Source organism: Paenarthrobacter sp. NPDC090517 (assembly GCF_044769165.1).
Classification (GTDB): domain Bacteria; phylum Actinomycetota; class Actinomycetes; order Actinomycetales; family Micrococcaceae; genus Arthrobacter.
In genome coordinates this window covers 1-221,637 of sequence record NZ_JBIVXN010000005.1, presented here as the reverse complement: position 1 = coordinate 221,637, position 221,637 = coordinate 1, and the positions used below count along the sequence as shown (strand labels likewise).

Annotated in this window: 217 protein-coding genes, 4 tRNA genes and 3 pseudogenes (1 of these 224 only partly in view); 114 read left to right on the top strand and 110 right to left on the bottom strand. The window is 61.8% G+C overall.

What is annotated here, in order from left to right; all coding sequences use genetic code 11:
• Positions 1 to 1,067: the 5' portion of an MFS transporter gene (locus tag ACIQTW_RS16610; RefSeq protein WP_402938988.1), read on the bottom strand. The gene continues 271 nt to the left of window position 1, outside the view; only the first 1,067 of its 1,338 coding nucleotides appear in the window; the start codon lies at positions 1,065 to 1,067; its stop codon lies off the left edge, out of view.
• A 204-nt stretch (positions 1,068 to 1,271) separates the two neighbouring features.
• Here ACIQTW_RS16610 and ACIQTW_RS16605 point away from each other — a divergent pair, with 204 nt between their 5' ends.
• The 4 genes from ACIQTW_RS16605 to ACIQTW_RS16590 are packed head-to-tail and all read left to right on the top strand — an operon-like array spanning position 1,272 to position 5,167.
• Positions 1,272 to 2,114 carry a sugar phosphate isomerase/epimerase family protein gene (locus tag ACIQTW_RS16605; RefSeq protein ID WP_402939298.1) on the top strand — a complete coding sequence of 281 codons (843 nt, stop codon included), beginning with the start codon at positions 1,272 to 1,274 and terminating at the stop codon, positions 2,112 to 2,114.
• A gap of 29 nt (positions 2,115 to 2,143) precedes the next feature.
• Positions 2,144 to 2,917 carry an SDR family NAD(P)-dependent oxidoreductase gene (locus ACIQTW_RS16600; protein ID WP_179017986.1) on the top strand — a complete coding sequence of 258 codons (774 nt, stop codon included), beginning with the start codon at positions 2,144 to 2,146 and terminating at the stop codon, positions 2,915 to 2,917.
• Positions 2,918 to 2,955: 38 nt separating this feature from the next.
• On the top strand, positions 2,956 to 4,698 hold the full coding sequence (locus tag ACIQTW_RS16595; RefSeq protein ID WP_402938984.1) for a dihydroxyacetone kinase family protein: 1,743 nt from the start codon (positions 2,956 to 2,958) through the stop codon (positions 4,696 to 4,698).
• Between the two features lie 10 nt (positions 4,699 to 4,708).
• The gene (locus ACIQTW_RS16590; protein WP_402938983.1) at positions 4,709 to 5,167 is read left to right on the top strand and encodes a ribose-5-phosphate isomerase; all 459 of its coding nucleotides are present in this window, start codon (positions 4,709 to 4,711) and stop codon (positions 5,165 to 5,167) included.
• 529 nt (positions 5,168 to 5,696) lie between these two features.
• On the opposite strand, the gene dnaB is transcribed toward ACIQTW_RS16590, so the two are convergent.
• Positions 5,697 to 7,085 (bottom strand): replicative DNA helicase, encoded by a 1,389-nt coding sequence (gene dnaB, locus ACIQTW_RS16585; protein ID WP_017197290.1) that lies wholly within the window; start codon positions 7,083 to 7,085, stop codon positions 5,697 to 5,699.
• Between the two features lie 589 nt (positions 7,086 to 7,674).
• Here dnaB and ACIQTW_RS16580 point away from each other — a divergent pair.
• Together ACIQTW_RS16580 and ACIQTW_RS16575 are read left to right on the top strand one after the other, a co-directional pair.
• Positions 7,675 to 8,142, top strand: a complete 468-nt coding sequence (locus tag ACIQTW_RS16580) for a hypothetical protein (RefSeq protein WP_402939296.1) — start codon at positions 7,675 to 7,677, stop codon at positions 8,140 to 8,142.
• A 7-nt stretch (positions 8,143 to 8,149) separates the two neighbouring features.
• Positions 8,150 to 8,725 (top strand): hypothetical protein, encoded by a 576-nt coding sequence (locus tag ACIQTW_RS16575; RefSeq protein ID WP_402938980.1) that lies wholly within the window; start codon positions 8,150 to 8,152, stop codon positions 8,723 to 8,725.
• A 6-nt stretch (positions 8,726 to 8,731) separates the two neighbouring features.
• Here ACIQTW_RS16575 and ACIQTW_RS16570 read toward each other — a convergent pair whose 3' ends face one another.
• From ACIQTW_RS16570 to ACIQTW_RS16545, 6 genes are all read right to left on the bottom strand, one after another.
• A complete protein-coding gene (locus ACIQTW_RS16570; RefSeq protein WP_402938977.1) occupies positions 8,732 to 9,082 on the bottom strand; it encodes a zf-TFIIB domain-containing protein in 351 nt (116 codons plus the stop codon).
• 109 nt (positions 9,083 to 9,191) lie between these two features.
• Positions 9,192 to 9,614 carry a hypothetical protein gene (locus ACIQTW_RS16565; RefSeq protein WP_402938975.1) on the bottom strand — a complete coding sequence of 141 codons (423 nt, stop codon included), beginning with the start codon at positions 9,612 to 9,614 and terminating at the stop codon, positions 9,192 to 9,194.
• Between the two features lie 18 nt (positions 9,615 to 9,632).
• Complete coding sequence (locus ACIQTW_RS16560) at positions 9,633 to 10,259, bottom strand: FMN reductase (protein ID WP_402939294.1); 627 nt, start codon at positions 10,257 to 10,259, stop codon at positions 9,633 to 9,635.
• 91 nt (positions 10,260 to 10,350) lie between these two features.
• Complete coding sequence (locus ACIQTW_RS16555) at positions 10,351 to 11,307, bottom strand: alpha/beta hydrolase (RefSeq protein WP_402938972.1); 957 nt, start codon at positions 11,305 to 11,307, stop codon at positions 10,351 to 10,353.
• Between the two features lie 58 nt (positions 11,308 to 11,365).
• Positions 11,366 to 12,331: an alpha/beta hydrolase gene (locus ACIQTW_RS16550; protein WP_402938970.1), complete on the bottom strand. Its 966-nt coding sequence runs from the start codon at positions 12,329 to 12,331 to the stop codon at positions 11,366 to 11,368.
• Positions 12,332 to 12,498: 167 nt separating this feature from the next.
• On the bottom strand, positions 12,499 to 13,011 hold the full coding sequence (locus ACIQTW_RS16545) for a GNAT family N-acetyltransferase (RefSeq protein WP_402938968.1): 513 nt from the start codon (positions 13,009 to 13,011) through the stop codon (positions 12,499 to 12,501).
• Positions 13,012 to 13,078: 67 nt separating this feature from the next.
• On the opposite strand from ACIQTW_RS16545, the gene ACIQTW_RS16540 reads away from it, so the two are divergent.
• The 3 genes from ACIQTW_RS16540 to ACIQTW_RS16530 are packed head-to-tail and all read left to right on the top strand — an operon-like array spanning position 13,079 to position 15,544.
• Positions 13,079 to 13,258, top strand: coding sequence for a hypothetical protein (locus tag ACIQTW_RS16540; protein WP_402938966.1), 180 nt, complete (start codon positions 13,079 to 13,081; stop codon positions 13,256 to 13,258).
• Positions 13,259 to 13,301: 43 nt separating this feature from the next.
• Positions 13,302 to 14,552, top strand: coding sequence for a CaiB/BaiF CoA transferase family protein (locus tag ACIQTW_RS16535; RefSeq protein ID WP_402938963.1), 1,251 nt, complete (start codon positions 13,302 to 13,304; stop codon positions 14,550 to 14,552).
• Positions 14,549 to 15,544 (top strand): hydroxymethylglutaryl-CoA lyase, encoded by a 996-nt coding sequence (locus ACIQTW_RS16530; RefSeq protein ID WP_402938960.1) that lies wholly within the window; start codon positions 14,549 to 14,551, stop codon positions 15,542 to 15,544. The genes ACIQTW_RS16535 and ACIQTW_RS16530 overlap by 4 nt, the downstream gene beginning before the upstream one ends.
• Positions 15,545 to 15,705: 161 nt before the next feature.
• On the opposite strand, the gene ACIQTW_RS16525 is transcribed toward ACIQTW_RS16530, so the two are convergent.
• Positions 15,706 to 16,155: an SRPBCC family protein gene (locus tag ACIQTW_RS16525; protein ID WP_402938958.1), complete on the bottom strand. Its 450-nt coding sequence runs from the start codon at positions 16,153 to 16,155 to the stop codon at positions 15,706 to 15,708.
• A 79-nt stretch (positions 16,156 to 16,234) separates the two neighbouring features.
• Complete coding sequence (locus tag ACIQTW_RS16520) at positions 16,235 to 16,528, bottom strand: DUF4287 domain-containing protein (protein WP_402938956.1); 294 nt, start codon at positions 16,526 to 16,528, stop codon at positions 16,235 to 16,237.
• Between the two features lie 441 nt (positions 16,529 to 16,969).
• Between ACIQTW_RS16520 and ACIQTW_RS16515 the strand changes: the two genes are divergently transcribed.
• Positions 16,970 to 17,848 carry a hypothetical protein gene (locus ACIQTW_RS16515; protein WP_402938953.1) on the top strand — a complete coding sequence of 293 codons (879 nt, stop codon included), beginning with the start codon at positions 16,970 to 16,972 and terminating at the stop codon, positions 17,846 to 17,848.
• A 4-nt stretch (positions 17,849 to 17,852) separates the two neighbouring features.
• Here ACIQTW_RS16515 and ACIQTW_RS16510 read toward each other — a convergent pair whose 3' ends face one another.
• From ACIQTW_RS16510 to ACIQTW_RS16495, 4 genes and pseudogenes are all read right to left on the bottom strand, one after another.
• On the bottom strand, positions 17,853 to 18,752 hold the full coding sequence (locus tag ACIQTW_RS16510; protein ID WP_402938950.1) for a diacylglycerol/lipid kinase family protein: 900 nt from the start codon (positions 18,750 to 18,752) through the stop codon (positions 17,853 to 17,855).
• Between the two features lie 32 nt (positions 18,753 to 18,784).
• Positions 18,785 to 19,389 (bottom strand): annotated as a pseudogene (locus ACIQTW_RS16505) (class I SAM-dependent methyltransferase).
• The gene (locus ACIQTW_RS16500; RefSeq protein WP_402938947.1) at positions 19,389 to 19,748 is read right to left on the bottom strand and encodes an iron chaperone; all 360 of its coding nucleotides are present in this window, start codon (positions 19,746 to 19,748) and stop codon (positions 19,389 to 19,391) included. Before ACIQTW_RS16500 ends, ACIQTW_RS16505 begins: the two are co-directional and overlap by 1 nt.
• Before the next feature lie 25 nt (positions 19,749 to 19,773).
• Complete coding sequence (locus ACIQTW_RS16495) at positions 19,774 to 20,565, bottom strand: IclR family transcriptional regulator (RefSeq protein WP_402939291.1); 792 nt, start codon at positions 20,563 to 20,565, stop codon at positions 19,774 to 19,776.
• Between the two features lie 58 nt (positions 20,566 to 20,623).
• Between ACIQTW_RS16495 and ACIQTW_RS16490 the strand changes: the two genes are divergently transcribed.
• Positions 20,624 to 21,301 (top strand): ATP-binding cassette domain-containing protein, encoded by a 678-nt coding sequence (locus tag ACIQTW_RS16490; protein WP_402938944.1) that lies wholly within the window; start codon positions 20,624 to 20,626, stop codon positions 21,299 to 21,301.
• A 1-nt stretch (position 21,302) separates the two neighbouring features.
• Positions 21,303 to 22,835: a DUF6297 family protein gene (locus ACIQTW_RS16485; protein ID WP_402938941.1), complete on the top strand. Its 1,533-nt coding sequence runs from the start codon at positions 21,303 to 21,305 to the stop codon at positions 22,833 to 22,835.
• Positions 22,836 to 22,842: 7 nt separating this feature from the next.
• Here ACIQTW_RS16485 and ACIQTW_RS16480 read toward each other — a convergent pair whose 3' ends face one another.
• On the bottom strand, positions 22,843 to 23,694 hold the full coding sequence (locus tag ACIQTW_RS16480) for a PhzF family phenazine biosynthesis protein (protein WP_402938938.1): 852 nt from the start codon (positions 23,692 to 23,694) through the stop codon (positions 22,843 to 22,845).
• 71 nt (positions 23,695 to 23,765) lie between these two features.
• Between ACIQTW_RS16480 and ACIQTW_RS16475 the strand changes: the two genes are divergently transcribed.
• On the top strand, positions 23,766 to 24,188 hold the full coding sequence (locus ACIQTW_RS16475) for a DUF1801 domain-containing protein (RefSeq protein WP_402938935.1): 423 nt from the start codon (positions 23,766 to 23,768) through the stop codon (positions 24,186 to 24,188).
• 141 nt (positions 24,189 to 24,329) lie between these two features.
• On the opposite strand, the gene rplI is transcribed toward ACIQTW_RS16475, so the two are convergent.
• The 4 genes from rplI to rpsF all read right to left on the bottom strand — a co-directional run bounded on the left by rplI (position 24,330) and on the right by rpsF (position 26,106).
• The gene (rplI, locus tag ACIQTW_RS16470) at positions 24,330 to 24,782 is read right to left on the bottom strand and encodes a 50S ribosomal protein L9 (RefSeq protein WP_024818808.1); all 453 of its coding nucleotides are present in this window, start codon (positions 24,780 to 24,782) and stop codon (positions 24,330 to 24,332) included.
• 18 nt (positions 24,783 to 24,800) lie between these two features.
• Positions 24,801 to 25,040 (bottom strand): 30S ribosomal protein S18, encoded by a 240-nt coding sequence (gene rpsR, locus ACIQTW_RS16465; RefSeq protein WP_003800144.1) that lies wholly within the window; start codon positions 25,038 to 25,040, stop codon positions 24,801 to 24,803.
• A 128-nt stretch (positions 25,041 to 25,168) separates the two neighbouring features.
• Positions 25,169 to 25,750 (bottom strand): single-stranded DNA-binding protein, encoded by a 582-nt coding sequence (locus tag ACIQTW_RS16460; protein WP_011776754.1) that lies wholly within the window; start codon positions 25,748 to 25,750, stop codon positions 25,169 to 25,171.
• Positions 25,751 to 25,800: 50 nt separating this feature from the next.
• Positions 25,801 to 26,106 carry a 30S ribosomal protein S6 gene (rpsF, locus tag ACIQTW_RS16455; protein ID WP_011776755.1) on the bottom strand — a complete coding sequence of 102 codons (306 nt, stop codon included), beginning with the start codon at positions 26,104 to 26,106 and terminating at the stop codon, positions 25,801 to 25,803.
• Positions 26,107 to 26,338: 232 nt separating this feature from the next.
• On the opposite strand from rpsF, the gene ACIQTW_RS16450 reads away from it, so the two are divergent.
• Positions 26,339 to 26,677: a YnfA family protein gene (locus ACIQTW_RS16450; RefSeq protein ID WP_402938930.1), complete on the top strand. Its 339-nt coding sequence runs from the start codon at positions 26,339 to 26,341 to the stop codon at positions 26,675 to 26,677.
• 91 nt (positions 26,678 to 26,768) lie between these two features.
• Here ACIQTW_RS16450 and ACIQTW_RS16445 read toward each other — a convergent pair.
• Positions 26,769 to 26,851: transfer RNA gene (locus ACIQTW_RS16445), tRNA-Leu, on the bottom strand.
• A gap of 117 nt (positions 26,852 to 26,968) precedes the next feature.
• Here ACIQTW_RS16445 and ACIQTW_RS16440 point away from each other — a divergent pair.
• Positions 26,969 to 27,115 (top strand): hypothetical protein, encoded by a 147-nt coding sequence (locus tag ACIQTW_RS16440; protein ID WP_402938927.1) that lies wholly within the window; start codon positions 26,969 to 26,971, stop codon positions 27,113 to 27,115.
• Between the two features lie 66 nt (positions 27,116 to 27,181).
• On the opposite strand, the gene ACIQTW_RS16435 is transcribed toward ACIQTW_RS16440, so the two are convergent.
• The 3 genes from ACIQTW_RS16435 to ACIQTW_RS16425 form a co-directional block, all read right to left on the bottom strand.
• On the bottom strand, positions 27,182 to 28,588 hold the full coding sequence (locus tag ACIQTW_RS16435) for an amino acid permease (protein ID WP_402938924.1): 1,407 nt from the start codon (positions 28,586 to 28,588) through the stop codon (positions 27,182 to 27,184).
• Between the two features lie 222 nt (positions 28,589 to 28,810).
• Positions 28,811 to 30,118, bottom strand: a complete 1,308-nt coding sequence (locus ACIQTW_RS16430; protein WP_402938921.1) for a M18 family aminopeptidase — start codon at positions 30,116 to 30,118, stop codon at positions 28,811 to 28,813.
• Positions 30,119 to 30,155: 37 nt separating this feature from the next.
• Positions 30,156 to 31,037: an intradiol ring-cleavage dioxygenase gene (locus ACIQTW_RS16425; RefSeq protein ID WP_402938918.1), complete on the bottom strand. Its 882-nt coding sequence runs from the start codon at positions 31,035 to 31,037 to the stop codon at positions 30,156 to 30,158.
• Positions 31,038 to 31,199: 162 nt separating this feature from the next.
• On the opposite strand from ACIQTW_RS16425, the gene ACIQTW_RS16420 reads away from it, so the two are divergent.
• The 3 genes from ACIQTW_RS16420 to ACIQTW_RS16410 are packed head-to-tail and all read left to right on the top strand — an operon-like array spanning position 31,200 to position 33,211.
• Positions 31,200 to 31,643 (top strand): hypothetical protein, encoded by a 444-nt coding sequence (locus ACIQTW_RS16420; protein WP_402938915.1) that lies wholly within the window; start codon positions 31,200 to 31,202, stop codon positions 31,641 to 31,643.
• Complete coding sequence (locus ACIQTW_RS16415) at positions 31,640 to 32,380, top strand: cyclase family protein (protein ID WP_402938912.1); 741 nt, start codon at positions 31,640 to 31,642, stop codon at positions 32,378 to 32,380. The genes ACIQTW_RS16420 and ACIQTW_RS16415 overlap by 4 nt, the downstream gene beginning before the upstream one ends.
• A 51-nt stretch (positions 32,381 to 32,431) precedes the next feature.
• Positions 32,432 to 33,211, top strand: coding sequence for an IclR family transcriptional regulator (locus tag ACIQTW_RS16410; RefSeq protein WP_402938910.1), 780 nt, complete (start codon positions 32,432 to 32,434; stop codon positions 33,209 to 33,211).
• Here ACIQTW_RS16410 and ACIQTW_RS16405 read toward each other — a convergent pair.
• The 7 genes from ACIQTW_RS16405 to ACIQTW_RS16375 all read right to left on the bottom strand — a co-directional run bounded on the left by ACIQTW_RS16405 (position 33,202) and on the right by ACIQTW_RS16375 (position 41,176).
• Positions 33,202 to 33,978, bottom strand: coding sequence for an IclR family transcriptional regulator (locus tag ACIQTW_RS16405; RefSeq protein WP_402938907.1), 777 nt, complete (start codon positions 33,976 to 33,978; stop codon positions 33,202 to 33,204). The genes ACIQTW_RS16410 and ACIQTW_RS16405 overlap by 10 nt on opposite strands.
• 136 nt (positions 33,979 to 34,114) lie before the next feature.
• A complete protein-coding gene (locus ACIQTW_RS16400) occupies positions 34,115 to 35,557 on the bottom strand; it encodes an amino acid permease (protein WP_402938904.1) in 1,443 nt (480 codons plus the stop codon).
• 161 nt (positions 35,558 to 35,718) lie between these two features.
• Positions 35,719 to 36,411, bottom strand: coding sequence for a response regulator (locus ACIQTW_RS16395; protein ID WP_402938901.1), 693 nt, complete (start codon positions 36,409 to 36,411; stop codon positions 35,719 to 35,721).
• The gene (locus ACIQTW_RS16390) at positions 36,408 to 37,697 is read right to left on the bottom strand and encodes a sensor histidine kinase (RefSeq protein WP_402938899.1); all 1,290 of its coding nucleotides are present in this window, start codon (positions 37,695 to 37,697) and stop codon (positions 36,408 to 36,410) included. The genes ACIQTW_RS16395 and ACIQTW_RS16390 overlap by 4 nt, the downstream gene beginning before the upstream one ends.
• 26 nt (positions 37,698 to 37,723) lie before the next feature.
• Positions 37,724 to 38,575 carry an ABC transporter permease gene (locus ACIQTW_RS16385; protein ID WP_402938897.1) on the bottom strand — a complete coding sequence of 284 codons (852 nt, stop codon included), beginning with the start codon at positions 38,573 to 38,575 and terminating at the stop codon, positions 37,724 to 37,726.
• Between the two features lie 2 nt (positions 38,576 to 38,577).
• The gene (locus ACIQTW_RS16380) at positions 38,578 to 39,522 is read right to left on the bottom strand and encodes an ABC transporter ATP-binding protein (protein ID WP_091464204.1); all 945 of its coding nucleotides are present in this window, start codon (positions 39,520 to 39,522) and stop codon (positions 38,578 to 38,580) included.
• A 151-nt stretch (positions 39,523 to 39,673) separates the two neighbouring features.
• Positions 39,674 to 41,176, bottom strand: coding sequence for a bifunctional phosphatase PAP2/diacylglycerol kinase family protein (locus ACIQTW_RS16375; protein ID WP_402938895.1), 1,503 nt, complete (start codon positions 41,174 to 41,176; stop codon positions 39,674 to 39,676).
• A 55-nt stretch (positions 41,177 to 41,231) separates the two neighbouring features.
• Between ACIQTW_RS16375 and ACIQTW_RS16370 the strand changes: the two genes are divergently transcribed.
• A complete protein-coding gene (locus ACIQTW_RS16370) occupies positions 41,232 to 41,936 on the top strand; it encodes a phosphatase PAP2 family protein (protein ID WP_402938874.1) in 705 nt (234 codons plus the stop codon).
• Here ACIQTW_RS16370 and ACIQTW_RS16365 read toward each other — a convergent pair.
• The 3 genes from ACIQTW_RS16365 to ACIQTW_RS16355 all read right to left on the bottom strand — a co-directional run bounded on the left by ACIQTW_RS16365 (position 41,881) and on the right by ACIQTW_RS16355 (position 45,670).
• Positions 41,881 to 43,068 carry an MFS transporter gene (locus ACIQTW_RS16365; RefSeq protein WP_402938866.1) on the bottom strand — a complete coding sequence of 396 codons (1,188 nt, stop codon included), beginning with the start codon at positions 43,066 to 43,068 and terminating at the stop codon, positions 41,881 to 41,883. The genes ACIQTW_RS16370 and ACIQTW_RS16365 overlap by 56 nt on opposite strands.
• Entirely contained in the window at positions 43,065 to 43,832 is a 768-nt protein-coding gene (locus ACIQTW_RS16360) for a DeoR/GlpR family DNA-binding transcription regulator (protein WP_402938863.1), read from the bottom strand. The genes ACIQTW_RS16365 and ACIQTW_RS16360 overlap by 4 nt, the downstream gene beginning before the upstream one ends.
• A gap of 155 nt (positions 43,833 to 43,987) precedes the next feature.
• The gene (locus ACIQTW_RS16355; protein WP_091464216.1) at positions 43,988 to 45,670 is read right to left on the bottom strand and encodes an ABC-F family ATP-binding cassette domain-containing protein; all 1,683 of its coding nucleotides are present in this window, start codon (positions 45,668 to 45,670) and stop codon (positions 43,988 to 43,990) included.
• 162 nt (positions 45,671 to 45,832) lie between these two features.
• Between ACIQTW_RS16355 and ACIQTW_RS16350 the strand changes: the two genes are divergently transcribed.
• On the top strand, positions 45,833 to 47,422 hold the full coding sequence (locus tag ACIQTW_RS16350) for a serine hydrolase domain-containing protein (protein ID WP_402938861.1): 1,590 nt from the start codon (positions 45,833 to 45,835) through the stop codon (positions 47,420 to 47,422).
• Here ACIQTW_RS16350 and ACIQTW_RS16345 read toward each other — a convergent pair.
• From ACIQTW_RS16345 to ACIQTW_RS16335, 3 genes are all read right to left on the bottom strand, one after another.
• Complete coding sequence (locus tag ACIQTW_RS16345; RefSeq protein WP_402938858.1) at positions 47,406 to 49,385, bottom strand: penicillin-binding transpeptidase domain-containing protein; 1,980 nt, start codon at positions 49,383 to 49,385, stop codon at positions 47,406 to 47,408. The genes ACIQTW_RS16350 and ACIQTW_RS16345 overlap by 17 nt on opposite strands.
• A gap of 124 nt (positions 49,386 to 49,509) precedes the next feature.
• Positions 49,510 to 50,166: a response regulator gene (locus ACIQTW_RS16340; protein ID WP_402938855.1), complete on the bottom strand. Its 657-nt coding sequence runs from the start codon at positions 50,164 to 50,166 to the stop codon at positions 49,510 to 49,512.
• Positions 50,163 to 51,443, bottom strand: coding sequence for a sensor histidine kinase (locus ACIQTW_RS16335; RefSeq protein ID WP_402938852.1), 1,281 nt, complete (start codon positions 51,441 to 51,443; stop codon positions 50,163 to 50,165). Before ACIQTW_RS16335 ends, ACIQTW_RS16340 begins: the two co-directional genes overlap by 4 nt.
• A gap of 195 nt (positions 51,444 to 51,638) precedes the next feature.
• On the opposite strand from ACIQTW_RS16335, the gene ACIQTW_RS16330 reads away from it, so the two are divergent.
• Positions 51,639 to 52,718: an ABC transporter permease gene (locus ACIQTW_RS16330; RefSeq protein ID WP_402938850.1), complete on the top strand. Its 1,080-nt coding sequence runs from the start codon at positions 51,639 to 51,641 to the stop codon at positions 52,716 to 52,718.
• A 23-nt stretch (positions 52,719 to 52,741) separates the two neighbouring features.
• Positions 52,742 to 53,443, top strand: a complete 702-nt coding sequence (locus ACIQTW_RS16325; protein ID WP_402938847.1) for an ABC transporter ATP-binding protein — start codon at positions 52,742 to 52,744, stop codon at positions 53,441 to 53,443.
• Between the two features lie 48 nt (positions 53,444 to 53,491).
• On the opposite strand, the gene ACIQTW_RS16320 is transcribed toward ACIQTW_RS16325, so the two are convergent.
• Positions 53,492 to 53,890 carry a winged helix-turn-helix transcriptional regulator gene (locus ACIQTW_RS16320; protein WP_402938844.1) on the bottom strand — a complete coding sequence of 133 codons (399 nt, stop codon included), beginning with the start codon at positions 53,888 to 53,890 and terminating at the stop codon, positions 53,492 to 53,494.
• A 101-nt stretch (positions 53,891 to 53,991) separates the two neighbouring features.
• Between ACIQTW_RS16320 and ACIQTW_RS16315 the strand changes: the two genes are divergently transcribed.
• Positions 53,992 to 54,597, top strand: a complete 606-nt coding sequence (locus ACIQTW_RS16315; protein ID WP_402938841.1) for an NAD(P)-dependent oxidoreductase — start codon at positions 53,992 to 53,994, stop codon at positions 54,595 to 54,597.
• 7 nt (positions 54,598 to 54,604) lie between these two features.
• Here the strand turns inward: ACIQTW_RS16315 and ACIQTW_RS16310 are convergent, their stop codons facing one another.
• From ACIQTW_RS16310 to ACIQTW_RS16290, 5 genes are all read right to left on the bottom strand, one after another.
• Complete coding sequence (locus tag ACIQTW_RS16310) at positions 54,605 to 56,050, bottom strand: phytoene desaturase family protein (RefSeq protein ID WP_402938838.1); 1,446 nt, start codon at positions 56,048 to 56,050, stop codon at positions 54,605 to 54,607.
• A complete protein-coding gene (locus ACIQTW_RS16305) occupies positions 56,043 to 57,560 on the bottom strand; it encodes a glycosyltransferase family 87 protein (RefSeq protein WP_402938836.1) in 1,518 nt (505 codons plus the stop codon). The genes ACIQTW_RS16310 and ACIQTW_RS16305 overlap by 8 nt, the downstream gene beginning before the upstream one ends.
• A gap of 155 nt (positions 57,561 to 57,715) precedes the next feature.
• Entirely contained in the window at positions 57,716 to 57,856 is a 141-nt protein-coding gene (locus ACIQTW_RS16300; protein WP_017197242.1) for a hypothetical protein, read from the bottom strand.
• Between the two features lie 607 nt (positions 57,857 to 58,463).
• Positions 58,464 to 59,045, bottom strand: a complete 582-nt coding sequence (locus tag ACIQTW_RS16295; RefSeq protein WP_017197241.1) for a histidine phosphatase family protein — start codon at positions 59,043 to 59,045, stop codon at positions 58,464 to 58,466.
• Positions 59,046 to 60,512: a CCA tRNA nucleotidyltransferase gene (locus ACIQTW_RS16290; protein WP_402938831.1), complete on the bottom strand. Its 1,467-nt coding sequence runs from the start codon at positions 60,510 to 60,512 to the stop codon at positions 59,046 to 59,048.
• Between the two features lie 196 nt (positions 60,513 to 60,708).
• Between ACIQTW_RS16290 and ACIQTW_RS16285 the strand changes: the two genes are divergently transcribed.
• The 5 genes from ACIQTW_RS16285 to trxA all read left to right on the top strand — a co-directional run bounded on the left by ACIQTW_RS16285 (position 60,709) and on the right by trxA (position 66,629).
• Entirely contained in the window at positions 60,709 to 61,212 is a 504-nt protein-coding gene (locus tag ACIQTW_RS16285; RefSeq protein WP_026005276.1) for an NUDIX hydrolase, read from the top strand.
• Positions 61,213 to 61,238: 26 nt separating this feature from the next.
• Positions 61,239 to 63,257 carry a murein biosynthesis integral membrane protein MurJ gene (gene murJ, locus ACIQTW_RS16280; protein ID WP_402938828.1) on the top strand — a complete coding sequence of 673 codons (2,019 nt, stop codon included), beginning with the start codon at positions 61,239 to 61,241 and terminating at the stop codon, positions 63,255 to 63,257.
• Positions 63,258 to 63,396: 139 nt separating this feature from the next.
• Entirely contained in the window at positions 63,397 to 65,082 is a 1,686-nt protein-coding gene (locus ACIQTW_RS16275) for an ABC transporter substrate-binding protein (protein ID WP_402938825.1), read from the top strand.
• A 229-nt stretch (positions 65,083 to 65,311) separates the two neighbouring features.
• A complete protein-coding gene (gene trxB / locus ACIQTW_RS16270) occupies positions 65,312 to 66,268 on the top strand; it encodes a thioredoxin-disulfide reductase (protein WP_402938822.1) in 957 nt (318 codons plus the stop codon).
• Positions 66,269 to 66,302: 34 nt separating this feature from the next.
• Positions 66,303 to 66,629 carry a thioredoxin gene (gene trxA / locus ACIQTW_RS16265; protein ID WP_014923339.1) on the top strand — a complete coding sequence of 109 codons (327 nt, stop codon included), beginning with the start codon at positions 66,303 to 66,305 and terminating at the stop codon, positions 66,627 to 66,629.
• Positions 66,630 to 72,006: 5,377 nt separating this feature from the next.
• On the opposite strand, the gene ACIQTW_RS16260 is transcribed toward trxA, so the two are convergent.
• The 8 genes from ACIQTW_RS16260 to rpmH all read right to left on the bottom strand — a co-directional run bounded on the left by ACIQTW_RS16260 (position 72,007) and on the right by rpmH (position 77,644).
• On the bottom strand, positions 72,007 to 73,221 hold the full coding sequence (locus ACIQTW_RS16260; protein ID WP_402938819.1) for a ParB/RepB/Spo0J family partition protein: 1,215 nt from the start codon (positions 73,219 to 73,221) through the stop codon (positions 72,007 to 72,009).
• A gap of 67 nt (positions 73,222 to 73,288) precedes the next feature.
• Positions 73,289 to 74,344 (bottom strand): ParA family protein, encoded by a 1,056-nt coding sequence (locus tag ACIQTW_RS16255; protein ID WP_402938817.1) that lies wholly within the window; start codon positions 74,342 to 74,344, stop codon positions 73,289 to 73,291.
• Positions 74,345 to 74,431: 87 nt separating this feature from the next.
• Positions 74,432 to 75,082 carry a 16S rRNA (guanine(527)-N(7))-methyltransferase RsmG gene (gene rsmG / locus ACIQTW_RS16250; RefSeq protein WP_402938815.1) on the bottom strand — a complete coding sequence of 217 codons (651 nt, stop codon included), beginning with the start codon at positions 75,080 to 75,082 and terminating at the stop codon, positions 74,432 to 74,434.
• Positions 75,083 to 75,088: 6 nt separating this feature from the next.
• Positions 75,089 to 75,640 (bottom strand): R3H domain-containing nucleic acid-binding protein, encoded by a 552-nt coding sequence (locus ACIQTW_RS16245; RefSeq protein WP_017199746.1) that lies wholly within the window; start codon positions 75,638 to 75,640, stop codon positions 75,089 to 75,091.
• Positions 75,640 to 76,623, bottom strand: a complete 984-nt coding sequence (gene yidC / locus ACIQTW_RS16240) for a membrane protein insertase YidC (RefSeq protein WP_402938812.1) — start codon at positions 76,621 to 76,623, stop codon at positions 75,640 to 75,642. The genes ACIQTW_RS16245 and yidC overlap by 1 nt, the downstream gene beginning before the upstream one ends.
• 16 nt (positions 76,624 to 76,639) lie before the next feature.
• Positions 76,640 to 77,125: a membrane protein insertion efficiency factor YidD gene (gene yidD, locus ACIQTW_RS16235; RefSeq protein WP_402938809.1), complete on the bottom strand. Its 486-nt coding sequence runs from the start codon at positions 77,123 to 77,125 to the stop codon at positions 76,640 to 76,642.
• Positions 77,055 to 77,465 carry a ribonuclease P protein component gene (gene rnpA, locus ACIQTW_RS16230; RefSeq protein ID WP_091464267.1) on the bottom strand — a complete coding sequence of 137 codons (411 nt, stop codon included), beginning with the start codon at positions 77,463 to 77,465 and terminating at the stop codon, positions 77,055 to 77,057. Before rnpA ends, yidD begins: the two co-directional genes overlap by 71 nt.
• 41 nt (positions 77,466 to 77,506) lie before the next feature.
• Positions 77,507 to 77,644 carry a 50S ribosomal protein L34 gene (gene rpmH / locus ACIQTW_RS16225; protein ID WP_011776797.1) on the bottom strand — a complete coding sequence of 46 codons (138 nt, stop codon included), beginning with the start codon at positions 77,642 to 77,644 and terminating at the stop codon, positions 77,507 to 77,509.
• A gap of 465 nt (positions 77,645 to 78,109) precedes the next feature.
• On the opposite strand from rpmH, the gene dnaA reads away from it, so the two are divergent.
• From dnaA to ACIQTW_RS16165, 12 genes are all read left to right on the top strand, one after another.
• Positions 78,110 to 79,528 (top strand): chromosomal replication initiator protein DnaA, encoded by a 1,419-nt coding sequence (dnaA, locus tag ACIQTW_RS16220; RefSeq protein WP_402938805.1) that lies wholly within the window; start codon positions 78,110 to 78,112, stop codon positions 79,526 to 79,528.
• 574 nt (positions 79,529 to 80,102) lie between these two features.
• Positions 80,103 to 81,227 carry a DNA polymerase III subunit beta gene (gene dnaN / locus ACIQTW_RS16215; protein WP_402938803.1) on the top strand — a complete coding sequence of 375 codons (1,125 nt, stop codon included), beginning with the start codon at positions 80,103 to 80,105 and terminating at the stop codon, positions 81,225 to 81,227.
• 65 nt (positions 81,228 to 81,292) lie between these two features.
• A complete protein-coding gene (gene gnd, locus ACIQTW_RS16210; protein WP_402938801.1) occupies positions 81,293 to 82,177 on the top strand; it encodes a phosphogluconate dehydrogenase (NAD(+)-dependent, decarboxylating) in 885 nt (294 codons plus the stop codon).
• 23 nt (positions 82,178 to 82,200) lie between these two features.
• A complete protein-coding gene (recF, locus tag ACIQTW_RS16205) occupies positions 82,201 to 83,394 on the top strand; it encodes a DNA replication/repair protein RecF (protein ID WP_402938799.1) in 1,194 nt (397 codons plus the stop codon).
• The gene (locus ACIQTW_RS16200) at positions 83,381 to 83,935 is read left to right on the top strand and encodes a DUF721 domain-containing protein (RefSeq protein ID WP_402938797.1); all 555 of its coding nucleotides are present in this window, start codon (positions 83,381 to 83,383) and stop codon (positions 83,933 to 83,935) included. The genes recF and ACIQTW_RS16200 overlap by 14 nt, the downstream gene beginning before the upstream one ends.
• A 336-nt stretch (positions 83,936 to 84,271) precedes the next feature.
• Positions 84,272 to 86,350, top strand: a complete 2,079-nt coding sequence (gyrB, locus tag ACIQTW_RS16195; protein WP_402938794.1) for a DNA topoisomerase (ATP-hydrolyzing) subunit B — start codon at positions 84,272 to 84,274, stop codon at positions 86,348 to 86,350.
• Positions 86,351 to 86,413: 63 nt separating this feature from the next.
• Positions 86,414 to 89,083: a DNA gyrase subunit A gene (gene gyrA, locus ACIQTW_RS16190; protein WP_402938791.1), complete on the top strand. Its 2,670-nt coding sequence runs from the start codon at positions 86,414 to 86,416 to the stop codon at positions 89,081 to 89,083.
• Positions 89,080 to 89,784, top strand: a complete 705-nt coding sequence (locus tag ACIQTW_RS16185) for a DUF3566 domain-containing protein (protein WP_402938789.1) — start codon at positions 89,080 to 89,082, stop codon at positions 89,782 to 89,784. The genes gyrA and ACIQTW_RS16185 overlap by 4 nt, the downstream gene beginning before the upstream one ends.
• Positions 89,785 to 89,897: 113 nt before the next feature.
• Positions 89,898 to 89,971, top strand: a tRNA-Ile gene (locus tag ACIQTW_RS16180).
• A 47-nt stretch (positions 89,972 to 90,018) separates the two neighbouring features.
• A complete protein-coding gene (locus ACIQTW_RS16175; protein WP_217639245.1) occupies positions 90,019 to 90,138 on the top strand; it encodes a DLW-39 family protein in 120 nt (39 codons plus the stop codon).
• A gap of 70 nt (positions 90,139 to 90,208) precedes the next feature.
• Positions 90,209 to 90,284, top strand: a tRNA-Ala gene (locus ACIQTW_RS16170).
• A gap of 134 nt (positions 90,285 to 90,418) precedes the next feature.
• Positions 90,419 to 91,327: a DMT family transporter gene (locus tag ACIQTW_RS16165; RefSeq protein ID WP_402938786.1), complete on the top strand. Its 909-nt coding sequence runs from the start codon at positions 90,419 to 90,421 to the stop codon at positions 91,325 to 91,327.
• Between the two features lie 18 nt (positions 91,328 to 91,345).
• Here the strand turns inward: ACIQTW_RS16165 and ACIQTW_RS16160 are convergent, their stop codons facing one another.
• Positions 91,346 to 92,221, bottom strand: a complete 876-nt coding sequence (locus ACIQTW_RS16160) for a glycosyltransferase (protein WP_402938783.1) — start codon at positions 92,219 to 92,221, stop codon at positions 91,346 to 91,348.
• Positions 92,222 to 92,361: 140 nt separating this feature from the next.
• The gene (locus ACIQTW_RS16155) at positions 92,362 to 93,336 is read right to left on the bottom strand and encodes a hypothetical protein (protein WP_402938780.1); all 975 of its coding nucleotides are present in this window, start codon (positions 93,334 to 93,336) and stop codon (positions 92,362 to 92,364) included.
• Positions 93,337 to 93,491: 155 nt separating this feature from the next.
• Here ACIQTW_RS16155 and ACIQTW_RS16150 point away from each other — a divergent pair, with 155 nt between their 5' ends.
• Complete coding sequence (locus ACIQTW_RS16150) at positions 93,492 to 94,034, top strand: peptidylprolyl isomerase (RefSeq protein WP_017199760.1); 543 nt, start codon at positions 93,492 to 93,494, stop codon at positions 94,032 to 94,034.
• A gap of 21 nt (positions 94,035 to 94,055) precedes the next feature.
• Positions 94,056 to 94,910 carry a rhomboid family intramembrane serine protease gene (locus ACIQTW_RS16145; RefSeq protein ID WP_402938778.1) on the top strand — a complete coding sequence of 285 codons (855 nt, stop codon included), beginning with the start codon at positions 94,056 to 94,058 and terminating at the stop codon, positions 94,908 to 94,910.
• A gap of 15 nt (positions 94,911 to 94,925) precedes the next feature.
• On the opposite strand, the gene ACIQTW_RS16140 is transcribed toward ACIQTW_RS16145, so the two are convergent.
• From ACIQTW_RS16140 to ACIQTW_RS16110, 7 genes are all read right to left on the bottom strand, one after another.
• On the bottom strand, positions 94,926 to 95,537 hold the full coding sequence (locus ACIQTW_RS16140) for a GyrI-like domain-containing protein (RefSeq protein WP_402938775.1): 612 nt from the start codon (positions 95,535 to 95,537) through the stop codon (positions 94,926 to 94,928).
• A 733-nt stretch (positions 95,538 to 96,270) separates the two neighbouring features.
• Positions 96,271 to 96,870: a DNA-3-methyladenine glycosylase I gene (locus ACIQTW_RS16135; protein WP_402938772.1), complete on the bottom strand. Its 600-nt coding sequence runs from the start codon at positions 96,868 to 96,870 to the stop codon at positions 96,271 to 96,273.
• A gap of 104 nt (positions 96,871 to 96,974) precedes the next feature.
• A complete protein-coding gene (locus tag ACIQTW_RS16130; protein WP_402938770.1) occupies positions 96,975 to 97,691 on the bottom strand; it encodes an alpha-ketoglutarate-dependent dioxygenase AlkB family protein in 717 nt (238 codons plus the stop codon).
• The gene (locus ACIQTW_RS16125) at positions 97,688 to 98,317 is read right to left on the bottom strand and encodes a methylated-DNA--[protein]-cysteine S-methyltransferase (RefSeq protein WP_402938767.1); all 630 of its coding nucleotides are present in this window, start codon (positions 98,315 to 98,317) and stop codon (positions 97,688 to 97,690) included. Before ACIQTW_RS16125 ends, ACIQTW_RS16130 begins: the two co-directional genes overlap by 4 nt.
• The gene (locus ACIQTW_RS16120) at positions 98,317 to 98,844 is read right to left on the bottom strand and encodes an RNA polymerase sigma factor (protein WP_402938764.1); all 528 of its coding nucleotides are present in this window, start codon (positions 98,842 to 98,844) and stop codon (positions 98,317 to 98,319) included. The genes ACIQTW_RS16125 and ACIQTW_RS16120 overlap by 1 nt, the downstream gene beginning before the upstream one ends.
• Positions 98,844 to 99,353, bottom strand: a complete 510-nt coding sequence (locus tag ACIQTW_RS16115) for a methylated-DNA--[protein]-cysteine S-methyltransferase (protein ID WP_402938761.1) — start codon at positions 99,351 to 99,353, stop codon at positions 98,844 to 98,846. The genes ACIQTW_RS16120 and ACIQTW_RS16115 overlap by 1 nt, the downstream gene beginning before the upstream one ends.
• A 45-nt stretch (positions 99,354 to 99,398) precedes the next feature.
• Positions 99,399 to 99,653, bottom strand: coding sequence for a cell division protein CrgA (locus ACIQTW_RS16110; protein WP_017199768.1), 255 nt, complete (start codon positions 99,651 to 99,653; stop codon positions 99,399 to 99,401).
• Between the two features lie 155 nt (positions 99,654 to 99,808).
• On the opposite strand from ACIQTW_RS16110, the gene ACIQTW_RS16105 reads away from it, so the two are divergent.
• Positions 99,809 to 100,627 carry a class E sortase gene (locus ACIQTW_RS16105; protein ID WP_402938758.1) on the top strand — a complete coding sequence of 273 codons (819 nt, stop codon included), beginning with the start codon at positions 99,809 to 99,811 and terminating at the stop codon, positions 100,625 to 100,627.
• Between the two features lie 170 nt (positions 100,628 to 100,797).
• Entirely contained in the window at positions 100,798 to 101,439 is a 642-nt protein-coding gene (locus tag ACIQTW_RS16100) for an aminodeoxychorismate/anthranilate synthase component II (RefSeq protein ID WP_402938756.1), read from the top strand.
• Positions 101,440 to 101,460: 21 nt separating this feature from the next.
• Here ACIQTW_RS16100 and pknB read toward each other — a convergent pair whose 3' ends face one another.
• From pknB to ACIQTW_RS16065, 7 genes are read right to left on the bottom strand one after another with little or no spacing between them, the layout of a single operon-like run.
• Entirely contained in the window at positions 101,461 to 103,368 is a 1,908-nt protein-coding gene (gene pknB, locus ACIQTW_RS16095; RefSeq protein ID WP_402938753.1) for a Stk1 family PASTA domain-containing Ser/Thr kinase, read from the bottom strand.
• Positions 103,369 to 103,378: 10 nt separating this feature from the next.
• A complete protein-coding gene (locus ACIQTW_RS16090) occupies positions 103,379 to 105,226 on the bottom strand; it encodes a protein kinase (RefSeq protein WP_402938750.1) in 1,848 nt (615 codons plus the stop codon).
• Positions 105,223 to 106,680, bottom strand: coding sequence for a penicillin-binding transpeptidase domain-containing protein (locus tag ACIQTW_RS16085; protein ID WP_402938747.1), 1,458 nt, complete (start codon positions 106,678 to 106,680; stop codon positions 105,223 to 105,225). Before ACIQTW_RS16085 ends, ACIQTW_RS16090 begins: the two co-directional genes overlap by 4 nt.
• Positions 106,677 to 108,107: an FtsW/RodA/SpoVE family cell cycle protein gene (locus tag ACIQTW_RS16080; protein ID WP_178994682.1), complete on the bottom strand. Its 1,431-nt coding sequence runs from the start codon at positions 108,105 to 108,107 to the stop codon at positions 106,677 to 106,679. Before ACIQTW_RS16080 ends, ACIQTW_RS16085 begins: the two co-directional genes overlap by 4 nt.
• The gene (locus ACIQTW_RS16075; RefSeq protein WP_402938743.1) at positions 108,104 to 109,795 is read right to left on the bottom strand and encodes a PP2C family protein-serine/threonine phosphatase; all 1,692 of its coding nucleotides are present in this window, start codon (positions 109,793 to 109,795) and stop codon (positions 108,104 to 108,106) included. The genes ACIQTW_RS16080 and ACIQTW_RS16075 overlap by 4 nt, the downstream gene beginning before the upstream one ends.
• Before the next feature lie 3 nt (positions 109,796 to 109,798).
• Positions 109,799 to 110,278 (bottom strand): FHA domain-containing protein, encoded by a 480-nt coding sequence (locus ACIQTW_RS16070; RefSeq protein WP_024818875.1) that lies wholly within the window; start codon positions 110,276 to 110,278, stop codon positions 109,799 to 109,801.
• 5 nt (positions 110,279 to 110,283) lie between these two features.
• Complete coding sequence (locus ACIQTW_RS16065; RefSeq protein ID WP_091464318.1) at positions 110,284 to 111,033, bottom strand: DUF3662 and FHA domain-containing protein; 750 nt, start codon at positions 111,031 to 111,033, stop codon at positions 110,284 to 110,286.
• A gap of 375 nt (positions 111,034 to 111,408) precedes the next feature.
• On the opposite strand from ACIQTW_RS16065, the gene ACIQTW_RS16060 reads away from it, so the two are divergent.
• Positions 111,409 to 111,491: transfer RNA gene (locus ACIQTW_RS16060), tRNA-Leu, on the top strand.
• A 131-nt stretch (positions 111,492 to 111,622) separates the two neighbouring features.
• Here ACIQTW_RS16060 and ACIQTW_RS16055 read toward each other — a convergent pair.
• A complete protein-coding gene (locus ACIQTW_RS16055; protein WP_402938740.1) occupies positions 111,623 to 112,321 on the bottom strand; it encodes a FadR/GntR family transcriptional regulator in 699 nt (232 codons plus the stop codon).
• 10 nt (positions 112,322 to 112,331) lie between these two features.
• Positions 112,332 to 113,459, bottom strand: a complete 1,128-nt coding sequence (locus tag ACIQTW_RS16050; RefSeq protein ID WP_402938737.1) for a mandelate racemase/muconate lactonizing enzyme family protein — start codon at positions 113,457 to 113,459, stop codon at positions 112,332 to 112,334.
• 144 nt (positions 113,460 to 113,603) lie between these two features.
• On the opposite strand from ACIQTW_RS16050, the gene ACIQTW_RS16045 reads away from it, so the two are divergent.
• On the top strand, positions 113,604 to 114,314 hold the full coding sequence (locus ACIQTW_RS16045) for a hypothetical protein (protein ID WP_402938735.1): 711 nt from the start codon (positions 113,604 to 113,606) through the stop codon (positions 114,312 to 114,314).
• Between the two features lie 10 nt (positions 114,315 to 114,324).
• Here the strand turns inward: ACIQTW_RS16045 and ACIQTW_RS16040 are convergent, their stop codons facing one another.
• A complete protein-coding gene (locus ACIQTW_RS16040) occupies positions 114,325 to 115,053 on the bottom strand; it encodes a TetR/AcrR family transcriptional regulator (RefSeq protein ID WP_402938732.1) in 729 nt (242 codons plus the stop codon).
• A 55-nt stretch (positions 115,054 to 115,108) separates the two neighbouring features.
• On the opposite strand from ACIQTW_RS16040, the gene ACIQTW_RS16035 reads away from it, so the two are divergent.
• From ACIQTW_RS16035 to ACIQTW_RS16025, 3 genes are all read left to right on the top strand, one after another.
• Entirely contained in the window at positions 115,109 to 116,536 is a 1,428-nt protein-coding gene (locus ACIQTW_RS16035) for a flavin monoamine oxidase family protein (protein ID WP_402938729.1), read from the top strand.
• An 84-nt stretch (positions 116,537 to 116,620) separates the two neighbouring features.
• Entirely contained in the window at positions 116,621 to 117,481 is an 861-nt protein-coding gene (locus tag ACIQTW_RS16030) for a universal stress protein (protein ID WP_402938727.1), read from the top strand.
• 23 nt (positions 117,482 to 117,504) lie between these two features.
• On the top strand, positions 117,505 to 119,010 hold the full coding sequence (locus ACIQTW_RS16025) for an APC family permease (RefSeq protein ID WP_402938725.1): 1,506 nt from the start codon (positions 117,505 to 117,507) through the stop codon (positions 119,008 to 119,010).
• A gap of 65 nt (positions 119,011 to 119,075) precedes the next feature.
• On the opposite strand, the gene ACIQTW_RS16020 is transcribed toward ACIQTW_RS16025, so the two are convergent.
• Positions 119,076 to 119,639 (bottom strand): hypothetical protein, encoded by a 564-nt coding sequence (locus tag ACIQTW_RS16020; RefSeq protein ID WP_402938722.1) that lies wholly within the window; start codon positions 119,637 to 119,639, stop codon positions 119,076 to 119,078.
• A 512-nt stretch (positions 119,640 to 120,151) separates the two neighbouring features.
• On the opposite strand from ACIQTW_RS16020, the gene ACIQTW_RS16015 reads away from it, so the two are divergent.
• Positions 120,152 to 120,535 (top strand): VOC family protein, encoded by a 384-nt coding sequence (locus ACIQTW_RS16015; protein ID WP_402938719.1) that lies wholly within the window; start codon positions 120,152 to 120,154, stop codon positions 120,533 to 120,535.
• A 54-nt stretch (positions 120,536 to 120,589) separates the two neighbouring features.
• Here ACIQTW_RS16015 and ACIQTW_RS16010 read toward each other — a convergent pair whose 3' ends face one another.
• Positions 120,590 to 121,039 (bottom strand): DUF5997 family protein, encoded by a 450-nt coding sequence (locus ACIQTW_RS16010; RefSeq protein ID WP_309074704.1) that lies wholly within the window; start codon positions 121,037 to 121,039, stop codon positions 120,590 to 120,592.
• 33 nt (positions 121,040 to 121,072) lie between these two features.
• Here ACIQTW_RS16010 and ACIQTW_RS16005 point away from each other — a divergent pair, with 33 nt between their 5' ends.
• Positions 121,073 to 121,798: a LysR family transcriptional regulator substrate-binding protein gene (locus ACIQTW_RS16005; RefSeq protein WP_402938716.1), complete on the top strand. Its 726-nt coding sequence runs from the start codon at positions 121,073 to 121,075 to the stop codon at positions 121,796 to 121,798.
• On the opposite strand, the gene ACIQTW_RS16000 is transcribed toward ACIQTW_RS16005, so the two are convergent.
• Entirely contained in the window at positions 121,799 to 122,497 is a 699-nt protein-coding gene (locus ACIQTW_RS16000; RefSeq protein WP_402938713.1) for a GntR family transcriptional regulator, read from the bottom strand.
• 109 nt (positions 122,498 to 122,606) lie between these two features.
• Here ACIQTW_RS16000 and ACIQTW_RS15995 point away from each other — a divergent pair, with 109 nt between their 5' ends.
• The 6 genes and pseudogenes from ACIQTW_RS15995 (at position 122,607) to ACIQTW_RS15970 (ending at position 128,221) form a co-directional block, all read left to right on the top strand.
• The gene (locus ACIQTW_RS15995) at positions 122,607 to 123,365 is read left to right on the top strand and encodes a LamB/YcsF family protein (RefSeq protein WP_402938710.1); all 759 of its coding nucleotides are present in this window, start codon (positions 122,607 to 122,609) and stop codon (positions 123,363 to 123,365) included.
• A gap of 46 nt (positions 123,366 to 123,411) precedes the next feature.
• The gene (locus ACIQTW_RS15990) at positions 123,412 to 124,761 is read left to right on the top strand and encodes an MFS transporter (RefSeq protein ID WP_402938708.1); all 1,350 of its coding nucleotides are present in this window, start codon (positions 123,412 to 123,414) and stop codon (positions 124,759 to 124,761) included.
• A 6-nt stretch (positions 124,762 to 124,767) separates the two neighbouring features.
• Positions 124,768 to 126,450 (top strand): 5-oxoprolinase/urea amidolyase family protein, encoded by a 1,683-nt coding sequence (locus tag ACIQTW_RS15985; RefSeq protein WP_402938706.1) that lies wholly within the window; start codon positions 124,768 to 124,770, stop codon positions 126,448 to 126,450.
• 7 nt (positions 126,451 to 126,457) lie between these two features.
• Positions 126,458 to 127,726 (top strand): annotated as a pseudogene (locus ACIQTW_RS15980) (acetyl/propionyl/methylcrotonyl-CoA carboxylase subunit alpha); the annotation flags it as partial.
• A 194-nt stretch (positions 127,727 to 127,920) separates the two neighbouring features.
• Positions 127,921 to 128,073 (top strand): DUF3918 family protein, encoded by a 153-nt coding sequence (locus ACIQTW_RS15975; protein WP_402939288.1) that lies wholly within the window; start codon positions 127,921 to 127,923, stop codon positions 128,071 to 128,073.
• Positions 128,030 to 128,221 carry an acetyl-CoA carboxylase biotin carboxyl carrier protein subunit gene (locus ACIQTW_RS15970; protein WP_402939285.1) on the top strand — a complete coding sequence of 64 codons (192 nt, stop codon included), beginning with the start codon at positions 128,030 to 128,032 and terminating at the stop codon, positions 128,219 to 128,221. Before ACIQTW_RS15975 ends, ACIQTW_RS15970 begins: the two co-directional genes overlap by 44 nt.
• 22 nt (positions 128,222 to 128,243) lie before the next feature.
• On the opposite strand, the gene ACIQTW_RS15965 is transcribed toward ACIQTW_RS15970, so the two are convergent.
• The gene (locus ACIQTW_RS15965; RefSeq protein ID WP_402938704.1) at positions 128,244 to 129,497 is read right to left on the bottom strand and encodes a D-arabinono-1,4-lactone oxidase; all 1,254 of its coding nucleotides are present in this window, start codon (positions 129,495 to 129,497) and stop codon (positions 128,244 to 128,246) included.
• A gap of 128 nt (positions 129,498 to 129,625) precedes the next feature.
• Between ACIQTW_RS15965 and ACIQTW_RS15960 the strand changes: the two genes are divergently transcribed.
• Positions 129,626 to 130,630 carry a LacI family DNA-binding transcriptional regulator gene (locus ACIQTW_RS15960; RefSeq protein WP_402938701.1) on the top strand — a complete coding sequence of 335 codons (1,005 nt, stop codon included), beginning with the start codon at positions 129,626 to 129,628 and terminating at the stop codon, positions 130,628 to 130,630.
• On the opposite strand, the gene ACIQTW_RS15955 is transcribed toward ACIQTW_RS15960, so the two are convergent.
• The 3 genes from ACIQTW_RS15955 to ACIQTW_RS15945 form a co-directional block, all read right to left on the bottom strand.
• Entirely contained in the window at positions 130,631 to 131,626 is a 996-nt protein-coding gene (locus tag ACIQTW_RS15955; protein ID WP_091464361.1) for a bile acid:sodium symporter family protein, read from the bottom strand.
• Between the two features lie 150 nt (positions 131,627 to 131,776).
• Entirely contained in the window at positions 131,777 to 133,273 is a 1,497-nt protein-coding gene (locus tag ACIQTW_RS15950) for a SulP family inorganic anion transporter (RefSeq protein ID WP_402938697.1), read from the bottom strand.
• Between the two features lie 22 nt (positions 133,274 to 133,295).
• Positions 133,296 to 134,402 (bottom strand): GTP pyrophosphokinase family protein, encoded by a 1,107-nt coding sequence (locus tag ACIQTW_RS15945; RefSeq protein WP_011772837.1) that lies wholly within the window; start codon positions 134,400 to 134,402, stop codon positions 133,296 to 133,298.
• 110 nt (positions 134,403 to 134,512) lie between these two features.
• Between ACIQTW_RS15945 and ACIQTW_RS15940 the strand changes: the two genes are divergently transcribed.
• Positions 134,513 to 135,334, top strand: a complete 822-nt coding sequence (locus tag ACIQTW_RS15940; RefSeq protein WP_402938694.1) for an alpha/beta hydrolase — start codon at positions 134,513 to 134,515, stop codon at positions 135,332 to 135,334.
• 40 nt (positions 135,335 to 135,374) lie between these two features.
• Positions 135,375 to 136,313: a carbohydrate kinase gene (locus ACIQTW_RS15935; protein WP_402938692.1), complete on the top strand. Its 939-nt coding sequence runs from the start codon at positions 135,375 to 135,377 to the stop codon at positions 136,311 to 136,313.
• Between the two features lie 6 nt (positions 136,314 to 136,319).
• Here ACIQTW_RS15935 and ACIQTW_RS15930 read toward each other — a convergent pair whose 3' ends face one another.
• On the bottom strand, positions 136,320 to 137,381 hold the full coding sequence (locus tag ACIQTW_RS15930; RefSeq protein WP_402938689.1) for a glutathione S-transferase family protein: 1,062 nt from the start codon (positions 137,379 to 137,381) through the stop codon (positions 136,320 to 136,322).
• Positions 137,382 to 137,450: 69 nt separating this feature from the next.
• Here ACIQTW_RS15930 and ACIQTW_RS15925 point away from each other — a divergent pair, with 69 nt between their 5' ends.
• Positions 137,451 to 138,260, top strand: a complete 810-nt coding sequence (locus ACIQTW_RS15925) for an HAD family hydrolase (RefSeq protein ID WP_402938686.1) — start codon at positions 137,451 to 137,453, stop codon at positions 138,258 to 138,260.
• A gap of 68 nt (positions 138,261 to 138,328) precedes the next feature.
• Positions 138,329 to 139,153, top strand: coding sequence for an isocitrate lyase/phosphoenolpyruvate mutase family protein (locus ACIQTW_RS15920; protein ID WP_402938683.1), 825 nt, complete (start codon positions 138,329 to 138,331; stop codon positions 139,151 to 139,153).
• 31 nt (positions 139,154 to 139,184) lie between these two features.
• Here ACIQTW_RS15920 and ACIQTW_RS15915 read toward each other — a convergent pair whose 3' ends face one another.
• Positions 139,185 to 140,051: an SDR family oxidoreductase gene (locus ACIQTW_RS15915; RefSeq protein ID WP_402938681.1), complete on the bottom strand. Its 867-nt coding sequence runs from the start codon at positions 140,049 to 140,051 to the stop codon at positions 139,185 to 139,187.
• A gap of 136 nt (positions 140,052 to 140,187) precedes the next feature.
• On the opposite strand from ACIQTW_RS15915, the gene ACIQTW_RS15910 reads away from it, so the two are divergent.
• From ACIQTW_RS15910 to ACIQTW_RS15890, 5 genes are all read left to right on the top strand, one after another.
• Entirely contained in the window at positions 140,188 to 140,457 is a 270-nt protein-coding gene (locus ACIQTW_RS15910) for a hypothetical protein (RefSeq protein WP_402938679.1), read from the top strand.
• Between the two features lie 13 nt (positions 140,458 to 140,470).
• Entirely contained in the window at positions 140,471 to 141,268 is a 798-nt protein-coding gene (locus tag ACIQTW_RS15905) for a glycerophosphodiester phosphodiesterase (RefSeq protein WP_402938676.1), read from the top strand.
• 189 nt (positions 141,269 to 141,457) lie between these two features.
• Positions 141,458 to 141,736, top strand: a complete 279-nt coding sequence (locus ACIQTW_RS15900) for a hypothetical protein (RefSeq protein ID WP_402938673.1) — start codon at positions 141,458 to 141,460, stop codon at positions 141,734 to 141,736.
• Between the two features lie 48 nt (positions 141,737 to 141,784).
• A complete protein-coding gene (locus ACIQTW_RS15895) occupies positions 141,785 to 142,003 on the top strand; it encodes a hypothetical protein (RefSeq protein ID WP_402938671.1) in 219 nt (72 codons plus the stop codon).
• Positions 141,996 to 143,135, top strand: a complete 1,140-nt coding sequence (locus tag ACIQTW_RS15890; protein WP_402938668.1) for a Vms1/Ankzf1 family peptidyl-tRNA hydrolase — start codon at positions 141,996 to 141,998, stop codon at positions 143,133 to 143,135. The genes ACIQTW_RS15895 and ACIQTW_RS15890 overlap by 8 nt, the downstream gene beginning before the upstream one ends.
• An 86-nt stretch (positions 143,136 to 143,221) precedes the next feature.
• Here ACIQTW_RS15890 and ACIQTW_RS15885 read toward each other — a convergent pair whose 3' ends face one another.
• Positions 143,222 to 145,042, bottom strand: coding sequence for a glycoside hydrolase family 2 protein (locus ACIQTW_RS15885; RefSeq protein WP_402939282.1), 1,821 nt, complete (start codon positions 145,040 to 145,042; stop codon positions 143,222 to 143,224).
• A gap of 65 nt (positions 145,043 to 145,107) precedes the next feature.
• On the opposite strand from ACIQTW_RS15885, the gene ACIQTW_RS15880 reads away from it, so the two are divergent.
• Together ACIQTW_RS15880 and ACIQTW_RS15875 are read left to right on the top strand one after the other, a co-directional pair.
• Positions 145,108 to 146,079 (top strand): D-2-hydroxyacid dehydrogenase family protein, encoded by a 972-nt coding sequence (locus tag ACIQTW_RS15880; RefSeq protein WP_402939279.1) that lies wholly within the window; start codon positions 145,108 to 145,110, stop codon positions 146,077 to 146,079.
• A gap of 197 nt (positions 146,080 to 146,276) precedes the next feature.
• Positions 146,277 to 147,419, top strand: a complete 1,143-nt coding sequence (locus ACIQTW_RS15875) for a glycerate kinase (protein ID WP_402938665.1) — start codon at positions 146,277 to 146,279, stop codon at positions 147,417 to 147,419.
• 12 nt (positions 147,420 to 147,431) lie between these two features.
• Here the strand turns inward: ACIQTW_RS15875 and ACIQTW_RS15870 are convergent, their stop codons facing one another.
• Positions 147,432 to 147,692 carry a DUF2630 family protein gene (locus tag ACIQTW_RS15870; protein WP_402938662.1) on the bottom strand — a complete coding sequence of 87 codons (261 nt, stop codon included), beginning with the start codon at positions 147,690 to 147,692 and terminating at the stop codon, positions 147,432 to 147,434.
• A gap of 98 nt (positions 147,693 to 147,790) precedes the next feature.
• On the opposite strand from ACIQTW_RS15870, the gene ACIQTW_RS15865 reads away from it, so the two are divergent.
• Positions 147,791 to 148,234, top strand: a complete 444-nt coding sequence (locus ACIQTW_RS15865; RefSeq protein ID WP_402938659.1) for a YdeI/OmpD-associated family protein — start codon at positions 147,791 to 147,793, stop codon at positions 148,232 to 148,234.
• 4 nt (positions 148,235 to 148,238) lie between these two features.
• Here the strand turns inward: ACIQTW_RS15865 and ACIQTW_RS15860 are convergent, their stop codons facing one another.
• Entirely contained in the window at positions 148,239 to 148,982 is a 744-nt protein-coding gene (locus ACIQTW_RS15860; RefSeq protein ID WP_402938656.1) for an MBL fold metallo-hydrolase, read from the bottom strand.
• A gap of 430 nt (positions 148,983 to 149,412) precedes the next feature.
• Here ACIQTW_RS15860 and ACIQTW_RS15855 point away from each other — a divergent pair, with 430 nt between their 5' ends.
• Positions 149,413 to 149,862, top strand: coding sequence for a hypothetical protein (locus ACIQTW_RS15855; RefSeq protein WP_402938653.1), 450 nt, complete (start codon positions 149,413 to 149,415; stop codon positions 149,860 to 149,862).
• A gap of 275 nt (positions 149,863 to 150,137) precedes the next feature.
• On the opposite strand, the gene ACIQTW_RS15850 is transcribed toward ACIQTW_RS15855, so the two are convergent.
• Positions 150,138 to 151,424 (bottom strand): MFS transporter, encoded by a 1,287-nt coding sequence (locus tag ACIQTW_RS15850; RefSeq protein WP_402938650.1) that lies wholly within the window; start codon positions 151,422 to 151,424, stop codon positions 150,138 to 150,140.
• A 50-nt stretch (positions 151,425 to 151,474) separates the two neighbouring features.
• Between ACIQTW_RS15850 and ACIQTW_RS15845 the strand changes: the two genes are divergently transcribed.
• The gene (locus ACIQTW_RS15845; RefSeq protein ID WP_402938648.1) at positions 151,475 to 152,428 is read left to right on the top strand and encodes a DUF5937 family protein; all 954 of its coding nucleotides are present in this window, start codon (positions 151,475 to 151,477) and stop codon (positions 152,426 to 152,428) included.
• 46 nt (positions 152,429 to 152,474) lie between these two features.
• Here ACIQTW_RS15845 and ACIQTW_RS15840 read toward each other — a convergent pair whose 3' ends face one another.
• Both ACIQTW_RS15840 and ACIQTW_RS15835 read right to left on the bottom strand, forming a co-directional pair.
• Positions 152,475 to 153,026 carry a dihydrofolate reductase family protein gene (locus tag ACIQTW_RS15840; RefSeq protein WP_402938645.1) on the bottom strand — a complete coding sequence of 184 codons (552 nt, stop codon included), beginning with the start codon at positions 153,024 to 153,026 and terminating at the stop codon, positions 152,475 to 152,477.
• 12 nt (positions 153,027 to 153,038) lie between these two features.
• Positions 153,039 to 153,350: a hypothetical protein gene (locus tag ACIQTW_RS15835; RefSeq protein WP_402938642.1), complete on the bottom strand. Its 312-nt coding sequence runs from the start codon at positions 153,348 to 153,350 to the stop codon at positions 153,039 to 153,041.
• Positions 153,351 to 153,580: 230 nt separating this feature from the next.
• Between ACIQTW_RS15835 and ACIQTW_RS15830 the strand changes: the two genes are divergently transcribed.
• A complete protein-coding gene (locus tag ACIQTW_RS15830; protein WP_402938639.1) occupies positions 153,581 to 154,855 on the top strand; it encodes an FG-GAP repeat domain-containing protein in 1,275 nt (424 codons plus the stop codon).
• Between the two features lie 121 nt (positions 154,856 to 154,976).
• Here ACIQTW_RS15830 and ACIQTW_RS15825 read toward each other — a convergent pair whose 3' ends face one another.
• Positions 154,977 to 155,543 carry a type 1 glutamine amidotransferase domain-containing protein gene (locus tag ACIQTW_RS15825; protein WP_402938633.1) on the bottom strand — a complete coding sequence of 189 codons (567 nt, stop codon included), beginning with the start codon at positions 155,541 to 155,543 and terminating at the stop codon, positions 154,977 to 154,979.
• A gap of 194 nt (positions 155,544 to 155,737) precedes the next feature.
• Between ACIQTW_RS15825 and ACIQTW_RS15820 the strand changes: the two genes are divergently transcribed.
• Positions 155,738 to 156,229: a DUF2975 domain-containing protein gene (locus ACIQTW_RS15820; RefSeq protein WP_402938630.1), complete on the top strand. Its 492-nt coding sequence runs from the start codon at positions 155,738 to 155,740 to the stop codon at positions 156,227 to 156,229.
• The gene (locus ACIQTW_RS15815; RefSeq protein WP_402938627.1) at positions 156,229 to 156,516 is read left to right on the top strand and encodes a helix-turn-helix domain-containing protein; all 288 of its coding nucleotides are present in this window, start codon (positions 156,229 to 156,231) and stop codon (positions 156,514 to 156,516) included. Before ACIQTW_RS15820 ends, ACIQTW_RS15815 begins: the two co-directional genes overlap by 1 nt.
• Before the next feature lie 166 nt (positions 156,517 to 156,682).
• Here the strand turns inward: ACIQTW_RS15815 and ACIQTW_RS15810 are convergent.
• The 7 genes and pseudogenes from ACIQTW_RS15810 to ACIQTW_RS15780 form a co-directional block, all read right to left on the bottom strand.
• Positions 156,683 to 157,474, bottom strand: a pseudogene (locus ACIQTW_RS15810) (Gfo/Idh/MocA family protein); the annotation flags it as partial.
• Between the two features lie 23 nt (positions 157,475 to 157,497).
• On the bottom strand, positions 157,498 to 158,517 hold the full coding sequence (locus tag ACIQTW_RS15805; protein WP_402939276.1) for a LacI family DNA-binding transcriptional regulator: 1,020 nt from the start codon (positions 158,515 to 158,517) through the stop codon (positions 157,498 to 157,500).
• A gap of 44 nt (positions 158,518 to 158,561) precedes the next feature.
• Positions 158,562 to 160,019, bottom strand: a complete 1,458-nt coding sequence (locus tag ACIQTW_RS15800) for a GH1 family beta-glucosidase (protein ID WP_402938624.1) — start codon at positions 160,017 to 160,019, stop codon at positions 158,562 to 158,564.
• Entirely contained in the window at positions 160,019 to 160,921 is a 903-nt protein-coding gene (locus ACIQTW_RS15795) for a carbohydrate ABC transporter permease (protein ID WP_402938621.1), read from the bottom strand. The genes ACIQTW_RS15800 and ACIQTW_RS15795 overlap by 1 nt, the downstream gene beginning before the upstream one ends.
• Entirely contained in the window at positions 160,918 to 162,018 is a 1,101-nt protein-coding gene (locus ACIQTW_RS15790) for a carbohydrate ABC transporter permease (protein ID WP_402938618.1), read from the bottom strand. The genes ACIQTW_RS15795 and ACIQTW_RS15790 overlap by 4 nt, the downstream gene beginning before the upstream one ends.
• A 64-nt stretch (positions 162,019 to 162,082) precedes the next feature.
• Positions 162,083 to 163,399 (bottom strand): ABC transporter substrate-binding protein, encoded by a 1,317-nt coding sequence (locus ACIQTW_RS15785; protein WP_402938615.1) that lies wholly within the window; start codon positions 163,397 to 163,399, stop codon positions 162,083 to 162,085.
• A gap of 317 nt (positions 163,400 to 163,716) precedes the next feature.
• Positions 163,717 to 165,072 (bottom strand): uracil-xanthine permease family protein, encoded by a 1,356-nt coding sequence (locus ACIQTW_RS15780; protein WP_402938612.1) that lies wholly within the window; start codon positions 165,070 to 165,072, stop codon positions 163,717 to 163,719.
• 255 nt (positions 165,073 to 165,327) lie between these two features.
• Here ACIQTW_RS15780 and ACIQTW_RS15775 point away from each other — a divergent pair, with 255 nt between their 5' ends.
• Positions 165,328 to 165,933: a malonic semialdehyde reductase gene (locus ACIQTW_RS15775; RefSeq protein WP_178994753.1), complete on the top strand. Its 606-nt coding sequence runs from the start codon at positions 165,328 to 165,330 to the stop codon at positions 165,931 to 165,933.
• 305 nt (positions 165,934 to 166,238) lie between these two features.
• Positions 166,239 to 166,739 carry a 2'-5' RNA ligase family protein gene (locus ACIQTW_RS15770; RefSeq protein ID WP_402938608.1) on the top strand — a complete coding sequence of 167 codons (501 nt, stop codon included), beginning with the start codon at positions 166,239 to 166,241 and terminating at the stop codon, positions 166,737 to 166,739.
• A 5-nt stretch (positions 166,740 to 166,744) separates the two neighbouring features.
• Here the strand turns inward: ACIQTW_RS15770 and pgm are convergent, their stop codons facing one another.
• Both pgm and ACIQTW_RS15760 read right to left on the bottom strand, forming a co-directional pair.
• A complete protein-coding gene (pgm, locus tag ACIQTW_RS15765; RefSeq protein ID WP_402938605.1) occupies positions 166,745 to 168,418 on the bottom strand; it encodes a phosphoglucomutase (alpha-D-glucose-1,6-bisphosphate-dependent) in 1,674 nt (557 codons plus the stop codon).
• 218 nt (positions 168,419 to 168,636) lie between these two features.
• The gene (locus ACIQTW_RS15760; protein ID WP_402938602.1) at positions 168,637 to 169,392 is read right to left on the bottom strand and encodes an SDR family NAD(P)-dependent oxidoreductase; all 756 of its coding nucleotides are present in this window, start codon (positions 169,390 to 169,392) and stop codon (positions 168,637 to 168,639) included.
• Positions 169,393 to 169,612: 220 nt separating this feature from the next.
• Between ACIQTW_RS15760 and ACIQTW_RS15755 the strand changes: the two genes are divergently transcribed.
• On the top strand, positions 169,613 to 170,299 hold the full coding sequence (locus tag ACIQTW_RS15755; protein WP_402938599.1) for a DUF4190 domain-containing protein: 687 nt from the start codon (positions 169,613 to 169,615) through the stop codon (positions 170,297 to 170,299).
• Positions 170,300 to 170,381: 82 nt separating this feature from the next.
• On the opposite strand, the gene ACIQTW_RS15750 is transcribed toward ACIQTW_RS15755, so the two are convergent.
• The 3 genes from ACIQTW_RS15750 to ACIQTW_RS15740 form a co-directional block, all read right to left on the bottom strand.
• A complete protein-coding gene (locus ACIQTW_RS15750; protein WP_402938596.1) occupies positions 170,382 to 171,881 on the bottom strand; it encodes a peptide MFS transporter in 1,500 nt (499 codons plus the stop codon).
• Between the two features lie 75 nt (positions 171,882 to 171,956).
• Positions 171,957 to 173,378, bottom strand: a complete 1,422-nt coding sequence (locus ACIQTW_RS15745; protein ID WP_402938593.1) for an amidase — start codon at positions 173,376 to 173,378, stop codon at positions 171,957 to 171,959.
• Positions 173,379 to 173,385: 7 nt separating this feature from the next.
• A complete protein-coding gene (locus tag ACIQTW_RS15740; protein ID WP_402938590.1) occupies positions 173,386 to 174,129 on the bottom strand; it encodes a Type 1 glutamine amidotransferase-like domain-containing protein in 744 nt (247 codons plus the stop codon).
• 155 nt (positions 174,130 to 174,284) lie between these two features.
• On the opposite strand from ACIQTW_RS15740, the gene ACIQTW_RS15735 reads away from it, so the two are divergent.
• The 3 genes from ACIQTW_RS15735 to ACIQTW_RS15725 all read left to right on the top strand — a co-directional run bounded on the left by ACIQTW_RS15735 (position 174,285) and on the right by ACIQTW_RS15725 (position 175,912).
• Complete coding sequence (locus ACIQTW_RS15735; RefSeq protein ID WP_017198239.1) at positions 174,285 to 174,611, top strand: rhodanese-like domain-containing protein; 327 nt, start codon at positions 174,285 to 174,287, stop codon at positions 174,609 to 174,611.
• Between the two features lie 31 nt (positions 174,612 to 174,642).
• Positions 174,643 to 175,575 carry a prephenate dehydratase gene (gene pheA, locus ACIQTW_RS15730; protein WP_402938587.1) on the top strand — a complete coding sequence of 311 codons (933 nt, stop codon included), beginning with the start codon at positions 174,643 to 174,645 and terminating at the stop codon, positions 175,573 to 175,575.
• 106 nt (positions 175,576 to 175,681) lie between these two features.
• Positions 175,682 to 175,912: a hypothetical protein gene (locus ACIQTW_RS15725; protein WP_402938585.1), complete on the top strand. Its 231-nt coding sequence runs from the start codon at positions 175,682 to 175,684 to the stop codon at positions 175,910 to 175,912.
• On the opposite strand, the gene ACIQTW_RS15720 is transcribed toward ACIQTW_RS15725, so the two are convergent.
• A complete protein-coding gene (locus ACIQTW_RS15720; protein WP_402938582.1) occupies positions 175,909 to 176,970 on the bottom strand; it encodes a diacylglycerol/lipid kinase family protein in 1,062 nt (353 codons plus the stop codon). The genes ACIQTW_RS15725 and ACIQTW_RS15720 overlap by 4 nt on opposite strands.
• Positions 176,971 to 177,082: 112 nt before the next feature.
• Here ACIQTW_RS15720 and serS point away from each other — a divergent pair, with 112 nt between their 5' ends.
• Entirely contained in the window at positions 177,083 to 178,363 is a 1,281-nt protein-coding gene (gene serS, locus ACIQTW_RS15715) for a serine--tRNA ligase (RefSeq protein WP_017198243.1), read from the top strand.
• Between the two features lie 29 nt (positions 178,364 to 178,392).
• On the opposite strand, the gene ACIQTW_RS15710 is transcribed toward serS, so the two are convergent.
• Complete coding sequence (locus tag ACIQTW_RS15710) at positions 178,393 to 179,421, bottom strand: hypothetical protein (protein ID WP_402938579.1); 1,029 nt, start codon at positions 179,419 to 179,421, stop codon at positions 178,393 to 178,395.
• A 227-nt stretch (positions 179,422 to 179,648) separates the two neighbouring features.
• Between ACIQTW_RS15710 and ACIQTW_RS15705 the strand changes: the two genes are divergently transcribed.
• From ACIQTW_RS15705 to ACIQTW_RS15695, 3 genes are all read left to right on the top strand, one after another.
• A complete protein-coding gene (locus tag ACIQTW_RS15705; RefSeq protein ID WP_402938576.1) occupies positions 179,649 to 180,494 on the top strand; it encodes an HAD family hydrolase in 846 nt (281 codons plus the stop codon).
• A gap of 135 nt (positions 180,495 to 180,629) precedes the next feature.
• Entirely contained in the window at positions 180,630 to 181,496 is an 867-nt protein-coding gene (locus ACIQTW_RS15700) for a DUF6597 domain-containing transcriptional factor (protein ID WP_402938573.1), read from the top strand.
• 80 nt (positions 181,497 to 181,576) lie between these two features.
• On the top strand, positions 181,577 to 181,972 hold the full coding sequence (locus ACIQTW_RS15695; RefSeq protein ID WP_402938570.1) for a DUF1761 domain-containing protein: 396 nt from the start codon (positions 181,577 to 181,579) through the stop codon (positions 181,970 to 181,972).
• A 3-nt stretch (positions 181,973 to 181,975) separates the two neighbouring features.
• Here the strand turns inward: ACIQTW_RS15695 and ACIQTW_RS15690 are convergent, their stop codons facing one another.
• Positions 181,976 to 182,716 carry a GAF and ANTAR domain-containing protein gene (locus ACIQTW_RS15690; protein ID WP_402938567.1) on the bottom strand — a complete coding sequence of 247 codons (741 nt, stop codon included), beginning with the start codon at positions 182,714 to 182,716 and terminating at the stop codon, positions 181,976 to 181,978.
• A 142-nt stretch (positions 182,717 to 182,858) separates the two neighbouring features.
• Here ACIQTW_RS15690 and ACIQTW_RS15685 point away from each other — a divergent pair, with 142 nt between their 5' ends.
• Positions 182,859 to 183,635: a sigma-70 family RNA polymerase sigma factor gene (locus ACIQTW_RS15685; RefSeq protein ID WP_402938565.1), complete on the top strand. Its 777-nt coding sequence runs from the start codon at positions 182,859 to 182,861 to the stop codon at positions 183,633 to 183,635.
• A 7-nt stretch (positions 183,636 to 183,642) separates the two neighbouring features.
• On the opposite strand, the gene ACIQTW_RS15680 is transcribed toward ACIQTW_RS15685, so the two are convergent.
• Entirely contained in the window at positions 183,643 to 184,605 is a 963-nt protein-coding gene (locus tag ACIQTW_RS15680) for a glycosyltransferase family 9 protein (protein ID WP_402938562.1), read from the bottom strand.
• A gap of 86 nt (positions 184,606 to 184,691) precedes the next feature.
• Between ACIQTW_RS15680 and ACIQTW_RS15675 the strand changes: the two genes are divergently transcribed.
• The 7 genes from ACIQTW_RS15675 to ACIQTW_RS15645 are packed head-to-tail and all read left to right on the top strand — an operon-like array spanning position 184,692 to position 191,526.
• Positions 184,692 to 185,258 carry a D-glycero-alpha-D-manno-heptose-1,7-bisphosphate 7-phosphatase gene (locus ACIQTW_RS15675; protein WP_402938560.1) on the top strand — a complete coding sequence of 189 codons (567 nt, stop codon included), beginning with the start codon at positions 184,692 to 184,694 and terminating at the stop codon, positions 185,256 to 185,258.
• Complete coding sequence (locus ACIQTW_RS15670; RefSeq protein ID WP_402938557.1) at positions 185,255 to 186,343, top strand: glycosyltransferase family 9 protein; 1,089 nt, start codon at positions 185,255 to 185,257, stop codon at positions 186,341 to 186,343. Before ACIQTW_RS15675 ends, ACIQTW_RS15670 begins: the two co-directional genes overlap by 4 nt.
• Positions 186,340 to 187,383: a glycosyltransferase gene (locus ACIQTW_RS15665; protein WP_402938554.1), complete on the top strand. Its 1,044-nt coding sequence runs from the start codon at positions 186,340 to 186,342 to the stop codon at positions 187,381 to 187,383. The genes ACIQTW_RS15670 and ACIQTW_RS15665 overlap by 4 nt, the downstream gene beginning before the upstream one ends.
• Positions 187,380 to 188,645 carry a glycosyltransferase gene (locus tag ACIQTW_RS15660; RefSeq protein WP_402938551.1) on the top strand — a complete coding sequence of 422 codons (1,266 nt, stop codon included), beginning with the start codon at positions 187,380 to 187,382 and terminating at the stop codon, positions 188,643 to 188,645. Before ACIQTW_RS15665 ends, ACIQTW_RS15660 begins: the two co-directional genes overlap by 4 nt.
• A 14-nt stretch (positions 188,646 to 188,659) precedes the next feature.
• The gene (locus ACIQTW_RS15655; RefSeq protein WP_402939273.1) at positions 188,660 to 189,358 is read left to right on the top strand and encodes an SIS domain-containing protein; all 699 of its coding nucleotides are present in this window, start codon (positions 188,660 to 188,662) and stop codon (positions 189,356 to 189,358) included.
• Positions 189,355 to 190,800, top strand: coding sequence for a PfkB family carbohydrate kinase (locus ACIQTW_RS15650; protein ID WP_402938548.1), 1,446 nt, complete (start codon positions 189,355 to 189,357; stop codon positions 190,798 to 190,800). Before ACIQTW_RS15655 ends, ACIQTW_RS15650 begins: the two co-directional genes overlap by 4 nt.
• A 30-nt stretch (positions 190,801 to 190,830) precedes the next feature.
• Complete coding sequence (locus tag ACIQTW_RS15645) at positions 190,831 to 191,526, top strand: SDR family oxidoreductase (protein WP_091464488.1); 696 nt, start codon at positions 190,831 to 190,833, stop codon at positions 191,524 to 191,526.
• Here ACIQTW_RS15645 and ACIQTW_RS15640 read toward each other — a convergent pair.
• Positions 191,492 to 192,667, bottom strand: coding sequence for a glycosyltransferase family 9 protein (locus ACIQTW_RS15640; RefSeq protein ID WP_402938546.1), 1,176 nt, complete (start codon positions 192,665 to 192,667; stop codon positions 191,492 to 191,494). The genes ACIQTW_RS15645 and ACIQTW_RS15640 overlap by 35 nt on opposite strands.
• Before the next feature lie 148 nt (positions 192,668 to 192,815).
• Here ACIQTW_RS15640 and rfaE2 point away from each other — a divergent pair, with 148 nt between their 5' ends.
• Positions 192,816 to 194,366 (top strand): D-glycero-beta-D-manno-heptose 1-phosphate adenylyltransferase, encoded by a 1,551-nt coding sequence (gene rfaE2 / locus ACIQTW_RS15635; protein ID WP_402938545.1) that lies wholly within the window; start codon positions 192,816 to 192,818, stop codon positions 194,364 to 194,366.
• A gap of 10 nt (positions 194,367 to 194,376) precedes the next feature.
• Positions 194,377 to 195,411 carry an NAD-dependent epimerase/dehydratase family protein gene (locus ACIQTW_RS15630; RefSeq protein ID WP_402938542.1) on the top strand — a complete coding sequence of 345 codons (1,035 nt, stop codon included), beginning with the start codon at positions 194,377 to 194,379 and terminating at the stop codon, positions 195,409 to 195,411.
• A gap of 3 nt (positions 195,412 to 195,414) precedes the next feature.
• On the opposite strand, the gene ACIQTW_RS15625 is transcribed toward ACIQTW_RS15630, so the two are convergent.
• Positions 195,415 to 196,497: an aromatic acid exporter family protein gene (locus tag ACIQTW_RS15625; protein WP_402938539.1), complete on the bottom strand. Its 1,083-nt coding sequence runs from the start codon at positions 196,495 to 196,497 to the stop codon at positions 195,415 to 195,417.
• Positions 196,498 to 196,680: 183 nt separating this feature from the next.
• Between ACIQTW_RS15625 and ACIQTW_RS15620 the strand changes: the two genes are divergently transcribed.
• The 3 genes from ACIQTW_RS15620 to ACIQTW_RS15610 are packed head-to-tail and all read left to right on the top strand — an operon-like array spanning position 196,681 to position 198,667.
• The gene (locus ACIQTW_RS15620; protein ID WP_402938536.1) at positions 196,681 to 197,667 is read left to right on the top strand and encodes a hypothetical protein; all 987 of its coding nucleotides are present in this window, start codon (positions 196,681 to 196,683) and stop codon (positions 197,665 to 197,667) included.
• Positions 197,664 to 198,095: a phage holin family protein gene (locus ACIQTW_RS15615; RefSeq protein ID WP_402938534.1), complete on the top strand. Its 432-nt coding sequence runs from the start codon at positions 197,664 to 197,666 to the stop codon at positions 198,093 to 198,095. The genes ACIQTW_RS15620 and ACIQTW_RS15615 overlap by 4 nt, the downstream gene beginning before the upstream one ends.
• Positions 198,092 to 198,667 (top strand): DUF3618 domain-containing protein, encoded by a 576-nt coding sequence (locus ACIQTW_RS15610; protein ID WP_402938531.1) that lies wholly within the window; start codon positions 198,092 to 198,094, stop codon positions 198,665 to 198,667. The genes ACIQTW_RS15615 and ACIQTW_RS15610 overlap by 4 nt, the downstream gene beginning before the upstream one ends.
• 150 nt (positions 198,668 to 198,817) lie before the next feature.
• On the opposite strand, the gene ACIQTW_RS15605 is transcribed toward ACIQTW_RS15610, so the two are convergent.
• The 6 genes from ACIQTW_RS15605 to ACIQTW_RS15580 form a co-directional block, all read right to left on the bottom strand.
• Positions 198,818 to 199,417 carry a hypothetical protein gene (locus tag ACIQTW_RS15605; protein WP_402938528.1) on the bottom strand — a complete coding sequence of 200 codons (600 nt, stop codon included), beginning with the start codon at positions 199,415 to 199,417 and terminating at the stop codon, positions 198,818 to 198,820.
• A gap of 58 nt (positions 199,418 to 199,475) precedes the next feature.
• Positions 199,476 to 200,111 carry a hypothetical protein gene (locus ACIQTW_RS15600; protein ID WP_402938525.1) on the bottom strand — a complete coding sequence of 212 codons (636 nt, stop codon included), beginning with the start codon at positions 200,109 to 200,111 and terminating at the stop codon, positions 199,476 to 199,478.
• Positions 200,098 to 200,733: a hypothetical protein gene (locus tag ACIQTW_RS15595; protein WP_402938523.1), complete on the bottom strand. Its 636-nt coding sequence runs from the start codon at positions 200,731 to 200,733 to the stop codon at positions 200,098 to 200,100. Before ACIQTW_RS15595 ends, ACIQTW_RS15600 begins: the two co-directional genes overlap by 14 nt.
• Before the next feature lie 46 nt (positions 200,734 to 200,779).
• Complete coding sequence (locus ACIQTW_RS15590; RefSeq protein ID WP_402938520.1) at positions 200,780 to 201,583, bottom strand: hypothetical protein; 804 nt, start codon at positions 201,581 to 201,583, stop codon at positions 200,780 to 200,782.
• Positions 201,580 to 202,560, bottom strand: a complete 981-nt coding sequence (locus ACIQTW_RS15585; RefSeq protein ID WP_402938518.1) for a hypothetical protein — start codon at positions 202,558 to 202,560, stop codon at positions 201,580 to 201,582. Before ACIQTW_RS15585 ends, ACIQTW_RS15590 begins: the two co-directional genes overlap by 4 nt.
• 179 nt (positions 202,561 to 202,739) lie before the next feature.
• On the bottom strand, positions 202,740 to 203,228 hold the full coding sequence (locus ACIQTW_RS15580; protein WP_014920365.1) for an inorganic diphosphatase: 489 nt from the start codon (positions 203,226 to 203,228) through the stop codon (positions 202,740 to 202,742).
• 147 nt (positions 203,229 to 203,375) lie between these two features.
• Between ACIQTW_RS15580 and dacB the strand changes: the two genes are divergently transcribed.
• From dacB to ACIQTW_RS15555, 5 genes are all read left to right on the top strand, one after another.
• Complete coding sequence (dacB, locus tag ACIQTW_RS15575) at positions 203,376 to 204,821, top strand: D-alanyl-D-alanine carboxypeptidase/D-alanyl-D-alanine-endopeptidase (RefSeq protein ID WP_402939270.1); 1,446 nt, start codon at positions 203,376 to 203,378, stop codon at positions 204,819 to 204,821.
• A 59-nt stretch (positions 204,822 to 204,880) separates the two neighbouring features.
• Positions 204,881 to 206,002, top strand: coding sequence for a zinc-dependent metalloprotease (locus tag ACIQTW_RS15570; protein ID WP_402939267.1), 1,122 nt, complete (start codon positions 204,881 to 204,883; stop codon positions 206,000 to 206,002).
• A 92-nt stretch (positions 206,003 to 206,094) separates the two neighbouring features.
• Complete coding sequence (tilS, locus tag ACIQTW_RS15565) at positions 206,095 to 207,165, top strand: tRNA lysidine(34) synthetase TilS (protein WP_402939265.1); 1,071 nt, start codon at positions 206,095 to 206,097, stop codon at positions 207,163 to 207,165.
• A gap of 31 nt (positions 207,166 to 207,196) precedes the next feature.
• Positions 207,197 to 207,748, top strand: coding sequence for a hypoxanthine phosphoribosyltransferase (gene hpt, locus ACIQTW_RS15560; protein WP_011772910.1), 552 nt, complete (start codon positions 207,197 to 207,199; stop codon positions 207,746 to 207,748).
• Between the two features lie 219 nt (positions 207,749 to 207,967).
• Positions 207,968 to 208,801 (top strand): hypothetical protein, encoded by an 834-nt coding sequence (locus ACIQTW_RS15555; protein WP_402938515.1) that lies wholly within the window; start codon positions 207,968 to 207,970, stop codon positions 208,799 to 208,801.
• Between the two features lie 14 nt (positions 208,802 to 208,815).
• Here the strand turns inward: ACIQTW_RS15555 and ACIQTW_RS15550 are convergent, their stop codons facing one another.
• Positions 208,816 to 209,793 carry a hypothetical protein gene (locus tag ACIQTW_RS15550; protein ID WP_402938513.1) on the bottom strand — a complete coding sequence of 326 codons (978 nt, stop codon included), beginning with the start codon at positions 209,791 to 209,793 and terminating at the stop codon, positions 208,816 to 208,818.
• Positions 209,794 to 210,252: 459 nt separating this feature from the next.
• On the opposite strand from ACIQTW_RS15550, the gene ftsH reads away from it, so the two are divergent.
• The 11 genes from ftsH to ACIQTW_RS15495 all read left to right on the top strand — a co-directional run bounded on the left by ftsH (position 210,253) and on the right by ACIQTW_RS15495 (position 220,846).
• Positions 210,253 to 212,322, top strand: a complete 2,070-nt coding sequence (gene ftsH, locus ACIQTW_RS15545) for an ATP-dependent zinc metalloprotease FtsH (protein WP_017198273.1) — start codon at positions 210,253 to 210,255, stop codon at positions 212,320 to 212,322.
• 10 nt (positions 212,323 to 212,332) lie between these two features.
• Positions 212,333 to 212,968: a GTP cyclohydrolase I FolE gene (gene folE, locus ACIQTW_RS15540; protein ID WP_402938510.1), complete on the top strand. Its 636-nt coding sequence runs from the start codon at positions 212,333 to 212,335 to the stop codon at positions 212,966 to 212,968.
• Positions 212,969 to 212,973: 5 nt separating this feature from the next.
• Positions 212,974 to 213,879 carry a dihydropteroate synthase gene (gene folP / locus ACIQTW_RS15535; RefSeq protein ID WP_402938508.1) on the top strand — a complete coding sequence of 302 codons (906 nt, stop codon included), beginning with the start codon at positions 212,974 to 212,976 and terminating at the stop codon, positions 213,877 to 213,879.
• Between the two features lie 12 nt (positions 213,880 to 213,891).
• Complete coding sequence (folB, locus tag ACIQTW_RS15530; RefSeq protein WP_402938505.1) at positions 213,892 to 214,251, top strand: dihydroneopterin aldolase; 360 nt, start codon at positions 213,892 to 213,894, stop codon at positions 214,249 to 214,251.
• Positions 214,248 to 214,793 (top strand): 2-amino-4-hydroxy-6-hydroxymethyldihydropteridine diphosphokinase, encoded by a 546-nt coding sequence (gene folK, locus ACIQTW_RS15525; protein WP_402938502.1) that lies wholly within the window; start codon positions 214,248 to 214,250, stop codon positions 214,791 to 214,793. The genes folB and folK overlap by 4 nt, the downstream gene beginning before the upstream one ends.
• The gene (locus ACIQTW_RS15520; protein WP_402938499.1) at positions 214,790 to 215,311 is read left to right on the top strand and encodes a DUF3180 domain-containing protein; all 522 of its coding nucleotides are present in this window, start codon (positions 214,790 to 214,792) and stop codon (positions 215,309 to 215,311) included. Before folK ends, ACIQTW_RS15520 begins: the two co-directional genes overlap by 4 nt.
• Positions 215,292 to 215,804, top strand: coding sequence for a PH domain-containing protein (locus ACIQTW_RS15515; protein WP_017198279.1), 513 nt, complete (start codon positions 215,292 to 215,294; stop codon positions 215,802 to 215,804). The genes ACIQTW_RS15520 and ACIQTW_RS15515 overlap by 20 nt, the downstream gene beginning before the upstream one ends.
• Complete coding sequence (locus ACIQTW_RS15510; protein ID WP_402938495.1) at positions 215,801 to 217,414, top strand: PH domain-containing protein; 1,614 nt, start codon at positions 215,801 to 215,803, stop codon at positions 217,412 to 217,414. Before ACIQTW_RS15515 ends, ACIQTW_RS15510 begins: the two co-directional genes overlap by 4 nt.
• Entirely contained in the window at positions 217,407 to 218,315 is a 909-nt protein-coding gene (locus tag ACIQTW_RS15505) for a Rossmann-like and DUF2520 domain-containing protein (protein ID WP_402938493.1), read from the top strand. Before ACIQTW_RS15510 ends, ACIQTW_RS15505 begins: the two co-directional genes overlap by 8 nt.
• A gap of 5 nt (positions 218,316 to 218,320) precedes the next feature.
• Positions 218,321 to 219,223 (top strand): pantoate--beta-alanine ligase, encoded by a 903-nt coding sequence (gene panC / locus ACIQTW_RS15500; protein WP_402938492.1) that lies wholly within the window; start codon positions 218,321 to 218,323, stop codon positions 219,221 to 219,223.
• A 105-nt stretch (positions 219,224 to 219,328) separates the two neighbouring features.
• A complete protein-coding gene (locus ACIQTW_RS15495) occupies positions 219,329 to 220,846 on the top strand; it encodes a DHA2 family efflux MFS transporter permease subunit (RefSeq protein WP_402938490.1) in 1,518 nt (505 codons plus the stop codon).
• Positions 220,847 to 221,637 lie beyond the last annotated feature (791 nt).

The window sequence follows — 221,637 nt, the reverse complement described above, 5'->3', positions numbered from 1 at the left end:
CCCTGGGCGCCGGCAAGGGAGTTCTGGCAGACAGCGTAGGCGATGACGATGGTTGCGATGATCAGGAGGAACAGGCCGGTGTTGACCAGCATGAACATCGGGATGCCGAACACAACTGCGAACGCTGTGGACCAGATGTAAACAGGACGGCGACCAACGCGGTCCGTCAGTTTGCCCCAGAAGTACGTTGCGAAGATACCGATGCCGGCCGCGATGCAGAGCGCCACCAAGGTTTCGGTCTTGTTCGCCAGGTTGTTGGTGTGCAGGTAGGAGATCATGTACGTCACGGACACGGCGTAGCCGGCAGTTTCAGCGATGCGGAGGCCTATGCCGCGGACGATGTTGCGCCAGTCGGTCTTGATGACCTCGACGATGGGGGACTTCACGATGTCACCCTTGGCCTTCACGTCCTCGAATACCGGGGACTCGGGAACCTTGGAGCGGATGATCAAGCCGACAGCCACAAGGACGATGCTCGCGAGGAACGGCACCCGCCAGGCCCACTCACTGCCGAGGCCCACGCTGCTCAGGAAGACAAGGTTGGCGAGCAGGAGGCCAACCGGGAAGCCGGCCTGGACGATGCCCGTGAACTGGCCCTTCTTCCTCCACGGTGCGTGCTCGTAGCTCATCAGGATGGCACCGCCCCATTCAGCACCGAAGGCCAGGCCTTGAATGATGCGGACGAGGACCAGCAGTGCGGGAGCCAGGAGGCCCACTTGCTGGTAAGTGGGCAACAGGCCGATGGCGAAGGTGGCAAGGCCCATCAAAATGAGTGATGCAACCAGGACCGGCTTGCGGCCAAGCTTGTCGCCGAGGTGGCCACCGATGATGCCACCCAGCGGACGGGCAGCGAAGCCGACGCCGAGGGTCGCGAAGGAGGCCAGGGTGCCAGTCACCGGGTCGGCGCCCGGGAAGAACGCCGTACCGAAGTACAGTGCTGCGGCGGTGCCGAAACCGATGAAGTCGTAGGTTTCGATGACTGCGCCAACGCCGGAACCGACGGCGACGCGCTTTGCTTCCTTGGTTCCATGAACCGGACCACGCATGGTCAGAGCTTCATTGCTCATGTGTGTCTTTCCCTTTCAAGAGTGTGGTGCTTCTTCGGCAACCCCACTGTCGACAGTCAACATAATACGTCAACTGTGACCGACGACACCAGCGATGTCAACAGTCAACCTCGGAGGTTGACTGTTGACAGTCAACCTAGCTAACGTGGTGTCCATCACTAAGGTCCCTCTCTGGCGAGGGCCCCAATTTGAGGATCAATGACGATGTTTCATCAACGACTGGGCTGTTCGTCCATCAGCTTCCGCCACCAGGATCTGGCCACTGCCCTGCACACCATGCGTGGACTCGGTTTCGAGGAAATCGATCTCGGCGCGCTCCCCGGCGTCTGCGACCATGTGCCCTACGTACTGGACGCCGCGGCAGTGGAGGCGGTTGCCGCCGTCGTTATTAGCTCGGGACTGCGCGTTCGCTCGGTGAACGGCGACATCGGAGACCTGAACGCAACGCTCGACGCCGGCACGAGGGAAGCGCGCGACCGGCACCTCGAGATGCTGCTCACCCTTGCGGCCAAAACCGGCGCGAAGGCACTTGTCCTGCCGTGCGGGGCCATCGACCACGATCCCTTGCGGAGCTTGGAAGAGGACATCGACCTCGTGGCGGCGCAACTGATCCATGCCGCCGGGCGCGCCGCGGAGTTCGGTGTGGAGTTGTGGACCGAATCCCTGCACTATTACCGGCTGTGCTGGAACAGTGAGCGTGCACAGCTCCTCGCCGACCGCCTTGCCGGTTCCGACGTCGGATTCGTCATGGACTTCAGCCACATCGTCGCTTCCGGGGGCGACCCCGTGGACTTCGTAGACCGTTTCGCCTGCCGCATCAAACACGTCCATGTGCGGGATGCCGTGGCGGCCAGCGACGACGAGCCAGGGCGTATCAACCTCAGCGTCGGCAACGGCGAGGCCGACTTCGCCGCCGGACTCGCAGCACTACGGAGCGTTGCCTATACAGGCCACTTCTCCCTGGAACTCGAAACCCGGGACGTTACCCACGACGAACGCCCCGCCGCCGCAGCCAAAGCAGCCAGCTTCATTTCAGACCTCATCTAAACCGCGTCACCTCATATTCAAGGAGCACCATGACCACCATCCAGCGCACCGCCGTCCTCACCGGAGCTACGTCCGATCGCGGCATCGGCCTGACCACCGCCCGCCGCTACGCCAACCAGGGCTGGGGCATCGTCATCCTGGACCTCGACGGTGAGAAGTCCGCCAAGGTTGCCGCCGAAATCGCCAACGAATTCAATGTTCCGGCCTTCGGCTACGAGATTGACGTAGCCAACGAAGCCTCCGTCACCGCAGCCCAGGCCGCAGTCGCTGCAGAAGTTGCCGCCGGAAACCTCCCGCCCGTGGGCGCCCTGGCCAACATCGCCGGCATCACCTCCCCCGTTCCTTTCCTGGAAACCACGCTAGAGCTGTGGCACAAGGTCATGGACGTCAACGCGACTGGCACCTATCTCGTCACCAAGGCGTTCCTTCCTGACATGATCGCCAACGGCTGGGGCCGTATCGTCAACATGTCCTCGGTCTCCGCGCAACGCGGCGGCGGCGTGTTCGGCAAGGTTCCATACTCCGCAGCCAAGGCCGCCATCCTCGGCTTCACCAAGGCACTCGCCCGCGAAATCGGCGAAACCGGCGTGACCGTCAACGCCATCACGCCCGGCGCCGTGGACACCAACATCCGCGTCGGCAGCACCGAAGAGCAGGAAGCCGCCATCAACGCCGGAATCCCCTTGGGCCGCAACGCCACCACGGAGGAAGTAGCCGCCGTCATCACGTTCCTCTCCTCCGAGGACTCCGCGTACCTCACCGGCACCACCATCGACATCAACGGTGGCAGCCACATCCACTAAGTCCCTCCCCAGTCCGAAATCCAGAATCAGGACCCACCATGACCAGAATCTTCAACGATCCCGCCGACTTCGCTGACGAAGCCCTCGCCGGTTTCTGCGACGCCCACTCCGACCTCGTCCGCCAGGTTGAAGGTGGCGCTGTCCGCCGAAGCCGCCCGGCAAGGCCGAAAGTCGCCGTCATCACCGGCGGCGGCTCGGGTCACTACCCTGCCTTCGCCGGCATCATCGGGCCGGGCTTCGCGGACGGTGCCGTGGTGGGCAATATCTTCACCTCACCTTCCTCGCAGCAGGCCTATTCCGTGGCCAAGGCTGCCAATTCCGGAGCCGGCGTTGTGTTCACCTACGGCAACTACGCCGGGGACTTCATGAACTTCGGCATGGCCAGTGAGCGACTGAATGCCGAGGGAATCGCCACGGAGAACGTGCTTGTCACGGACGATATCGCCAGCGCCTCCATCAATGAGATCGAGAAGCGCCGCGGTATCGCCGGAGACTTCGTAGTCTTCAAGGTCATGGGAGCCGCTGCCGAGGCCGGACTGGACCTGGACTCCGTGGTTCGCTTGGGGCGGAAGGCGAACGAGTTCACGCGGACCATTGGCACAGCCTTCCGCGGATGCACCTTCCCCGGCGCCGATCAGCCGTTGTTCCGCCTTCCCGAGGGACAGATGGGCCTGGGCCTTGGTATCCACGGCGAGCCTGGACTGTTCGATACCGAGCTGCCGTCCGCCGTCGAGCTGGGGCAGGAACTCGTGCGTCGGGTGTTAGCCGAAACGCCCGTGGGGGCTTCCTCCCGTCTCGCGGTGATCCTCAACGGTCTGGGTTCCACGAAGCACGAAGAACTGTTCGTCCTCTGGAGCACCGTGGCTCCTCTGCTCCGCGAAGCCGGCTATACCTTGGTGATGCCGGAGGTGGGTGAGTTGGTGACCAGCCTGGACATGGCCGGCGCATCGCTGACACTGACGTGGCTGGATGACGAGCTGGAACAGTACTGGACCGCTCCGGCGCTGACACCGGCCTACCGTCGCGGTGCTGTCGGGTTCGACATCGCTGCGTCTCACGCCTCTGAAACTGAGCCGGACGCCGTTACCGTTGCCAACTACTCCTCCACAGACGAGTCCCGCGCTTATGCCTCACAGTGCCTTCAAGCCTTGGACACGACGGCGGCGCTCCTTCGCGATTCCGAAGCAATGCTGGGCGACATGGATGCGATTGCGGGCGACGGGGACCATGGCCGCGGCATGGTGCGTGGATCCATGGCAGCCCTCGACGCCGCTGCCGCTTCGTTCGAACGCGGCGCAGGTGCTGGTTCGCTGCTTGCAGCTGCCGGGGACGCTTGGGCAGACAAGGCAGGCGGAACCTCCGGGGTTCTGTGGGGCGCGGGATTGCGCGCCTTTGGCGAGCGGTTGGGAGATGCAGAGACCCCGACGCCGGATGTCCTCGCCCAGTCTGTTCGAGCCTTCGCAGACCGGATCTCGAACCTTGGAAAAGCCGGGATCGGCGACAAAACCATGATGGATGCGCTGCTGCCCTTTGCATCCTCATTTGAAGACCGTGTCCTATCAGGCGCTGCTGCCGAGGACGCGTGGGCAGCCGCTGCATCAGACGCTACCGAGGCGGCTGCGTCTACCGCAGGGCTTCGTCCCCTCAAGGGACGCGCCAGACCATTGGCCGAGAAGAGCATAGGCACGCCGGATCCCGGTGCGACGTCGCTCGCCATGGTGTTTGCCGCCGTCGGGCCTCACTTCACCGCAATTCCCGTTCCAGCCGCAGCAAGCAACTAGGAGAATTTCCATGCGCATCATTGTGGGTGCCGATGAAGCCGGCGTCGACTACAAGAACCGAGTCCTGGCCGACCTTGAGGCTGACTCCAGGGTCACGGAGGTCATTGATATCGGCGTGAACCGTGCTGATGAAGACTTCACCAGGCCGTACCCCTACGTGGGTATCGCGGCCGGTGAAATGATCCGCGACGGCCAAGCGGACCGTGCCATCCTGTTCTGCGGCACAGGGATAGGCGTGGCCATCGCGGCCAACAAGGTCCCCGGCATCAGGGCGACAGCGGCCCACGATTCGTTCTCCGTGGAACGCTCAATCTTGTCCAACGACTGCCAGATCCTGACCATGGGACAGCGCGTTGTGGGCGAGGAGTTGGCCCGTCGCCTGGCCAGGGAGTGGATCGGCTACGCGTTCGATCCTTCATCAGGTTCGGCCGCGAAGGTCAAGGTGCTTAGCGACTTTGAGGGCTGCTGAGACAGCGGTGCAGCCGGGATCCGCAGAAGTACGCTACGGCCCTCACACGCAGTAGTCCGAATCTTCTCTTTGCGATAGGCTCAATGTTGCAAAGGGCATTAGCCCTGAGAAGTGGGCCTGGCAGTCTTCCGGATGGTATGACGAGCCGGGCCTGCGTTGTTTAACGTTCGCAAAAAATGATCTCCTGGACTAACGGTGATGCTTTCCGAATCCAGTCGCCACCTTTTTGGTGACACCAAGCCACGGCATCGCTGACCCAGAGCAGGGGCTCCTCATGGGCTTTGCAGTGCGTGTACTGAAATCCATCCCCGCATCCGATGGCCTTCAGGTGCTGCGCGATGAGTCGGCGGTCTGACTGCTGTAGCGAATCGTCGCTCTCGAGGACCAGCTTCCTCGCTCCGCCGGCCACCAAGTCATCCAGCAAGCGCTGCAGGCACATCATTCACCTCATGCAGTGGCTGAGCTACCGCTACTCCCCTTCAGTTCGAACCCCGGCGCAGCTGGAAGGTACCGCAGGCCACGTAGTCGGCTAGAAGCCGCCGCCCCCGGCACCTGTTTCGCCCGCCATGTTGGCAAAGCGTGAGTAGTGGCCTTGGAAGGCGACCACAATGTCCTTGGTGGGACCGTTACGGTGCTTGGCGATGAGAATGTCCGCCTCACCGGCGCGAGGCGATTCCTTGTCGTAGACATCTTCACGGTGGAGCAGGATGACCATGTCGGCGTCCTGCTCGATGGAGCCTGATTCACGGAGGTCGGACACCATTGGGCGTTTGTCCTGGCGCTGCTCGGAACCACGGTTCAGCTGTGACAGTGCGATGACGGGAACCTGCAGCTCCTTGGCAAGCAGCTTGAGGGCACGGGAGAACTCGGAGACTTCCTGCTGGCGGGATTCAACTTTCTTACCGGAGCTCATGAGCTGGAGGTAGTCGAGGATCACGAGTTTGAGGTCGTGCTGCTGCTTCAAGCGGCGGCACTTCGCACGGATTTCCATGAGGGACATGTTGGGGCTGTCGTCAATAAACAGGGGAGCATCATTCATGCGGCCCATAGTGGTGGCGATCTTGGACCATTGCTCGTCCTTGATGGTGCCCTTGCGCAGATCCTGCAGGCCAATGGTGGCTTCTGCGGAGAGAAGACGCATGGCGATCTCGTTCCGGCCCATTTCCAGGGAGAACATGACCGTAGCCAGGTTGTTCTTGATGGCCGCGGATCGGGCGAAGTCCAGTGCGAACGTGGACTTACCCACGGCAGGACGGGCCGCGATAACAATCATCTGGCCGGGGTGAAGTCCGTGCGTCAACTCGTCCAGCTCGTAGAAGCCGGTAGGAACGCCCGTCATGCCTTCGCCGCGGTGACCAGACGCTTCAATTTCATCCACGGTGGATTCCATGACGTCCTTCAACGCCACGTAGTCCTCCGCAGTACGCTTCTCAGCTACCGCGTACACCTCGGCCTGGGCTTGGTTGACGAGGTCTTCCACTTCGCCGTCCTGGCCGTAGCCCATCTGGACAATCTTGGTGCCGGCGTTAACCAGGCGGCGCAGCACGGCGCGTTCAGCAACGATCTCGGCATAGTAGCCGGCGTTGGCCGCTGTGGGGACCGTTTGGATGAGCTCGTGAAGGTAGGCGGGACCGCCGATCCGGTTGATCTCACCACGCTTGGTCAGCTCATCTGAGACGGTGACGGCGTCTGCAGGTTCGCCGCGGCCGTAGAGATCAATGATGGACTCGTAGATGGTCTCGTGTGCTGGACGATAGAAGTCGTGCCCACGGACGATTTCGACTACATCGGCAATGGCGTCCTTGGACAGCATCATGCCGCCGAGTACCGACTGTTCAGCAGGGATGTCCTGGGGAGGTTTCCGGCTCGAGTCCGAAGCGCGTGAGCCCTCGATTGAGTCCAAGTGCGTAACTGACAAAGCCGTCCTCCATTTGTGTACCGCTGCAGGGTGTACTGTCCTGGCGGCCCGTAAAGCGCGATGTGGCTACAGGGTCCGCCTGACGCATCTCACGATGGCAGGGAGGTCCGACAAAATAGCCATATCCACAAGTTATCCACAGTGGGTTCCGTAGACCCGTCACAAGTAGCGACATTGTGGGACCCCAAGAAACCCAGCGCGGGATATTCATGCCCAAAATGGACACTTCAGACACGTTACAGCAGGCGCCTGATACCCCCTGTGGAAAACCTGTGGAATACAAGCTCCACGTTGTGCACAGACTGTGCGTTACCCTGTGGATAGAGAATTTCTTTTAGGAGCAATTAGCCTCTGACCTGCGGAAACACTCTTCACAAGCTGTGGACCCAAGAAAGATTTGGGCGGAACTAATCCACAGAGGCCGCACGCTGTCGGGTCCTTCAGGCACAGTAAAACGTGCTAAACATGCCGAAATTGTGATGCATCTAACAAAGAAGCTCTTAATTTGACACGGTTCTCTCAGAAGCCTATGCCGGAAGTGGAATGTGCTGTGGATAACCAACTTCTGGCATAAGCTCTAAGCATGGGGATGAACTTTGGTGACGTACTAACGATTGTCCTTCCGCTTCTTGTCCTCGTGGGCCTGCTGTGGGCGCTCACTGCGGCCTTCAAACCGCGCGACACGGGCCTTTCGGATGCAGAGAGGTATCAGCGTGAATTAGCGGCGCGTTCCGCTGCGCACCAAGCGTCCCAAGTGCAGGAAGCACTGGCCCTCCGCGCTCGAATCGAAGCCACCACCAAGCCGAGCCAGAACGTGGCCAGCCAAAGGGAACAAGCCGAGAACGCCAGGACCCCCATCCAAGCCCAGACCGGGCGCTCTGATGGCCAAACGGGACATCAGCCCGCCGTACTTCCAAACGGTCAGTTGAACCCGCAACTCGCCTTCGAGTTACAAAACCTGGTCCGGAGCGGGAAAAAGATCGAGGCCATCAAAGTCCTGCGCCAGGCCACCCACTCAGATTTACTTACCGCCAAGAACTACGTAGATCGGCTCTGACAACGCCATGGATTCCATCCTCATCCCGCTCCTGATCCTCATTGCGGTCATTGCGGGCGTGCTTTTGCTTATTCGCTCATTCACCAAGCGCTCGGCTGAAAGCAAGGCCACCATCGCAGCGGCGAACGCCCCCAAGGACCCGGTGGAGCTGGCAAAGGAGTCTGCGGCCAAACTCAACCAGGAACAACACCGGCAGCTTTACTCCCTCATCGCCCAGGGACAGGGCATGGCAGCCATCAAGCTATACCTGCAGGCGACTGGTGAGGGCCTGCGGGCCTCGCGTAACGCCGTCGGTGCCCTGGCAGCGCACCCTCAGCCGTTCACGCCGGAGGCCCCGCCCAAAGACTTGCTGGCCGACGACGACGACGAACCTGAACGCTTCCCCTACAGATACAGGGCAATCGTCAGCAAGGGCGACGTCACCCGGGAAGTGAGCAGCAACATGCTCAACGACGAGATCTACGGACGAATCCGCACGCTGGCAAAGAGCGGTGATGTGGAGGGCGCGGCACTTGCTTTGACGCGCCACTCAGACATCAACATCAAGCAGGCCCGTGAGTTCATCGAACTCTTGGACGACTAAGGGCGCCTAGAAGTCGAACAAGTCGCCCAGGAAGCCTTCCTTCTTCTTCCGCTTGCGGCCGTACTGGTCGTAGCCGTCGCGACGATCATTGTCCCTCCGGTCGTAGTCGCGCCGGTCCCGGTCGTCGTAACGCGGCTGCTGGGGCCGCGACTCAAAGGGATTGTAGATGGGTGGCGGCGCGATAGGAGGCTGGGACGGCGCGGCGGCGGGCCGGGCCGGAGCTGGAATGGTTTCCGCCGCGACACGATCAATGATCTTGTCCAGCTCCCCACGGTCCAGCCACACGCCCCTGCACTGCGGGCAGTAGTCGATCTCCACGCCGCTTCGTTCGCTCATCACCAGGTCAATGGAATCCACAGGACACTTCATGTTTGCCCCAACGATCGAGCGATCAAAATAGTTCGTTCCAAGTAAGGGACGGCTGATGAACCAGTTGGGGAAGGAGTGCGCCCTCCCCGTTCCCACATCAAAAGTCGCGCCGGACAGCTTTCCTGTCTTGATTGAGGTGATACCGCGCCCGGAGGAGAAAGCTGCGCAGCGCCTCTGTTTCCGACTCGGTGCGAATGGTGGTGAAGTCCATGATCCCGGCGCGCTCATCGGTGTCCCACACTCGCCAGCCCGTGCCGTCGCGATCGATCCACGTCGACCTTTCTGCGCGGCCGGTCGGACCGAACCAATTCGCGGTCGCCACGCGACGCGCGGCGAGGTAGGTCGATATCCTCGCCACGGTCAGGGGTTCGCCGTCCGCCAGCAACTCGTCCAGATCGTCCAGGTCGTGCAGCTCTCGATTGTGCATGATCCCATTATTCTTCGGCATGCTGTCGGATCCGTTCATTCCCCAGCGTACGATCAATGACCCCAGGCTTTGGCAGAGCGGATAGATTTCCATTACTGCCCTAAATAGGGGCTACCGGCCTGCTGAAATCCCAGCCAGCAACTGTTCGAACGGCAGCGACTCGAGCGAGTCGTTCTTGCGGCGCGGCTGCGACCCGCTCAACAGCTGCACGAGTTCACCCGCGGCCCGGTCGACGCGCACCGAGAGGGGCGAGGCGCCGTCGTCGGTGTTTCCCCAGTCCTGTGGCCCCGCGAAGACGCCCGTGGCCGCGATCCTGGTGCGCAAGTAGCTGAATAGGGGACGCATCGCGTAGTCGAGGACCATCTGGTGGCGGTCGGTGCCGCCCGTGGCGCCCAGCAGCACGGCTTTGCCCTCCAACGCCTTCGGGTCCAGGACGTCGATGAACGACTTGAACAGACCGCTGTAGGAGGCGCTGAAGACGGGACTGACCGCGATGATGGCGTCGGAATCCTCGACGCCGGCAATGACGTCCGCGAGGCGCGGTGCCGCATATCCGGTGACGAAGTTGTTGGCGATGTCCACCGCCAGGTCGCGCAGTTCAACAACGTCGATCTTCACGTCGTACCCGGCCGCGCGCAGTTGCCGCTCAGCGGAGGCGGCCAGCTGATCAGCCAGCAAGCGGCTCGACGACGGGACGCCGAGTCCGGCGGAAAGTACGGTAATGCGGCGCGTTTCCATGGCATTCTCCTGTTGCTCGTTCATCCAGCTTACATGCGTTTGCATCTAAATCAATGAACAGGGCAACGCTCCGAAGTATTCCCGGAAGGCCCTAGCCACCCTTGAGCTGCATCAGAAACGACACAGTAGCCTCGGCAATCTGCCCTTGTGCCACCGCGCGGTCAACCGTGGGATTACCGTCGCCAGGCTGAGCACCATAGCTTCCGAAGAACGCATGATTCCCACCCTGAATCTCGACGAAGCTCGCATCGAGGGGCAGCAGCTCGCGGGAAGCGTCGATCTTGGCTGGCGTACCGAGTCCGTCTTCAGAGCCTGAGACGGACAGGACCTGCAGCCCCGACCGGTCATGCATGGAGTCCAAAGGGTAGGAGGCGTATAGGAGCAACCCGTCCACGTCTTGGTTAGCAAGGGCAAAGGAGCTCGCACTGACTCCGCCCAGCGAATGCCCGCCCACTGTCCACGTGGAGATTTCCGGATGGTCGTCCATGACTCCGCGGGCCTGGCTTCCATCCAGCAAGCTGAGATTCAGGGGCGTCTTGAGAATCACCACGAGAATCCCCGCATCCGCCGCTGGCCTAAGGATGTCCGCGTAAGCTCGCGTTTCAACGCGGGCGCCGGGATAGAAGATCAGTCCCTTGGTAGCGGGCTCCCCAGCCGGAGTCATAGTGATGGCCGTTAGCGACTCTGCAACGTCCCCCGCGACCCAGGCTTCAGGCGCGTCGCCGACTTGATAGGCGAAGGGGTTCAGCCACACCAGCATGGCCACGAGTGCCAACACTAGGACCCGCCCACCCCACGCACCAATGGCCCTCAGCGCCGAACGCTTACGGAGCGCACCGCGGCGGCGCCAGAGCAGGACACCCCAAAGAGCTCCGACGAAGGCGGCAGTCACCAGGAGGCCGGGCAGCAACGGGTGTCCGCGCAGGACAGCTGGATTGCCGATCAGCATCCACACCGGGACCAGGATCAAGGCCCCGACACACGCCGCGGATGCCCAGGAGAGAACGGGCTGGCGCGCAACGGGAAGGGCCTCAGGGGAGAAAGTCATACCCCAATAATAGTTCCATCATGGAGATACTTTGAATTACCTCCCCTGTCACCAGGGACTACTGCCTCGCCGCGTGCGTGGAGAGGAAGTCGAAAGTCTTGTCCCGCGCTTCGCGTGCCTCGTCGAAGTTCAGGTGGAACTGGTATTCATGCGGCAGTTCAGGCTCGTGCGTAGCGGGCCAGAAGAGCTCGGTCACAGGGACTCCGGCATCCTTCAGCCGGTTACTGTAGGGAACAGACTGCAACCACGTGAGCCCGTCGCCATTGCCGCCGCTAATGAAGGTCGGCGGGAAGTCTTCGGTTACGAAATCGATAGTGGACATGGTGGCGCCAGCGTAGGTGGCGGACCAATCCTTCGTGCCCGTGTAGGCCCACAGCGACGTCTTGAATCCCCAGGCCACAATTCCGCTGAGGTCGGCCATGGCCCGAAGGTCATAGACGCCGCAATGCAGGATGGTGGCCGCCAACTCCGACTTCTGTAGCGCAGGTTGAATTCCCATGAGATTGGCATACTCGGGGTTCACCGTGAGTGTGGTCATCTGGCTCGCGAGTTGCGCGCCGGCAGAGTCCCCGGCCAGGACGATGCGGTTGGTGTCCACGTTAAGCTCGGCGGCATGGGCCTTGATGTAGGCAAGGGCTTCGTTGATGTCACCTACAGCCGTGGGGTAGGTGGCCTCGGGGGCAATCGGATAGCTCATGCCAATGGTGGTGTAACCCTCGGCCGCAATGATCTGGAGATAGGGATTGACATCCCGTTGGGCCCCGGAAATCCAAGCCCCGCCGTGTATCCACACCACAGTGGGAAGTGGCGCAGTGGTGCCTGCAGGGCTGAATACGTCGAAGGTGGAACCGGGCTTGTACACGACGCCGGGCCGGGTTTGCAGCGGTGCATCCGGTACGTACGGCGTCATTTCGTCAATCGTTGCCTGCGCCCCGCGTTCAAAAACACTTCGGATCAGCATTGCCGAAGGCCATGGCGTGGCCGAAAGTGCCAGGGCGACGATGAGCACCAGCAAAATGGCCAACTCCAGCTTTCGCGTAGACCGCGTCCGCCTGGCCTTCGAGGGCAATCCCTTTCGGACTGGCTCGTCCTGCCTCGTGCTCGCTTGAATTGATTCCAACGGCCCCATCACACTCTCCCCCGGTCGGCGCATCTGAGGACCATGCTAAGGCTGAAGGGCGTCCCCGAGGGTCAGGACAGCGGCCGCGCCGCCTGCAGCAGGACCCCTTCGCCGCCGTCGAAGGTTACCGTATGAAATCCGGGTCCCCGAGCCACCTCACGAAATCCCCACTTCCGGTGCAGAGCCAGCGACGCCTCGTTCAGCGCATTGACCGCATACCAAGCGTGGTCAGCCCGCTCCCAAATCCACGCCATACGGGCGCCCGTTAGTTCGGCAGCTACTCCAAGGCGCCGAAGCCCCGGCCGCACAGTGACACCGCCCAAGTAGTGACCGGATAACGCAGGGCCATGGTCATAGTCCCAGTGGTGGGTTTTCGCCCACCCCACGACGCCGGTCCCTCCGCCGATATTCGCGCCATCTTGCGATTCCGCGACGACAACGAGACGCGCGTGGTCCGCGACGGCAGCGCTAAGACTCGCGGCGAATCTGTCAGCGAGGGCCTGCGAAGTCCGCCCCGCCGCTATGTCCACGGCGATGATGCCAGGTACGTCTGCTTGGCTGGCCGGGCGAATCACGAAGGTCATGGTGTTTAGTTTAGTTTCGGAAAAGGCTTGCATTATGAGTTCGAACTCATAATATGGGATTAGCGATGTGGCCTCCCTCACGGTGCGCATCAAATTCCAGCCTTCAGCGTGGAAGGCCCAACGATCGGATTTCCAGTCACTTTTGGGTCAGAGTGTGAGGGGTGCACTCAAATCGGTCACGGTGGGAGTGTCCGTAGCCTCCGTGGTGGCGATCCTCCTGATCCTGCCCATGAGCCTGCTGTTCTGACCGGCCCCGCTTACCGCCTACCCACCACGCACGAAAGAAGACCATGACACACCAAACAATCGCCCCTCTGGACGGCGTCCGGGTCTTGGAACTCGGTAACTACATCGCCGCGCCCACGGCCGGCAGGCTGCTGGCCGACTTCGGAGCTGAGGTCATCAAAGTGGAGCGGCCCGGTACCGGCGACGAACTGCGCAACTGGCGCCTGCACAAAGGCAACACGTCCATGCTCTACCGCACGCTGAACCGCAACAAAAAGTCCGTGGTCCTGGATCTGCGCACGGAGGCAGGCAAGCAGGCTGTGCTGGAACTGGTGGCCAAGTGCGACATCCTGCTGGAGAACTTCCGCCCCGGCACTTTGGAAAAGTGGGGCTTGGGCCCGGAGGTCCTCAATAAAGCCAATCCGGACCTGATCGTCACCCGCATTTCTGCCTTCGGGCAGACCGGGCCACTGTCCGAGCGGCCAGGTTTCGCCGCCGTCGCCGAAGCTTATGGCGGGTTCCGCAACCTGGTGGGCGACCCGGACCGCGCACCGGTGCGTGTTGGCGTCTCCATCGGGGACTCGATCGCGGGCCTGTACGCCGCCTTCGGCTCCATGATGAGCCTGTACCAGCGTGAAGCACGACGACGGGACTCGGCCGGCGCGGTTCCGCTCACCGAGCGCATCATCGACGTCGCGCTGAACGAGGCAATGTTCTCCATGATGGAATCACTGATCCCGGACTATCAGGCCTACGGTGTGGACCGGCAGCGCGTTGGTGGCCGCATGGAGGGAATTGCTCCATCCAACGCGTACGTGTGCAAGGACGGTGCGAGCATCGTGGTGGCCGGCAACGGTGATTCGATCTACCAGCGCTACATGCAGACAATCGGCCGCCCGGACCTCGCAGAGGACCCTTCCCTGCAAACAAACGCCGGCCGCTGGGCGAAGCGCGAAGAACTGGATCAAGCAATCGGCGAGTGGGCAGCGACGCTTTCAGGAACTGAAGCCCTGACAGCGCTCGAAGCCGCCGGTGTCCCCGCCGGCCCCATTTACACCGCGGCCGATATCAGCACGGACAGCCAGTACGCCGCCCGCAACATGATCCAAAAGTTCGACGTATCCACGGGCGAGGAAGTCCTCCCCGGTGTCGGCTTCCCGGGCATTGTCCCGGTGATCGGGGACCAGTCCCCGCCCATTCGGAACCTGGGCCCGGACCTGGGCGAAAACACGCAAGAAATCCTTGGTGGGCTCCTGAACATGGACGCCGCACAGATCGATGCGGCTTCCGGCCGCGAGGAGGCCCTCCGACCATGAACCCCTTTGAAAGCCCCCTTGCTTCAACGCTGGGCAACGTCCTCTTGCGGGACGTCACTCTGCGCGATGGGCTCCAGCTCACCGGTAAGCTCCTACCTGCAGAGCAGAAGATCGAGACCGTGAGGGAACTGCTGCGGTTGGGTATTCCCGCGATCGAGCTGGGTTCCATGGCCCGCGCAGACCTGGTTCCCACCATGGCCAACACGCTGGAAGTAGTCCGGGCCCTCACCCCCGAGGAGCTGGAAAAATGCTGGATTTGGGTGGCGACACCGGGCCACGTTGCCAAGGCATCCGCCGCCGGAGCGCGGAACTTCCAGTACTGCTTGTCGGCGTCGGATTCGCACAACAAGGCGAACATCGGGCGGACTACGGACGAGAGCTTGGCTGCCTTGCCCGAGGCCGTCGAGTACACGCGAGCTGTTGATGGCCAAATCCAGCTGTGCATTGCCACGTCCTTCACGTGCCCTTTTGAGGGTTACGTTCCCGAGGAGCGCATCCTCTCCATCGCCAACGATCCCCGCGCTGAAGGCACCACGGACATCGTCATATGCGACACCCTGGGGCAAGCCGTGCCCGCGCAGGTAGCGCGGCTCATCACCCGAGTGCGGGACGAGTCCCCTGCGCGCAGGATCGTGTACCACGGCCACGACACCTGGGGTTTGGGCGTGGCAAATACGCTCGCCGCCATCCAAGCAGGTGCCACCATGGTGGACGGTGCCCTCGGTGGTCTGGGCGGCTGCCCGTTCGCGCCCGGAGCCAGCGGCAACACCTCCAGCGAAGACATCCTCTTTGCAACCCGTCCTGGGTGGCTCACCCCTGACGCGTTCGCCGAGCTGGTGGTGCTTTCGGAAAGGTTGCTCGCCGAACTGGGCGAACCGAACCGCTCCAAGGCAGTCCAGGGAGCTCGTTCCAAGGCTGAGGCTTTTGAGTGGGTCATGCCTGCCGCTAACCAGCCCTCCAGTGATCAGCCAGCTTCCGCTGGGGGCAACTGACCGTTGGCCACCATTTCCTGGTCACCACTGCCATTCCGGAACCTGGAGCCACGACACGCCCCCGGCCTCGCCGAGTTGCCCTGCACCGTCCTACCGCTTGTGCGAGCCTGAGCATTGTGGGGCCCCGGACAGTTCCAAGGGCAGGGCTATCGCGCCTGCCTTTAGGTCTTCCGGCCAGCCCCGCCCGCAGCCATGAGTTCCAGACGCCTGAGGGTCTCCCGGTTTCTTACGGAAATCATTGGGTCCCGCAGGGCTTTGGGCACCACTTTTCCTGGCCCACGCACGGCATCCTCAGTGATTGAGACGCGGCATTGAGCGCCTCCGAGGTCCTCGAGGGTGATCAGCACCTTTGCCTCGCCCAAGGGCCACCCCCTTGCGAGCAGCTCCAACTTGTAGCCAGGTTCCATGCTTGTCACCCGGGTACTGTCATCTATGAGGAAAGGCCAGGTGCCCACGGAATGGTGCAACTTTGCGCCAACATGCGGCCATTGCTCGTCCACGGCGCGGATTCTTGAGGCACCCACAACCCAGCCCGAATAGAGCCAGCCGTCCTCAATGACCTTCCAAATGTCAGCGGCAGGGGATTTGAACAGCTGCGTCACGGTAGACATGGTGTTCCTCTCTGCGTGCACATCAAGAAATGGCTGGACACTAAGCTAAGCATGCTTAGTGTTGGCTCGCCAACATGTTTCAGGGAGCCGGCTTGCTGGCCTTGCCATCCAGCCAGAGCGTGTCCGAATCGTCGCTGTGGGTCCCGTTCGATCCCACGTGCTTGCTATCGATCCTTGGCCCCTTTTTGATCACGTGCACCAGTGCCATTCCGTGACCCCGGCCAAGATCATAATCGGCTTTGAGCCATTCAAGGATGGTTCCGGCCTTAACCGATGGGTCATTGAATCCCTTGGTTTCCGCAATTTCGACCAGTTGCCGCGGGGTAAGTCCGGTTTTGTCTTCAATAGCGTCGAGGTAAGCCTGGAATGACATCAGTGTCGCCTTTCGTCTCTAACTTAATGATCGGATCTGCAGATGCGCGTGAGCCACATCGTACTGGCACCAAGCCTCCGATGTGGGGGCTTTGATGCACGGCTCGCTAAGGTAGGAACCACGAAGGCATCAGCGTCACAGAGAAGGATGACCGATGGATCAGGGCATTGCGTTACTGGCGTGCTTAGGGTGTTTGCTCCTGGTCATGGTGACCGTTTTCATCTTGAACATGGTTGGGCAGCGCAGGCATCGGCGGACGCGGCCGCCGCGTCATCAGGGAGTGGCCAAGTCCCAGCGCGGCCGGATCTATAAGAACCCGCCACCCACGAATCACAGTCAGGACCAGTTCAGTGGCTGGCCCTGATCCGAGCAATTCACCCGTTACCCTGCGGTGCCTTGCTCAGGTACCGCGCCGCTTTGCCCCGGGCCTACACTGATGGCATGATGAGCCGGCGGTGGCATTCTTTCGCGGCGGGTATGACCGCTGTGACATTGCCCCTCCTGGCCGGATGCGACTCGGGCGTTTCAGCCTCGGAGCCCACCAGCGGGAGTTCCGGACCCATCACCGTCGAGGTCAATCAATCGCGGGATCAATACGGCAAGCAAGCCATTCTGCTGCAACTCACCAACACCACAGACACAATCCTGACCGTCACCGAAGCCCGCTTGCGATCAACGCTGTTCGAAGCTGAGATTTCCTGGGAACCATCCGGGGGCAGCCTCGAGTTGCCACCCCGTCAGCCCAAGAGCGTTCCTGCTGCATTGCCCGCGGCCGCCTGCGACACATCAGGGGGCACGCCCGCTGAACTCAATGCCACGATCAACTACTCAATGCCTGGCAAGGACCCTGTGGGGGCGAGCACGAGCCCAACGGATCCCTTCGGCGTCCTCTCCCGGAACGCCGGCGAGCAGTGTATCGCCACGGAAGCAGCCGCCGTTGCGACAATCGCCTTGGACCCTGGACTTGAGGTGGCCGCTGACGGTCGCACCGCCGTCGTACGCCTCATCATCACGCCAGCCACGCCGGGAACTGACGCGCAAAGCCTCACTATTGAAGCGATCGACGAAACCACGTTACTGGCCCAATCCACCGCTGGCCCTTGGCCCGGGAATGTCGCCGTCGGCGCGGCCAGGCAAGAACTGCCACTGACTATCCGGCCCGCCCGCTGTGATCCGCATGCTGTCGCCGAGGACAAGGTGGGCACCCTCTTGCCGCTAAGGGTCGCCCTGGGTGACAGGAAGGGCGTGCTGAAGATTGCAGCGCCGAATGAGTTGCGCGGCCGGATCTACGACTTCGTCACGGCCGCCTGCGCAGGCTAAGGGCCTAGCCGAGGGTGGCCAGGGCGCGGGGAGCGCACTCCACTTTGACCTTGACGTTTGCCTCCACGGACTTCACTTCGCCGTCCATCTGGTATGGCAGCGGCTTGAGCGTGGTGAATTCGTAGCTACTCACACTCGGCTGATCACCCAGTCCTTGAGTAGTGGCCTTCAGTGCAGTCAGGAGAGTTCGCCATTTAGGCATGTGCGGGAAGACGATCACCTCGAATTTCCCATCCGAGGGGTGGTCCTCTGCTTCGCTCAACGTGGCGTACTTGGCCATTTCATTGATATTGGCGAAGACGAGACTGTCGAACTTTCGGCGTTTTCCGTCAGCCAAGCGGATGCCAAAGGGCTCGAACTTGGAAAAGGTCTGGATAACAGTGACCATTTCCTTGAGCGCACCTTTGCTGCCCTTTTCGAGTTCGGTGGCAACCACCGGGGTGAGGCCGAATCCGATGTAGGAATGCGCGTATTCAAGGGGCTCATTCTCTTTTTGGCCTGTGTGGATTCGGAGAAGGTCGATGTTATGGACATGTCCTTCCGCGATGGCCTCTTCCAAAGGTTTTGTCGCGATGATCCGGCTATGGTCGTTCGCATTGCCGGCAGCCCTGACCGCGCAGACAGCCCTCGGGTTCCCGGCTTGCATCACACCGTTGACCACCTCGTTGTAGCCACCATCACCACTCACCGAGACCACCAGGACGTCACCGCCCTTCGAGGCTGCTTCCCGTGCCAGGTCCACGGCATGCCCGGCGTGCTCAGTGGGCTGGAGTGTTATTTCGGGCTGATACGTGAGCAGTTCCTTCAGCCTGTCGTGCAATTGCTGCGCCAGCTCAGGCGCGTCCCCCGTGCTGTTGGGATTGAAGATGATGACAATCGACTCAAAGGTCCGTGCAGAATCCATACTTGCTCCTCCTAGGTGCGCCCGCTTAACTTCTACCCAATGCGCTGGGCGTCAATCAGGTGCCGGGTGGAGTGAGCGATGAAGGGGCGGCCAGCTCTCATTTGTTTGTCCAGCTCCTTGAGTTTGTCACGATAGCCCTCAACGGAGAAGTCGGGGACCCACCACACGCTTTTACGCAGGATCCAGACCACCGCGCCGACGCCGGGCCAACATGCTGCGCGAAGTAGTGGCCGCCGGGGACCAAGACTCGGTGAATCTCGTTCCAGTCAGGCCGAACAGGGTGCCGGGCTGTGACCAAGTCGAAGGACTGGTCTGGGAACGGTAGCGGCGCATCGGTGGTTGCTTCAACGACCTCCACCCCGCGGGGACCGAGCCTTTCAACAGCTCGCTGTACGTTGGGCGGCCATCCCTCCGTAGCAACCATCCGTTCGGGAAATCTTCCGGCCTCTGAAAGGACCTCTCCCCCTCCTGTATCAAGATCGAGTGCGCTCCGCACGGTAGCGAGACGGCCGGCCAGCATCTTCGCGAACCCCCATGGTGGCCTTTCTTCCGTAGCCCTCCCCTCCAGCCAATGGAATCCCCACCCTGTCACGTCCGCTTCGGCAGCCTCGTCTACCAAGGTTTCAAAGTCCCTCATTAGTGGCCCATCTTTTTCTCTGCTGCCAGTTGGGCCGCAATTTTCGCTATCAAATCCAAGGGAATCCCTTTGGCCAGCGGGAATTTCAACGTTCCTTTGCCGGACAGGTACGGGACCAACTCCGCAGCCAGGCCTTCATCGCCACGAGGCACCGGATAAACCGAGATGTGGTGCGCCCAGGCAGCGAAGTACACCACGTAGTGCCCGCCAATGGTGATGGTAGGAATTCCGTAACTGATCATCTCTCCGGCCCCCGGCACGGCGGCGTGCATGGTCCGACGGATTTCCTGAAGGATCTGCTGAGTGGCCTCAGGTTGGGCGGAGATGTACGCGTCCACTGTTGGGGGTGTCTCAGTCATCGTCATTCTCCCTATGGTTGAGGATTCAGCTCTCGCCGGGGAACCGGCCGCCAATAAGCCTGGTCATGTGCTCGGCTGTAGCGAGAAGGGGCTCCACCCACGCCTCGCACGTTTCCAACGGCATCCGAAGAGTCGGTCCGCTGATGGTCACAGCTCCCACCAAACCCGCAGCAGAATCGAAAACAGGCGCAGAAAGGCCGGATGCCCCGTCTTCCCTCTCGCCGACTGTGATCGCGAACCCGTCCGCACGGGTTTTCCTTACAGCGGCTTCCAATTCCTCAGAGCTGGTGATGGTGTAGTCGGTGATGGACTCCAGCGGATCCCGCAGGACAGCTTCCATCAGTTCAGGAGACCACGCGAGCAGAACCCTGCCTGCAGAACCTGCATGGAGCGGAACAATCTTGCCCAAATGCATTTCGCGGCGCAACGCATGATGGGTATCGGCCATGGCGACACAAACCCGATAGTGCTGCTCGGCCTTGAAGAAGCATGCCGTCTCGCCGGTGGTGTCCCGCAAGGTCTTGAGCAGCGGACTCAGGATGTCCACAACCTCCATCCCCCGGGTTGCAGGCGCTGCCCAGTAGGCCATCCGCATTCCGATGCGGTAAGCATCGCCCTCGCGGTCAAGGAAGCCCTGGGATGTCAGATTCGTGACCAGTCGCTGCACGGTGGACGTGGGCATGCCGGTGAATTCGCGGATATCAGCCAACTGAAGCACCGGCTTTGACAAGGAAAAGGCATCCAGGATGGACGTGATCTTGCCCAGGACAAGCAAAGGGTTGCCGTTGGCCTTCGCGGAAGCATCGGATGCTGACATAAGACTCACGCTAAACGCTGCAGCAAGGTCGCGCCAATCCCGCCGGTAGGGTTGCATCATGGGGACAGTTTTGGAGGCCGAAGGCCTGTTGGTTGGCTATGCCGGGGCTCCGGTTTGCGGCGAAGTTTCGGCGTCGGTGGAGGCGGGTGAAGTCTTGGGGATCGTTGGCGTCAATGGCGCAGGAAAGTCCACGGTAGCCCGGACCATCGCGGGGCGGCAGGCCTCCCTGGCTGGAGACGTGAAGGTCCACGGCCTCCTCATCGATCCGGACGCCGTGCCGTTCCGTCGGCAAGTGTCCGCCATTTTCGACGATGACCTCTTCTTCCCCTCCCTCACCGTCCGGGAGCACTTGCTCCTCATCGCCCGGGGGCACTCCTTGGATGACCCCGAAGTGCGGGTTGAGAACGAACTCGAGTTCTTCGGGCTTCAAGGCAGGGCCCATGCCATCCCGGACGCCTTGTCTTCCGGCCAGCGTCGCAGGTTGCTGCTTGCCTCTGGACTTATCCGCCCGTCGTCGCTGCTGATCCTGGACGAGCCGGAACAGCGGCTCGATCCCCGCATGCGGGTGGCCATGGGGGAACGGATTGCAGACCACGCCAAGAATGGTGGCGCAGTAGTTCTGGTCACCCATGACCCACAGTTGCTGCTCACCACGGCCTCCACCTGTTTGGTCATTGACGAAGAAGTTCGGGAGTTCAGTCCAGAGCAGGGGGCCTCGATCATTGCCGGGTCCTGACGTGCTCGCCCCTGAACGTTCTTCGCAGAATCGGGAGCTGGCCTCTGACATTGTCCGGTTCACCCGCCAATCCGCCAGACGCTACAAACGCAGCCGGACATCGTGGGGCGACCTCTTTGTTGACGCTTACAGCTGGGGACTCGGAATTGGTGTTTCGCTGACTATTGCTGCCTCCTTCGTCTTTGCGTTGCGCAACGAAATCGCAGACCGGTCAACAACTACCAACAGCATCATCCGGGCGCAGTGGCTCATCCTGCCGGAATCACCGCTGTGGACATCCGTCACTTTCGCTGCCCTCCTCGTGATCAGCAACCTTGCGCGGAAACTTGGACCGATGACGGTGAACGGAGCTGAGAGCATCTGGTGGTTGACGCTTCCCGTTGACCGCCGCCCCATGGTCCTGCCGCCCTTCGTTCGCAAAGTCGCGCTTACGGCAGCTGGCTCGGCCGTCATCTACTTACCCTTCAGCATGGTGGCTGGCATTGACCGCGCTCCCCTTGACCACGTTCTTGCTTCGCTCACTTTCGGCGCAGCTGGCGCCATGGCGGTTGTGTTGGCGGCCCTGCAGCAGCTTGCTTTACTCGGCTCGCGGCTTGGCAGGGCGACGACGGCGACGGTACTTCTTGCGTGCTCTGTCCTTCCAGCGTGGTCATCCTCGCCATTACCGACAGCGCTGGTGGCCGTGGCCGCCGTCGGACTCTTAGCCTTTGTTGTGCCACGCGCCGGTCAGGTTCGGGGTGACGATCTGGTTCGCGGCGGCGCCGTTGCTGGGCACGCTAGCGCTTCGCTGTTCATGATGGAGTCTAATGAGGTGCTGCGTGCGCTCGGCGGCACCCGCAAGACGGTCGACGGCGGCCGGGCAGCCCAGTTCTACGCCCGCCCTGTGCGGGGGCCTTTTCGTGCACTGATCCGCGCTGATGTGGTCGCTTTCCTGCGGCTCAATCCCCCGCTGATGCCGCCGATTCTTTGGCTCGCCGCCTGCATTGCCGTACTGCTGGTGGAGGGCGGGCTGCCCGAGTTCGCGCAATTGGCTGTCATCATGATCTCCGGCTGTGCCACGGCTTCCGGAATGGGGGTTGTGGCCCGCAAGACCGCGCTGGTTCCTGAGCTCGATGCGCTGCTGCCGCTGCATCCCGCACTGGTGAGGACCAGTCGTGCCCTCATGCCGTGCCTGGCGATGGCTCTGTGGATGGCCGTGCTGAGTGGGCTATTGGTTGCCCTGGGGGCGGCGAATCCCTGGTTGATAGGAGTAGGTGCCCTCACCGGCGTGGGCATGGGTGCGGGGACTCTCCGCGCGGCAACCAGGACCCCGCCGGACTGGACCGCGCCGCCGGTGGAAACCCCGTTCGGCCCGGTCCCGCGTGCTCAGCTGGGCTCACTGATGCGCGGGCTGGACGTGACCATCCTGGCCATGGTTCCACTGCTGTTGGCGTTGTACCTGGGCAGCGTGCCAATGTCCATTGTGATTATTCAAGCGGTCTTCAGCGCCTGCATTTTCCTGGTGGTGGTGCTGTCGCGAGCAAAGCGCATCTGATGGGGCGCTAAAGGAGCACCGTACCTTCGATGCAGGTGGCCGACGCTCCACCAACCCAAATCTCTCCGTCATCAGCTTTGATGTGGACCCTGCCAGCCCTGCCTAGGGCACTACCTTGAGCGGCTACGTACTCATCAGGGGCACGGCCGCTGCCAATAAGCCACTGAGCCGCACCGGCATTGAAACTGCCCGTCACCGGGTCCTCCACCATGGCGTCGCCCGGAATGAAGGTGCGGACTTCAAAGTCGACGGCGGCACCCGGCTCGTGTGGGCCGATCACCCCGACCTTGAGGTCAGCCATGGCGACGAGATCGGGTTCAATGGCCAGGACTTGTTCCGCTGAACCGAGAAGAACGCCGATCCATGTGGGCCCGTTGACCAACCACGATGCATCCAGCAGGGCATCCTCGGGCAACTGCAGGCCGGCAGCGAGCTGCGCCCGGACTTCGTCATCCACGGGGCCAAATCGCGTCAGCGGCGGTGCAGCGAAAGCCAGGCGACCGGCGTCGTGCTTTACCCGCACCAAACCCGCCCCGCATTCCTGGACCAGGACGCCGGCACTCTTCGGCACTCCCCCGGCTTGCAACCACGTATGAGCTGAACCAAGCGTGGGGTGACCGGCGAACGGGAACTCCTCGCTGCCGGTGAAGATCCGCACCTTGTAGTCCGCTTGGGGGTCAGTGGGTGGGAGGAGGAACGTGGTCTCGGAGAGGTTGGTCCAGTTAGCGAAGTGCTGCATTGTCTCAGTGCTGAGGCCTTCGGCATCTACGACGACGGCGAGCGGGTTGCCTCGGTATGGCGCGTCGGAGAAGACGTCCACCTGGTGGAACGGGCGGATGCGCAGGGCTTCTGAAGTCACCGCTGAAGGCTATCATCGGGTGCGGTCCGGTTTTGCTGACGCAGCCGTCCCGCGTCTGCGAAACTAGCCCTATGGCAGAGAACAAGACCCAGCCCACGGAGGTATCCGTGGAAGAATTCCTAGCCGCAGTGGAGCACCCAAAGCGGCGCGAGGACGGCTTCCAGTTGCTGGAAATGATGCGCGACATCACCGGCCAGGAACCCGTCATGTGGGGCCCGTCGATCATTGGATTCGGCAGCTATCACTACAAATACGAGACCGGGCGCGAAGGTGACTCCGCCGCCGTCGGCTTTTCACCGCGCAAAGGCAATTTGGCACTGTACGGGCTCACCTACGGCCCCGATGCCGACCGTCTGCTTCCCGATCTTGGCAAGCACAAGACCGGCGCCGCCTGCCTGTACGTGAACAAGCTGGACGACGTGGACCGGAGCATTCTGGCCGAGATGATCCGCACGGGCTACAAGCACGTCATGGAAGAGCTACACACCCCGTAAATCCGCGCGCCGAGTTGGCACTTAACCCCCATGTTGCTCGCAAACATGGGGGTTAAGTGCCAACTCGTCAAGGGTTCCGGGCAACAAAAAGACCCCCGCCACCGGAATCCGGTAGCGGGGGTCTTTTGGTGCAGTCAGAGACTACTTGCTTGCTACGACCTCGAGGTCGATGACAGCAGAAACATCCTCGTGCAGGCGAACGTTAGCCGTGTACGAACCAACAGACTTGATGTGGTTCGGCAGTTCAACGTTGCGCTTGTCGATGGCGCCGAGGCCAGCGGCCTCAACAGCAGCAGCGACATCAGCAGGCTTGACGGTGCCGAAGAGACGACCGGACTCGCCGGCCTTCACCTCGAGCTTGACCTTCTTGGAGGACAGAGCCTGAGCCTGTGCCTGTGCCGCTTCAACAGAAGCGTGCGCACGAGCGGCACGAGCAGCCTTGATGGACTCAACCTGCTTCTCGCCACCCTTGCTCCAGGTCAGAGCGAAGCCGCGGGGCAGCAGGAAGTTACGTGCGTAACCGTCCTTCACCTCGACGACATCGCCAGCAGCACCGAGACCGGTTACTTCGTGGGTCAGAATGAGCTTTGCCATGTTAGTTAATCCCTTCCCTTAGCCGCGGCCAGCGCCGGAGTAAGGCAGCAGAGCAACTTCGCGGGCGTTCTTGATTGCCTGGGCGATCTTGCGCTGTTCCTGAACGGTAACGCCAGTGACGCGACGAGCGCGGATCTTTCCGCGATCGGAGATGAACTTGCGCAGCAATGCTACGTCCTTGTAGTCGATGACAGTGATGTCAGCGGCCTTCAAGGGGTTGGACTTTGGTTTGGGCTTACGGAGTTCAGCCTTAGCCATCGTGGAGCTCCTTTTCTATGGAGCCCGTGGATATTGATCCACGGGATGGTGGTGTTCGACGGCGGTCGTCGTCATGGTGCCTTTCGGCACTTCCGGCGAGCGTCCGGCGTCGGACGTTTATTTGGTGTTTAGAAGGGAGGTTCGGAATCCGGGCCGTTGCCCCAGCCGCCAGCATTGCTGACACCGGGCGTAGCCCAAGGGTCATCCTGCTGTTGTGCGGGTTGGTTGCCGCCCCAGGTTCCACCGGAGTTGCCGCCGCCCTGGTTTCCACCAGGAGCGCCACCCCCGAAGCCACCGGAATTACCGGCGTTACCGCCACCGAAGCCGCCCTGCCCACCGCCGGAGCGCTGGGTACGGTTGACCTTGGCGTTGGCGTAACGCAGGCTCGGGCCGATTTCATCGACCTCAAGCTCGATTACGGTGCGCTTCTCGCCTTCTTTTGTTTCGTAAGAACGGCTCTTCAAACGGCCGGAAACGATGACGCGCATGCCCTTGGTGAGGGACTCGGCAACGTTCTCGGCTGCTTCGCGCCATACCGATGCGCGGAGGAACAGGGTTTCCCCGTCCTTCCACTCATTGGACTGGCGGTCAAAGGTCCGGGGAGTAGAAGCGATGGTGAAGTTCGCTACTGCTGAGCCAGACGGGGTAAACCGCAGCTCGGGGTCATTGGTGAGATTACCGATGACCGTAATAGTGGTTTCGCCTGCCATCTACTGCCTCCTTGTTCGTTCCTTCGGGGTAAAGATCTGGAAGGGGCTGATTACTCAGCAACGACCTTCTGGTCTTCAGGGCGGATGATCTTGGTGCGCATGATCGTCTCGTTGAGAGACAGCTGGCGATCAAGTTCCTTGGCGGTAGCCGGTGCTGCGGTGAAGTTCACCACGGCGTAGATACCTTCGGACTTCTTCTTGATGTCGTACGCCAGACGGCGACGGCCCCAGATGTCTACCTTTTCGATGGTTCCACCATCGGTGGTGATGACATTGAGGAACTTCTGAAGCGACGACTCTACGGTACGCTCTTCGACCTCGGGGTCGATGATTACCATCAATTCGTAAGGACGCATATGTGAACCCACCTCCTTTGGGCTAAGCGGTTACGGTATTTCCGTAACAGGAGGTTCATTTGCGATGCTGCGTTGGCGCTCCCCGACCGAAAACACGGCAAGAGGGCGTAACACAGACTTCAATATCTTAGTGCATCTCCTGCACTCAAAGCTATTCGGCGGGATCCGTGGCGTGAACCGTCCAGGTTGCGTATGTGGATAAGCTGGCCCCGCATCACGGAATACTGGGGTAATGACCGTCGTGAAGTCCATCGTTCTGTTCGTTTTGGCCGCCGTCGCAGAGATCGGCGGTGCTTGGTTGATCTGGCAATCCGTGCGCGAAGGCAAAGCTTGGTGGTGGGCAGGACTAGGCATTCTGGCGCTAGGCATCTACGGCTTCTTCGCGGCCTTCCAACCGGACGCGCACTTCGGCCGGGTCCTGGCGGCTTACGGCGGGGTGTTCATTGCCGGCTCGCTTGCATGGGGCATGCTCATGGATGGCTTCAGGCCGGACCGCTGGGACGTCGTCGGAGCCGCCATCTGCCTGGTTGGGGTGGGCGTCATCATGTTCGCGCCGAGACCAGGCGCCTGAAGTGGAACGGCTTATTCAGGGCTCCTGTGCCCGGAATAAGGCCATAGGAACGTCAAAACCCCCGGAAGATGAACTTCCGGGGGTTTCTTTGTGCGCGGAGGGGGACTTGAACCCCCACCCCCTTTCGAGGACTAGCACCTCAAGCTAGCGCGTCTGCCATTCCGCCACCCGCGCAAGGTGATCAGGAGAACGTGTTTCGTTATTCTCCTTGACAGCGTCAAAAACCCTAACACGAAGTACGGCAATCCGTGGATTCCTGTTGCCCGGGGAGCCTCCCCTAGGGTTGGGGCCATGGATGCCACGCCCCTGAACGCCCTGGTCCTGACCGTTGTTTTCTCGGCGGTCGCCCTCTATTTCCTGTATTTCGTGATCCGCGCCGGCGTACGGGACGGCATTCTGCAGGCCGACAAAAAACGCACTGAGCAAGCGGAACAATAAAGCGAAACGCGACAGCCGCCGTCGAGCATTGACGGCGGCTGTCCGCTGCAGAAAAGGCGACGGCGGTCAGGAACCGATCTTGGCGCGTTCGGCTTCCCCGCCAAGCACCGGAGTGGCGGGGGTGTTGCCTTTATTGCGGTAGCGAAACACGCCGATGCCCACCACAATCGCGGCCAAGGCCAGCGATAGGAACAGCGATTCGCGGGTGGATTCGATGATGACCATACCGATGATGAGTGCCACGATGGCGCCGATCGCAATCCACGTGAGGTACGGGAAGAACCACATCTTGAGGTCCAGGTCCTTGGCGGCCGCGCCCATCCGCTTGCGGAGGATGAGCTGCGAAGTTGCGATGACCAACCAGACGAACAAAGCGATGGCACCCGAGGTATTCACGAGGAACAGGAACACCGAGTTCGGGGCAATGTAGTTCGCGCCGACGGTGAGGAATCCCACCACGGTGGAAGCGAGCACTGCCGCGGCAGGCACGCCACGCTTGGAGATCTTCATCCAAGATTTGGGAGCGTCGCCGCGCTGGGAGAGCGAGAACAGCATGCGACTGGCGGTGTACAGGCCCGAGTTCAGGCAGGAGAGCACCGAGGTGAGGACAACAATGTCCATGATGGTGCCGGCGCCCGGGATTCCGTAGAGCTCGATGACTGCAACGTACGGGCTCTTGGCGACGGAGGCGTCGTTCCAAGGCAGCAAGGTCACCACGATGGCAATGGAGCCGATGTAGAAGATCAGGATGCGCCATACTGTGGACTTCACGGCCTTCTTGACGGCGTCCACCGGGTTCTCGGATTCGCCGGCAGCGATAGTTGCGATCTCCGCGCCGAAGAAGGAGAAGACCACCACGAGGATTCCCGCGAGGACCGCGCCCGGCCCGTTCGGCATGAAGCCGCCCTGGTCCAGCAGGTTGGCGACGCCGGGTGCCGAGACGCCCGGCATGAAGCCGAGGATGGCCACGATTCCTGCCAGCAGGAAGATGACGATTGCAGCTACCTTGATGGACGCGAACCAGAATTCAAACTCACCATAGGACTTCACGGAGCCGAGGTTCGTCAGTGTGAGGAGCACCATGAGAACGAGTGCCCAGACCCATTGGTCAACACCAGGCACCCACCGGTGCATGATGGCCGCACCGGCAGTGGCTTCAATGCCGAGCACGATGATCCAGAACCAGGCGTAGAGCCATCCGATGCTGAATCCGGCCCAACGGCCTAACGCTTTATCAGCGTAGGTGGAGAACGAACCGGTCTCAGGGTTGGCTGCAGCCATCTCACCAAGCATGCGCATGACGAGGATGACCACGAGTCCGGCCGCAAGGTAGGCCACCAGGATGCCCGGTCCCGCCTGCTGAATGGCGGCCCCGGACCCAACGAACAGGCCTGCCCCGATGACGCCGGCGATGGCGATCATGGACAAGTGTCTGGGTTTCAGGGACTTTGAAAGCTGTTGGTCAGCGTGCATGGATCGGCGCCGTCCTTTAAGTTTTGAGGTTGGCCGCAGTGGTGTGCCACGGGCCACATGACTAAATCACGCTAACCTGCTACACCGACACTCATCCTGTGCAGCTGAACAAATTGCAATGCGCAAAAAGAGCGAGACGCACAAAATGTAATCTTCAAGGAATCAAAAGTTTCCTATGGAAAACTTTTGTAATACCCCTGAAATGACTGCTTGACGCTTCCGCTAAGCCGCCGTTCGGAAGAACACCTCAGCTACAGTCGCCAGACTCTTCGCATCCTCCACTCCACACAGCTCGCGCGCAGAGTGCATGGACAAGAGCGGGATACCCACGTCCACCGTTCGGATGCCGAGCCGGGTAGCAGTCAGGGGCCCGATGGTGGAACCACACGGGAGATCGTTGTTGGAAACGTACTCTTGGTACGGAACGCCGGACTCATCGCAGAGCCGGGCCCACAAAGCCGCGCCCGTAGCATCTGTTGCGTAGCGCTGGTTGGCGTTGATCTTGAGCAGCGGACCCCCGTTCAGCACCGGCCTGTTGGCGGGATCGTGCTTCTCCGCGTAGTTCGGGTGGACAGCGTGGCCGGCGTCCGCAGAAACACAGAACGACGCCGCTATGGCCTGCCGCCTTTGGCTCGCCGACGCGCCGAGACCGTCGGAGATCCGCACCAGGACGTCCTCGAGGATGGGTCCACAGGCGCCGGATCGCGAGTTGGAGCCGATCTCCTCATGATCGAACGCCGCGAGGACGGCGATCGGACCCGTTGTCGGCGCAGAGGAAGCGTGCGCTAGCAGCGCGACCAGGCCCGCGTGTGTAGATGAAAGATTGTCCAAACGGCCGGATGCAAAGAACTCAGCCTTGGCCCCGAAAACTGCCGGCGCTTGCGTGTCCGCCACAACGACGTCGTAACCACCGATGTCCGCAGCATCAACCGTGATGCCTTCTACATGGGAGGCGAGCAGCCCCAAAAGGTCCTCTCCGGTGGGGTCGCCCTGGCCGAAGATGGGGTTCATATGCTGTTGCTTGGAGAGGTGAAGCCCGTTGTCGTTGACGCCGCGGTCCAAGTGGATGGCAAGCTGCGGGAAGCGAAGGAGTGGACCCGTTGCGGTCAGGTGCTGAGTGCCGTCCCGCAGCACCAATCGGCCGGCCAGCTGCAATTCACGGTCCAGCCAGGAATTGAGCAAGGGTCCGCCGTATACCTCGACCCCCGCTTGCAGCCAGCCGAATTTACCGCTGGTTGGCTTCGGCTTCAGCTTGAACGACGGCGAGTCCGTATGCGCACCAAGGATATTGAAACCAGTGGTTGGGCCTGCGTTCCCGGGGGTCACCCACGCAATGAGCGCACCGTCACGGATGATGTAGAACTTGCCTGCTCCGCCGTCCCAGGGCTGCAGTTCATCCAAGGCAGTGAAGCCTGCGGCGTCCAGCCGCCGAGCAGCCTCATGCACCGCATGGAAGCTCGACGGAGACGCGGATACGTACTCGCCCAGGTCCTTGATGTGGTCAACTGCTGCGGTTGCATTCGAAGGCATGACCCCGAGTCTAGCCCCGCTTTCGTAGCCGAACGGCCTAAACGGTCACGTTCAGCGCCGCCGTGTAACCGCCCGCGACAGAACCGGACATAGTCGCCAGCTGGTATATGCCTCCATCGTCACCAAAGACGTTGTCCGAGGTCAGGGTGGTGTTCGGGAAATTTCGGGCGCTGGACTCGTAGCCCGAACTTGCGTAAACCTCCTTGCATGCCGTCTCAGTGAGGGCTATCTGCGAGACCGCGAGCACCTGGCCAGCAGCAGTTGTGTTGCTCATGGACTCAAATACCTCAAAGTGAATATGGGGCCAGCGGCCGTTGTAGGCGCCGGGGTAGATGGTGCTGAAGGTGAGTTGCCCGTTGGCGTCGGCTTCCTGGACGCCGCGAAGGTAGTTCTCATTCTCAAGGCCCGAATCGTAAAGCGAGTACTTGCCATCTTTGTCGCAGTGCCAGGCATAAACGGCGGCACCGGCCAGAGGAGCGCAGCCGTTCGCGTTGTCCAGGAGCGTCAGCGTTACTGTTAGCGGCACGCCCTCAGCCTTGGTGACGGAAGTTCCAAAGCTGGACCTGATATCGCGACGGACCACTCCGGACGCCTCCAGCACGTTGGGGCCGTTGGAACCGTCGCCCGGGTAGGGCCCCAGAGTCTCCTCCGGGATCTCCACTCCGCATTCCGCGAAGGCGCGGGTCACCGTACTCGTAGCGGAAGGCGACGCGGCCGCCGTCGTGCCTTCTGCTGCCGCAGCGGTAGTTGGGGTCGTGCTCGACGGCGATGCACTGCCGCCTCCCGTACCCGGGGTACAGGCCGCGAGGGCTGCTGCCGTTCCGGCGCCCAAGAGGACCCCTAAACTGCGACGTCGACTCAGGAGCGTGGAGAGATCGAATTCAAGTCCACGATCGTGGTTGGGGTGAGGAGTATTCATGCATCCATCAAACGCGCCGCGCCTATGGGTTGTACATGGGGAAACTGTGCGGTGACTGTGAAGACTGACCATGGATGTGCAATATAAACATTTCAATATGCTTGTAATGCCCGTCACCTCATGGCACGATATCTCGAAGACACACTGACGGAAGGCTCCCCCATGAACATCGAACTCAAAGCGGTGCGCAAGCTTCGCATCCACTGGCCCATTGCAGCGGACACGATGACGCAACTGGCAGGAGGCGACCTCCAGGCATTGAACACGGATATGGGCATCACCTCCCTGCTGGATGCACTACAGGACACACCGGAACTGGGCGGCTTCGGTAACTATCACCACGTCTTCGAGTCTTCCGCAGGCTTCGAAGGCTTTACCGTTGCCGAAGGCGCCAACCCCACCCTGGGCACCGTAGGCCAGCGAACAATTTCACCCACGTTCGTGTTCACCACCTACTTTGACGACTCCCTGGATCAGTCCGCTGTCCAAGCCCTCGTTCAACGAATAGTCGACATCCACCCGTGGGAAGTTCCCGTCATCGAAGTCTCGGGACCACTCAGTGTTTCCAGCAGCGCCGCTCAGGTCGAAACGCGGCTGGCATCATGACCTCCCCCCTATGGCAGGACTTGGCGCCAGTTCTCCTCAACAGAACTTTCACGGACCTGACCCATGCCTTTCATCCCGGCCAGCCACACTTTCCGGCATTCCCGGACGAGGCGAGGGAAACACTCTTCGATCTGGAGAAGGGGGATGGTTTCACTGCCCACAGGTATTCGATTGTGGGTCAGTGGGGCACCCACGTGGATCCGCCGTCGCATTTTGTCCGTGGCGGACGGACCCTCGATCAGCTTCCTGTCGAGGACATGGTGTTGCCCTTGGTTGTCCTGGATATTCGCAGCCGGGTCCACACCGATCCGGATGCCACGCCGACCATGGAGGATGTCCGCCAGTGGGAAGCCCGTAACGGCGCCATCGCGCCTGGTTCATTCGTAGCCCTGCGCACGGGATGGAGCAGCCGCTGGCCGGACACCGCAGCCATGGCGAACGTCGACGACGCAGGAATAAGCCATACTCCCGGATGGTCCCGGGACGTTCTGGAGTACCTGATCGAAAAGTGCCAAATCACCGCAGTCGGCCATGAACAAACTGACACGGACCCTGGTATGGCCACCTCCCGCCAGGATTTCAGCTTGGAAACTTACCTCCTCGCCCAGGACAAATGGCAGATCGAACTTATGGCCAATTTGGATCACGTTCCTGAGGCGGGGGCCGCCCTCATTGCATCGTGGGCAAAGCCGCTTGAGGGAAGTGGCTTCCCGGCCAGGGTCTTCTCCATCCACTAAACCTGTCCGTCACTTACACCCATGCCTTAGCCGGGTGGCTAGAATCGATCCATGTCAAAGACCTCCAGCATGGGCCGCGGAATGATGGCCCTCCTTGCAGTGGGGGAACGTCATGCCGAGGGGTTCGACGGCGGCACGGTGGCTGACATCGCAGCCCGCCTGGGCAGGGACCGTAGTCAAGTGTCGCGGAGCCTTAAGGGCGCACAGCAGGAAGGCTTCCTGAGGCGTACTGGCCAGCGAGAATACAGCTTGGACTGGTCCATCCTGACGGACGCTCAATTGGTAACTGAGCAACGGCTGAAGACTGACGGCCTCACTGCGTTGGAAGGCCTTGCATCCGAAACAAACGAGGCCTGCTTTCTGGGCGTGCTCAGCGGAAACAGTACGGTTACTATCGGCGAGCAAGTTCCGGACGGCGCCAATCTGGTGGGCTCATGGCTTGGCCGCCCCTACCCCGCCTATTGCAGTGACGCCGGCCAAGCACTCCTTTGGGATGCCGACGACGCTGAGATACGGAAGGTCTTTGATGACGTGGAGTTCGTCAAGCACGGGCCCAACACGCCGGTATCCGTCGACGACTTCCTGAAACGGCTCAACAAAGCGCGCACCCGGGGCTACTCGATTGTTGATGAGGAAGCCGAGCCGGGACTCTATTCACTGGCCGCCCCGATCAGGGACTTCAAGGGGGACGTTGCAGCAGCGCTCCAGATCGTTGGGCCCAAATCACGCATCGAACCCCAACTGGAGGCATTCGCCATAGCACTCGGTTCATGGCGTGATTGGCTTGAGGTCCAGGTGAGCGGACGTGTGTCGCCCCTCAATCAACCTTGAAGAGCGAGCTCAGCCCCGCCACCCAGCCGCACTGAAGCGGACTGAAGAACCGCGGCAATCTCCGGGGCGGCGGCCTCAAGGCTTGACCGGCTTCCCAGGACGCTGAGGGCCGCCGCAATCCGCCCTCCGGTTTCACGGACAGGGACCGCCAACTCCCATACTCCGTGTTCAAACTCTTCGGCGGCCAGTACAAACCCCTGGGGTCGATCGCGTTCCATGAGTCCTGCCACCTCCGCTGCCGAATGCGCTGCAGCCGGCCCTCCGACGCCAATGAAATTGACCTCGGTGAGCAGGGACTCCAACTCAGTGACGGAGTGATCCCACAGCAACGCCCGCCCCGAACCCGTGCACCATACCGGGGTGACCATGCCGGGCTTGGCGAACCCACCCAGCACCGAGTTATTAGTGGACGAACGCAACAAGAGAACCCTTACGCCGTCGCGCACCGAGAGTCGGGCCCGCAAATCGAAAGCAGACACCAACTCCTCCAGCTCAGCACGTGACTGAAGAACCCACCCGGTATTGAGGGCGGCAGCGAGACTGAAGAACCGCGGTCCTGTCCGAAAGGGACCGCGGTCTACGCGTTCGAGCAGTCCCAGATCACACAGCTCCTGGGCCAATCGGGACACCCGGCTCTGCTCCATGTCCAGCTCCGCCGCCAGCTGCGACACTCCCAGGAGTTGGCGGCCCTGCTTCTCGCGGTCCGTTACCAAGCGAACAAGTCGAAGGCCCTGCGCCAATGACGACGCTTCTGGTGACACATCCACGAAACTGCTCCTTCCACCAAGCGTTCACGCAATTCTCACACGCGGGCGTTAGCGCCCGGGAATTGCGGCTTGCCAGCAAAACACGCTTCGCGGCCGGACAACCCGCCCGGCCGCGAAGTTTGGTGAAGGGGTCAGATCAAGCAGGCCGCTTTGCCCCGGACTTCCGGCCATACCGGAAGTGGAAGAACAGGTAGCAGGCAGCCACAAAGGGAACACCGAAGTACAGGGCGGCAATCTGGGAAGGATCAAAAGCGATACCCACCAGGGACACCAGGCAGAGGGTAAAGGCCAAGATAGGCACCAAGGGGAAAAGAGGTGCCTTGTAAGCCAGATCCGCGACGCGCCCACCATTGCGGACAAAAGCCCTGCGGTGGAAGAAATGGGATGCGGTTATGGACATCCATACAACCACCACCGCGAAGCCTGCGATGGAAACAAGGGCCAGGTAGACGGTCTCCGGTGCAGCCACACTGCTGACCAGCGACGCCAGCCCACCCACCATGCTGACGGAAAGGGCAATGAGGGGTATTCCACGCCGAGTCAGCCTCTTGAGGGCTTTGGGGGCATGCCCTTCATCTGCCAGCGAATAGAGCATGCGTGCGCACGAGAATAGGCCGCTGTTCCCGGCGGACAAAAGCGCAGTAATGATGACAAAGTTCATGATGTCCGCTGCGAAGGGGATACCGACGGAGGAAAAGACCGTCACGAAGGGGCTCTCGTCCAGTCCCACTTGGTCGAAGGGCACCGTGGCCGCGATGACTGCAATGGCGCCCACAAAGAAGATCAGGAGGCGGATGACTGTGCTGCGCATGGCCTTGGGGATGTTCTTGGCCGGATCCTTGGTTTCCCCGGCCGCTACGCCGATGAGTTCCGAGCCGGAAAAGGCATAGAAGACAGCCAGCGCAGTAACCAGGACGCCAGTAAAGCCGTTGGGGAACAGACCACCCGAGGTGTTGAAGTTTTCCAAGAGGAACGGGTGGTTGTTGGACTCCGACAATGGGTGGAAGCCGAACAGGGCAGCCCCGCCGAAGACGATCAGGGCAATGATGGCCCCCACCTTGACGATTGAGAACCAGAATTCGGATTCTCCAAAGAACTTGGAGGAAAAGGCGTTGAACCCGAACAGCATCGCGGCGAAGACGAGGCACCACACCCAGACCTCAACGTCTGGAAACCAACGCTGCATGAGCAGTCCGGAGGCTGTGAACTCAGATCCGATTGCCACGGCCCAGCAGAGCCAGTAAAGCCAAGCTGTGGTGAAGCCGGTTGCGGGACCGATGGAACGGGAAGCGTAAATGTGGAAGGCGCCGGAGACCGGGTAAGCAATGGCCAGCTCTCCGAGGCAGGCCATGACCAGGTAGACCACAAAAGCTCCCACCAGGTAGGCGATGACCGCGCCCAGGGGGCCTGCTTGGGAGATCGTGTAACCGGAGCTCAGGAACAGTCCTGAGCCGATGACGCCTCCCATCGCGATCATGATCAGGTGCCGTGGTCCCATTGACCGGCGCAGGCCGGTTTCCGCGGGATCCGGAAGGGCGTCGGACGGATAGTCCAGTTTCAGGGGTGTAGAAGATTCCATGTCTTGTCTCCGTTACGTGACAGGTGCGAACGGTGCGCCGAAATTTTCGATGGGGGAGCCGAAGCAGCGCTTGTAGTGACGAAGGTAACACAGAATTGAGCAGGATGAGCGTTAAATGCATTTATGAATGTATATAACGCACATCCCTCCGAGGCTCAGTCTCAGTAGTCCGGGTTGCTCGGCACCACGAGCCCGGTTTCGTAGGCGTAGACCACAACCTGCACCCGGTCCCGGAGGTGCAGCTTGCTCAGTATCCGGCGGACGTGAGTCTTGACTGTGGCCTCGGATAGGAAGAATTTGTGGGCGATCTCAGCGTTTGAGAGGCCCTCGGCGATAGTGGTGAGGATTTCCGTCTCCCGTGGCGTGAGCTCGTCCAAGAGTGGATCGCGGTGCGGACCCGGTGAATGACCGGGCACGACGGCGCCGCGAACGTATGTTTCCAGCAGCCGTTGGGTAACACGCGGCGCCACCACAGCATCGCCGCTGGCGACCAGCCGCACTGCGTGGACCAGCTCAGAGGGAGCTACATCCTTGAGCAGGAAAGCGGAGGCCCCGGCCTGAAGTCCGGTGAAGGCGTACTCATCAAGGTCGAAAGTGGTCAGGATGATGACCCGTGCATCGGAGCCTGAATCCGAGATCCGGCGCGTGGCTTCAATGCCGTCCATGCCGGGCATGCGTACGTCCATCAGCACGACGTCCGGTTGCAGGACCTCCACCTGGCGCACGGCCTCAATCCCATCGGAAGCCTCGCCCACAACGTGGAAGTCCTCCTGGCCTTCAAGAATGAGCCGAAAGCCCATTCGCAGCAGTGGCTGATCGTCCACCAGCAGCACTTTGATGTTGTCTTCGGTCATGATTCCCCCTTTTCGCCGTTCCAGCGGAGCTCGGCATGGACTGCCCAGCCTCCCCTCTTCCCTGGGCCGGCAGTAACGATTCCAGCATAGATTCCGGCACGTTCATTCATTCCCGCAATGCCTTGTCCGGTCCCAAGGCTGCCCACGGATTCGCTGCTGCCTTCGCGGGTTCCGCGGCCGTCGTCGAGCACGTCAATGGTGACCAAATCGCCGTCGCGGGCCACGTGCACGTCAACGCGGCTCAGCGACCGACCGTACCGCAGGACGTTGGTTAGCGACTCCTGCACGATCCTGTAGACGGTCAGTTCAAAAGCCGGGTCGGCCGGGAGGCCCGGACCCGAATGGGCATAGTGCAGCGGCAATCCGGCGGTGCGGAAACCGTCCAGGAGTTTCGCCAGGTTCTGGCCGGACTCAAGGGGCGTCAGCGGTGCCGGTCGCCCGGAATCATCCCGAAGAACCCCGAGGACCCTGCGCATATCGGCCAGTGCGGCCCTTCCGGTGCGGGACAGTTCGCCGAGGACCTCACCGGCTCGATCCGGATTCTTCTTGACCACCACGGCGGCACCGTCTGAGAGGCTGATCATGACTGTCAGCGAGTGGGCCACGACGTCGTGCATTTCGCGGGCGATCCTGTTGCGTTCGGTGACCTTGCCGAGCTGCGTGGTCCGCGCGGCCCACGCCGCGATTTCCGCTTCATGCTCCCTGCGCTGACGTACCGAGATGCCGATGCCAGTCGCCAGGAGGTTGGACAGCATGATGGATGCCGCAGTGGCGATGTTGTTGATGAGGTGGAAGTTCTCCGGGACGTCCTGCAAGTTGTCCATCTGGCTGGGGCTCGTCCACATGAACAAGTAGAGAAGGCTCAGCGGCAGGCTGGCTGCGGCGAAAACCACCAGCGTCAGCGCACGCTTCCTCAGGGACGCCACGGCATAGAGCGCAAACCAAAGACCCGCAGAAACGTTCGAGCCCCACGGGTTCAGGATGGTGGCCGCGATTTCCAGAAGCGCGACGGCGAGCACCACCTGAAGCGGAAATTGCCGCCTGAAGATCAACGCGATGGCGATCAACAGCAGGATTGCGACCACGAGCCACTTGCCATCGATGATCGAGGTAATGATGGTGGGCAGCGCCAACAGAAGGTAGCAAAGGATCACCACGGCATCCATGGCCCGAGGGCGCTTGTAGAAGTAGCGTCGGATCCTGCCCCTGCGGCGCTGGGTGATTTCAGCGAAGGACGCGTCGGCCGTAGTGGCCGACGCGTCCTTCAGCTGCGAAACTTCAGTCATGGATTGAGCCTAGACGGCAACCCGTCCTAGACGTCCCGCTTCTTGAGCAGGATCATGGCCAGGGCCACCGGCACAACCACCCAGGCGCCCAAGACCAGCGCAGCCTGCCACGCTTCCAGCGTGTCCGGGACGTGCTCGACGGCGGTCATCGGAGTGATGGTGCTGGTGGGAAGGTACTTGTTGGCTTCCTTGAAGAAGTCGCCCGGAATGAGCTGGAAAGCAATAGGTGCAACGAACAGGAGTCCCACCAGGCTCATGATGCCGCCGGCCGAGTTGCGGACGATTGTTCCCAGGGCCATGCCAATGGCTGCCACAGCTGCAACGTAGAGGCTGTTGACCAGGAGGAGCTTGATGGACTGTGAGCTTCCCAGATCCAGCTTGAGGTCGTAGGTATCAACGATAGGTAGCGACACCAGGCCGGCGATGTAGATGGACACTGCTGTCAGCAGGAAGGCGCTGACCATGACCACAATGAGTTTGGCCAGGAACGGCGACAGCCTCTTGGGAACGGCGGCAAACGTTGAGCGCGCCATGCCGGTGGTGAACTCGGAGCTCATGAGCAGGACGCCCAAGGAACCGAGGATCAGCTGGGCGAACGAGATACCCGACGTAGGGATGCTGACTGCCAGGTCCCCGCCTTGGGCAGCCATGGCGGCTGCCACTTCGGGATCGGCAGCGGCTTGCTCCGCAAACTGTCCTGTTCCCCAGGCCGAGAGAGCTGCGAAGCCAACCATGACCAGTGCCGTGGAGGCCAGAAGGATCAGAGTGGACATCAAGGTGCGGAACTTGATGAATTCCGAGTTGAGTACACGGTGGAACGCCGGTCCGGGACCGACGGAGTTACGGATGGACTTGCGGTCCAAGGTAGTGGTGCTCATGTTTATTTCCCTCCGACCTGAGCGGGAACCGAGGCCCCGGTGGTGATGTGCGAGTGGTATTCGACCTCGTCCTTGGTGAGTTCCATGTAAGCCTCTTCAAGGCTTGCCTGGAGCGGGGTCAGCTCGTAGACCATGACCTGGTTCTCCAAGGCGGTGCGTGCGATGCCTCGGGGATCCAGCCCTGAAACCTCCAGCAGTTCGCGTTCGTGGACCTCCACGGAGACACCGGTTCCGGCGAGGAGCTGCATGAGGCGTTCCGGCTGATCAGTGCGGACTCGGGTGCGTGCTTGGCCCTTGCCGGTGATGATTTCGGCGATGGGCGCGTCGGCGATGATCCTGCCTCGACCGATCACAATCAGGTGGTCTGCCGTCAGCGCCATCTCACTCATGAGGTGGCTGGACAGGAAAACAGTGCGTCCTTCCGAGGCAAGGTACTTGACGAGGTTGCGAACCCAGACCACGCCTTCAGGATCGAGGCCGTTGACCGGCTCGTCCAGGATGATGGTCTGCGGATCACCCAGCAGCGCGGCGGCAATGCCGAGGCGCTGACCCATTCCGAGCGAGAATCCCTTGACCTTCTTCTTGGCAACGTCGCCCAGGCCGGTCATCTCGATGACTTCACGAACCCGGCTCTTGGGGATGCTGTGCGTCGCCGCCATGGCAAGAAGGTGGTTGTAAGCAGTGCGGCTAGTGTGGACAGCCTTGGCGTCCAGAAGGGCACCAATCTCGCGCAGCGGCGCCTTGTGCTGGGCGAAGGGCTCACCGTTCACGGTTACAGAGCCCGACGTAGGAGCGTCCAGTCCCATGATCATGCGCATCGTGGTTGACTTGCCGGCACCGTTCGGGCCCAGGAAGCCCGTCACCCGTCCGGCTTGGACAGTGAAATTGACGCCGCCAACGGCGGTCTTCTCGCCGTAGACCTTGGTCAGGCCTTTTGCTTCGATCATGGAAGCGTTCCCCTCCTCGGAGCACATGAGTGTGCAAGTGAGTTTTGAATGTACCTACAACGCTACTCACGGAGGGGCGCTAAATCGCCTGTCTCAGGGATGATTCAGGGTTCAGTCAGGGTAGTCCTCGCGGATGACCCTCGCGACCAACTCAGTCCGCCGGCAGAGGCGAGTACACGGTGAGCTCGCGGGGTTTCACAGTGAACATGGCACCGCGGACCCCCGGCTTCGGCTCCCCGTCAACGGCCAGGACCAATGGTTGCCCCATAGCCTCTACCGTGATGGTGGTGGCCTCGGTCAAGTGGGTGACTTTGGAGGCGGCAACGGTGCCGGTCACTACCGCCCAGAGCAGTCGCGCCCGGGCGAACGGCTCGTCCGCAGTGATCATGCGCAGATCGAAGACACCGTCGTCCAGCACCGGCCTGCGAAGGGGTGCGTGGTCGCTGGGATAAAACCTGCCCCTGCCAAGGTAGAGGATCCAAAGCTTGTGCTTAACCCCGTCCACCAGGAGTGTGGTGGGGGAGTTAACGCCGAACGTACGCAGTGATGCCACCAAGCCGGCCAGAGGTTTACCCATGGCAGGCTGGAGCCGCTCCCGCCGCCTCACCAAGTTGGGATACACGCCTACGCTGGCGGTGTTCAGCATGGCCAACTCCGTGGTTTCCGGTGTCTCAGGAAGGCCCCGCTGCACCACCACGTGTCCCAGGTCGACGGACGCAGCATGTCCTTTGGTCACAGCGTCGATCGCGTCGTCGATCGAGCTGGTGCCAAGGTCGCGTGCAAAGTGGTTGAGGGTTCCGCCGGGCAGCACCAGGAGGGGCAGTGAATGCTCGACGGCGGCCGCCGCGGCTGTGCCAACCGTTCCGTCACCGCCCCAGACACCGAGCGCAACGGTGCCTGGCCGGGTTGCGACTGCTTCGATCTCGGCAGCTACATCTTCGCCTTCTGCTATTTCATGTATATAAGCCTTGGGGAATATAACTTTCAGCAACTCGGCGGTCTCCGGTGAGTAAGAACCACCCAGGACGTTGACCGCGATACCCAGCCCTTCGCCGTCGGAAATTGCCGGCGCCTCCGCAGGGGTCCGCCGGGGAGTCGGTTCGGGCGGCCTAGCTGGCCACCACTTGCGGGTCAGGAGTGCTGCTCCCGCGCCGAGAGCGGAACCGAACACCACATCTGAAGGCCAATGGGCACCCGTGTGCACACGCGAGTAAGCAACACCCGCAGCGATGGGAGCCAACAAGGCGCCCAGAGTCGGAGAGACAATGCCGGCGCCTACCGCAAAAGCCACGGCAGACGCGGAATGACCTGACGGCATGGACGAACTGATCGGCTGGGGGTGCACGAAACGAAAGATGGGCAAATGCTCGGGCAGCGGACGGGTGCGGGGCAGTGCCGTTTTGAAAACCAGATTGGTAACCCCTGAAGCAACACCCAGGGCGAGAAGGCCGTGCAGGGCTGCCCTGCGGGGCTTTCCGGGGAACGTGGCCATGATCCCTGCGATACCGAACCAGAGTTTGCCTTTGGTGGCGGCAGCAGAGAGTTCACGGAAGAACACATCGTGATCACCTTGGGGCTGACGCGACACAGCCCGGACCAGGAAATGGTCGAACCTTGCAACCCGTTTGGGGCCTTTGCCCAAGAAGCCTCGCATCCCACCACACTAACGCGGGCCGGTGCCGCCAAGCTGCCGTAGCTACCATGAATGAATGATTCGTGTTCTCCATCCGCGTCAACCTCCCAGCTGGCAGTTGGTCACGCCCGGAGTCCTCCTGCTGAGTGCGTTCGCAGTTCCCGGGGTGCTGATTATGGCCGGACAAGGCGAGCCTGCTTTCAACAGCGTGGACACCACCTGGCAGGCCTACGCATTCAGCCTGCATTCACCCTTCTGGGATGCCGTGAACCTGGTCCTCAACTGGGCCGGCTATGCGGGGATGCTGGCCTTCCATGTGGTGCTCGCGATTTCGCTCGTCATTTGGCAGCGGCCCAGGGCTGCGGTCTTCGCTGCCGTGAGCGGCATCACCGTGCTGGCGCTGACACAGCTTGCCAAAGCTGTGGTGGGTCGGGACAGGCCGGAAGGTGCCAGGGTCTTATCTGACACAGGTTCATACCCCTCGGGGCATGTCTCTGCGACAACTGCCTTCCTGCTGGTGCTTTCCATACTGATGGGACGTTGGTGGATGGCACTGATAGCGGGCGTCGGTGTCATCGCCATGATGATCAGCCGTACCTATCTTTCGGCTCATTGGTTAAGCGATGTACTGGGCGGTGCCTGTCTCGCCGCCGGCATTGTCCTGCTGATGTGGTGGCGTTTTCGCGATACATGCATCAAAGAGAATGCTCAAGCGGACGGACAGACTATTTGGGCGGCAAGGGCTTCGCAACGCCGGCAAGCAGCAGGGCAAGCAAAATAGGCGCTCCGATGGCCAGCAAGGCCAGGTGGATTCCGGTGTGGTCGCCCAAGTAGCCCAGGAGTGGCGGACCAGCCAGGAACGCCACGTAGCCGATAGTGGAAACCACTGACACGCGGGCAGCTGCATGCTTGGGATCGTCCGCAGCAGCCGACATTCCCATGGGGAAGGCCAACGCCGCACCGATGCCCCAGAGCGCTGCACCAACGCCGGCCAGGATCACATTGCCGGCGAACACAAACAAGGCCAAGCCCAATGCGGCTGCCGCCATGCTGGCCCGGAGTACGTTCACTCTTCCAAACTTGTCGATCGCCTTGCCGCCCAGGAAGCGCATCACGGTCATGGCCAGGACGAAGAGAGCGAATAGCAACGCGCCGGTAGATTCCGACGCGCCTAGCCCGTCCACAGCGGCCTTCGCGATCCAGTCGTTGCCTGCGCCTTCGGTGAGCGTGGCACCCAGGACCACGACGCCGATAAGCAACGTCCTGCCATCCCGCCAAGCCGCGGGGCCCTTCTCACCCGGCACGCCGCCGTCGTAAATTTCTTCCACTTCATGCGGCAGGAAGTACTTGGGGACCGTCAGCGCCAAGACGACGGCGATGGCCGCGATGACCAACAAGTGCTCCGGCAACCCGACACCCAGTTGGGAGAGACCCGCGCCGATGAGCGCGCCCAGGAACGCTCCCCCACTGAAGGCAGCATGGAACTGCGGCATGATGGTGCGCTTAAGCCTGTGCTCGACGTCCGCGCCCTCGATGTTTTGGGCCACATCCCATAGGCCGATACCGATGCCGAAGAAGAATAGGGCAACCGCCGTACCAGGCACGGAGGCTGCCATCAGGGAGAAGGCTATGGCCGCTCCCGCAGCGCCCGCCACGATCCCGGCCACCCGGACCGTATTGGCTGTACCGATCGTGCCCACCACCCATCCGGCTGATGGAAGCGCCAACAAAGACCCGACCGCGGTGCACAGCAACAGAGTGCCCATCTGGCCGGACGTCAGGCTGAGTGCCTCGGTCACGGCAGGGATGCGGGCAGCCCAGCTGGCGAAGACCAAACCGTTCATGCCGAAGATCAGGAACGTCGCCACCGCAGCGGCGTTGACGTTGGTGGTGCTTCTGGTGTTGGTGGTCATGCAATCACAACTTCCACGGAGAGTTTGTTGAGCCGGGCAAGATCTTCGGGGGATGGTTCCTGGTCTGTCACGATGACGGCCACGGTGTCCATGGCTGCAACGAGCGCCAGCGCGTTGGCATTCCATTTGCTTTTTGAGGCGGCCACCACCACCCTCGTTGCAGATTCCAGGCCTGCGCGCTTGACGGCGGCGTCCTCTAGGTCGTGGGCCAGCAGGCCGTCCTTGAGGTTCAGTGCGCACGGAGTTACGACGGCGGTGTCGAACCTCAGCGAGCGAACGTTGGCTTCAGTCATGGGCCCCCTGAACGACTGTTCCCCTGGGGTGAGTCGGCCACCAGGCAGAATGAGTTCCGGAGCGTGGCCACCCTTATTGCCTGTCAGGGCCTCGACACCATGCAGGGACATGGGCATGACCGTGAGTCCCCGGGTGCTCAGGCGCCGTGCGATCTCCGTCGCCGTTGATCCACTGTCCAGCCACACGTGCTCGCGGTCCTTGATCAGCTGGTCTACCGCCGACGCGATCCGGACCTTGGCTTCCCGGTCTTCCAATTCGCGCTGCCCGTAGCCGGGGTTGTCTCCGCGGGCAAGCAAGCTGCGGGCACCGCCGTGGATGCGCTTCAGCACGCCGTTGGCTGCAAGGATTTCGAGGTCCCGTCGGACGGTAGCCCCGGAGGCTCCCGTGGCTTGGACGAGTTCATCCACCGTGGCTTCTTCGCGTGTGCGCAACAGCTCGCCAATGAGCCGGTGGCGGTCAGCTGTTCCCATGTTTCAACCGTAGCAAGGTTTGCTCAGTTAATCATCCGGCATGATCATTTGCTCAAAAACGCTCTCTCACATCGAACGGCCTAAAGCGAAACGCTCTCGCAGCAGGTGCAAGAGCGTTCGCGGAATACCACTGGAATGTGAGAGAGCGTCCGGGGTCAGCGGGCCCGCTCTACCCTCTTCTCGTCCCAAACAGGTTCCTCGGACTCGTAGACCTTGCCATCCGAGCCGAAGATCATGAAGCGGTCGAAGGACTTGGCGAACCAGCGGTCGTGGGTTACTGCCAGGACGGTGCCTTCGAAAGCGTCGATTGCCCGCTCCAGAGCCTCGCCCGAGTGCAGGTCCAGGTTGTCCGTGGGCTCGTCAAGCAGCAGCAGGGTGGCGCCGGAGAGTTGCAGGAGCAGGATCTGGAACCTTGCCTGCTGGCCGCCGGACAAGGACTCGTACTTCTGCTCCGACTGGCCAGCCAGCCCATAGGAGTCCAAGGCTCCGGCCGCGGCCTCGCGGGGGAGGCCCGAGCGGTGTTCGTCGCCACGGTGCAGGATCTCCAGCAATGTGCGGCCCAACAGATCCGGGCGAACATGTGTCTGCGCAAAGAAGCCGGGCCGGATACGGGCCCCAAGCTTCACGGTGCCCTCGTGCGGCACTTCGGCGATCACGACGTCGGACACCGGCAGGTGCTCGCGCTCCGGGTCGGTGCCACCGGTGGCAAGGAGCCGCAGGAAGTGGCTCTTGCCTGAACCGTTGGATCCGAGCACACCAACGCGATCGCCAAACCAGATCTCGGTGGAGAACGGCTTCATGAGCCCCGTCAGTTCGAGCTTCTCGGCCACCACAGCACGCTTGGCCGTCCGCCCACCCTTAAGGCGCATCTTGACGTTTTGCTCAATTGGCAAGGCTTCGGGCGGCCCGGCTTCGAGGAACTTGGCCAAGCGGGTTTGCGCTGCTTGGTACCGGTTGGCCATGTCAGAGCGGAAGGCAGCCTTGTTCTTGTACATGTTCACGAGTTCCTTGAGCTTGATGTGCTCCTCGTCCCAGCGCTTGCGAAGCTCCTCGAAGCGGGCGTTACGGTCCGCGCGAGCCTCGACGTAGGATCCGAAGCCACCGCCATGAATCCACGCCCCGGCACCGTTGATGCCCGGTTCAAGCGTGACGATGCGCCCAGCAGCGTTGTTAAGCAGCTCACGGTCGTGGCTGATGAACAGCACGGTTTTCTTGGACTCGTTGAGCTTCCCCTCCAGCCAACGTTTGCCGGGGACGTCCAGGTAGTTGTCCGGCTCGTCGAGCAGCAGGAGCTCATCCGGACCCGCAAACAGGGCTTCGAGCACCAAGCGCTTCTGCTCACCACCGGACAACGTGGAGGCTCGGCGGAACTGTGCCTTGTCAAAGGAAATTCCAAGCGCTGCCATGCAGACTTCGTCCCAGACGGTCTCTACGTCGTACCCGCCGGCGTCTCCCCAGTCCACGATCGCCTGCGCGTACTTCATCTGCGTGGGCTCGTCATCGTGCTCCATCATGGCGAGCTCGGCGTCCTCCACGGCCTTCGCAGCAGCGGCGAGGCCGGCTTGTGCCGTGGAAACCAGGAGGTCCCGGACGGTCGATTCGTCACGGACCTGACCAACGAACTGCCGCATGATGCCCATGTTTCCGGAACGGCCCACCACACCTTCGTCGGGAGTGAGATCGCCGGAAATGATCTTGAACAGGGTGGTCTTGCCCGTTCCATTGGGTCCGATGAGCGCCGTCTTGGTGCCATCGGGGACCTTGAAAGTCACCCCGTTGAGCAGCTGGGTGCCGTCGGAGAGGAAGTAGTCGATGCCGGAAACGTCAATATGGGCCACGTTTCAATACTCCCACGGCGCCGTAATAGTGCCCGACGGCGATACCCGACTTTTGGTACGCGAGGGGAGTTACGTCCTGCTGGCGGTGCATGGTTTTCTTCTGTCCCCCTCCGCCGCGTAGCGCTACCGTGAAGAGACAATCAGCCCAGGGCAGGTGATGGCATGCAAATAGGTTCCCGGTCATCGCGAAGCTTTCTCGCTTGCTTGCTGGCCGCCACTCTTCTGGGAGGCCTTGGCCCGCCGGCAGCCGGCAAAGCCACAATCCCGGCAGCGGATGCAGACATCACCGGATCGGCCTATGGGGCCTTGGACACCTTCCTCCAGGATCAGCTTGAGACGCTGGGGGTTCCTGGTGCCGCCATCGTGGTTGTCCAGCACGGTGTCCAAGTGCATTCGGCTGCGTTTGGCCGCGCCGACGACTCGGGAAGGCCCATGACCGCTCAGACGCCGGTGCTCCTGGCGTCCACCACCAAGTCACTCACAGCAATTGCCGTGATGCAGCAGGTTGAGGCGGGCAGGCTGGAGTTGGATGAGCCTATTCAGACGTACTTGCCGTGGTTTGGGTTGAAGGACAGCCGCGCGTCCGCGATCACAGTCCGCCACCTGCTACACCAAACCAGCGGAATGGCTTCAGCGGGTACGGCGTTTGAAGGCAGCGACACCCAAGGTCCCGAAGCCTTGGAAGAAGGTGTCCGTGCACTATCCGACGCCCCTCTGGCCAGGTCGCCTGGCGAAGCATTCGGGTATGCCAACGCAAACTACAACATTCTGGGCCTCCTGGTCCAAACGGTCTCAGGCCAGCCTTTCGGCGATTACGTGAGGCAGCACGTCTTCGAACCCTTGGACATGATCCACAGCCACCCGACACAGAGTGCTGCCCGCGCTGACAATGTGGCCGCCGGGTATTCGCTGTGGTTTGGCTCGTTGTGGCGTCCGACAGATGCGCCTGCGCCAGCCACAGGCATGCCGTCCACCACCATGTACGCCTCCGCCGAGGACTTGGGTCACGAGCTCAGGGCACTGCTGGGCCAAGGGCGGTACGGCGACGCCCGCATCCTCCAGCCGAACAGCGTGAACGCGATGTTTGAGTCCCGCGTGCAGGTGGACGGCTCCAAGGGGTACGGCATGGCGTGGTTCACCCGTCCACTTGTGGAGTCAACAGATCCTTCCAGGCAGCCACCTGACCGGGAATTGCCGCTGCTGCTGGAACATCAGGGCGAGTGGGGCAACTCGCACACGTACCTTGCAATGATTCCTGCTTCCGGAATTGGTGTCGCGTTGGTTATGAACGCCAATGACACCTCTGCACCCTCACGACTGAAGGCCGTGGATACCAATATCCTGCGGATCCTTCACGGACATCCCCCAGCGCCCACGGTTGTGCAAGAGGACTGGCTGCAGCGCTACAGCTGGGCCGTCGCACTGGCATTGCTGCTCGCGGAGTTGCTCAGTTTGTGGCTGGCACTTTCCATCCTGCTCCGGGGCCGCACATCACCCCGGATGTGGAAGCCACTCACCTTGGTGTTCAGCGCGCTTGTCTTGGATGCGTTCGCACTATGGTTGTGCTTCGTTTATGCACCCGGCAGGTTTGAAACGAACCTGACCGTCATCGTCCGCCAATTTCCCGACGTCGGATTTTTCCTGGTGCCGGTCCTGGCTTTGGCCCTTCTCTGGCCTATCCCACGAACGGCCCTGTTGCTCTGGAAGGTGCGGACGACCCCACACACAAGTGGGGTCAGCCCGCCGCAGTAAGGAAGGACTTCAGCAGGGGACCGCTGGTGGTGGCACCCAGACCGCCTTCTTCCACGAATACGGCAACTGCCAGATCTCCATGCGTTGCGACGATCCACGCATGCGTCTTGGGCGGGTTGTCGTTGCCAAACTCTGCGGTACCGGTCTTGGCGCCTACTGGCGTCCCGGGGACTTCTGCAAGGAATCCAGCGTGTCCGGAGGTCACCACGGCCCTCATCATGTCTGAGAGCGCAGCGGCTTCTTCCTTGGTGATCGGCTTGGTGGACGCCGGTGATACGGGAACGGCGCTTGCTGAAGCGGACGACGGCGATGCGGTGCCACTTTCGGTGGGCGTGGCACTGGCGCTGGGGTTCTGGGCGGCGTCGGGGTTCAACACCAGCTGAGGAGAAACGGGCACGCCGTTGGCGACGGAAGCAGCCATGACCGCGGCCGACAGCGGGGAAAAGAGCACCTTGCCTTGGCCAATCATGGAAGCAGCATGCTCAGTACCTTCGGCAGCGCCAGGAACCGAACCCAGAAACGCGTCAGCGCCAAGCTTGGGAGCTTCAACCGCTATGCCAAGGGCCTGGGCCGCGGATTCGAGCTGGTCCTGGCTGACGGCATCACGGGCGTTGATGAAGGCAGTGTTGCAGGAGTGTGCGAATGCGTCCCTCAGGGTCACCGAACCAAGGGAGCTTTCCGGATAGCCTTCGGCATTTTTGAACGTGCGGCCGTCCACAGTCAGCGTTGAGGGGCACTCAACCTTCGAGTCCGGTGTGGCGCCATTCCGGAACATGGCCAGGGAATCGACGATCTTGAACGTGGAACCTGGCGCATACTGACCAAGCAAAGCCGTGTTGTACCCGTTACTGCCGGGTCCCGACGCAGCAGCTAGCACAGCTCCGGTGGACGGCTTCAGGGCAACAATCGCGGATGCCGGCCCAACACCGGCCAGTGTCTCTTCGGCCAGCTGCTGGAGTTTCAGGTCAAGGGTGGTTTTGAGCGTAGTGCCGGGGGACGGGAGAGACGAGAAGAACACCTTGGTTTCGGGCGTCTCGCCTTCAGACTTCTCCTCGGACGTGGCAAGAACTTCCACGCCGTCTTTGCCTCGCAGTAATGAGTCGTACTTCTGCTGCAGGCCGCCGGTACCCGTGGTGTCGCCGGCACGCAGTGCACCGTTGGAGTTTTCAATCTGTTCGGCACTGGCTTGGCCAACGCTGCCCAACAAGGCACGGGCAAAGGTCCGGGTGGGAGCCAGAGCCATGGAGTCCAGAATGCTCGAACCACCCGGAATGGCCTCGATTTTGGCTTCGGTGATTTCCGCCGTGTAGGCGCGCAGTACGATGCCCTCGACGAAAGCCTGCGGGCCTGAAGCGGCAACCTGCTTGGCGTACTCTTCAGCGTCCAGCCCCAGCAGCGCCGCCATGGCACGGGCAGAGGCGTCGGCTTGCTCTGCCGGAACCTTGGTTTTGTCGATGCCCACGCGGAAGACGGGACGGTCCTCAACGATCGGAGCATCGCCGGCACCGAGGATCTGACCGCGTTGGGCGGGGACGGTTTTGACCGACAGGGTTTCACCCTCGGAGAGTTCCGGAGCCAGGAGTGCGGGGGTCCATTGGACAGCCCACTTGTCGCCGGACTTCTTCAGCGTGGCCTCGGAACTGTACTCCCACTTTGCCGAGCCGATGTTCCAGCTGTAGTTAAGGGGAAAAGTGGCGATGTCGCCGTCGAGCTTGACGTCACCGGACGCAACCTCCGGCTTGGCACCGAGTCCTTCGAACACGGCCTTGAGTTGATCGTTGGCCGCGGCAGCGTCCTTGCCTTCAACGGCGAGCTGGCCGACGTCGAGCGCGGCCAAAGAGGAGGCCAGCTGCTTGGCTGCTCCTTCCGCACCGGCGCGGCCGTCATCGCAGGCGGTCAATGAACCAGCCATCACCAGTGATACGAGACCAAGGACAAGACGATGTTTTTTCAATTTCCCCATTTGCGACATTATGCCCGGTTCCCCTGACAGTTTCTTGTCCCGGCCAGCAGACGGACGAAGCCGGGCCAAGGAGCTCACGTAAACCTGGCACCCCTTACCCAACTGCGACCCAGTTGGGCGAGAGTTAGCGCCCGCGGATGATCCGCCGCTGAGTCGCAACGGCAATGGCCGCCGTTCGGTTGTCGACACCAAGCTTCGAGTAGATGTGCACCAAGTGCGTCTTCACCGTGGCCTCGGAAATGAAGAGTTGCTTGGCAATGGCACGGTTGCTCATACCCGTCGCCAAAAGCTCCAACAGCTGGACTTCCCGGGAGCTCAACGCCGGCGAAGGGTTTCTGATGCGGCCCATGAGCCGCGCCGCAACTTCGGGTGCCAGTGCGGTTTGCCCGGCAGCTGCGGACAACACAGCCTGGCGGACCTGATCCGGCGGGGCGTCCTTCAACATGTAGCCGCTGGCACCGGCCTCCACTGCGGCGAGGATGTCGGCGTCGGTGTCGTAAGTCGTCAGAATCAGCACCGGTGGCGGGGGAGTCCCGGCCTCGCCTGCCTTGATCTTTTTCGTAGCCGTCACGCCGTCCATGCCACTGCCCATTTGCAGATCCATGAGCACCAGGTCCACGGGCTCGCCAAGGGTCTGCAGCCTGCTGAGTTCCACCAGGGCAGCGTCACCATTCGCCGCTTCGGCCACCACCGTGACACCCGGAAAGTCGGCGAGCATTGACCGCAGCCCCGCCCGAACCACCGGGTGGTCGTCCACCAGCAAGACACGGATATCACTCATGCAGCACCTTCATCTCCCGGCAGCGGCACTCGTATCGCAACCACTGTCCCTTCACCGGGTGCCGACTCAATCTCCAAGCGGCCGTCCAGCGCGGCCAGCCGTTCCCGCAAGCTCTGTAGTCCGACGCCGGTCCCATCGCCACGCGCTGTACCCGCCGCCGTCGACGGTTCGAAACCAACGCCGTCGTCGAAAACATCCAAGGTCACCTCATGGCCGAGGAAGGACAGGGTCACGACGGCGGTGCGTGCGTGGGCGTGCGCCCACACGTTCGCGAGGGAAGCCTGGGCGGCCCGGAGCAGAGTGGTCTGGTACGTGTTCGGCAGTTCCGTAGGCGTCCCCACCAGCTCGAAGCGGCAGCGCAACGCGGACCCCCGTGCAGCGGCCTCGGTTTCCGTTTTCCCACAGAGTCGGCTGAGGGAGTCCACGAGTCCCGACTCCGCAAGATCAGGCGAACGCAAACCGCGAACAAAGCTGCGCGCCTCGGCCAGATTGGCAGATGCCGTATCCTGTACCGTCCGCAACCGCTCCTTTGCAGCGGTGGTGTCGCCATCGTCCAATGCTTTCTCCGCGGACCTGCCCATCAGGACGATGCTTGAGAAGCCTTGGGCCAGGGTGTCGTGGATTTCCCGGGCCAGCCGTTCACGCTCAGCCAGCGTGCCGGCGTCGTGCTGGGTTCGCGCAAGTTCTGCGCGTGTTCTGCGAAGCTCGTCAGCAACAGTGCGCTGGTTTTCGGCTTCGAGGAACAAGGCACGGTAGGCCAGCCCTGTGACCACCGCGAAGACGGCCCCGAGAACCGGTCCCAGGATCATAGCCAGCTGGGGGCCGCCGTCGGATGCCCCCCGGCTGTGGAACCACAAAGTGCCCACCAGAAGAGCCGTGCTCACCGCAATCGCAGGGAGTGCCAAACGCCGGGGAAGCAGGTGCAACTGCAGGAAAAACAGAGGGAAGGCCACCCATGCGAAGTCGCTGCTGACCAGGAGCAGCAGCAGCCAAGCGAGCATCACCGCGCCCAGCCACCACCGCGCGTAGGGTGTGGGATTGAAGCGCGTCGGGTCACTTGCATAACGCTTCTCCAGTAGCGTGCCACTGAGGTACACCAGTGCCAGGATGGCCGAAAGCCCCAGCCCAGCGGCCACTGCCAGAGCCGACGGCGCCCCGCTGGTTCCCATTCCGGTCAGCAAGCGGACAACGGCCACCAGCAACAGAACCGCGAAACCGACATGCAGGCTCACCCGCAGCACACGGAGGATTGTGGCGGCGCCAGCGGGAGACTGCATGCATCCCAGCGTATCCCCGACATTCCTCGCCGAACCTGCGTTTCCGCGCCCTGAAGCCGGAATCAACCATTCGATTGATCGTCAGCTCAACCCCACGATGCCAGCCAATCCATCCGGTTCCCGATGTCACTTCGATGCGTCACCGGAAGAGTTGATGTTGACGGGACCAAGCCCGCTTTGAATCGAAGGAATCCGATGTTTCTTGCCATCCGCGACATCCGCTTCGCCAAGGGCCGTTTTGCGCTCATGGCCAGCGTCGTCGCCCTGATCACCCTGCTCCTCGTCATGCTTTCCGGGTTGACGGCGGGCTTGGGTAACCAATCGACGTCGGCCATTGGGGCCCTGCCCGTTCAGCAGATCGTTTTTGGCGCACCTGTTGGCGGCGCGCCAAAGGCGTCGTACACAGAATCGGAAGTTTCCTCCGCGCAGCTGGAGACCTGGAGGGAACAGCCAGGCGTTACTTCGGCCCATGCTCTCGGAATCGGCCAAACGCGCGTCCAGTCACTGGGAGCCGGAGGCGCACCAAGCGGTACAGCGAACATCGCCGTCTTTGGCGGGGCCGTGGCACCGGCAGCTGTGGAGGACGGGACGGTGGTCATTGGCGAAACACTGGCCAAGGAACTGACGCTGGAGGCCGGCAGCCTGGTCCGTGTGGGTGGGGCGGACCTCACCGTGGCCGAGGTTGTGGAGGACCAGTGGTACTCCCACACCGTAGTGGTCTGGACGACGCTCGACACTTGGCGGACAATCACGCATGCGGCCCCTGGCACTGCGACTGTTCTCGCCGTAACTTTCGACGGCGGACGTTCCTTGGACCTCGACGCCGCCAACAGAGCGGCTGGCACGGTCAGTATGGACCCCGCGGGTTCCTTCCAAGCCTTGGCCTCTTATAAGAGTGAGAACGGATCACTCATGCTCATGCAGGCATTCCTCTACGGGATCTCAGCCTTGGTGATCGTCGCCTTCCTGACCGTATGGACCGTGCAACGCACGCGTGACATCGCCGTCCTCAAAGCCTTGGGAGCTTCCTCGGGTTATGTCCTGCGGGATGCTCTTGCCCAGGCAGCCCTGGTCCTGCTGATCGGTGCCGGGGTGGGCGGCCTGTTTGGCCTGGCCGGCGGATTCTTCGCGGCTCAAGCGGCGCCCTTCCTGATCACGCCTATGACCACGCTGGTTCCCATCGTAGGGATCGTCCTCCTCGGTTTGGCAGGGGCTGTCCTGGCCGTCAGAAACGTCACCAAAGTCGATCCACTGCTTGCCCTCGGCGGCAACTAAGAATTCCCTGAAAGGCATATACCGTGAAAACGTCACTTTATCTGAACAACGTCTCGCTCGAATACCCTGATGGGGGCTCCACACTTAAGGCATTGGACGCCGTCGACCTCAGCGTTCGTAGGGGTGAGTTCCTCTCCCTTGTGGGTCCTTCCGGATCCGGCAAGTCCTCACTGCTGGCCGTCGCCGCGACTCTGGTTGAACCTACTGCGGGACAGGTCATCATCGACGGACAGGCTGTGTCCGGCCTTTCGAAGGCCGAACGCACAGCCCTCCGACGGGACAAGGTAGGCATCATCTTCCAACAACCCAACCTGCTCCCGTCGCTGACCGCCGTCGAGCAGTTGCTGATCCGTGAACATCTGCGAGGAAAGCCCGTGCGCGACGATCGGGAGAAGGCGGCGGAACTACTGAGCGTCGTCGGGCTGTCCGCGGCGGCGCATAAGAGGCCACACCAACTGTCCGGTGGCCAACGTCAAAGGGTGAACATCGCGAGGGCGCTCATGGGCAGCCCCACCGTTCTTCTCGTCGATGAACCAACGGCCGCGCTCGACCACGAACGCAGTGAGTCGATTGTCCGGCTACTCCGGCAGGTCACCGATGAATTCCGGACGGCCACTGTCATGGTCACTCATGACACCGAATTCCTGCCCCTCACCGACGCCGTCACCACAATGCGTGACGGACGGATCAGCCGCGCCTTGGCCCCGTCCGCGCTACCCAACTAGGTGACAGTTCAGGTCGTTCCCAGCGTTCAGAACGACCTGAACTGCGACTCAGTTGGGGGAGCCGAGGAGAGCTTCGTCCTGCGCTTCGTCGTAGGCATCACGGGCTTCCAGAATGGTGGGAACATGACTCTCGGCCCAGTGGCGCAACATGGTGAGCGGCTGCAGCAGGGACTCGCCCAAGGCTGTCAGCTCATACTCCACCCGTGGCGGTACCTGGGCGTAGACGGTTCGCGTAATGAGGCCGTCGCGTTCCAAGGCGCGCAGTGTTTGCGTCAGGACCTTGGGAGTAACTACGTTCACCATTTTCCGCAGTTCCGAAAAGCGGACCGGCCCGTCACCGAGCACTTGAATCACCAACGAGGCCCATTTATCGCCGATGCGTTGGAAGACCACCCGCGAAGGACAGTTGGGGTCCAGGATGTTTCCGGGGAGTTCGGTATTGTCCATGTGGTGTCGGTATCCCTAAGGTAACTAGGTTCCTTTGAAGCTATCAGTATCCACTGGATACCTTTGAGGCTGTTGTAAGGATACCAACCTCAAGGAGAGCTATGAAAATCGCAGTCTACGGCGCAACCGGTATGGTCGGCAGCCAGATCGTCAACGAATCCATCACCCGCGGCCATGAGGTCACAGCCATCTCCCGCAAAGGTGCAGAGGTTCCCGGTGCCGCTGCCCAGGCAGCTGATCTGGCTGACGCCCAGGCCTTCGTCACCATCGCCAAGGATCACGACGTCGTTGTGCTGGCTACGGGCCCCAGCCGCACCGGCGGCGACCACGGCGAGTGGCTCGACGCGATGGCTTCCGCCTACAGCAATGCCGAGGGAACCCGCCTCATGATCGTCGGCGGTGCCGGCACCTTGGAGATCGACGGCGTCCGCCTGCTCGATTCCCCCGACTTCCCCGAGGCCTACAAGGCAGAGGCCACCACCGCAGCCAAGGCCTTCGAAGCCGTGAAGCAGACCCCGGAGACCATCGACTGGACCGTCCTGGCTCCCGCTCCCGTCATCCAGCCGGGTGAGCGCACCGGTGAATACACGGTTGCCAAGGATTCACCGGCCGGCAACAGCATCTCCACGCAGGACTACGCAGTAGCCATGCTGGACGAGATCGAGAGCCCGGCGCACCGCCGCGCCCGCTTCACCGCCGCCAACTAACGGGCCGCTACAGTCCGACGCCCAGCCCGGGTACTCGCATCTTGAATATGTCCTTCAGGGCATACCTTGCCGCGTGGTACCCGGGCATTCCCGTAACCCCCGGACCAGGCGGCGTTGACGAGGAACACAGATACACGCCCTCCATTGGCGTTCGCCAAGGCACGTTGGACACAACCGGCCGTTGCACCAGACCACGCAGGTCCAACAGTCCTGCACTGAAGTCACCACCAACATAGTTCTCGTTGTACGCGGACAGTTCCGCCGCCGTCGTGGTCTTTGACGCCACCACAACATCCCGGAAGCCTGGTGCGTACCGCTCGATGCGCGCTGTGACAGCTTCGGCCATGTCCACCTTGGAGTTGGCGGGGACGTGGCAATAAGACCATAAAACGTGGCGACCCTCCGGAGCCCGCGTCGAATCCACCACGGATGGCTGGGACACCAGGACATAGGGTTCCGTTGGATGTTTGCCCATGTCCACCAGGTTCTCGGACTCTGCCATTGCCCGCCGTGAACCGCCAACGTGGACAGTCCCTGCCTTCGCCAATCCGGAATCACGCCAAGGAACAGGGCCGGACAGGATGAAGTCCACCTTGCACGCTGCATTCCCGAAGCGGAATGCTTCAAGTGCGCGACGGTACCGCTCGGGAACTTCCGAGCCACCCAAGCGCGCCAGAGTTGGCGGGGCAACATCCAGCAGGATGGCCTTCGCCGGCCGGACCTGATCCAGCGAACCCACGCGTTCGCCCACATGGATGATCCCGCCGTGCGCAGTGAGATCGTCAGCCATGGCCCGTGCAATGGACATGGAGCCACCCACCGGTATTACCCAACCGCCCGCGTGGGCCAGAATGCTAAGCAACAGCCCGGCACCCGTTGAGCTAAGGGACGGCTGCGAGCCGAGGGCATGCGACATTACACCCGTCAGTAGCGCAGGAGCGGCTTCTTCCCGGAATCGGCGCATCCAAATCGGAGTCCCCTGATCCAACGTCGCCAGCCCAAACCTAGCCGCGGCCAAAGGATCCTTCGGAATGCGCAGGAGTTGGTTGGACGTAAAGTCCACCACCCCGTCCACCCGCTCCAGCAAGGGTTCAAGTAACCGACGGTAGGCGGGGCCATCGACACCCAGCTCCTGCACCGTCCGATCCAGCGACTGGTATGCAAGGGCGGCCCCTCCGATGTCCAATGGCGTGCCGTGCTGCACCTCCGGCACCCTTAGGTCCACGCGCTGCGACAACTCGAAGGCGCGGAAGAAGGGCGAAGCCACCGCCATCGGATGCACTGCGGAACAGACGTCGTAAAGGTAGCCGGGTTCAATCAACTCGCTGGTCCGGGACCCCCCACCGATCGCATCAGCTGCTTCGTAGAGATGGACACTCAGGCCTGCACGGGCCATAACAACTGCGGCGGCCAGACCGTTGGGGCCAGCGCCGACGACGGCGACATCAACCATCGCTGTTTACCTCCATATGCTGGGGTGCTTTGGAATCGGTAGTCTCCACCGTAGCCCGGGGACGCCATGGCAGCACTGACCGGGACGGACGGATAACGTCGAGCCGTAGCCAATCCCGGGCGTCGTCGAACGGGCCGCCATGGGGATCATCCTGGCCATGCGCGCGTAAGGGATCCTGGGCTGGATCCCAGATATCAATGACCACCCTCACCATGAGATATGCAGTTGCGACCATATGCAGTCCCACGGCCAACACGTAGTAGGACATATCAATGTTGTGCTGGACGGAACCGCCGCTGGTCGTTTGGCCCAGGTACATCCACACGGCGGCCCAGTGCAGCCCCTCGGCAGCTTGCCAGATCAGGAAGTCTCGCCAGCGGGGCCGGGCCAGAGCCAGGAGCGGGATGAGCCAGATGACGAACTGGGGCGAGTAGACCTTGTTAGTCAGGACGAATGCGGCAACTATCAGGAACAGCAGTTGGGCCAGACGGGGTCGCCGTGGAGCACACAAGGCCAGAGCACCAATAAGCACGCATGCGAGGACGAACAGGTACAGGGCCAGCGTGTTAGTGGCTGCGCCATCCACTTGCGCCCACCGAACCCTGTCCGCCACCAGGTTGTAAGCGAACCAAGGTGAGCTGTATCCGGCAGGGCGATCCCGGCTGAACTCGAAGAAATATCGCCAGCCCGAGGGGTTCATCGCTGCGATGGGCAAATTCACCGCTAACCAGGATGCTACGGCCGCACCAGCGGTGATGAAGAAGGCCCGTAGCTTGCCGGTCCGCAGGCTCAGTAACAGCACGGCACCGAGGATAAGTACCGGGTACAGCTTGGTGGCCGCTCCCAGCCCGATGACCAGGCCCGACAGGATCAGCTTGTCCCTGGAGAAAAAGTACATCCCCAAGGCCAGCAGCCCCACAGCCCACATGTCCCAGTTGATGAATCCGGCCAGAATGATCCCCGGCGCTACGGCCACCATGGCGGCGTCCCAAGGGCGGCGCCTATTGATTCTTGCAGTCAGGAGGACGGAAACGATCCAAACCGCGACTATTAGTGTCGCGTTGATGTCGAAGTAGCCGAGGATCCGTTCGTTCCCCATACCCTGGCCAGGGACCAGAAACGCTGTCACACCGGCGATGATGCCCATGAGCACTGGATACTCGAACAGGCTGCCCTGGGTGAAGAAGGGAAATATGCCCTCACCGAGACCGCGGTTCCGGAAGAGCTCAGGGAAGTCGGAATAGCAGGTCGCATAGAACTGGCCCGGAGTCTCCCAACCGCGGACGCGGCAGTAATCCTTTGCGAGTACGGCGAGCAGTGCAGCCACAACAGTGAGGATTATCAGTACCCGTTCCACAGTGAACGGGGCAGGCGAAATCTTCCCGGGCGAGGAGTGTTTGCCCAGGGGGCCGCCCACGAGTTCCGTGAAGTTACGAAGCAGGGCATCGCTGCGGCTTGGAACCACTAAGCGGGCACGTTTTGGTAGCCGACGAGGCCTCGTCTCCTGCATGCGATCGAGCTTACAGTCCTGCGGGGTTCACGCGGTTGGAGGTTCACGGGGTTAAACCGGGTTAAAGGGGAGGAGCCCACGCGTAGCCGCGTGGGCTCCTTGAGGTTCAGCATGAATCTGTGGCACCTGAACTCCTTCTGCCTGGCTGGAGGGAATCAGCGGATGAGTCCCATCTGGTGCAGGACAACGTAGACGTCTTCACGGCGCTGGTCCAGCAGCTGGCCGTTGAACAGCGTGCGGTCCTTGGGAGCATCGGTGCTCTTGTAGAAGCGCATGTCTTCGGGGCGTTTTCGCATGGTTCACCTCCTTTCGTAAAAGAAATAATCGGAATTTAGGCACAACAATTAGAGCCCTGTGAGTTCAAATGAAATCAAGGCCCAAATAGGCATAAATAGCCGAGGCTAATAAAGTGGATTTGCGGACCGAATCGGGAAAGCCCCAATCGTCGTGCAATAGCGCGTGCTTCCGGCAGTCGACCCAACAAGAAGCTGGTTCCGAACTATGGGGAAACTGCGCACCCGCGGCATGCTGCGTGGGTCCGCGCCTACAACTGACTACTCAGCCATCCAAAGAAAGGAAGGCCGCCAGGAACACCGCCGGCGACTAGCCGGTCCGGTAGTTCAGGAGTGGGTCAGAGAGCAAAAATGGCGTCGATCATCAGCAGAGGCCGGGGTAGCAGTGACGGTCAACTTCCGTCCGCTAGTCAAAGTAATCATTTTTCCCAACCTCCTTTTCTGGCTGATAAGCAGCCTGCTGTGGCATTGTCCCGGCTGACTGAACCGGAGAATGCGCGCCTTGTTCCCGGCGGGTCGCTCTGGGAACAAGATATAAGCTACCTCATCAAGAAGGAGTTTGACCAGCGAAATTAGCTATTTCACCAAAAGTTTTTTCTAAATTCGTGTTTTAGAGTCCCCAACGCACAATTGCAGGCGTTCGTTTATCCCAACCGAGGGTGCAGACCTTCGCCGTTCCCAGGATGAAGTGCCGGCCTTCGCGGGCATCCATTTCCAGCCAGCGGGCGGTCAGGATCCTGGAGAAATGACCGTGGGCCACTATCAGGACGTTGTCCATTCCGGATTCCAGGACGCGTCCAATGATTTTGTCCGCCCGGGCAGCAACTTCATCCAGGGTTTCCCCGTTGGGTACGCCATCGGTCCAGATGAGGTAGTCCGGGTTGTCCTTGCGGATCAGGTCTGAGCTGATGCCTTCGTAGTCGCCGTAGTTCCACTCGACAGCCAGCGGCTCATGGACGGCCTCCGGGTAGCCCGCGAGTTCTGCCGTGCGGCGGGCGCGGCGGAGTGGCGAGGTCAGGACGAGGTCGAAGTCGATACTTTCCAGCACCTTGCGGGCTTCTACGGCCTGCTGCTCACCCTCAACAGTGAGGGGAAGGTCCGTCAGACCGGTGTACTGACCGCTCTTGGACCATTCGGTCTCGCCGTGTCGAAGTATCCAGAGTTGCGGACGCGGGGAAATGGCAGCGTTCAATTAGGACTCCTCAGTTTCGGTCAAAGGCTCGACGACGGCGGACTCGGGTTGCGCTTCCCACCATGCCAGGAGTTTCCGCTCGGCTTCCTCGGGGGAAAGTGGTCCATGTTCCATCCGCTCCTCCAAAAGGAACTTGTAAGCCCGCCCCACCACGGGGCCGGGCTTCAGTCCCAAAAGCGCCATGATCTGCGCTCCATCAAGGTCAGGCCGAACGGCCGCCAAAGACTCCTGCTCCATAAGGGCCGCAATACGATGCTCAAGGTCATCGTAGGCGAAGGACAAACGGTCGGCCTTGCGCTGGTTACGCGTAGTGACGTCGGATCGGGTGAGCCGGTGCAGGCGTTCCAGGAGGGGACCGGCGTCGGTCACGTAACGGCGGACTGCGGAGTCGCTCCAGCCGGCATCGCCGTAACCGTAGAAACGCATGTGCAATTCGACCAGGCGGGAAACCGCTTTGATGGACTCATTGTCGAAGCGCAACGCCTTCATCCGCTTGGCTGTCAGTTTGGAACCCACAACGTCGTGGTGGCGGAAGCTCACCGCGCCGCCCGGTTCAAAGCGGCGCGTAGCCGGCTTGCCGACGTCGTGCATCAATGCCGCGAACCGCAGCACAAAATCGGGGCCGGGCACGGGGCCGTCAGGTCCTGTTTCCAGTGCGGCAGCCTGCTCAAGGACCTGCAGCGAGTGCTGGTACACGTCCTTGTGCCGGTGGTGTTCGTCGGCTTCGAGGCGCAGGGCGGAAACCTCAGGGAGCACGAACTCAGCGAGCCCAGTGTCCACCAGGAGATCGATGCCTACCCGCGGGTGCGCTCCGTTAATGAGCTTGACCAGCTCTTCCCTGACCCGCTCAGCGGAAATGATCTTGATGCGGTCGGCCATCTGCGACATGGCGAGCCGAACGTCGTCGTGAACCGACACCCCCAGCTGGGAAGCGAACCGGGCGGCGCGCATCATGCGCAGTGGATCGTCGGAGAAAGAGGCCTCGGGGGCGCCTGGTGTGGCGAGTTCCGACGCATGGAGATCGCGGACACCGCCGAACGGATCCACAAGTTCCAGGCTTGGCAGCCGCAGCGCCATGGCGTTGATGGTGAAGTCGCGGCGCAGCAGGTCATCGGTCAGGGAGTTGCCGAACGCCACCACCGGCTTTCGCGAATCGGGGTCGTAAGCCTCCGCGCGATACGTGGTGATCTCGATCTGGAAGCCATTCTTCTTCATACCGATGGTGCCGAAGGCGCGCCCGATTTCCCAGAAGTTGTCCGCCCACTTCTTGATGACCGAGATGGTCTGGTCCGGCGTGGCGTCGGTGGTGAAGTCGAGGTCGGGGGATGTCCTCCCCAAGAAGAGGTCGCGCACGGGTCCACCCACCAGGGACAGCTCGAAGCCGGCATCGACAAAGCGCTGCCCGAGGTCGAGCACCACCGGATCGATGGTGAAGTTAACTGAAGAGCTGTCCAATACGTGCGCCATAGTCCCTTAAGCTTGGCAGATTTTTACTCAGCATTGGGCCACTGTTCCATGCGAAATCAGGCATGCGTCCACGGACCATCTCCTGCAGTCCATCTTGTGGCCATGTCCCGGTCATCACTCGAGGGCAAGAGTCGTTAGAGTGGACCTCATGGCCAACCCGATCCCGAGCGCTCCTGGCAGGAGGACGAACGCACCGTTGCCGTCGGCAATCGGCGCGCACGTCGCGCCTGCCCAGCAGCACCCGGTGCAGGCCTCACTTCCCACTGTGGAGGAAGTGTCAGCCGGTGGCGTTGTAGTGGACACGTCCGACGGCGAACTCCGGGTTGCGATTATCGCCCGCCTTAATAGGGGTGGCCGGCTTGAGTGGTGCCTCCCGAAGGGCCATCCGGAAGGCCGCGAGAACAACGAGGAAGCCGCTGTCCGTGAGATCGCCGAGGAAACCGGCATCGAAGGCAGCATCCTTGCCCCCCTGGGCAGCATCGACTACTGGTTCACCGTGAGCGGCCACCGGGTCCACAAGACCGTGCACCATTTTCTGCTCCGGGCAACGGGCGGCGAGCTGACCATCGAGAATGATCCGGACCAGGAGGCTGTTGACGCAGCATGGGTCCCCATCCAGGAACTGGCCCGAAAATTGTCCTTCCCGAATGAACGCCGCATCGCTGATTTGGCACGGGAAGTGCTGCCCGAACACCTCTGACCCGGGTACATGGGACGATAAAGGCGATGTCTGAAGCCAAAACAACCCAGTCCGTTCAATCCGGAGAAGCACGTTCCAGCGCCATCATGGCAGCAGGAACGCTGGTTTCCCGGTTCCTTGGCTTCGCCAAAACGTGGATGCTTGGTGCCGCCCTCGGTCTGGGCTCCACCATCAATGACACGTTTATTAACGCGAACAACCTGCCGAACCTGATTTTCCTGCTGGTGGCCGGCGGCGTGTTCAATGCCGTCCTCGTCCCTCAGATCATCAAGGCCAGCAAGGCCCCGGACCGGGGCGCGGACTACATCAGCCGGCTGCTGACCCTGGCAGTCCTGGTGCTTCTGGCGCTGACGGCGTTGGTGACACTAGCGGCGCCCTTGGTCATCGACCTCACCACCCAGGGCTACTCCGAGCAACAGAAAGCTTTGGCAGTCACTTTCGCTTTCTGGTGTCTGCCTCAGATCTTCTTCTATGGGCTCTACGCCCTCCTCACTCAGGTGCTAAACGCCCACGGAGCGTTCGGCCCTGCCATGTGGGCCCCCATCCTCAATAACCTGGTGGCTATCGCCGGCCTGGGGATGTTCATCTGGATTCTTGGCGAGAACGTCTACAACCCCCACACTTTGGACAATTGGGGACCCACCCAGACGCTCCTGATTGCCGGTTTCTCTACTTTTGGCGTGGTGGCACAGACTGCCATCCTGCTGATTCCTGTCTTCCGTTTGCGCCTTGGGCTCCGGCCTCGATTCGGCTGGCGCGGCGTTGGACTGGGCCAAGCAGCCAGGCTGAGCGTCTGGACGCTGGCGACGGCCGCCGTCGGCCAGCTGGCCTTCCTCTACGTCATGAGGATCGCCACCATTCCTGGAGCCGAGCGCCTCAGGTTGGACAATGCAGGGGACAGGGCTGCTGCTGCCGTCCTGCCCGGCAACGCTGTTCTGGAAGTCGCGAGCCAGCTGTACCTGCTGCCGCACTCGATCATCGCTTTGTCCTTGGCCACGGTGCTCTTCAACCGCATGACGCGCGCGTCGCAGGACGGCAATAAAGACGAACTGCGCGACGCCCTTTCCCACGGTCTCCGCACCATGGCGGTCGCTACGGTTTTCGGTGCTTTGGCGCTTTTCGCCCTGGCTGGTCCGCTGGGCATGTTCTTCTCCGGCGGCGAACCGCAGGACGGTGTCATGCTGGCCCAAACGCTCACCATCCTTGCCCTCAGCACGCCCTTCCTGAGCGCGAACTTCATGATGTCCCGCGTGTTCTACGCCAACGAGGACGCCCGTACCCCCCTGTATGTCCAGTTGTGGCTGGCCGTTATCTATGTGGTGGGCGCGTTCTTCATCCAGTTCCTGCCAGTCGGCCAGATCATCTACGCGATCGCTATCCTTTACACGCTGGGCAATATCCTCTCCGTGGTGATCAGCGTCGTGTTCCTGCGCCGCTTGCTGGGCCACCTCGACGGTCCCCGCATCGCCAATTCGTACATCCGCATGGGCTACGCGGGCCTGGGATCTGCGCTTGCCGGAGCTGGGGCCTTGTGGCTTCTGGGTAGCTACCGCGCCGACGGTTTCGCATGGAGCAGCCGCCCGGCCGCCCTGGTGACGGTCGTCGTCGTCGGGCCGGTCATGCTGCTCGCGTATTTGGTCCTTCTTCGCGTCTTCCACGTCACCGAACTACGCGACCTCCTGCGTCCGTTGATGGGTCGCCTGGGTAGGGGCGTACAGGCACCGGTTACCGGCGCAGCACCGGAACCCACGACGCCGGCACGCGCCACGGTTTCGGACGATACCGGTTTGATTCCGCGCATCTCCGGTGAGTTCGACGCCGCCTCCTTCAGGGCCGGTCCGGCGTTGGCTCCGCGTCGGACTACCGAACCCGCTACTGAGGACTCCCCGGACGCACCCAAGACCTACCTACCCGAGGAAGACACGCCCAGCACGGCACGCGGCGGCAAGTTCCGTCCGCAGGTCCCCCTACCGGGTCGGCGCACCTACCAGGGTGACACCGGGCAGAATCCGTACTTCCCCGCTAAGGGCAGCCACAGGAAGTAAGCCGGTGGCGCCAACATGGGCGGCGGGCCTCAATCCGCTAGGCTAGAAACGAATATAGGTAGTTGCAAAAGCGGCTCAACCGGCTCGCCGGGGGAGCCATGTGCAGGACCGCAGCTCCCGGACAGCCTAGGAGGAACACGTGTCCCACCCGATCGACGTCGGATCAGTACTTGGCGGCCGCTACAAGGTCACGGCCAATGTATTGACCTCGCATGACCAAGATCAGGTGCTCGACGGCGTGGACCAGGTCCTCAACCGTCCCGTGAGCATCCTTGTTGCCGGTCCTGGAAATGCCGAGCAGGTTGCTCAAAGCGCCCGCGAAGTAGCCACCGGGGAGAGGCCCGGCCACGTTCAGATCCTGGACTTGGGCATCAGTGAAAACACCACATACCTGATCACCAACCACAGCACCGCCCCGGATCTGTTGGACCTTGTGGTCGCCACTAACCCGCCGTACATTGAGCCGTTCTTCACGGAGACACTCGGAAGCGAGATCTTCGGCCAGCCGCGCACTTATGAGCCTGAAACTTATGACGGCCTGTACGAGGATGATGAGCACGACGCCGAGTACATCCAGTACGACGAAAATGGCTACCCCATCCCTTCCGAGGCCGACGGTGAGTCTGAGCCAGCTGCGCCTGCACGCACCGCCCCGCACGTACCGCCTATGCCTTCGTCCAGCCCCTCTTCGCCAAAGAGCGGGATCGCGGGGAAGCTGGCTGCGGCCGCTGCCGGCGCCGGAGCAGCGGGGGTTGCCGCCGCTGCAGCGCTCAAGCATGCGGGTTCCAAGAATAACGACGCCGGTGCTGCCGCGACTGGTTCCGCCGAGGCTGGCGCTGGCAATGCTGGATCTGCTGGCGCCGGTTCCAAGGGCGGAGCGTCACCTGCTGTTGCATCGCCGCCGCCCACCCAGGCCGTTTCATCTCAGCCCGTTTCGAGTTCGCCAGTTTCGTCGCCGCCAGCCAGCCGCGAGCCTGCCGCGGAGCCAAAGGTTTCCCTCTGGTCCGAAGAGGACTACGGCTTTAGCGGCTCCGGCGCCGGTGCAGCTACTGGTGGATCCGGTGGCATAAGCCGTGGTACCGATTCCGGCTACGATCGCGCCCCAAGCAGCTTCCCGGCGACGTCAGCAATTACGGACGATTACGTGGACGAGGACGTTTACGAAGACGATGCCCCTGAGAAGGAACCACGTTCCCTGCGTTGGCTTGTAGGCGGCCTTCTCGCAGCTGTCTTGGTGGTCGGACTCATCCTTGCGGTGACCAATCTGGGCAGCCTCCTGCCAAGCGGCGCACCTGCCGCGACGCAAAGCACGCCTGCTCCTCAATCTTCCGCCGCCGAAACCGAGGAGCCTTCGCCCACTGAAGCTCCGGCCCCGGCCACACCGCCGGAAATCGAAGGCATCACGCGCCTCGGCGATTTCCCCTTCGCCGCCACCTATGACAAGGACCTTGCCAAGGCCTTTGACGGCAACGCTGCAAGTTACTGGTCGGACATGGAATTCGCCTCGGCAAACTGGGGTGGGCTCTTCGAAGACATGCCCCTTGTGGTTAAGCTCAAGGAACCCACCGAGGTCAAGTCAGTAGTGCTGAATCAGTTGGGTGGCTCCGGCGGCAGCATCAGTGTCTACACCAACGATCGTCCTGCGATGGACGGCGCAAAACTGGTGGGCACCAACAGCTTCACTTCCCCGGAATTGACCATGCCGCTTGCAGCACCGACGCAGACCGAGTACGTCATCGTGGTCATCAGCGCACTCCCGAAGCTGGCTGCGCCGAAGACACGATTTGGATTCGGATTGCGTCTGGCCGAGGTCACGGTCCAGTAGCCAAACCCAACTAGGTAGCAGAAGAGGCCGTTTTGACTCGTCAGAACGGCCTCTTCTGCTACCTACATTCGCGTCACCGCTTAGATTCGGCATGCCTTCAGACGGTACCCTGAATGATGGTGGCTTTTAGGGTCCCCAACTCCAACGGAATATTTGGAAAGCAACAGGGGTTGAGTCAGGTGGCTGCCCCGAAAGCCGCAGCATCGACTAAGGAAGAGGTTCACGCCACGTGAGCATTGCAGAAAACAGCGCATCGCAGGTGCGTGACGTCATCATCGTAGGTTCAGGCCCTGCCGGCTACACAGCCGCCGTTTACACCGCCCGTGCCAACATGAAGCCTCTGCTCATTGCCGGTTCGGTCACTGCTGGTGGCGAACTGATGAACACCACGGACGTGGAAAACTACCCGGGTTTCCCGGAGGGCATCATGGGCCCGGACCTGATGGAGAACTTCGAGAAGCAGGCCGCTCGTTTCGGCACCGAGATCCAGTTCGAGGATGTCACCGCGCTGGAGCTCGACGGCGACATCAAGACTGTGACCATCGGAACGGGGGAGACCTTCCAGGCGAAGGCCATCATCCTGTCCACAGGTTCGGCATATCGCGAGCTCGGACTGGCCAACGAAAAGCGACTGTCCGGCCACGGTGTTAGCTGGTGTGCAACCTGCGACGGTTTCTTCTTCAAGGACCAGGACATCGCCGTTATCGGTGGTGGCGACTCCGCCATGGAGGAAGCACTGTTCCTCACCAAGTTCGCTAAGTCCGTTACAGTTGTCCACCGCCGCGACACCCTCAAGGCTTCAAAGATCATGGGCGACCGTGCCCAGGCTCACGAGAAGATCAACTTCGTCTGGAACACCGCCGTTGAAGATGTTCTTGGTGAAGACAAGGTCACCGGCCTGAAGCTGAAGAACCTGGTGGACGGCACTGAGTCCGAACTCGCAGTCACCGGCGTGTTCGTAGCCATCGGCAACGACCCCCGCACGGATCTCATCAAGGGCAAGGTTGATCTGACCCCCGAGGGAACCATTGCCGTAGAAGGCCGTAGCTCCCGGACCAACATCAAGGGTGTCTTCGCCGCGGGCGATGTCATTGACCCCACGTACCGCCAGGCCATCACGGCTTCGGGCTCCGGTTGTGTGGCTGCCCTTGACGTAGAGCACTACCTCGCAGACCTGCACTCCTAGACTGCATCCAAGCAACCATACGAAGGGAAAAGTTATGAGCAACGCAAAAGACGTAACTGACGCAAGCTTCAGCACGGATGTATTGGCTTCCGAGAAGCCGGTCATCGTGGACTTCTGGGCAGAGTGGTGCGGCCCCTGCCGCAAGCTCGGTCCCATCCTCGACGAGATCTCCGTTGAGTACAGCGAGAAGGTTGACGTAGTAAAGCTCAACGTCGACGACAACCCCGCGATCGCCGCCGAATATGGCATCACGTCCATCCCGGCCGTCTACCTGTTCAGTGGGGGAGAAGTGAAGAGCACTGTCATCGGTGCCAAGCCGAAGCAGTTCTTCGAAAAGGAATTTGCGGACGTCCTGTCCTAGGCTTCAGCTGATCTAGTTTCTTATAAGGCCGGCGGTTGCAGCTCCTAAGGGGTTGGAACCGCCGGTTTTTTGCTGCCCATTTCAAAAATGAACCCTTTTGGTTCACTTTCTTGGCTATTTTGCGCTCAACTGGATCGAGTGTTTACACTTCCAGCCAGATCGCTTCTCCCTAACCGGGGTAGGGAGAAGTTGGACGCTCTCCCACCTCCCACACCCTTGGGCCCCACCCTCTCTCACCTCCCACACCCTTGGGCCCCACCCTCTCTCACCTCCCACGTGCTTTGGTGGCCTATCCGTCCCACCAGGTCCCGTCCGTCTGCAACTCCGGTAAGGCGATCCGGGTCGGCTGGACTCGCGGGCCCGCCAAGGCGATTCAACAGCGTATCCCTTATTGGCCTTTGGGAAGCAGTCGGGCCGACAACCTAACTTTTCTACTCAGTTCCCGGATTCTCAGCTGCGCTCGCTCGAAAGAATTGGTACAGCTAGCGGCTGGTTCGACTCGCCAGGGTTGCTTCCGCGACCACGCTGCGGAGTGAATTCAATTCGAGTTCCTTTTGCGCGTCCTCCTACCTCGTGCTGTTGCTCGTCGAGTTCTTGGAACGCGCCGAAGCTCAGTCTGACTCGTTGAGCTTGCTCGAACTGACCCAGCCCGTCTCCCGTCTTGTTTCACGTGAAACGGAGGGGATCGCGAACTAAACACTGAATTCTTCGGTCTCAGAGGCATTGCTTCTTACCCTGTTTCACGTGAAACATCAGGAGAGAATTGAAGGCAAACGTTTCTTGGTTTCGGAAAGCTCTAGTCACACGTAGTCGCTGCTGCAAACAACAACCACGAACTAGCGATTCGCTTGAGCTCAGGTCAGTGCGCTCTCACGAACACCGCTACTCTGCACTCCGACCAGGCGGCAAGTGTCGCAGATTCATGTAGGGGCTGGCTGTCAATCGCTGAGAGCATAGAAACGCTGGCTGACGGCAGTGGATGGCGAAATGGTGGCGTAGGGGTCACGATTGGAAGAGCACGCAGCAATTCCATGGACCAGATCTCTGAATCCTATACGGGGCCAGTGCGCATGATGGCTTTGAGTGGGCCTCCTGGGCGTCAGGGCTGTGGAAGACGGCGCGGGCGGTACTGGGGCCTCTAAGCGATGAGCCGCCGCGGCTACCGCCTAGAGACGTTTAGGAGGCAGAGCTGAGAATGGGAGATCGGTAACTGCAGGGTGATGTTCCTTAGTGGCCTTCCGTAGGCTGACAGGCTCGGTTCTGGACGTCGGCGAGGCGACAGCGCATGCAAGGTCTTCGACCGAAATGGGGAGATGGGACCATCTTGGCTATAGTCCTGGAACGCGCGGCCATCCTCAGCCACGCATCCCTGCGGGTCAGGTCCCCGTGCGGAACCATCAACCCAGTAGCGCGCCAACGAGAACGATCGTCAACCTTTCAAGCTAATTCATCGAACCAGCGCTATCCGAACAGGATTAGGTGGAAAAGCCGTTCACAACATCCATGGTGGCGCGACATTTGCTTGTGAACCCGCTTCTGGGAGACAGCATCACGGTTAGACAATCACCACACAGCCAGCGAGGCCAGCTGGCAGTGAGGTCACTACGTCAGAATTGCCTTCAGGTTCATACTCTTCGAAAGACACCCCCGCGCTTTGGGCAGACCCTAAACGTATCCCCAACTAACCTTGGATCACCGCAAGGTCAGGACGTGACAGCGACGTTGAAGGCAGTGACACGGCAGGCTACCGCGCTCGTAGCAGTGGAAGTGTTTCACGTGAAACAAGACAAGGGAAGCCGTAACTTCGGCCGCTACTTTATAGTTGCGCTTCATCTGGCATTGGCTAGGCTACCGAAGTTCTTGGCCCGACTCTATAACATCGGCCATTTGAACAAGCTCAAGTGGAACCACCGAAACCCAGTACTGCACGACCCAAGGCTCAGCCTTGTTGCGTTCTGGGTGAAAGTATCCGGTCTCTCAAGAAGCTATGCTGGCATACACGGGGTCCTCATTGGTCCAGCCCAAATTCCAGCCAGGATACACCTTGAGAATGCGAACTTGAGCATCGCCGCAGCATCAGAAGGGTCGACCGAGCAACGGCCTGAACACGAGGGCGCACGCAGCACGGTCTCACCACTCCACTCAACGCGTGAACCCGTAGCCAACTCGGCTCCCGCCGAAGATTGAAGGCAAATCGCGATTGTTTCACGTGAAACACCATTGGAGGGGACGAGGACATGTTTCACGTGAAACAGTTCGACCCGCCCCCCTACTATCGCCTCGGCGCGGGAGACCTCAGAGAATGAGCGGGACGTGTCCCAGGGTGTGGATGATGGGACACTCGGAGTCCAGCAGTCCAGACCTTTTCATGTTGTCGCTAACCGGACATTCCGGGAACAATAGCTACCGCATAAATGCGAACTGTCGGGGCCACGCCACCTATCTAGGGCAGACTTGGCAACGACCTAGAACCACCGCACCAGTTCCTTAGCAAGCTCTTCATGTAGAGATACATCCGATGAATTGACACAGTGCGCTGCGGCTCCGTCGCTGAGGGTCAAGATAGAGAATCCGCCTAGGCCGTGTCTTCTGCAAACGACCACCAATGTTGGAAGCGAATCATCGGGAAGGGACAACATGTGTGATCCAAGCAGGTCCTATGAGGACGGCGATTCAGCCCACCCTGGCACTTGAGCTTTCGTATAGACGGATTATATCGGGCGAGCTATGTATCGTTATCCACCGAGTTATGCACATCGTTATCCACAGGCTTATCCACCGCTCATGAGCTTACACCCATTTGGTCGCTGGGCCGCCCGCATATCCGCCCGTTCCAAGGCCGGGCAGCTTTCGCACTTGCTGGACCACCGGGCACTGGAATTGCAGCGTTCAGTCGCTCCTGAGCAGACTACGAGGCGGGAAAATCACAGCAAATCGGGCAAATTGCGCAAACTGAGGTCACTTAGCTCCGAAGGCCGCTACTTGCCGCTCTAGTGTGGATCATTCACCACCAACGAACCGAAGCAATTGCGACTCGGTCCTTCACTAAGTTGGAGGGGTTCGGCAAGAGTCCATACTTACCCACAAAGTTATCCCCAGAGTTTTCCACAGGGATATCCACTGACTTATCCACCGACTCCAATTCGTGTTGCGGTACGCATCGAGGTCGGGAAGGCAGTCAGCGGCATGCTGTTTCACGTGAAACGTGCGACCCCGCTTCTGTTGGCAGGACGAGTTTCCAGTCACACGACCAGCGCACGAGCGAACCGCCGTGAAGCACTCCGGGACAATAGTCCCCATACCAACATCAGACCAATCGTGGGCAACATCACTGCTGCTAGGAGAGTAGTGACGGGTCTGCTACAAGGGTCCCTGCTATTTGTCGTCGTTCCCGGACGCCTTTGGATCACGGTCCCCAATGGCGGCCACACGGTGAGATTGACAGCACTCTTGATAAAGAACGCGGAAGGGCGCAGCAGTTTGTCCTGCCTTGTCGCACCCCTCCAGCGGATCGATATGGTCCTGGTGGCATCGGTCCACCGCGTTTCGGAGCTCACTCGAGACCACTTATCTATACTCAAGCACAGCTCACCTTCCGTAATGGAACAGCCCAGTCCGAGCGCGCTAGAGAATGCAGGCCGCTACCCACACGGGTACCCAGAAGGCGCTCTGCAGTTCCAGTGCCTCGGTTCACTCCAGAAGCGCGACGACAGCCCGATACCAGGACCAGGGCGGCGGCGACCAACTATCAATGGGCACATCGTGCATAGCACCGAAGAGCAAGCCTGTGCCTAGACCAAGCGTATTCCTCCACGGAAGTGCTCTCACAGGGAAGCTTGGCACTAGGTTGGTGAACTCCTCAGATGCCCCGCTACCGTGCATTGAGGGGACCGACAGCCTACCCCACTAGCAGGACCTTGAAGGGTCCGGGGGAGTGTTGGTGTCCAAAGGCGCCATGCAGCCTCCGTGAGCAGTCGTCTAGGACGCACCCTAACCGACGTAAGGCTAAACAGTTGTTGCCGTGGCATGACGCTTCCTGCGAGGACTGAATAGCCGTAGGTAAAGGTCTCTCTCGAGGAAGGGCCGATGAAAAGCAGGCTGACTCCAGGACGCAGTCCTCTTCTATGGTCCGACTGATCTGGGGTCCGACACATAAACTGCGCTCCTCATACTCAACGACCTAAGAAATAGAACCCGTGCCCAGAGAAGGTCATTCTGATGGCGCCAGCAAAGATTGCTTGACGTACCGGCCCATGCTTTTCCATGAACCACGCCCTCTGAAGAAGACTAGGAGAAGGTTCGCAATGATTCAGAGCCAATGAAACCGCGCTCCGCTTAGACCAGGCCCAAGGGGCATCCGATGGGTCCTAGGCAGGGCGAAGCAGGCTGAAGCGCTGGGACAACAACAACCACCGCTGTTTCACGTGAAACGGCTTCAACCATTTCGTGCTTCGATGGTAGAACGAGCTCGAATAGATGACTCTGTCGGGAGCCGCGACTGTCGGGCATGTACAGGGGAGCGCACATACACTTAGCTCGCTTCGATAACAGCGTCGTACACACTGTCCTCCGGGTCAACCCAGCAGCAGCGTGTTTCACGTGAAACGTCTTTAAATCTGCAAGCCACCGGCTTCCGTGCGCTCTCAAGTCCAGATCATTTAGATACTGAGTTGTTCCTGCCAAGCTATTTTCCGCCAAATGGGGTGCCTAGATTGGCAATAACGACCTAGGTTTCCCATTTGAACGCGTAAGTTCGCGCAGTGACGGCACAGCCAGCATGTTTCACGTGAAACTCAATTCCACGTCGTTCCAGCTATCTCCTCCATCGTGCAGAAGGATGGTCGACCCTCCTTTCAGTCTCCTTAGGCATATGGTGCCAACTGGTCGACGCGATCGGTCTTTCGAGACAACTGTATGGGTGAAGGAGTAGTCGCGACGTAGACGCCCTCACAAATATTGACCTATGAGGAAACGGTGGCCACAAACCTGAGTTTCAGGTCGAGATCTCCCGGCTAATAATGGAATCACAGGACCGCAATGGCACAGCCAATATTCGAGGAACCTCGACGTAATGTGCTCTGGCTCCTCCTTCGTCCTGAGACAGGGGCATTTAGACTCAAGGGACCAGCTAAGCTCACGTGCAGGCATCCCAGTATCTCTCAACTGCCAAGGTCGCGGACTATCGTACCTGCGGGCAACCTTGCTCCTTCGGGTGGCTTACCGACTCTTAGCAGCGGTAGATAGTTCGTTTCACGTGAAACACCGCAAAGTCAGGGACATCGACCTGGTTCACATAAATGGAACTCGGCCGCCGACGGTGAATTCAACAAAAACGGGGCCCCCATCACATGTGAGCCCCGTTTTTGGAAGGTTGGTTCTAGTCCTCAGCTCCAGGGCCCAAGACATCCATAATCCGGTTGAGATCCTCAACGCTAGCGAACTCAATACTGACACGTCCCTTGCGTGCACCCAACGTAATCTTCACGTTTGTGTCCAGGCGGTCCGAAAGCGATGATGCCAAATAGTCCAAACGTTCGTGTCGGGCATTGGGCTTCGGGATGCTGGTCTTTGCCGGCGTCGTGGGGTCTTGGTAGAGAGCAACAGACTCCTCAGTTGCTCGTACTGACATGCCCTCGGCCACGATCTTCTGTGCCATTCGTTCCATAGCAGCAGCATCAGGGAGCGCAAGCAAGGCCCGTGCATGTCCCGCGGACAAGACGCCCGCGGCGACACGCCGCTGAACCAACGGCGGAAGCTTGAGCAGACGCAGGGTGTTGGACACCTGCGGGCGCGAACGACCAATCCGGTCGGCCAGCTGCTCATGCGTAGTTCCGAAGTCTTCCAGAAGTTGCTGATAGGCGGCTGCTTCTTCCAAGGGATTCAGCTGGCTACGGTGCAGGTTCTCCAGGAGCGCATCGCGGAGAAGGTCATCGTCGGTGGTATCACGAACAATTGCCGGGATCGTTTCGAGCCCCGCAGCCTGCACTGCACGCCAGCGACGTTCGCCCATGACCAATTCATACGGTTCCCCACCCTTTTCGGTTGAAGTTCGTACGACAATTGGCTGGAGGACTCCGATTTCGCGCACGGAGTGAACCAGCTCCGCCATGTCGTCTTCATCGAAGACCGAACGAGGCTGTTTGCGGTTAGGGTGGATGTCGCCGACGGGGATTTCAGCGAACCGGGCTCCAGGGACTTCCACAAGCTCCACGTCCGGTTGGGACTTCGACGCCGGAGAGGAAGTCGCTGCCGCCGCCGCCGTTGGACCTGCTACGTCTGAAGCTGTCTTGCCAGCTGCGGCAGTCCGCGAAGCCGCGGGCTTCGAACCCGACCCTGCAGACGCCGATGTCTTGGTGCTGGAGGACTTCGTCGCCGAAGCCTTGGCAGGTGACTTCGCAGCAGTTGGTTTGGCAGCACCAGCACCCGGTTCCTCGAGTACGGGCTCCACCGGCGTAGGCTCCTCGGCTTTCCGGGCCTCAGGAAAAAATAGATCCACGGGACGGGACGGTGCAGCACCGTTCCCTTGGGCCGCGGCCGAGCTAGGAATGAGAGCCCCAAGACCCCTGCCGAGGCCCCTTCGCTTTTCGCTCATTGATTCATCCCTCCGATGGAATAGCCGAGCACGGACCGGCCCAAGCTGTTGCAGTGTTTCAAGAATTCTAGCGTTCGGCTATTTCGGCGGCGGCTTCCATGTAGGAGAGCGCGCCGCTCGAAGAAGGATCGTACGTCATGACTGTCTGCTGGTAGCTCGGAGCTTCCGAGATGCGTACCGACCGCGGAACTACGGCACCCAGAACCTGCTCAGGGAAGTGCTGGCGAACCTCGGAAGCAACCTGAGCCGCCAGGTTCGTCCGGCCGTCGTACATAGTGAGGAGAATGGTGGAGACAACGAGGTCAGCATTCAAGTGCTTCTGAATCATCTCGATGTTCTTCAGCAATTGACTCAGGCCTTCCAAGGCGTAGTACTCGCACTGGATAGGAATCAGCACCTCACTGGCGGCGCAGAACGCGTTGACTGTCAGCAGCCCCAGGCTGGGAGGGCAGTCGATGAAGATGAAGTCCAGCCGGCCCTCTCCATTGTTCTCCCGCTCCTTGGCGTACACGTCAATGGCACGGCGAAGTCGCTGCTCGCGGGCAACAAGTGAAACAAGCTCAATCTCGGCGCCGGCCAAGTGAATGGTGGCGGGCGCGCAGATCAGGTTGGGTATGTCAGGACACGGAGCTACAACTTCCTTGAGCGGAAGATCGTTGATGAGCACATCGTAGATGCTGTCTACGTCAGCGTGGTGCTCAATACCCAAAGCTGTAGAGGCGTTGCCCTGGGGGTCGATGTCGATGACCAACACGTTGAGACCGGCAGACGCCAAGGCGGCAGCAATGTTCACGGTAGTGGTGGTCTTGCCCACGCCGCCCTTTTGATTGGAAACCGTGAAGATGCGGGTTTTGTCAGGCTTAGGCAGTTCCCGGCCGATCAGCCGTTCGCGGCGTCGGGTTTCGTTAGCCAACTGGCGCGCGATGGGACTGGAATCATCAATGGAATCCATGACGTTACGCACTCCATCTGAGACGGTTTCACGTGAAACGGCAGCATTATCAACCGAATCAGTACGCACTATTGCGGACTGAAGAGATGCAGAGGGTGTAGCCATGGCCCGCGCGGACCCCAAAGACATAAACGGGGGAATTCGCTGCGTGGAGGTTTCACTACTACCCACTGGTCACACTCTCACTCTCATTCGGCGCTTGCTGCCGTTCTCTAGCCTAACCGCTCGACCGCCGACACGCGGGAAACCGAGCGGGACCTACGCCGTCTTTCCGGGCTTGTTGACGATGATCCTCACCACGGTGGTGGGTTCCTCCAAAAGCTCCTGTCCACAAACCACAACTGACGTCTCAATGCCGCCGAGTTTGCGGATGACCTTCTTTGCCTTCTCAATCTCTTCCGCGGCGCTGCGCCCCTTGATGGCCACCACTTCGCCATGACCATTCAGGAGAGGGATGGTAAGACCAGCCAGGTTGGAAAGAGCAGAAACGGCGCGTGCTGTCACGACGTCAGCATCCACCATTCCGACTGCGAGCTCAGCCCGGGTCCTCATGATGGTGACGTTATCCAAGCCGAGGTCATCAACAACCTCCTGGAGCCAGATAACACGACGCTCCAACGGCTCAATCAAGGTCAGCTCGAGATCCGGACGTGCAATTGCCAGGCAAAGGCCCGGAAGGCCCGCGCCGGATCCGACGTCGGCAACATGGCTGTCCATGGCAATGGCGGACTCAATAACTGCACAGTTCAGGACGTGACGGCTCCAAAGGCGCGGAATCTCGCGGGGGCCTATCAGCCCGCGTTCCGTCCCCGACGTAGCCAGGTGCTCAACATAGCGCTTGGCAAGATCCAAACGCTCCCCAAAGATTTTCTCTGCCGCTTCCAGTTCAGCTGCCGTGATTTCAACCATGAGCTGCTAGTCAGCCGAAACGACGATGTGGCGGCCAGCGCCTTCGCCCTCAGACTCGGAGACGAATCCGAGGTCAGCAACGGCGTCGTGGACGATCTTGCGCTCGTAAGCACTCATCGGCTCAAGGGCAACTGTGCCGCCATCAGCTTTGACCTTGGCCACAGCATCTTCGGCGATCTGCTGAAGCACGCCGGCGCGTTCCTTGCGGTATCCATTGATGTCCAGAACAAGGCGTGAACGGCTTTCGGTGGCGGAAAGGACTGAAAGACGGGCAAGTTCCTGCAGGGCTTCCAGGACTTCTCCATCGCGCCCCACTAGGCTGTCCAACGCTGCTGACTCTTCATCAGCGCCGATGGAGATATATGTGCGTCCGTTCCGGACCTCAATGTCGATGTCGCCGTCGATGTCGGCGATATCCAGGAGTTCTTCGAGGTAGTCGGCGGCGATGTCGCCTTCCTCCTCCAGACGGCTGGCCGTCTTGGACTGCGTCTCTTCCTGCGAGTCCTCTTGGTCTTCAGTCACAGCGGTCATTGCTTCTTCGGTGCTCTCGGCAGACATTACTTCTTCTTCCTGTTCTTGCGTTGTGGCTGGACGCGCTGGGCCCTGATTTCGGCTGCTGCCGCAGCGGCAGCTTCGGCTTCAGCGGCTGCGTCCGCGGCGGTGTTCTTCTTTCCACCCAGCAGCGGGGGCAGGCCCTTTGCGGCACGGCGCTCTTCCAGCGCCTTCGCTGCGGGGGATCCCGGCGTAGGCATACGGCGAATAACGAAGAACTGCTGGCCCATGGTCCAGAGGTTGGTGGTGGTCCAGTAGATGAGGACACCGATCGGGAAGTTGATGCCACCGATACCGAACACGAGCGGCAGGATGTAGAGCATCATCTTCTGCTGGCGCATGAACGGGCTGGCCATGGCCTCTTCGGACATGTTCTTGGCCATGATCTGCTTCTGCGTGATGAACTGCGAGGCCGTCATGGCAACGATCATCACGATGGAAAGGATCCATACTGCAACTTCGTTGCCACCGGCACCGCCGTGAAGCAGTGAAGCGGACAGCGGTGCACCAAAGATGCTGGACTCATCAAACTGGACAACTTGGTCGGCACTCATGGCGCCGATGCCCTTGCCGCTGTTTCGGGCGGCGGTGATGCCCGACAACACCTGGAACAGTGCAAAGAAGAACGGCATCTGGATCAGCATCGGCAAACAAGCCGAGAACGGGTTGGTGCCGTGCTTCTTGTACAGCGCCATCTGTTCCTGCGCCATGGCCTGGCGGGACAGCTGATCGGTCTTGCCCTTGTACTTGGTCTGAAGCTTCTTCAGGTCCGGCTGCAGCAGCTGCATGCCGCGCTGCGCTTTGATCTGCTTGACGAATACAGGAATCAGGGCGGCACGGATCACCAACACGAGGCCAATGATGGACAAAGTCCACGTCCAGCCGTTCGCGGCGGGCAGGCCAATGAAGCTCAGTCCCTCGTGGAAGCCAACCATGATGATTGACACCAGCCACTTGAACGGAAACATGATTGTTTCAAAGAAGTCCATACGATATCCCTATTCGTTAGGCCGCCGAGCGGCCTTCTTCATCAGCCTGAGCAGCCAGGAACTGGTCCGGATTGTTCAGTACAACAATTGTGGGCGTCCGGCCTTCAGGCCAATGACGATGGCCGGCGGGGACATGGTCCACTCCACCAGCGTTCCAGGGGTGACATTTGGCGAGCCTTGTGGCTGCGAGCCAAGTACCCTTCACGGCGCCATGCACCGTCACTGCTTCCAAGGCGTAGGCCGAGCAGGAGGGGAAGAAACGGCAAACCTGGCCGTACAGGGGCGAGACGACCTTACGGTACGCCTTCAGTAAGAGAATGAGGATGTTGCGGGGCAGCTCCCAGAGGAACGTGCCTACCACCGCCGGAAGGCTCCGATGCGGAACCTTCCCGGAGGGGTCGCTTGAGGAAGGAACGACGGCGGTGCTTATGTCATGCACGCGGTGTCCCTTCCGTTGTGGTGCCGTTGTGTTCGGTCGAAGCGTTGCGTGGAGCTGAGCCACCCAATCGCTTCGTCGTCACTGCCAGTGCGGCGTTGTAGTCCGAGAGCAACTGCTCCCAGCTGGCTGTTGCAGCTGCGGGCAGCGCCCGGACTACTACCGCCAGACCCGTTCCGTGCGTGTGCAAGGACAGTGCGCCTGCTTCTCTCAGTCTCCTCTTAACGAGGTTCCTGGTCACGGCGTTCCCGACGGCTTTGGAGACAATGAAGCCGATTCGACTCGGCTCCCCGGCCTCGATAGAGGCCGTATATAACACTAAGTTCCGGCGTCCATTGCGGACGCCGGAACGTACAGTTGTTGAAAAGTCGGTAGACGTCCGCAGACGGTTAGGGGTGGCTAGCACCGTCGAACCCGCAAAAAGACCCTGACCGACAAGTCAGTTATTTACGCCGACAGTTCGACGCGGCCCTTGCCGCGACGGGCAGCCAGGATGGCACGGCCGGCACGGGTGCGCATACGAAGGCGGAAGCCGTGCTTCTTGGCCCGACGGCGGTTATTCGGCTGAAAAGTCCGCTTGCTCACGTTAGTTACTCCAGTGGATCAAAGGTGCGCCCACCCGATCAAAAAAGGGGAAGAACTGGCCGACGCTAAGTTTTGTATGTGCCTGCCGCCGTTGCCTCCCGCACGGTGAACGTACGGAGTTACAACTGATCTCAAAAGCGGACACAAAGGACTTCACAACGTTAGGGCAAAAAGGCACCCACAGTCAAACCGGGAGCCTACCGCGGAGGTATCCACAGCTGTGTCCAACCGCAGTTCCAAGCCTGTGGATGAACTGGCTCACAGGCCGCTTTTGAGAACCACAGCGGTGTAATTATCCACAGGCAACTTCCCAGCTATCTTCTAGCGATTTCATCCCCTAGAGTGGCTCAGTAGCCCAATGTCCACCCGCTGTGTATAACTCTGTGGATTATCGCCCAGAACAGCGCCGCCGGAGACACTTCGGCTGCCAGCAACGCCGGCAAGCAAGTATTTAGGAACTGATTGATGACAGTAGACGAAGCCAACCACGCCAACACTGTCGGAAGTTCCTGGCGCAGGGTGCTGACCCTCATGGAACAAGACGACCGGGTCTCACCCCGTCAGCGCGGTTTCGTCATACTCGCCCAGGCACAGGGCCTCATCGGTTCAACCCTGCTGGTGGCCGTTCCCAATGAACTCACCCGCGAGGTCCTTCAGACGCAGGTCAAGGACGCCTTGGACGATGCCCTCCGCAATGTCTTTTCGGACGACATCCGCTGTGCAATTGACGTGGACACCGATCTGGTGCCCGTCCACTCAGAGCCCGAACCCGCCGTCGAGCTTTCCGCAGTATCCGACTTCGCCGAACCGAAGCCGCAGCCCACGCCGCCCAGTACCTCGCATGAGTTCGGCCGACTGAACCCGAAGTACATCTTCGATACTTTTGTGATCGGTTCATCGAACCGCTTTGCCCATGCGGCCGCAGTGGCCGTGGCTGAAGCTCCGGCGAAGGCTTACAACCCATTGTTCATCTATGGCGATTCAGGTTTGGGCAAGACCCATCTGCTTCACGCAATCGGACACTATGCCCGCCGGCTCTACAGCGGCATCCGGGTCCGCTACGTGAACTCGGAAGAGTTCACCAACGACTTCATCAACTCCATCCGCGATGACGAAGGCACCAGCTTCAAGACCACGTACCGCAACGTGGACGTTCTCCTGATCGATGACATCCAGTTCCTGGCGGGCAAGGACCGGACCCAGGAGGAGTTCTTCCACACGTTCAATGCCCTGCACAACGCCAACAAGCAGGTTGTCATCACCTCCGATCAGCCGCCCAAGATGCTCGCCGGCTTCGAAGACCGCATGACGTCCCGCTTCGAGTGGGGCCTGCTGACGGATATCCAGCCGCCTGAACTCGAAACCCGTATCGCGATCCTTCGCAAGAAGGGACTCAGCGAAGGTCTCTCGGCGCCGGACGATGCCTTGGAGTACATCGCTTCCAAGATCTCCAGCAACATCCGGGAACTTGAGGGCGCGCTGATCCGCGTCACGGCTTTCGCGAGCCTCAACCGCCAACCTGTGGACGTTGCCCTCGCTGAAATGGTTCTCAAGGACCTCATCACTGACGACGGCGCCCAGGAAATCACTGCGAAGCAGATCCTGGACCAGACAGCTGACTACTTCAAACTCAGCATGGAAGAGCTCTGCAGCAAGTCCCGTACACGCACCTTGGTGACGGCCCGGCAGATCGCCATGTACTTGTGCCGTGAGCTGACGGACATGTCCTTGCCGAAGATCGGACAGGAGCTCGGCGGTCGTGACCACACCACGGTTATCCACGCAGACCGCAAGATCCGGGAGCTGATGGCAGAACGCCGTGTGATTTACAACCAGGTCACCGAGCTGACCAACCGGATCAAACAGCAGCAGCGGGACTCCTGAAATCCACATCGCGACCGGCACTACATACCTTATTAACAGGTGCATGTGGATAAGCCTGTGGATACTTAAGGGGACAAGCGCGGTTAATGGGCTTAAAACCCTTAAGCCATCTGTGGATCGTTAAAAACCGGCCTGAGAGTTGTCCCCATCCACACCCTGTTTAAAACCCAGTTAACGCACAATCCGTGAACAGGGCTTAACCGCGAAACGACGCGGCGAGATCGGGTTATCCACAGTTTCCACAGCAGTTATTAACACTACGAATCCCAAAAAATTGAAATCCCTCAAATAACAATCTCGTTCTGCCACCCATCCCGTCCCACAAACGACAGACCAAGAGCCAGGCCGTAGCCGGCCTGCACTGTCCACATACGAGGGGTCCGCCCCGACGGGGATGGGTTAATCGCGGATCTTCCGGCTAAGCTGTCAGCAGCGCTCCCATCCTCGGGTCTGCTTGTAGTTCGCTAAGTGCGGACCATGCAGGTTCCGGTGCCGGACTGCGAAGATTTAGCGGCCTCCAAGCAGGAAGCCGCAGCTACTACATGGCAGCAGCAATGAAAGGCGGCACCCTTCCGTGAAGTTCAGAGTCGACCGCGACGTCCTGGCAGAAGCCGTTACGTGGACCGCGCGGTCGTTGTCTCCGCGGCCGCCCGTACCCGTGCTTTCCGGCCTCCTCCTCAAAGCCGAGGCGGGAACCGTTAGCCTGTCCAGCTTTGACTACGAGACCTCAGCTCGTTTGGAAATCCCTGCGGATATCACTGTTGAGGGGACCATCTTGGTTTCCGGGCGCTTGCTGGCGGACATCTGCCGCAGCCTCCCATCAGCTCCTGTCGAAGTTGAGACGGATGGCAGCAAGGTCACTCTTACCTGCCGCCGAAGCAGCTTCCACCTGGCTACCATGCCCGAGTCCGAGTACCCGGCGCTCCCGGCACTTCCAGCGATCAGCGGTACTTTGCCAGGCGACGCCTTCGCTCAGGCCGTGTCCCAAGTGATCATTGCGGCAAGCAAGGATGACACCCTTCCTATCCTCACCGGCGTTCGCATGGAGATTGAGGATGACCTCATCACGCTCCTTGCCACGGACCGCTACCGCCTTGCCATGCGCGAGGTGCCGTGGAAGCCTGTAACACCGGGCATTTCCACAAGCGCCCTCGTCAAATCCAAGACCCTGAACGAAGTGGCCAAAACCCTCGGTGGCAGCGGCGACATCAATCTCGCGCTTGCTGACGACGACAGCCGTCTCATTGGCTTCGAAAGTGGTGGACGGACCACCACTTCACTTCTGGTTGACGGCGACTACCCCAAGATCCGTTCACTCTTCCCGGACTCCACGCCGATCCACGCAACAGTCCAGACCCAAGAACTCGTCGAGGCCGTTCGCCGTGTCTCGCTCGTGGCCGAGCGAAACACCCCGGTCCGTCTTGCCTTCACCCAAGGACTACTGAATCTCGACGCCGGAACTGGTGAAGACGCTCAGGCTTCCGAGGAGCTCGAAGCCCAGCTTTCCGGTGAAGACATCACCGTTGCCTTCAACCCGCATTACCTGGTTGAAGGCTTGAGTGTCATCGAAACCAAGTACGTTCGTTTCTCCTTCACCACTGCCCCGAAGCCGGCCATGATCACGGCCCAGGCTGAAGCAGATGGCGAAGACCAGGACGACTACCGTTACCTCGTGATGCCGGTCCGCCTCCCCAACTAGCTGCGAGCCAATAAGGCCCAGCCCGGTACCGTCTCCCGCCACCTCCACAGAAAAGAGCTCACACTGTGCACATCGGACTGATCGGCCTCGGAAAAATGGGTTTCAACATGCGGGAACGCATGCGGAACGGTGGCATTGAGGTCACAGGTTTTGATCGCAATCCCGATGTCACGGACGTCGCGTCAGTGGATGAACTCATCGCTGCATTACCCGCTCCCCGGTTGGTGTGGGTCATGGTTCCGTCCGGTGCCATCACGGATGCCGTCGTAACGGAACTCGGCGAGAAACTCAGCCCCGGCGACTTGGTCATCGACGGCGGCAACTCACGTTTCACGGAGGATCAGAAGCACGCTGCTGCACTGGCCGAAAAGAGCATCCGCTTCGCGGATTGCGGCGTATCCGGGGGTGTTTGGGGCCTCCAGAACGGTTATGGCCTTATGGCAGGCGGCGCCGACGAGGACATTGAACTTGCCATGCCCGTTTTCGATGCGCTCCGTCCCGAGGGTGAACGGGCCGACAGCTTCGTCCACGTTGGCGGAGTTGGTGCGGGCCACTACGCCAAGATGGTTCACAACGGCATTGAGTACGGCCTCATGCAGGCATACGCCGAGGGCTACGAATTGCTGGCTGCCAAGGACATCGTGAAGGACCTTCCGGGGACTTTCCGTGCGTGGCAAAAGGGCACGGTTGTCCGCTCCTGGCTCTTGGACCTCATGGTCAAGGCACTCGACGAAGATCCGGGTTTGGCCTCGATCGATGATTACGTCGAGGACTCCGGCGAAGGCCGATGGACCGTAGAAGAAGCAATTGCCAACGCAGTGCCCGCGCCCGCCATTACGGCCGCACTCTTTGCCCGCTTTGCCTCCCGCGAAGACAATTCGCCTGCCATGAAGATGGTTTCCGCTTTGCGCCACCAGTTCGGCGGCCACGCCACCCGTCCGGCCAACTAGGCCGCAGGAGTCCTGCAAACGGCGTGTACCTCGAACATCTTTCGCTGACGGATTTCCGAAGCTATGCACAGGTCGACTTGAAACTCGGCCCCGGTGTGACGGTCTTGGTGGGTTCCAACGGAATCGGCAAGACCAATCTCATGGAAGCCATCGGATATCTGGCTACGTTGAGTTCCCACCGGGTTAGCACGGATGCTCCGCTTCTTCGTTTCGGCACGGAGCGCGCCATGATCCGGGCGAGGCTCGTCAACGGTGAGCAGTCAACGGTCATCGAACTTGAAATCAATTCCGGGCGTGCGAACCGGGGACGCATCAACCGCAGCAACCCGGTCCGGGCCCGGGACATTTTGGGAATCTGTCAAACGGTGTTGTTCGCACCCGAGGATTTAGCACTGGTCAAGGGCGATCCTTCGAACCGGAGGCGCTTTCTGGACGAGCTGCTGGTGAGCCTGGTTCCGCGGCACGCTGCAACCCGCAGCGACTACGACCGTGTGTTGAAGCAACGCAATGCCCTGCTGAAATCGGCCCGCACCGGCAAGTTCACCGCCGGGCACGAGGCGACCCTGGATGTCTGGGATCAGCATATGGCCCGTGCCGGCGCGGAGCTACTGCACGCACGCCTGGAACTTGTGGAGCGCTTGCGTCCCCACCTGAACAGCGCTTACGCCCAGCTCACTGATGGATCCAAGGACGCCGGAGCCGTCTACCGCTCAACCATTCAGGGCGTACTTGACGACGACGGCGGGCCAACCGACTCAGGAACGGAGCCTTCGGCGTCGGTTGATGACCTGCGGCTGCTGTCCGTTGACGAACTTACTGAGCGCTACATCCAGGCTTTCGCGGCGTCCAGGAAAAAGGAACTGGAACGCGGCATCTCCTTGGTAGGACCGCACCGCGACGAACTGGAACTCGTTCTGGGACAGGCTCCGGCCAAGGGGTACGCGTCGCATGGTGAAACCTGGTCCATGTGTCTGTCACTGCGTCTGGCTTCCTACTATGTGATGCTGGATGATGCCCGGACCGGTGGCACTGCGCCAATCCTCATCCTGGACGATGTTTTTGCGGAACTCGATGTCCAGCGGCGGCGTAAACTGGCAGCGATAGTCGCCGGTGCCGAGCAAGTACTGGTGACTGCCGCCGTCGATGCCGATATCCCCGAGGAGCTGGCCGGACGGCGCGTAACCGTTGTTCCGGGAGGCATCGATGGCGAAGGATAGCCACGAAGGACTTCAACCCGGCCGTGAGCCGGATGAAATTGATGCTGCCCAAGCGGCGCTGAACCGGATGCGCGAAGCTGCAGCCGCCCGCGGCGAAGTACGGCAACGTGCGCCGAGGCCCGGATCAGCTCCGAAACGCAAAGGTCTCCGGGATACCAGGGGCTTCACCCAATTCCACGGCAGTGGCCGCGATCCTTTGGGACTTGGGAAAGTAGTGGGTCGTTTGGTGGCCGAACGCGGTTGGACATCTCCCGTGGCCGTTGGCTCGGTCATGGCGGAGTGGGAGACTCTGGTGGGGCCGGACATCTCCGCCCACTGCACGCCGGAGAGCTTCACCGACACCACGCTTCACGTTCGTTGCGACTCCACGGCCTGGGCCACACAGCTGCGGCTTTTGAGCACCAGCCTGCTGGAGATGTTCCGCAATGAACTGGGCGAAGGAGTGGTCACGAGCATTCAGGTGCTGGGGCCGTCAGCTCCAAGTTGGCGAAAAGGCGGACGCAGCGTTAACGGTCGCGGACCGAGGGACACTTACGGCTAAACGGCGTGCAGGGCGTTTCAACGCCCCCGAGTCGTATAGGCCCCCGTCGGGACTACCATAGGGCCATTGAAGATAGGGCCAGCGGTCTCCTACGGCCATATTCAGCTCTCGGCTGCCCCCGTATTTGCAAGGATTCACGCGTTTCCACGATAGAATTGGCGTAGATCACTGAGCGCCGGTGAAACCTCGTCGGGTCTTGAATCCACTCCTGTGGCATCGGGAACCCCTTCGTCGGAGTAAACGGCGCAATCAGTCACGTGCCCGTTGGCGGCCGCGGTTCGCCGTGGGCAGCTCCGGGAACGGCCGACATCGAGTACAGAGGAGTCGAAAGCGCCTGTGGCTAACGACAATGCAGAGACCTTGGCAGTAGAGCCCGAAGAGGAGACTGTTCCCAAGCCTGATACGCCCGCGGAGGCGCCCAGGGAGTACGGTGCCAGCGATATTACCGTGCTGGAGGGTCTCGAAGCCGTGCGCAAACGCCCCGGCATGTACATCGGCTCAACCGGTCCCCGTGGCCTGCACCACTTGGTCTATGAAGTGGTGGACAACTCTGTTGACGAGGCCTTGGCTGGTTACTGCAGCCACATCGAAATCACGCTCCGTGCTGATGGTGGAGTCCGCGTCGTGGATGATGGCCGCGGCATTCCCGTGGACATTCACCCGACCGAGGGTAAGCCCACCGTTGAAGTGGTCATGACCATCCTGCACGCAGGCGGCAAGTTTGGGGGCGGCGGCTATGCCGTTTCCGGTGGTCTCCACGGTGTTGGTATTTCCGTGGTTAACGCCCTGTCGCGCCGGGTTGACACTGAGGTCCGCCGCCAGGGTCACGTTTGGCGCATGACCTTCGCCGACGGCGGTAAGCCTCAGGGCGAACTCGTCAAGGGCGAGACTACCGACGTGACGGGGACGTCCCAGACGTTTTACCCGGACGGGACCATCTTCGAGTCCACCGAGTTCGATTTCGAGACGCTGCGTGCACGCTTCCAGCAGATGGCCTTCCTCAATAAGGGCCTGCGGATCACGCTCACTGATGAGCGTCCAGTCAACCGGGACGGGGATGACGATCTCGATCTCGATGCAGTCGCAACCGAAGGCGAAGTCGCCGCCGAGCACCGCACCGTCGTTTATGAATACCCGGACGGCCTGCTGGACTACGTTAAGCACCTGAACTCGAGCAAGAAGGTTGAAATCGTCCATGAGGACGTCATCGCTTTCGAAACCGAAGATACTGAGCGGCACATAGCCGTCGAAGTTGCCATGCAGTGGACCACCGCTTACTCGGAAAGTGTCCACACGTATGCAAATACGATCAACACCCATGAGGGTGGAACGCACGAAGAAGGCTTCCGCGCAGCGATGACCTCGCTCATCAACCGCTATGCGCGGGAGAAGAGCATCATCAAGGAAAAGGAAGACAACCTTACCGGCGATGACATCCGCGAAGGTTTGACGGCCGTTATCTCGGTAAAGCTTTCCGAGCCGCAGTTCGAAGGCCAGACCAAGACCAAGCTCGGCAATTCCGAGGTCAAGGGCTTTGTCCAGCGCGTCGTCACGGATCAGTTGGGTGACTGGCTGGAACGGAATCCCGGTCCGGCCCGCGATGTCATCCGCAAGGCGATTTCCGCTGCGCAAGCCCGCATGGCGGCTCGCAAGGCCCGCGATAACGCCCGCCGGAAAAGCCCGCTGGAGTCCTTCGGTATGCCCGGCAAGCTCTCTGACTGCTCCTCCAAGGATCCCTCACGTTGCGAGGTCTACCTTGTGGAGGGTGACTCGGCCGGTGGTTCTGCCAAGCGTGGCCGTAACCCTGAGACCCAAGCCATCCTGCCGCTGCGAGGCAAGATCCTGAACGTGGAGCGTGCCCGCCTGGACAAGGCCCTGGGCAACGCTGAAGTCCAGTCAATGATCACCGCCTTCGGAACGGGTATCGGCGAGGACTTCGACATCTCCAAGCTTCGCTATCACAAGATCGTCCTGATGGCAGATGCAGACGTAGATGGCCAGCACATCACCACCCTGTTGATGACGCTGTTGTTCCGCTACATGCGTCCGCTTATCGAGAACGGTTACGTGTACCTGGCCCAGCCGCCGCTGTACAGGATCAAGTGGTCCAACGCAGCCCACGACTACGTTTACAGCGACCGCGAACGCGATGAAACCATCCGCAAGGGTGCCGCAATGAACAAGCGACTGCCCAAGGACAACGGCATCCAGCGCTACAAGGGCCTTGGCGAGATGGACTACACGGAGCTGTGGGATACCACCATGGACCCGGATCGTCGCACGCTGCTGCAGGTCACCATGGATGACGCACTGGCCGCCGATCAGACCTTCTCAGTCCTGATGGGCGAGGACGTCGAATCACGCCGTAACTTCATTCAGCAGAACGCCAAGGACGTCAGGTTCCTCGATATCTAGGGGCCCAGAGGGGCAACTGAATATTCCAGAACTGACATATACCTGAAACGGAAACCTTAGATTATGAGTGACGAAACTCCCGAAGTCCCGGCGGAATCCAACGCCGATGACGTCATCCTTGAGGGCGATGTGCTGACTGACCGCGTGGAACAGGTGGACCTGCAAACGGAAATGCAGCGGTCCTACCTGGACTACGCCATGGCCGTTATCGTCGGCCGCGCCCTCCCGGATGTCCGCGATGGGCTCAAGCCGGTACACCGCCGCGTTCTGTACGCAATGTTCGACGGCGGATATCGCCCCGACCGCTCGTTTAACAAGTGCGCGCGCGTTGTGGGCGACGTCATGGGTACGTACCACCCTCACGGCGACATGGCGATCTACGATGCCCTTGTCCGCCTGATCCAGGACTGGACCATGCGCTACCCGCTGGCACTCGGCCAAGGCAACTTCGGTTCGCCCGGTAACGACGGCGCTGCTGCACCGCGTTACACCGAAACCAAGATGGCCCAGCTGGCTATGGAAATGGTCCGCGACATCGACGAGGAAACCGTCGACTTCCAGGACAACTACGACGGCAAGAACCAGGAACCCACTATCCTGCCGGCGCGTTTCCCCAACCTGCTGGTCAACGGCTCCTCAGGTATCGCCGTCGGTATGGCCACCAACATTCCGCCGCACAACCTTCGCGAGGTTGCCGAAGGCGTCCAATGGGCGCTTGATAACCCCACCGCCACGCGCGAAGAGCTCCTCGAAGCACTGTTGCTGCGTATCAAGGGCCCTGACTTCCCCACGGGCGCCACCATTCTGGGCCACAAAGGCATCGAAGACGCCTACCGAACCGGCCGCGGTTCCATCACCATGCGGGCCGTGGTCAATGTGGAGGAACTCCAGGGCCGCACCTGCCTGGTGGTGACCGAGCTTCCGTACCAGGCCAACCCGGACAACCTGGCCATCAAGATTGCCGAACTGGTCAAGGACGGCAAGATCCAGGGCATCGCGGACCTCCGCGATGAAACCTCCGGCCGTACCGGCCAGCGCCTGGTGATCGTGCTCAAGCGCGATGCCGTGGCCAAGGTGGTACTCAACAACCTGTACAAGCACACTCAGCTGCAGGACAACTTCTCGGCGAACATGCTGGCAATTGTCGACGGCGTTCCGCGCACCCTGAGCCTGGATGCCTTCATCCGACACTGGGTTGCGCACCAGATGGATGTCATTGCCCGACGGACCCGCTACCGCTTGCGCAAGGCCGAGGAGGAAGCGCACATTCTGCGGGCACTCCTCAAGGCACTGGACATGCTGGACGAGGTCATCGCCCTTATCCGCGCCTCCAACACCACCGAAGCGGCCCGCGAGGGACTCATGGAGCTCCTGGAGATCGATGAACTCCAGGCCCGCGCCATCCTGGACATGCAGCTGCGCCGCTTGGCTGCCTTGGAACGCCAGAAGATCCAGGACCGCCACTCCGAGCTCGAAGCGATGATCCAGGAATACAACGCGATCCTGGCTTCCGAGGAACGCCAGCGCCAGATCATCAGCGAGGAACTCGCGGAGATCGTTGCCAAACACGGCGACGACCGCCGTACGCACATCCTGATGGGCTTCGACGGCGACATGTCCATGGAGGATCTGATCCCCGAAGAGGAAATGGTTGTCACCATCACCCGTGGCGGCTACGTAAAGCGCACCCGCAGCGACAACTATCGTTCGCAGCAGCGTGGCGGCAAGGGCATCAAGGGCGCGCAGTTGCGTGGCGACGACGTGGTGGAACACTTCTTCGTCACCACCACGCACCACTGGTTGCTGTTCTTCACCAACCTTGGGCGCGTGTACCGGGCAAAGGCTTACGAACTGGCAGAAGCCGGCCGCGATGCCAAGGGTCAGCACGTTGCCAACTTGCTGGCTTTCCAGCCTGACGAGCACATCGCCCAGGTCCTTGACCTGAGGGACTACCAGCAGGCTCCGTACCTGGTCCTGGCCACCAAGAACGGCCTGGTCAAGAAGACACGGTTGGAGGACTATGACACCAACCGTACGGCCGGCGTCATCGCCATCAACCTGCGCGATGAGGACGAGCTCGTATCGGCCCAGCTGGTCAGCGAAACCGATGACCTCCTCCTGGTGTCACGAAAGGGACAGTCCATCCGCTTCACAGCCACCGATGATGCGTTACGTCCCATGGGCCGCGCCACGTCCGGTGTGACCGGTATGAAGTTCCGTGAAGACGACGAACTGCTCGCCGCAGACGTTGTCCAAGACGGCTCTTTCGTGTTCATTGTGACCGAGGGCGGCTACGCCAAGCGGACTGCCGTGGACGAATACAGGCTGCAGGGCCGTGGTGGCCTGGGCATCAAGGTGGCCAAACTTGCCGAAGACCGCGGTGACCTTGTTGGTGCACTGATCGTGCAGGAAGAGGACGAAGTCCTGGTTGTCATGGAGGGCGGCAAGGTGGTCCGCTCGGCCGTGACCGGTGTCCCTGCCAAGGGCCGCGACACCATGGGTGTCATCTTCGCCAAACCGGACAAGAATGACCGCATTATCGAGGTTGCGCGCAACAGCGAACGCGGCCTGGAAGTAGAAGAGTCAGAAGACGGACTCGACGATGACGTAACGTTGGCTGCAAACGACGGCGCCTCTGAGGCGACCGTGACGGACGACACGGAAAACGACGCAGACCCGGAAATCGAAACGGGCGCGGAGCTGAACGAAGACAATACCGGAGGTAACGAGTGAGTAATTCCGACTCATATCCCAAGCCGAGCACAGGTGTCCCCGGCGGACTCCGGCAGCCCTCGGGCAGCGCGCAGGCAGGAACACCTGCACGGCCCCAGCAGCGCCCTGGAACCGGTTCTTCCGGCGCCGGCGCGGCCGGAGCCCGTCCCGCAGGTGGCACCAACTCCGCCCAGCGGCCTACCGGTGCACCCGGCCAGCGTCCTGCCACCGGAGCTCAGCGTCCCGCCGGTGCACCCGGCCAGCGTCCGGCTCAACCCGGCCAGCGTCCTGCAGGCACGGCTACCCAGCGCCCTGCCCAGGGTGGTCCCGGACTTGTGAAGCCGGCCCCGAAGGCAAAGGTTCGCCGCGCCCGCCTCCTTGTCAGCAAGGTTGACCCCTGGTCGGTGCTGAAGATGGCATTCCTGCTGTCTGTTGCCCTGGGCATCGTCACCGTCGTGGCAGCAATTGTTCTCTGGACTGTGTTGGATCTCACAGGCATCTTTAATCAGGTGGATAGCCTTCTCGGCACCTTGGCGGGTTCCGAAGGCAGTGGGTTCGAACTAAAGAAGATTGCTTCGCTTGGCCAAGTGGCATCGTTTGCCACAATTATCGCCGTGGTGAACGTGGTCCTGTTGACTGCACTGTCCATGCTTTCGGCTGTGCTGTATAACATTTCCGCAACGTTGGTTGGTGGCGTTGGCGTCACTCTGACCGACGACTAATGAAAACCCCCGGGAATAAGCCGAAACTGGCGGAAATCATCCGGGGAAATGCCTCGATTTGAGATCGGGCCGGGATGTGCTGTACAGTCATATCTCGGCCCGATGAGGCATCGGGGCGTATAGCTCAGGCGGTTAGAGCGCTTCGCTGATAACGAAGAGGTCCCAGGTTCAAGTCCTGGTACGCCCACGGAACCGAAAGAGGTTCAGGTAAAACTGAACCGGAATGAGGTGCTTGTGAAGAAGTTGCTGGTAGTAGTGGCAGCGGCAATCGCAGGTGTCCTGGTCTATAAAAAGGCGCAGGAATCCGAAGCCCGGAAGGATGTCTGGAGCAAGTCGACCGACACGGTGGACTAGCCGAGGAGCCCGGTGCGGATTGGTAAATACCAGTCCGGGCATGGGGTATGATTGACGGGTTGCTTCTTATGGGGGCATGGCGCAATTGGTAGCGCACCTGCTTTGCAAGCAGGGGGTTCGGGGTTCGAGTCCCCGTGCCTCCACCATAAGAAAAGTCCCGGTCAGAAATGACCGGGACTTTTGCATTTAAGAGCCTTTCCCATATGCAGGGCATGGACTAACAGGAAATGCACTGCTGCCCGGGAACTGCCGAGCCTCCCCGCCGCACTAGGGTAGATCCGTGAACCTTCTCATTGCTGCGCTCGGTGTCCTTGGCGTGGCGTCCTCCGGACCACTCATAGCGGGCACGCTCGGTGCCACTTCAGTGACAGCCTTGGCCATCGCGTTCTGGCGCAACGCTATCGGTGCCGTGGTGATGGCGGGCCCGGTTGTCATCCGGGAGCCGAAAGCATTCGGGAAGATCACGCGGCGTGAATTCGGCTGGTCGGCTGTTGCGGCCGTGGCTCTTGCGTTCCACTTTGCGTGTTTTATTACCGCGCTGCAGCTGACGTCCGTTGCCGCCGCCACCGCGTTGGTGTGCCTGCAGTCGGGGTGGATCGCCGTTTTCCAGTTGTTCCGGGGTACGCGGCACAGGTGGCCGGTCCTCGTGGGCTTGGGCATCGCTTTCGGCGGTGTTGTGGCCATTACCGGCTTCGACATGGGTTCATCCCCGGAAGCGCTGCTGGGCGACCTCCTGGCACTCGCTGGCGGCGCCTTGGCCGGTCTCTACACGCTGGCGGGCGGCAAGGCGCGCCAGTCCATGGGTACGGGAACGTACACCACCCTGTGCTACGGAATGTGCGCGGGGATAGTGGCCGTGCTGGCTTTGTTCAGCGCTCAGCCGCTCACAGGATTCGACGCCGGCGGTTGGCTTGGCATTATTGCCATCACCGTCTGTGCGCAGCTGGTGGGGCACACGGCGTTCAATCACTTGCTGGCCACCATGAGTCCTTTGCTGGTGTCCATGATCATCCTGCTGGAAATTCCAGGTGCTGCGATCCTGGCCGCCGTCTTCCTGAACGAGACTTTGCCGGCCGGCACGTATGCGGGTTTGGCACTGATCCTTGTGGGACTGGCAGTAGTCGTCGCCGGTCAACGGCGTGGGCGGCCGGAACCAGACCAGCGCCTAGCCGAGCTTGGCACAGACTGAGGCGCCGGCGTCGGGCGTTTATACACCGCCGCGGCGGGCCCCTTGTGCAGAGTTGGCCGTGTGGATGGCGCGCAGCAACTTCGCCGGGAAGTACACCGAGAAGAACACCACCATAGGTGCTTTCAGGGCCATCTTCTTGACGTTGTGGGCTTTGTACGTCCGATCAAAACGCTGGACGTAGTAGCGGTAGTCCCGGGGCGAGTCCTCAAGCCGCCGCGCTGACATGCCGGACACCATCTGCGGAAGGTACTGCACTTTGAGGTCGTGTTCGAACAAGTGCAACGAAAGATCAATGTCCTCGTGCATCTCGTCCTTGGGGTCCAGGCACGCCTCATCACGGATGGTTTGCCACGCCGAGCGGCGGAGCGCCATGTTGGATCCAAAGAGGAAGTGGTACTGGTGCTTAGCCAAGCGAAGCATGAGCTGCCGCATCTTGTCGTCCGCTTTTAGCCCGAACCGGCGCATGGGCATGTCGTAGTAGACCACCGGACCCGTGGCTGCGGCGATGGACGGGTCCATGAACGCCTTTTGAACCTGTTCCACCCAATCCGGTTCAAGGACTGAGTCAGCATCAATGCGGCCCACTACTTCCCCTGTGGCGTTGTTCAGGCCATGGTTGCGTGTGGGGATCAGGCCCTGCGTGGCATCCTGCTGCAGGAGAATGATGGGACTCTCGGGATATTCCTGCTGCATCTGTCGCACAATCCTGGCCGTACGATCCGTGGACAGGTTATCCACCACGATGATCTCGTCGGCAGGAACAGACTGGTAGATGGCAGCGATGAGGCACTGGCGAATGACGCTTTCCTCGTTATACGCCGGGATGACGATGGATACCCCCGGAGGTTCCGGAGCATCCTGGAGGGCACCCGCAAGGGGTTTATCGGCTGACATCCCCTCAAATCTAACACCCGGGCGGTGTCTCCGAGGGAGGCTTTGATGACAAGCCGGCAAACACTGAAGGGACCCTGGCAGTAGCCGGGATCCCTTCAGTGTTTGACTTGACGGCCACGTCCGAGGCCGTACTTCAGGGTTTAGTTTTGTGCACCTCTGGCGTCGGAGTCCTTGCCGTCAGTGTCCTTGTGCAGGCTGGCCGCAATGTTTTTGACGGCAGTCCTGGCATCGGTTGCCACCTTGTCGGTGGAATCGTCAACGTTCTTGAAAGCGTCCTTGGTTGCCTGCTCGACTTCAGCTTCGGCTTCCTCCGGTGTGATGTCCGAGGCCTTCGGCTCAGCAACCGTGGCTGTTACCGACGCAGAGGCATCAGACGCAGCCGGAGTGGTGCTCGTTGCAGGAACAGGAGCGGGCGTGGGTGTGATCGGAGAGGGCGTCTTCCAGGGATCCTCAACTGGCTTGGAAGCCTTCCAGGCGGCAACGCCTGCGGCCGCAGCGGCAGCAATGACTGTGACGATCAACCATCCGCGCTTCTTGGGCTTGGGCTGTTCCGTCACCAAGGCGGCGGAAACCGCCTTGCTGGCCTGGTCAGTAACTGCCTTGATCTGCTTCCCGGTGGCCTGAGCCTGCTCCTGGACGCTGTGGACAACGCCGGAATCAACCAGCCTCTGTGCCACTGCGTCCACCTGTGCAGGAGCGTTCTCGAGGACGTGATGAACGGCTACGGAAGCTTGGCCCAACTGCTCCGAGAGCTTAGGCAAGTACTCCACCACCACCTTGTCCCGTGCGTGGCCAAGAGCAGGCGTGGCCTTGTTGAGCGCGTCCTGGATCTTGGGTGTCGCATCTTCAACTACGTCATGGATCTTCGGCGCGAGATGCGCCAACCCGTCCTGGATCCGCGGCGTAACAACTGCAACGCCATCGGCGAGGTTGTGCGCAGCGGACTTCAGCCCCTCTTGGATCTTGGGGGAAGCGGTGTCAATGCCGTGCTGGATACGCGGAACAGCCCAATTGACGGCTGCTTCCACACGCGGTGCAGCCCAGTCGCGGGCGTTATCCACACCGGCCGTGACTGATTGTTCGAGTTCGCGGGCAATACGGTCTGATTTCTTCACAACTACCTCCCGATACACATGCTCGTTTGTTGCTAGCCTACGTCGCTTGTGGAACACCGGCTATTCATCTGTTCGAGTTCGTCCCGGATTTCACCGAGCGCGGAACCGGCTTTACAGCCCGACGGGGCGTTGACCCTGCATGGAAGAATGTTCCCATGACCATCGCAACCGCAAAAGCAACGATCCACACGAGCCTCGGCGACATCAAGGTTGACCTCTTCGGCAACCACGCCCCTAAGACGGTCGCCAACTTCGTTGGCCTGGCCACGGGCGAAAAATCCTGGAACCACCCGGAAACCGGCGAAGACAAGACCGGCACGCCCCTTTACAACGGCACCATCTTCCACCGGATCATCAAGGACTTCATGATTCAGGCCGGCGATCCCCTCGGACGCGGCGTAGGTGGCCCGGGCTACCAGTTCGACGACGAAATCCATCCGGAACTGACCTTCAATGCTCCCTACAAGCTTGCTATGGCTAACGCCGGCATCCAGATGGGCAAGGGCACCAACGGGTCACAGTTCTTCATCACCACTGTGAACACCGACTGGCTGTTCGGTAAGCACAGCATCTTCGGTGAGGTCTCGGATGAGGAATCCCGCAAAGTTGTAGATGCCATCGAGTCCGTCCGCACCGGCATGGGTGACCGACCGGTTGAAGACGTCGTCATCAACAGCATCGACATCGAACAGCTCTAGTCGCACGCTGACCCAGAGCCCATGAGTTACGGAATTCCGTCGGCTGAGCCGTCCGCTGATATTCCGGTGTGCCCCAGGCACCCGGACAGGCCCTCCTATGTGCGGTGCCAGCGCTGCGGACGCCCTGCGTGCCCAGAGTGCCAGCGGGCGGCCGCCGTCGGATTCCAGTGCGTTGACTGTGTCAACGAACAAAAACGTACGACGCCGACATACCGCTCCCCGTATGGCGGAGCCTTGGCAGTCGGCCGGCCTTTGGTGACGTACGTGATCATTGGCCTGTGCGCCCTGGTTTATGTCCTTCAGTGGATCGTGCCCGGCGACGCGGTCTTCGAAAACTTCGCGTTCGCCAACATCTTTGCTGTCAGTGAGCCTTGGCGGATGGTCACGGCAGCGTTCCTGCATTCCCAAGGCTTCCTGCTTCATATAGTTCTGAACATGTACACGCTGTGGATCTTCGGACAAGCCCTTGAGCCCTTGCTCGGGCGGATCCGGTTCCTGGCTGTGTACTTGATTTCCGCAATTGGTGGCTCAGTGGGCTTCCTGTTGCTGACCCCGGACAGGCCGCTTGTGGGGGTCGTTGGTGCTTCCGGGGCCATCTTCGGCCTGTTCGGTGCCATGCTTGTTGTGCAACGCCATCGAGGTGGAGAGACCAAGCAACTTTGGGTCTTGATTGCCATTAATGGCGCTATCGGCTTCTTCGTGCCCAGCATCGCCTGGCAAGCACACCTGGGCGGCCTGATTACGGGCGGCTTAGCGGCTGCTGCCATTGCCTACGCTCCTCGTGGCAAGAACCAGGCGCTGCTGCAAACCGGTGGGTTGGTTCTGGTGGCAGGCCTCTTGGCCGTGGCCACCTGGTTCCGCGTCACTGCTGGCTAGCCAACCCCTTTTCCGTCATTCTTTGACCGGCTGTCGCAGGATGGTCCTAAGTTTGTCCGGTGCGCTACGGCGAGGATCGCCGAGGTAGATCTCATGGTGCCTGCCGGTCATAGTCAGCGACTTCTCCGGTATGAATTTGTTGTGCATCTCCTCTAGCACTGGTCCTTCATCGTCGTAGGGACCTATATGCAGCGTTTGCACGCTCAAACCTTCACGGAGCGGCTCCAGACGTAGAGCGTTCAGAAGCGGGGCTTCGCCCTTCTTGGCGACCGTCTCCAGCGCCGTGGCGAGGTGCTCCTGGGTGATCCAGCCTGGGACCATGTTCAACAGTGTCCAGTCCCAGCGTGACTTATCCCTGGCACTGGTGAATGACTCCATGTCATCCGACCACCACAGAGCCTCGAGTGGCATCACCGTGTAGTCCTGGCCAAGCTCAGTCTTGCTTAAGAACTTCAGCTTGTAGGCAACGGGATAAAGCGTAGCCAGGCAGTCCCTGTAAGACTGAGCCGTGTTGGGGTCCCCGTGGCCGTCGATCATCAGAAACTGCATGGTGGGCACTGTGATCACAGAGAACAAGCCGTGCTTGGCGCCGTAACTGGGGATCTGCTTCTTGAAGTCGATCTTCATGGAAACACCGTACCCGCAGAGCTTATCCACAGGTGTTATCCACACTGTGAGTAACTTACATCTGTGTAGTTATCCACCTTAACCGTCCGCGTGCTCGTCAGGGACGGTAGATATCCCCCGAATGGCATGCATTTCTCCACAGCTGTGGATAACCTTGTCCCCGTCGAGGGGAGAAATGTGGAAAAACACGACAAAACCCCGGCGTCTGTGGATAAACCTGTTAATGACTCCGCAAGGTGCCGCGTATCAACAGGCTTATCAACAGTGTTAATAACTTACATGTGTGTAGTTCAGATCTCGGAAAGAGCCGTGTAGCCCGGGAAACCAACGATCCGGAACAGGAAACCCACACCTTATCCCCATCTGTGGATAACTTGTGGGTAGGGGGGCTGTTGTTAAGTGGGTAAGTTGCCAACTGTCCAAGATGATGATGGAGACTTGAAATCGGGAAAGGCCAGCCCGGAGGTTCGGACGAGGGTTCCACGGCAAATCAGGCAATGCCTGAACGCTGAACTCTGGGTGAAGTTTATGGCACTATCCACAGCGCGGTACACAGTGGGTACAAGTCCGCGGCTCTGCCCTCCAAGGCCATGATCGCCGGGTTGCTGCCGATTTTCGGGATAAGTATGTGGATGTCCACAGAAGTTATCCACGCCTGTGGATAAAGTTACGCACTTCTGTGGACAGAACTGTGGACTAGCTCAGGCCGTTCAATGCGAAGCAGGGCGAAGGCTCAGGTCCAGACTCCTGAGGTCCCTCGCCGGTGGCTGTTCATCAGATGTGTGTCAATGATGCCCACCGCTTCCATGAGGGCATACATGGTAGTTGGGCCCACGAAGGCGAAACCCTTCTTTCTGAGTGCCTTGGATAGAGCGATCGATTCAGGGGATGTGGTGGGGATGTCCGCCATTGAGCTGGGAGTCGGCGTACTGTCGGGCTGAAACGACCACACGAAATCCACCAGGCCCCCCTCTTCGCGCAGGGCAATGGTGGCCTTGGCGTTGGTGACGGCGGCATTAATCTTTAACCTGTTGCGCACGATGCCGGCGTCAAGCATGAGCCGCTCCACGTCAGCCTCGGTGAAGGCTGCGACACTCTCTGGATGGAAGTTCAGGAAGGCCTTCCTGAAAGCGTCCCGTTTCCGAAGAATGGTGGCCCACGAGAGGCCTGCCTGGAAGGCTTCGAGGCTGATGCGCTCATACAAGCCCTGCTCATCGCGGACGGGCATTCCCCACTCGTGATCGTAGTACGCCTGCAAAAGAGGATCCGAGGCGGCCCAAAGTGGGCGTGCCAGCCCGTCATCGCCAACGATGGTGCCGTTATCCGGGCTCATGCGTGCTCCTCCATAGCCGCACCGCCAAGGCGGTGGGACGGTAATTCAGCTTCCAAAGCTAGTGTGCCCGGCGCCTCAGACATTTTTGTGATGGCACCATGGCATCACGACAATCCCGTAACTCGCATGGTGATGTTGATCCGTCCTTCTGAGAGGCCACAACCATCCGGTGCCGTTCCCGGGAGGACCTTGGGAATGCCGTGATACGCGAACCGCGACGGTCCTCCAAAGACGAAGAGGTCTCCGGAGCGAAGATGAACATCCGTATATGGCTTGGTCCGCGTCTGGGTATTGCCAAAGCGAAAGTTGCAGGTCTCCCCGATACTGAGCGAAACAACCGGTGCGTTGGAGCGTTCGTCCTTGTCCTGATGCATGCCCATGGCAGCACCGTCGTCGTAAAAGTTCACCAACGCGGCATCGGGCGTGTAATCCATGGCCAGGGTCCTCAAGGCTTCATCACCTACAACGCCGGAGGTGTAAGCAGCTTGCACTGCCTGCCGCCCCAAGCGGATCATCCAGTCCGGAAAGTCGAGCACGGGGCGGCCGTTGACGTCCGTGGCTTCCCTTGTGTACCGGTAAGGCTGCCAGTGCCAACCAAGGCATACAGTCCTTACTGACATCTGGTGTCCGCCGGGGAGGGTCGCGGCGCGCAAGGGAACCGGTCCTTGTGTCCATTCGCCAAAGCGCGCCACGATCCACCGTTGCTGCTCCAGCGTGAGCCAGCCGGGCACGTGGACGGCACCCGGCGCGACCAGCCGGGGACCGGCGTCGTGCCCTTCCGCTTGCAGAAGTTCCAACGGAAACAGGGCGTCGTCACTCATGCCGCTGCCTCTAGGCGAAGCAGTGCGCGTTTGGCCTCGCTTCCGCCAAGGTAGCCGCCGAAACTGCCATCAGATTTCACTACCCGGTGGCACGGCACGATGAGGGGCAAAGGGTTGGTGGCGCAGGCGGTTCCGACGGCCCGGACCGCGTTGGGGCTGCCAGCTGCTTGGGCCACCTGGGCATAGCTGGCTGTGCTGCCGTAAGGGATCCGAGGCAGGTGGCGCAGGACGTTGAGGCGGAAACCGCGGCACAAACGGAAATCCAACGTGAGATCGAACTCCGTCCTGGTGCCTTTGAAGTACTCGTCGAGTTCCCGGGCGGCATCGTCCAACCGTGCTGGCGCCTGAAGGATCCGCGGGCTCACAGTGTTTGCCAGGAGCTGCAGGACGGAGTCGTGGTCTTCCAACTCGAATGCGACGCGGACGACTCCCCGATCTGTCGCGGCCAGGAGGAGTTTTCCTACAGGTGAGTCCACAACCCTGTAAGCGATGTCCAGGGTGTGGGTGAGTTGAGCATCGCGGGCCAACCGGGCCTGGAGGCTGGCGATGGCTGGTTCGAGTCCTGCATCCAGGGGGTGCAGGAGGGAAACGACCTCGGCGTGATCGGGGCTGAGTTCGAGGGTCATCAGATATCACCTTTCGAGGATGTGTGAGCCAGCGACTGATGTGCAGCAAGAGTGGAGCGAAGTGATTTCACTCCGTCAGCGCCGGCACGGCGGGCAGCCTCGGCGGTGCCACCTAACAGGGCAGCAACATCGTTATAAGGGAGGCCGGCGAGATAGTGATAAGCCACGGCCTGACGCTGTTTCGGGGGAAGGCTCGTGACGGCGTCGAGCAATTCCTCATGCCCGTCACCGGGAATGCCGAGGCTGGAATGCTGCTCGGGTGCGTGGTCCACCGGAAGGGCGCGCCGGGTACCGGCACGCACATGGTCGATGCATTTGCGGTGGGCGATGGTGACGAGCCAGGCTTGAACGTTCGCTCCGGCAGGGAGGGTGGGGTAGGCCTGCAAGGCGGCCAGGAATGTATCTGACCAGGCGTCATCGGCGTCGTGCACACCGAGAACTGCACGGCACACCCGAAGCACGGTGGCGCCCTGTTCCCGGACCACTGCTTCGAACGGCTTTTTGTTCACCATTTGCGCTGGCTTCATTAGAACAGCTTGCCCTCCCGCACTTCTGCCGGCTCTTCCAATTCCAAGAGGAAGCGCTTGTTCCTAAGGCCCCCCGCGTAGCCGGTGAGTTGTCCGTTGCGTCCCACGACCCGATGGCAAGGAATGATGATGCTTATGGGGTTGCGTCCAACGGCGGACCCCACAGCTTGGGCAAGATGAGGATCCCCTAGCTCTGATGCCAACTCGCCGTAGCTGACGGTTTCACCAAAGGGAATACCTTTAAGCCGATCCCAGACCTTCTCTTGGAAGGGGTTCCCCAAGGTTTCAAAGGGGACATCGAAAACCGTCCGATGACCACCCAAATACTCGTCGAGCTCGGTTTGGGTCCGCGCGAAAACCGGGTCCTCGATTCCAACGGCATCTCCGAAGTAGTCCGGAGGAGGCATATGCCAATGACCCTCGTAGAAGATGCCCGTCAAAAATTCCCCGCGGGCAGTCAGCGTCAACTGCCCCAACGGGGAATCCAAGGTGGTGTGCCGGCTGCTCATATCTTGTAGACGTTCACGGGCACGGAAATGTGAGGTGTGGAATTCCTAGGAGCGCCAGCGAGTGGTCATCAGGAAGCCGATGATCGCGATCCCGAAGCCGGCAACGATGTTCCACGAGGCCCACTCGCGGATGGGGAGTTGGCCCTCAGTGATGTAGAAGGTGATGATCCAGATCAGGCCGAGAATCATCAGCCCGAACATGACAGCCTTGTACCAAACCGGGTTCGGCTTGTACTGCTGCGCTGCGGAAGTCTGCTGGGCCTGACGGGCAGGCCGCTTGCGGGGCTTGGACTCGGGCACGGATCCTCCTGGCTGTTCGGTTAATACCCGTTCCGCCAGCCTTGATATCCTGCAGGAAGGAAATTTCCAGCGGTTAACGGCCACACGGCGTTCCGGGTTGGTTCTAGCTGTCAAGTCTAGCCGCAACCGGGGTCCGCCCGTGCCGCCCGCGCCCTATGCAAGGAGACCCTGTGGCGCATCAGCAGCAGACGGCGGCTTCAGCCATGTCGTCCGCCCGCCACGGGCAGGAACCGCCCACGCGAAAGCGCCTCCGGGCGTCGGATGTCATCCGAAAGATAAGCCAGATCCTGGGCGAACTGCTTATCACTGCAGGCATCGTCCTGCTCCTCTTTGTGGGCTGGGAACTGTGGTGGACCAACGTTGAAGCGGACGCAAAGCAGGCCGAGGCGGTCAAGAGTTTCGCACAGGAATTCTCCGGCCCCGTAACTCCGGCTGCACCTGCGGATTATGGACCGCCAGTTGTCACGCCGGCACCGGCCCACGCAGGGATGATCGGGATTATGTACATCCCCCGCTTCGGCCCCGACTACACGCGCCCCATCATCGAAGGCACCGGTTCGGACGTCTTGGACACCCTGGGACTTGGACACTATGGAAGCACCTCCATGCCCGGCGCCCCGGGGAACTTCGCCGTAGCGGGCCATCGCCAAACCCACGGCGCGGTATTGGACAACATCCACACCCTGGTGCCAGGGGACAAAATCTATGTGCAGACAGCCGACGGCTACTACACCTACGTCTTCCGCAATAACCAGATTGTCCTCCCCGACCGCACGGACGTCTTGATGCCCGTTCCCACCGAACCGGGAGTTCATCCCATGGAAAGTATCCTCACCATGACGAGTTGCAACCCGCGGTTCGGGTCACAGGAACGCATCATCGCCTATTCCTTGCTGGACAGTTGGCAACCTTCCTCAGCCGGACCGCCGTCGGAAATCGCCGCCCAAGTAGCCCGGGCACACGGAAAGGGGTAACGGATGTACGCATGGATCTTCCGTAGTTTGCCAGGCCCCCTCTGGGTGCGGATTCTGACATCCTTGGTACTAGTGGGCATAGCCCTGGTACTGATGGTCGAGTTCCTCTTCCCGTGGTTCTCCCAATTCACCACTTTGACCGACTCAACGATTGGTTTAGTGCAACAGCCATGAGCACAACAAAAATTCTTGTAGTGGATAACTACGACAGTTTCGTTTACACGCTGGTGGGATACCTCCAGGAACTCGGCGCCGAGACAACGGTGGTCCGCAACGACGACGTGACGCTTGCCGAGGCCACCGAGCTCGCAGCAAGCCGCGACGGCGTCCTGGTCTCCCCTGGCCCGGGTACCCCTGCCGAAGCGGGCGTCTGCATCGAGCTCATCAAATGGTGTGGTGATGCCGCCAAGCCCATGTTCGGTGTCTGCTTGGGACACCAGGCCCTCGCAGAGGCGTATGGCGGCGTGGTGACTCACGCGCCGGAACTTATGCACGGCAAGACTTCTCCCGTCAGCCACGAAGGCAAGAGCGTTTTCGCCGGCCTGCCCTCGCCAGTGACAGCGACGCGCTACCACTCACTCGCAGCAGTGCGGGACTCTATCCCGGACGTCCTGGAAATCACCGCCGAGACCACCAACGGAGTGGTGATGGGCCTGCAGCACAAGACCGCGCCCCTGTGCGGTGTCCAGTTCCACCCGGAATCCGTCCTCACCGAAGGCGGGTATCAGATGCTGGGTAACTGGTTGGAGTCCCTGGGCATGACCGGGGCAGCCGAACGTGCATCGAAGCTGAGCCCGCTGATCAAGCAGTAGGCGACCGACGCAGAAGCCCCCTTATTTCTTTGTTGGCGCGGGCTTCGGCGTCGGGGTCGCGTCTTCGGTCTCCGTGGGTGTCGGGGTGGGCGTGGGCACCGGAGCCGGGGCCTTGGCCACCGTAACAGTCACCACTTTGCCCTGTGCCACTTCAGTGTTGAAGGCATCGCTCTGGGCCGTGATCACCCCCGGCGGAACTTGAGAGTTCTCCTGCTCCACCACTGCCATGGTTAGTCCTTTGGCTATGAGCGCCGCTTCAGCTTCAGCCCGCGGCAATGCGATCAACTGCGGCATGAGGACCTTGCCCGTGGAAACCTGCAGCTCCACCTTGGAATCCACGGCGATCGCGCCGCCCGTCGCCGGAACTGTGCTGATCACTACGTTTGCCGGGACGGTGGGACTGTGGGTCAGGACGGTCACGATGTCGCCGGTGATGCCTAGCCTGCGCAAAGCTTCGCGCGCGTCCGGTTCAGTGCGACCCACAATGTCCGCAGGGATGCTTACAGAGCTGGGACCGCTGGAAATCCTGAGGATAACTTCAGCATCTTGTTCCAACATGGCGCCAGCAATCGGAGTCGTTCCGATGGTCATGTCCTTGGCCACGGTGTCGCTGGGCTCACGCACGGACCTGGGCTTCAGTTTGGCGGTGAACAGTTCTTGAATTGCTTGGCTCTCGGACATGTTGGTTACTACCGGTACGGCTATTTTTGCCGGGGGTGGTGGTTGCATGTTCATGAGGCTGTAGAGCCAGAAGCCACCGCCGACCAGCACCAGAATCGTGAAAATCACCAACGTGGCAACCCAGGCACGACGTCGGGACTTCTGGCGCGCCGGCAGCTCACGTTCCGGTGGGAGGCCCAAGGGAAGAGGCTCTTCCTGAGGCTGATCAACTGGCTCGTCCTTGAACTGCCCCGCATCGAGGAAGCCCACGGCTGTGGTGCTCAGAAGCTCTGTTGCAGGGTCTTCAGGTTCCACGAGGTCGTTGGGGTCGGTGGGGGCCTCACTGGCCGCCACCGCCGGTACGGGAATGCCGTTGCTGGCCGCGCGCAGGGCACGGCGGAAGGCGGCAGCGTCCTGGAAGCGATCTGTCCGGCTCTTCTGCAGCGCCTTTACCAGGACTGAATCCAGGGCTTCGGTGACTTCCGGGTTGTGGGCACTGGGCAGGTCCGGGGTCTCGCGGACGTGCTGGTAGGCAACTGATACGGGGCTGTCACCGATGAATGGAGGCCGGCTGGTCAGCAGTTCGAAAAGGAGGCAACCGGCCGAGTAAAGGTCACTACGCGCATCCACCGTTTCACCACGGGCCTGCTCCGGTGAAAGGTATTGCGCCGTTCCCACCACGGCTTGCGTTTGCGTCATGGTGGCGGCTGAATCGGCCATGGCGCGCGCGATGCCGAAGTCCATAACCTTCACATCGCCGGTGTCGGCACAGACCATCACATTGGCTGGCTTGATGTCGCGGTGGACGATGCCTGCGCGGTGGCTGTACTCGAGTGCGCCGAGGACACCGAGGGTAAAGCCGATGGAGTCCTCGACGCCAAGTTCGTTCGCCTTGATCATGTCGCGAAGGGTGCGTCCGGCCACGTATTCCATGACGATGTAAGGGACACGGACGTCTTCGCCGGGCCCTCCCGGAACTGAATATTCTCCGGTATCGAAGATGGCCACGATGGAGGGATGGTTCAACGCCGCTACCGCTTGGGCCTCGCGTTTGAAACGGGCTTGGAACTGGGGATCCCGGGCGAGGTCCGCGCGCAGCACCTTCACGGCGATGGTCCGTCCCAGCAGGGTGTCCGTGCCCCGGTAAACGTCCGCCATGCCGCCACGACCGATCAGCTCGCCAAGTTCATAGCGGGAATTGAGGATGCGCTGGGAGGACACAGGTGTGCTCTCCTCTCGGTGCGCAGGACCTGGACGTGGCGTTGACATGGCGGCTTACTTAACGACTCGGGCTGCCGGAGCCGCTGGGGGTAGCACTCGACGAGCCGGGATCAACCGGAACCAGTGCCTTGGACAGGTAGTAAGTGACTGTGGACCCTGCAGGAACCTGGGTTCCAGCTGCCGGTGAGGAACGGACGAACGTTCCTGGCTGCTGGCCAATGGCACCGTTGACGGGTTCTCCAGCAACCCACAAAAGACCGGCTCCTTCGATGGCCTGCCGAATCCGCGATTCGTCAACCCCTACTCCGATCGCGGGGACAGCGACGAGTTCGGGTCCCTTTGAGTAGGTGACGGTGATGGTTTCGCCCGGCTCACGAGGTCCGGTGGGATTCAGCGTCGTTACAATTCCTGCCTCGGCTGTGTCGTCGAAGACCTCCTGGCCGTTCACCCCAAAGCCCAAGGCGCGAAGTTCCGCGCTGACAGTCTCGAAAGGCTGACCTACATACTGCTCCGGAATGATGTTGATTTTTTGGGGAACCGACTGCGTGGGCTGCGGCGACTCAGAGGTTTCCGTGGGCCGCGGTGTAGGCGTAGCTGACGTGGAGGTAGGACTCGCACTCCGGCTGGGGCTCGTGGTTGTTGACTCAGTGGGTGCGGGGCTCGGCGAGAAGAAACCTGACTGCGAAATCAGGAAACCAACCAAGGCAAACAGGACCAGCAGGATCAGGGCAACAAGGGGCCAGGTCCACGGGCTGCGCTTCTTACGTTCCGGCTCAGCATCGTCGAAGTTCTCTTCTTCGGTGTAGACCACTTCTCCGTCGTCGTCGTTGAGCTGACGCTCGGCCTCCAGCGCGTTTGCACGCGTCAGGGGGTTGTCAGAAGAAGCAGCGGAAGCTCCAAGAGCAGCCCCTGCTGCCCCGGCACCGAGCACCGGCAGAGCGGAGGTCGCCGTCGTCGACTGTTCCTTGCCATAAGGCGAGGTGACGACGCCGGTGGGTGCCGTTGCGGTGTCGACCGGCGCCGTGATGGGGCCGGTATTGGCTTCAAACAACAGCATGCCGGGCACGGCGGCGTGGGCCGTGGCGATGTCACCGTTGCGGATGGCTTCTGCGGCTTCGGCCAGTTTGATGGCGTTGGCCGGGCGGTTCTTGGGATCCTTGGCCAACATGGACATCAGCAGTGCCCGAACGGGGGTGGGAAGCGTCTCCGGAAGGGGCGGCGGCGCGTCATTCACCTGTGCCAGGGCAATGGCAATCTGGGATTCACCGGAGAATGGACGGTGGCCCGTGAGGCACTCGTAACCGATGACGCCTAGCGAATAGATGTCCGAAGAACCTGTGGCGGTCTGGCCTGTTGCCTGCTCAGGTGCCAAGTACTGGGCGGTGCCCATGACCTGACCGGTCTGTGTGAGCGGCACCTGGTCTGCCAACCTGGCAATGCCGAAGTCGGTGACCTTGACGCGGTTGTCGGGAGTGATCAGCAGGTTGCCCGGCTTGATGTCGCGGTGGACCAACCCTTGGGCGTGCGCAACGGCAAGAGCACGCGCTGTCTGCGAGATGATGGAGAGCGTCATGTCCGGCGAGAGCACTTGCTCGCGCTCGAGGATGCCGCTCAGCGGGTGTCCGGGGACGAGTTCCATGACCAGGTAGGCCGAACCGGCTTCCTCGCCGTAGTCGAAAACGTTGGCGATGCCCACGTGGTTGAGGAGGGCGGTGTGACGCGCCTCGGCACGGAAGCGCTGGAGGAACCCGGGGTCACCCGTGTATTCCTCCTTGAGCACCTTGATGGCAACGATCCGGCCGAGGATCTGGTCCTTGGCCTTCCAGACCTCGCCCATGCCGCCAATCGCAATGCGACTGGTCAGCTGGAACCTGCCGCCGAGTGTGATTCCCGAAGTAGGCCTCACTTATTCAACACCGCCTCAAAAATCTTCTTTGCGTTCGGACTGGTTAGCTGGGCCCCGGTTTGCACGTCCACACTCTCCATGACAATGGTGACGGCTACTTGCGGGTCGTTTGCCGGGGCGAACCCGGTAAACCATGAGTTGTTCAAACCTGAATCGCCGAGCTCGGCCGTGCCTGTCTTGCCGGCCACCTTGACGCCGGGAACGGCTGCGCCCCTGGCGATACCGTTGTCCACGGCGCTCGTCATCCACTCGGTGATCTGGCTCGCGATGGGCTGCGTGGTGCTGGTGCGAAGCGCCTCAGGCTTGGGTTCGTTGATGACGCGCAGATCGGGCGCACGGATAGCCTCAACCAGGTTGGGCTTCATCTGAACACCGCCATTGGCGATGGCCGCCGTCATCAGGTTGATCTGCAGAGGTGTGGCCTTCACGTCGCGTTGACCCACCGATGACTGGGCCAACTGGGCCTGATCCAGGTCCTCAGGGAAGACACTGGTGGCCTGCTGGAGCTTGAGCTGGTCGCCGAAGGTTTCGCCAAAGCCAAATTTCTGCGCCTGCTCCCGAATGGCATCCTGGCCAAGGTCCAATGCGATGCTGGCAAACGGAGTATTACAGGACTGCTCCAAGGCAAAGGCGAAGGACGCTGTTTCGCGAACGTTGCAGTTACCGCCGGCGTAGTTGGGGAGGCTGGCACTACTGCCCGGCAAGGGCAGGCTGCTGGGGTTCGGCAGTTCGCTGTCCTTGTTGTACTTGCCCGAGTTCAGTGCAGCCGCAGTATCAATCAGTTTGAAGACCGAACCGGGCGATAGCAGGTTACCCGTGGGGCCGCTGACGTTTTGGTTCAAGTTGATGCCGGGAATCTGGTTCAGCTGAGCGTAGTTGGCTTCCGCCGTTGTGCGGTCATGGGAAGCAATCAGGTTGGGGTTATACGAAGGCTTTGAAACCATCGCGAGGATTGCGCCGGTCTTGGGGTTCGTGACCACGATTGAGCCGCGCTGGCCCTCAGGGATGAGGTCGAACGCCAACTGCTGGATGGCGGGATCCAGAGTCAGTTCCACGGAGGCACCCTTCGGCTCTTTTCCGAGGAACATCTGGCTCATGCGATCCAGGAACAGTTGATCTGAGTTTCCGGCCAGGGTTTCCCCCATGGATTGTTCCAGGCCGGTGGAACCAAAGAACTTGGAGAAGTATCCCGTGATGCCGGCATAAAGCTCCGGCTGGTTGTACTGACGCTGGAAGGCGCAGGATTCTGTTCCGGTGACTGACTCAGCTACCGGCTTTCCGCCCACAATGATGGAGCCGCGTTCGTTGCAGAACGACGCCAGAACGGCGCGTTGGTTCCAAGGATTGGCGTTGAGGTCATCAGCACCAATGACCTGCACGTAGCTGATGGCGCCGAAGATCAACGCAAACATGGCGACTGCAGCCATCCAGCTGCTGCGAATAGCCTGGTTCATTGTTGCTTCACCGCCTCTGTTGGTGCGCTGGGTGTCTGGCCTGTGGCCGGTTTACGTGTTCCCGGAGTGCTACTGCTTGCCGGAGGCTTGTTGACCATGGGAGTGGTGTCCACCGGGCCGCGTGCCGTGTTTGAAATCATGAGCAGCAGGCCAACGATTATCCAGTTGGCCAGAAGCGAGGAACCACCAGCGGCAAGGAACGGCGTAGTAAGGCCGGTCAAGGGGATGAGGCGGGTAACTCCACCGATGACGACGAAGCACTGCAGGGCAATCGCAAAGGACAAACCGCATGCCAGGAGCTTTCCGAATGCATCCCGGGTGCCCAAAGCTGCACGGAAACCTCGAGTGAAGAGCAACAGATAAAGCATCACCACGGCGAAGAGGCCAATCAGGCCCAGCTCCTCGCCGATGAGGGCAACGATCATGTCGCTGTTGGCGAAGGGCACCAGATCCGGCCGGCCCTGGCCAAGGCCCGTGCCAACCAGTCCGCCGTCGGCCATCCCGAACAAGCCCTCAACGATTTGACCGCTACCACCGGGAGACCTGCCGAAGACCTCGGGCGTGAACGCGTTGATCCAGCTGTCGATGCGGAACGCTACGTGGGAGAAGATCTGGGAGGCAATGAAGCCGCCGCCCAGAATTAGCAGCAGTCCGATGACCACCCACGAGATCCTGCTGGTGGCAACATAGATCATCACAATGAACAAGCCGAAGAAGAGGATGGAGGATCCAAGGTCACGCTGGAACACGAGAACACCAATGCTCACCAGCCAGGCTGTGATCATGGGGCCAAGGTCCTTGAACCGCGGGAACTGCATGGGGCCGATCTTCCGGCCGGCCAACAGGATCAGGTCCCGGTTGGAGGATAGATATCCGGCAAAGAATATGGCGAGGGTGATCTTGGCGATTTCACCAGGCTGGAACGTCATTGGACCCACCCGGATCCACACGCGAGCACCCAGGATTTCACCGGCGGAGATTCCCGGGATCAATGGAAGGACCAGGAGGAAAGCACTGGCTGCCAAGGAGATGTACGTAAAGCGGCGAAGGATGCGGTGGTCCTTGAGGAACCAGATCACGGCGATGGAGACTGCCATTGCGATGAGTGTCCACCGAAGTTGATTGTTGCCCGTATCGTCTGCCGGACCGTCCATACGGTGAATCAAGGCAAGCCCGAGTCCGTTGAGAGCTACAACAATCGGAAGTATTACCGGATCGGCATATTTTGCCCTGAGCCTGAGCACCACATGGAACGCGAATGCTGCGACCGCCAGCAGGCTCGACTGGAACCAGAAATCGCTATCCAGCCCGACTTCGGAGTTGATGCTTACCAGCGCACTTGCACCGATCCCTACGGCGAGGGCTAGGACAATAAGCACCAGCTCAACGTTGCGCCGTGGTTTGGGGGCTATCTCAGTTTGCATCATTTGGCCGCCTCACAGGGAGTCGGGACGGGTGAAGGAGTGGGGGTGGCAACGGCAGCCGTGCTGGGTATGGGCACAGTGGCTGTAGGCGTCGGCGTCATGGTTGCCGACCCAGAAGGCGTGGTGCTCGGGCAGTTGGCTGAAGCACTGCCTGTATTGCGCAGGTTCTCCACGATGCCCTGCGCGCTGTCGAGGTCACCCGCCGGAACTGTTTGGCGTACGCTCTGCTGGCCGTATTCCGGCAATGAATCCACCCTGATATCGGTAACGGCTTCAAGCCGGGAAAGCTGAATGGGTCCAAGCCTTTGGGAGATCCCGTTGAAAATGGCGACCCTCTGGTCGTATTCGCCCACGTAATAGCGTGTCTGCGTCCAGGCATAGCCAAGCCACAGGCCAACCACGACGCCCAAAACCACAACGGCCGCGACAGCAGGCATTAGCCAACGCACACGGCGACGGGCTGGCTCTTCGATCTCAATACGGTCTTGTTCTGCTTTATGCGTGAGGACCGTGGCTGCCCTGCGTGCGACGGTGCGGCCGGCGACGGTGGGAATGGAGCCGGTTTCAGCTGCCGTGGCTGCAGCACCAACCAGTTCGTGGGGGCGGCTGGCCAATTCCTCGCGCAGCACTTCAGCCGACAAATGCTCGCCAAGATGAGGGTCGGTGGTGGTGGGAGGCTCTGGGGACTCGTCTGACGATGCAGCCTCGTCCTCTTTGTCGTCCGGATCTCCCGCGCTAAACGATGATCCAGCATCGGCATCCCGCGCGGCTTTGGCGTGGGACTCGGCTTTGGCGCCCTCTGCCGCTTTGTCTGCAGCCAGGTCATCAGCCGATTTGGTAGCCGTGACCGTCTCGGGCCCGTCAACCGCGGCAAGCGCTGCTGCCGGAACGACGTCGACGGCGGCCGTGTTGACGTCGTCGTCGGTCTCTTCGACAATCTCCAGCATCACGACGGTGACGTTGTCCGGGGCGCCGGCTTCCAGCGTCAGATCTACCAGGATCTCAGCACATTCCCGCAGGTCCCTGGTCTCGCGGACCATGCGCTCCACCACGTGGCCGGCTACATAGTTGAGCCCGTCGGAGCACAGCAGCCAGCGTTCGCCCGGTTCGACGTCCAGGACATCCAGGTCCAACTCAGGGCTGGCATCGACGTCGCCGAGGACGCGCATGAGGACGTTCTTGTGCGGATGCGTTTCTGCTTCCTCCGGGCGTAGCCTGCCCTCGTCGATGAGGCGCTGCACGAACGTGTGGTCAATGCTGACCTGCTCAAACTTCTTATTGCGCAGCCGATAGGCGCGGGAATCGCCAATGTGGGCGAAGTGAAGCTTGCGGCCCTCCAATAGCAGTGCAGTGACCGTGGTGCCCATGCCGGAAAGCTTGGGATTCTGGTGGACAAGCTCGGAGAGCAGGGAATTTGCGGTCTGGATCTCGTCAGCCAGGACGGTGTCCGCGCCCTCAGGGTAATCATCATGATCAAGGTGGATCATGTCCAGCACCGTTGAAGCGGAAGCGACATCGCCGCCGGCATGACCGCCCATGCCATCGGCCACCACTGCAAGATGGCGGCCCACATACGCGGAGTCGTCATTCTTGGAGCGGATCCGTCCGACGTCGGAACGCGCCGCGTAGCGCATGATGAGCGGGAGCTCCGCGGGCCTTTCCTGGCCTTTGGTGGTCTCGGAAGAGGCCATGGACTACGGCCTCAATTCAATGACCGTCTTGCCGATTCTCACGGGGACGCCAAGCTCAACCGGCAAAGCGCGGGTGAGCTGTTGATCGGCCAGGTAGGTGCCGTTAGTGGAGCCGAGGTCTTCGATGAACCAGCGGCTGCCCTGTGGGAACAGACGCGCATGCCGCCCGGAAGCGTAGTCATCTTCCAGGACAAGCGTGGCTTCCTGTGCGCGGCCGAGCAGGATGGGGCTGGCCGCCAAGGGGACCGTGGTGCCCTTGAGGGGGCCCTCCGTGACTACCAGTGTGCGCGCATGCTGGATTGCCGGCGGCGGAGAAGCTGCAAGCTCCGGATGTTTGCGGACTTCGCGTGCGGTGGGAACACCGGTTACGGCCTTGCGGCCAATCTGGAAGTCGCGGCGCATGGTGGTCACAATGCTGAAGATCAGGACCCACAACAAAAGGAGGAACCCGAAGCGAAGCGCTGTGATGGTCAGTTCGCTGATGTCGTTCACGCGTGGCCACCCGGGGTTTGGGGGAGGAGGCGGAAAATGATCTTGGTACGTCCCATCGTGATGGTTGAGCCGTCTGTCAGCTCCACGCTGCCGTTCACTTTATGCCCGTTGACGTAACTGCCATTGGTGGAGCCGAGGTCAACAGCCCAGGTGCCGCCGTTCTCCGTGCGGACCTCAAGGTGTTTCCGTGAAACGCCTGTGTCATCAACAAGGATGTCGGCTTCCGATGAGCGGCCGAGCACCACGGAGTGGGCGTTGAGGGAATACCGCTGGCCGCCAATGTCCAGCACGGGCTGGAGGCGGGTAGGTTGCCGTGCCGGGGCAGCAGGAACATGGGCACGTGGAGCTTGTGGGGCAGGGGCCGCGTCATCGGACGATTTTTCGGTCCGGGAGTTGATTTCGAAATGTCCTGCGCGTTCTTCGTCATTGCGACGGAACGAGATGCGGACAGCGCCTTGGAGCGTGTAGCCCTGGCTGCGGACGTGCTGGATGACGACGTCGCACAGTTCCTCGGCGAGGGGTGTTCCCCACTCCTGGGCGCGGGCGAAGTCTTCATCGCTGAGCAGGACATCGAAAACATTGGGAGCGAGCGTCCGCCCGGCTGCGATAGTGATGGACTTGTTGTCCAACTCGCGCCTCAGCTTGCTTGCGATCTCCACTGGCTCAACACGTGCCCGCGACCCCGTGGAGAAGACGTTGCGGACGGCCTTTTCAATGCCGCGCTCGACTTTGTCCAGCAAACCCATGGTCCTTCTCCTTTCCTTGCCGCGGCACCCATTGTGCCTGGTCCGATAGTCCGTCCATTGCTCCGTCTGCGCACACGGCGAAGTACGCGCCTGACGGCCCTTCCACTTCCCGATACTACTGGGACTGACTGGGAATGGCCTTAATCCACAACGCCTTGCGACCCGGAAAAGTTCGTTCCCGGCCCTTGTTGGCGCGGGAGGCGGGGATTGAAATTTTCGTTGGGTTCAGCTGTTGTTGGGGTTCTGCCGGGCTCGACGGGGGCTTCTCCTCCCGGCCGATTGGCGTTTTGCTCCGGATGTCCGTTATGCTTGATCTCGCTGCTTTTGAAGGAAACGAAGCTGGGAGACCAGCCGGAGTCCGGAAAAAGAAGTTGCGCGCGAGTGGCGGAACGGCAGACGCGCTGGCTTCAGGTGCCAGTATCCGAAAGGGTGTGGGGGTTCAAATCCCCCCTCGCGCACGCAATTGAAAGAGCCCCGGTCTTAGGACCGGGGCTCTTTTGCTGTCCCTGCACCCAAGTAGGTAGCAGTTAATGTCGTTCTCAGCGCTGAGAACGACATTAACTGCGACCCACTTGGGCCGGGCGGGAGGTCAGGTGCCCGTGGAACCCGTGAACCGGCGTCGTGAATTGCTCAGGTGCAGGCGCATGGCGGCCGCGGCAGCCACTGGGTCGCCCTCCGCGATGGCTGCGTATATAGAGGAGTGTTCGTGGACCACTTGCTCGAAGCGTCCTCGGGAATCCTGCTCATCGCCTGTAACGAGGCGTGGGCGGGGCATGGTGATCATGGTTTGACCCAGGGCAGAGATGCAGTCCGTATAGAAGGGGTTGCCGGTGGCCGCCGCGACAGCCCGGTGGAACTCGAAATCAGCCTTCATTGAATGGGCCGGGTGGCCTGAGCTCGCAATGAACTGCTCCAAGGCGCCGTGCGTAGCCTTCAGCTGGTGTTCTGTATGGTTCCGGGCGGCAAGTGCTGCGGCTTCGGTCTCGACGCCGATCCGGAAGTCGAGCATCTGCAGCCGCTCTTCAATGCTGCCAACGGCCCGCGTTCCCGGAGCGGGCGTGGGTCCGTCCGCGGGCGGGGTCAGCGCGAAGCTGCCCCGCCCACGTTCGGTTTCCACAAGTCCCTCGGCCTGCAAACGGGTGAGGGCTGAGCGGACGACGGTCCGGCTCACCCCGAACTCGTTGATGAGCGTGTTTTCGCTGGGGAGCTTCTCACCTGGCTGGATGACGCCGTCGACGATGCGGTTGCGAAGGTCGGCGGCGAGATCCGCGGTCAGGTTTCGGCTCATGGGTTCAAGATTACGCGCCGAATTCCACGGATTCGGTGGTCCATGCCCGGGCCTGATCGCTTAAGGTGACACCCAATCCGGGGCGGTCCGGAACGATCATGCGGCCATTCTTGGTTTCCAAGCGCTCCTCGAACAGCGGGTCCAACCAATCGAAGTGCTCCACCCAGGGCTCGCGCGGGTAGGCCGCGGCCAAGTGCAGGTGGATTTCCATGGCAAAGTGCGGGGCGAGGCCCAGCCCTCTTTCATCAGCCAACGCCGCGAGGCGCAGGAACTGGGTGATGCCGCCAACGCGGGGAGCATCGGGTTGGATGATGTCGCAGCTGTTGGCGTTGATGAGGCCCTTGTGCTCCGCGACGGACGCCAGCATTTCACCGGTGGCGATGGGCGTGTCCAAGACTTGGGCCAGGTGCGCATGGCCTTCGAAGTCATAGGCGTCCAGCGGTTCTTCGATCCAGATGAGGTTGAATTCTTCAAGTTGGCGGCCCATGCGCAGTGCAGTGGCACGGTCCCACTGCTGATTTGCGTCCACCATGAGGGGGACATCCCAGCCGATGTGCTCGCGAACTCCGGCGACGCGGCGGAGATCTTCCTTGGAGTCCGGCAGGCCGACCTTGATTTTGATTCCGCCAATCCCTTCGTCAATGGACCGCGTGGCGCGTTCCTTGACCTCATCCAAAGTGGCGTTGAGGAAACCACCGGACGTGTTGTAGGTCTGGACCGAGTCCCGGTAAGAACCCAGGAGCTTGGCAAGGGGGAGCCCTGCGCGCTTGGCCTTGAGGTCGTAGAGGGCGATGTCTATTGCAGCCAAGGCCTGCGTTGCCACACCGGAACGCCCAACGGAGGCGCCGGCCCAGAGGAGCTTGGTGTAGATCTTGCCTATATCGTTGGGGTCCTCGCCAATGATGCCCTCCGCGACCTCCTTTGCGTGGGCATATTGAGCGGGTCCGCCTGCGCGCTTGGAGTAACTGAATCCGATGCCGCTGTGGCCCTGCTCCGTGGTGATCTCAGCGAACAGGAAAACCACTTCGGTCATGGGCTTCTGGCGGCCGGTGAAGACTTTGGCATCACTGATGGGTACGGCGAGGGGCAACCGTGCCGTGGACAGCTTGATGTGGCGAATGAGATCTACGGTGCTCATGATTCTCCTAGTGGGTCGGGCATCCTTGCCTTGACGTAGGATACAAGTTTAGAACTTGTACTACAAGAGTATTGTCCGCTAGACAACTTGCAGTGTGCGGTTCACGTTGAGCGCCGACTGCCCGTGTACTCGTAGACTCCCTGTGTGTCAGAACGAAAAACAGGACAAAAAGTGGCCGGCTATCAAAAGGATCTGCGGGGCAGGAGTTCCTTGGGCAGGAAAGCTCTTCCCGGCAAGGCCCGGAAGAGCCTGTCCGGAGCCATTGGTGCGCTCGGGCTATCCCTTGCCCTGGTCGCCTGCTCGGGGGCTGTCTCCGGCAATCAAGGGACCGCGCCGAATTCTGGTGAGTTCGACTCCCTGACGTCCGATGGGGCCGAACGTATAACGTCCCAGGGATCCGCGAAGCTGGATATGACGAAGGGGAAACTCGAAAAGGAGACCGTGGGCCTACCGGCGGACGCTGCGAAAGGCCCCTTGATCTTTGCTCAGGACGGCCGCGAGATTCTGATCAATATTGCCGGCCCCAAGGGAACCGTGACTGGAAGCTCTGACACTCTCAAATTTGCAACGGACCCCGCGCGCTCCGACTTCAAGGAGGTCACTTTCTACCATCGGTTCGACACTTGGGAGGACCTGGAAAAGGACGTTCGTGACGCGGTTTCCCGTTATGGGTTGGACGCCGATGATGCAGAATATTGGCTCCAAAACGTCAACAAGACCAGCAGCTCAGTCGATCTGTTCAAGCACAGGCTGGGTCCGGGCACGTCTACCGGCTTGGCGGTCACCTACGACATTGTTTACGACTTCCCGGATCCATCCGTGATCAGCGTTCGCGTAAGCCCCTTGGAAGGCTGAGCGCCGGGAATCAGTCAGAAGCAGCTTCCCGCAGCGCCCCGAACCCTGTAATCAGGGCCTCAAGCCCCAGGTTGAACGCGACATCCGTCGGCCGAGCGTGCTCCTGGGCAGCTAGCCGGTCCACGGCGGCGGTGAAGTTGGGGACCTGCTCGGCGAGGCTGCCGGCATCGAAGATGTCCTCCGGTGCGGTGACGTCATAAGCGGCACCAAAAACGAACGCTTCCAAGGCCACGATCGCCGAGATGATCTTCTCTTCAGGGAACCCGGCATCGCGGAAGCCTGCAGTCACGGCCTCGTACATCGCCAAGGTTTTGGGGGCATTAGCCACGGGAAGCACTGCAATCACGGGGATCAGCGGCGTATGCTCCGAGAACACGTCGCGGTACGACCATGCCCAACGACGCACTGCAACATCCCATGGCTCTATCCCGAAGGCGGAGACATCCACCATCGCCGCCAGGTGGTCTTCCACCAGCAGCAGCACGTCATCCTTGGAGGCTACGTGGTTGTACAGCGCAGAGGGCGCGACGCCAAGGGAGCGAGCCAAGGCCGCCATGGTGAGTCCGTTGTAACCCTTGTTGCTGATCAACTCAAGCGCCGCCGTCGTGATGCCGTCCTGATCCAGGATCGCCGCCGTCGGTCGACCGGCGCGGCGGCGTACAGAGCCGGCCGGGAGGGCGGAAGGGGCGGGCGTTGGTGCGGGCATCGGAGGCCTTTCTGCTGCCTGTGTCCCCAGCATTATTCCATCGGGCCTTCACAGTGGGCGTCTCCAACGCTACTATGGACATAAATGAATGGCATTCATTTATTGGTCAGCCACCACGGACGGCCACGGAGAGGACATCATGCATAATCTTGATCGCGACGTTGTGATCGTCGGTGCCGGACCGTCAGGGCTGACGGCGGCACGCGAACTGAAGAAGGCCGGACTCAGCGTCGCAGTGCTCGAAGCACGCGACCGCGTGGGCGGCCGCACCTGGACCGACACCATCGACGGCGCCATGCTGGAGATCGGCGGCCAGTGGGTATCCCCGGACCAAACAGTGCTCATGGAGTTGCTGGACGAACTCGGACTGAAAATGTACTCGCGCTACCGGGAGGGCGAGTCCGTCTACATCGGCGCCGACGGCAAGCGCACCCAGTACACCGGTGACACGTTCCCCGTGAACGAAACCACCAAGGCCGAGATGGATAAGCTTGTTTCCATTTTGGACGGTCTCGCCGCCGAGATCGGCCCCACCGAGCCCTGGGCGCACCCCAAAGCGCGCGAGCTGGACACCATTTCCTTCCATCACTGGCTCCGCCAGAACTCCAACGATGAAGAAGCCTGCAACAACATCGGCCTCTTCATCGCCGGTGGCATGCTGACCAAGCCCGCCCACGCATTCTCAGCACTGCAGGCAGTCCTCATGGCCGCATCGGCCGGCTCCTTCACCCACCTGACGGACGAAGACTTCATCCTGGACAAGCGCGTCATCGGCGGTATGCAGCAGGTGTCGCTGCTGCAGGCAGCAGAGCTGGGTGACGACGTCGTGCTCAACAGCCCGGTACGCACCATCAAATGGGACGACAACAACGTAACCGTTGTGTCGGAGAAGGCAACCGTCAACGCGCGCTACGTCATTATGGCAGTACCGCCGAACCTGTACTCCCGCGTCTCGTTCGAACCACCGCTGCCGCGCCGCCAGCACCAGATGCACCAGCACCAGTCCCTGGGCCTGGTCATCAAGGTCCACGCCGTTTATGACACGCCGTTCTGGCGCGAAGAAGGACTCTCCGGCACGGGTTTCAGCGCCGGCGCGCTGGTCCAGGAGGTTTACGACAACACCAACCACGGAGATTCCCGCGGCACCTTGGTGGGCTTTGTCTCAGACGAAAAGGCCGACGCCGTATTCGAGCTCAGCGCTGAAGACCGCAAGAAAGCGATCCTTGAGTCCATTGCCGGATTCCTTGGCGACAAGGCACTCACGCCGGAGGTCTACTACGAGTCCGACTGGGGCTCCGAAGAGTGGACCCGCGGCGCCTACGCATCCAGCTACGACCTCGGTGGCTTGCATCGCTACGGCAAGGACCAGCACGCGAACGTCGGACCGATCTACTGGTCCTCGTCGGACCTCGCGGCCGAGGGCTACCAGCACGTGGATGGCGCCGTCCGCATGGGCCAGGCAACTGCCGCCCGCATCGTCGAGGCCAACAAGCTGGCCGCGGTACCGGTCGCCTAAGGCAGTCAGCACCGCACCGGCAGGCTGGGGGACACCATTCCCCGGCCTGCCGGCTCCACTGTTTAAGACAAGAAAGGGACCACCATGCGCTACGTAGTGGGCTACACCGCCAATGCAAGGGGGCACGACGCCGTTCACCTTGCGGTCGCGCTGGCCAGGAACCACGATGTCAGCCTGGACCTGGTCCTGGTGATCCCGGAAGATTCCCCCTTCAACGCCGTCTACCCGCCTGAGACCGGCTACAACGACATCCTCAACGAGCAGGCGCAGCGTTGGCTGGACGAAGGCCTTGCACTGGTTCCGGTGGACATCACCGCCCGCGCCCACATCCGACGCGGTGACTCCGAAGCTCAGACGCTGATCGACGTTGCCGTGGAGATGGATGCGGCGGCCTTGGTGATTGGCGCCACCAACGGTGGACTGTTCAAGCGGTTCACCATCGGATCCGTGGCGAGCTCGCTGCTCCACTCGTCGCCGGTTCCTGTGGCTCTGGCACCCCACGGTTACCAGCGCGCGGAGCTGATCACGCGCTTGAGCTGCGGTTTTGGGACGCGCCCGGGTGCTGATGAACTGCTTGACGTCGCTGTCGAGTCCGCGCGTGACCGGGGCCTTCCGTTGCGGCTCGTCTCGCTGTTGGCGCTCGGCGGCGGCAACTCGCCCGGGTTGGCCGACGCGGCCTGGGTGCACGCCGCCGACCGGCTTGCCGCCGTCGGAGATTCTGCTGCAGAGACGCCGGAACCCGAAATCGTAGTCGCTCAGGGCCGCACCATCGAAGAAGCCGTTGACCGACTGGACTGGGAAGACGGCGAAATCCTGCTGATCGGCTCCAGCCGCCTGGCCCAGCACCGGGCCACCTTCCTGGGAAGCACCGCCAACCGCATCCTGCGTGCCCTCCCCGTCCCCATGATCGTGGTCCCCCGCGACTACACGCGACAAAGCTCCTAGCAATCGCCTGAGAGGCAATACCCATGTCAACTGCACCAAAGACGGTCCAGTCGAAAGAAACATCATCCCTGAGTGAAAAGGGACTGAAAGCCGGATCGGTGGGCCTGATCGGCGCCGTCGTGATTGGTGTTTCCTGCATCGCACCCGCGTACACGCTCACCGCGGCCCTTGGCCCCACCGTGTCCGAAGTTGGTGTGCACCTTCCTGCCATCTTCCTGGTGGGCTTCATCCCCATGCTGCTGGTGGCGCTTGGCTACCGTGAACTGAATAATGCAATGCCCGACGCCGGTACCTCCTTCACGTGGGCAACTCGTGCCTTCGGGCCGTGGATCGGTTGGATGGGTGGCTGGGGGCTGATCGCGGCAACCATCATCGTCTTGTCCAACCTTGCCGCGGTCGCCGTGGACTTCTTCTACCTGATGCTCGCGCAGATTTTCAGCAACCCGGAGTTGGGAGAGCTCAGCAAAATCCTGCCGCTGAATATCGCTACCACGTTGGTGTTCATTGCCTTGGCTTGCTGGATTTCGTACCGCGGCATGGAGACCACCAAGGGCGTCCAGTACGTGCTGGTGGCCTTCCAGTTGCTGGTGCTGGGCTGGTTCGCGGTATCAGCATTCGTCCACGTATCAAACGGGACGGCCTTCGACGCCACCGCCATTTCGCCCGACTGGTTCAACCCTTTTGCCGTGGACTCCTTCTCCTCGTTCGCCGCGGGTGTGTCGCTCTCGATCTTCATTTACTGGGGGTGGGACGTCACCCTCACAATGAACGAGGAGACGAAGAACCCCGAGAAGACCCCGGGCCGTGCAGCGACCATCACTGTGCTGGTCATCGTGATCATCTACATGACCGTTGCCTTGGCTACGCTCTCCTTCGCTGGCGTGGGCGAGACCGGTTTGGGCGCCGGCAACCCCGAAAACCAGTCCAGTATTTTTGCCGTGCTTGCCGGTCCTGTGATGGGTCCCTTCGCGATCCTCATGTCGCTGGCCATCCTGAGCAGCTCGGCAGCGTCCCTGCAGTCCACGTTCGTTTCGCCGGCGCGCACCATGCTGGCCATGGGTCACTACCGCGCCATCTCGCCGCGCTTCGGCCGTATCAGTCCCACTTACAAGTCGCCCAGCTTCGCGACGATCGCGGCTGCGATCGCTGCCGCCGGTTTCTACGTGGTCACCCGGACCGTGTCCGAGAATGCGCTGTGGGACACCATTACCGCCTTGGGCATGATGATCTGTTTCTACTACGGCATCACCGCCCTGGCTTGCGTCTGGTTCTTCCGGGCTGCGGCGTTCAGTGGTGTCCGTCCGTTCTTCTTCAAGTTCCTGGCACCTTTGTTGGGAGGCGTGATCCTACTGGTCATGTTCGTGAAGACGGCCATGGATTCGATGGACCCGGAGTATGGCTCCGGCTCATCCGTTGGCGGTGTGGGCTTGGTGTTCGTGCTGGGAATGGGCGTGATCCTGCTTGGCGTGGTGGTCATGCTGGTGATGTACCGGCTGCGTCCTGAGTTCTTCAAGGGCAAGATTCTGTAGTTCGCCCCGCCTCCGTCGAGATGGCATTTAATGCCCATGTTGTTGTGTGAGATTGGCGTTAAGTGTCATCTGGGCGACGGCAAGGCGGCCGTCGGGACGCCTGCTGCCCTTTCGGCGGCTGCCAAAGCTTCCGCGAGTCGCTCGACGGCGGCACGGTAGTCAGTTCCGGCTGTCACCTTGCAGTACTCCGCCTCGCGCATGGCCCGCGTAAGAGCCGCTGTTTCGGCAGTCCTGACGTCGGTCATGGCCGGAAAATCGATGGTCCGCGCAGGATCGAGCTCGTACTGGCGCCACTGCGCCAGGATCCTTTCGTGGCGGGCTGCGTCGTCCGGAAAACCAGCACGACGTCGGGGCTCAGCTGCGTGGATGCGCTCCACTTTGCGGATACTTACCAGTGTTCCTGCCGCTGTGGCGATGCCGACGAAAACCATGATGAGCCCGGCCGGGGCCCATTGCACGGCAGGGACCAGAATGGCGGGCGCTATGACAACAAGCCCCCCGAACACGTCCCAAAAGAGCCCGTCCGGCTCCTGGCCGCGGCCGTGTGTCAGTTTCCTGTGAAGGACATAAGTGGTTGCTGCGGTTGCGAGAACCAGAGCTACACCCCACAGGAGCATCATGGCGGGCATCGGACCACCTCCAGGCGAATTCGCTGCTTTGAATTCAGTATGCGGCAGTGTCTGCTTGGGCGACAGGGGTGCGCGGGAGGCTCCCGCAAATCGGATAGTCAACTCTCGGTAGACTCTGTTCCAGTGGGCAAGAGCCTGCCGCATCGTTAACAAACAAAAGACCCGACTGCAATCGGGTCTTTGTTCAGCGCGATGCGCTCTTTGGTGCGATTCAAGGGCTTACTCCTTGATGCTCACGCCTCCAGAGTATGCCCCTTCGCGGGCGGCGTGCAAGCACTCCGACCGCGGTCGCACCCTTCCTCAGTGAGGGGGTGCACCATGTCTCGACGACGAAATCGTCCCGAGCCCTGGGGCCGCCTGAACCTGCTGGTCAGTCTCGCGCGTTTTGCGTGGGAGATCGTCCGCTCGTTCTGGCACCTGAAACCCTAATGGGTTGGCGACGGTCGCGGGCTTGTCCGTGGCCGTCGTCCCCGGGGGCTCTGTTGTCGGACCCTGGGCGTAGCCTTGGCAGCATGAGACTGAAAATGTGCAGCATCCATGTCAAGGACCCCGCAGCAGCCCATGTCTTCTACACGGAGACACTGGGCTTCGAGACCTTGATGGCCATGCCGGAGTACAACCTGTTCATCATTAAGGATCCCGGCGCGGACAACAGCAATTCGGCTGGGCTGCTGCTGGAGCCCAGTGACAACCCCATCGCCTCGAACTATATGAACGCCCTGCATGAGTCCGGCCTGGCAGCCATCACCTTCGGCGTGCCCGATGTCCAAGCTGAGTATGAGCGCTTGCTTGCTGCCGGTGTGAAGTTCCAAGGTGAACCCTCCGAGGATCCTTCAGGCGTCAGCGCAGTGTTCGACGACGGTTGCGGCAACTTCATTCAGCTTCACCAGGATTAGCCGCGCTTAAACAACTGTGGCCGGGACACTGGTCCCGGCCACAGTTAGTGAAACCTACGCGTGATCGCGCTTGGAGGTCTTCGGAGCATCACGCTTTGCAGCGGCGTTGTCCCGGGCTTCCTTCGTGGCGGCCTTCTTGGCAGCCTCATCCTTGACGCGCTGCGCCTCGGAGCGGACAGCAGCGTGTGTGGCGCGCTCGGTGACCAGCCACTGCGGCGGAGCCTGCAGCAGTTCGGTGATTTCCGCCGTCGTAAGCGCATCCTCGACGCCGCCGCGGGCGAGTCCGCTGATGGAGATGTTGAGCTTCTGCGCGACTACCGGGCGCGGGTGCGGGCCGTTGCGGCGCAGTTCGGCGAGCCACTCAGGCGGGTTGGCCTGGAGTTCGGCGAATTCCTCGCGGGAGATGGACGAATCCTGGAACTCCTGGGGTGTTGCGGGCAGGTAGATGCCGAGTTTCTTGGCAACTGTTGCCGGCTTCATGGACTGGGAGTTCGAGGACGTCATGCTTCAAGGGTATCTGGCCGGTACTGTGAGTGTGTGCCAGACGCTGAAGATTCCGCCGAAACAACCGAACCCCTAGCCGGCCTCCGCTTCGCCTATGTTGCCGGTGTGACTCCTGGGAAATGGATCCGGCGGTGGGAAGAACGGATGCCCAACTTCCCCTTGCACTCGTTCATGTCCGACGACGACGCTCAGGTCTCAGTGCTGCGTGACGGCACCGCTGACCTCAGCTTCGTTCGGTTGCCCGTGGACCGCGAAGGACTAAACGTCATCCCTTTGTATGAAGAGCAGCCCGTGGTGGTCGCTCCCAAGGGACACGAGATCTCGGTGTTTGAGGAAGTTGCCCTGGATGACCTCGCTGAGGAGAACTTCCTGGATATCTACGAGATGGGCGGCCCGGATATGGCGCTCCAGGTGGTGGCATCCGGCGCCGGACTGGCCATCCTGCCAATGTCCGTTGCGCGGCACCTGAACGTGAAGGACACGGTCATGCGCCGCCTGACCGGCGCTCCCGGAACCCAAATCGGCTTGGCCTGGCTGGTTGGAACTGATAGCCCGGTGATCGAAGAATTCATTGGGATCGTGCGTGGGCGGACAGCTCAGAGCTCCCGCCAGCCTTCAGCCCAGCAGGAAAAGCCCAAGAAGGCGCCGAAGCCTGATCGTCGTGGCGGTGGCCCCAAGAAGCCGGCAGTCGCGCAGCGCTACGCCCCGAATCCGGACAAGGGTCGCGGCAAGGGTTCTCGCAAGAAGGGCAAACGCTGACTAGCCGCCGTGGATTGCGGTCTGCTGCTGCTCTGAACGGTTGAGGTAGGCAAGGAGCAAGTCCCCGGCGCTCTCCAGCTCGCCAGCTTCCAAAGCTGAGCAGATCTGCTCATTCTCCTTCAGCCAGTCGCTGTAGAAGTGGGCGTTCATGGTGGCTTTGTGGAAGTAGAGCCGCATCTCAGCCAGGATCTGCGCCATGATCGTGTTCAGCCGGTTGCTCTCGGCGAGGGCGACGATGGCACCGTGAAAATGTTGGTTAGCGCTGCCCAAGCCTTCATTGTCGTTGTCCGCAGCCGCCCGCTTGCCTTCTTCGACGGCGGCCCTGACGGCGGCGATACGCTCCGGAGAACCACCCGCACGGATAGAGCTCACCTCGATTGCGCGGCGAACCGTGTAGACGTCGTGGATGTCGCCTGCTTCAAGGGTGGCAACGAACACACCCTTATTGGGCTGGCGGAGAAGCAGCCGCTCCGCTGCCAGCTCGGCGAATGCCTCACGGACCGTGTTCCGGGAGACGCCTAGATCCTCGGCAATGGTGGCTTCAGTAAGTTTGGCGCCCGGGACCAGGAAACCTTCGGCCAGTTGATAGCGCAGTTCTTCGGCGACCCTCTCGGCAACTGACGGTACCTTCATGCGGACCCGTGCCCGCGCGCTATCAAGGCCAACGTGGTCTTTCTTTCCCTGATCTGCATTGGCCATGACACCAAAAATACACGATTGCCGAAAACTAGGATCGCTGGATCGTTGAACAATCCAGCGAAATGGTGCATGCTGGATGTAACGCACATCACGAGGCAGGGATCACATCATGGCAATCATCGATTTGAACAGCGACGTCGGCGAGTCGTTCGGGCGCTGGACGCTCGGCGATGACTCAGCCATGTTCGAGTCCGTCTCCAGTGCAAACGTTGCTTGCGGATTCCATGCTGGCGATCCCAGCGTCATTCGCAGCACCTGCGAAAAGGCGGCCAAGGCCGGCGTCGTTATTGGCGCCCATGTCGGCTACCGCGACCTCGCTGGATTCGGCCGCCGCTTCATGGACATCGACCCCGTGGAACTAGCTGATGACGTGGTTTATCAGATCGGCGCGCTTCAGGCGTTGGCGGGCACTACGGGTGCCAGCGTCCAGTACGTAAAACCCCACGGCGGCCTGTACAACGCGATCGTCAAGCACACGGCCCAGGCCCGCGCTGTGGTGGAGGCTGTGAAATCGGTTGACCCCAACCTTCCGATTCTTGGCCTTCCCGGCTCCGAAGTCCTGCGCCTCGCAGAGGAAGTAGGCCTTCGCGGCGTTGCCGAAGCATTCGCGGACCGGGCTTACAACCCGGACGGAACACTCGTCCCGCGGTCCCAAGCGGGGGCCGTGTTGAACGACCCGGCCGAAGTAGCAGAGCACGTCCTGCGAATGGCCACTGAACAAGCCGTCAGAACCATTGACGGTTCCATCCTAAAAATCCGCGCAGAAAGTATCTGCGTGCATGGTGACTCACCCGGGGCCGTCGCGATGGCCACCGCTGTGAAGTCTGCTCTGAGCGACGCCGGCGTCGGAGTCGGCTCGTTCCTCTAGCCCGCCCGGGCTTCCCGCACTATCCCTCATCCCCCCGGAGGACATCATGACCAGCACCAACAATGTACCCAAGGCAGCGACAAGGAAGCCGCCGCCCGGTGCCATCAAGGCGTACGTTGCCAGCCTTACCGGCACGTCACTTGAGTACTACGACTTCGCTATTTACTCGGTGGCCTCGGCCCTCGTGTTCCCCAAAATCTTCTTCCCGGGCAACGACGAATTCGTCGCGTTGCTCCTGTCCTTCTCAGCCTTTGCGGTTGGTTACCTGGCCCGACCGATTGGTGGCGTCATCTTCGGCCGCCTGGGCGACAAGATCGGCCGTAAGTACGTGCTGGTTTTCACCCTCGTCCTGATCGGCGTCGCTACGGTCCTCATTGGTGCGCTGCCTGACTACTCAGTGATCGGCGTCGCGGCCCCCACCATTCTTGTGCTGCTGCGATTGGCGCAGGGCATCGGCGTGGGCGGTGAATGGGGCGGCGCAGTGCTGCTTTCCAGCGAATTCGGTGACCCGAACAAGCGCGGTTTCTGGTCCTCTGCGGCCCAGATCGGCCCGCCCGCCGGCAACCTCATGGCTAACGGTGTTCTGGCCATTCTTGCCGCTTCGCTCAGCGAAGAGGCCTTCCTCTCCTGGGGCTGGCGCGTAGCCTTCCTGGCCTCCGCACTCTTGGTGGTCTTCGGCCTGATCATCCGGCTCAAGCTCGAAGAAACGCCTGTGTTCAAGGCGATCCAAGCCCACGGCGATCGTCCCAAGGCGCCCATCAAGGAAGTCTTCACCACCCAGCCCAAGGCGTTGGTGGCTGCGGCGCTCTCACGCGTTTGCCCGGATATCCTTTACGCGCTCTTCACGGTGTTCGTTGCTGTCTACGCCACCAAGGAACTGGGCATGACCACCGGCAACGTGCTGTCCGCCATCCTGATCGGCTCGGCTTTCCAGCTGTTCCTGATCCCGGCGGCAGGTGCACTGACGGACCGCTTCAACCGTCGCTGGGTCTACGGCATCGCGGCAGCGGCTACCGCCGCCTATATCCCGCTGTTCTTCCTGATGATTCAGGGCAAGTCCGTAGCCATGCTGACCATCGGCACCGTCATTGGCTTGGCGCTCCACGCCTTCATGTATGGCCCGCAGGCCGCATTCATCACCGAGCAGTTCCCGGCCCGCCTTCGCTACGCCGGCAGCTCCTTGGCATACACCCTGGCTGGTGTGATCGGTGGAGCTGTTGCTCCCATCATCTTCACAGCGCTCTACGGTGCCGCTGGCGGCGGCTGGTACCTGATCGCCGTCTACATCCTCGTCGCAGCTGTCGTCACGATTGTGGGCATGCTCCTGGGCCGCGACCCCAAGCCGGAAGAAGACGTCCGTTTGATGCAGGGGACGCACGCTCAGCCGGCGGCGTAGCGAAAGATGGATACCGTGATGCAAACCACCACCGCGAAAAGGGTTCGCTCTGTCAGGCCCGTTGGCACCCGTGCCGTCCTGGCCGAACTGGACAGCCTGCAGGATGTCCTCGCCCTTCAGGACATGCTCTACAAGTCCCCGCTTCCCGGCCAAGTGGACGTTCTTGCGGCTGCGGAAACTGTGATGGTGGTCGGCGAGTCGGCGGCTGCAACCCGCGCCATTGGAGCGCGACTCATGGAGTTGGAACTGACGGTGCCGGAGGTCACTGACTCGGGGCTGGTGGTCATCGATACCGTGTACGACGGCGACGACCTCGCCGATGTTGCTGAGCTGACGGGACTGAGCGTAGACGGCGTCGTAGCTGCGCACACGGGACAAATCTGGACAGTGGCCTTTGCCGGCTTCGCACCCGGCTTTGGCTACATGGTGGGGGAGAATGAGGCCCTTACGGTGCCGCGACGCTCATCCCCACGTACAGCTGTTCCTGCTGGTTCCGTAGCCCTCGGTGGACAATACTCCGCCGTCTACCCACGCCGTTCTCCGGGAGGTTGGCAGTTGATCGGCCGGACAGGGGCCCGGATGTGGGACCTTGACCGTTCCCAACCTGCCTTGGTTCGGCCAGGGGATCGGGTGCAGTACCGCGCGGTCCGCGAGGTTGTGACGGCTAAAGCACCATCGAGCGGTGAAACCCAGGCGCGTGAACCCGAAAAGGAGCATCACGTTGAGTCCGGTGTTCGGATTCTCAACCCTGGTGCGCAGAGCCTGATCCAAGATCTCGGCCGCCGAGGCTACGGTCCACTGGGTGTCTCTGCTGCAGGTGCGCTGGACAGGGCATCGCTAAGGCGGGCCAACCGGCTGGTCGGAAACGCATCGTCGGCCGCGGCGATCGAATCCGTCAATGGCGGACTCACGGTGGAAGCCGTTGGCGACCAAGTAATTGCTGTGACAGGGGCGCCGACGACGCTGACTATCGAGTCGCCGTCGTGGTTTGATTCCGACAGCGGATCCGACGACGACATCCAGCCGGGCGCGAAGCGAACCGCTCGGATGGCCGAACCCTTCGCATTGCTCGACGGCGAAATACTCACCTTGGGTGCTCCGGAGTCGGGGTTCCGGAACTATGTGGCGATCCGTGGCGGAGTGGATGTCCCGGAGGTGCTGGGTAGTCGCTCGGCAGACACGATGTCCGGAATAGGACCTGCCCCGTTGGTAATCAGGCAGGTCCTCCCAGTGGGTGGTGCTACAGAGTCCACAGCTGTTGGAAGCCCCGAATTGCAACCTGAATTCCCGGGGGACGGAGTCACAGTGCTGGATGTCATCCCCGGGCCGCGGGCTGACTGGTTTGACCAAGAGGCGCTGGATTCCCTCTGCGGCCAGGAATGGCTGGTCACTCCCCAATCCAACCGTGTAGGCATGCGGCTGGACGGCACCCCGCTGAAGCGCACGCGGGAAGGCGAACTTCCCAGCGAGGGCACCATGGCAGGAGCGCTCCAGATCCCACCTGCGGGACTGCCCGTTCTCTTTCTGGCGGATCACCCCATCACAGGTGGTTATCCGGTGATCGGCGTGGTGCGTGACGAACACCTTGATCTCGCAGCACAGGTCCCCATCGGCGGAAAGATCCGCTTCCGGCTTGTACCGGATTCCCCAGACTTCACCACGACTTTTACGAAGACCCCAGAGAAGTGAGTATTTGATGCGCAAGGTCCTGATCGCGAACCGTGGCGAAATCGCTGTCCGCGTCGCCCGAGCCTGCGACGACGCCGGTATCCTTTCGGTCGCCGTTTATGCAGACATTGATGCCGACGCAATGCACGTTGGTGCTGCTGATGAAGCCTTTAGCCTGGGCGGAAATTCGCCGGCTGACACCTACTTGAACATCGGGAAGCTGCTTGCCGTTGCGGCGGAGTCCGGGGCAGACGCTGTCCACCCCGGGTATGGTTTCCTTTCCGAGAACGCGGACTTTGCGAAAGCGGTGCTCGACGCCGGACTCGAGTGGATCGGTCCCTCACCGGAGTCGATACGTCAGTTGGGCAACAAGATCACGGCCCGGGAAATCGCAGTCCGTGCCGGAGCCCCGTTGGTAGCCGGCAGCGACGGTCCCGTCTCTTCTGCTGCGGAAGCTCGGGCCTTCGCGGAGGAACATGGACTTCCACTCGCCATCAAGGCTGCGTTTGGTGGAGGCGGCCGTGGACTGAAGGTGGTTCGCGAGCTCGCAGAAGTGGAAGAGGCCTTCGATTCTGCAGTCCGGGAAGCTGTGGCTGCCTTTGGTCGTGGCGAGTGCTTCGTGGAGCAGTACCTTGACCGGCCCCGGCATGTGGAAGCTCAGATCATCGCGGACAAGCTCGGCAACGTCGTTGTGGTGGGCACTCGTGACTGCTCCCTCCAACGTCGCCACCAGAAGCTCGTGGAAGAGGCTCCCGCACCCTTCCTCAGTGACACGCAACGCCAGCAGATTTACGACGGCGCCAAGGCAATTGTGCGTGAAGCCGGCTACTACGGTGCCGGAACCGTGGAGTTCCTGGTCTCCGCTGACGGAGCCGTGGCCTTCCTTGAGGTCAACACCCGCCTTCAGGTGGAGCACCCCATCACTGAGGAGACTTCCGGGATCGACCTCGTCCAAGAGCAGTTCCGAATTGCTGCCGGCCTTCCCCTGAGCATCAGTGAAGATCCCGTGGCTCGGGGACACTCCTTCGAGTTCCGCATCAATGCCGAGGATGTGGGCCGCGGCTTCCTGCCCTCGCCGGGGACCGTGGAACTCTTTGAAGTACCAACTGGCCCGGGTATCCGCGTAGACACAGGCGTCCGTTCGGGTTCGTTTGTCGCCCCGCAATTCGACTCTTTATTGGCCAAGCTGATCGTCACCGGTGCTGATCGGCAGCAGGCCCTTCGCCGCTCGCGGCGTGCCCTGGCCGAAATCAATATCAGGGGGCTCGCGACGGTCCTGCCGTTCCACCGCGCAGTCTTGGAATCCGAGGACTTCACGTCCGTTGCCGGAATGCGAGTCCACACCCGGTGGATCGAGACCGACTTCGCAGACCAGATCCCTGTGGACCCCGAATACAACGTGGTGGCCCCGGAAGGGAAGCGGCGCACCATCACCGTTGACGTGGACGGCAAGCGGCTCGCAGTAGGACTGCCCGCAGACCTTCTGGACGGCTGGGCTCGTTCGGGGCAGGGCATTCCTGCTTTTACTACGCCGACCGAAACGACGGGTTCTCTCATCGACTCCGGCGACTCTCCCGCCGAATCCGCCCTGGTCTCCAGCATGGCCGGGACCGTAGTGAAGTGGCTGGTGGAACCCGGCACTGACGTCGCAGCCGGGGATCCGTTGGTGGTCCTGGAGGCCATGAAGATGGAAACCCAGGTCTCGGCACACCGTGCAGGCACTCTCTCCGAGGTGTTGTCAGAGCCTGGCGGAGTGGTCACAGCCGGCGCCGTGCTGGCTCACATCGAGTAGCTGGCCGTACCGAAGCAGCCAGCTAGGCGTGTGTTGCCGCAGGGATGCCAAGCACGCTGTCCAGCAGCTCATTCCGGAACTTGCCGGATGGGTCGTTGGTTTGGACCAGGGACCGGAAATCCTCGAACCGCGGATAGAGAGAAGCGAAGTCGTACTGGCTGGGCGTGAACAGTTTGCCCCAGTGCGGGCGCGCACCGAACGGACGGAGGGCCTCCTCGAGCTCCGGGAGCACCCCTTCTACCTCGGCCTGCAGCGGCTTCCACGTGAAGTGGAGTGCCACGCTTTGCTGCTGGTAGAAGGGGCTAAGCCAGAACTCATCAGCGGCCACGGTGCGGATTTCGGAGACGAACAGGAGCGGTGCGAGCTTGTCGGCCAGTCCCCGGACAGCCTGCAGCGCGGCCGGCGCCTGTTCCAGCGGCAAGAGGAACTCGCTTTGCAGCTCCTCGCCGTTGCTGGGCGTGAATTCGTGGCGGAAGTGCGGCAAACGGTCAAGCCACTTGCCGGCCACATCCAGCTGCTCGGTGCAGTTCTCCGCGGACATGTCCGGCAAGGGATGCATGGCAGCCGTTGCAGCGGTCGCCCCAAACAGGTCAGGCAGCGGAGCTTCAGTGTCCAGTGCCTTGAGCCAAACCTGGGGAATGGTGTCGCCGGTGTAATCGGTGAAGAAGCTGACACTGTAAGCACTCGAAGCGATGGCCTGGAAGTTCGCCAGTGCGCCCTCCCAGGACAAGTTGGTGAGCACGCGCTGTCGTACCTCATAGCTCGGCCGGACAGCGAGCTCCAGCCCTGTGACGATGCCAAGCGCGCCCATTCCCACCACGCTGGCGAGAAATTCGTCGTCGTCCGCCGTGAGGGTCACCAGCTCGCCGGAGGCGCGCACCAGGTCAACACTAACGACGGCGGCAGCCAGGGAGGGATTGTTGACTCCACTGCCGTGCGTGCCGGTTTGGATGGCACCCGCGACGGAGATGTGCGGGAGGGAGGCGAGGTTGTGGATGGCGTATCCCTGTTCCTCAAGCGGGCGGCCGAGGGCTCCGTAGCTGATGCCACCGCTGACTTTGACGGTGCCCTTCGCGCCGTCCAAAACAACTTCCTGGGGGAGGGCATCGAGCAGGAGGTGGGTGCCGTCGGTGTCGGCAACCGAGTTGAAGGAGTGCCGGGAACCCAGGGGCTTGATCCGCGTCGCGTGGGCTACAAGCTCGCGCAGCTGCTCCACAGTGGTGGGCCGCTGGACGTCCGCAGACGAATACTCAAGATTTCCTGCCCAGTTCTTCATTGAATGATCTCCCGCTTGTATTTGTAGGCTCCCGCAATTGTTAACGTTCACAACTAATTGCGTCAAGGGGAGTCCACTGCGGTTGCGGATAGAGTTCAAGAAATCCGCTGTCTACCAGGAGCCGCAACGTGAGCAAGGGATCCAAGCCCACCATCCGGGATGTGGCACTAGCGGCGGACGTATCGCTGACCACTGTCTCCTATGTGCTTTCGGGACGTCACGGTGGCACAACGCGGATCAGCCAGCCCACACAGGATCGGGTATTGGCAGCGGTCAAAGAACTGGGCTATGTACCCAATCAGGCCGCGCGGGGTATGCGTCGCGGCAAAACGGACGTGGTTGCCGTAGCAATCGGAGACCTTGAATGGCCTTGGGATCGCGCGCTTGCCACCGCCGCTGCGAATATTTTGCCGCAGCACGGCTACCAACCAGTGATCCTGCTGGGCGACGACTGGCGGAAGTTCATGATGTCCGGGGGCGCCGACGGCATCATCATCGGCTACTTCCCCGAAGCAAAGTCCGATGATGAAACCGTCACCGAACTCGCTCGCCGCGGCGTTGCCCAAGTTGTCATCTCAGGCACCATGACACCGGCGGGGTTCGACGTCCTTGCTCCTGAAACCGACGCTGGCCTTGCGGAGTGCATGGAGTTCCTCACGGCGTCGCACCGAAGAATCGCATGCATCCGAAGGGCTGATCCGGCGGGCCGACCAAAGAGCCGCTTTGCCGCCTACGCAGCCGGGCTGGAGAAGGCGGGCATTCCCTTGGACGCATCCTTGGTTAGGACCTCACATCACCGCCCGGCCACTGCCTATCGGTCCGCCCTGGAATTGCTCCAACTCCCGGACCGACCCACGGCCATCCTCTGCACCGACGACATGGAAGCGCTGCAGACGATCCGAGCCGCCTACCGCCTTGGCCTCCGCGTCCCCGAGGACGTCCAGATCGTCGGCGTCGGGAATTCCACCGAGGGCCAGGACTACGATCCGGCTCTGACGACTGTTGGGCCGGACCCAATCTTCGAGCAGGTTGTCCGGATGCTGCTGGACCGGTTGGCGGGAACCACCCCGGCCGAGGGCATCCGGGTTGCGTCACCGTGGAAGCTGCACCGCCGCGGCACGACGGAGGGCTAGCTAGTCCTTCAGGGGACGCCGTGCCAGCCAAGCGGCAACGATCGCACCCGAGATGTTGTGCCACAGCGAGAACACGGCCGACGGCAGCGCTGCCAGGGGGCTGAAGTGTGCGGTGGCCAACGTCGCGGCCAGGCCGGAGTTTTGCATTCCCACCTCGAACGCCAAGGCACGGCGTGCTTTGTCGTCCAGACGGCCAAGCTTGCCTGCCAAGTATCCGAGGCCCAGCCCGAAACCGTTGTGGAGGACTACCGCCAGGAACACAATGGCCCCCGCGGCAACGATCTTGCTGGCGCTACCGGCCACGACGATCGCCACGATCAGTGAAATCACGACGGCGGACGCCCACGGAAGTGCCGGGAGAACCTTTGCGACGAGCTTCGAAAGAAAGAGTCGGGCCACGAGCCCTGCGATCACCGGCAGCAGCACGGTCTTCACGATGTCCAACACCATGGCGCCCGCATCGATGTGGAGGAAGGACCCGGCCAGGAAGAGAGTCAGCGCGGGGGTCACGATCGGCGCGATCAATGTGGAGACCGAGGCAACAGCTACAGACAGAGCAACGTCGCCCTTGGCCAGGAATGCCATGACGTTCGAAGCGGTGCCGGAGGGCGCGCAGCCGACCAGAATCAGGCCAACGGCCAGCTCTGGTGGCAACTGCAGGAGCACGGCAATGAGCCATCCAGCGCCGGGCATGATCACATAGTGCGCCACGATGCCCAGTGCTACCGCCCACGGACGCCGGGCCACGGAAGCGAAATCCGGCGGGGTCAGCGTGAGCCCCATGCAGAACATGATGACGCCCAGAAGGTAGGGAACCGCGACGCCCATGGGCTTGAAGAGGTCCGGGATGAGGAACCCCAGGATGCCTGCAACCACTACCAACAGCGGGAACACTGTGACCGCGATACGCGCAATCTTGGCTTCAGCTGCAAGCGCTGCATTGACGGGCGCAGTGGGTTCTTCGGTTTTCGCTGGTGAATTGGTTGCCTCAAGCATTCATCAATGCTCACACCCGCACTGTGGCCGCCACTAATTCTTTACTTGCAGAGGAGCGTATATGTCAGATGACCGCTGTTTGTACCCAAGTAGGTCGCAGTTAAGGCCGTTATGAGCGCTCAAAACGGCCTTAACTGCGACCTACTTGGGTTAGGAGTTAAGCTTTCCTGCCAGCCGCTCGCGCATACGAACGCTGGCCTCGTTGAGCCCGATGAACTCCACTTCACGGCCGTGATTCCGGTACTTCTCAGTCACCGAATCAAGCACTGCCACCGTGGAGGCGTCCCAAATATGCGAGCCATGCAGATCGATGATCACGCGATCTATGCCGTCCGAGGAATCTTTCGCATAATCGAACTGCGTGTACAGGTCGTTCGATGAAGCAAAGAACAGTTCGCCGTCCACTGTGTACGTCGCGACAACTTCGCCATTGAGTTCGAGTTCCGTCCGCTCCACAGTTGCGAAATGGGCCACGCGCCGCGCAAACAGCACCATAGCGGTCAAGACGCCGACGCCGACACCCACCGCGAGGTTGTGCGTAGCCACTACGGCGACAACCGTAATGAGCATGACGGCGGTCTCCGATTTGGGGAGCCGTTTGAGCGTGGAGGGGAGGACGGAGTGCCAGTCGAAGGTGATCAGCGAAACGAAGATCATCACGGCCACTAGGGCGGCCATGGGGATCTGGCCCACAACATCCCCCAGGACAACTACCAGCACCAGCAGAAACACGCCGGCCAGGAACGTGGAGAGCCGGCTTCGAGCCCCTGAGCCCTTGACGTTGATCATGGTTTGGCCGATTACTGCGCAACCACCCAGACCACCAAGGAATCCGGTGACAATGTTCGCCGCACCTTGACCCCAGGAAACGCGGGTCTTGTTGGAACGCGTGTCTGTGATGTCGTCCACCAGCTTGGCTGTCATCAATGACTCGAGCAGGCCCACCAGGGCCATGGAGAGAGCGAACGGCGCAATGATCTGGAACGTCTCCAGGTTCAGGGGCACGTTTGGCAGGAAGAATCCGGGCAGGCTGTCGGGGAGTTCACCTTTGTCACTGACGGTTGGAACATCGATGTTGCCAAGCGCGGTAACCAACGTGATGGCCACGATCGCGACCAACGGCGCAGGAATGGCTGTGGTGACCCGGGGCAGCCCGAACACGATCACCAAGCCCACAATGACAATCGGATAGACCATCCACGGCACGTTGAAGAGCTCCGGCATCTGGGACATGAACACCAGGATGGCCAGGGCGTTTACGAACCCGATCATGACGGACCTGGGGATGAAACGCATCAGCTTGGTGACGCCGAGGACTGCAAGGATGATCTGGAAGACACCCGCCAGGATGATCGTGGCAATCAGATAGTCCAGCCCGTGTTCTTTCATCACTGGCGCGATTACCAAGGCCACGGCACCAGTGGCAGCGGAGATCATGGCGGGCCGCCCGCCCACAATGGCCGTGACCACGCCCATGGTGAAGGACGCGAAGAGACCGATGCGCGGATCCACCCCGGCGATCACCGAAAACGCAATGGCTTCGGGGATCAAAGCCAACGCCACTACGAGTCCCGCAAGGGATTCCGTCAGCAGGCGGCGGGGCGAACGGAAGGTCGCCCGCAGTGACATTAGTTGCTCGGGAGTCATGGGTCCTTAAAGTGCAGTTGTCCTAGAGCGCAGTCTGGCGGTAGCGCTCAATCTGCTTAAGGCGCCGCTGGAGGCTGTCGCGCCGCGGGTGCGGGACGACGTCGGGCGCCTCAGCGGTGAGATCAATGTGTTCGGTTCCGTACTGCCACAACAGGAGGTCATCCAAGAGACGGTCCGGGCCGGGGGAGTAGCGGTGGTCCAAGGCCTTGCGGACCTCTGTGATCCGGTTGGCGCTGAGCAGACCCGCAAGCTCTACGGTCTTGGTGAGTCCGTGGGCGGCGAGTAGTTCGGCAGCCCATCCCCAGTCGTCATCAACTTTACGGTCAACGTGCGGCAAAAGCGTTCGCCATACGTCCCGGACCCTGTTGGGGGTCAGGGGCATGCCGCCGTCGCCCTCGAGATCCCAATAGCCGCGGACTTCCTCGTAGCGCTCGTGAAGATCAGCAAAGGCGCTCTCCACGGTTTCCAACATGGCGGCGGTGGCCGTGAACTGGCGGTCGAAATGTGGCGTCCAAGCGCGCGGGTCTTCGGCCTTGAACCGGATGTCATGCTCGATCTCGCTCCAAGCGTGGGCAAACACGGTTCGGATCTGGCACTCGAAGAAGTAGCTGCCATTTGCGGGCATGTCCGGGTTGAAGACGTGTTGGTACTCCTTCACGGCCTCGTTCTGGATGGTGCGCAGAATGAGGTGGCGGCTGGAATAGCCGTAGGTTCCGGACTCAATGGAGCCGATGTCCTTCTCGCGGTCGCCGCGGCAATCGAAAAGTTGCCGCTGGCGCTTAATGATGTTGGCCACCGCTGCGTTTTCCGCGGGTAGCTTGGTGATGACGCGGATGCCGACCATGTCGTTCAAAGTGCGGAACGGATCCGGGAACTTGAGCACACGTGGCCCGCCGGGTTCCAGAGGGTCATCCGTCCGGGAAATCTTTTCGCGGAAGGACTCGACCGTTTTGGTCCGTCCCGTGACGAACAGCGGAGTGACCTCGGCATCGTTCAACATGTCACGCAAAGTGAGCAGCACATCGCGTGTGACCCGCTTCAGGGCGGGGCGAACACGCTCGTAGAGCGCCACGTTCGCATCCACTGCGTCGCGCTGAGCCTGGTCCAGGCTGTCCCAATTGCTTGCCATGCCCCCAGCTTACGGGGCGGGTCCGACACTCAACTGAGCCACCCGCCGTCGGGGTGCCTCTAGCCAAACTTCCGAAACGTCACGATAGGCTCAGTACAAAGGAGGGCGCAATGTTGCGGCACAAGTACAGCTACGGCGAACACCCCAGTCAATGGGGCGAACTCTTCATACCTGAACCGTCCAACGGAAACCATCGCGGCGCATCAGCTGTGGCCGGTGGAATCGCCGTTGTGATCCACGGGGGCTATTGGCGCTCACAGTACGGCGCTGAGCTCGGCGAGCCCTTGGCGCGCGACCTCGCAGCGCACGGCATAACCGCCTGGAACCTCGAGTACCGGCGTGCCGGGAACGGCGGTGGTTGGCCCCATACTTTCGAGGACATCCTGGCCGGCATCGACCATTTGTCCCATATTGCCGGCGATCATGACCTCAAACTCGGCAAAGTGGTGGCACTCGGTCACTCAGCCGGCGGACACCTCGCAGTGTGGGCCGCCGGCCGGCAGCGGCTTTCCGCAATCGGAACGCCCGACGCCGACCGCCAACTTCAGCGCGGACCGGAGGACAACGCTGTTCACCTCACAGGCGTCGTCAGCCAGTCGGGCCTCCTCAACCTTGCGGCCGCGGAGAAGTTGAACCTTAGCAACGGTGCTGTCTGCAACCTCATGGGCGGGGATTCCCATAGATTCCCCAAACGGCATAAATACGCCGACCCCATGAGTTCGCTGCCCATTGACGTCCCCGTCTACGCCGTGCATGCCACGGATGACGAGGACGTTCCTGTGAGCCAGTCCGAAGCATACGTCGCGGCGGCAATGGCGGCAGGGAGTGCAGCCCAGTTGCTGCGCGTCCCGGGCGACCACTTCGACCTGATCGATCCCAAGGCCGTGGCCTACAAGAAGTGTCGCGAACTGGTGCAACGATTGCTCTCGTAACTGTTGGTCCCGGGCGGCCGTCCTCTGGCAGAGTGGTCCCATGCTGACAGTCATTGGTGAGGCCCTGGTCGACGTCGTTCAACGCTCCTCCGGGATCGAGGCGCATGTTGGAGGCAGCCCTCTCAATGTTGCCGTCGGTCTGGCCCGCTTGGATCATCCCGTGCAGTTCATCGGTCGCTACGGCCGGGACGCGTACGGCGATTCCATTGCCGCGCACTTGCGGTCGAGTTCGGTGATGGTTCCGCTTCCGCCGGATGAGAAAGCAACCAGCGTGGCCACCGCGCAGATTGACGACGACGGCGCCGCCACCTACGTTTTCGACCTCGCCTGGGAGCTGCCCGGGCTCGCAGGACGTTTGCCGCTCATGTTGCAGGGCTCCACCCTGCTGCACACTGGGTCCATCGCCACGTTCCTGGAGCCGGGCGCTGCAGAGGTGCTTGCCGCCGTCGAGCATGCCCACCCGAGCAGCACTATCAGCTTCGACCCCAACTGCCGTCCCAGCATCATCACGGACGTCGAATATGCGCGAACCCAAGCCGAGCGCTTTGTGGTGCTTTCCGACGTCGTGAAGGCCTCGGATGAAGACCTTGAATGGCTCTATCCCGGTGTTGATCCAGTGGAATCCGCGCGTCGCTGGCTGTCTTTGGGCGGCACTGAGGGTCCGGCTTTGGTAGTTGTGACCAGGGGTTCACGTGGCCCGTGGGGAGTAACGATGGCCGGTGAAACTCAGGTTCCCGCACCATCCGTGAACGTTGTGGACACAGTGGGCGCGGGCGATTCGTTCATGGCGGGGCTCCTGTCCGCGATTGTGGATCACGGATTGGACGGTGCTCAGAACCGTGGCGCTTTGCGGGCAATGCCTGCAGAAACCCTGGCAGCCATCATGGATCACGCAACACGTGCGGCTGCCGTGACGGTGTCACGGGCCGGCGCCAATCCGCCCACGCGGGCTGAGCTCAACCACGGAGCGCATAAGTAAAGCTGCTTAGCCGGCCCCGTGCCCTGCAGCCACTTCCTCGCCCGCTTTCACCGGGCCTGGCGGAGTGCCGTCGCCGAAGGGGCTTCCGCCGAGGGATTCCCGTCCGTGATCAGTAAGCCATCCGGATAGGTCCGGGCCCACGGGGACAATCTTGGTGGGGTTAATATCCTCGTGCACCATGTAGTAGTGCTGCTTGATTTGCACGAAATCGATGGTGTCGCCGAACCCCGGCGTCTGGAACAGGTCCCTGGTGTAGGCCCACAATGCCGGCATCTCGCTCAGCTTGTTGCGGTTGCACTTGAAGTGGCCGTGATAGACGGCATCGAAGCGCGCCAAGGTGGTGAAGAGCCGGACGTCGGCCTCGGTGATCGAATCACCCACGAGGTACCGCTGGCTCGCTAGGCGCTCCTCCAGCCAGTCCAAGGCAGTCCACAGCCGGGTGTAGGCCGCCTCGTACGCTTCCTGGGATCCGGCGAAGCCGCACCTGTAAACGCCGTTGTTGACCTCGGTGAAGACGCGCTTGTTGACCTGGTCGATTTCTTCGCGCAGGTGCTCCGGGTACAGCTGTGGCGCTCCCGGGCGGTGGAACTCTGTCCATTCAGTAAAGAAGTCCAGCGTGATTTGGGGGAAGTTGTTGGTCACCACTGCGCCGCTGGGGACGTCCACCAAGGCCGGAACGGTGATGCCTCGGGGGTAATCCGGGAAACGGCGGAAGAATGCTTCCTGCAGTCGCTCGATGCCCAGCACGGGATCCTTGCCATCCGGATCCAAATCGAAGGTCCAGGAGCGGGCGTCGTGGGTGGGGCCAGGCTGGCCGAGGCTAATGACGTCCTCTAGGCCAAGAAGCCTGCGGACGATTACGGCACGGTTGGCCCACGGGCAAGCCCGGGCTGCAATCAACCGGTAGCGGCCCGGCTCCACGGGCCAGCCGGGCTCACCGTTCGGTCCGGCGGCACCGTCACGGGTGATGCGGTCCTCGATGTAATTGGTGTCCCGGGTGAACTCGCCACCAGTGACGTACGCCCCGCGGGTGCTGTGTTCTTCGACTTCGCTGGTCTTCTCACTCATGACTTCACACTATGCCGCGCTCCCCGAACCGCGCGACCTTGTGGGCCGTGGCCCACGTAGACTGGCCTGATGCGGCTCGTAGCAAGCGATATTGACGGCACCATCCTCGGTCACGACGGCAAAATCAGTGACCGGACCATCCAGGCGTTCCAGGCGTGCCGCGACGCAGGGGTGGAACTCGTCTTCGTCACGGGTCGTCCGCCGCGCTGGTTGTACCCGCTCCAGGAGCAGCTGGGTCACAGCGGAATCGTGATCTGTTCCAACGGCGCAGTGGTGTGGGATCTCGAAACCGAGAAAGCCCTGTCCTCGTGCGTTCTGGATGCCGAATCTGTCTTTGAAGCCCGCCGCATCATCAAGTCCATCAGGCCCGACGCCCTGTTCGCTGTGGAGACTCTCACGGGCTTCCAGCTTGAGCCGGGCTTCATCGAGAACGAAACCAGCGAGCTGCTTGCTGAGTTCACCCCCGCTCCGCTGGCGGAAACGCTCACGGCGGATGACGCCGTCGTGAAGTTCCTGGCGATCACCCGCAAGGGTACGCCGGACGAGTTCCTGGCTGAAGTGCAGCCGGCAGTCGCGCATTTGGTGAGCACCACGCATTCGGCGCCACGGACGGCAATGCTGGAGATGTCCGTTCCGGGCATCAACAAGGCTGTCACGCTGGCCAAGTACGCCGAGTCGCTGGGGATCGAAGCCGCGGACGTCGTGGCGTTCGGGGACATGCCCAATGACATCGAAATGCTCCGTTGGGCCGGCCACGGCTACGCGATGGCCAGTGGTCACCCGGAGGCCATCCTCGCCGCCGGGCAGCAGGCGCCGCACTTCGACGACGACGGCGTGGCCCAGATTCTCGAGGCGAAGCTCACCGAGCAGCGGGTCTAGTTTGGCGCTGCACTGGTGATGTCCGATTCCCGCCAGTCAGATTTCGCACCGGCTGGTGGAATGAACTCATGAGCTTCGAACATAACCAAACTGCCGCCCACTTCCGCTCCCTCCACACGAGCCACAAGCCACTGGCACTGAGCAATGCCTGGGATGTGGCCAGCGCCGTCATCACCGAGACAGCAGGTGCAACCGCAGTGGCCACTACTAGTGCAGGAGTTGCCTGGTCGCTAGGCCTGCCCGACGGCGACCGACTGGACCGGGAGCGCGCCGTGGCCGTAGTTGCCAGCATCGTTAACGCCGTCAACGTGCCCGTTACGGCGGACATCGAAGGCGGCTACTCCGAAACGCCTGAGGGAATCGCCACCACAGTCGCCGAGATTCTTGAGGCCGGTGCGGTGGGAATCAACATGGAAGATGGCTCCCGGGACCCCGGGGAATTCTGCGCCCGCATATCGGCCGCGCGGAATGCCGCAAGGAGCGTGGGCCGTGATCTGTTCATCAATGCACGCACCGACGTCTTCCTGGCCGGTGCCGGCACAGTGGAGCAGCAAATCGCGGAAGTCCTGGCCCGGGCCGAAAAGTACGTTGAGGCAGGTGCCGACGGGATCTTCGTCCCGGGAGCATCAGATGCAGGAACCATCGCCGCGCTGACCTCGGGGATATCCGTACCCGTCAACGTCATGGTGGGTGCGGGATCGCTCAACGTCGGCGAGCTCGGAGGGCTCGGCGTCTCCCGTGTCAGCCTCGGGTCCAGCATCGCGCAGGCCGCCTATGCCGTGGCGCAACGAGCAACCGAAGAGCTGAACACGGCGGGCACATATACCAGGGTTGCGGAAGCCATGGATTACGGCTTCCTCAACGGCATTATGGACACTTCGAAGAAGAACTGAGGGTGGAGGGCCTCCCTTCGCGCTTCAAGCGTCACGGGTGCCGCACGCCCTCACCGGCCAGCAAAGCGCGGTAGCCCTCCTTGTAAGTGGGAAAGGTGAGTTGGAAGCCGGTCGCCCGCAGGCGTTTGTTGGAACAGCGCTTGTCGCCCGGGCCGGCGTCGGACGCGTTCCCAGGTGCCGCCGTCGGGGGTTCCGGGCAGCCCATTTCAGAGGCGAGGAACCGCATGACATCGCCCATTTCCGCCGCGTGGTCATCGACGCCAACATAGACGGAATCCGGAGCTGCTTCCATGGTGGTGAGGTGCACGATCATGGCCGCGGCGTCGTCCCGGTGAACGCGATTGGTGTGCCGGGGTTCGGCCGGGATGACGGCCTTCCCGCTGCGGACCTGGTCGATCAACCGCGTGCGCCCAGGCCCGTAAATGCCTCCAAGCCTTAGGGAGATGGGCTCGGTGCGGGTCTCACGCGTCCGGCTAAACAACAGGTCTTCGGCTTCCACCAGTACCCTGCCGCTGAAGCGCGTGGGCTCCGTGGGCGTGGACTCATCCACAACAGCTCCACCGGAATCCTTGTACACGGCCGTTGAGGAGACGAACAGCATCCGCCGCGGTTCGATGGACTGCCGTTCCAGAGCGTTCAGAACGTTCTTCACGCCGTTCAAGTACGCCGCGCGATAGGCCTCTTCTGTGGACGTGTCGGCGGCTATGGCCACAACAACAATGTCCACGTCCTCGGGCAGTTCCGGCACTGCCTGGGAGAGATCCGCGAACATGCCCCTGATTTCCGCGGGTAGCTTGTCGGGGGAGCGGCGCAGGCCAACCACATTGTGGCCCGCAGCTGCGAAGCGCAGTCCAACTTCCGTTCCAAGGTCGCCGCAGCCGGCAATCAACACAGTCATGCCCCCAGTTTGTCAGTCCCGCAGTGTCACCTGGTTCCCAGCTTCCATACAACCGGCGTTCAACTTACAGCCGTAGGCTTCCAGCCAAGACCCGTTCGCACGGTTTATCTGTCTCATTCAATTTGTAGGGGGAACCATGGCTAAGCGTCGGATCAACAACGTCAATACGGCACCATTGCGGCGCATCGAACCGGATCATCACTGGCGTTCGCTTCGCCAGGGCGACCGCGTCAAAGTCATCCTGACGCCGGGTTTCGAGTCGGCTGGCGTGGTGGACGCCGTCACCGGCGATGCAACGGCGGTTTGGGTGGAGCTCGACGGCGGTCGCGGCCGGACATTGGTGCACGTCAGCGACGGCGTGGCGATCGTTCCGCAATCGACGACGGCGGTCCCGCAGGAGAGCTAGCCGGACCTTTGCGATGGGCTACGCTACGGGAGTGACGCTGCCCTATTTCCTTCGCAAGGACGGTTCGGTGGGCCCCTTGGCCTTCGCCCACCGGGGATTCTCGTTGGATGGCCTGGAAAACTCAATGGCCGCATTCCGGGCAGCCGTTGATCTTGGAACAGTGCACCTTGAAACGGACGTCCACACGACAGCTGACGGCGTACTGCTGGTGTTCCATGATTCTTCTTTGGACCGAGTGACTGATTCCGCAGGTAAGGTCGCGGAGCTGACCGCTGCCCAAGTTGCTGCTGCCCGAATCGGTGGAGTGGAGCCGGTTCCCACCTTCGACGAGATGGTTACTGCCCTGCCACATGTCCGGCTGAACTTGGACGTCAAGGATTGGAATTCTGTGGGCCCCATGGCAGCGGCCATTGAGAAGCATGGCGTGCACGACCGGGTTCTGGTCACCAGCTTCTCGGACAGGCGCCGCCGGGCAGTCCTTTCAAAGCTCTCCCGTCGAGTTGCATCCTCTGCAGGCAGCTCCCTGACAGCGCTCTTCGTCCTTCTCGGCCCCCTGCTTCCGGTTCCTTTGGCACGCAAGCTGCTTTCCGGCGTCGACGTCTTCCAGGTTCCTGTCCGCTACGGGCGGTTTCCCGTGGTGACGCCCGGATTTATCCGGCGGGCGCACCGGTGTGACAGGCAGGTTCATGTGTGGACGGTCAACGATCCCGTGGAGATGGAACGGCTGTTTGACCTTGGCGTGGACGGCATCGTGTCGGACAGGCTGGACCTCCTCAAGGAAGTCATGGTGCGCAGGGGCCAGTGGGTCTAAACCCCCGCCGAGTTGGCACTTAACACCCATGCCACGCTCCAACATGGGTGTTAAGTGGAGTCTCGGCGGAAGGAATTACTCAGTAGCCTTTCTATTTAAGCCGGATCGGCGCTAGGGTCGAAGTGTCCGTACTCTTCGCCGGCAGCATGACGCTCACTGCACCGGCACGGGAAGAAAGGAACCTGAAAAATGGCTTCGGAATCTCACACCACCACGGATCACGACGAAATCCGCAAATGGGTGGAAAGCAACGACGGTAAGCCGGCCAGCGTCAAGAAGACCGGCGACAAGAATGACGTGGGTATCCTGCGTATCGACTTCCCGGGAGGTGCCGGGGAGGATTCCCTCGACCACATCAGCTGGGACGAATGGTTCGAGAAGTTTGAGGAGAGCAAGCTCGCTTTCCTCTACCAGGCGAAGAAGGCCAGCGGTGAAGACAGCACGTTCTTCAAGCTGGTCAGCCGCTGATACCTCAACACAAGTACGTGTGACCAACTAGTTCGAAGGGAGATCACCGTGGCTGAACGAGGAAACACCAAGCACGGTGCGCATCTGGATGAACAGATGCAACACGAAGCCGAAGGCATGGTCAGGGGAACCAAACCCGCCCATGTTGAAGAGGCGCGCGAGACTGAACCCTTTCCCGATGAAACCGATCCGGTGGAAGTCAGGGAAGCGCTGAACCCCAACACCGGTAAGGGAGAAGCAGGTGGAGGAGGGGCCTCAGATGAGTGATCGGCTTGCCAAGTACTCCGAACTCTTCCGTAAACCGGGTCCCTGGTGCGTGGCCTATGTGGATGCCAGCGCTGGCACCGTGGATGGTTTGGAAGCCGCTGACGTCCAACCCGATAACGTTAGGAATGCGCTGGCTGGACTTGGTGCTTCCGAGGACGATTTGGAGGCCGTTGCCGGAGCCATCCAGCCCGCGACGGGTGAGCCCTCGCCTATTAGTCGCTATGTGCTGGTGCGGCAGGGCGAGGTGGTGATGAACGAGTTGCTTCCCGGTGCGCTGCTGGGACCGGAGCAGATCTCTACGGATGTTGTCCCGGACCTTCTTCCGTTGCTCAAGCATCATCCGGACGGGTTCGCCTATGTAGTGGCAGAGGTCAGCCGGGAGGAAGGTGAAATCCGGCTGCACCGTGCGGGCCGGCAGGCGGCGGAGGAAAGCCGGCACATCCAAGGCTCGGACGAGAATCTGAAGAAGGTTCCGGTGGGCGGCTGGTCACAAGGCCGGTATCAACGGCATACAGAGGAAATCTGGCGCCGCAATGCCGACCAGGTGGTGGAGCAGATAGACAAGGTGGTCCGCGAGAACAATGCCCGGCTCCTGGTCCTCGCAGGAGATATTCGGGCGCGGCAGCTCGTAGCCGATCAACTGTCGGAAGCCAGTAAAGCCATTCTCTCCACCGTGGATTCCCATACCCTTGCCGCAGGCTCGGATCGCGAAAAGTTCGAGGACGAGGTCAACTCCTTGGTCGCCCAACAATGGGCCACTGAGCAGGGACAGCTCATGGACCGCCTGGCCCAACAGGAAGGGCAGGCCAATCCGGAGTCGGCCACCGGCTTTGGCGCCGTGGTCCACGCCCTCCAGCAGGCCCAGGTTGAGGTGTTGATGTTCGACGACGGGTCGCTCACCGATCGCACGGTGTTGGCCCTCAATGCGGAACCATGGCTGGCCACCTCGGAGGAGGAATCGCTTGGCGCGGAAGTGCTGGGGAAGGTTCCTGCTGCCGCCGCCCTGCTCAGGGCCGCTGCTCTGACTGATGCGAGGGTGGAACTGGTCCCTTCACCAGCACTGCCTGACGGGGTGGAGATTGCAGCCCTGCTTCGCTGGCCGACAGGGCCGGAAGTACCCGGGGCTACATAGGCATCTGCTTGACGGGGCGCCTGCTCGAAGGGTGCGAGCGAAAGGGCCGGGGCGGATGCCTCGGCCCTTTCATGTGCAGCGTAGTGCTAGCTGTTCCGGGTCTCGATCGCGGCAGGCCGAACTTGGCTCGCGCGGATTCTCTCCAGATCGAACTTGTTGCTGCGGTCGAAGTTGAAGATGCCGTTCTTCTCCTGGAAAACGTCCGTTAGCTGGGTGTAGCAATAACCGAACATGTCCGGGTTATCCAGCAGCACTGCGCAGAGGCCGTCAAAGCGGGTGTAGAACTCTTCCTCGCTGCTGACACGTTGGCCGTAGCCCCACGAAGAGGAGACGTCGCTTCCGTCCACAGCCTGACGGGCCTCAACTTCATTCCACCAGATACCGCCGAACTCCGAGACAAAGTAGGGCTGTCCCGCATACGGCACCGAGTATTCCTCGCCGTCGGCCTTGCGGTTGATGTAGGGCTTTCCCTCTGCCAATCCCTGCTGCTCGATGCGGAAGCGGTCCGGGTCCTGCTCGTAGGAGTGGGAATCGTAAATGTCCGTGTCGCGGATCCGGTGAGCGTAGCCGGAAGCGTCGATGACGGGACGGGTGGGGTCGGCGAGCTTGGTGGCCAGGAACATGGCCTCGGTGACGTCGTCCAGCACCGTCAGGCGGTCGTGGAGAACTTGGTGCGTCTCATTGAGGGGGCACCAACCAATGATGGAGGGGTGGTTGAAATCGCGCTTCAGCACTTCCAACCATTGCGCCACAAAACTGGCTGTGGGCTTTTGGTTGTGCCCCACAGTTCCTCCGCCGGAGACACCCCAGTCGCCGAACTCACCCCACACCAGGTAACCGAGGCGGTCTGCGTGATAGAGGAAACGTTCCTCGAAGACCTTCTGGTGCAGTCGGGCGCCGTTGAAACCTGCGGCCATGGACAATTCGATGTCCTTGATCAAGGCGGCGTCATCCGGCGAGGTCATCAGTGACTCCGGCCAGTAGCCCTGGTCCAGGACAAGCCGCTGGAAAACCGGCTTCCCGTTGATGCGGACTACCTTGCCGTCCAGGGCAACTGACCGGACTGCCGCGTAGCTGCGGACCTGGTCAACAACATTTCCGGAGTCATTGTGGATGCTGACATCGAGGTCATAGAGGAAGGGATCTTCGATGGACCAAGGACGCAGGGATTCGGCGGGGATGGTGAGGCGAAGTGATGGCGTGAGGTCCAGGTCTGCTTTGGCTGTGGCCTCAACACGCATGTCACCCTTGTCTCTTAGGACGGCGGTGACTGTATGCCCGGTCCGGTTCTGGCTGATGGGAACCTCAAGTGTGATGCTGGAGTCCGCAAGGTTGGGAGTCATGCGGAGGCGTTTGATGTAAACCCCCGGGACCGCTTCGATCCACACCGTCTGCCAAATTCCGGTGGTCCGGGTGTATTGGCAGTGGGTGTTGTTGTACCAGGTGGCCTGTTTGCCACGGGCTTGCATATCGTGCCGTGAATCCCTGGCCCGGACCACAATCACGGCTTCCGTCCCGGGCTCGGCGACTCCTCCGAGGTCTGCAGTGAAGGGTGTAAAGCCTCCGCGGTGACGGGCTACTTCAACTCCGTTCACCCATACGGTGGCGTCGTGGTCCACGGCGCCAAAGTGCAGCAGAACGTTCTGGCCCGCCCATTCCTGAGGGATCGTCACCGTACGCCGGTACCAGACGGCTTCCATGAAATCGACGTGCTCGACCCCCGAAAGCGCAGATTCCGGTGCGAACGGAACCAGGATCTCGCTGTTGAGTCTGCGCGTGGTGAGTCCGCGCTCCAAACCGGAGTCACCGGCGTCGATCTCAAATTCCCAAGTGCCGTTGAGGTTCAGCCAGTTGTCGCGGACTAATTGCGGGCGGGGATGCTCAGGCTTGGGCATGGCGGGGGTCACATTTTGGCTCACAATCAAAAACCTAACGTGCCATGGGGTTGAGTACCACCAGCCGCCGCGCAAGGATGAATAACGTGACCCGATTCCGTTTAGCAATCCTTGATGATTACCAGCAGGTCTCCGGCGATTACGCACCGTGGGATTCACTGCTCGACGACGACGTGAAAGTCAGCGTCTTCAGCGCACCTTTCCTTTCGGAAGAGCAAGCCGTGGCCGCGTTGGCGCCGTTCGACATCATTGTGGCGATGCGCGAGCGAACCCGTTTTCCACAGGAAGTCCTTGATTCGCTGCCGAACCTGAAGCTGTTGGTGACCACTGGCATGGCTAATGCGGCGATCGACCTTGAAGCGGCGGCGGAACGCGGCATCGTGGTCTGCGGAACGGGTGGCTCACCGGCCGCGGCGCCAGAGCTGACGTGGGCTTTGCTGCTGGCTTTTGCCCGAAACCTGACTGTGGAGGAGAACTCACTGCGTGCTGGCGACTGGCAGACCGGCGTCGGGTTTGAACTCGAGGGCAAAACCCTCGGAATAGTTGGCTTGGGCAAGATCGGCAAGCGGATGGCGGGCTATGCGAAGGCCTTCGGGATGGACGTCCTCGCTTGGAGCCAGAACCTCACGGCGGAAACTGCTGAGGCTGCCGGTGCCCGTAAGGTCAGCAAAGAGGAGTTGTTCCGGGAGTCCGACGTCGTAACGCTGCACCTGCGGTTATCCGAGAGGACAGAGGGCATCGTTGGCCCGGAGGAACTGAGGCTTCTGGGCCCCGACGGCGTGTTGCTCAATACCGCGCGCGGCCCCTTGGTGGATGAGTCAGCGCTGATCCGAGCCTTGGAGGAGGGCTGGATTCGTGGCGCGGCCTTGGATGTCTTCGATGAGGAACCCCTTCCGGCGGGGCATGCGCTGCTGCATTCTTCGAGGACCGTTCTGTCGCCGCATATCGGTTACGTGACGCACGAGAGCTACCGGCAGTTCTATGGCGGGGCGTTCGAGGACGTGAAGGCTTGGCTTGATGGGGCTCCTGTGAGGGTGATTAGCGGGTAACTCCGGCTCTTGCTCTGGTGGCGCTCGCAGCCATTACCGCCGTTCGCGCCTATTGGGCGTAGTTGTCGCACCTGCTAACGCGTATCGCACCAGAGGTTATGGGGGCGTTTGGCGGCAGCTGGTGCGATGCCCGCGAGCACACGCTTAAGTTACGCGCTTGGCAAGCGCTTTCCCAAGGAAGCTGGCAAGATGGACCCATGCGTATCCTTATAGCCCCTGACAAGTTCAAGGGATCCCTGACCGCCGCCGAAGCCGCGTCAGCCATGGCCGAAGGTGCCCTGCGCGTTTACCCGGACGCCGTGACCACCCAGTTCCCCGTTGCCGACGGCGGCGAAGGTACCCTGGACGCGGCTATTGCTGCTGGTTACGAGGAACGGAACAACGCCGTTGTTGGTCCTATCCTCAAGCCCGTCGGAGCTTCATGGGCCATCCGCAAGGACTCCTTCGGCGGGGCAAGCGCGGTTATCGAGACCGCGATGGCCTCCGGCCTCGCCCATATGGAACCGACGCCGGAGAACTCGCTGCGCGCCCACAGTTACGGTTGTGGCCAGCTCGTAGCTGCCGCTCTCGACGCCGGCGCCACGGAGATCGTGCTCGGCTTGGGTGGCTCTGCGATGTCCGACGGCGGAAGCGGCGCCTTGCGTGCGTTGGGGCTCAAACCCCTGGATGCAGTCGGCAACGTGGTGCCTCTCGGCGGAGGTTCCCTGGCCGACGTCGTCGGTTTGGACGTCTCTGAACTGGACCCGCGGCTGTCCGCCGTGAAGTTCCGCATCGCCGTCGACGTGCAAAACCCGTTGTACGGGCCGGAAGGTGCGGCGCATGTTTTTGGTCCTCAGAAGGGCGCCGATGAGGACGCCGTTGAAAAGCTCGACGCCGGTCTCCGGAACTGGGCGTCGCTCCTTCGGGAGGCCACGGGTCGCGATGTAAACGTTCCTGGAGCTGGAGCGGCAGGCGGGTTCCCGGCGTCGTTCCTCGCATTCACCGATGCCACGCTGGAAGGCGGCTTTGCGCTGGTCGCCGGTCTGACAGGCCTCGCCAAGCACCTCGGTGAGGCAGACCTCGTCATCACCGGCGAAGGTTCCATGGATGAGCAATCGCTCACCGGCAAGGCGCCCATCGCCTTGGCCGACGCCGCAAGCGTGCACGGAATTCCCGTCATCGCCGTGGCCGGCCGCATCACCGTCACGCCTGAAGACCTGGCGAAACACGGCATAGTTGCCGCCGCCCAGCTGTTGGATGTCGCGCAGCGCAAGGATGGCGTTCCGGACGTCAACGATGCCGTTGCCAACGCCGCCAAATACTTGGCTTGGGCGACGAGTCAGGTGCTTGAAGGGGCGTAATTGACTGTGGGGCTACTGGCGGTAGCCCTCCACTTCACTGATGGGGCGCGGCTCGGCCTCGTCGGGGTTCTCCCCGGCGTCTCTCTTGGCCCGGCGTTGGCGCAGCAGGTCCCAGCACTGGTCGAGCTGAGCTTCGAGTTGAGCCAATCGTGCCCGGCTGCCGTCGCCGTCGACGTCGTCCTCGGTTCCGCCGCCCCCTGACGTGGTGTCGCGGAGGCGGTGCTCCTCTTCAACCAACGATTGGATGCGCTCCAGAAGGTCCTGCTCGTCCATGTTCTCTCTCTCCTTGGGTAGCGGGAATTGCGTGGTTACCTCGAACGTAGTCCTGCGGATGGGGTGCGTCTACTGGTGGTCAACGGCATACTTGGGTCATGAAATTCACTACCACCATCGTCGGCGATGGCAACAAAGCGGGCATCGAGGTTCCGGACGAGATCGTTGAGGGGCTCGGCGCGGGAAAGCGGCCCCCTGTGGTGGTGACCATCAACGGCCAGAGTTACCGCAGCAGCATTGCCGTAATGGGCGGGAGTTACATGGTGGGTGTCAGCTCGGCCAACCGTGAACTGACAGGGACTGCGGCGGGGGACACCGTGGACGTTGATCTTGAAGTAGACACCGAACCCAGGGTCGTCGAGGTGCCCGAGGACTTGGCCGCCGCGTTGGAGACGGAGCCCGAGGCGAAGGCGTTCTACGGCACGCTGAACTACAGCAGCCAGCGGCGCTACGTCGAGCCGATCGGGGATGCCAAGACCGAAGAGACGCGTGCCCGACGGATCGCGAAGGTAGTTGCCGATTTGAAGGCCGGCAAGAAATAGCATCTTAGGCCGGGCCGTTCGCCCTGGCGATTGCAACGGCTTCCTCGATGCCCTTGGTCCATGGTTCACCGTGTCCCGGGAGTACAAGGCTTGCCCGGGTCAGTGCCAGTTGCTTGAGTGATGCAAGGTTCAATGCGCTATCGGCAGTGGCTGCGCCGGCAACGATCCGCGGCCCGGTTCTTTGGGTATACGGATCCATGGTGACCAGGGCGTCACCGCTGAAAAGGATCCCGCGCTCGCGCAGGAACAGTCCGCAGTGGCCGCTGGTGTGTCCGGGGGAGAAGATGATTTCCGGGCTGCCAGGGACGGGAAGGGCCCCGGTGCCGGGAAAGTGCCTGACGTCCTCGACTCCTTTCACGTTGAGTGCCCCGGCCCTGGCCATGCTGGCCATCACCGGCAGTCCTTGTGGGTGGGTGAGGGCAAAGATGAACCGGGAGCGTTCGTGCCGGTAGCGATAGGGGTGTTTGGCGATGTAGGAGTCTTCGGTGTGCACCCACACGGGAATACCCAACTCCTGGTGGAGCCGTTTGGCCAGTCCCAAGTGATCGAAGTGGGCATGCGTCAGGACCAAAGCGCGAATGTCCTGAAGGGAATGACCGAGGATCCTGAGTGACTGGTCCAGCGGTGTCCACATTGCCGGAAGCCCGGAATCGATCAGAGTGAGACCGTCGCGGCCTTCAACCACATAGAAATTCACGTAGGCGTCCGAGAAGCGATGGACGCCGTCTGCCACCTCGGTCATTGCCATGGTTGCTCCGCTTTCCGGTTAGGTCGGATAGGGCCGATCCAATCACTACCATAAGCATGCTTAGTATTTTGGAACAAGAGTGTCAATGGTGAATTCACGGGCCGCCGAATTAAAAGTGATCTGAATCACGTCATGAATTTCCGGCTGGTTGCACTACCAAGTAGTGACGGGCTGTAGAGCGCATTTCGGATGCAGAACAACAGCCGCAGTCGACAAGACGAAGAACCCCCCTTGTCGGCTGGTCACCGTGCGCGAGCGAGGCCCCCATTGTCGGCTGGCCGGCCGCGCACTTGTCCGCTCGCCCAAGCGGACAGTGTGGCCGGCCAGGACTTTGACCACCCGGGCCGGCCACACCTGGCTTTGAGTGATTCTGATCCGACCCGGCCGTCGTGCATTGGCCGCTAGGCTGGACTTTTGAATCTTCGGGGGGGTGGCCTTGGTTTATGACCGGGAGCGTTATCGGCGCGAGGATGCCGTGTACGCCGAACACAAGCAGGCAATCGCCAATGGCGAGAAGCGGGTGCTCCGCAGGACCGCTACGGGTGAACTCCACAGTTATCCGGGCGATGAAATTGGGTTTTCGCCGGGTCGCGGCCAAGCCCAGGTCAGCACTTGGTGGGGGATGGCCATTCTGTCGGCCCTCGGATGCGTTGGATTCATCGCCGCTGTAGCCATTTTCCTGTCCCCACTTTGGAAGGCGGAGGGGCTCTCGTGGGGTGCTCTCTGGGTTATGGGACTCGCAGGATTTATTGCCTGGTACGGGTTCAAACTAGCCAGGGACGAGTACAAGGCCGCCCGGCTTCGCAAGGAACGCGGTTCTCCCAAACCGGGCACCGGTTACGTGGATGTGGATCTGCTCGAATCAGGGAGTCACGAATGACTGTTTCGGCCGTACCGGAAGACTCGCTCACAAACCTAAGGCGCGTTTCCGCGTAATGAATTATCTCCGGACGCCACTTACATGACGGCAATCAATGGCGTTTGGGGGGACGGTTTGTGGTGCAAACGGAGTGTCGGAACAACAACTGCCTTGAGGGGTGGATCTGGAAACAAATGGGTGAGTTCCCTGATGGGCCTTGCCCGGATTGCTCCGTCGAGGGTGAAACCGTGAATCAGGTCAAACCGTCCAGACTGGGGAGTTGGCTGCGACGCGTCCTACGCAAGTGAGCGGGCCGCTGGGGCGAGTGCCGCCGTCGTCGACGCCTTCCGAGCTATCAGGGCGGTTCCCGCCGCCGATGCGAGGAAGACGACGCCTAGGATGACCCAGCCCAGCACGCCATGTTCGACGACGGTGGCGGTCACCACAAGCGGTGCCAGCATGGCGCCCAAGGCGGATCCCATGCCGAACATCCCCTGGTAGGCGCCTGCTTTGAGGGGGTTGGCGAGTTCGAAGCTGAGTCCCCAGGCGCCGGCTTGCGAGAGGATTTCAGCGAAAGAGTGAAGGAGAGCTGCGCCGCACAGGAGGGTGATAGCTGCGATCTCCGGCACCCCGCCCGCAGTTGCGTAAAGTGCGCAGGCTACGGCCATGAGTACGCCACCCGTCTTCACGATTTTTCCTGCGCGTCGAGGGTTGTCGGTGCCACGGGAGAGCGGCACCTGAAGCAGAACTACACACAAAGTGTTGATGACCAGGATGACGGAGATCAGGACGTCCGGCGCACGGGTGTCCTGAGAAATCCACAACGGGACGCCCATCTCGGCCAGCCCGAACTGCATGCCGAAAATACCGGACAGCACTGTCAGGAGTACATAGCGGCGGTCCCTAAAAGGGGAGATACCCCGCTTCGGGTCAGGGGCGGCGGGATCGTGCCGCGGTGCGTCTACACGGGTAGGCAGGTGGCGGAGATGCAGTGCGCTCAGGACGTAGACCGCGCCAGCGCCGATCATCATTCCCCGGAACGCATCGGCGGTTCCGGCCAGGAGTGCTAGTCCGGCAATCATGCCTCCTACGGCGATGCCGAGGTTTGTGATGGTGCGGAGGACTGCACGCGCATTCACGCGGTTGGGACCGACGAAGGCCCGGGCGATGATCGCGGAGCGCGTGGCATTTGCGCCACGGTTCATGCCCACTGCGATGCAGGCAATGACGACGGCGGTGCTGAAGTTCCCGGCGAACGTATAGGTTGCGATCGCCAGACCCTCTATGGCGACCATGCCCACAAGGAGTCGACGTGCGGAAAAGCGGTCGGCGAGTCGGCCGCCTATATAGGACGTCGCGACGCCCACCCCACTGGAAACTGAAAGGATCACGGCGATTTCCAGGGCACTCAGTCCAACGAAGCGACTGAAGTAAAGAACCGTTAACGTGAGGAAGATGCCGCGGCCCACCGTGGCTACGAGGATGGCAGAAGCGAGGGTTTTAAGGGTGGGGTCAGAGAGCGCGGCGCGAAGGCTGTGCTGTGCGACAGTGGCGGTGTCTGAGGGGGATTTGGTCACACCCATAGTTCTGTCATCCTCTGACGCTGGTCGGTATTGATGTAGCGTTGTGCTTCATGTTGAAGTACGAGTTGTCAGACGCAGATCTGGGCGGCGTGCGTTTCGGGATCTCGCCTCTATGTGAACTGGGACTTTCCCTGAGGGCTATTCGCGACCCGAGCCAGTATCCACTTCAACTGCCTTGGTTGCGTCGGACGGAAGAGGCCCGCTCGCGCTTGGACCTGGATGGGTTGCTGGCCTTGGTGGATGACCGATTGTGGACACCGGACTTCCTGAACCCGCGGCCTGAGTCCCCACTCACGAGGATCGATGACGAGTTTGATGCACTGGAGCAGATCTCGGCCGAGCAGTTTCATGGCGACCTAATGCGGGTGCACGGCGCAATTCCAGCCGTCTTTTCCGGACCTGTCGATCAGGCCGTCCGGCGTATGGTCCGTATCCTCCGGGAGTTCTGGGACACCTGCTTCGCGCCGCATTGGTTGCGCATGCGCACCATACTGGAAGCGGATATCGTCTACCGTGGGCGTCAGATTGCGCAGGGCGGGCTGTTCACGATGCTCAACGACCTGTCCGGTGCTGTGGAGTTCGACGGACGCGTGATTTCCGTGAAGTTAAAGAACCCGGCGTCTCGGACCGAGAAAACTGACGGCCTGGGGCTGACCCTTGTTCCCACCATGTTCACCCGTAGGGCCTCTGCTCCAGTGAACCACGGCGACCCGCCGCTACTGATGTATCCGGTTCGGGGCCAGGGTGCCATGTGGGAAACGGAGCGCGTTACGAATCCGGCTGCGATTGTGGCTGTGTTGGGGGAGGTTCGGACCAGCCTGCTCACTGCGCTGGCAGCCCCGGCCTCGTCTACCGAGCTGGGCCTCCGCTTCGGGGTCACAACTTCCGCTGTAAATCAGCACCTCAGGGCGCTCCGAAACGCTGGACTCGTGACATCAACACGATACGGCCGCAGTGTGCTCTACTTCAGGAGCGAACTGGGAGCGGCGCTGCTGCTGGGGTGACTGCCCAGGGAGGTCTACGGCGGCGGGTGACTGCCGACGTCGGCCTTCAGTCCTTGCGCAGGCTGTACGTGCTGACCACGTTTCCCTTGCTGGTGGCGTACTGGTTCTCCAGTACGAGCCGCTGCAGCGGATCGCCGTCTTCGAAAAGTCGTCGCCCACTGCCCGCAACTACGGGGTGCGTCATGAGGGTGAGTTCATCGAGGATGCCCGCGAAGAAGAGCTGGCGGACCAGGGAGATGCTGCCGCAGACGGCGATTTCGCCGCCTTCCCGCGATTTCAGCTCCGTGACGAACTGCTCCAGGTCGCCCTCAATCAGGTGGGAATTTTCCCATTCAAGGGGTTCGGACAAGGTGCGGGATGCAACGAACTTCTCCACAGGGTTGATGAAGGCAGCAAAGTCTTCGTCCCGCGGCGCAGTCGGCCAGTAGCCGGCCCACTCCTGGTAGCTGACCCGACCCAGGACCACGGTATCCACCGTGTTGATCATGTTGGTGAGTCCAGTGCCGAGTTCGTCGTCGAAGCTGTCGAACTGGAACTTGAAAGGGTCCTGAACTACGCCATCCAAGGAGTGGAACAGGCCGGCGGTGACTTTGCGCAATTGTTTCTCCTGCTATGCGGCGCGGCTAGTGGTTTGGAGGCCGCGGGAGGGGAGGGCGGTCACGTTGGTGAGTTCCGCTGCGAGGTGCACCGGCACCTCATGGAGCGCGGCATAGCCCTGCAGTTGATCCAGCGCATCCTCATCAATGGTCGCTTGGGACAGGTCCATCTCAACGCCGAGACCGCCGCCGAGGCTCTTGGTGCGTTGAACCACCGGGAAGAGCCCTTGGAGGCTTGAGGTGGTCACTCGACCGGTCGCTGCGATCTGGATCTGTTCGCCGTCAACGTCGACGCGAACAACTACGGAGAGCTTGTCGCTGGTCAATGTACTGCCTTTCGTCCCTGCTGCCACGCTGCAGCGTCCCCCAGCGTATGCGTCGAGTGTGACGTGCGCAACATTACGACGGCGGTGCTCCCGCAGTCGCTTCTGCGCGTCGGTTATGCCCCACACGTGCCAGAGCTGAGCGCGTATGCTCTGAGAATTGTTGCGAATGCCTTGCAAGCACGACCTGATTCGAGTTGCATCCAGTGGATGTTGACGTAAAAGGGGGAAGCATGGTCCATGGTCACAAAAGCTCGTCATGGCGGGGGGCCGCCGTTGTGGCGGTACTCGCGATCGGGTTGACGGGTCTGGGTACTGGTTCGGCAGAGGCAGCAGGCCCGCAACCTCTTCACCATATCGGCTGGGATGGAGAGGTCCCCCTGATCGGAACGCCCTACGTGGGTTCGGAACTATGGATGGGCGCTCCCGGAGCATTTGCTCGATGCGACAGGACCGAGGATGCCCCGGATGGATACGTTATGGAGTGGCTTAGCAACGGCACTCCGCTTCCGGCGGAGCGTCAGCAGGACTCCTTAAAGGTTCTACCCGAAGACCGCGGTAATCGTCTTTCCTTCAACGTGTATCCCACATCGCCGGAGAAAGATGGGTGCCCCAAAACACCTGAAGACGAATCTCAGGGGATTCAGCTGCACAGCGTTGAAACTTCTCCCATTTCTGCGTCCAACCGGGCCATGGGTTGGACCGGCCGCGGAAACTTCGAATTGCTTGGCCGCACGGACGATGGGGAACTGGTCCTTTACCCGAGGACCTACCCCTTCAGGAAGAACGGTTGGTGCTTCGAAGGAAACTGCCCAAGCTTCGAACCTTCAAGCTGGGATGAACCGCGAGTTGTAGGGACAGGCTGGTACGTCTTTAACATTGTGTTCTCGCCAGGGGATTTCGACGGGGACGGCAACAATGACATCCTTGCCCGGGATTCCGTGGGCCATCTCTACCTTTACCCGGGGGACGGAGACGGCGGATGGCTGGAAAGATCGGTCGTCGGCACGGGCTGGAACATCTTCGACTCAATCCTTGGCCCAGGGGATTTTGACGGGGACGGCATAAATGATGTCCTCGCCCGGGATCGTCTGGGAAACCTGCATCTCTATCCCGGTAACGGCGAAGGCGGGTGGCTTGCGCCCGCCCAAGTTGGCTCGGGATGGCAGATCTTCGACAAAGTCGTTGCCCCAGGAGACATAGACGGCGACGGTGGCGTGGACATCTACGGCCGTGATCGCGGCGGCTACCTCCACGAATACCCCACGGACGGTCAAGGGAACTGGAAGCAGCCCTCAGTGTGGGGACCCGGGTGGGCAGTGATGTCCGAAATCAGCGGGGCAGGCAGCTACGAGCACAACCTGGACGTCGCGGTAAACGGAGGGCACCCCCAACCGGGCAACAATGTCATCGCCATCAACCAGGACGGCGATCTCCTCAAATACGGCGGACGATTCGGCACTCAACAAATAGGCAACGGCTGGGATATCTTCAGTTCACTCATTTAGCGCTCCCGAGAACCTTCCGTTGCTCCTCGAAAAGCCTGCAGTCAGCGAAACGCCAAGTGCCGCCGTCGTACTTCTTGTAAAAGTACGACGGCGGCACTTGCCGTATGTGGGTTGCTGATCGTTAGGCGGTCTGGCCAGCGTGTTGGCCCTCGGAGATCTCCTCAACCACCTTGCTGTTGAAGGCGGGGAGGTCGTCCGGGTTGCGGCTGGTGACCAGACCCTGATCCACCACCACTTCCTCGTCGGTCCAGTTGGCGCCCGCGTTCTTCAGGTCCGTCTGGAGCGTGTGGTATGAGGTGACGTTGCGGCCCTTGATCACGCCGGCCTCGATGAGAATCCACGGCCCGTGGCAGATCGAGGCAACAGGCTTGTGCTGCTCAAAGAAGGCGCGCGTGAAGTTCTGTGCGTCCTTATCTACGCGGAGATGATCGGCGTTCACGACGCCGCCGGGGAGAACCAGGGCGTCAAAGTCGGAAGCGTTGGCATCGGCCACGGCGAGGTCCACGTCGAAGGTGTCACCCTTGTCCACGCCATTAAAGCCTTGGAGTTTTCCCTTGGAGGGAGCCACGAGAGTCGGCTCACCGCCGGCATCCTTGACCGCCTGCCATGGGCTGGTGAGTTCCACCTGCTCCACGCCGTCCGTCAGCAGGAATGCGACCTTCTTCCCTGAGATGTTGTGTTCTGACATTGCTCCTCCTCCATGGCGCGGCGGCGTGCTTTTTGAGCGTGTACCGCCGCTGTGAGAGTTGTTTGTCTGACCTGTTCAAGCCTAGGGAAGGTCGCGTTAGTAAGCAAGCTGACTATCCACAAGGGCTGCAAATGCGGTTGCATAAGTATCGAATATCGATAGAATCAGATTGTTGTTCGATAAAGGAGACTTGAGTGGGAAAGCTGACAATTCTCGCGTTACGGATAGTAATCGCGATGGTGCTGGCCGGTTCGTTGTTTGTGCAGGTACGGATGGCCCCGTTGCTCTCGACCGATCTGGTTGAGGCCGGCGCCCCCGACGGCCCTCGTGTTGCTCTGCTGGCCATCGCGGTCCTGGGGATTCTGTGTGTCCAGGTGGTTGCAGTCTGCGTTTGGCGATTGCTGACGATGGTGCGCAGCGGAACGGTGTTCTCCCACCGGGCTTTCCGTTTCGTGGACATCATCTTTGGAGCCATCGCGTTCGCAGCGGTACTGGTGTTCGGCATCGCGGTGATTCTGGCGCCTGGCGGGACCGCACCAGGCATCGTGATGCTGATCTGTGGAGCAGCGTTGATGATCGGGGGAGTAGCGCTGGTTGTGTTGGTGATGCGGACGCTGCTCGCCCAGGCTGTAGCGCGGGACGTCGAAGCCGCACAGCTCCGCTCCGAGCTCGATGAGGTGATCTGATGCCGATCATCGTGGATATTGACGTCATGCTGGCCAAGCGCAAAATGCCGGTTGGAGTGCTTGCCGAAAAAGTTGGGATCACGCCCGCCAACTTGGCTGTACTCAAGAATGGGCGGGCGAAGGCCGTGAGGTTTACTACGCTCGAAGCGCTGTGTGAGGTACTGGACTGCCAGCCAGGGGATCTGCTGCGGTGGGAGACTGAGGATCGCTGGGATAGCGGAGACCCATCTGCCGACGAGCCTCGTCCAGCAGTTCCATCATCGCAACCGACTCCCCAGGAGTCATGAACGGGCTCTCGGTCAGTCCGGCCTGAAGGCACCGCGTCACCTCGCGCAGTTCGTAGCTGAATCCGTGCCCGGTCACCTCAAATTTTTCCGTCTGCGGCGTTCCGCTGCGTGGCTGGATGATGAGCTCGGCCGGGTTGAAAAGGGGAGCGGAGGATCGCAACCAACCTTCCGTCCCTCCGACAGTCACCACGCTGGGGCATTCCGCGCCGATCGACGTGATGAGCTGCGCATGTGCTCCGCCCTCATAGTACAATGCAAGGGAATTCTGCAGGTCCACACCCTCAGGAGTCAGGACCCCGGTGGCAAGCATGCTGCGGGGCTCACCGAAAACTCCGAGCGCCCATGTCAGCGGATAGACGGCGAGGTCCAGCAATGCTCCGCCGCCGGCAGCCGGATCCCAGATCCGGGACGCGGGATCGTATGCAGGCACGAAGCCGAGGTCAGCCTGGAGCCAGCGCGGCTCCCCGATCTCCCCTGATTGCAAAATCTCGACGGCGCGGCAGAAGCTCGGCAGGAACCGGGTCCACACCGCCTCCATGAGGAAAAGCCCACGATCCCGGGCGAGATCAGACAACTCACGTGCCTGCACGGCATCCATTGCGATGGGTTTTTCGCACAGGACGTGCTTTCCTGCATGAAGCGCAGCCAGCGCGACCGCATGATGCTGAGCATGGGGCGTGGCGACATATACGACGTCGACGGCGGGGTCAGCCAGCAGCCGCTCGTAGCCCGGCGTCTCTCCTGCGTCCGAGTAGGCCGTGGCAAACCCAAACTCTTCGGCGAAGCTCCGGGCCGAAGCCTCCGAGCGGGAACTGACAGCTTGCAGGATGGCGTCCTCAAGGAGCGCAAGATCCTGCACCACGCGCAGGGCAATGGAACCCGTGGCCACTACTCCCCAACGGATGGGGCGGCCTGTCGCGACGGAAGGAGCCGTGGTGCTGACGGGAGCAGGAAGCATGGAAAGCCTTTCAAGGCATGGCGCTAAACGGAATCGCGGATGACGATCGAGGTGGGCATTCTGGTGACGCGTTCCGCTGGTTTGCCCTCGATCAGGTTCACCAGGGTCTCGGCCATCTTCTTGCCGAGTTCAACAATTGGGTGATGCACGGTGGTGAGGGCGGGGGTCACTGAGGTAGCGAAGGAATCGTCGTCAAATCCGACGACGGCGATGTCCTCCGGGATGCGTAGGCCCCGCCCCTGGATGGCGGTGTAGGCACCGGCAGCCATTTGGTCGTTCGCCGCGAAAACGGCGTCAATGGGCACACCGCGATCCAGCAAACGGTGCATTGCTTTGGCGCCGGATGCCAAAGTGAAGTCACCTTCCTCCATCAAGCTCTCCCCAAGACCCGCCTCCCGCACCGCAGTCCTCCACCCAGCGAGGCGGTCGAGGCCCGGGGGCATGTCTTGCGGACCGGCGATCGTAGCCACGTTCTTTCGGCCGCTTTCGGTCAAAAGCCGGGTGACGTCGTAGGCCGCTTGCTCGTTGGCCACATCCACGTAGTAGCTTTCCTTGCCGCCTACTAAGGGCCGCCCGGCGAACACCATGGGAAGTGATCCGGAAAGGTGCGTCCAGGAGTTGTCACCACTGTGGTGCGAGACCACCAGGACGCCGTCCACGTTGCCTCCAAGCAGGAAGCTGCGGGTTTTCTCCGGCTTCGACTCCGAGGAGATCACCATGTTCAGTGTGTACTCGGTGTCGGTGAGATACAGGGCGATGCCTTGGACTACCGAAGCGAAGAAGGGATCCGCAAAGACCTTGGATGTCGACTCCGGAACGATCAGCGTGACCGCATTCGCCCGGCGTTTAGCCAGGGAACGCGCGGCACGGTTTGGCGTGTAGTCGAGTGCGAGGATCGCTTTCCTCACCGACTGTGCCAGATCCGGGTCAACACTAGGGCTGTCGTTGACGACGCGGGACACGGTGGCCCGCGACACCCCGGCCAAGGCAGCCACCATCTCAAGGGTGGGTACCGGCCGGGGGCCGCTGGTGTCCTGCGTCATCGTCATCTCCGGAACGTTAGAAAAGTAAGCCTCTGAAGGCTACTTTAGGCGTTCACGGTAGCGGTCGCAGATGCCTTGGCAGCCTCGATAACCCGGGAGTAAGCGAGTCCGCTGTCCTTCACCGTCCGTTCAAAGGTGTCATAGTCCACGCGAACAACCCCGAAGCGCTTGCCGTAGCCCCAAGACCACTCGAAGTTGTCCAGGAGCGACCAAACGAAGTAGCCGCGCACGTCAGCACCCTGGTCGAGTGCTTCACCAACAGCTGCGATGTGGTCGAGGACAAACTGGGTCCGCTCGGCGTCGTGGACTGCTCCATCAGGACTGACGACGTCGTCGTACGCGGCACCGTTTTCCGTGATGTACAGCGGCGGCAGCGTCGGGTATTCCTCGCCAAGACGCACCAGGAGTTTCCGCAGTCCATCGGGGTTGACCTCCCAGTTCATGGCCGTGCGTGGCAGTCCACGGCTCGGGAACGCAATATCTTCCGAACCGATCCAGCACGACGACGTCGGGCGGGTTGCGCCGCCGGAGTGGCCGTCACCGTGCTCAGCAGTGGGGTGCCCGCTGATGAGGTCATCGTGGTAGTGGTTGACGCCCAGGAAATCGATGGGAGCACCGATAATCTCCAGATCCCCGGGCTTAATGACATCCCGGATGCCGAACTGCTCAAGATCATTGAGGGTGTCCTCCGGGTAGGCACCGCGGAGGATTGGATCGAGGAAGACCCGGTTCTGCAGCGAGTCGAACCGGCGCGCGGCATCGAGATCCACGGGATCGGAAGGATCCCGCGGAATGGAGTTGCTGAGGTTGAGCGTGATTCCCAATTGCTGCGCGCCGCGACTCCGCAGTTCGTTGACCACCAGGCCGTGGGCCAGATGCTGGTGATGGATCGCCGCGACGGCTGCTTCCGGTTCTTGACGACCCGGAGCGTGCACGCCCGCCGCATAGCCAAGGAGTGATGAGCAGAACGGTTCATTGAATGTCGTCCAGTGCTGGACGCGATCGCCCAACGCCGAGTAGACATCGTTCGCATAGTCGACGAAGTGGTAGGCGGTGTCGCGGTTGGCCCAGCCGCCCTTCTCCTCCAGCGCCTGCGGCAGGTCCCAGTGGTAGAGCGTCAACCAAGGGAGGATGCCGGCGTCGAGCAGTTCATCCACAAGGCGGGAGTAGAAGTCCAAGCCTGCGGCGTTCGCGGTACGGCCACCCGGCCGGACGCGGGACCAGCTGGTGGAGAACCGGTAGGAATCCAGGCCCAGCTCTTTCATGATCCTGACGTCCTCGGGCATGCGGTGGTAGTGCTGCACCGCGTCCTTCAGCGTCTCACCGTTGGCAATGGCACCCGGAACGCGGGCGAAAGCATCCCAGACGGAATCTTCCTTCCCGCCCTCGTGGCTGGCGCCTTCCACCTGGGCTGCGGCGGTAGCCGAGCCCCAGATGAAGCCCTTGGGCCACACCCTGTTAAAAGGAGTGGTCGCTGGGTGGTTTGTTGCTTCGAATGGCATTAGCCCTTCACTGCTCCTTGCATGATTCCGGAGATAAGTTGACGTCCCGCTATGACGAAGAGTGCCAGCAGCGGAAGTGTTGCCATGACGGCACCGGCCAGGACGATTGAGTAGTCCACGTAACGGGCCGACTGCAGTTGGCTGAGCGCCGTCTGCAAGGTGGGGTTGCCGGCGTCGAGCACCAACAGTGGCCACAGGAAGTCAGTCCATGCCGTCATGAACGTGAACAGGCCGAGGATGGCCATGGCCGGTCGGGCGGCGGGCAGCGCCACATGCCAGAACGTGGAGATCATGGACGCCCCGTCCATGCGTGCCGACTCGATGAGTTCGTCCGGGATCACGTCCACCAGATACTGCCGCATGAAGAAGACACCGAACGCCGTGACAAGGGTAGGGATAACGACGGCGCCGATCTCACCTGTCCAGCCGAGCGTGCGCATAAGCATGAACAACGGGATGATGCCGAGCTGCGTCGGGATGGCCATGGTGGCGATTACTGCAACCATCAGCCAGTTGCGGCCGCGGAAGCGCAGCTTGGCGAACGCGTACCCGGCCAAGGTGGAGAATCCCACCACCGAGACGGTGATGATGCCCGAGATCAGGACGCTGTTGCCTAGCGCGAGCCAGAACGGGACTGTGTCGAAGACTTCGTCAACGTTGGTCCAGAAGTTGCCGCCCGGAAACAGTGGTGGCCAGGTTTCCCCAAGGGCTTCGTTGGAACGGCTGCCGATGATCACGGACCACCAGAGCGGATAGGCCGAAGCCAGGAAGAAGGCGAACAGCAGTCCATAAGTGAGGAACCCCGGCCGCCTGCCGTTGCCAAAGAGTGCCTTTCGTGTGGCCAGGGACCGGGAGGTTCGCTGAGGGGCAGGTGCTTGTGGCAGGTTTTGCGTGAGGGTCATTGCCCGCTCCTCGGGGTTGGTTCTGGTGCGGTGGCCGGTTCTGCCGCTGCCGCCTGGGCCGGGAGGCCGGCGTCGTCCGCTTTTACGTTCGCGGCGGAAGAACGCTTACGACGGCGGCGGCTGGCTGCACCGCGGTCGTCGCCATTGGTGGCGATACGGCGTGAAATAAGCCAGTTCACGATGCCAAAGAGCAGGATGATCAGGAACAGGAGCCACGCGATGGTGGAAGCCTTGCCGAAGTTCTGCCGCTGGAAGGCCATCTCCCACAGGTACAGAACGGTGGTCTGGAACTGTCGTGCCGTTCCGCCGGCAGCCACGGGATCGAACAGCCGGGGCTCTGTGAAGATCTGCAGCCCCCCGATGGTGGCGGTGACAATGACGAACACCATGGTGGGTCGAATGCTGGGCAGAGTGATGCTGAAGAAGCGGCGGACGGAGCCGGCGCCGTCGATTGCTGCGGACTCGTAGATATCGCGCGGTACTGACTGCATGGCGGCCAGGAGGATGAGCGCGTTGTAGCCGGTCCAACGCCAGTTCACCATGGTGGCGATGGCGATGTGGCTGGGAAGGGTGTCGTTCTTCCACATGACGGGGTCGATGCCGAAGCTCGACAGGATGTTGTTGATGAGCCCGTACTGCTCCCCGAACATGTTGGTGAAGATCATGGCGACGGCCACGGGAGTGACGACGTAGGGGAGCAGGATGCTCATGCGCCAGAACGTCTTGGCTCGCAGATTCTGGTCCAGGACCGCGGCAATGATCGTGGCCATGACCAGCTGGGGAATGGTTGAAATCAGGAAGATGCTGACGGTGTTAAAGAGGGAGTTCCAGAAGAACCGATCCTGCAGCACCTCAGCGAAGTTTTGAAATCCCACAAACTCGCCCTGGCCTTTGAGCAGGTGCCAGTCGAAAAGGGAGACGAAGAACGTGTAGCCCAGTGGAAAGAGGCCCACCAAGGCGAACAGGATGAAGAACGGGGCGATGTAGAAGTAGGGGGACGCCTTCATATCGAAGACATTCAGGCGTTGACGGAACGTCGGTTTCGGTTTGTTGGCAGCCGATCTGCTCGCTGCCGGGCGGTTCAATGTGGTGGTCATGGACGGGTCTCAGACTCTGTGAGGGGGGCCTCCGGATATCCCGGAGGCCCCACGGCCGGTTCTGCTAGTTGTTGACCACGAGGTCGTTGAGGAGCTTGACGGCTTCATTCCAGGCTTCATCGGCGGTGCCCTTGCCCGAATCGAGCATCTTGAGGGCAGGGCCGAAGACGTTCTCCTGGATCACAGAGTCATCCGGACCCTTGAACTGGGCGACGACACCCTCGGCGCGCGATTCGAAGATGGCGCCATACGGAGCGTTGTTGAACAGTTCGTTCGGCTTTGCTGCTTCCACGATCTTTGCCTGGGCTTCGAGGGTGCTGGGGAAGTTGTTCGCTGCAGCGGACTGCTTGATCTGCTGCTCGGGTGCGGTCAGCCATGCTGCCAGCTTGGCTGCTTCAGCGGGGTGCTTGGAGCTCTTTGGAACCGAGAGGAAAGCGCCGCCCCAGTTGGAGGCACCGCCCGGGAACACGTCAGCTACATCCCAGCCGCTTGCTGCCCCTCCGCCTGCGGACTCGAGCTGGCCCTTGATGGTGCCGAGCATCCAGGCCGGGCATACGTGCGTTGCGAAGGACCCGTCCACGAAGGCCTTGCCGTTACCCCAGTCGAACTGGGTCTGGTTGGAGGACAGGCCATCCGCCGTGCCGGCAGCGAGCATGTCGAACTTTGCCCGCATCTCCTTGTTGTCCTCGATGTTCAGCTTGCCGTCTTTGGTGTAGTAACCCTCGTCCATCTGGTTGACCATGGAGTTCCAGACGAAGCCGGACTGGTCATACCAAGCCTTGCCGGTTGCCTCTTTGTACTGGCGGCCGAGCTTGAAGTACGTATCCCACGTTGCTTCCTTACCGCCGAAGAGTTCGGCCACCTTTTCGCGGTCGCTCGGCAGCCCGGCAGCTTCAAAGAGCTTGCCGTTGAAGCACAAAGCCTGCGGTCCGATGTCCGTGCCGTAGCCGATCACGCGGCCGTTAGGGTCAGTGCCCTGCTTGTACTTCCAGTCCACCCAGTTGCCTTTGATGTCCTCAGCCCCGTGCTCCTTGAGGTCCACGAACTGGTCCGAAACCTCCATGATGGAGCCGAGCCAGCCTTCCTCGATGGCCGTGACATCGCTGAGCCCGGAGCCTGCGGCGAGCTTGGTGAACGCATCGGTTCTGGCATTGGAACCACGGTCAATGTTGGTGGCCTCGATGGTGACGCCAGGGTTCTGCTTCTCATATTCGGCGTACAGGTCGTCGTATCCGAAAGTGCCGAAGGTGGTCACGGTCAGTGTGACGGGGTTGTCGGCGCTCGCCGCTTTGTCCCCTCCGCCGCTGCAGCCTGCCGCCACTAGGGCAAGAGAGGCTACGCCGGCGAGGGCAGTGAATTTCCTTAGTCGCGAAAACTCCACGATCACTCCTTTGTGTGTTCGAGCGACCGTACGCCTAGGGCGAGAGAGCGCTCTCTGGGATGTGGGACCAATGTATGTGCTGCAAGTCACGCACGTCAAGAGAGCGCTCTCTCAACCGGTCTGTGTGTCTTCAGAAGACCATGGCGGCGGTATAACCCTCTACTCGCCCGCCGAGGGGCTAGCTCTCGGGGTTAATGTGGGCTCTTGGTGCCGAAGCTAACCCCCGGATGATCAGGGATCGTGTCAGTCATAACGAGGGTTGTGTGCTCGTGGCGCATGACGTTCTTGACGGAGGTGGGAGAGCGAGGCTGAGGCCTTTACTTGCCCTTCTTCCCGCTCTTCCTGGCAGCAGCATTCATCGCCGACTTCACCGCAGGTGGCAGCCCCGCCGTCTCGGTTTCCGGTTCGGCGACGGTCCCGCGCCAGCGAGCCAGCCCCTTCATTCCGTGGTAAATCACCAGTGCAGCGGCTGACCCCAGGGCGATGCCTGTGAACTTGAGTTCGCCAATGGTCCACGTGTAGTCCGCGATTCCGATGATCAGGGCCACTGCGGCGGTGGTCAGGTTGATCGGGTTGGAAAAATTGACCTTGTTCTGGACCCAGATCTTTACGCCAAGCACACCGATCATGCCGTACAGCATGGTGGCGGCGCCGCCCAGGACACCGGCCGGAACGGTAGCGATCAGCTCGCCGAATTTCGGGGAGAAGCTCAGCAGGATGGCGAAGATACCGGCAACCCAGTAGGCCGCCGTCGAGTAGACCTTGGTAGCGGCCATGACGCCGATGTTTTCCGCATACGTCGTGGTACCGGAACCGCCGCCGAAACCGGCAAGTACGGTAGCGGCGCCGTCGGCCATCAGCGCGCGGCCGGAGACGCCGTCGAGGTTCTGGCCGGTCATTGCGGCCACCGACTTCACGTGTCCTACGTTTTCGGCCACGAGCACCAGCACGACCGGCACGAACAGCCCCACCACGCCAATGTGGAATTCGGGCGTCTGGAACAGCGGTAGACCAATCCACGCGGCGGCGTCCATCTTTTCGTAGGAAACCTCACCGCGCATCATGGCCACGAGATACCCCACTACAACGCCCACCAGGATGCTCAAGCGGCCCAGGATTCCGCGGAACAGCACGCTGACCAGGATGATCGTGACCAGTGTGATGAGTGCGGTAACGGGTGCGAGGTCGAAGTTTGCCTTCGCGGCCGGCGCCAGGTTCAGGCCGATCAGCGCCACAATTGCGCCGGTGACGATCGGCGGCATGAGCCGGTTGATCCATTCGGCGCCGAACTTCTGGACGATCGCGCCAATAAGCGCCAGTACGACGCCGGCAAGCACCACGCCGCCCAAGGCACCACTGACGCCGTACTGCTGCTGCGACGCCATGATCGGGGCGATGAACGCGAAACTCGAACCAAGGTAGCTGGGCACGCGGCCCTTGGTGATCACCAGGAACAGCAGGGTGCCGATGCCCGAGAAGAGCAGGGTGGTGGCAGGCGGCATGCCAGTGATGATGGGGACCAGGAAGGTGGCGCCGAACATGGCCACCACGTGCTGCATGCCGATGCCGATGGTCAAGGGCCACGCGAGCCGCTCGTCGGGAGCCACCACGTGGCCGGGGCGAATGGACTTGCCGTTGCCGTGGAGCTTCCATTTGATGCCGAGCATGCTCATGGCGGGGCCTTCCTCAGAAGAGTATTGGGATTCGGTGCAACATTACCGCCATTGCGGGGCCGGCTCTACGCGCTTCGCACCCTGAACAAAGCGCAGAAGGGGCCTCGCAACGCAATGAAACGACACCCGGAGTTATGCGCTGTGCCCAACGTCACGGGCCGTCATGGGAAGAGGACAACGGAAGTTGAAGTTGCAACCATGGAAAGCAGAAGTGCCCGGCCTGCTCAGGGTCAGGCCCAGCGAAAGGTTCAAGAAATGACGATCGCCCACGAAGAAGCAGTCATTGACGCCGCAGCAGTCGACGCCATTTTTGCCGAAGCCCGTACCGCCAACAGCTTCGCCGGTGAGGTCACCGACGAGCAAGCACGCGCCATCTACGAGCTCACCAAGTTCGGCCCCACTGCCTTCAACTCCCAGCCGCTCCGCGTGACCTACGTCCGCTCGGACGAGGCCCGCGCCAAGTTGGTTGACGCCCTCTCAAACGGCAACAAGGCCAAGACTGCATCCGCTCCGCTGGTCGCCATTCTGTCCTACGACACCGATTGGCAGGGGCAGTGGGACAAGTTCCTCCCCGCCTACGGCGCGCCCAAGGCCATGTACGACGCCGACCCCGCATTCGCCGCTGCTACTGGCAACAACAACGCACACTTGCAGGCCGGCTACTTCATCCTCGCAGTGCGCTCACTCGGTTTTGCGGCCGGCCCGATGACCGGTGCCGACTTCTCCGCCATCGACGCCGAGTTCTTCCCGGCCGGCGACCAGAAGAGCTTCCTCGTGGTCAACATCGGCCAGCCAGGCCCGGACGCCTGGGGCGAAGCCAAGCCGAAGTTCGCTTACGACGACGTTGTTCGCACCGTCTAAGTTTTCCCGCCGCTGAAACGCCCGCTCACGTTCCTTGTGTGCGGGCGTTTTGCGCTTCTTTGGCATCCTGAATGACCATCGCTCTCTCACATCCCTAGGGCTTGAGGTCGACGCTCTCTCACGTCCCTAGGGCTTGAGGCCGACGCTCTCGCAGGTCGCTGGGGCTTAAGGGCAACCCATGTTAAGCGGGGTTGAAAGGGTAACGAGGGTTCGGGATTTAGAGGGGCGGGATGTGAGCGAGCGATCCGCTCAAACTGGAGGGATGTGAGAGATGGTTTGTGCCGTACGGGTGGCAAACTATGCCTATGCGGAACCTCATCTGGGTGGCGTTCACGGAGCCCGTCTCGCCGGGCCTGGTTTTTCCGCGCAGTGACTGGCCGCTTCACATCACGCTGTTAAGGTTCGACGTCGGCACCGACGTGAGTGCCGACGTCGCCGATGTCCTTGCGAACCTGGCCGAAGCGCCCGTTAAGGGTGCGCTTGGCACCCGGCTGAGGGTGGGCGAAGAGGCGGGTTTCGGGCATATGGGGTCCATCCCGGTGAGCCTGATCGAGCACAACCCGCTGCTTCAGGGCCTTCATGAGGAGATCGTCGAGGCAGCGAACACCGTAGGCGGGCGCATTGCCACTCCCAACTACGTATTGGAACGTTATCGGCCGCACATCTCCCATCACGACGGCAAGCGCCCTAAGCCCGGAGACGTCGTCGTGCTTGACCAGGTAGCGCTGGTGGACATGGCCCCGGAAGGCGACCACACCATCCGCCGCATCCTCAGGCTCTGGACGCAAGACGCCCAGAGCCACTGAGGAAGCTAGGCGATAACCCCGTCCACCAGTGCCTTTGCCTCTTGCTGAACCTGCGCGAGGTGGTCGGCGCCCTTGAAGGACTCGGCGTAGATCTTGTACACGTCCTCGGTGCCTGACGGGCGGGCGGCGAACCAGGCGTTTTCGGTGACGACCTTGAGGCCGCCGATCGACGCGCCGTTGCCGGGAGCCTCGGTGAGCTTGGCAGTGATCTCTTCGCCGGCAAGGGAAGTAGCGGTGACATCGGCGGCGGAGAGCTTGCCCAGCTTGGACTTCTGCTCGCGGGTAGCCGCGGCATCGATACGGGCGTAAACGGGAGCGCCGAACTGGTCAGTCAGGCCCTTGTACAGCTGTGATGGAGACTGACCCGTGACAGCCGTGATCTCGGACGCCAGCAGTGCCAGCAGAATACCGTCCTTGTCCGTGGTCCACACGCTGCCGTCGAGCTTGTTGAAGGACGCGCCGGCTGACTCTTCTCCACCGAATGCACCCTCGCCGGACAGCAGGCCCGGAACAAACCACTTGAAGCCCACGGGAACCTCAACCAACCTGCGGCCGAGCCCGCCGGCAACACGGTCAATAATCGACGACGACACCAAGGTTTTGCCCACCACGGACTCCGGGTTCCAGCCACTGCGGTTCCGGTAAAGGTAGTCGATGGCGACGGCGAGGTAATGGTTCGGGTTCATCAGCCCACCCACCCCATCAACAAGAGGTGTAACGATGCCGTGGCGGTCGGCGTCGGCGTCGTTACCCGTGGCGACGTCATAGGCTGCGGTGCCATCGGCACCCGCGGCCATCCGCTTAATAAGGGACGCCATGGCCGACGGCGACGAGCAGTCCATGCGGATCTTCTCATCCCAGTCGAGGGTCATGAAAGCCCACTGCGGATCGACGGTGGGGTTCACAACCGTGAGGTTGAGCTGGTGGCGCTCGCCGATCTCGCCCCAGTAATCAACGGAGGCACCGCCCATGGGATCAGCGCCGATGCGTACCCCCGCGTTGCGGATCGCCTCAAGGTTCAGCACGGACGGGAGATCGTCCACGTAGCTGGAGAGGAAGTCGAACTTGCCGGTGGTGTCAGCGGCGAGGGCATCGTTAAGCGGCATGCGCTTGACGCCGCGGAGGCCGTTTTCGAGGAGTTGGTTGGCGCGGTCGGCGATCCATCCCGTGGCGTCGGTGTCGGCCGGGCCGCCGTGGGGAGGGTTGTACTTGAAGCCGCCGTCGCCGGGTGGGTTGTGGCTGGGCGTGACCACGATGCCGTCAGCCTGGGGTGTGCCCGGCGCGGCTTCGCGGTTGTATTTCAGGATCGCGTGGCTCAATGCCGGCGTCGGGGTGTAAGCGTGGCGCGCGTCCACCAGGACGGTCACGCCGTTGGCAGCCAGTACCTCCAGCGCGGAGTTCTGTGCAGGCTCGCTGAGGGCATGGGTATCGCGGCCGATGAACAGCGGCCCCGTGATGCCCTGACGGCCGCGGTATTCAACGATTGCCTGCGTTATCGCGAGGATGTGCGGCTCGTTAAAAGACGCCTTCAAACTGGATCCGCGGTGCCCGGACGTTCCAAACGCCACGCGCTGCGCAGGGTCGCCCAAATCCGGAGTTACGTCGAAATACGCGTCCAGCAGGGCTGTGATGTCAACAAGGTCCTGGGGAAGGGCAACTGTGCCCGCTCGGCTAGCCATGGGGTCCAGCATGCCAGACCATGGGGCCCGCTGACACGAAATGTCCGGGATCCGGCCCCTGTGACGCCGAATGGCACCGCTACTGCGCCCGTGCCATGGCCGAAGCGGCAAGGATTCACTTCACGTTCACGAACGGCCGCTAGCAAAAAAATCGCCCCGCCCCGGCCCAGGACCCGAAGAGGACCCGAGGAAAGGGGCGAAGCGACAACCGGATAACGCTAGGCGGCGGTGTAGCCGCCATCGACGAGTACGTACGAGCCGGTCATGAAGCTGGCCTTGTCGGAAAGGAGGAACGTTGTGACGTTCGCGATCTCCTCAGCCTGCCCTAAACGGCCCAGAGGGTGCTTCGCTTCGAGCCCGCTGACCACTTCCTTCGGTGCGGCGGCCAGCAAGGGAGTATCGATGTAGCCGGGGCCGATTGCGTTGACGCGAAGTCCTTGGGCGCCGTATTCCGCCGCAGCGTTCTTGGTCATGCCCACCACACCGTGCTTGGCCGCGGTGTATGCGGCGTTGCCGGGAGCTGCGACGGCACCGTGGATCGATGCCATGTTCACGATGGCGCCCTCGGACGCGCCTGCGGCAAGGATGGCCGGAATTTGGTAACGCATTCCGTAGAGGACGCCGCTCAAGTTGATGGCGATGACCTTGTCCCAGTCCTCGATGTCGATTTCTCCGACAGGAGCGCTGGCCCCGCCGATACCGGCGTTGTTGACGGCGTAGTTAAGCGCGCCGTAGCTCTCTACGGCGAAGTCGACTGCCTTCTTGCTGTCCTCGGCCACAGCAGTGTTGCCTTGGAACGGGACCGCCTGGCCGCCGTCGGCCGTAATTTGTTCGGCCACGCGCGTGGCGGCATCGAGGTTAACGTCCACAACAACAACGTTGACGCCGTTCTTCGCGAGGTCCTTGCTGATCGCTTCGCCGAGGCCGGAGCCTCCGCCGGTGACGAGCGCGGTTTTGCCTTCGAAGCTACCCATGATTCCTCCTTCGCGGGACTGCTCCCGCAGTTTCGATAGTGTGCGCTGCTTGAGCGCTACTCATGAAAACCGAGTCAGACTAGGAAATATTCCATGCGAATGCATCAATATGACATTCCTCGCATTTGCCATAGCCGCATACACGGAACCCGCGTTGCCTTATGTGGTGCCCCCGGCGGCGGTAGTGTTGGGAGCAAAGACCAAATCCAGGGGGATTCCTATGTCAGACCAGCCATCCAAGGGCAACGAGGACAAGCCCGCGGGCTACGAACCGCCGCAGTACGTTCCGCCCGCACAGTTCAGCGCGCCCGAGTCGGGCACGCAAGCAGAAAGCACGCCGGGTCATGGCGCGTCCGCCGCGAGTGCGTCTGAGCACAACGCCACCCAGCCGCTCCCGCCCTACGAGCAGAGCGCGCACGGGCAGAACCCGTACACTCAGGATGCCCAAGGCCAGAACGACTTCTACACGCAGCCGCAGCCGCCCGCCAGCGCATACACGCCGGGTGACTACAGCCAGCAGCCCCCGTCGCCCTACGGTCAGCCACCGAGCCCGTACCAGCAGCAGGCGTTCAATCAGCAGCCCTACGGCCAGCAGCCCTACGGCCAGCAGCAGTCACCGTACGGCCAGCCCGCGTACTATGCCATGCAGGCTGAGCCCAAGGGCCTGAGCATCGCCAGCATGTGCTGCGGCATCGCCATTTACGTTGGCTTCGGATTCTTCATCCTCCCGCAGATCGCGGCCGTGATCCTGGGCCACCTCGCCTTGAAGCGCGAGCCCGCGGGCAAGGGGATGGCAATCGCAGGCCTCGTAATGGGCTACCTTGGCGTGGCGTTGACGCTGATCTTCGGCATCATCTTCTTCATCGCCATCGGCGCTTCAAGCAGCAGTTATAACAACAACTTCTAAACCGCGTACGACGGCGACCCTTGCGTGAGGTGGGAATACCACCTGACGCAGGGGTCGCCGTCGTTAAGTCGGGGGGCGGCTACTACCGCACGCCGCCCATCAGCTTCTTGATCGCGGGCGATGCTGCAGCCAGCCCTACGGCCAGTACAACTGCCACGCCTCCAATGCCCAGGAAGTACGGGAGTTCGTCCTCGGGGTTGTAGAGGCCCGCGAGGATGCCGGCGAGCGTGGTGCCGAGAGAGACGGACAGGAAGAACAGCGCCACCATTTGGGTGTGGAATGCCTGCGGGGCGAGCTTGGTGCTCACGGACAGGCCGATGGGGGAGAGGAAGAGTTCCGCCAGGGTGAACATGAACAGGATGCCCACCAGGGCCAGCAGAGGGGTCTTGCCCTCGCCGGCCAACGGGATGAACGCAAGGAATGCCAGGCCCATGATGAACAGGCCTGCCGAGAACTTCAGCGGTGAACTCGGCTGCTTGGAGCCCAACTTGGTCCACAGGGCAGCCATGACGCCGGCAAAGATGATAATGAAAACCGGGTTGATGGACTGAACCCATGCGGCCGGCATTTCCCAGCCGAACAGGTTGCGGTCCAGTTTCTCCTGCGAGTACACAGCGATGAACGTGAACTGCTGCTGGAACAGTGCCCAGAACCCGGCAGATGCGATGAACAGAGGGATGAACGCGACCACACGCTTGCGCTCCACGCCGGTGACCAGCGGGCTGCGGAAGATCAGGAAAAGGTAGATCACAGCGGCACCGATTGCGGCGTAGGCCATGCTCCGGGCCAGGTTGTTGGCGTTGACAATCCCTGTGCCGAGCAGGACTCCGATGACGATGAGGATGGCCAGGAAGATCATGCCGTACTTGGTGCGGTCCTTGGCCGGGAGGGGGTTGGGGACGCGGTGTGCTTCCTCCGGAAGGCGTTTGCGGCCCAGGGAGTAGATCACCAGGCCGATCGCCATGCCGACGGCCGCGGCCCCGAAGCCGACGTGGAAACCGTAGCTTGTCTGCAGCCAACCGGTGACCAGTGGGCCTATTAGGCCGCCGATGTTGATGCCCATGTAGAAGATGGAGAAGCCGGCATCGCGGCGCTCGTCCTTCTCGCCGTAGAGGCTGCCCACCAAGGCCGTCGCGTTGGCTTTCAAGCCGCCCGAGCCGATGCCCACCAGCACCAAACCTGCGATCAGGCCCGGAATGCCCGGCAGGAGTGCCAGTGCGACGTGGCCGGCCATGATCATGATTGCCGACCCGAAAAGGACCTTTTCGGAGCCGAAGAGACGGTCGGCGAGCCATGCGCCGAGGATCGTCGACAGGTAAACGCCACCACCGTACGCGCCCACCAGGCCAGCGGCGAGCCCCTGGTCAATGGAAAGACCGCCCTGCTCGGCGGTGAAGTACATGTAGTAAAGCAGGATTCCCTGCATGCCGTAGAAGGAGAATCGCTCCCACATTTCCACGGAGAAGAGGCTGGCCAACATCTTTGGGTGGCCGAAGAATGACGTATCGCCCGCTGGCTTTGCGGACTCAGCCGTGGTTTGAGGTGTGCTCATTTTCTCAATGCTGGCACTGACTGCGGGCATTGTCACATCGATGAATGCTCGGGGCAACCACTTTCCATATGCTAGACGCGTGCCTGCGGTGAGACTTGGTGAGCCTCAGCGGGCCTCGAGGTCGGCCGCGAGCTGGAGGAGCAGCAATTCAGACCCACGACGGCCAATCAGCTGGATCCCCATCGGCAGGCCACTCGGCGTAGTGTGCACCGGAATGCTGATTGCCGGGAGTCCGCACACGTTCACCATGGAGGACCATGGCGCGTACTGGCACTGCCTTTTGTAGTCCTCATCAGCATCGCCGGCCCACTCGCTCGGCCATTGCTCACCGCTGTGTCCGCCACCAGTGAACCAGCCGACCGGCCGCGGTGTCTGCGCCAGAGTCGGCATGAGCATCACGTCCCACCTGGAGTACTGCGTGACGGTGTCGTGCTCGAATTGCCGCAGGAAGCTCAGGGCTTCATTGACCTTTAGGGCACTCCGCTGTTGAGCCCGACGCCGGAACGTCCGGGTCAAGGGAGTCAGCAACGCCTCGCGCTGGGGTGCTATTCGGGCACTCCCGACGCCGGCGGTCCAGGCTGTTGTGAACGCTTCGGGGTAGCGGTTGTCGTAGCGGATTTCGGCTTCGGTGATGTTATGCCCGGCCTTCCCAAGCAGCTTCGTCCCCAGCTCCAAGGCATCCATCGCTTCCGGTTCTGCCTCGAATGGATACACGCCGGCCCAAGGACTGTCCAAGCTCACGCCGATTCTCAGGGGTTCCGGCGCCAGCCCCACTTTGGCGAGGTAGCCGCCGTCGGGCGCAAGATCCCGGGGGACAAGTGCGTCCATCAGTAGTGCCGCGTCCTCCGCAGTCCTGGCGAGTGGTCCGGCCACAACGAGCTTGGCGGCGTCGCCCGCGCTGGCACCCGACGGCACCTTGCCGCGGCCTGGCTTCAGCCCCACAAGTCCGCAGGCACCTGCCGGGATCCGTATGGAACCGCCGCCGTCGGTCCCTGGAGCGAAGGGAACAAGCCCGGCCGCCACCGCCGCCGCACTGCCGCCGGACGACCCGCCGGAGCTGCGGCCCAAGGCGTGCGGATTGCGCGACGGCGGTGCGACGCGGTTTTCGCTGTAGGCCGTGAGTCCGAATTCCGGAACCTGCGTCTTGCCTAGTGAGATGACACCTTGGGCCTTCAGGGTGGCGGCGAGGGCTCCGTCCTCGGGTGCCGGCTTGTGCTCGAGGGCCGCGCTCCCGTGCGTGGTGGGGACACCGGCCACATCGGTGAGGTCCTTGAATGCCGTGGGCATGCCGTGAAGGAGGCTGAACTCGTCTTGTCGGTGCTCGCGGGATAGCCGCGCATGGAGGCGATCCGCGGCCGCCGCGTCCTTCAGTGCCTGTTCCGCCGTGATGGTGACGAATGCGCCCAGTTGCTTGTTCCGTGTCTCAATTTCTGACAGGAAAAAGCCAGCGGCCTCGCGGGCAGAGAGTTCACCCAAGGCCAAGGCGTCGCGGAGCTCAACAGCCGTTGTTTGTGAAAGGTCATTCATGGAAGGATCAACCAAGGAAGCGCGACTCCAACCGTTCCTCCACAGCAACAGCATCAACACTCTCGCCGGCGCCGGCAGTCACACGGAAGGCTGCCTTGTTCTTCACTTCGGACACCACCTCCACAAGTTCCGTGCCCCGATAAACCAGGCCCACGCCGTCGTCCGTGCAGTGTGTTTCTCCGAGCGTGCCGTTAGCCACCAACTTGTGGATGGCCGGCGCGCGCCGCAACTCGGAGTCGTAGTGGACGCCGTTGCCGTAGGGGAGGAAGCCCAGCGCGTTGGTGACAGGCTGCAACTCAGGGCCAAAGGAATCGGTGACGCCACCCTTATACCAGCAGATGGATCCGGCTGAGACGCCGGCCAGGACCACCCCGCTTTCCCAGGCCTTCCGCAGGATTCCGTCCAGTCCATGGGCCCGCCAGACGGCCAGCAGGTTCACCACCGAACCGCCGTTCACCCACACCACATCCTGCTCCCGGAGGTGTGCTTCCGGGTCCTCAATATTGGGCATGGTGAAGAGGTTGAGGTGGCTGAAATCGAACCCTGCAATGCGTGCTGCCTGGTCCATTTCGGCAGCCCACCAACGCTGATCACCGGATGCCGTGCCGATATGGGTCACACGCGGCGCGCGGCCGGTTACGCCGGACAATTCCACGGCGTAATGCATCAAGTGGTTGAACTCGATCCTGGTGCGATCGCCCGGCTTATAGCCGCCGGATGTCGCCAGGATGGTTGGTTTCCCAGCCGGCATGAGGATACTCCTAACGGTCCATGATTGGGGGAGCGCTTCCGTCCCAGTCTTAACTTCCTGTGGCCGGGAAGCAAGGGCGGTCCACACTTCAAGTTACGGTGTCACGACTCGGGGACTAGGCTGGATGCTGGACTTAATCGATGGGAAGGGAACGCATGAGCGACTTCGATACCGTGCCTGTGGGCGACATTCCGGCCGACGCCAGCATCCTGGACGTCCGCGAAGACTATGAATGGGTGGCCGGTCACGCCGAAGGTGCACGCCACATCCCCATGGACCAGCTTCCAGCACGCTTGGACGAGCTGGATCCGGACGACGACCTGTTCGTCATCTGCCGCACCGGGGGCCGCTCCTTCCGCGCCGTGCAGTGGCTGGTGGGGCAGGGCTACTCAGCGGTGAACGTTGCCGGTGGCATGGACATGTGGTTCGAGGCCGGAAAGCCGATGGTCTCGGACAACGGCCTGAAGCCGGTTGTCCTGTAACCCCGGTTATATAACCAGCAAGGAATATTTAATGTCAGCAGTTACCTATACATTCCTCGGTCCTGAGGGTACTTTCACCGAGGCTGCCCTTCTGCAGGTCCCGGGTGCTGCTGACGCCACGCGAATTCCCTGCACCAACGTCAACACGGCGCTGGATCGGGTTCGTTCGGGAGAGGCCGACGCGGCAATGGTCCCCATCGAGAACTCGGTGGAGGGCGGAGTCACTGCCACTTTGGATGCGATAGCCACAGGCGAGGAGCTCCGGATCATCCGTGAGGCCCTTGTTCCCATCACCTTCGTGCTCGTGGCGAGGCCCGGCGTCGGGCTTTCCGATATCAAGCGGATCTCAACGCACGGCCACGCGTGGGCGCAGTGCCGGTTGTGGGTGGATGCGCACCTCCCGAACGCCGATTACGTTCCGGGGTCGTCGACGGCGGCCGCCGCCATGGGACTGCTGGAGGACGACGTCCCCTACGAAGCCGCCATTTGCGGCCCGCTGGTTGCTGCCGAACAACCAGGGCTGAATGTCGTGGCCGAGGACATCGGCGACAACCCTGAAGCGGTAACGCGGTTCATCCTGGTGAGCAAGCCTGGTCTGCTTCCGGACCGCACGGGCGCGGACAAAACCACTGTGGTGGTGCCGTTGCCTGAGGATCACCCCGGCGCGCTCATGGAGATCCTGGACCAGTTCGCCTCCCGCGGAGTGAACCTGAGCCGTATCGAATCGCGACCCACGGGACAGTACCTGGGTCACTACTTCTTCAGTATCGACGCCGATGGGCACGCCACCGATTCGCGGGTGGCCGACGCTCTCGCGGGCCTCCACCGGATCAGCCCGGCAACCCGTTTTCTTGGCTCCTACGCCCGTGCGGACAAGCAGCCGGCCGTGGTTGCCCCGCATACTTCCGACGCCGCCTTTGCCTCGGCGCACGCCTGGGTTGAATCGATCCTGAAGGGCTCTTAGCCGCTTTCCACAGGCGGAACGGCGGCCCCTTTCGCAAGGATGCTTCTGTGCGTATGCTTGCTTGATCCATAAACGATGGATGAATGCACCAACGAAAGGAGCGGTCATGTCTGTCCACCGGGATGACAAAGACGGCCAAGGCATGATCGTCAATCCGAAGCCCACCGGCGAAAACCAGGACGACTGGAATGGCGATGAAGCCGATCGTGCAGACCGGCTCCGCTTTGAAGAAGAACAAGCGATGATCAAGGAGCAAGCCGAGGCGCGCGCCGCTGCCAAGGCGGCTACCGAAGAAGCCAATAGGACTGCTGCCCAGCCGGACGTCGGAGCGATCTAGTCCGTCTTGGCCTTCGGTACGCGGACCAGCAGGGACCCTGGCTCCACTTGCACGGTGACCGTTGTCGCCTCACCTGAGGGATCGCCGTCGAGCTGGGTAGCCATGGGTTCCTGGCTGCGGATGATGACTTTCCCGGAGCGGTAGAAGCTCATCATCGGCAGGTTGGCCTTGTGCTTGAACAGGACTTTTGTGTACATGGCGAGCCAGCCGAAGGCGCTGCGCGGGCTCATCACCACGATGTCCAGCATTCCGTCGTCGATCATGGCCTGCGGAATGAAGTCGATCCCGCCGGGTATCAAGCCGCAGTTGGCGAACAGCACGCTGCGGATTTTCCGTGCCTGTTCGGGCTGATCATCCATGGTGATGGTCACGCGTTTACGGCGGCCAGGAAGATGGCGGACGCCGGCCTCTGTGTAGGCGAGCCAGCCAACGCTCTTCTTGAGATCTTCCTTGGTGTCGCCAACTACCTCGGCATCCAAGCCCATGCCGGCGATGACCAGGAAGGTGTGCTGGGCGGACTCGCCGGTGATGTCATTGTCGATGCCCATGGTGGCGGTATCGATGAAGCGCTGATGGCCGAACAACGCAATCTGTATGCAGTCGGCAATGTCAGTGACGTCCAGGTCCACGTTGCGCGCCAAAAGGTTACCGGTGCCTAGCGGAATGAGGCCCATGGCCACATTCGTGTGCGCCAGCGACTCGGCCACCACGCGCACGGTACCGTCGCCGCCGCACGCAAGAACGACGTCGGCTCCGTAGGCTAGCGCCTGGCGCGACTGACCGTAGCCGGGGTCGTCCACGGTGGTTTCAAAAAACTTCGGTGCGTCCCATCCGGCCAGATCACAAGCGTCAATGATGGCCTGCCGGGCGTCTTCCGCGTTGTTTTTCACGGGATTGAGGATGACCGCGACGCGCTGGTCCCCGGGGCCGGGCTTGTGGGAGTCTTCCCGGACCGCACTCCTGATGTGCCGGGCTCTCAATCGGCGCACACCCCACCAACTGGAGACGGCAAACGCCACGCCCCCAGCGAGAATCAGGTACAGGATCCAGTCGCTCATGGTGCTCCAACACTATCCTCCTGGGCAGTGCCGTCTTTGCCTCGCATTCGGGACGGGCGACCTTTGCCCGCTTCGGGCCGGAAATCCGCGGTGGATTCGATACTCTTGTCTGGTGATCGACGTAAAAGACCTCAGCGAAAATCCGGACAAGTTCCGTGCCAGCCAGCGCGCCCGTGGCGCCGATGAGTCCGTTGTGGACGCGATCATCTCCGCTGACTCCGATCGCCGAGCTGCCCTGATCCGCCATGAAACCCTCCGCGCCGAGCAGAACGCTTTCGGCAAGAAGGTGGCGCAGGCCAAGGGTGAGGAAAAGCAGGCATTGCTGGCCGAGGTCAAGGAACTGGCCAACTCCGTGAAGGCTGCTTCCGCGGAGGCTTCTGCCGCCCAGGCCAAGCAGGAAGAGTTGCTCCGCGTCATCCCCAACCTCATTGTGGACGGTGTCCCCGAGGGCGGCGAGGATGACTACGTTGTGGTCAAAACCGTTGGTACACCGCGCGAATTTACGGACTTCGAACCGAAGGACCACCTGGAAATCGGTGAACTGATCGGCGCGATCGACATGGAACGGGGAGCCAAGGTTTCCGGCTCACGCTTCTACTTCCTCCGCGGCGTCGGTGCCCGGCTGGAAATGGCACTCCTGCAGATGGCCATGGAGCAGGCCATCGACGCCGGCTTCGTCCCCATGATCACCCCCACTTTGGTGCGTCCCGAGACCATGCAGGGCACCGGTTTTGATGTAAAGCACGACGCTGAGATCTACCGTCTCGCTGAAGACGACCTTTACTTGGTGGGCACCTCGGAGGTGGCCCTTGCCGGCTACCACGCAGACGAGATCCTGGACCTGTCTGCGGGACCCATCCGCTACGCGGGCCAGAGCTCCTGCTACCGCCGCGAGGCCGGCTCCCACGGCAAGGACACCCGCGGCATCATCCGCGTGCACCAGTTCAACAAGGTGGAGATGTTCATCTACACCACGGTTGAGGAAGCAGCTGCCGAACACGAACGCCTTCTCGCCTGGGAAGAGGAAATGTTGGCCAAGTGCGAGCTTCCGTACCGCGTCATCGACACCGCCGCCGGAGACCTGGGTATGTCCGCGGCCCGCAAGTTCGACTGTGAAGCCTGGGTTCCCACCCAGAACGCTTACCGCGAGCTCACGTCGACGTCCAACTGCACCACGTTCCAGGCCCGCCGCCTCAACATCCGTGAACGCGTGGTCAATGACGAGGGCGTTGCCAAGGGAACCCGTGCCGTAGCCACACTGAATGGCACGCTGGCCACCACGCGTTGGATCGTGGCCATCCTTGAGCACCACCAGAACCCGGACGGCTCCGTCAATGTCCCCAAGGCACTGCAGAAGTACCTTGGAGGGCTTGAGGTTCTGCCGGTTCTCTAGTTTCCACGCATCCCCGCCGAGCGGACAATTCACCCGCGCAGGCGCTGGTGAATTGTCCGCATGGCGGTGTTCTTTAGAGGCGCTAGTCCGGCCGCGAAGAGTTTTGCAGCGAGCTTTGCGGGATCGTTGGCCGTAGTCCAGTCCCAGCGCACGACTGCGAAACCCAGTGCACGCAATCTGTCCTCGCGTCTTTTCTCGGCCAGCACCACTTCCCGTGCACTTCGGCCGGCCAGGTACTCGTCTTGCAGGTATTTAGCATCGCCGTCGAACTCCCCGATTAGTCCTTGGTCCCGCCAGAAGAAGTCCGTGCGGGCCACGAAGCCCATGGCATCGTGGAACTCGCACTGCAACTCCGGAGAGGGGAAGCCCAACAGGTGCATCTGCGCACGACTAAGTGACTCACCCGCAGATCCGGAATTCTTGTCAGCGAACCGAAGAACATAATTCACCCGCTGCCTCTTGGCCTCTGAACCCAGTCCCTGCGTAGCTTCCCCGAGTGCCGCTTTGCTGGTGAAAAGTTTAGGAAACCTGGATTTACTGATTGCGTGATCGGCCAAGACGATTCCTTTGGTGAAGGACCCTCTGGCCAAGACATCCACCGCCGTTGGCAGTAGATCCGTAAGCTGCAGCCCGAGGTGGGAGACGGTAGCAGCGGAATAGGAATGCCGGTAAATGCCATACCCCCGAACCCGCTCAAGTCCGGTGGTGCCGGAGGGCCCGACAGCGGCTGCGCTGGTGCGCGGGCCTCGGGACCCGGCATGGCCGCGCGAAGTGGTGGCTAGGTGGACGTGCGATGGGACTCCTACGACTTGGAGGCCCCAGAACAATGCCGCAGTTTCAAAGCAGAACTCCGCGGTCGGGTTCTCCGCGGCAACGGCCCGGGCGGTTGCCGCGTATCGTTGCCAGGGCTTGAGTGCGAGCCAAGTCTCCTTGTTGATGTAGATCCCCTTGCGTACCCTTACGAGTTCGCCCTTCTGGTACCGGCGGCTAAGCTGCCGTGCGGTTCCTGATTCCAGCCCATACCGTGCAGCCACGATGAATTCGTCTCGATAGTCCATGAACCACTGTCGCCAGATGGGGGCCACGTGGCGTCGAACCAAATGGGCTATGTGGACCGCGCCCGGGTCGTGCACCGATATGTGGACAAATCACCAGCGCATGCGGGGGTGAAATGTCCAAGGATGGGTGAAATGTCCAAGGGTGGGATCACTATTCACCGTCCGTTAATCCACAGCTGTGGCGCCGGTCCTAGTTCAGTGTCGGAGGTGTCTGCTCTACTGTATGCATGACTATTTTGACTGATACTCCAGTTGCTGGCATCGATGACCAGCCAAATAACAACAACAAGCTCATGATCGCATTGGACGTCGACGGCACACTCGTGGACCACGACGGCCACATGTCGCCGGCTGTTCGCTCCGCTGCGCAGGCGGTGGTGGCAAGCGGTCACGACGTCATGATCGCCACCGGCCGGTCACTTAATGCGACGCTTCCCATCATCCAGCAGATCGGCCTCGAGCGAGGATTCGCCGTGTGCTGCAACGGCGGCGTGACCCTACGCCTGGATCCGTCGTTGGAGAAGGGCTACGAGATCATCCACAAGGCAACTTTCGATCCCGCTCCGGCTCTGAAGGCCCTGCGGGAACGGCTGCCGAACGCCAAGTACGCTCTCGAGGATGAGGACGGAAACTTCCTCTCCACGGAGCGATTCCAGGACGCCAGCTTCGGCGTTGAGTCCATCGGCGTCGACTTCCAGACCATGTTGGATTCCACGGCGGTCCGCGTTGTGGTCTTCAGCAGCGAGAACACTTCGGACGAGTTCAACGAGGCCATCAGGCACATCGGACTTTCCGGAGTGACGTACTCGGTGGGATGGACTGCTTGGCTGGACATCGCAGGCGAGGGCGTCACCAAGGCAAGTGCCTTGGAGGCCTTGCGCCATAAGCTCGGCACGGACCTGGCCAACACAGTTGCGGTGGGCGATGGACGCAACGATATCGAGATGCTCACCTGGGCTGGTCGAGGTGTTGCCATGGGTCAGGCTCCCGACGAGGTAATCGCCGTTGCGGATGAAGTCACCGCTTCAGTGCTTGACGACGGCGCAGCGCAGGTCTTGCGTAGCCTGCTGTAACTGCCACTCGTCTTAGCCGGGCGCATCGCTGCGGTGGGGCCGGCTCTTGTTCGTTACCCTCACCGCTAAGCGCCGTGGGTTTTCGAACAAGGGCGGGATCTGTGGCGGTAGTGGGTGGGTGCCTAGACTGAGCCTGTGTTCTACCTAGAGTGCCCGCCACCGCCAGGGCTGCAGCCGTTCGTTACCCAATTCTGGCTGGTCCGTGCTGAGCCGCAGGCAAGATACGAGAAAATTCTTCCCGGGCCCGAAGCCCACCTGATTCTGAACCTGTCAGATCCGTACCGGCTCATTAGCCCGCCGGACGGTTCCGGCGACCTGAACGGTTCTGGCAAGACGGCAACCAGCAGGGGGACGGAAGTTTCCACCGGGTTCTACGCCGGCCTGCAGCGCAGCTACCTGATCAGCGAAAACCCGGACCAGCTTTTCAACGTCGGCGCCCGCCTCACTCCCTTCGGCATGGCAGCGTTTACCAGCTTGCCGCCGTCGGGTTTTCAGAACCGTGTAATGGACGCTGAAAGTGTCTTGCCGGGCTTTTCGAACTTGCGTGAGAGCCTCGCCAACCCGGAACCGGAGCAGGCATTCGCGGCCATGACCGCCTTCCTACAGCAACGTCTCAGGCCGGGATACCAAGCAGATCCCCGGACAGAAAAGGCCACACACATCCTGGCGCACCAGGATGTGGAAATCAGCGTGCTTGCCAGGGATTTGGGGATCAGCACGTCCACGCTGGAACGCATCATCATGCGGGATTGTGGGACCACGGCTAAGGCGTACTCGGACGTGTGCCGCTTCAACAGGATCGTGAAGCAGGCGGCCGCCCTCCCCAAAGGGTCAGTCCCAGGCCGTGAGCTCCTCCATCTGGCCGATTACTACGATCAGCCACACCTCATCCGGACCTTCCGTCGGTTCAGCGGATTCACGCCGTCGGAGTACTTGGAGGTGGTGCAGAACTATGGGGCGGAGTACGCAACTTTTGTCCCGCTTGAGGAAGTAATCGGGTAGCTTGCGGGTTTTTTACAAGACCACGGAGGCCCACAGACGTACTGTCCATTCAGGAACTGCCCGTCTTTGAGAGGAAACCGATGGACATTCAGATCAATTGGCTCGCCGTGCTTCTGGCCGCGCTCGCCAGCTTCGTGGTGGGTGGGCTGTGGTACTCCCTGTTGTTCGCCAAGCCGTGGCAGAAGGCCGCCGGTGTCAGCGATGAGCAACTGAAGTCTGGAACGGCTCGGGTCTTTGTGGGCTCGTTCATCCTTGCGTTGATAATGGCGGTCTTCCTGGCAGCATTCATTGGTCGCGGTGGTTTCGCATTCGGAACTATTGCCGGTTTGGCCGCGGGACTGGGATGGGTCGCAACAGCGCTTGGCGTGAACTACCTTTTCGAACGCCGTAGCCTGAAACTGTTCGCCATCAATGGCAGCTACAACGTAGTCACCTTCACGGCCATGGGCGCCATCATCGGCTCGATGCAGGGTTAGGAGCTACTTGAAGTACGTCTGAACCGGACCGCCACCTGCGGATTCAACGATGGCCTGCGCCACCACCCGGAGCTTAACGTTCCGGTTGCTGGACGCCTTCTTGATGAGGTCCATTGCCTCCTGCTGGGTGCAGCGGTTCTGGGCGATGATGATTCCCGTTGCCACGTCTATCACCGTGCGGGATTCCATGGCTGCCCGGAGATTGTTGGCGGTCTGGCTATGTTCCGCGATCAGAACCGCCAGGCGCAGGCCTTTGGATGCCTGCTGTACGTAGTCGTTGGCGCGTTGCACGGCGGCTTGATCGAAGGCGTTGGCGTGTTCGGAGTAAAGGTTGAGTCCCGCCCGGGCAGCGTCATCGCTAAGGGGGAACGGCACAGCCAGCACGGAGCGGATGCCGTGTTCGGTAACCAACTTGTTGTACTCGGGCCAGGTGGTGTCCCTTTCGAAATCCGGAATGTAAACCTGGGTGACTTCGCGACAGGCGCGAAGACAGGGGCCGTCGGAGAAGTTGTACTGCAATTCATCGAGCATTTGGGCGCGCTCGCCGCTGCTTGCCACCGTCCCGGCTGAGCGATGACGCATCAACGTGATGCCGCAGTAAACCTCGTTTCCGGGCGTGCTGAACATTCCTGCCGAGTGCCTGGCCAACTCCTCCAGGAACGCTTCAACGTCCGGGGTGTCGAGCAGCAGGTCTTGGATATCGGCCACCACTGTAGTCGGCTCGGCGAGCTGGGGGTCTTCCATGAGGAACTCCGATCCCTGATTGTGGCTACCTTTCGAGACTAACCCCGTGGACCCGTTGAAAGCTAATAGTAAGTGTGCTTCTCTTTTTAAGGAGTCTTGCCGTGGGCTCACCCCCACTTAGCTGGTTAAGGATTGAAGCCCCATGCGTCAAACCCGACCTCTCACCGTCCACACCAGGCCACCTGCCTGCAAACCGGAAGGCAGCATCCGGCAAAGCTTCCAGGACAGCCTGGTCCTGGACCACCTGAATCTGGCCAAGTCCATTGCCGCCAGATACTCTGCCCACACTCACGACCTCGACGACGTCAGGCAGGTTGCGTACATGGGCCTCATCAAAGCCTCACGCGGCTACGACGAGTCCAAGGGTGTCAGTTTCCCCGCCTACGCCGCCCCCACCATTGCCGGGGAGGTCAAGCGATACCTTCGCGACCATTGCTGGGTTGTGCGCCCGCCACGCACTATCCAGGATGTCCGCCGCCAAGTGCTGGCCCGGACTGAGGAGATGACCCAAACGCTGCAACGTACGCCCTCCCCGGAGGAGGTGGCGGAAGATCTGAACCTGGAGCCATGCCAGGTGCGCGAAGCGCTGATGGCCGGCACCAGCAAGCGTCCTGATTCCTTGGATGCTCCCGCCTCCGAGGGGCGCGACGGTCTGCAGGGCTCGTTGTCGGCTTTTGGTTGCCCCACTGACCGGCTCGAAGATGTGCTGGCCCTGCGTAATGCCATCCGTGGCCTGAGCGCGGAGGACCGGCACCTGCTCTACCGCCGCTATTACCGCGAGGAAACACAGTCCACCATCGCTGAAGCCCTGGGGATGTCGCAGATGCAGGTGTCTCGCAAGCTTTCGAAAATCCTGGTTTCACTCCAGACGCAGCTGCTGGACGAAGAAGCCCAGCTTCAGGACGGGACCGCCCCGTAATGATGCTCTAGACGCCCAGCCGCTCCACTGCTTCCAGAACGTCCCTGACGCTAACGGCCAATAGTGCGGGATCAGGATCGGCGGAGAACACATCACCGCGGCGGAGTTCGACGGCGGTGAGCACCACGTGCGGTCCCGGTGGCGGTCCCCATTCTTCCGCCGGCGCAGGGCCGAACAACACTACCGACGGACGTTCGTAGGCTGATGCCAGGTGCGCCGCGCCGGTGTCGGCTGAGATCACCAGCCGCGACGCCGCGATGGTGGCCGCAAACTCGGCGAGACCTTGACACCCGGCCAGCAGGCCGTCGTCGAGATCTGCTCCCTTGAGCTTTGCCAAGGCAGCCGTCTCCTCCGCCCGGGCGCGCTCTGACGAGCCACCGGTGAGAACTACCTCGTGCCCCGCTGCAGTTAGCTCCACGGCGACATCCGCGAACCGTTCCACCGGCCACAGCCGGCTGCCATACGCCGCGCCCACGTGGATCACGGTTGCCCCCGGACGCGGCGAGGGAACGGCGGGGCGATTCAGCCGATAGTCAAGGGGATCGGCATCAATACCGTGCCAGTTGAGCAGCCTGGTCCATCGCTCGCGTTCCGGGATGCCGGTGGTCCACTCAGGTCCGTCAGTGCCGGTGGAAGCGTGCGCCACCACCCGGTTGGCCTGCAGTTCTTCAATCCGCAAACGGCTCTCAGCGCCATTCCCATGGAGGTTCACCGCGATATCCACCGCACCGCGGGGGACCGTCAATGGGTCATCGAGACCAGGCGTAGGCAGGTGGTGAATGCCGCCCACAAGCTCCAAAGCCTCGGCGATCCATGCTGGTGCGGCGTACAAAATACGGTGCTCTGGGAACGCCCGCCGCAACCCCCGGAGCGCCGGAACCGCGACCAGGAGGTCGCCGAGTTTCAAAGCGCGCAGGGCAAGCAGCAGGGGTTGATCGTTGCTCTTGTGACTGTCCAAAGCTGTGTCCATAGTGGCCTCCCGCTAGGAGTCTAGCTGCAGGAAACTTCTCACGGCCGCACTGTTTAGCGTCCGGAGAACTGGGGAACGTTGCGGGTATGGGAGGAACCGGAACGTTGAAGGCGGTCCTGTTTGACCGCGATGGAACACTCGTTGTTGACGTGCCATACAACGGCGATCCGCAGCTGGTGCGGCCCATGGATGGTGCCCTTGAAGCGCTGCAGAGAGTGCGCCGGGCGGGACTGGCCACGGGAGTGGTGACCAATCAGTCGGGCGTGGCGCGCGGGCTGTTGACGTTGGAGGAAATGCACTCCGTCAACCAGCGGGTGGAGCAGGTGCTGGGGCCGTTCGATGTGTGGGAATTTTGTCCCCACGGGCCGGAGGATGGCTGCACCTGCCGCAAACCTGCGCCGGGCATGATTCTGGGAGCGTGCAGCGCGTTGGGCATCACACCTGAGGAAGCTGCTTTCGTCGGTGACATCGGCGCTGATATGGAGGCGGCGGCTGCGGCGGGTGCGAGGGCTGTACTGGTGCCCACCAACGTAACCCGCCAGGAGGAAATCGAAGCTGCCGGCGTTGTTGCGGAGGACTTGGGGCAGGCAGTGGAGCTCATACTTTCCGGGGCGCTGGAAGAAGCGCTGGAAGAACAGGACGCCCCTGTATGAGCCGCGTCCTGGTAGCCCGCTTGGACAGCATGGGAGACGTCCTCCTGTCAGGACCGGCCCTGCGTGCCGTAGCAAACGGAAGCCGCCCCGATGGCAGCCACCCCAATGATGTTGTCCTGCTCTGCGGCCCCGAAGGAGCCAGTGCTGCGGAGATGCTGCCCGGAGTGACCCAAGTGCACACGTGGGCATGCCCGTGGATCGTGAACCCGGCGCCCCCTGTCACGGATGAGATGACCAGCGGCCTGATCGAATTTGTCCGCAGTTCGCGGATTCAGGAAGCCGTGATTCTTACGTCCTTCCATCAATCCCCGCTTCCGCTGGCGATGCTCCTGCGGCTGGCCGGAGTCAAAAAGATCACGGGTGCATCGACGGACTACCCAGGCTCACTCCTGGATGTCCGGCTCAAGCCGGGCGAAGACTTTCCGGAGGACCAGCCGGAAGTGGTCCGTGCGCTCACCATCGCGGAAGCCGGCGGCTATGTGCTGCCGAACGGCGACGACGGGAAGCTGCGCATCACGTCAGGCCCGGATCCTGAGGGGGTAGCCGACCAGTTGGCTGATGAAGGCCCGTACATCGTGGTCCACCCGGGAGCCGCTGCTCCGGCCAGGGCGTGGCCTGCACTGCACCATGCTGCCACCGTGGAACTTCTTGAAGCGTATGGGCACCGGGTGGTGGTCACAGGCGGCCCGGGAGAAACGTCACTTACGGCAACAGTGGCAGGTCCCTCCGCCAGGAACCTCGGCGGCGGAACCAACCTCCGGACGCTGGCAGCAGTACTGGCGGGAGCCGCCGTCGTGGTTACCGGCAACACCGGTCCCGCCCATCTGGCCGCTGCAGTGGGCACGCCGGTGGTGTGTCTTTTCGCCCCGGTGGTTCCGGCCATCCGATGGGCGCCCTACGGCGTCCCCTTGGAACTGCTGGGAGACCAGGAAGCGGCCTGCAAGAACACCCGCGCCCGCGTATGTCCGGTCCCCGGGCATCCCTGCCTGAGCTCGGTAACCCCGGAGCAGGTTGTCGAAGCTGTTGAAAGGCTCCTGGGAGGCGTGTCCTCCCTGTCCACTCGACGAAAGGTTTGGAAACCATGAGGATTCTGGTGTGGCACGTCCACGGCGGATGGATGGAGGCATTTGTCCGCGGCCAGCATGAGTACCTGCTTCCCAAATCGTCCGACGGCGGCGCGTGGGGTCTGGGGAGGGGTGGCCGTGACTGGCCTGCCGCTGCCCAAGAGGTGGATTTAGACACCTTGGACCCCGCCAGCGTCGATGCTGTGGTCCTGCAGCGGCCAGAGGAGATCGCAGCGGTGGCCCGAGCGCTGGGACGCCGCCCAGGCGTGGACCTGCCCGCCGTCTACCTCGAGCACAACACCCCCAAGGGCGACGTCCCCTTCACGCTGCACCCATTGGCGGACCAGAGCACCATTCCGGTGGTGCACGTGACCCATTTCAATCAGCTCTTTTGGGACACGGGCACGGCGACCACCACGGTGATCGAGCACGGCATTCCGGACCCGGGGCACCTGTACACCGGTGAGCGGGACGAGATGGGCGTGGTGGTCAACGAGCCCGTCCGGCGCGGACGGGTCACAGGGACGGACCTTCTCCCGGGGTTTGCGGGTGTAGGACCACTGCGGGTGTTCGGCATGGGCACGGAGGCTCTGCCGGAGGCCCTGAACCTGAAAGGCTTTGGCCTCAGCGAGGAACGGCTCCGCATCGCCGGTGATGTCCCCGCCGCCAAACTCCACCAGGAACTCGCCCGTTGCCGCCTGTACCTTCACCCGCTCCGCTGGACCTCGTTGGGGTTGGCCCTGCTGGAAGCCATGCACCTTGGCATGCCCGTCCTGGCGCTGGCCACCACCGAGGCGAGTCGCGCCATTCCGCACGGCGCAGGCCTGGTCTCCAACGACGTCGACGATCTCCAGAAGTTCGCCCGACGGCTGCTGGACGACCCCGACGACGCCTACGCCATGGGCATCGTCGCGCGTGAGGCTGCGCTGCAACGCTACGGACTGGACAAGTTTCTCAACGCCTGGGACGAGCTCCTGGCCGAACTCCCCAAGCCCCGGGAGAACCGACCGCAACCCGGTACTGCTTCCGCCAGCCATGACACAGAGAGGACGCACCCATGAAAATCTCCATGGTCTCCGAACACGCCAGTCCGCTGGCCGCCTTGGGAGGCGTTGACGCCGGAGGACAGAACGTCCACGTGGCGGCGCTTTCATCAGCTCTGGCCGATCGCGGCCATCAAGTCACGGTGTACACGCGGCGGGATGACCCCGAGCTACCAAGGCGGGTGAACGTGGGACCGGGGCTGACCGTGGTTCATGTGGACGCCGGCCCGGCCCGACGCATCCCCAAGGACGATCTCCTGCCGTTCATGGGAGAGTTGGCCGACGGCATCTGCGCCGACTGGGCGGGAGAGCTCCCGGACGTGGTGCACGCGCATTTCTGGATGTCCGGCCTCGCTGCCATCCAAGCGTCACGGCGGGCAGGAGCTCCCGATCCTGTTCCTGTGGTGCAGACCTTCCACGCCCTCGGCTCCGTAAAGCGCAGGCACCAAGGCGCTGCTGATACCAGCCCGCCAGCCAGGGAATGGCTGGAGCCGTGGGTAGGTCGCACCGCCGACTGGGTCATTGCCACGTGCCCGGACGAGGTGTTCGAACTTAAGGCCTTGGGCATCAGCCGGTCAAAGATTTCCATCGCGCCCTGCGGCGTGGACCTCACCTTGTTTCCTGGAACGTCCGACGCCGAACACAGGTCCCGCACGCATCGGATTCTGAGCGTGGGACGCCTCGTGCAACGCAAGGGTGTGGATCTGATCATCCAGGCTCTGCCCCTCTTGGCGGAGGCGGGCTTCAACGACGTCGAACTCCTGATCGTTGGCGGTTCCGGGGACGCCCTCAACCTCGAAGAAGATCCTGAAGCGCAGCGGCTCAGGGCCATGGCGAAGGAGCTCGGGGTCGAGGACAAAGTGACCATGCGCGGGCAAGTCCCGCGGGATGCCATGCCGGGCATCTTCCGGAGCGCTGACGCCGTGGTCTGCACGCCCTGGTATGAGCCTTTTGGCATCGTGCCCCTCGAGGCCATGGCTTGCGGAGTGCCTGTAGTCGCTGCGGCTGTGGGCGGGCTTCGGGAGACCGTGGTGGACCAGAAAACCGGGCTGCACGTCCCTCCCCGTGATCCTGAAGCCCTCGCTGAGGCGCTCGGAAAGCTGCTCGGAGATGCGGAGCTCCGCGCCGACATGGGCCGTGCCGGAGCACGCCGGGCACGCTCCCGATACTCGTGGGAACGCATCGCCGCGGACACCGAGAAGGCCTACCGGTCAGTTCTGGCGGCCGGCCTGTCCCGGCAGCAAGAGCGCGTGGAACCATTGGAAGGAACGGCACTGTGACTATCAACGGCCCCATGACCATCAAAGGCCTTGCGACAACGGAATCCACTGCGGTGCCGGATACCTTGCCGCGGCGTTGGGCCCCCGAGCACACCGATTCCACCCACACGGCCGAGGTCACTAAGCACCTGGACAACGTACTTCCCGCACTGGAATCCCTGCGCTCGCAGTCGGGCCGCTTGGGCGAGTGGGGGACCGAACTCGCCAAGCGGCTGCTCTCCGGGCAGCGCCTGCTGGCAGCAGGCAACGGCGGTTCAGCAGCTGAGGCGCAGCACCTGACTGCCGAGCTGGTGGGAAAGTTCGACGAGGAACGCGCACCGTTCTCTGCCATCTCACTGCACGCAGAATCTTCCGCTGTTACCGCGCTCTCCAACGACTACGGCTACGAGGAAGTATTCGCGCGCCAAGTGCGGGCCCACGGTCGCGTGGGTGACGTGCTTATCCTTCTGTCCACCAGTGGTCGCAGTCCAAACCTGCTCAAAGCCGCCCGCGCAGCCAAGGAACGCGGCATCACCACGTGGGCGCTCACCGGAGCTGGCCCCAACCCGTTGGCTGACGCCTGCGATCAAGCCGTGACCGTTGACGCCGTCTCCGCAAACGCCCAGGAAGGTCACCTCATCGCCATCCACGCTGTGTGCCGGGCCTTTGATGCCGAGGTAGCCCGGCGGGCGGGATCGTACGGTGCAGCCACCTCCGGAGGGGGTCAACCATGAGGATCACGGTGGTGGGCGACGTCCTCCTCGACGTCGACATCAACGGGGCCGCCACCCGGCTCAGCCCCGACGCGCCGGTGCCGGTAGTCGACGTGGCCGATGTCCGGCGTCGTGCAGGTGGTGCCGGACTGGTTGCTACCGTGCTCGCGCAGGACGGTCACGAAGTCGCCCTGGTCACCGCGGTTTCGGACGACGACGGCGCCAGCCACCTCAGGCGCGCACTGGCCGGAGTGTCGGTGCTCGCCGGAGTCCCGCTCGCCCCGACGCCTACAAAGACCCGCGTGCGAATCGGGACGCATCCGATGGTCAGGTTCGATGAAGGATGCGCGCCGGCCCCTGTCCCGTCCAGCACGGATGAAATGCTCGCAGCTATTGCTACGGCGGACGCCATCGTTGTGGCTGACTACGGCCGCGGAATCACCGCCAACACTGACATTCGCGCTGCCCTAAGCGAAGCCGCCCATCGCGTCCCTGTGGTGTGGGACCCGCATCCTGCCGGTTCCCAGCCTGTGGAGGGGGTCGCCGTCGTGACGCCCAACCTGGCCGAGGCGCTGGCCGCTGCGAAAGCGGGTGGACTGGAACCGTCCCGCACAGGTGCCGAAGAAGCCGGCCGCTACCTGCTCGACAAATGGGGAAGCGCAGCAGTTCTGGTAACCAGGGGCGAAGACGGCGCGCTCCTGTTCTCTGCCGGCGACCCGGCACAGGGCATCCCCGCCCCCAAGACCAATGTCAGCGATCCTTGCGGAGCCGGCGATCGCCTGGCCGGAAGCCTCGCAGTGCACTTGGGGCTCGGACTGGACCTGGCACAGGCAGCCACCCGGGCAGTGGAAGACGCATCCGCTTTCCTCGCAGCGGGGGGAGCGGCTGCGCTCGCGGTGGTGAGTGAAGCCCCACCAGCGGACAACGCACCTGAACCCAAACCCGTCGTCGAACCGAGGCCCGTCGTCGAGCTTAAGGGCTTGGAACTGGTTGACGCCGGAGACCTCCACCCGGACGGCGTTCAACTAGCTCATGCCGTGCGTGCCAGGGGCGGCACGGTGGTAGCGACCGGTGGGTGCTTCGACCTGCTCCACGCTGGCCACGCCCGGACGTTGGCTGCCGCCCGCAGCATGGGAGATTGCCTCATCGTGTGCCTGAATTCCGATGAATCGGTGAGGCGGCTCAAGGGCGCACACCGGCCAATCGTCAGCGTAGAGGACCGCGCGGAGTTGCTGCTGGCACTCGAATGCGTTGACGCGGTGGTGGTCTTCGGCGAGGACACTCCCGAAGCCTGCCTCACACAAATACAGCCCGATATCTGGGTCAAGGGTGGCGACTACACCCCCGAAGAATTGCCGGAAGCCCGCTTGGTTGCGGGTTGGGGAGGGCGGTGCGTCACTGTCCCCTTCCACCCGGCACGCTCCACCAGCGGCCTGGCCGCAGCACTGGCCAAGGTCAGCTGACCACAAGACCGATCAACCGAGAGGAACCGCATGAACACGCAAACACCCGGCCGCGTCATCGTCACTGGAGGCGGCTCCGGCCTTGGCGCTGCGATCGTGGAAGCCATCCGCGACGCCGGCGGCACACCCTTCGTCTTCGACCGCGACGTCAGCAACGTGTCCGGGGCCAAAGCCCTGGAAGTGGACGTCTCCAACCGTGAAGCCGTGGAAGCTGCAGTCAAAGAGGCCGCCGAAACGCTTGGCGGACTGGACGGCGTGGTGACGGCGGCAGGCATCGACCGCTGCGGCAAGTTGGGCGACGTCCCGGCCGAAGAATGGGAGAAGGTCATCGGAGTGAACCTCCTGGGCACCGTATCGGTAGTCCGTGCAGCGCTGCCGTACCTGAAGGGATCCCGCGGCCGGGCCATCACCATCGCCTCCACACTGGGCCTCAGGGCGTTGCCGGATGCAACGGCATACTGCGCCTCGAAGTTCGGAGTGATCGGCTTCAGCCGTGCACTGGCCGCGGAAACCGGCGGCGTCATCGGCGTCACCACCATCATCCCGGGCGGCATGAAGACCCACTTCTTCGACGACCGGGACGAGCAATACAAGCCTCAGGACGATTCCAAGCTCAACGATCCCGCCAACGTGGCACAGGCTGTGGTGTTCGCCCTGTCCCAGCCATTCGGCAGCGAGGTCCGCGAACTCCTTATTTGCCCCGCAGAAGAAGGCTCGTGGCCGTAAGGTCCAGCACGTCCTGAACAACGTCGGCCACGGCGATGCCGCTCACCACGGTATCGTCGTGGCCGCAGTGCGGTGCAGTCCATCCCACCTGCGTGATATCCACCCCGCATCGCGGGCACTGCGTCGCCCACGACATATGGATGCGGTGCATGCTCCGGCCGCGCGGTCCTGCATTAAACACGTTCCCCACCCAAAAGATACCCACTGTGGGAGTGCCCAATGCCTGGGCCAGATGCCGGGGGCCGCTGTCGCTGGCCAGCATCACAGTTGCATCCGCCAGCAGCGCGGCCAGCTCTCCAATCTCCAGCTCGCCCGCAACGGACCGCACAGCATGGCGGTCCGCCTCCGAGAGGTGGCGGACCGCGAGTTCCGCCACCTCCTGGGCCAGTGCCTTCTCCGAACGGTCACCCACGATCAAAACCTGGGCGCCTTCCGCTGCCACGCCCGCGGCTGCTTGAGCAAAGTTCGACGCCGGCCATCGCCTCCTCGGATCGGTGGCACCCGGGTGGACCACCACCAGGGATGCCCGCTGCGGATCCCTTAGTCCAACGATGTTCTGCTGATGCTCAGGCTTTGGGAGCAGGGGAGGGGAAATGATGGTGGGAGCTCCCGCCAGACCTGCCACCTCCAGCCACCGGTCCGGCTCGTTCTGGTAGTAGACGTAGTCCAGGTTGCGTTCCAGTGGCTCCGCGTCCTTGGTGCGGGTACCCACAGTGTGCCGTGCCCCCAGTTGCAGCAGGAAAGGGTTGGAAAACCTGCCGCCACCGTGCATCTGGCACGCAATATCGAACTCCTTGGCCCGCATGCTCCCGAAGAAGGCCTCCTGTGCCGCCACGTCCTCAGCATCATCCTCAAAGCGCTCGCCGTTGCGGGGACCGTCGTGAACGCCGCGCGCCACGGGGAGCAGTTCGACGTCGTCCACCGGACCTTCCGTAGCAGCCACCACTGCGGCGTGAATCGGCGTTCCCAGCAACGTGACGGTGGCATCAGGGTAAGCATTTTTCAACGCGCTTAAGGCGGGATAGGTGTAGATCAGATCACCCAGTCCGCCACCCCGGAGGACCGCTATCCGCTTCACGGCGCTGAACTTTTCCAGGACTGGCCCAACTCCGAGGTTCACGTTTATCAGCGGATACTCCATGGGGTGCTTCCTTTCGCTGCCTACGCTGCCATGCGCTGTTCCGGGCCGCCTGCCCTTTGCCCTGAAACTCCCCGGGCGGGCGTGTGAAGCGCCTGCCGCGGGGTACCTGAGGGGAACAGGAAACTGTTGCCCAACCGGAAGGTACCCCATGGCACGCCTATCCAATCAAGAAGGTCTGGCTGACTGGTTGCCGGGCCGCTTGGCCGAGGAACGCCCTGTTGTGACGGTCATCGGCGATTCCATCCTTGACGGCTGGTGGGATGGAACCATTGAGCGGTTCTGCCGCGAAGCCCCAGCCCCAGTGGTCCAGGTCCAGCGCCGGGACTTTGCCCCGGGCGGTGCCGCCAATACGGCGATGAACCTCGCCGCAATGGGGGCGGACGTTCGATTCGTCTCACTGGTGGGAGAGGACTCCGGCGGCCAGACGCTCCTTGAGCAGCTCAGATCTGCAGGAGTGGACGTGTCGCACGTCGTGTCCCATCCCGGAATGACCACCACCACCAAATTCCGCGTGAGCAGCGGCGGGCAGGTGATGCTTCGCCTGGACGATGCCGCAGCAGAGGTCCCCGAGGAGGGCCTACGCCAAATGGCCAAGGCGATCCCGCAAGCACTCCCCGGCTCGTCAGCCGTGGTCGTTTGTGACTACGGGGCCGGCGCCTTGGAAGGTGAAGTACGGGACACAATATTCGAAAATCTAGGACCGCAAAGTGAAGGCTCGGAATCCGGCTCCGCCAACGCCCGACAGGACACGCTGGTAGTCGTGGATGCCCACTATCCAGGACGCTGGGCCGAACTCAAGCCGGGCCTCGCTACCCCGAATGCGCAGGAAGCGGCCAGGTTGCTCGGGACTGAGTTTCCCGGGGGCGCTGCCAGGTGCCCCTTCGTGGAAGCCCACGCGGACCAGCTCCTTCGCGCCTCAGGTGCTGCCGCCGTCGTCGTGACTTTGGACCGGGAGGGGACTTTGACGATCCGGCCCAACGGCGACTCCCCAAAACCGGCTACCCACCGCACCTGGGCGCGGCCGCAAGCAGAAAAGCAGGCCTCAGGTGCCGGCGATACTTTCGTGGCTGCGTTGACCATAGCCCGTGCTGCCGGACTGCCACTGTCCACCAGCGTGGACCTGGCTCAAGCGGCCGCGGATGTGGTTGTGCATCGGCCAGGTACGTCCGTCTGCACCACTGACGAGCTGGCAAAGCACCTCCGGGGTTTCGCCGATACAGCACTGACGGATTCTGAGTTGGCCAGGCACGTGGAAGAGCACCGAAGCGAGGGCAAGCGGATTGTGCTGACCAACGGGTGCTTCGATGTCCTTCATCGCGGTCACACCCGCTACCTCAACCAGGCCAAGCAACTGGGCGACGTACTGGTGGTGGCGCTGAACAGTGATTCTTCCGTGCGGAAGCTCAAGGGCCCGGACCGGCCGGTCAACCACGAGGCCGATCGCGCGGCAGTCATCGCCGCATTGAGCTGCGTGGACCATGTAACCGTGTTTGATACCCCAACCCCCATCCCGCTCATCGAGCTCCTCCGGCCCGACGTCTATGCCAAAGGCGGCGATTACACGCCGGAGATGCTTCAGGAAACCGAAGCCGTGGAACGCTACGGCGGCACTGTTACCATCCTGGATTACGTGCCCGAGCACTCCACCACAGCGGTCCTGGAACGCATCCGTTCCACGGGCGAAGCCCCGCAGACCTGAGGAAACAGCCATGCGTATTGCAATCATCGGTGCAACAGGACACGGCGGCACGGAACTACTGAAACGGCTGCAGAGAGCACGCTCCGAAGAAGGCGCGGATCTGGAACTGGTGGGCGTCGTCCGGCGGCAGCCGGATCAGGACGCCGCTCCGTATCACGGCGTGGAGTGGCACACCCTGGACATCAGCGCCACTGGGGATCAACCCGCGCTGGAAGCAGCTTTGGCGGGAGCCGATGCCGTGGTTCATCTGGCGTGGCTTATCCAACCGAATCGTGACCGGGAGATGCTGCGCCGGACCAACGTGGCGGGAACAGCCCACGTGTTGGCCGCCGCGCGCAAAGCCGGAGTGCGGCACGTCGTGTGCGCGTCATCTGTGGGGGCGTACTCGCCGGCTCCCAAGGATCAACGGACCAAGGAAGACTGGCCGACGGAGGGCATCCGCAGCTCGCACTACAGTGTTGACAAGGCGGCACAGGAAAGGCTCCTGGACGGTTTCGCCAAGGAGAACCCGGACATCGTGGTGGCCCGGCTCCGCCCCGCGCTGATGTTCAGTGCAGGTGGCGGGAGTGAGGTTGGCCGCTACTTCCTGGGACGGGTCCTGCCCCGATTGGTTCCGCGTAAGCCCTGGCTGCCGCTGCTTGCCGTCCCCAAGGAGATGGTGTTCCAGGCCGCCCACACGGCCGACGTAGCTGATGCTTACTGGCGTGTGCTGGAGCGCAAGGCGGAAGGTGCTTTCAACATCGCCGCTGAACCGGTCATAGACCCCAACGCCCTGGCGTGGATTTTCAACGCCCGGCGGGTGATGCCGTTCCCGCTGCCGGTGCTGCGCGCCGTCGTCGAGGTTAGTTGGCGACTCCGTCTGCAGGTGACCGACGCCGGCTGGGTGGACATGGCGGCCAACGCGCCCATCATGGACACGGCCCGGGCGCACGCTCTTCTGGGCTGGTCGCCCAAGCATTCCTCACTGGAATCACTGGCGGAAATGCTGGACGGTATTGGTGCAGGTAGGGGCCGGAAGGGGTCGCCGCCGCTGAGGCCGCGCTAGTCCCTACTCGGAGGACAGGACAACTGTGAGAATCCGGCGCAGGCTCATGGCCACTGACGCCGGAGCGTTCACCGGTGCTTGGTCAGCCGCGGCCTCGGCCACGGCATCGCTGAGGGCGTTGATGCTGTCCTTCGCCCTTGCCAGACGGTTGGCGAGTTCGCCGGACTCCGCGTCCCGCCAGTGATCCACCACGCCGGCCACAGACTCCAAGGCTTCGGAAAGCGGAGCGACCACGGCATCCGGAATGATCGTCCCCGCGCCCTCCTCCCAGATGGCGCTGGCCAGGACATCGGTGATGTCCTGGACGTGGAAAGTGAGCCGTTCAAGGGTTCGCAGGCCGGCGAGGTCGCTGGGCAGGCGGGTCGCACGACGGCGGGACCGGGGGTTCGCTTTGGCGCTCAGTTCCGCTTGATGCACCGCAGTCCGCACGCCGGCTGCTGTGAGCGAAAGGTCGTCACTGCGGGTGGCCCATGCTTCGTGGTTGGGTGGCCACGATTCTTCCATGGCTCGAGCCATGTCCTTGAGCTGGCGGGATAAGGCACCCTGGTGTCCGGCAATGGCGGGATCGATGTCGTCCAGGTGCAGTGGAGGGAAGATTAGCCAGTTCACCGCAAATCCTACGGTGACGCCCAAAGCCATTTGAAGGACGTAGGCGAAGGAGAAACCTTCGGCGTTCGAGTCACCCAGCACCAGCACGAACAGCGCTGCCATTGGAATCCATTCAGACGCAGTGCCCAGCCGGGGAAGGCCGCCGATGAGCACGCCGAGTCCCACCACCACGGCAACCGCCAGTGCGGTGGGCGCGGCGACGGTGGTGATGGCGAAGGCCATACCGATGCCCAGCACCAAACCCACCAGGCTCTGGAGTCCATGCTTGGCTGAGTCGGCCACGGTGGGGTGCATGCTCACCAGGGCACCCAGCGGTGCATAGTACGGGTAGGCGGCGGCAGGGCCGGGCATAAAGGGTGCGAGGTACCAGGCGAGGCCCGCTGCAACGGCAGTTTTGGCAGCGAACAGGAGTCGGTGGCGGGTGACGGTTTTTCGAAGCGCGGGAATCAGCCGTCGCCTCGCAGGCAGTTGGCTCATCAAACCCACGTTGGCAGGTATGTCCTTCCGTGTCGAGTGGGAAGCCCTGAAAGTGGGGCACGCCATCTTTTGGAAATTGGTGTGATTAGAACCGTAGCAACCGGGTACACACCCATTGATAGTAACGATACTTACTATCCCGGCTGCTGTCCGCAGCCTGCCAACTGTGGAAAGAGAGCGACAATGACTGAGAGCCAATCGCCGCAGGACGGAAGCTTCGCGGCGCCACGGACCGGAGCCCATGCAGGGACCGAGCCATTTTCCGGAAGCTACCTCGACTCGCCGGACGTTGAAACGCAAACTGCCGGAACCACCGGAATCAGCGGAACTCCCACTGGTTCGGGAACCGGTTCTGCCAGTTCCGGCAAGGTAGATACCGCCAAGGAGGAAGCTGCGGGAGTGGCTGGAGCCGTATCGGATGCTGCCGGTGGTGTAGTGGACACTGCCAAGTCCGAAGCCGGCAACGTAGCCCACGAAGTCAAGGTGAACGCACGCCAGCTGCTCACGCAGACCAAGGGTGAACTGACAGACCAGGCCCAGGTCCAGCAGCAGCGTGTTGCCGAAGGTTTGCGGTCCATTTCTGACGAACTGTCCACCATGGCCAATTCAAGCCAGAACGGTGGTGTGGCCACGGACCTGGTTCAGCAGGCCGCCCAGCGTTCTTCCTCCATCGCCCAGTGGTTGGAGGGCCGGGATCCCGGTTCACTGCTGGATGAAGTCAAGGGTTTCGCACGCCGCAAGCCAGGAGCCTTCCTCCTGCTCGCTGCCGGAGCCGGTGTCCTTGCAGGCCGCCTCGGAAGGGGCATGGCCGACAACTCGCCCATGGGCGGGGCATCCGGAGGAACCACTGGCACCACCACCGAGCAGACACCTCGTGCGGTCTACTACCCGACGCAGGGTGGCGCAGTAACGCCGCCAGCTGTGGATCTTCCGGGCCCGACGACCACCACCGCCGGTTACGGTTCAGCAACCACCACGGGCGCAGCAACCGGTGGTGCAGCAACCACGGGTTACGATGCCGGCACCACGGGCGGCTACGACGGGTCCACTCTCCCTTACCCGGAGACAACCGCCGGTGGAGTCAAGGCGCAAGGGGACCCGCTTGCTGGAGCAATTGATCCTGAGAACCCGCTTGATCCGGATGACCCCCAGTATGGAGGTCCCCGATGAGCAGTCCCGCCGACCTGCCTCACACAACAGCCCATGAGAAAGCGGAAAACCTTCCCCTTGGTGAGCTGCTGAGCGACCTGACGCGCGACGTCTCCACGTTGATGCGCCAGGAAGTGGAGCTGGCGAAAGCGGAGATTAAGGATTCCGCCACCAAGGCCGGCAAGGGCGCGGGAATGTTGGGCGGTGCTGCCTACGCCGGCCACATCACCGTGCTGTTTCTGTCCATCGCCCTCTGGTGGGCGTTGGGTCAGCTCGTTGGCCTGGGATGGTCCGCACTGATTGTTGCGGTCATCTGGGGAATTGTCGCGGCTGTCCTGGCCGCCAAGGGCCGCAAGGAGCTGAATGCGATCAAGGGCATGCCCCGGACCGCTGAGACGGTCAAGGAAATACCTCCCGCTTTGAAACCAAACACTGAGGAGACACGATGACGCAGAACCCCGACGCCCTGCGCGCCGATATCGAAGAAACCCGCCGGCGGCTGAGCACCAATGTTGATGCCGTGGCTGACAAAGTTACGCCTTCGCACATCGTCAACCGCCGGGTGGACAAGATCAAGACGGCTGTTTTCGGCGCCCGGGATGACGTCCAGTACCGGGCCGGCAACGCGGCTCACCAGGCTGGAGACGCTGTTTCCGGCGTGGTTTCCGACATCGGCGACGCCCCTCAGGTGATCACCCGCAAGGCTCAGGGCAGCCCGATTGCCGCCGGCCTCATTGCCTTCGGTGCAGGCTTGCTGGTCTCGGCCCTGATTCCGCCGTCGGACAAGGAACGCGAGGCTGCCCAGGCTCTGAAGGAAGCGGCCCAGCCGCTCACGGATGAGCTCAGCCACGCTGCCCAGGAAGTTGCCGAGCACCTGCGCGAGCCCGCTCAGGATGCAATGCAGAACGTCAAGGACAGCGCTACGGAAGCCGCAGCCAACGTCAAGGATGAAGGCCAGGCAGCCGCCGCCGACGTTCAGGACCGCGCACACACGGCCAAGGACAACGTCAGCAACCAATAAGTTGCCGCGCTGACCGAAACTGCGCTGACCGAAACTAAGTACGCGCTTACCCAACTAAGTAGCAGCAGAGGCCGTTTTGGGAGCCCAAAACGGCCTCAACTGCTACTTAGTTGGGTTTTGCTGCGCCTGGGGTTTTGCGTGGGGCGTGGGTCAATGCACTTCGAGGATGAGCTGCAGCAAGCGGGCGGCGGCTGGACGGGCGGCGTGCTCCTCTGCCCACTGCGCGCGTGCCAAGGCCTTGCTCACGGCCTGGGTAGTGATGCCGAGCTCCTGGGCCACAGTTTTTTGTTGGCCGCGGACGCCAGGCGTCAGCAGATCCAATACCCGCCATTCCGCCGTACTCCTGTGCAGCACGATGTGCCCGAGGAGCCTCAGTACAGCTTCCGCTTCCGAAGCCAAGGCCGGGATAGGGCCATCTACAGCTACGGGGACACGTTCTTTGCCGCTGCGTAGCCGATCGACAGCCCGTCGGGCGTAAACGAGGCCATGCCCCGAGGCATCCTTGACCAGATTGGGCAACGGCTCATTGATAGGTCCCACGCCGATTCCCACGTACCACTGGCCTGTTCGGAGGGCGATCAGGGCCGTCTCCACAGCTTGGTGGCTGCATTCGACGATCCCCTGCACCTCATCCTCAACCGAACGGTCAAAGTCGAGCCGCGCGGGAATGTGCCGCAGGTCCTTGAGCAGCTGCGGCACAAGGTCGCCGTCACGGCGGCTATCGCGTTGGTTGATGGTGAGAGTGAACATAGTTGATCACATGCTACCGGCTGGTAGCAGCTCTGCAAGGGCAAAATTTGGCTGCTGTTCAGTCAAGCGCCGTCCGTCCGGTGAGTACGACGGCGGGCAACGCGCCTGATGTGGCGCGCACGGCATCGGCCATTCCTGCGTCACGCAGACTTTCCTGGACTGCCATTACCAAGGGCCGCGGGTCCTCGTCGGAGGCGAAGACCCAGAAGGCTTCGCGGGCTTGGAAAACCAGTGCATTTCGCCCACCGGCACCCAACGAAACTTTCCGGCGTGCCGTCAATCGCCGGTCGGGATCACTGCCGTCACCCGTGGTCACTGTTTTGAGGCTCTCAGGCGCGATGTCGCTCCAAGGAATCACTACGCGGGTGTGTTTCTGGGAGTACTTGGCAACCATGCCGCGATCGAAAACCAGCAGTTTCCGGAAGCTCCCCATAAGAGTCATGCCCCACAGCACCAAGCCGGTGAGGATGCCTGCGGTGACGAACAGAGCGGGGTCGCTGAAATGTCCTGCCTCCCTGGTGGAGCGAATGGGGCTGACGAATTCGGCAATGGTCCCGAAAACGAAACCCACAACCAAACAGGGGATCAGCGCCTTCCAGAAGATCCTGCGTGAGGATGCTACATAACGAAGCCGTCCGAGCTCAGGCCCGAGCGTGCGCTCCTCCCGGCGAACCAGCCAGCTACGGCCGCGCATCCGGGCGCTGGCCGTAGAGGTTGGGCAGGTTCCGACGCTCCGCTTGGGCTGCTTGTTCTGCAGCGACTACCTTAGGGTCCGGGACGGGCGGTTGGCCTTGCGCGATTCCCGAGCGCCGGTCAATGGCTGCAAACTTTGGATCCCAAGTGTCGTCTCCGCCTCCGCTTATTGCGGAGGCAATCAGCATCACCACGAAGAACGGGAAGAAGGACCAGCAGATGGCGCGCCAACCGCCCAACCATGCTCCCGCCGTCGTGCCGTTCTTGATTCGAACTGAGCGCATGCCGGCTGCGGCGTCGCCAACACTTCCTACGGATCCCCAGATCATGCCGTAGACGAACAGCCCCACGAACCACAGGACAACGTACAGCGTCAGCCACAAACCGTCGTTGTACCCGAGCGCCGAGCCGCTGTTCATCATTGATTCGCGGACCACAACAGCGATCACGGCCAGAACCACGTAGCCAACCAGGAACACCACCGAATCCAGGGCGCGGCCCCAGAAGTGGGCGCCTCCGGAGGCCTTGACGAAGTACGCGCCGGTTTCAGGGTGGCGGCGAACGGGGCGGCCGTTGACAGCGTCAAGCAGCCCGGTGAGGGTGGTGGACTTCGAAGTGCTCATAAGGGGCTTTCAGCTCGACGGCGGTGTGCGGCTTGGGTGCTTAACGTCAGGCCAGTCCCGCAAGCCCACCGAGGACGCGGGCCAACGATGGTGCTGAGGTTTCCTGAAGCTCGAAGGACACCGATTCCGACTGCTCCGGGCCGGATTCCGGGGAACTTTCCACTCGCGGTGTCAGCACGTGAACGCCGGAGGGACCGGTGTACACGGTAACCGTGGGGAACTCGTTGGTATTGGAATTGAAGGCCACCACGTTGCTGGCCGCCTGGGTGTCTGCCAAAGCCGTGGCGGCGTGCGCCTCGAACTGGGCTTCCGTGTAAAGGGCCGGTTCGGTGTCGCGGACTGCCGCCTGCTGGGGGTCTACGAACTCGGCCAGACGCGGAACCAGCTGATCGCGGGTGACAACGGTGAAGCCGTGAAGCCCACTTTCGTCCACCTCTTCCAGCAGGACGCCTTCATCGTGAAGGTAGCCGTAGAGCCAGCGCTTGCCCGTGGATACGGTGCGTTCCACTGAAACTACGCTGCTGCCGCTGCGGCGCAGGGTCAGGGCGCCGGTGATTTCTTCGGTGGCGTGCAAGCGCGACGGCTCGGTTTCACCCTCGAAGACCACCGGGTAAACGAGTTCCTTGGCGAGCAGGCCGCGCAACGCAATAGCGCACATCAGTTCCTTGCTAGCGTCCTGGGCAGAAAGCCACGGCAGGGCAACCAGCTGTTCGTGCTGAACACCGTCCAAGGCCACAACTTCTTCATCGGTCAGCGTGGGCAAGGGCGCGCCGATTGCGCTGGCCGAGGCCAGGACCCTGGCCGCGGCCTCGATGTCCCGCTGGGTCCATTTCATGGTGCTGGTGGTCATCCGAATATCCCTCCGACAAAGCTTCCGACTGACTTGGCGGCGTCACTGACCCCGTCTGCCACCTTACTGCCTACGTCCTTGGCGAAGCCTGCCACCTCCTTGGCCCCGTCAGCGATGTAGCTGCCAGGGTTGCGGGCGAAGTTGCTGATGGAGTCCCAGTTGTCGGCTACGAGGTTACCCAACGCCCACGCGCCCGCAACGATGCCGGCGCCGATCACGATGGGAGCACCGATCGGCCCCAGCAGGGCTGCGCCGCCGGCTGTCATGAGCATGATGCTGCCTACACCGCCAACCACGGACAAGCCGCCGGCGACCCGGTCACCAGTACCGCGCCAGCCGTCGTGCTCGGGGTTGATCATGTCGCTGATGCCGCCAACAATATTGAGCGGCGCCGCCAGGGCTCCGGCAATGCGGAGGCCCTTTGAGAACTTGCTGGCCTCTTGGAAGGCCTGGCTGTAGGGGATGTTGGCTTTGAGGTCGGTGAGGACATCAGTGACTTTCTCACCGTTACGCAGCGCGGTCATGGCGTCCCGGACCACAGTGCCACCGGCACGCCAATTGGTCAGAACCTCGCGGGTCTTCACCCATTCTGCGTTGCCGAGCTTGAGATACTTGTATGCCGTCCACAGCGGAGCAGCCAAACCCTTGACGCCCATGGCGGTGTCGTAAAGGTCCTTGAGGACACCAACCGAGGTGCCTGAGCCATCATTGTGGCTGGCGAACTCCTGCTGGTTGGCGTGTTTTTTCAGCTGGCTCGCATTTTCGCGCAGCATATTGGCGGCCTTCACAAGGCTCTGCCGGTGCTGGCTGTTCCAGTCGCCCTTGAATACCGTGGCGTCCCGGCCTTGCCACGCGGTGGTGGAGTTGATTGCGTTGGACAGCTGCGTGCTTTGCAGGCTGATGGCGTCGGCGGCTTTGCCCATCACGCCCGCCAGACTGCGAAGCTGCGCGATGTCCGCGCCGTAGAACCCAGCCATATGGAACCCCCTGTGAACATGCATCGAAAAGTCTGGTCCCAGCCTAGGCGGACCCGCAAGCTGCCGCGATGGGGAGACATGCCCATGTGCATAAACCGTTAAAGAACGACGGCGGCAGGTGGGTCCCGGGAGAACCGCACCAGCCGCCGTCGGGCGTCAAGCGTTTAGAGCTTTGAAAATCAGTGGCCTTCGGCCGAGAAGCGCTTGATGGAAGCTTCCAGCTCGGCTTCGGCGGCGGCGCGGTCGCCCCAGCCTTCAGCCTTGACCCACTTGCCGGGCTCCAGGTCCTTGTAGCGCGTGAAGAAGTGCTCGATTTCCTTGACCAGGAATTCGCTGACGTCGCTGACTTCCTGGATGTGGTCGAAACGCGCGTCAACGGGGACGCAGAGGACCTTGGCATCTCCGCCGCCGTCGTCGGTCATGTTGAAGACGCCGATGGGGCGGGATTCAACGATGACGCCCGGGTGCAGATCGAAGTCCTGCAGGAGCACCAATGCGTCCAGCGGGTCGCCGTCTTCGCCCAGGGTGTTCTCGAAAAAACCGTAGTGCGTGGGGTACTGCATGGAGGTGAACAGGACGCGGTCCAGGCGGACACGGCCGGTTTCGTGGTCAACTTCGTACTTGACGCGCGATCCCTTGGGGATCTCGATGGTCACGTCGTGCTTCATGGAATGCTCCTTGACGGGTGTGGGTGGGGCGCGGCAGGCAAAAGCGCAGCCAGCGCCGCCGACTACTATTGAGGATATAGCGAGAGGCCCGGGTTTCTTGAACCGGCGGGGACATTTCAGGACTGACAGGACCAAGCAACTTCCATGATGGGCGTTAAAAACGGGGGTGCCCGCAAGCGGGTGCCTGCGGCGTGGGGGCGCTTTACATGGCCGGTGCTGCTGACCACCGTTTTACTGTGCCTTGGCGCCGTGGTGGCTGTGGGGATGTTTCCGAACCTGCTCAGTTTCCCCAAGCCGCCGCCCTCCATTCCTTCCTGGCAGCAGGTGCCGGACCGCCTTTCGGGTGCCCACGGTGTGCTGCCGTTGGATGCCTCAGCGCCTATCCCGGTTGCGGGCGAGGTCGCGAAGCTCCTGGACACTACCCTTAAGCCGGACGGTGCAGGCAGCATCAGCGGCGTGGTGATGGACGCCGCCACTGGCCAGGTGCTTTTTGACCGCGAGGCCAACGCCAACCGCATCCCGGCCTCGAACATGAAGCTGTTGACCGCGATTGCGGCCTTGAAAGCCCTAGGTCCCGACTCCAGGTTCACAACCCGCGTGCTCGCAACTGACAACCCCTCCACAGTGGTGTTGACCGGGGGAGGGGACGTTCTGCTGGGCACCTCCGCTTCCGAGCCCACTGCTGTACTTGGCCGGGCCGGACTAGCGTCCCTGGCTGCGGACACGGCTGCCGCTTTAGCGTCGGCTGGGGTGAAGGGGCCAATTGCCGTGCAAGTTGACGACTCACTTTTCAGTGGCGCGCCCCTTAACCCCGCATGGAGTTTGGATGATGTCGCCGCCGGGGAAACCGCGCCGTTGTTCTCCTTGGCGTTGAACTCCGGTCGTTACGCCCCGGACGTCCTGACCGGTCCCAGACCCCAGGATTCCGCCGTCACCACCGCCCAGGCGTTTGCCGAGCAGTTGGCGGCGGCGGGCGTAAGGGTGAGTCCCGGCGTCGAACGCGGTAAGGGTCTTCCCGCCAAAGAGTTGGCAGCTGCTGAGTCCGCCACCGTGAGCGAGCAAGTGGACCTCATGCTCGAATCCTCGGACAACTTCCTCGCAGAAGCGCTGGGCCGGATGACCGCCTTGGCGTCTGGTCTGGAGGGGACGTACGACGGCGCTACTGCGGCCGTGCGGCAAAGGCTGGGGGAGTTGGGGATCGCCACGGATTCGATGCAATTGGCCGACGTCTCGGGCCTTGCCTTGGAGAACCAAGTCACTGCCCGGCAATTTGCCGAGGTTGTCCGGGCTATCACCAGCGGGCCGGAGCTGGCCCTGCGGACCGCGCTGGACGGTTTCCCCGTGGCCGGACTTACCGGGACCCTGAATGACAGGTACGGCGAGGCAAGTACGTCCGAGGGCGCCGGACTGGTGCGCGCCAAGACCGGAACCTTGAATACCGTGATCGCGTTGAGCGGCTACGTGGTGGACGCCGATGGCCGGCTTTTGGTGTTCTCCTTTATCGGTAACGGCCTGGACCCGGGAGCCGCGGGTAACAAGGTGGCCATGGACCGTTCGGCTTCAGTGTTGGCCTCGTGCGGGTGCCGGGGCTAGTCCTCCGCGCGGAGCGAACTTAAGGCACACTGTCAGCCTCGTGTGGTGTGATGGACCGTATGGTGTCATCTGCCCGAGAATCGTCAGCAGGGGCCCCGTCCCTGATCAATTGGGACCTGGCCGCCTCTACGGCTGCCCGGCTTGCCCCTCCCGGTCCGGAGCTTAGCGCCGGGGAGATCGGCAAAGCCGTGGACAATCTGCGCTTCAACGCGGACATCTCCGTGCCGCACGTGCACGACATCACCGGTTTGGATGCCGCGAGGGACCTGCGGGATTCGCACGTTCTGGTGGTGGATCGGGCCTCGTGGTCCAAGGCCAATACCCAGAGCTTCTCGGTGATGCTCCAACCAGCTTTGAAGAAGATGCTGGAGAGCCGCAGCGGAGTCGCGATGACGCCGGCGGCCGCCGCTACCAGCGGTGCCATCACAGGCACCCAACTTGGTGCTGTGCTCGCGTTCCTGTCCAGTAAAGTCCTCGGCCAGTACGACCCTTTTGCGGCGCTGGCCCCGGAGTCCAACGTTCCCCCGGGCGGCCGACTCCTGCTGGTGGCGCCGAACATCATCTCCGTGGAGCGCGAACTCAACGTTCACCCGGACGACTTTCGTCTGTGGGTTTGCCTGCATGAACAAACCCACCGCGTCCAGTTCGCCGCCGCACCGTGGCTCCGTCACCACATGCTGGATGAAATCGAGAAGCTCAGCGGCAATCTCCTGGGCAATATGGACACTCTGGTTGAACGCGCCAGCGCTGTGGCCAAGTCCTTGCGCGACCGTAATCCCTCCGAGAAAACGCCCGGCCGCGGCGCCATCCTGGACCTTCTCCAGAACCCGGAGGAAAAGGCTTCCCTTTCCCACATAACGGCTGTCATGAGCCTCCTTGAGGGGCACGCCAACGTGGTGATGGATGCCGTGGATTCGAGCATCGTTCCCTCCGTGAAGACCATCCGCCAGCGCTTCAACGAACGTGGCAAGGACCGCGGCGTGGTGGAGAAGTTCATTCGAAACCTTCTCGGCCTGGACGCCAAGATGCGCCAGTACACCGATGGCGCCAAGTTCGTCCGCGAAGTTGTTGCCGTGGCCGGCATGGAGGGCTTCAATCGGGTGTGGGAATCCGCCGACTACCTGCCCACCGAGGAAGAGATTCACAACTCCAAGCTTTGGCTTGAGCGGATGGGGCTTTGAGCGTACCTGCCGGTTCCGCCGTTCATTCCTCAGGTAAGGGTCGACGGTGGCCCGGGCGCCTGGCGCCTGTCGTCGGCAAGGCCCGGAAGCAGTTGCAGAACGCCTTGGCTTCGGCGGGCTACCCGTCACATGTGCTTGTAGCCTGCAGCGGAGGCCCGGATTCCCTGGCTTTGGCAGCCATCGCGGCCTACTTCGCCAGACGAGGCCATGTGGATGGACACGCAGTGTCTGTCGCAGGCGTGGTGGTGGATCATCAACTACAGCCGGGTTCCGGGGAAGTCGCTTCCCGGACTGCTGCCGTGTTGCGTGAACTGGGACTATCACCGGTGGAAGTGCGCACTGTAGAAGTTGCTGCCACTGGTTTCGGTCCCGAGGCCGCAGCAAGGGATGCCCGTCATGCGGCCTTGGAATCCGCCGCCGATCACCTGGGTTGTGACGCGATCCTGCTCGGCCACACCCTGGACGACCAAGCCGAACAAGTACTCCTTGGTTTGGCCCGCGGTTCCGGAACGCGTTCCCTAGCTGGCATGAGGCCCGCTCGCGGACGCCTGATCCGGCCGTTCCTTGGCCTTCGCCGGGAGGAGACGCTGGAAATCTGCCGGGTGGAAGAGTTGTCTCCCTGGCATGATCCCAGCAACTCCGATCCCGCGTTTGCGAGGTCCCGGACGCGTGTTGAAGTGATGCCCGTGTTGGAAGAGAAGCTGGGTCCGGGCGTGGCCGAGTCCCTGGCTCGGACCGCCGCTATCCTGCAGCAAGATGCCGATTTCCTTGAAGATCTTGCCAACGAGACCTATCTCTCACTCGTCCAGCGGGAGGGCAGAGATGCCTGGCTTCCCGAGGACGCCGTTCGTGAACTGCCCGCAGCGCTCAGGTTCCGTGTCATCGCGAAGGCGGCGGCCGACGTCGGGGGTCAACAACCCGGCTACGGGCGCCTCCAAGCTGCAGAAGCGCTGCTTCGCCGGCAAGGTTCAGCAGGGCCCGTTGAGCTTCCCGGCCACGTGAATGTGTACCGTTTGTCCCTCAGCGATTTGGAGCAGGAACGGTCTGTTTCATCAGGTGCTTCAACTGCAGATGCGACCGGTGATCCAGCCAAGGGCGGTCCCCGTGAAGCCGCGCGCTGTGGGAAGCTAGTATTCCGGCATCAGAAACCGTCCCAACAGTAGCCGCACCCGAGCATCAAAACAGGAGCCATTGGTGGATTCAAACGACGTCCAGGCAGATCTCAAGCACGTTCTTTACACCAAAGAGCAGATCCAAACGCGTATCGCGGAACTCGCGGCGCAGATCGACAAGGATTACGAAGGCCGCGACATCCTCATCGTCGGTGTCCTCAAGGGCGCGGTCATGGTCATGGCAGACCTCGCCCGTGCGCTGCACAGCCACGTCAGCATGGACTGGATGGCTGTCTCGTCATACGGCTCGGGCACCCAGTCCTCCGGTGTTGTCCGGATCCTCAAGGACCTCGATACCGACCTCATGGGCAAGGACGTCCTGATCGTCGAGGACATCATCGACTCCGGCCTCACCTTGTCCTGGCTCAAGTCCAACCTTGAATCCCGCGGCACGGCCAGCGTCGAAATCTGCACGGCTTTCCGCAAGCCGACCGCCGCCAAGGTGGAAATCGACGTCAAGTACGTCGGGTACGACATCCCCAATGAATTCGTGGTCGGTTACGGTCTCGACTACGCCGAGAAGTACCGCAACCTGGACTTCGTGGGCACCCTGGCCCCGCACGTTTACGAGTAACCCCCGCTCCTTAGGCCTACCTCGTCGCCGCGCCCTTTTCCGCTGTTTGCACCCGTAACCTCTGGTGCGCTTGGCGGGAGTGGGTGCGGCGTTGGTACTTAAGGGGTGCGCCCGGCGGGAGTGGGTGCAGCGTTGGTACTTGCGGCGTGCGCCCGGCGGGAGCGGTTACCTGAACGGCTGAACCTGCCCGTGCGCTAAGCCCTCGCGCTAAACTAAACCATGACCGGTGCTTCTGCCCGTCCTTTGGCGTGGTTCGCCGTCATGGCGACGCTCCTCACGGCCTGTACTCCCGCCGTCGATCTCACTGAGACCGATGCCGGCCATCCCATCGCGACCTCTTCCGCGTCCACCCCGGGTGACGTCGCCACCAACCCATCAACGACTGCCACGCAGTCCGCGGTTCCGCCACCGCCGGCACCGCCACCGCCGCCAGCACCACCTGCCGTGCCCCAGGCTTTCGCCCTTAACCTCTACCAAGAGGGGGACTTCGTTCCGCAGTACACCTTCGACTGGTGTGTTGCTGCGAGCATTCAGATGGCGCACAATCTCATCGACGATACCGGTGGCGGTTCGTGGGCATCCTCCGCGCAGCAAAGCGAACTGTGGGAGATGGCCCGTGCGCGGTCATCCAACTCCTTCAACGGTGCCAACCCGCGGGGTTGGGCACAGGTGCTGACCGAAGTTGGAATGGGGCCATATACGGTGGTCAGCATCGCCACCTATGAGGACACGTTGCAGACGGCGGCCCGCGCCATCGCTGAGACTGGCCGACCGGTGGGGTTGGTCATGTGGAGTGGTCGTCATGCCTGGGTGATGAGTGGTTTTGAGTCGATGGGTGATCCCGCGCAGTTCCCGGAGTTTCAAGTCACCGGGGTAAACGTCTTGGATCCGCTCTACCCCTACGGCAGCGGACAATGGGGTCCGTCCCCAGAGCCCAACAGCCTGCTCTCCCCAGAGCAGCTGTCCACACAGTTCGTGATCCGGGAGCCGCGTCGCTGGAGCACTGACCTGCCCACGGGTTACCTTCTGGTCCTCCCAGTCGCTGCGGCCTGACCGGTCCAAGCACATCAGGCCCCACGCAGGGACCGCAGTCCTCCATCGTTCAAAATTTGTGCGAATGTTTTTGGATTCATCATGTCGGACCAGTCCCAGCGAACAACGCTGAGGCCCAGTGCCCGCAATCCGTTCTCCCGGGCTTTCTCGGCCATGACTGTCTGCTGGATGGTCTGCTTTCCCCGCAATTCTTTCCTCAGGTACTTCCCATAGCCATCGAATTCCCCCACCAGATCGAGTTCGGGCCACCAAAAATCTGTTCGGGCCGTATGTCCGGTCTTCAAGGTAAAAGAACCTTGAAGGCTGGGGACTGGGAAGTTGAGCAGAATCATTTGCGCGCGACTCATGGATTCCCCCACCGATTCGGACTCGTCTGTGGACAATTCGATTACCATGCCCGCACGTCGTTTTCTTGACTGACTGGTGAGGGCGGAGACAGCTCCAATCAGCTCGTCCACGCCCGACGGAGGACCCCATGGCTTGTCCTTGTTCCAATTGTCGACTTGAAGAGCGTCGCCCCACTTCTGGTTCCTCCGGCTGGAGTCCACAATGGCTAACGCCTCAGCAAAGTTCAGGGAAGCGGCCAGCTCTATTGTCGTGCGAATTTTGTCCGTGACCCGGAATTCGCCGAGTTGGGCTACCCCGTTGTCACGGACGCCGAAACTTCTCCGGATTCCATGTTTCGATCGACCACCGGTTGGGTCCGCAGTCACAGTGCACAGATGCTTCGGCACGCCCACGACGCCGAGCCCCCAGAGGAGTGCCGCCGTCTGCAAATTAAAGATGGGAGGGGTTCTGGTGGTATTGACCAAGGCAGCTGCTTGGAGTCCGTGCCGTTGGCGCTCGTTCAGCTCCGCCCAATAAGCATGGCGGGCGTAAGTGCCCCGTCGGACTCTGACCAATTCGCCGCGTTTGGCCTGCTTGGCGAGCTGGCGCGCATCCTGTCCAATCCGTGTCGCGTCGGAGGCGAGTATCAGTTCTTGAGAGGCCATGAGTCTACGCTCCCCGGTCCCGGGCGAAGCCGAAAGCTCCAGTCTGAGCTATGTGGAAAACAACATGGCACCAGGTAACAAACCACTGCGCTGAGTCCAATCAGCGCAGCTGTGGCCTAGGTGCGGTGCATGCCCGCACCCTTTCCCGCCGCTCACGCCGGGTAGCGGCCATGCCCGCACCTTTTGCCGCCATCCGCACCAGTGGTTACGGGTGCGGATGGCGTGAAGGGGTGCGCCGTCCAGCCAGTGGACAACGCAGCCAGCCCGCAACGCGGCACAAAACCCTGTTCCAGCACGCACAACGCGAGTATCCTGTGTACGCCCAGAGGGAACTTTTGGACTTTCCGATGCGTGAATTACTGGGAACGGTGTATAGCTTGAAACTGAAGCAGCACCACTCGCGCGCAGAAGTTGCGCCTTGCAGCACTACCAGGAGGGACGGGGCAAAACCCCGATCAGATGAAAGCTAAGAGTTTCTTCAAGGGCCCGGGCATCTGGATTGTTGTCGTCGTTGGCTTGCTCCTGGTGGCATTCGCAACACTGGCTCCGGGTGGTTCCACGCGCATTGACACCAAAGACGGCCTCGAACTCCTTTCCCAAAGCGGGAAGGTTGAGCAGGCCAAGATTTTCGACGCCGAGAACCGCGTTGACCTGGTGCTCAAGGACAACCTGAACCTGGACGGCCAGGACAAAGGCAAGAACGTTCAGTTCTTCTACGTCACGGATCGCGGTCCGGATGTGGTGAAGGCTGTCACCAACGCCAACCCGGATAAGGGCTTCACTGACCAGCCGGTGGAGAACAACTGGTTCTCCGGCCTGTTCTCCCTGCTTATCCCTGTACTACTGCTCGGTGTCCTGTTCTGGTTCCTGCTTTCCCGTATGCAGGGTGGCGGCTCCAAGGTGATGCAGTTCGGCAAGTCCAAGGCCAAGCTGGTCAACAAGGACATGCCGCAGGTGACGTTCTCCGACGTAGCCGGTGCTGACGAAGCCGTGGAAGAGCTCCAGGAAATCAAGGAATTCCTCCAGGAGCCGGCCAAGTTCCAGGCCGTTGGTGCCAAGATTCCCAAGGGCGTGCTGCTCTACGGCCCTCCAGGTACCGGTAAGACGCTGCTGGCCCGCGCTGTCGCCGGCGAGGCCGGCGTTCCCTTCTTCTCCATCTCCGGCTCGGACTTTGTTGAAATGTTCGTCGGCGTTGGTGCTTCCCGTGTTCGCGACCTTTTCGAACAGGCTAAAGCAAGCTCCCCGGCCATCATCTTCGTCGACGAAATCGACGCCGTTGGACGTCACCGCGGTGCCGGCATCGGCGGCGGAAATGACGAGCGCGAGCAGACCCTGAACCAGCTCCTCGTCGAGATGGACGGCTTCGACGTCAAGACCAACGTCATCCTTATCGCGGCCACCAACCGCCCTGACGTCCTGGACCCCGCGCTGCTGCGCCCGGGCCGTTTCGACCGGCAGATCACTGTGGAAGCCCCGGACATGATCGGCCGTGAACAGATCCTTAACGTCCACGCCAAGGGTAAGCCGATGGCCCCGGGCATCGACCTCAGGGGTGTTGCCAAGAAGACTCCCGGCTACACGGGTGCGGACTTGGCGAACGTTTTGAACGAAGCTGCCCTGCTGACCGCACGTTCAAACGCCAATCTCATTGATGACCGCGCACTGGACGAGGCAATCGACCGCGTCATGGCAGGCCCGCAGAAGCGTAGCCGCGTCATGAAGGAACTCGAGCGCAAGATCACCGCCTACCACGAGGGTGGCCACGCGTTGGTTGCTGCGGCCCTTAGAAACTCCGCCCCTGTCACCAAGATCACCATCCTTCCCCGCGGTCGTGCGCTCGGTTACACCATGGTGATTCCGGAAGACGACAAGTACTCGGTCACCCGCAACGAACTGCTCGACCAGATGGCCTACGCCATGGGCGGGCGTGTTGCTGAGGAAATCGTGTTCCACGATCCCTCCACGGGTGCTTCCAACGACATCGAAAAGGCCACTTCCACGGCCCGGAAGATGGTTACCCAGTACGGCATGAGCGAACGTGTTGGTGCCGTGAAGCTGGGCCAGGGCGGTGGCGAGCCGTTCCTCGGCCGCGACGCCGCTCAGGAGCGCAACTTCTCCGACCAGATCGCCTACGTTGTGGACGAGGAAGTACGCCGTCTGATCGACCAGGCCCACGATGAGGCTTACGCCATCCTCACGGAAAACCGGGACGTTTTGGACCGCTTGGCGCTGGAACTTCTGGAGCGGGAAACACTGAACCAGACGGAGATCGCCGAGATTTTCCATGACATCCGGAAGCGCGATTTCCGCGAGATCTGGTTGTCCAAGGAATCCCGTCCCGTCCAGTCCATCCCGCCCGTGGAATCCCGCGCCGAAAAGGCGGAACGCGAAGCCCAGGAAGAGGCCAAGAAGGCCCGATTGGACGAGCCTTTGGACGTAGTAGCACCCCACGCCCAAGGAGTCAGCAGCCAGGAGTCATTCCAAGCCCCGCAACCCGACGGCGGCAACGACCACCCGCATCACGGCTAAGCTTTCTGCTGTGACTCATTTCGACGACGACGACGACCTCGCCGCCGCCCACGGTTCCGCCGCGGGCTCCAAGCACGGCCACAAAGTGGACCGCCCGCGCATTGAAGCGGCTGTCCGCGAGATCCTCCTGGCGATAGGTGAAGACCCTGAGCGCGGAGGCCTCCTGGACACGCCAAAGCGCGTGGCCAAGGCTTACGCCGAGGTCTTTGCAGGGCTGCACCAGCACCCTGCGGATGTCCTGTCCACCACGTTCGACCTCGACCATGAAGAGCTTGTCCTCGTGAAGGACATCCCTTTCTACTCGACGTGCGAGCATCACTTGGTGCCGTTCCACGGCGTCGCGCATGTTGGTTACATTCCGTCACATGACGGAAAAGTGACCGGACTAAGCAAGTTGGCGCGGCTGGTCGATATCTATGCGCGCCGGCCGCAGGTGCAAGAACGCCTCACCACGCAGATTGTTGAGGCACTTGTGAAGCACCTCAACCCCCGCGGTGCGATTGTGGTCGTCGAATGTGAACACATGTGCATGTCCATGCGCGGCATTCGCAAGCCCGGCGCAAAGACCGTCACCAGTGCGGTGCGCGGTCAACTCCATGACCCGGCCACCCGCGCCGAGGCCATGAGCCTCATACTCGGAAGGTAAGCACTATGGACTCCCTCGCTGCAGCACCTGGAACCGGCCCGGCCACAAGCCCGCTGCCGATTCTTCGCAAACCGCGACCCGCTGCCAGGTTCGAGGACCTGCCAACGGACCGCACGCTCGTCATGGGAATCCTCAATGTCACCCCGGATTCGTTCAGTGACGGCGGCACCCACCGGACACCGGACACCGCCATCGCACTCGGCCTGCGCATGTTTTACGCGGGTGCAGACATCATCGACGTCGGTGGCGAATCCACCCGTTCGGGCGCCGAACCGGTTTCCTCCGAAGAGGAACAACGACGCGTCATTCCGGTGATCCAGGCACTGGTGAAGGCCGGTGCGCTGGTCAGTATCGACACGATGCATACGTCCACCGCCGCCGCTGCCATTGAGGCGGGTGCGGCCATCATCAACGATGTCTCCGGCCTGACGATTGAACCGGACATGCCCGAGCTCGTTGCCCGGACCAAGGTTCCGTATATCCTGACGCACCGCCGGGGCGACGCCCTGACCATGGACAGCCTCACGGATTACAACAACGTCACGGAGGACGTGGTGGCCGAGCTCAGCGGCGTCCGCGACAAGCTCTATGCAGCTGGTGTTGCGCCGGAGCAGATCATTGTCGATCCCGGTATCGGTTTTTCCAAGAAAGAGGACCAGAACTGGGAGATCCTTAAGAACCTGGACCAACTCTTCACGCTGGGCCACAAGGTGATGGTTGCCGCTTCCCGCAAACGGTTCCTCGGTTCGCTCCTGACAGTGGCCGGTAAGTCCGCTGCGCCGCTGGAACGTGACGCAGCCACTGCTGCCATCACCGCTTTGAGCGCCACTAAGGGCGCCTGGGCTGTCCGCGTTCACGACGTCGGCCCCAGCCTTGACGCCGTCAAGGTCGCCGCCCGCATCTCCCGCTGATTGGATACCGCTGTGGACAGGATCACGCTGACCGGCGTTACCGCCGTCGGTTATCACGGAGTGTTCGATTTCGAGCGCCGTGACGGCCAGCCTTTCGTTGTTGACGCCGTGCTGTACGCAGACTTCACCAAGGCGGCTGAGACGGACGATCTCCAGCACACGGCCCACTACGGTGAAGTGGCCGAACTGATCACCAAGCACATCGAAGGCGAGCCCTTGAACCTCATTGAGGGCCTCGCCGTCAGGATTGCCGAGGGCATCCTCGAGAACTACAACGTGGCCGCCGTCGATGTCACCGTCCACAAGCCCAAGGCGCCCATCGAGGTGCCGTTTGGCGACGTCACTGTCAGCGTCCACCGGGAGCGATCATGACGTCCGGCTATACCAAGGTCATTCTGGCTCTTGGCAGTAATCTGGGGGAGCGGAACGACACCCTCTCCACCGCCGTCGCGGACCTGGTGGACCCGCCGGAGGTGCGCCTCCTGGGTGTATCGCCGGTGGTGCAGACCAAAGCCGTGGGCGGTCCCGAGGGCCAACCGGACTTCCTCAACATGGTCATGGCCGTAGAGACCACGTTGACCCCTCTGGAGCTCCTGAAGCACTGCCACGCGGTGGAACAGAAGCATCACCGCACCCGAGAGGTGCGCTGGGGCCCTAGAACGCTGGACGTGGACATCATCGTGTTCGGTGACGTCCTTAGCGACGATCCCGTTCTGACTATTCCGCATCCGCGGGCAGCTGAGCGCGCTTTCGTGCTTTACCCGTGGTCCTTACTGGAGCCGCACGCCACGCTGAACGGCGAAAGCGTGGCTGAACTGGCCGCCGTCGCCGCTGACATGCCGGACATCAGGCGGTTCGACGGCTTCGGTGACGTGGCCGGCGTGCCGGCGACAGGAGCAGTGGAACAGCCATGAAAGCAATGCGCCCCGTAGTTCTGGTGCTCATCGCCGTCATCGCTGCCGTCATTGGATGGTTGGCTACGGTCACTACCAACCGTTTCAGCATGCCAACACCGGTACTGCCGGTCTCCGCACTCATCACCATGGCTGTCATCGCGGTCCTGACGCTCATCATGGGCATCCGGGTGCTGCGTTGGCGCAACGGCAAGAAGAAGAACCTGCTCAACCCGATCCTCGCGGCACGGACGCTGATTCTTGCCCAAGCCTGCGCCTATGCCGGGACGTTGCTCCTTGGCTGGCACGCCGGAATCGCGGTGGATCTTCTCCGTATCGGTGGTTTGCGCGGCGGCGAGGGGATTCTGTGGAATGCCCTGCTGATGGGCGGAGGCGGTGTGGTGATGGTGGTGGTTGGACTCGTGGTGGAGCGGTTCTGCCGGATCCCGCCTGAGGACCTGGAAGGTGGTACCGCCGGACCGGAAACCCGTCGAGGCGAAACAAAAGGTGAAGGCGAGTATGCATACCGAGGCGATTGATCCTCCCGGCGTCCAGTGGCTGAGGGTATCCCCGAAGTACGTCACGGTTCGCTTGGTGGAGTGGGCTATCGGCAACGTATTGATGCTCGCGGTCCTCAGTTTGCCTCTCATCTTCGTGCTGCTCGGCTGGTGGCGGTGGCCGCCGTTGTGGCTGGCCATCACGGTTCCCGCGGTGATGCTGGTGTTGGCGTTGTGGCGGCTCGTGCTGATTCCACGGCAGGTTCGTGCGATCGGCTATGCCGAGCGCGACGATGACCTCCTCATCCGCCGCGGCATTTTTTTCCAGCGGACCATGGTGGTCCCTTATGGCCGGATGCAATACGTGGACGTTGCTGTTGGTCCCGTTGAACGCAGCTTGGGACTGTGCACGCTCAAACTTCACACCGCGTCAGCGGGAACAAACGCGCAACTGCCTGGCCTTCCCTCAGCAGAGGGGGCACGCTTGCGCGAGCAGCTTTCGGCTCGCGGAGAAGCCAGGTTGGCCGGGCTGTGAGCCTGGAGAATAGCGCAACTGAGAGCCTCCCGGGCAAGCCGGAAACAGCGGTCGACGGCGGCTGGAACCGGGTCCACCCCGCGTCACCTTTTGTTCGCGGCTGGGTGGCGTTGGCCGCCGTCGGGTTCTTCTTTGGCCGGGACGCTTTCGAGCGGATGCTGCAGGGCCGGGATTTCCTTGACCCGAACCTCAGCGGCCGGGTGCCGTGGCTCCTTGCCGGCGGCGCTGTGGTGCTGCTGTTGACGGTCGGCGGTTTTATTCTCAGCTGGTACTTCACGCGCTATCAGGTGGCCGAGGGGTACGTTCGCGTCAATACTGGCTTCCTCTTCAAGCAGCAACGGCAGGCCCGTTTGGATCGTGTCCAGGCAATCGACATTGTGCAGCCGCTTTTGGCGCGGATCTTCGGGCTCGCTGAGCTCAAGTTCGAGGTGGCCGACGCCGGTGAGTCGGCAGTGCGGCTCGCTTACCTCCCGCTTGACCAAGCCAAGCAGCTGCGTGCCACCATCCTTGCCCGGGCGGCGGGCGTGGTCATTGGGCCAGAGACCGCAGAGGAAATTCCGGAAGCTCCTGAGCATGTTGTGTTGTCCGTGCCGCCGTCCCGGCTCATCGGTTCCTTGCTGCTGAGCGAGCAGACCATCGGAATCCTGGCCGGCGCCGCCGTAGTTGTTGTCGTCTCCGTTTTCACGCAGAACCAGACACTATTCTTAGCGCTCATCCCCGCCATTCTGGGAATCGGCGCCGCGTACTGGAACTCCTTCAATAAGGGCTACAACTTCACTGCTGCAATCTCGCCGGACGGTATCCGCCTTCGATACGGCCTCCTGGATACCCAGGCGCAGACCTTGCCTCCCGGACGCATCCAAGCGCTCATGGTGACGCAGCCACCCCTGTGGAGGATCTTCGGCTGGTATCGGATGCACGTAAATGTCGCGGGTTACGGGGTCTCGGGCAGTACCGAGGGTGCTGCCCGCACCATGTTGCTACCTGTTGGCATGAAGTCTGATGTCCTGCGGATGATGTCGTTGGTGCTGCCTGATCCTGGAGCAGAGAATCCGGAACGGGTATTCACTGCGGGGCTGGATGGACTTGGGCCTGTGGGAGCTGGCCCGGCGCATGGGGACGGCTTCATCACCACTCCCCGCCGCGCCCGTTTGTTGGCCCCGTTGGGCTGGCGTCGCAATGGATTCTTTGCCACCGAAACTGCCCTGCTGATCCGATCCGGCCGCTGGTGGCACACGCTGGTCGTGGTTCCGCACCAGCGGACGCAATCCATGGCACTGCACCAGGGTCCTTGGGCGAGGCGCTTCCGAGTAGCCGATCTTGTCCTCCACACCACGGCAGGTCCCGTCTCACCCCGGGTGTTCCAAGCCGGAGTAGAGCAGGCCGTGGAGCTCTTCGATCAGCAGGCCGCCCGTGCCCGGGAAGCACGGAAGAGGCAAACCAGTGAACAGTGGCTCGCGCAGGTGGCTCCGCAGGCCCCGGAGGTCGCAGCCGCCATGCAGGACCAATCCGGTCAGCCGGAACCACCGGCTCAGCCGGAACCACCGGCTCAGCCGGTATTTCCGGCTCAGCCCCAGACTTCACAACAGGAGGACCGCCACGATGTCTAGGCCAGGACGACTCGGCGTCGGAATCATCGGTGCCGGCAAGGTGGGCGCCGTGTTGGGTGCCGCTTTGCGCGCAGCCGAGCACGCCGTCGTCGGGGTTTCTGCTGTGTCCGAGGCGAGCCGCGAGCGGGCTGAGAACCTTCTTCCCGGCGTCCCGATCCTTGAGATTCAGGACATCGTGGAGCGGTCCGAGCTCGTTTTGCTAGCCGTCCCTGACGACGCCCTCGGCGAGTTGGTCGCGGGGCTGGCCAAGCTCGGAGCCTGGCAGCCCGGTCAACTGGTGGCGCATACCTCAGGCCGGTTCGGCGTCGGCATCCTCAACCCGGTCCGCGCGGTCGGCGCGATACCGCTGGCACTTCATCCCGCCATGACCTTCACGGGCATGAGCCTGGACCTGACCCGGCTCATGGACTGCACTTTCGGGGTCACTTCCGATGCTGCGATGCTTCCAATTGCCCAGGCACTTGTGGTGGAGATGGGTGCAGAACCGGTAGTGATTGCCGAGGCAGACCGCACCCTCTATCACGCATCACTTGCGCACAGCTCGAACCACATGGTCACGCTGGTGGCGCAGGCGTCGCAGATGCTGCGGGAGATCGGCGTCGAAACGCCTGAGTCCATGTTGGGTCCGCTGTTGCGTGCGACGCTGGAGAACGCACTCGCGTCCGGTGAATCTGCTCTGACCGGTCCAGTAGCGCGCGGGGATGTGGGCACCGTTTCCGCGCACGCCCAGGCCTTGAAAGAGTACGACGGCGGTGCAGGCGGCGATGTTCTTGCGGCGTACCAGGCCATGGCGCGGGCCACTGCGCGCAGGGCAGGGAACCGCGGAATGCTGCGACCCGAGCAACTGGACGAAATTGACGAGGCTTTGGGCGCGGAACCCAAGGCGCCGGAAGGAAACTGAACAGCATGGCCATCAAACTCGTGACCACCGCGACGGAACTGCGGGCCGAGAGCGCCAAACTCCTGGCCTCCAAAGATGGAAGTTCGCAGGGGCTCGTGCCCACCATGGGCGCATTGCACTCGGGTCACGCCGCTTTGGCCCGTACAGCCGTGGCAGAGAATGACGTGGTGGTGGCCACCATCTTCGTGAATCCGCTGCAATTCGGCGATGCCGTGGACTTGGACCGCTACCCGCGCACTCTTGACGCCGATATGGCACTGCTTGAAGCTGAGGGTGTGGACCTGGTTTTCGCGCCGTCCGTGGAGGAGGTATATCCGGGAGGACAGCCTCTGGTTCGGGTGACGTCAGGCCCGCTCGGCGACAAGTGGGAAGGCGCCTCGCGTCCCGGGCACTTCGACGGCGCCCTCACCGTGGTGGCCAAGCTGCTGCACTACGGACTACCCGGAGGTGCTGCCGCGGACGGGACGACGGCGGCCTACCGGGCCTACTTCGGGCAGAAGGACGCGCAGCAGTTGGCGTTGGTGAAGCGAATGGTCTCGGACCTGAACTTCCCTGTCGAGATTGTTCCTGTGCCGATCGTTCGTAGCGAGGACGGCTTGGCGTTGTCCAGTCGCAATCGATTCCTTTCCGAGGAAGAACGCGACGCCGCCTTGGTGTTATCGCGGGCTTTACGCCTTATTGAGTCCCGCGCGAACGCACATGAACCGCTGGACCTCGATTCCGCCGTCGAGCTTGTGGCGTCCCAGCCGCTGGTGGAACTGGACTATTTCGACGTCGTCGATCCCGTCACGCTGGAACCGCTCGCGGAGAACTGCAAGGAGACTCCCTTCCGCGGTGAGGGTTTGGCGATCATCGCCGCCAAGGTGGGACCCGTGCGGCTTATCGACAACGCTCCGTTGTTCTCCTAACGTTTGGAATTTTTCTGCTGACGGGAATTGGATAGGCGTTTAGACTGTTTTAGTCTTCACCGGCACAGATCGCCGGACACCAAATCCAATCCTTGGGGAATCCTCATGTCTACCGACGTCACGTCCGACGCCAACGGCAAGTCCGAATCGGGCGCTTCCGGCACTGTCATCTCTGCAGAGGCATCAGCCCCGCTGACTCCGGTGTCAAAGGCACCAGTCTCGCAGGCCCCCGTGTCCGGGAAGATGTCACGCGAATCCGTGACCGTCATTGTCACGTTGCTGGTGGCAACCTTCGTGGTGATCCTCAACGAGACCATCATGAACGTCGCCCTCCAGCGCCTCATGACGGACCTGCAGGTGAGCGCGTCCACCGTGCAGTGGCTGGCCACTGGGTTCATGCTGACCATGGCTGTCGTCATCCCTACCACCGGCTTCATCCTGCAGCGGATGAGCACACGCGGGGCATTCATGCTTGCCATGGGACTCTTCAGCGGTGGAACGTTGCTGGCCGCATTGGCGCCCGGATTCCTGGTGTTGCTGCTTGCCCGCATCGTCCAAGCAGGTGGTACTGCCATCATGCTGCCCCTGCTGATGACCACTATTCTCACTCTGGTGCCCATGTCCAAGCGCGGTGCCGTCATGGGCAACGTCAGCATCGCCATCTCAGTTGCGCCGGCCATGGGACCCACCGTTTCCGGCATCATCCTGGACCACTTCTCCTGGCGCTTCATGTTCGTGTTCGTGCTGCCGGTTGCACTAGCGGCCTTCGCCATCGGCGCCAAGTACCTCACCAACGTGGGGGAGCGCGAGAAGACCACTTTGGACGTTCCTTCGGTGATCCTTACCGTGCCCGCCTTTGGTGGCCTGGTTTACGGCCTGAGCCAGATCGGTGGCGCCGACGCCGGCGTTGTACCCGTCATTGCACTGGTAGTCGGCGTCCTCTGCTTGGCGCTGTTTGTCTTCCGGCAGCTCAAGCTCCAGAAGTCCGACTCCCCGCTGCTGGATCTCCGTGCCTTCAAGTTCCGCATGTTCACGGTTTCCACGCTGCTCATGGTCGTTGCCATGATGGCCCTGTTCGGCGGCGTGATCCTTTTGCCGCTGTACCTCCAGAACACCCTCCACCTTCAGCCCTTGGAAACCGGACTGGCTCTGCTGCCGGGTGGTCTGGCCATGGGCTTGCTGGGGCCGGTCATCGGGCGGATCTTCGACAAAGTGGGTCCCCTGCCGCTGACCGTAACGGGCTCAGTACTTATGGTCCTGACCCTGTGGCAGTTCTCGCGTCTGGATGAGGGAAGTGCCCTCGGCTGGGTTATTGCCCTGCACGTCACCCTGAGCCTTGGGCTGGCCCTGCTGTTCACGCCGGCATTCACCACTGGCCTCAATCCGCTGCCCCCGCACCTCTACTCCCACGGTTCGGCGATCATCAGCACCGCACAGCAGGTCGCCGGTGCAGCCGGGACGGCGTTGCTCGTGTCCATCTATGCTGTGGTTTCTGCGTCTTCGGGCGAGGTAGCCGGTATGCAGACAGCGTTCCTCGCCGCGACCGTTATCGCCGTGGCCGCTGTGGTGCTTGGCGCCATGATGCGCAAGACCGAAGGCGCCGGAGGCCACGGGGGCCACTGAGCCCGCCCCCTTTCGACGCTCTCTCACTTCCCTCGGGTTTGGCCTCAACGCTTCCTCACTTTTGGTGGGGGAGCGTTGTTGCTTTAGGGGTATGTGTTGGTCGAGTCGGTTGAGGCTCGACGGCGGCGGTTGGGTGTTGGCCGCTGCCTCCTTTCGACGTTCTCTCACTTCCCTCGGGTTTGGGTTGATCGCTCTCTCGCTTCCCTCGGGTTTTTCTGCGTGACGCGCTTCACAGGTGCGGGTTTGAGGTGGTTGGAGCGATTTTTGGGTTGTTTTCCTTGTGTTTGCGGGGGTTTTGGGTGGTGTTGGGGTGGATTTGGTGTGGGGGTTGGGCGCGTGTAAAGTTATTCGAGTCGCCGCCGCTGATGCGGAAAGATAGCGATCGACTCCCTTTCAATTCACCGGTTCCGGTAGTGCTTTTGTGTGCTTCAGGTTGGTGGGGGAGGCCCGGGGTTTGGTTTGCTTTGTGCGGCTGGTTCGGGTAAGTTTGAAAAGTTGCTCCGGAGCGATCCTGGCCCCTTGTGGGGGGTTTGGTGGTGCCGGGTGTGTCTGTTGTTTGAGAACTCAATAGTGTGCCAAGTTTGTTGATACCGATTGTTTTATCAATTGGTTGAAATTATGGCCGGATCGTTGCGCACCCCCGTGTGTGGTGGTCTGGTTTTCAGCTGGTTTCGAATTTTGTGCAGCCGCGTTCTACCGTTATTTCCGGTGGGTGTGGTTGTGTCTGTTTGGTTTTGTTTTACTTCAACGGAGAGTTTGATCCTGGCTCAGGATGAACGCTGGCGGCGTGC

What these genes read in the sequence shown, in the direction of transcription:
- ACIQTW_RS16605 (WP_402939298.1), top strand. Translation starts at nt 1,272, where the DNA reads ATGTTTCATCAACGACTGGGCTGTTCGTCCATCAGCTTCCGCCACCAG.
- ACIQTW_RS16600 (WP_179017986.1), top strand. Translation starts at nt 2,144, where the DNA reads ATGACCACCATCCAGCGCACCGCCGTCCTCACCGGAGCTACGTCCGAT.
- ACIQTW_RS16595 (WP_402938984.1), top strand. Translation starts at nt 2,956, where the DNA reads ATGACCAGAATCTTCAACGATCCCGCCGACTTCGCTGACGAAGCCCTC.
- ACIQTW_RS16590 (WP_402938983.1), top strand. Translation starts at nt 4,709, where the DNA reads ATGCGCATCATTGTGGGTGCCGATGAAGCCGGCGTCGACTACAAGAAC.
- ACIQTW_RS16580 (WP_402939296.1), top strand. Translation starts at nt 7,675, where the DNA reads ATGAACTTTGGTGACGTACTAACGATTGTCCTTCCGCTTCTTGTCCTC.
- ACIQTW_RS16575 (WP_402938980.1), top strand. Translation starts at nt 8,150, where the DNA reads ATGGATTCCATCCTCATCCCGCTCCTGATCCTCATTGCGGTCATTGCG.
- ACIQTW_RS16565 (WP_402938975.1), bottom strand. Translation starts at nt 9,614, where the DNA reads ATGGAAATCTATCCGCTCTGCCAAAGCCTGGGGTCATTGATCGTACGC.
- ACIQTW_RS16560 (WP_402939294.1), bottom strand. Translation starts at nt 10,259, where the DNA reads ATGGAAACGCGCCGCATTACCGTACTTTCCGCCGGACTCGGCGTCCCG.
- ACIQTW_RS16555 (WP_402938972.1), bottom strand. Translation starts at nt 11,307, where the DNA reads ATGACTTTCTCCCCTGAGGCCCTTCCCGTTGCGCGCCAGCCCGTTCTC.
- ACIQTW_RS16545 (WP_402938968.1), bottom strand. Translation starts at nt 13,011, where the DNA reads ATGACCTTCGTGATTCGCCCGGCCAGCCAAGCAGACGTACCTGGCATC.
- ACIQTW_RS16535 (WP_402938963.1), top strand. Translation starts at nt 13,302, where the DNA reads ATGACACACCAAACAATCGCCCCTCTGGACGGCGTCCGGGTCTTGGAA.
- ACIQTW_RS16530 (WP_402938960.1), top strand. Translation starts at nt 14,549, where the DNA reads ATGAACCCCTTTGAAAGCCCCCTTGCTTCAACGCTGGGCAACGTCCTC.
- ACIQTW_RS16525 (WP_402938958.1), bottom strand. Translation starts at nt 16,155, where the DNA reads ATGTCTACCGTGACGCAGCTGTTCAAATCCCCTGCCGCTGACATTTGG.
- ACIQTW_RS16520 (WP_402938956.1), bottom strand. Translation starts at nt 16,528, where the DNA reads ATGTCATTCCAGGCTTACCTCGACGCTATTGAAGACAAAACCGGACTT.
- ACIQTW_RS16515 (WP_402938953.1), top strand. Translation starts at nt 16,970, where the DNA reads ATGATGAGCCGGCGGTGGCATTCTTTCGCGGCGGGTATGACCGCTGTG.
- ACIQTW_RS16510 (WP_402938950.1), bottom strand. Translation starts at nt 18,752, where the DNA reads ATGGATTCTGCACGGACCTTTGAGTCGATTGTCATCATCTTCAATCCC.
- ACIQTW_RS16500 (WP_402938947.1), bottom strand. Translation starts at nt 19,748, where the DNA reads ATGACTGAGACACCCCCAACAGTGGACGCGTACATCTCCGCCCAACCT.
- ACIQTW_RS16495 (WP_402939291.1), bottom strand. Translation starts at nt 20,565, where the DNA reads ATGTCAGCATCCGATGCTTCCGCGAAGGCCAACGGCAACCCTTTGCTT.
- ACIQTW_RS16490 (WP_402938944.1), top strand. Translation starts at nt 20,624, where the DNA reads ATGGGGACAGTTTTGGAGGCCGAAGGCCTGTTGGTTGGCTATGCCGGG.
- ACIQTW_RS16475 (WP_402938935.1), top strand. Translation starts at nt 23,766, where the DNA reads ATGGCAGAGAACAAGACCCAGCCCACGGAGGTATCCGTGGAAGAATTC.
- rplI (WP_024818808.1), bottom strand. Translation starts at nt 24,782, where the DNA reads ATGGCAAAGCTCATTCTGACCCACGAAGTAACCGGTCTCGGTGCTGCT.
- rpsR (WP_003800144.1), bottom strand. Translation starts at nt 25,040, where the DNA reads ATGGCTAAGGCTGAACTCCGTAAGCCCAAACCAAAGTCCAACCCCTTG.
- ACIQTW_RS16460 (WP_011776754.1), bottom strand. Translation starts at nt 25,750, where the DNA reads ATGGCAGGCGAAACCACTATTACGGTCATCGGTAATCTCACCAATGAC.
- rpsF (WP_011776755.1), bottom strand. Translation starts at nt 26,106, where the DNA reads ATGCGTCCTTACGAATTGATGGTAATCATCGACCCCGAGGTCGAAGAG.
- ACIQTW_RS16450 (WP_402938930.1), top strand. Translation starts at nt 26,339, where the DNA reads ATGACCGTCGTGAAGTCCATCGTTCTGTTCGTTTTGGCCGCCGTCGCA.
- ACIQTW_RS16440 (WP_402938927.1), top strand. Translation starts at nt 26,969, where the DNA reads ATGGATGCCACGCCCCTGAACGCCCTGGTCCTGACCGTTGTTTTCTCG.
- ACIQTW_RS16435 (WP_402938924.1), bottom strand. Translation starts at nt 28,588, where the DNA reads ATGCACGCTGACCAACAGCTTTCAAAGTCCCTGAAACCCAGACACTTG.
- ACIQTW_RS16430 (WP_402938921.1), bottom strand. Translation starts at nt 30,118, where the DNA reads ATGCCTTCGAATGCAACCGCAGCAGTTGACCACATCAAGGACCTGGGC.
- ACIQTW_RS16425 (WP_402938918.1), bottom strand. Translation starts at nt 31,037, where the DNA reads ATGAATACTCCTCACCCCAACCACGATCGTGGACTTGAATTCGATCTC.
- ACIQTW_RS16420 (WP_402938915.1), top strand. Translation starts at nt 31,200, where the DNA reads ATGAACATCGAACTCAAAGCGGTGCGCAAGCTTCGCATCCACTGGCCC.
- ACIQTW_RS16415 (WP_402938912.1), top strand. Translation starts at nt 31,640, where the DNA reads ATGACCTCCCCCCTATGGCAGGACTTGGCGCCAGTTCTCCTCAACAGA.
- ACIQTW_RS16410 (WP_402938910.1), top strand. Translation starts at nt 32,432, where the DNA reads ATGTCAAAGACCTCCAGCATGGGCCGCGGAATGATGGCCCTCCTTGCA.
- ACIQTW_RS16400 (WP_402938904.1), bottom strand. Translation starts at nt 35,557, where the DNA reads ATGGAATCTTCTACACCCCTGAAACTGGACTATCCGTCCGACGCCCTT.
- ACIQTW_RS16395 (WP_402938901.1), bottom strand. Translation starts at nt 36,411, where the DNA reads ATGACCGAAGACAACATCAAAGTGCTGCTGGTGGACGATCAGCCACTG.
- ACIQTW_RS16390 (WP_402938899.1), bottom strand. Translation starts at nt 37,697, where the DNA reads ATGACTGAAGTTTCGCAGCTGAAGGACGCGTCGGCCACTACGGCCGAC.
- ACIQTW_RS16385 (WP_402938897.1), bottom strand. Translation starts at nt 38,575, where the DNA reads ATGAGCACCACTACCTTGGACCGCAAGTCCATCCGTAACTCCGTCGGT.
- ACIQTW_RS16380 (WP_091464204.1), bottom strand. Translation starts at nt 39,522, where the DNA reads ATGATCGAAGCAAAAGGCCTGACCAAGGTCTACGGCGAGAAGACCGCC.
- ACIQTW_RS16375 (WP_402938895.1), bottom strand. Translation starts at nt 41,176, where the DNA reads ATGCGAGGCTTCTTGGGCAAAGGCCCCAAACGGGTTGCAAGGTTCGAC.
- ACIQTW_RS16370 (WP_402938874.1), top strand. Translation starts at nt 41,232, where the DNA reads ATGATTCGTGTTCTCCATCCGCGTCAACCTCCCAGCTGGCAGTTGGTC.
- ACIQTW_RS16365 (WP_402938866.1), bottom strand. Translation starts at nt 43,068, where the DNA reads ATGACCACCAACACCAGAAGCACCACCAACGTCAACGCCGCTGCGGTG.
- ACIQTW_RS16360 (WP_402938863.1), bottom strand. Translation starts at nt 43,832, where the DNA reads ATGGGAACAGCTGACCGCCACCGGCTCATTGGCGAGCTGTTGCGCACA.
- ACIQTW_RS16350 (WP_402938861.1), top strand. Translation starts at nt 45,833, where the DNA reads ATGCAAATAGGTTCCCGGTCATCGCGAAGCTTTCTCGCTTGCTTGCTG.
- ACIQTW_RS16345 (WP_402938858.1), bottom strand. Translation starts at nt 49,385, where the DNA reads ATGGGGAAATTGAAAAAACATCGTCTTGTCCTTGGTCTCGTATCACTG.
- ACIQTW_RS16340 (WP_402938855.1), bottom strand. Translation starts at nt 50,166, where the DNA reads ATGAGTGATATCCGTGTCTTGCTGGTGGACGACCACCCGGTGGTTCGG.
- ACIQTW_RS16335 (WP_402938852.1), bottom strand. Translation starts at nt 51,443, where the DNA reads ATGCAGTCTCCCGCTGGCGCCGCCACAATCCTCCGTGTGCTGCGGGTG.
- ACIQTW_RS16330 (WP_402938850.1), top strand. Translation starts at nt 51,639, where the DNA reads ATGTTTCTTGCCATCCGCGACATCCGCTTCGCCAAGGGCCGTTTTGCG.
- ACIQTW_RS16320 (WP_402938844.1), bottom strand. Translation starts at nt 53,890, where the DNA reads ATGGACAATACCGAACTCCCCGGAAACATCCTGGACCCCAACTGTCCT.
- ACIQTW_RS16315 (WP_402938841.1), top strand. Translation starts at nt 53,992, where the DNA reads ATGAAAATCGCAGTCTACGGCGCAACCGGTATGGTCGGCAGCCAGATC.
- ACIQTW_RS16310 (WP_402938838.1), bottom strand. Translation starts at nt 56,050, where the DNA reads ATGGTTGATGTCGCCGTCGTCGGCGCTGGCCCCAACGGTCTGGCCGCC.
- ACIQTW_RS16305 (WP_402938836.1), bottom strand. Translation starts at nt 57,560, where the DNA reads ATGCAGGAGACGAGGCCTCGTCGGCTACCAAAACGTGCCCGCTTAGTG.
- ACIQTW_RS16300 (WP_017197242.1), bottom strand. Translation starts at nt 57,856, where the DNA reads ATGCGAAAACGCCCCGAAGACATGCGCTTCTACAAGAGCACCGATGCT.
- ACIQTW_RS16290 (WP_402938831.1), bottom strand. Translation starts at nt 60,512, where the DNA reads ATGGCGCACGTATTGGACAGCTCTTCAGTTAACTTCACCATCGATCCG.
- murJ (WP_402938828.1), top strand. Translation starts at nt 61,239, where the DNA reads ATGTCTGAAGCCAAAACAACCCAGTCCGTTCAATCCGGAGAAGCACGT.
- trxA (WP_014923339.1), top strand. Translation starts at nt 66,303, where the DNA reads ATGAGCAACGCAAAAGACGTAACTGACGCAAGCTTCAGCACGGATGTA.
- ACIQTW_RS16260 (WP_402938819.1), bottom strand. Translation starts at nt 73,221, where the DNA reads ATGAGCGAAAAGCGAAGGGGCCTCGGCAGGGGTCTTGGGGCTCTCATT.
- rsmG (WP_402938815.1), bottom strand. Translation starts at nt 75,082, where the DNA reads ATGGTTGAAATCACGGCAGCTGAACTGGAAGCGGCAGAGAAAATCTTT.
- ACIQTW_RS16245 (WP_017199746.1), bottom strand. Translation starts at nt 75,640, where the DNA reads ATGTCTGCCGAGAGCACCGAAGAAGCAATGACCGCTGTGACTGAAGAC.
- yidC (WP_402938812.1), bottom strand. Translation starts at nt 76,623, where the DNA reads ATGGACTTCTTTGAAACAATCATGTTTCCGTTCAAGTGGCTGGTGTCA.
- dnaA (WP_402938805.1), top strand. Translation starts at nt 78,110, where the DNA reads ATGACAGTAGACGAAGCCAACCACGCCAACACTGTCGGAAGTTCCTGG.
- ACIQTW_RS16200 (WP_402938797.1), top strand. Translation starts at nt 83,381, where the DNA reads ATGGCGAAGGATAGCCACGAAGGACTTCAACCCGGCCGTGAGCCGGAT.
- gyrA (WP_402938791.1), top strand. Translation starts at nt 86,414, where the DNA reads ATGAGTGACGAAACTCCCGAAGTCCCGGCGGAATCCAACGCCGATGAC.
- ACIQTW_RS16160 (WP_402938783.1), bottom strand. Translation starts at nt 92,221, where the DNA reads ATGTCAGCCGATAAACCCCTTGCGGGTGCCCTCCAGGATGCTCCGGAA.
- ACIQTW_RS16150 (WP_017199760.1), top strand. Translation starts at nt 93,492, where the DNA reads ATGACCATCGCAACCGCAAAAGCAACGATCCACACGAGCCTCGGCGAC.
- ACIQTW_RS16145 (WP_402938778.1), top strand. Translation starts at nt 94,056, where the DNA reads ATGAGTTACGGAATTCCGTCGGCTGAGCCGTCCGCTGATATTCCGGTG.
- ACIQTW_RS16140 (WP_402938775.1), bottom strand. Translation starts at nt 95,537, where the DNA reads ATGAAGATCGACTTCAAGAAGCAGATCCCCAGTTACGGCGCCAAGCAC.
- ACIQTW_RS16135 (WP_402938772.1), bottom strand. Translation starts at nt 96,870, where the DNA reads ATGAGCCCGGATAACGGCACCATCGTTGGCGATGACGGGCTGGCACGC.
- ACIQTW_RS16130 (WP_402938770.1), bottom strand. Translation starts at nt 97,691, where the DNA reads ATGAGTGACGACGCCCTGTTTCCGTTGGAACTTCTGCAAGCGGAAGGG.
- ACIQTW_RS16125 (WP_402938767.1), bottom strand. Translation starts at nt 98,317, where the DNA reads ATGACCCTCGAACTCAGCCCCGATCACGCCGAGGTCGTTTCCCTCCTG.
- ACIQTW_RS16120 (WP_402938764.1), bottom strand. Translation starts at nt 98,844, where the DNA reads ATGAAGCCAGCGCAAATGGTGAACAAAAAGCCGTTCGAAGCAGTGGTC.
- ACIQTW_RS16115 (WP_402938761.1), bottom strand. Translation starts at nt 99,353, where the DNA reads ATGAGCAGCCGGCACACCACCTTGGATTCCCCGTTGGGGCAGTTGACG.
- ACIQTW_RS16105 (WP_402938758.1), top strand. Translation starts at nt 99,809, where the DNA reads ATGCAAGGAGACCCTGTGGCGCATCAGCAGCAGACGGCGGCTTCAGCC.
- ACIQTW_RS16100 (WP_402938756.1), top strand. Translation starts at nt 100,798, where the DNA reads ATGAGCACAACAAAAATTCTTGTAGTGGATAACTACGACAGTTTCGTT.
- pknB (WP_402938753.1), bottom strand. Translation starts at nt 103,368, where the DNA reads ATGTCAACGCCACGTCCAGGTCCTGCGCACCGAGAGGAGAGCACACCT.
- ACIQTW_RS16085 (WP_402938747.1), bottom strand. Translation starts at nt 106,680, where the DNA reads ATGAACCAGGCTATTCGCAGCAGCTGGATGGCTGCAGTCGCCATGTTT.
- ACIQTW_RS16080 (WP_178994682.1), bottom strand. Translation starts at nt 108,107, where the DNA reads ATGATGCAAACTGAGATAGCCCCCAAACCACGGCGCAACGTTGAGCTG.
- ACIQTW_RS16075 (WP_402938743.1), bottom strand. Translation starts at nt 109,795, where the DNA reads ATGGCCTCTTCCGAGACCACCAAAGGCCAGGAAAGGCCCGCGGAGCTC.
- ACIQTW_RS16065 (WP_091464318.1), bottom strand. Translation starts at nt 111,033, where the DNA reads ATGGGTTTGCTGGACAAAGTCGAGCGCGGCATTGAAAAGGCCGTCCGC.
- ACIQTW_RS16055 (WP_402938740.1), bottom strand. Translation starts at nt 112,321, where the DNA reads ATGAGCCGAAACCTGACCGCGGATCTCGCCGCCGACCTTCGCAACCGC.
- ACIQTW_RS16050 (WP_402938737.1), bottom strand. Translation starts at nt 113,459, where the DNA reads ATGAGCACCGTAGATCTCATTCGCCACATCAAGCTGTCCACGGCACGG.
- ACIQTW_RS16040 (WP_402938732.1), bottom strand. Translation starts at nt 115,053, where the DNA reads ATGCTGGGGACACAGGCAGCAGAAAGGCCTCCGATGCCCGCACCAACG.
- ACIQTW_RS16035 (WP_402938729.1), top strand. Translation starts at nt 115,109, where the DNA reads ATGGCATTCATTTATTGGTCAGCCACCACGGACGGCCACGGAGAGGAC.
- ACIQTW_RS16030 (WP_402938727.1), top strand. Translation starts at nt 116,621, where the DNA reads ATGCGCTACGTAGTGGGCTACACCGCCAATGCAAGGGGGCACGACGCC.
- ACIQTW_RS16025 (WP_402938725.1), top strand. Translation starts at nt 117,505, where the DNA reads ATGTCAACTGCACCAAAGACGGTCCAGTCGAAAGAAACATCATCCCTG.
- ACIQTW_RS16020 (WP_402938722.1), bottom strand. Translation starts at nt 119,639, where the DNA reads ATGCCCGCCATGATGCTCCTGTGGGGTGTAGCTCTGGTTCTCGCAACC.
- ACIQTW_RS16015 (WP_402938719.1), top strand. Translation starts at nt 120,152, where the DNA reads ATGAGACTGAAAATGTGCAGCATCCATGTCAAGGACCCCGCAGCAGCC.
- ACIQTW_RS16010 (WP_309074704.1), bottom strand. Translation starts at nt 121,039, where the DNA reads ATGACGTCCTCGAACTCCCAGTCCATGAAGCCGGCAACAGTTGCCAAG.
- ACIQTW_RS16000 (WP_402938713.1), bottom strand. Translation starts at nt 122,497, where the DNA reads ATGGCCAATGCAGATCAGGGAAAGAAAGACCACGTTGGCCTTGATAGC.
- ACIQTW_RS15995 (WP_402938710.1), top strand. Translation starts at nt 122,607, where the DNA reads ATGGCAATCATCGATTTGAACAGCGACGTCGGCGAGTCGTTCGGGCGC.
- ACIQTW_RS15990 (WP_402938708.1), top strand. Translation starts at nt 123,412, where the DNA reads ATGACCAGCACCAACAATGTACCCAAGGCAGCGACAAGGAAGCCGCCG.
- ACIQTW_RS15985 (WP_402938706.1), top strand. Translation starts at nt 124,768, where the DNA reads ATGGATACCGTGATGCAAACCACCACCGCGAAAAGGGTTCGCTCTGTC.
- ACIQTW_RS15970 (WP_402939285.1), top strand. Translation starts at nt 128,030, where the DNA reads ATGGCCGGGACCGTAGTGAAGTGGCTGGTGGAACCCGGCACTGACGTC.
- ACIQTW_RS15965 (WP_402938704.1), bottom strand. Translation starts at nt 129,497, where the DNA reads ATGAAGAACTGGGCAGGAAATCTTGAGTATTCGTCTGCGGACGTCCAG.
- ACIQTW_RS15955 (WP_091464361.1), bottom strand. Translation starts at nt 131,626, where the DNA reads ATGCTTGAGGCAACCAATTCACCAGCGAAAACCGAAGAACCCACTGCG.
- ACIQTW_RS15950 (WP_402938697.1), bottom strand. Translation starts at nt 133,273, where the DNA reads ATGACTCCCGAGCAACTAATGTCACTGCGGGCGACCTTCCGTTCGCCC.
- ACIQTW_RS15945 (WP_011772837.1), bottom strand. Translation starts at nt 134,402, where the DNA reads ATGGCAAGCAATTGGGACAGCCTGGACCAGGCTCAGCGCGACGCAGTG.
- ACIQTW_RS15940 (WP_402938694.1), top strand. Translation starts at nt 134,513, where the DNA reads ATGTTGCGGCACAAGTACAGCTACGGCGAACACCCCAGTCAATGGGGC.
- ACIQTW_RS15935 (WP_402938692.1), top strand. Translation starts at nt 135,375, where the DNA reads ATGCTGACAGTCATTGGTGAGGCCCTGGTCGACGTCGTTCAACGCTCC.
- ACIQTW_RS15930 (WP_402938689.1), bottom strand. Translation starts at nt 137,381, where the DNA reads ATGAGTGAGAAGACCAGCGAAGTCGAAGAACACAGCACCCGCGGGGCG.
- ACIQTW_RS15925 (WP_402938686.1), top strand. Translation starts at nt 137,451, where the DNA reads ATGCGGCTCGTAGCAAGCGATATTGACGGCACCATCCTCGGTCACGAC.
- ACIQTW_RS15920 (WP_402938683.1), top strand. Translation starts at nt 138,329, where the DNA reads ATGAGCTTCGAACATAACCAAACTGCCGCCCACTTCCGCTCCCTCCAC.
- ACIQTW_RS15915 (WP_402938681.1), bottom strand. Translation starts at nt 140,051, where the DNA reads ATGACTGTGTTGATTGCCGGCTGCGGCGACCTTGGAACGGAAGTTGGA.
- ACIQTW_RS15910 (WP_402938679.1), top strand. Translation starts at nt 140,188, where the DNA reads ATGGCTAAGCGTCGGATCAACAACGTCAATACGGCACCATTGCGGCGC.
- ACIQTW_RS15905 (WP_402938676.1), top strand. Translation starts at nt 140,471, where the DNA reads ATGGGCTACGCTACGGGAGTGACGCTGCCCTATTTCCTTCGCAAGGAC.
- ACIQTW_RS15900 (WP_402938673.1), top strand. Translation starts at nt 141,458, where the DNA reads ATGGCTTCGGAATCTCACACCACCACGGATCACGACGAAATCCGCAAA.
- ACIQTW_RS15890 (WP_402938668.1), top strand. Translation starts at nt 141,996, where the DNA reads ATGAGTGATCGGCTTGCCAAGTACTCCGAACTCTTCCGTAAACCGGGT.
- ACIQTW_RS15880 (WP_402939279.1), top strand. Translation starts at nt 145,108, where the DNA reads ATGAATAACGTGACCCGATTCCGTTTAGCAATCCTTGATGATTACCAG.
- ACIQTW_RS15875 (WP_402938665.1), top strand. Translation starts at nt 146,277, where the DNA reads ATGCGTATCCTTATAGCCCCTGACAAGTTCAAGGGATCCCTGACCGCC.
- ACIQTW_RS15870 (WP_402938662.1), bottom strand. Translation starts at nt 147,692, where the DNA reads ATGGACGAGCAGGACCTTCTGGAGCGCATCCAATCGTTGGTTGAAGAG.
- ACIQTW_RS15865 (WP_402938659.1), top strand. Translation starts at nt 147,791, where the DNA reads ATGAAATTCACTACCACCATCGTCGGCGATGGCAACAAAGCGGGCATC.
- ACIQTW_RS15860 (WP_402938656.1), bottom strand. Translation starts at nt 148,982, where the DNA reads ATGGCAATGACCGAGGTGGCAGACGGCGTCCATCGCTTCTCGGACGCC.
- ACIQTW_RS15850 (WP_402938650.1), bottom strand. Translation starts at nt 151,424, where the DNA reads ATGGGTGTGACCAAATCCCCCTCAGACACCGCCACTGTCGCACAGCAC.
- ACIQTW_RS15845 (WP_402938648.1), top strand. Translation starts at nt 151,475, where the DNA reads ATGTTGAAGTACGAGTTGTCAGACGCAGATCTGGGCGGCGTGCGTTTC.
- ACIQTW_RS15830 (WP_402938639.1), top strand. Translation starts at nt 153,581, where the DNA reads ATGGTCCATGGTCACAAAAGCTCGTCATGGCGGGGGGCCGCCGTTGTG.
- ACIQTW_RS15825 (WP_402938633.1), bottom strand. Translation starts at nt 155,543, where the DNA reads ATGTCAGAACACAACATCTCAGGGAAGAAGGTCGCATTCCTGCTGACG.
- ACIQTW_RS15815 (WP_402938627.1), top strand. Translation starts at nt 156,229, where the DNA reads ATGCCGATCATCGTGGATATTGACGTCATGCTGGCCAAGCGCAAAATG.
- ACIQTW_RS15805 (WP_402939276.1), bottom strand. Translation starts at nt 158,517, where the DNA reads ATGACGCAGGACACCAGCGGCCCCCGGCCGGTACCCACCCTTGAGATG.
- ACIQTW_RS15800 (WP_402938624.1), bottom strand. Translation starts at nt 160,019, where the DNA reads ATGCCATTCGAAGCAACAAACCACCCAGCGACCACTCCTTTTAACAGG.
- ACIQTW_RS15795 (WP_402938621.1), bottom strand. Translation starts at nt 160,921, where the DNA reads ATGACCCTCACGCAAAACCTGCCACAAGCACCTGCCCCTCAGCGAACC.
- ACIQTW_RS15790 (WP_402938618.1), bottom strand. Translation starts at nt 162,018, where the DNA reads ATGACCACCACATTGAACCGCCCGGCAGCGAGCAGATCGGCTGCCAAC.
- ACIQTW_RS15780 (WP_402938612.1), bottom strand. Translation starts at nt 165,072, where the DNA reads ATGAGCATGCTCGGCATCAAATGGAAGCTCCACGGCAACGGCAAGTCC.
- ACIQTW_RS15775 (WP_178994753.1), top strand. Translation starts at nt 165,328, where the DNA reads ATGACGATCGCCCACGAAGAAGCAGTCATTGACGCCGCAGCAGTCGAC.
- ACIQTW_RS15770 (WP_402938608.1), top strand. Translation starts at nt 166,239, where the DNA reads ATGCGGAACCTCATCTGGGTGGCGTTCACGGAGCCCGTCTCGCCGGGC.
- pgm (WP_402938605.1), bottom strand. Translation starts at nt 168,418, where the DNA reads ATGGCTAGCCGAGCGGGCACAGTTGCCCTTCCCCAGGACCTTGTTGAC.
- ACIQTW_RS15760 (WP_402938602.1), bottom strand. Translation starts at nt 169,392, where the DNA reads ATGGGTAGCTTCGAAGGCAAAACCGCGCTCGTCACCGGCGGAGGCTCC.
- ACIQTW_RS15755 (WP_402938599.1), top strand. Translation starts at nt 169,613, where the DNA reads ATGTCAGACCAGCCATCCAAGGGCAACGAGGACAAGCCCGCGGGCTAC.
- ACIQTW_RS15750 (WP_402938596.1), bottom strand. Translation starts at nt 171,881, where the DNA reads ATGCCCGCAGTCAGTGCCAGCATTGAGAAAATGAGCACACCTCAAACC.
- ACIQTW_RS15745 (WP_402938593.1), bottom strand. Translation starts at nt 173,378, where the DNA reads ATGAATGACCTTTCACAAACAACGGCTGTTGAGCTCCGCGACGCCTTG.
- ACIQTW_RS15740 (WP_402938590.1), bottom strand. Translation starts at nt 174,129, where the DNA reads ATGCCGGCTGGGAAACCAACCATCCTGGCGACATCCGGCGGCTATAAG.
- ACIQTW_RS15735 (WP_017198239.1), top strand. Translation starts at nt 174,285, where the DNA reads ATGAGCGACTTCGATACCGTGCCTGTGGGCGACATTCCGGCCGACGCC.
- pheA (WP_402938587.1), top strand. Translation starts at nt 174,643, where the DNA reads ATGTCAGCAGTTACCTATACATTCCTCGGTCCTGAGGGTACTTTCACC.
- ACIQTW_RS15725 (WP_402938585.1), top strand. Translation starts at nt 175,682, where the DNA reads ATGTCTGTCCACCGGGATGACAAAGACGGCCAAGGCATGATCGTCAAT.
- ACIQTW_RS15720 (WP_402938582.1), bottom strand. Translation starts at nt 176,970, where the DNA reads ATGAGCGACTGGATCCTGTACCTGATTCTCGCTGGGGGCGTGGCGTTT.
- ACIQTW_RS15710 (WP_402938579.1), bottom strand. Translation starts at nt 179,421, where the DNA reads ATGGACTATCGAGACGAATTCATCGTGGCTGCACGGTATGGGCTGGAA.
- ACIQTW_RS15705 (WP_402938576.1), top strand. Translation starts at nt 179,649, where the DNA reads ATGACTATTTTGACTGATACTCCAGTTGCTGGCATCGATGACCAGCCA.
- ACIQTW_RS15695 (WP_402938570.1), top strand. Translation starts at nt 181,577, where the DNA reads ATGGACATTCAGATCAATTGGCTCGCCGTGCTTCTGGCCGCGCTCGCC.
- ACIQTW_RS15690 (WP_402938567.1), bottom strand. Translation starts at nt 182,716, where the DNA reads ATGGAAGACCCCCAGCTCGCCGAGCCGACTACAGTGGTGGCCGATATC.
- ACIQTW_RS15685 (WP_402938565.1), top strand. Translation starts at nt 182,859, where the DNA reads ATGCGTCAAACCCGACCTCTCACCGTCCACACCAGGCCACCTGCCTGC.
- ACIQTW_RS15680 (WP_402938562.1), bottom strand. Translation starts at nt 184,605, where the DNA reads ATGGACACAGCTTTGGACAGTCACAAGAGCAACGATCAACCCCTGCTG.
- ACIQTW_RS15675 (WP_402938560.1), top strand. Translation starts at nt 184,692, where the DNA reads ATGGGAGGAACCGGAACGTTGAAGGCGGTCCTGTTTGACCGCGATGGA.
- ACIQTW_RS15670 (WP_402938557.1), top strand. Translation starts at nt 185,255, where the DNA reads ATGAGCCGCGTCCTGGTAGCCCGCTTGGACAGCATGGGAGACGTCCTC.
- ACIQTW_RS15665 (WP_402938554.1), top strand. Translation starts at nt 186,340, where the DNA reads ATGAGGATTCTGGTGTGGCACGTCCACGGCGGATGGATGGAGGCATTT.
- ACIQTW_RS15660 (WP_402938551.1), top strand. Translation starts at nt 187,380, where the DNA reads ATGAAAATCTCCATGGTCTCCGAACACGCCAGTCCGCTGGCCGCCTTG.
- ACIQTW_RS15655 (WP_402939273.1), top strand. Translation starts at nt 188,660, where the DNA reads ATGACCATCAAAGGCCTTGCGACAACGGAATCCACTGCGGTGCCGGAT.
- ACIQTW_RS15650 (WP_402938548.1), top strand. Translation starts at nt 189,355, where the DNA reads ATGAGGATCACGGTGGTGGGCGACGTCCTCCTCGACGTCGACATCAAC.
- ACIQTW_RS15645 (WP_091464488.1), top strand. Translation starts at nt 190,831, where the DNA reads ATGAACACGCAAACACCCGGCCGCGTCATCGTCACTGGAGGCGGCTCC.
- ACIQTW_RS15640 (WP_402938546.1), bottom strand. Translation starts at nt 192,667, where the DNA reads ATGGAGTATCCGCTGATAAACGTGAACCTCGGAGTTGGGCCAGTCCTG.
- rfaE2 (WP_402938545.1), top strand. Translation starts at nt 192,816, where the DNA reads ATGGCACGCCTATCCAATCAAGAAGGTCTGGCTGACTGGTTGCCGGGC.
- ACIQTW_RS15630 (WP_402938542.1), top strand. Translation starts at nt 194,377, where the DNA reads ATGCGTATTGCAATCATCGGTGCAACAGGACACGGCGGCACGGAACTA.
- ACIQTW_RS15625 (WP_402938539.1), bottom strand. Translation starts at nt 196,497, where the DNA reads ATGAGCCAACTGCCTGCGAGGCGACGGCTGATTCCCGCGCTTCGAAAA.
- ACIQTW_RS15620 (WP_402938536.1), top strand. Translation starts at nt 196,681, where the DNA reads ATGACTGAGAGCCAATCGCCGCAGGACGGAAGCTTCGCGGCGCCACGG.
- ACIQTW_RS15615 (WP_402938534.1), top strand. Translation starts at nt 197,664, where the DNA reads ATGAGCAGTCCCGCCGACCTGCCTCACACAACAGCCCATGAGAAAGCG.
- ACIQTW_RS15610 (WP_402938531.1), top strand. Translation starts at nt 198,092, where the DNA reads ATGACGCAGAACCCCGACGCCCTGCGCGCCGATATCGAAGAAACCCGC.
- ACIQTW_RS15605 (WP_402938528.1), bottom strand. Translation starts at nt 199,417, where the DNA reads ATGTTCACTCTCACCATCAACCAACGCGATAGCCGCCGTGACGGCGAC.
- ACIQTW_RS15600 (WP_402938525.1), bottom strand. Translation starts at nt 200,111, where the DNA reads ATGCGCGGCCGTAGCTGGCTGGTTCGCCGGGAGGAGCGCACGCTCGGG.
- ACIQTW_RS15595 (WP_402938523.1), bottom strand. Translation starts at nt 200,733, where the DNA reads ATGAGCACTTCGAAGTCCACCACCCTCACCGGGCTGCTTGACGCTGTC.
- ACIQTW_RS15590 (WP_402938520.1), bottom strand. Translation starts at nt 201,583, where the DNA reads ATGACCACCAGCACCATGAAATGGACCCAGCGGGACATCGAGGCCGCG.
- ACIQTW_RS15585 (WP_402938518.1), bottom strand. Translation starts at nt 202,560, where the DNA reads ATGGCTGGGTTCTACGGCGCGGACATCGCGCAGCTTCGCAGTCTGGCG.
- ACIQTW_RS15580 (WP_014920365.1), bottom strand. Translation starts at nt 203,228, where the DNA reads ATGAAGCACGACGTGACCATCGAGATCCCCAAGGGATCGCGCGTCAAG.
- dacB (WP_402939270.1), top strand. Translation starts at nt 203,376, where the DNA reads ATGGGCGTTAAAAACGGGGGTGCCCGCAAGCGGGTGCCTGCGGCGTGG.
- ACIQTW_RS15570 (WP_402939267.1), top strand. Translation starts at nt 204,881, where the DNA reads ATGGTGTCATCTGCCCGAGAATCGTCAGCAGGGGCCCCGTCCCTGATC.
- ACIQTW_RS15555 (WP_402938515.1), top strand. Translation starts at nt 207,968, where the DNA reads ATGACCGGTGCTTCTGCCCGTCCTTTGGCGTGGTTCGCCGTCATGGCG.
- ACIQTW_RS15550 (WP_402938513.1), bottom strand. Translation starts at nt 209,793, where the DNA reads ATGGCCTCTCAAGAACTGATACTCGCCTCCGACGCGACACGGATTGGA.
- ftsH (WP_017198273.1), top strand. Translation starts at nt 210,253, where the DNA reads ATGAAAGCTAAGAGTTTCTTCAAGGGCCCGGGCATCTGGATTGTTGTC.
- folP (WP_402938508.1), top strand. Translation starts at nt 212,974, where the DNA reads ATGGACTCCCTCGCTGCAGCACCTGGAACCGGCCCGGCCACAAGCCCG.
- folK (WP_402938502.1), top strand. Translation starts at nt 214,248, where the DNA reads ATGACGTCCGGCTATACCAAGGTCATTCTGGCTCTTGGCAGTAATCTG.
- ACIQTW_RS15520 (WP_402938499.1), top strand. Translation starts at nt 214,790, where the DNA reads ATGAAAGCAATGCGCCCCGTAGTTCTGGTGCTCATCGCCGTCATCGCT.
- ACIQTW_RS15515 (WP_017198279.1), top strand. Translation starts at nt 215,292, where the DNA reads ATGCATACCGAGGCGATTGATCCTCCCGGCGTCCAGTGGCTGAGGGTA.
- ACIQTW_RS15505 (WP_402938493.1), top strand. Translation starts at nt 217,407, where the DNA reads ATGTCTAGGCCAGGACGACTCGGCGTCGGAATCATCGGTGCCGGCAAG.
- panC (WP_402938492.1), top strand. Translation starts at nt 218,321, where the DNA reads ATGGCCATCAAACTCGTGACCACCGCGACGGAACTGCGGGCCGAGAGC.
- ACIQTW_RS15495 (WP_402938490.1), top strand. Translation starts at nt 219,329, where the DNA reads ATGTCTACCGACGTCACGTCCGACGCCAACGGCAAGTCCGAATCGGGC.